171 protein-coding genes, 1 tRNA gene, 3 rRNA genes, 2 pseudogenes and 1 riboswitch are annotated in these 230,686 nt (G+C 68.3%); of the genes and pseudogenes, 80 read left to right on the top strand and 97 right to left on the bottom strand.

From position 1 onward, the window contains the following. Positions 1 to 491: 491 nt before the first annotated feature. The 4 genes from GR168_RS12910 (at position 492) to GR168_RS12925 (ending at position 3,105) form a co-directional block, all read left to right on the top strand. Entirely contained in the window at positions 492 to 815 is a 324-nt protein-coding gene (locus GR168_RS12910) for a hypothetical protein (RefSeq protein ID WP_203235851.1), read from the top strand. Positions 816 to 1,094: 279 nt separating this feature from the next. Beyond that, positions 1,095 to 1,793 carry a PE-PPE domain-containing protein gene (locus tag GR168_RS12915; RefSeq protein ID WP_223258861.1) on the top strand — a complete coding sequence of 233 codons (699 nt, stop codon included), beginning with the start codon at positions 1,095 to 1,097 and terminating at the stop codon, positions 1,791 to 1,793. A 101-nt stretch (positions 1,794 to 1,894) separates the two neighbouring features. After that, positions 1,895 to 2,425 (top strand): hypothetical protein, encoded by a 531-nt coding sequence (locus GR168_RS12920; protein ID WP_065631656.1) that lies wholly within the window; start codon positions 1,895 to 1,897, stop codon positions 2,423 to 2,425. A gap of 68 nt (positions 2,426 to 2,493) precedes the next feature. Then, positions 2,494 to 3,105 carry an AAA family ATPase gene (locus GR168_RS12925; protein WP_068970446.1) on the top strand — a complete coding sequence of 204 codons (612 nt, stop codon included), beginning with the start codon at positions 2,494 to 2,496 and terminating at the stop codon, positions 3,103 to 3,105. Between the two features lie 98 nt (positions 3,106 to 3,203). Here the strand turns inward: GR168_RS12925 and GR168_RS12930 are convergent, their stop codons facing one another. Further along, entirely contained in the window at positions 3,204 to 3,653 is a 450-nt protein-coding gene (locus GR168_RS12930) for a GNAT family N-acetyltransferase (protein WP_238994896.1), read from the bottom strand. A gap of 168 nt (positions 3,654 to 3,821) precedes the next feature. Here GR168_RS12930 and GR168_RS12935 point away from each other — a divergent pair, with 168 nt between their 5' ends. After that, a complete protein-coding gene (locus tag GR168_RS12935; RefSeq protein WP_065631654.1) occupies positions 3,822 to 4,115 on the top strand; it encodes a hypothetical protein in 294 nt (97 codons plus the stop codon). A 15-nt stretch (positions 4,116 to 4,130) separates the two neighbouring features. Here GR168_RS12935 and GR168_RS12940 read toward each other — a convergent pair whose 3' ends face one another. Continuing rightward, positions 4,131 to 4,646 carry a MarR family transcriptional regulator gene (locus tag GR168_RS12940; RefSeq protein WP_083207431.1) on the bottom strand — a complete coding sequence of 172 codons (516 nt, stop codon included), beginning with the start codon at positions 4,644 to 4,646 and terminating at the stop codon, positions 4,131 to 4,133. A gap of 101 nt (positions 4,647 to 4,747) precedes the next feature. On the opposite strand from GR168_RS12940, the gene GR168_RS12945 reads away from it, so the two are divergent. Together GR168_RS12945 and GR168_RS12950 are read left to right on the top strand one after the other, a co-directional pair. Next, positions 4,748 to 6,829, top strand: a complete 2,082-nt coding sequence (locus GR168_RS12945; protein WP_238994897.1) for an MMPL family transporter — start codon at positions 4,748 to 4,750, stop codon at positions 6,827 to 6,829. Positions 6,830 to 7,072: 243 nt separating this feature from the next. Beyond that, entirely contained in the window at positions 7,073 to 8,659 is a 1,587-nt protein-coding gene (locus tag GR168_RS12950; RefSeq protein WP_159370896.1) for a plasmid pRiA4b ORF-3 family protein, read from the top strand. A 12-nt stretch (positions 8,660 to 8,671) separates the two neighbouring features. Here GR168_RS12950 and GR168_RS12955 read toward each other — a convergent pair whose 3' ends face one another. Both GR168_RS12955 and GR168_RS12960 read right to left on the bottom strand, forming a co-directional pair. Next, positions 8,672 to 9,220, bottom strand: a complete 549-nt coding sequence (locus GR168_RS12955) for an ester cyclase (protein WP_159370897.1) — start codon at positions 9,218 to 9,220, stop codon at positions 8,672 to 8,674. A gap of 130 nt (positions 9,221 to 9,350) precedes the next feature. Beyond that, on the bottom strand, positions 9,351 to 10,523 hold the full coding sequence (locus GR168_RS12960) for an acetyl-CoA C-acyltransferase (RefSeq protein ID WP_159370898.1): 1,173 nt from the start codon (positions 10,521 to 10,523) through the stop codon (positions 9,351 to 9,353). Between the two features lie 124 nt (positions 10,524 to 10,647). Here GR168_RS12960 and GR168_RS12965 point away from each other — a divergent pair, with 124 nt between their 5' ends. The 3 genes from GR168_RS12965 to GR168_RS12975 all read left to right on the top strand — a co-directional run bounded on the left by GR168_RS12965 (position 10,648) and on the right by GR168_RS12975 (position 12,586). Continuing rightward, on the top strand, positions 10,648 to 11,121 hold the full coding sequence (locus GR168_RS12965; RefSeq protein ID WP_159370899.1) for a helix-turn-helix domain-containing protein: 474 nt from the start codon (positions 10,648 to 10,650) through the stop codon (positions 11,119 to 11,121). A gap of 24 nt (positions 11,122 to 11,145) precedes the next feature. Beyond that, positions 11,146 to 11,673 carry a putative immunity protein gene (locus GR168_RS12970; RefSeq protein WP_058253520.1) on the top strand — a complete coding sequence of 176 codons (528 nt, stop codon included), beginning with the start codon at positions 11,146 to 11,148 and terminating at the stop codon, positions 11,671 to 11,673. A gap of 166 nt (positions 11,674 to 11,839) precedes the next feature. Next, positions 11,840 to 12,586 (top strand): MBL fold metallo-hydrolase, encoded by a 747-nt coding sequence (locus tag GR168_RS12975; RefSeq protein ID WP_159370900.1) that lies wholly within the window; start codon positions 11,840 to 11,842, stop codon positions 12,584 to 12,586. Between the two features lie 94 nt (positions 12,587 to 12,680). Here the strand turns inward: GR168_RS12975 and GR168_RS12980 are convergent, their stop codons facing one another. Next, positions 12,681 to 14,057, bottom strand: a complete 1,377-nt coding sequence (locus GR168_RS12980; protein ID WP_159370901.1) for an NAD-dependent succinate-semialdehyde dehydrogenase — start codon at positions 14,055 to 14,057, stop codon at positions 12,681 to 12,683. Between the two features lie 249 nt (positions 14,058 to 14,306). Here GR168_RS12980 and GR168_RS12985 point away from each other — a divergent pair, with 249 nt between their 5' ends. From GR168_RS12985 to GR168_RS13000, 4 genes are all read left to right on the top strand, one after another. Continuing rightward, positions 14,307 to 15,302, top strand: coding sequence for an alpha/beta hydrolase family protein (locus GR168_RS12985; protein ID WP_159370902.1), 996 nt, complete (start codon positions 14,307 to 14,309; stop codon positions 15,300 to 15,302). A 557-nt stretch (positions 15,303 to 15,859) separates the two neighbouring features. After that, positions 15,860 to 16,117: a hypothetical protein gene (locus GR168_RS12990; protein ID WP_231742623.1), complete on the top strand. Its 258-nt coding sequence runs from the start codon at positions 15,860 to 15,862 to the stop codon at positions 16,115 to 16,117. Positions 16,118 to 16,301: 184 nt separating this feature from the next. After that, positions 16,302 to 17,657, top strand: coding sequence for an NADP-specific glutamate dehydrogenase (gene gdhA, locus GR168_RS12995; protein ID WP_159371923.1), 1,356 nt, complete (start codon positions 16,302 to 16,304; stop codon positions 17,655 to 17,657). A gap of 66 nt (positions 17,658 to 17,723) precedes the next feature. Beyond that, the gene (locus GR168_RS13000; protein ID WP_159370903.1) at positions 17,724 to 18,596 is read left to right on the top strand and encodes a MerR family transcriptional regulator; all 873 of its coding nucleotides are present in this window, start codon (positions 17,724 to 17,726) and stop codon (positions 18,594 to 18,596) included. Positions 18,597 to 18,745: 149 nt separating this feature from the next. Here GR168_RS13000 and GR168_RS13005 read toward each other — a convergent pair whose 3' ends face one another. Both GR168_RS13005 and GR168_RS13010 read right to left on the bottom strand, forming a co-directional pair. Further along, the gene (locus GR168_RS13005) at positions 18,746 to 19,429 is read right to left on the bottom strand and encodes a DNA alkylation repair protein (protein ID WP_159370904.1); all 684 of its coding nucleotides are present in this window, start codon (positions 19,427 to 19,429) and stop codon (positions 18,746 to 18,748) included. A 63-nt stretch (positions 19,430 to 19,492) separates the two neighbouring features. After that, positions 19,493 to 19,792: an antibiotic biosynthesis monooxygenase family protein gene (locus tag GR168_RS13010; RefSeq protein ID WP_058253492.1), complete on the bottom strand. Its 300-nt coding sequence runs from the start codon at positions 19,790 to 19,792 to the stop codon at positions 19,493 to 19,495. 160 nt (positions 19,793 to 19,952) lie between these two features. On the opposite strand from GR168_RS13010, the gene GR168_RS13015 reads away from it, so the two are divergent. Continuing rightward, entirely contained in the window at positions 19,953 to 21,596 is a 1,644-nt protein-coding gene (locus tag GR168_RS13015; protein WP_159370905.1) for an alkaline phosphatase D family protein, read from the top strand. Between the two features lie 23 nt (positions 21,597 to 21,619). Here the strand turns inward: GR168_RS13015 and GR168_RS13020 are convergent, their stop codons facing one another. Together GR168_RS13020 and GR168_RS13025 are read right to left on the bottom strand one after the other, a co-directional pair. Further along, the gene (locus GR168_RS13020) at positions 21,620 to 22,057 is read right to left on the bottom strand and encodes a VOC family protein (protein ID WP_058253494.1); all 438 of its coding nucleotides are present in this window, start codon (positions 22,055 to 22,057) and stop codon (positions 21,620 to 21,622) included. A 51-nt stretch (positions 22,058 to 22,108) separates the two neighbouring features. Continuing rightward, positions 22,109 to 22,540 (bottom strand): PPOX class F420-dependent oxidoreductase, encoded by a 432-nt coding sequence (locus tag GR168_RS13025; protein WP_068970454.1) that lies wholly within the window; start codon positions 22,538 to 22,540, stop codon positions 22,109 to 22,111. Positions 22,541 to 22,661: 121 nt separating this feature from the next. On the opposite strand from GR168_RS13025, the gene GR168_RS13030 reads away from it, so the two are divergent. After that, the gene (locus GR168_RS13030) at positions 22,662 to 23,222 is read left to right on the top strand and encodes a GXWXG domain-containing protein (RefSeq protein WP_159370906.1); all 561 of its coding nucleotides are present in this window, start codon (positions 22,662 to 22,664) and stop codon (positions 23,220 to 23,222) included. Between the two features lie 87 nt (positions 23,223 to 23,309). After that, positions 23,310 to 23,723 (top strand): hypothetical protein, encoded by a 414-nt coding sequence (locus GR168_RS13035; RefSeq protein ID WP_058253497.1) that lies wholly within the window; start codon positions 23,310 to 23,312, stop codon positions 23,721 to 23,723. A gap of 54 nt (positions 23,724 to 23,777) precedes the next feature. On the opposite strand, the gene GR168_RS13040 is transcribed toward GR168_RS13035, so the two are convergent. Beyond that, on the bottom strand, positions 23,778 to 24,695 hold the full coding sequence (locus tag GR168_RS13040; protein ID WP_159371924.1) for a hypothetical protein: 918 nt from the start codon (positions 24,693 to 24,695) through the stop codon (positions 23,778 to 23,780). Positions 24,696 to 24,822: 127 nt separating this feature from the next. Between GR168_RS13040 and GR168_RS13045 the strand changes: the two genes are divergently transcribed. The 5 genes and pseudogenes from GR168_RS13045 to upp all read left to right on the top strand — a co-directional run bounded on the left by GR168_RS13045 (position 24,823) and on the right by upp (position 30,922). Then, positions 24,823 to 25,281, top strand: coding sequence for a Fur family transcriptional regulator (locus GR168_RS13045; protein ID WP_203235852.1), 459 nt, complete (start codon positions 24,823 to 24,825; stop codon positions 25,279 to 25,281). An 82-nt stretch (positions 25,282 to 25,363) separates the two neighbouring features. Continuing rightward, positions 25,364 to 27,607: pseudogene (gene katG, locus GR168_RS13050) on the top strand (catalase/peroxidase HPI). 168 nt (positions 27,608 to 27,775) lie between these two features. Continuing rightward, on the top strand, positions 27,776 to 29,023 hold the full coding sequence (locus tag GR168_RS13055) for a GTP cyclohydrolase II (RefSeq protein WP_159370908.1): 1,248 nt from the start codon (positions 27,776 to 27,778) through the stop codon (positions 29,021 to 29,023). Continuing rightward, positions 29,023 to 30,267 (top strand): URC4/urg3 family protein, encoded by a 1,245-nt coding sequence (locus tag GR168_RS13060; RefSeq protein ID WP_159370909.1) that lies wholly within the window; start codon positions 29,023 to 29,025, stop codon positions 30,265 to 30,267. The genes GR168_RS13055 and GR168_RS13060 overlap by 1 nt, the downstream gene beginning before the upstream one ends. Positions 30,268 to 30,292: 25 nt before the next feature. Further along, complete coding sequence (upp, locus tag GR168_RS13065; protein ID WP_068971400.1) at positions 30,293 to 30,922, top strand: uracil phosphoribosyltransferase; 630 nt, start codon at positions 30,293 to 30,295, stop codon at positions 30,920 to 30,922. A gap of 56 nt (positions 30,923 to 30,978) precedes the next feature. Here the strand turns inward: upp and GR168_RS13070 are convergent, their stop codons facing one another. Beyond that, the gene (locus GR168_RS13070; protein ID WP_159370910.1) at positions 30,979 to 32,055 is read right to left on the bottom strand and encodes an IS110 family transposase; all 1,077 of its coding nucleotides are present in this window, start codon (positions 32,053 to 32,055) and stop codon (positions 30,979 to 30,981) included. A 397-nt stretch (positions 32,056 to 32,452) separates the two neighbouring features. Then, a complete protein-coding gene (locus GR168_RS13075; protein WP_159370911.1) occupies positions 32,453 to 33,163 on the bottom strand; it encodes a CPBP family intramembrane glutamic endopeptidase in 711 nt (236 codons plus the stop codon). Positions 33,164 to 33,233: 70 nt separating this feature from the next. Between GR168_RS13075 and GR168_RS13080 the strand changes: the two genes are divergently transcribed. Next, the gene (locus GR168_RS13080) at positions 33,234 to 34,202 is read left to right on the top strand and encodes a bile acid:sodium symporter (protein WP_238994898.1); all 969 of its coding nucleotides are present in this window, start codon (positions 33,234 to 33,236) and stop codon (positions 34,200 to 34,202) included. Here GR168_RS13080 and GR168_RS13085 read toward each other — a convergent pair. After that, entirely contained in the window at positions 34,177 to 34,911 is a 735-nt protein-coding gene (locus GR168_RS13085) for a glucose 1-dehydrogenase (protein WP_055475422.1), read from the bottom strand. The genes GR168_RS13080 and GR168_RS13085 overlap by 26 nt on opposite strands. A gap of 135 nt (positions 34,912 to 35,046) precedes the next feature. Between GR168_RS13085 and GR168_RS13090 the strand changes: the two genes are divergently transcribed. Continuing rightward, on the top strand, positions 35,047 to 36,132 hold the full coding sequence (locus GR168_RS13090; RefSeq protein ID WP_159370912.1) for a diacylglycerol kinase: 1,086 nt from the start codon (positions 35,047 to 35,049) through the stop codon (positions 36,130 to 36,132). A 100-nt stretch (positions 36,133 to 36,232) separates the two neighbouring features. Here the strand turns inward: GR168_RS13090 and GR168_RS13095 are convergent, their stop codons facing one another. After that, positions 36,233 to 36,883, bottom strand: a complete 651-nt coding sequence (locus tag GR168_RS13095) for a response regulator transcription factor (protein ID WP_159370913.1) — start codon at positions 36,881 to 36,883, stop codon at positions 36,233 to 36,235. Further along, positions 36,880 to 38,013, bottom strand: a complete 1,134-nt coding sequence (locus GR168_RS13100; RefSeq protein ID WP_231742633.1) for a histidine kinase — start codon at positions 38,011 to 38,013, stop codon at positions 36,880 to 36,882. The genes GR168_RS13095 and GR168_RS13100 overlap by 4 nt, the downstream gene beginning before the upstream one ends. A gap of 151 nt (positions 38,014 to 38,164) precedes the next feature. On the opposite strand from GR168_RS13100, the gene GR168_RS13105 reads away from it, so the two are divergent. From GR168_RS13105 to GR168_RS13125, 5 genes are all read left to right on the top strand, one after another. Beyond that, entirely contained in the window at positions 38,165 to 39,088 is a 924-nt protein-coding gene (locus GR168_RS13105) for an ATP-binding cassette domain-containing protein (RefSeq protein WP_055475418.1), read from the top strand. Further along, on the top strand, positions 39,085 to 39,897 hold the full coding sequence (locus tag GR168_RS13110; protein ID WP_055475417.1) for an ABC transporter permease: 813 nt from the start codon (positions 39,085 to 39,087) through the stop codon (positions 39,895 to 39,897). The genes GR168_RS13105 and GR168_RS13110 overlap by 4 nt, the downstream gene beginning before the upstream one ends. Before the next feature lie 103 nt (positions 39,898 to 40,000). Next, positions 40,001 to 41,755, top strand: a complete 1,755-nt coding sequence (locus GR168_RS13115) for an alpha/beta-hydrolase family protein (protein ID WP_159370914.1) — start codon at positions 40,001 to 40,003, stop codon at positions 41,753 to 41,755. Between the two features lie 69 nt (positions 41,756 to 41,824). After that, positions 41,825 to 42,763 carry an AraC family transcriptional regulator gene (locus GR168_RS13120; protein WP_058253508.1) on the top strand — a complete coding sequence of 313 codons (939 nt, stop codon included), beginning with the start codon at positions 41,825 to 41,827 and terminating at the stop codon, positions 42,761 to 42,763. After that, the gene (locus GR168_RS13125) at positions 42,763 to 43,317 is read left to right on the top strand and encodes a dihydrofolate reductase family protein (protein WP_159370915.1); all 555 of its coding nucleotides are present in this window, start codon (positions 42,763 to 42,765) and stop codon (positions 43,315 to 43,317) included. Before GR168_RS13120 ends, GR168_RS13125 begins: the two co-directional genes overlap by 1 nt. Before the next feature lie 56 nt (positions 43,318 to 43,373). Here the strand turns inward: GR168_RS13125 and GR168_RS13130 are convergent, their stop codons facing one another. After that, entirely contained in the window at positions 43,374 to 44,033 is a 660-nt protein-coding gene (locus GR168_RS13130; RefSeq protein ID WP_159370916.1) for a PaaI family thioesterase, read from the bottom strand. 110 nt (positions 44,034 to 44,143) lie between these two features. Between GR168_RS13130 and GR168_RS13135 the strand changes: the two genes are divergently transcribed. Then, entirely contained in the window at positions 44,144 to 44,986 is an 843-nt protein-coding gene (locus GR168_RS13135) for a crotonase/enoyl-CoA hydratase family protein (RefSeq protein ID WP_058253511.1), read from the top strand. Between the two features lie 302 nt (positions 44,987 to 45,288). Here the strand turns inward: GR168_RS13135 and GR168_RS13140 are convergent, their stop codons facing one another. Further along, positions 45,289 to 46,284 carry a BadF/BadG/BcrA/BcrD ATPase family protein gene (locus GR168_RS13140; RefSeq protein ID WP_159370917.1) on the bottom strand — a complete coding sequence of 332 codons (996 nt, stop codon included), beginning with the start codon at positions 46,282 to 46,284 and terminating at the stop codon, positions 45,289 to 45,291. A gap of 100 nt (positions 46,285 to 46,384) precedes the next feature. Here GR168_RS13140 and GR168_RS13145 point away from each other — a divergent pair, with 100 nt between their 5' ends. Continuing rightward, positions 46,385 to 46,852, top strand: coding sequence for a nitroreductase family deazaflavin-dependent oxidoreductase (locus tag GR168_RS13145; protein WP_159370918.1), 468 nt, complete (start codon positions 46,385 to 46,387; stop codon positions 46,850 to 46,852). 25 nt (positions 46,853 to 46,877) lie between these two features. Here GR168_RS13145 and GR168_RS13150 read toward each other — a convergent pair whose 3' ends face one another. Both GR168_RS13150 and htpG read right to left on the bottom strand, forming a co-directional pair. Further along, a complete protein-coding gene (locus GR168_RS13150) occupies positions 46,878 to 47,870 on the bottom strand; it encodes a hypothetical protein (protein WP_159370919.1) in 993 nt (330 codons plus the stop codon). Positions 47,871 to 47,901: 31 nt separating this feature from the next. Continuing rightward, complete coding sequence (htpG, locus tag GR168_RS13155) at positions 47,902 to 49,914, bottom strand: molecular chaperone HtpG (protein ID WP_159370920.1); 2,013 nt, start codon at positions 49,912 to 49,914, stop codon at positions 47,902 to 47,904. A 173-nt stretch (positions 49,915 to 50,087) separates the two neighbouring features. Here htpG and GR168_RS13160 point away from each other — a divergent pair, with 173 nt between their 5' ends. Further along, complete coding sequence (locus GR168_RS13160) at positions 50,088 to 50,843, top strand: PIG-L family deacetylase (protein WP_058253209.1); 756 nt, start codon at positions 50,088 to 50,090, stop codon at positions 50,841 to 50,843. Here GR168_RS13160 and recD read toward each other — a convergent pair. The 4 genes from recD to GR168_RS13180 are packed head-to-tail and all read right to left on the bottom strand — an operon-like array spanning position 50,840 to position 60,066. Next, positions 50,840 to 52,702 carry an exodeoxyribonuclease V subunit alpha gene (gene recD, locus GR168_RS13165; protein WP_159370921.1) on the bottom strand — a complete coding sequence of 621 codons (1,863 nt, stop codon included), beginning with the start codon at positions 52,700 to 52,702 and terminating at the stop codon, positions 50,840 to 50,842. The genes GR168_RS13160 and recD overlap by 4 nt on opposite strands. Next, a complete protein-coding gene (locus tag GR168_RS13170) occupies positions 52,699 to 56,082 on the bottom strand; it encodes a UvrD-helicase domain-containing protein (protein WP_159370922.1) in 3,384 nt (1,127 codons plus the stop codon). The genes recD and GR168_RS13170 overlap by 4 nt, the downstream gene beginning before the upstream one ends. Continuing rightward, positions 56,079 to 59,519 carry an exodeoxyribonuclease V subunit gamma gene (gene recC / locus GR168_RS13175; protein WP_159370923.1) on the bottom strand — a complete coding sequence of 1,147 codons (3,441 nt, stop codon included), beginning with the start codon at positions 59,517 to 59,519 and terminating at the stop codon, positions 56,079 to 56,081. Before recC ends, GR168_RS13170 begins: the two co-directional genes overlap by 4 nt. Before the next feature lie 31 nt (positions 59,520 to 59,550). Beyond that, on the bottom strand, positions 59,551 to 60,066 hold the full coding sequence (locus tag GR168_RS13180) for a thioesterase family protein (protein ID WP_159370924.1): 516 nt from the start codon (positions 60,064 to 60,066) through the stop codon (positions 59,551 to 59,553). 133 nt (positions 60,067 to 60,199) lie between these two features. Here GR168_RS13180 and GR168_RS13185 point away from each other — a divergent pair, with 133 nt between their 5' ends. Both GR168_RS13185 and GR168_RS13190 read left to right on the top strand, forming a co-directional pair. Beyond that, positions 60,200 to 60,805: a GNAT family N-acetyltransferase gene (locus GR168_RS13185; RefSeq protein WP_159370925.1), complete on the top strand. Its 606-nt coding sequence runs from the start codon at positions 60,200 to 60,202 to the stop codon at positions 60,803 to 60,805. A gap of 169 nt (positions 60,806 to 60,974) precedes the next feature. Continuing rightward, the gene (locus GR168_RS13190) at positions 60,975 to 62,492 is read left to right on the top strand and encodes an NAD(P)/FAD-dependent oxidoreductase (RefSeq protein ID WP_159370926.1); all 1,518 of its coding nucleotides are present in this window, start codon (positions 60,975 to 60,977) and stop codon (positions 62,490 to 62,492) included. A gap of 33 nt (positions 62,493 to 62,525) precedes the next feature. Here the strand turns inward: GR168_RS13190 and GR168_RS13195 are convergent, their stop codons facing one another. The 7 genes from GR168_RS13195 to GR168_RS13225 all read right to left on the bottom strand — a co-directional run bounded on the left by GR168_RS13195 (position 62,526) and on the right by GR168_RS13225 (position 67,710). After that, positions 62,526 to 63,254 (bottom strand): urease accessory protein UreD, encoded by a 729-nt coding sequence (locus tag GR168_RS13195; protein ID WP_159370927.1) that lies wholly within the window; start codon positions 63,252 to 63,254, stop codon positions 62,526 to 62,528. 2 nt (positions 63,255 to 63,256) lie between these two features. Continuing rightward, the gene (ureG, locus tag GR168_RS13200; protein ID WP_068972432.1) at positions 63,257 to 63,943 is read right to left on the bottom strand and encodes an urease accessory protein UreG; all 687 of its coding nucleotides are present in this window, start codon (positions 63,941 to 63,943) and stop codon (positions 63,257 to 63,259) included. Positions 63,944 to 64,004: 61 nt separating this feature from the next. Continuing rightward, positions 64,005 to 64,670, bottom strand: a complete 666-nt coding sequence (locus GR168_RS13205; protein ID WP_068972433.1) for an urease accessory UreF family protein — start codon at positions 64,668 to 64,670, stop codon at positions 64,005 to 64,007. Then, positions 64,670 to 66,388, bottom strand: a complete 1,719-nt coding sequence (locus GR168_RS13210) for an urease subunit alpha (protein WP_065629850.1) — start codon at positions 66,386 to 66,388, stop codon at positions 64,670 to 64,672. The genes GR168_RS13205 and GR168_RS13210 overlap by 1 nt, the downstream gene beginning before the upstream one ends. Positions 66,389 to 66,391: 3 nt before the next feature. Further along, complete coding sequence (locus tag GR168_RS13215; protein ID WP_058253198.1) at positions 66,392 to 66,766, bottom strand: urease subunit beta; 375 nt, start codon at positions 66,764 to 66,766, stop codon at positions 66,392 to 66,394. Positions 66,767 to 66,851: 85 nt separating this feature from the next. Beyond that, positions 66,852 to 67,154, bottom strand: coding sequence for an urease subunit gamma (locus tag GR168_RS13220; RefSeq protein ID WP_058253197.1), 303 nt, complete (start codon positions 67,152 to 67,154; stop codon positions 66,852 to 66,854). A 133-nt stretch (positions 67,155 to 67,287) separates the two neighbouring features. Next, positions 67,288 to 67,710: a PaaI family thioesterase gene (locus tag GR168_RS13225; RefSeq protein WP_159370928.1), complete on the bottom strand. Its 423-nt coding sequence runs from the start codon at positions 67,708 to 67,710 to the stop codon at positions 67,288 to 67,290. 342 nt (positions 67,711 to 68,052) lie between these two features. On the opposite strand from GR168_RS13225, the gene GR168_RS13230 reads away from it, so the two are divergent. From GR168_RS13230 to GR168_RS13270, 9 genes are all read left to right on the top strand, one after another. Further along, entirely contained in the window at positions 68,053 to 68,451 is a 399-nt protein-coding gene (locus GR168_RS13230; protein WP_159370929.1) for a BlaI/MecI/CopY family transcriptional regulator, read from the top strand. Positions 68,452 to 68,495: 44 nt separating this feature from the next. After that, on the top strand, positions 68,496 to 69,449 hold the full coding sequence (locus tag GR168_RS13235) for a M56 family metallopeptidase (RefSeq protein ID WP_159370930.1): 954 nt from the start codon (positions 68,496 to 68,498) through the stop codon (positions 69,447 to 69,449). Between the two features lie 85 nt (positions 69,450 to 69,534). Continuing rightward, entirely contained in the window at positions 69,535 to 70,992 is a 1,458-nt protein-coding gene (gndA, locus tag GR168_RS13240; protein ID WP_159370931.1) for an NADP-dependent phosphogluconate dehydrogenase, read from the top strand. 15 nt (positions 70,993 to 71,007) lie between these two features. Continuing rightward, complete coding sequence (locus GR168_RS13245; RefSeq protein ID WP_159370932.1) at positions 71,008 to 72,441, top strand: GuaB1 family IMP dehydrogenase-related protein; 1,434 nt, start codon at positions 71,008 to 71,010, stop codon at positions 72,439 to 72,441. Between the two features lies 1 nt (position 72,442). Beyond that, on the top strand, positions 72,443 to 73,912 hold the full coding sequence (locus GR168_RS13250; protein ID WP_159370933.1) for a hemolysin family protein: 1,470 nt from the start codon (positions 72,443 to 72,445) through the stop codon (positions 73,910 to 73,912). After that, positions 73,902 to 74,978: a hemolysin family protein gene (locus GR168_RS13255; protein ID WP_159370934.1), complete on the top strand. Its 1,077-nt coding sequence runs from the start codon at positions 73,902 to 73,904 to the stop codon at positions 74,976 to 74,978. Before GR168_RS13250 ends, GR168_RS13255 begins: the two co-directional genes overlap by 11 nt. A gap of 5 nt (positions 74,979 to 74,983) precedes the next feature. Continuing rightward, on the top strand, positions 74,984 to 75,919 hold the full coding sequence (locus GR168_RS13260) for a 3-methyladenine DNA glycosylase (RefSeq protein ID WP_159370935.1): 936 nt from the start codon (positions 74,984 to 74,986) through the stop codon (positions 75,917 to 75,919). Positions 75,920 to 75,955: 36 nt separating this feature from the next. Beyond that, complete coding sequence (locus GR168_RS13265; RefSeq protein WP_159370936.1) at positions 75,956 to 78,148, top strand: malate synthase G; 2,193 nt, start codon at positions 75,956 to 75,958, stop codon at positions 78,146 to 78,148. A gap of 138 nt (positions 78,149 to 78,286) precedes the next feature. Next, a complete protein-coding gene (locus tag GR168_RS13270; protein WP_159370937.1) occupies positions 78,287 to 79,522 on the top strand; it encodes a substrate-binding domain-containing protein in 1,236 nt (411 codons plus the stop codon). 91 nt (positions 79,523 to 79,613) lie between these two features. On the opposite strand, the gene gcvP is transcribed toward GR168_RS13270, so the two are convergent. The 8 genes from gcvP to secA2 form a co-directional block, all read right to left on the bottom strand. Beyond that, positions 79,614 to 82,535: an aminomethyl-transferring glycine dehydrogenase gene (gcvP, locus tag GR168_RS13275; RefSeq protein WP_159370938.1), complete on the bottom strand. Its 2,922-nt coding sequence runs from the start codon at positions 82,533 to 82,535 to the stop codon at positions 79,614 to 79,616. Positions 82,536 to 82,708: 173 nt separating this feature from the next. Next, positions 82,709 to 82,812, bottom strand: a riboswitch (glycine riboswitch). A 29-nt stretch (positions 82,813 to 82,841) separates the two neighbouring features. Further along, positions 82,842 to 83,486: a MerR family transcriptional regulator gene (locus tag GR168_RS13280; RefSeq protein ID WP_159370939.1), complete on the bottom strand. Its 645-nt coding sequence runs from the start codon at positions 83,484 to 83,486 to the stop codon at positions 82,842 to 82,844. Between the two features lie 295 nt (positions 83,487 to 83,781). Then, positions 83,782 to 84,294: a bifunctional nuclease family protein gene (locus GR168_RS13285; RefSeq protein ID WP_055475394.1), complete on the bottom strand. Its 513-nt coding sequence runs from the start codon at positions 84,292 to 84,294 to the stop codon at positions 83,782 to 83,784. A 174-nt stretch (positions 84,295 to 84,468) separates the two neighbouring features. Continuing rightward, on the bottom strand, positions 84,469 to 85,155 hold the full coding sequence (locus GR168_RS13290) for a MerR family transcriptional regulator (protein ID WP_055475436.1): 687 nt from the start codon (positions 85,153 to 85,155) through the stop codon (positions 84,469 to 84,471). A 41-nt stretch (positions 85,156 to 85,196) separates the two neighbouring features. Then, on the bottom strand, positions 85,197 to 85,649 hold the full coding sequence (garA, locus tag GR168_RS13295; RefSeq protein ID WP_055475393.1) for a glycogen accumulation regulator GarA: 453 nt from the start codon (positions 85,647 to 85,649) through the stop codon (positions 85,197 to 85,199). Between the two features lie 315 nt (positions 85,650 to 85,964). Continuing rightward, the gene (gcvH, locus tag GR168_RS13300; protein WP_055475392.1) at positions 85,965 to 86,369 is read right to left on the bottom strand and encodes a glycine cleavage system protein GcvH; all 405 of its coding nucleotides are present in this window, start codon (positions 86,367 to 86,369) and stop codon (positions 85,965 to 85,967) included. 20 nt (positions 86,370 to 86,389) lie between these two features. Then, the gene (locus GR168_RS13305) at positions 86,390 to 87,019 is read right to left on the bottom strand and encodes a CDP-alcohol phosphatidyltransferase family protein (protein ID WP_055475391.1); all 630 of its coding nucleotides are present in this window, start codon (positions 87,017 to 87,019) and stop codon (positions 86,390 to 86,392) included. Beyond that, a complete protein-coding gene (gene secA2, locus GR168_RS13310) occupies positions 87,016 to 89,412 on the bottom strand; it encodes an accessory Sec system translocase SecA2 (protein WP_159370940.1) in 2,397 nt (798 codons plus the stop codon). Before secA2 ends, GR168_RS13305 begins: the two co-directional genes overlap by 4 nt. Positions 89,413 to 89,564: 152 nt before the next feature. Here secA2 and GR168_RS13315 point away from each other — a divergent pair, with 152 nt between their 5' ends. Then, a complete protein-coding gene (locus GR168_RS13315) occupies positions 89,565 to 91,109 on the top strand; it encodes a hypothetical protein (RefSeq protein ID WP_159370941.1) in 1,545 nt (514 codons plus the stop codon). Between the two features lie 20 nt (positions 91,110 to 91,129). Here GR168_RS13315 and GR168_RS13320 read toward each other — a convergent pair whose 3' ends face one another. Next, complete coding sequence (locus GR168_RS13320; RefSeq protein ID WP_159370942.1) at positions 91,130 to 92,344, bottom strand: hypothetical protein; 1,215 nt, start codon at positions 92,342 to 92,344, stop codon at positions 91,130 to 91,132. 88 nt (positions 92,345 to 92,432) lie between these two features. Here GR168_RS13320 and GR168_RS13325 point away from each other — a divergent pair, with 88 nt between their 5' ends. Genes GR168_RS13325 through GR168_RS13340 form a run of 4 tightly spaced genes read left to right on the top strand, consistent with a single transcriptional unit; the run spans position 92,433 to position 94,964 of the window. Further along, a complete protein-coding gene (locus GR168_RS13325) occupies positions 92,433 to 92,849 on the top strand; it encodes an META domain-containing protein (protein WP_159371926.1) in 417 nt (138 codons plus the stop codon). Further along, positions 92,846 to 93,826 carry a malate dehydrogenase gene (locus tag GR168_RS13330; RefSeq protein ID WP_159370943.1) on the top strand — a complete coding sequence of 327 codons (981 nt, stop codon included), beginning with the start codon at positions 92,846 to 92,848 and terminating at the stop codon, positions 93,824 to 93,826. Before GR168_RS13325 ends, GR168_RS13330 begins: the two co-directional genes overlap by 4 nt. An 11-nt stretch (positions 93,827 to 93,837) precedes the next feature. Then, on the top strand, positions 93,838 to 94,668 hold the full coding sequence (gene ppk2, locus GR168_RS13335; RefSeq protein ID WP_058253227.1) for a polyphosphate kinase 2: 831 nt from the start codon (positions 93,838 to 93,840) through the stop codon (positions 94,666 to 94,668). Beyond that, positions 94,668 to 94,964 carry a DUF503 domain-containing protein gene (locus GR168_RS13340; RefSeq protein WP_058253180.1) on the top strand — a complete coding sequence of 99 codons (297 nt, stop codon included), beginning with the start codon at positions 94,668 to 94,670 and terminating at the stop codon, positions 94,962 to 94,964. Before ppk2 ends, GR168_RS13340 begins: the two co-directional genes overlap by 1 nt. On the opposite strand, the gene GR168_RS13345 is transcribed toward GR168_RS13340, so the two are convergent. Then, on the bottom strand, positions 94,945 to 95,532 hold the full coding sequence (locus GR168_RS13345; protein WP_159370944.1) for a mismatch-specific DNA-glycosylase: 588 nt from the start codon (positions 95,530 to 95,532) through the stop codon (positions 94,945 to 94,947). The two genes, GR168_RS13340 and GR168_RS13345, sit on opposite strands and share 20 nt — an antisense overlap. 40 nt (positions 95,533 to 95,572) lie before the next feature. Further along, complete coding sequence (locus tag GR168_RS13350; protein WP_159370945.1) at positions 95,573 to 95,941, bottom strand: VOC family protein; 369 nt, start codon at positions 95,939 to 95,941, stop codon at positions 95,573 to 95,575. A 112-nt stretch (positions 95,942 to 96,053) separates the two neighbouring features. Between GR168_RS13350 and GR168_RS13355 the strand changes: the two genes are divergently transcribed. The 10 genes from GR168_RS13355 to GR168_RS13400 all read left to right on the top strand — a co-directional run bounded on the left by GR168_RS13355 (position 96,054) and on the right by GR168_RS13400 (position 108,674). Further along, positions 96,054 to 99,254 (top strand): BTAD domain-containing putative transcriptional regulator, encoded by a 3,201-nt coding sequence (locus GR168_RS13355; protein WP_159370946.1) that lies wholly within the window; start codon positions 96,054 to 96,056, stop codon positions 99,252 to 99,254. 121 nt (positions 99,255 to 99,375) lie between these two features. Further along, positions 99,376 to 100,803: an FAD-binding oxidoreductase gene (locus GR168_RS13360; protein ID WP_159370947.1), complete on the top strand. Its 1,428-nt coding sequence runs from the start codon at positions 99,376 to 99,378 to the stop codon at positions 100,801 to 100,803. 57 nt (positions 100,804 to 100,860) lie between these two features. Then, positions 100,861 to 101,274 carry a hypothetical protein gene (locus GR168_RS13365; RefSeq protein WP_159370948.1) on the top strand — a complete coding sequence of 138 codons (414 nt, stop codon included), beginning with the start codon at positions 100,861 to 100,863 and terminating at the stop codon, positions 101,272 to 101,274. 117 nt (positions 101,275 to 101,391) lie between these two features. Next, complete coding sequence (locus tag GR168_RS13370; RefSeq protein ID WP_159370949.1) at positions 101,392 to 103,020, top strand: FAD-dependent monooxygenase; 1,629 nt, start codon at positions 101,392 to 101,394, stop codon at positions 103,018 to 103,020. An 89-nt stretch (positions 103,021 to 103,109) separates the two neighbouring features. After that, entirely contained in the window at positions 103,110 to 104,417 is a 1,308-nt protein-coding gene (locus GR168_RS13375; protein ID WP_159370950.1) for a polysaccharide pyruvyl transferase family protein, read from the top strand. Between the two features lie 73 nt (positions 104,418 to 104,490). Then, the gene (locus GR168_RS13380) at positions 104,491 to 105,690 is read left to right on the top strand and encodes a serine hydrolase domain-containing protein (RefSeq protein ID WP_203235854.1); all 1,200 of its coding nucleotides are present in this window, start codon (positions 104,491 to 104,493) and stop codon (positions 105,688 to 105,690) included. A gap of 28 nt (positions 105,691 to 105,718) precedes the next feature. Continuing rightward, complete coding sequence (locus tag GR168_RS13385) at positions 105,719 to 106,204, top strand: PPOX class F420-dependent oxidoreductase (RefSeq protein WP_159370951.1); 486 nt, start codon at positions 105,719 to 105,721, stop codon at positions 106,202 to 106,204. Between the two features lie 31 nt (positions 106,205 to 106,235). Next, positions 106,236 to 107,234 (top strand): ATP-binding cassette domain-containing protein, encoded by a 999-nt coding sequence (locus GR168_RS13390; protein WP_159370952.1) that lies wholly within the window; start codon positions 106,236 to 106,238, stop codon positions 107,232 to 107,234. Continuing rightward, positions 107,231 to 108,034 carry an ABC transporter permease gene (locus GR168_RS13395; RefSeq protein WP_159370953.1) on the top strand — a complete coding sequence of 268 codons (804 nt, stop codon included), beginning with the start codon at positions 107,231 to 107,233 and terminating at the stop codon, positions 108,032 to 108,034. The genes GR168_RS13390 and GR168_RS13395 overlap by 4 nt, the downstream gene beginning before the upstream one ends. A gap of 10 nt (positions 108,035 to 108,044) precedes the next feature. Continuing rightward, on the top strand, positions 108,045 to 108,674 hold the full coding sequence (locus GR168_RS13400) for a GyrI-like domain-containing protein (RefSeq protein ID WP_058253223.1): 630 nt from the start codon (positions 108,045 to 108,047) through the stop codon (positions 108,672 to 108,674). 29 nt (positions 108,675 to 108,703) lie between these two features. Here GR168_RS13400 and GR168_RS13405 read toward each other — a convergent pair whose 3' ends face one another. Then, the gene (locus GR168_RS13405) at positions 108,704 to 109,735 is read right to left on the bottom strand and encodes an LLM class flavin-dependent oxidoreductase (RefSeq protein WP_159370954.1); all 1,032 of its coding nucleotides are present in this window, start codon (positions 109,733 to 109,735) and stop codon (positions 108,704 to 108,706) included. 132 nt (positions 109,736 to 109,867) lie between these two features. Between GR168_RS13405 and poxB the strand changes: the two genes are divergently transcribed. Next, positions 109,868 to 111,604, top strand: a complete 1,737-nt coding sequence (gene poxB, locus GR168_RS13410) for a ubiquinone-dependent pyruvate dehydrogenase (protein WP_159371928.1) — start codon at positions 109,868 to 109,870, stop codon at positions 111,602 to 111,604. Here the strand turns inward: poxB and GR168_RS13415 are convergent. Continuing rightward, a complete protein-coding gene (locus GR168_RS13415; protein ID WP_159370955.1) occupies positions 111,601 to 112,251 on the bottom strand; it encodes an MBL fold metallo-hydrolase in 651 nt (216 codons plus the stop codon). The two genes, poxB and GR168_RS13415, sit on opposite strands and share 4 nt — an antisense overlap. 139 nt (positions 112,252 to 112,390) lie before the next feature. Between GR168_RS13415 and GR168_RS13420 the strand changes: the two genes are divergently transcribed. Together GR168_RS13420 and GR168_RS13425 are read left to right on the top strand one after the other, a co-directional pair. Next, positions 112,391 to 113,650, top strand: coding sequence for an oxygenase MpaB family protein (locus GR168_RS13420; protein WP_159370956.1), 1,260 nt, complete (start codon positions 112,391 to 112,393; stop codon positions 113,648 to 113,650). A 63-nt stretch (positions 113,651 to 113,713) separates the two neighbouring features. Then, entirely contained in the window at positions 113,714 to 114,766 is a 1,053-nt protein-coding gene (locus GR168_RS13425) for a fused (3R)-hydroxyacyl-ACP dehydratase subunits HadA/HadB (RefSeq protein WP_137810029.1), read from the top strand. Between the two features lie 9 nt (positions 114,767 to 114,775). On the opposite strand, the pseudogene GR168_RS24265 reads toward GR168_RS13425, so the two are convergent. Both GR168_RS24265 and GR168_RS13435 read right to left on the bottom strand, forming a co-directional pair. Beyond that, positions 114,776 to 115,253, bottom strand: a pseudogene (locus GR168_RS24265) (phage tail protein). Between the two features lie 80 nt (positions 115,254 to 115,333). Then, positions 115,334 to 115,759, bottom strand: coding sequence for a nitroreductase family deazaflavin-dependent oxidoreductase (locus GR168_RS13435; RefSeq protein WP_058253168.1), 426 nt, complete (start codon positions 115,757 to 115,759; stop codon positions 115,334 to 115,336). 108 nt (positions 115,760 to 115,867) lie between these two features. Between GR168_RS13435 and GR168_RS13440 the strand changes: the two genes are divergently transcribed. Next, positions 115,868 to 116,371, top strand: coding sequence for a methylated-DNA--[protein]-cysteine S-methyltransferase (locus tag GR168_RS13440; RefSeq protein ID WP_068972186.1), 504 nt, complete (start codon positions 115,868 to 115,870; stop codon positions 116,369 to 116,371). A 146-nt stretch (positions 116,372 to 116,517) separates the two neighbouring features. Here GR168_RS13440 and GR168_RS13445 read toward each other — a convergent pair whose 3' ends face one another. Then, entirely contained in the window at positions 116,518 to 117,432 is a 915-nt protein-coding gene (locus GR168_RS13445) for an alpha/beta hydrolase (RefSeq protein WP_159370957.1), read from the bottom strand. A 270-nt stretch (positions 117,433 to 117,702) separates the two neighbouring features. Between GR168_RS13445 and GR168_RS13450 the strand changes: the two genes are divergently transcribed. From GR168_RS13450 to GR168_RS13485, 8 genes are all read left to right on the top strand, one after another. After that, positions 117,703 to 118,275 (top strand): recombinase family protein, encoded by a 573-nt coding sequence (locus GR168_RS13450; protein WP_065629821.1) that lies wholly within the window; start codon positions 117,703 to 117,705, stop codon positions 118,273 to 118,275. Next, complete coding sequence (locus tag GR168_RS13455) at positions 118,272 to 118,574, top strand: hypothetical protein (protein WP_159370958.1); 303 nt, start codon at positions 118,272 to 118,274, stop codon at positions 118,572 to 118,574. Before GR168_RS13450 ends, GR168_RS13455 begins: the two co-directional genes overlap by 4 nt. Before the next feature lie 289 nt (positions 118,575 to 118,863). Continuing rightward, complete coding sequence (locus GR168_RS13460; protein ID WP_065629819.1) at positions 118,864 to 119,262, top strand: chorismate mutase family protein; 399 nt, start codon at positions 118,864 to 118,866, stop codon at positions 119,260 to 119,262. Position 119,263: 1 nt separating this feature from the next. Further along, positions 119,264 to 121,405 (top strand): aminodeoxychorismate synthase component I, encoded by a 2,142-nt coding sequence (gene pabB / locus GR168_RS13465; RefSeq protein ID WP_159370959.1) that lies wholly within the window; start codon positions 119,264 to 119,266, stop codon positions 121,403 to 121,405. After that, the gene (locus tag GR168_RS13470; RefSeq protein ID WP_137810035.1) at positions 121,402 to 122,283 is read left to right on the top strand and encodes a prephenate dehydrogenase dimerization domain-containing protein; all 882 of its coding nucleotides are present in this window, start codon (positions 121,402 to 121,404) and stop codon (positions 122,281 to 122,283) included. The genes pabB and GR168_RS13470 overlap by 4 nt, the downstream gene beginning before the upstream one ends. Next, on the top strand, positions 122,280 to 123,221 hold the full coding sequence (locus GR168_RS13475) for a diiron oxygenase (protein WP_068972169.1): 942 nt from the start codon (positions 122,280 to 122,282) through the stop codon (positions 123,219 to 123,221). The genes GR168_RS13470 and GR168_RS13475 overlap by 4 nt, the downstream gene beginning before the upstream one ends. 42 nt (positions 123,222 to 123,263) lie before the next feature. After that, on the top strand, positions 123,264 to 123,737 hold the full coding sequence (locus tag GR168_RS13480) for a GNAT family N-acetyltransferase (RefSeq protein WP_083229477.1): 474 nt from the start codon (positions 123,264 to 123,266) through the stop codon (positions 123,735 to 123,737). A 37-nt stretch (positions 123,738 to 123,774) separates the two neighbouring features. Continuing rightward, the gene (locus GR168_RS13485) at positions 123,775 to 124,863 is read left to right on the top strand and encodes an ATP-binding protein (RefSeq protein WP_068972167.1); all 1,089 of its coding nucleotides are present in this window, start codon (positions 123,775 to 123,777) and stop codon (positions 124,861 to 124,863) included. Between the two features lie 57 nt (positions 124,864 to 124,920). Here GR168_RS13485 and GR168_RS13490 read toward each other — a convergent pair. From GR168_RS13490 to infC, 40 genes are all read right to left on the bottom strand, one after another. Further along, positions 124,921 to 124,994, bottom strand: a tRNA-Pro gene (locus GR168_RS13490). 150 nt (positions 124,995 to 125,144) lie between these two features. Continuing rightward, entirely contained in the window at positions 125,145 to 125,408 is a 264-nt protein-coding gene (locus GR168_RS13495; protein WP_065629874.1) for a GlsB/YeaQ/YmgE family stress response membrane protein, read from the bottom strand. 126 nt (positions 125,409 to 125,534) lie between these two features. After that, positions 125,535 to 126,974 (bottom strand): ribosome biogenesis GTPase Der, encoded by a 1,440-nt coding sequence (gene der / locus GR168_RS13500; RefSeq protein WP_058253160.1) that lies wholly within the window; start codon positions 126,972 to 126,974, stop codon positions 125,535 to 125,537. After that, positions 126,971 to 127,684 carry a (d)CMP kinase gene (gene cmk / locus GR168_RS13505; protein WP_058253159.1) on the bottom strand — a complete coding sequence of 238 codons (714 nt, stop codon included), beginning with the start codon at positions 127,682 to 127,684 and terminating at the stop codon, positions 126,971 to 126,973. Before cmk ends, der begins: the two co-directional genes overlap by 4 nt. Beyond that, complete coding sequence (locus tag GR168_RS13510) at positions 127,681 to 128,613, bottom strand: pseudouridine synthase (protein ID WP_058253158.1); 933 nt, start codon at positions 128,611 to 128,613, stop codon at positions 127,681 to 127,683. Before GR168_RS13510 ends, cmk begins: the two co-directional genes overlap by 4 nt. 6 nt (positions 128,614 to 128,619) lie before the next feature. Continuing rightward, positions 128,620 to 129,378 (bottom strand): SMC-Scp complex subunit ScpB, encoded by a 759-nt coding sequence (gene scpB, locus GR168_RS13515; RefSeq protein ID WP_065629800.1) that lies wholly within the window; start codon positions 129,376 to 129,378, stop codon positions 128,620 to 128,622. Next, on the bottom strand, positions 129,375 to 130,301 hold the full coding sequence (locus tag GR168_RS13520) for a segregation/condensation protein A (RefSeq protein ID WP_083207271.1): 927 nt from the start codon (positions 130,299 to 130,301) through the stop codon (positions 129,375 to 129,377). Before GR168_RS13520 ends, scpB begins: the two co-directional genes overlap by 4 nt. Next, the gene (locus GR168_RS13525; protein ID WP_065629872.1) at positions 130,298 to 131,245 is read right to left on the bottom strand and encodes a ParA family protein; all 948 of its coding nucleotides are present in this window, start codon (positions 131,243 to 131,245) and stop codon (positions 130,298 to 130,300) included. Before GR168_RS13525 ends, GR168_RS13520 begins: the two co-directional genes overlap by 4 nt. 154 nt (positions 131,246 to 131,399) lie before the next feature. Continuing rightward, positions 131,400 to 132,320, bottom strand: coding sequence for a site-specific tyrosine recombinase XerD (gene xerD / locus GR168_RS13530; RefSeq protein WP_068972164.1), 921 nt, complete (start codon positions 132,318 to 132,320; stop codon positions 131,400 to 131,402). Beyond that, complete coding sequence (locus tag GR168_RS13535; RefSeq protein WP_068972163.1) at positions 132,317 to 132,952, bottom strand: NUDIX hydrolase; 636 nt, start codon at positions 132,950 to 132,952, stop codon at positions 132,317 to 132,319. The genes xerD and GR168_RS13535 overlap by 4 nt, the downstream gene beginning before the upstream one ends. 5 nt (positions 132,953 to 132,957) lie before the next feature. Next, the gene (locus GR168_RS13540; RefSeq protein ID WP_083229474.1) at positions 132,958 to 134,757 is read right to left on the bottom strand and encodes a CTP synthase; all 1,800 of its coding nucleotides are present in this window, start codon (positions 134,755 to 134,757) and stop codon (positions 132,958 to 132,960) included. Between the two features lie 142 nt (positions 134,758 to 134,899). Further along, entirely contained in the window at positions 134,900 to 135,835 is a 936-nt protein-coding gene (locus GR168_RS13545) for a copper transporter (protein WP_065629797.1), read from the bottom strand. A 3-nt stretch (positions 135,836 to 135,838) separates the two neighbouring features. Beyond that, on the bottom strand, positions 135,839 to 137,026 hold the full coding sequence (steA, locus tag GR168_RS13550) for a putative cytokinetic ring protein SteA (RefSeq protein ID WP_159370960.1): 1,188 nt from the start codon (positions 137,024 to 137,026) through the stop codon (positions 135,839 to 135,841). 102 nt (positions 137,027 to 137,128) lie between these two features. Beyond that, entirely contained in the window at positions 137,129 to 138,883 is a 1,755-nt protein-coding gene (gene recN / locus GR168_RS13555; RefSeq protein ID WP_159370961.1) for a DNA repair protein RecN, read from the bottom strand. A gap of 2 nt (positions 138,884 to 138,885) precedes the next feature. Next, on the bottom strand, positions 138,886 to 139,905 hold the full coding sequence (locus tag GR168_RS13560) for an NAD kinase (protein WP_058253151.1): 1,020 nt from the start codon (positions 139,903 to 139,905) through the stop codon (positions 138,886 to 138,888). Positions 139,906 to 139,975: 70 nt separating this feature from the next. Further along, a complete protein-coding gene (locus tag GR168_RS13565; protein WP_159371929.1) occupies positions 139,976 to 140,863 on the bottom strand; it encodes a TlyA family RNA methyltransferase in 888 nt (295 codons plus the stop codon). Between the two features lie 52 nt (positions 140,864 to 140,915). Continuing rightward, entirely contained in the window at positions 140,916 to 141,206 is a 291-nt protein-coding gene (locus tag GR168_RS13570; RefSeq protein ID WP_159370962.1) for a hypothetical protein, read from the bottom strand. 11 nt (positions 141,207 to 141,217) lie between these two features. After that, a complete protein-coding gene (locus tag GR168_RS13575) occupies positions 141,218 to 143,419 on the bottom strand; it encodes an HAD-IIA family hydrolase (RefSeq protein ID WP_159370963.1) in 2,202 nt (733 codons plus the stop codon). A gap of 132 nt (positions 143,420 to 143,551) precedes the next feature. After that, a 5S ribosomal RNA gene (gene rrf, locus GR168_RS13580) occupies positions 143,552 to 143,668 on the bottom strand. 189 nt (positions 143,669 to 143,857) lie between these two features. Next, positions 143,858 to 146,993: ribosomal RNA gene (locus GR168_RS13585) — 23S ribosomal RNA — on the bottom strand. Positions 146,994 to 147,418: 425 nt separating this feature from the next. Next, positions 147,419 to 148,941, bottom strand: a 16S ribosomal RNA gene (locus GR168_RS13590). Together the 16S, 23S and 5S rRNA genes form the textbook arrangement of a ribosomal RNA operon. Positions 148,942 to 149,383: 442 nt before the next feature. Further along, entirely contained in the window at positions 149,384 to 150,718 is a 1,335-nt protein-coding gene (tyrS, locus tag GR168_RS13595; RefSeq protein ID WP_137810669.1) for a tyrosine--tRNA ligase, read from the bottom strand. A gap of 59 nt (positions 150,719 to 150,777) precedes the next feature. Beyond that, complete coding sequence (locus GR168_RS13600) at positions 150,778 to 150,999, bottom strand: Trm112 family protein (protein WP_058253839.1); 222 nt, start codon at positions 150,997 to 150,999, stop codon at positions 150,778 to 150,780. A gap of 5 nt (positions 151,000 to 151,004) precedes the next feature. After that, positions 151,005 to 154,001 carry an AMP-binding protein gene (locus GR168_RS13605; protein ID WP_159370964.1) on the bottom strand — a complete coding sequence of 999 codons (2,997 nt, stop codon included), beginning with the start codon at positions 153,999 to 154,001 and terminating at the stop codon, positions 151,005 to 151,007. A gap of 95 nt (positions 154,002 to 154,096) precedes the next feature. Next, positions 154,097 to 155,569 carry an argininosuccinate lyase gene (gene argH, locus GR168_RS13610; protein ID WP_058253841.1) on the bottom strand — a complete coding sequence of 491 codons (1,473 nt, stop codon included), beginning with the start codon at positions 155,567 to 155,569 and terminating at the stop codon, positions 154,097 to 154,099. After that, entirely contained in the window at positions 155,566 to 156,765 is a 1,200-nt protein-coding gene (locus tag GR168_RS13615; RefSeq protein WP_058253842.1) for an argininosuccinate synthase, read from the bottom strand. Before GR168_RS13615 ends, argH begins: the two co-directional genes overlap by 4 nt. A gap of 159 nt (positions 156,766 to 156,924) precedes the next feature. Then, positions 156,925 to 157,431 (bottom strand): arginine repressor, encoded by a 507-nt coding sequence (locus tag GR168_RS13620; protein ID WP_010844368.1) that lies wholly within the window; start codon positions 157,429 to 157,431, stop codon positions 156,925 to 156,927. Positions 157,432 to 157,444: 13 nt separating this feature from the next. Further along, entirely contained in the window at positions 157,445 to 158,368 is a 924-nt protein-coding gene (argF, locus tag GR168_RS13625) for an ornithine carbamoyltransferase (protein WP_159370965.1), read from the bottom strand. Further along, on the bottom strand, positions 158,365 to 159,558 hold the full coding sequence (locus GR168_RS13630) for an acetylornithine transaminase (RefSeq protein WP_137810674.1): 1,194 nt from the start codon (positions 159,556 to 159,558) through the stop codon (positions 158,365 to 158,367). The genes argF and GR168_RS13630 overlap by 4 nt, the downstream gene beginning before the upstream one ends. Continuing rightward, entirely contained in the window at positions 159,555 to 160,472 is a 918-nt protein-coding gene (gene argB / locus GR168_RS13635; protein WP_159370966.1) for an acetylglutamate kinase, read from the bottom strand. The genes GR168_RS13630 and argB overlap by 4 nt, the downstream gene beginning before the upstream one ends. Beyond that, entirely contained in the window at positions 160,469 to 161,731 is a 1,263-nt protein-coding gene (argJ, locus tag GR168_RS13640; RefSeq protein WP_159370967.1) for a bifunctional glutamate N-acetyltransferase/amino-acid acetyltransferase ArgJ, read from the bottom strand. Before argJ ends, argB begins: the two co-directional genes overlap by 4 nt. Next, complete coding sequence (gene argC, locus GR168_RS13645; RefSeq protein ID WP_159370968.1) at positions 161,728 to 162,777, bottom strand: N-acetyl-gamma-glutamyl-phosphate reductase; 1,050 nt, start codon at positions 162,775 to 162,777, stop codon at positions 161,728 to 161,730. The genes argJ and argC overlap by 4 nt, the downstream gene beginning before the upstream one ends. A 58-nt stretch (positions 162,778 to 162,835) precedes the next feature. After that, positions 162,836 to 165,313 carry a phenylalanine--tRNA ligase subunit beta gene (pheT, locus tag GR168_RS13650; RefSeq protein WP_159370969.1) on the bottom strand — a complete coding sequence of 826 codons (2,478 nt, stop codon included), beginning with the start codon at positions 165,311 to 165,313 and terminating at the stop codon, positions 162,836 to 162,838. A 63-nt stretch (positions 165,314 to 165,376) separates the two neighbouring features. After that, positions 165,377 to 166,429 (bottom strand): phenylalanine--tRNA ligase subunit alpha, encoded by a 1,053-nt coding sequence (pheS, locus tag GR168_RS13655; protein ID WP_065632027.1) that lies wholly within the window; start codon positions 166,427 to 166,429, stop codon positions 165,377 to 165,379. Positions 166,430 to 166,553: 124 nt separating this feature from the next. After that, a complete protein-coding gene (locus tag GR168_RS13660) occupies positions 166,554 to 167,948 on the bottom strand; it encodes an acyltransferase family protein (protein ID WP_065632026.1) in 1,395 nt (464 codons plus the stop codon). 110 nt (positions 167,949 to 168,058) lie between these two features. Then, a complete protein-coding gene (locus GR168_RS13665; RefSeq protein ID WP_159371930.1) occupies positions 168,059 to 170,539 on the bottom strand; it encodes a Tex family protein in 2,481 nt (826 codons plus the stop codon). Between the two features lie 46 nt (positions 170,540 to 170,585). Beyond that, on the bottom strand, positions 170,586 to 171,395 hold the full coding sequence (locus tag GR168_RS13670; protein WP_159370970.1) for an RNA methyltransferase: 810 nt from the start codon (positions 171,393 to 171,395) through the stop codon (positions 170,586 to 170,588). A 47-nt stretch (positions 171,396 to 171,442) separates the two neighbouring features. Then, positions 171,443 to 171,823 (bottom strand): 50S ribosomal protein L20, encoded by a 381-nt coding sequence (gene rplT / locus GR168_RS13675; RefSeq protein WP_010844357.1) that lies wholly within the window; start codon positions 171,821 to 171,823, stop codon positions 171,443 to 171,445. Positions 171,824 to 171,866: 43 nt separating this feature from the next. After that, positions 171,867 to 172,061, bottom strand: a complete 195-nt coding sequence (rpmI, locus tag GR168_RS13680; RefSeq protein ID WP_012834577.1) for a 50S ribosomal protein L35 — start codon at positions 172,059 to 172,061, stop codon at positions 171,867 to 171,869. A gap of 146 nt (positions 172,062 to 172,207) precedes the next feature. Next, positions 172,208 to 172,849 carry a translation initiation factor IF-3 gene (gene infC, locus GR168_RS13685; RefSeq protein ID WP_162540013.1) on the bottom strand — a complete coding sequence of 214 codons (642 nt, stop codon included), beginning with the start codon at positions 172,847 to 172,849 and terminating at the stop codon, positions 172,208 to 172,210. A 264-nt stretch (positions 172,850 to 173,113) separates the two neighbouring features. Between infC and GR168_RS13690 the strand changes: the two genes are divergently transcribed. Further along, positions 173,114 to 173,539: a DUF1844 domain-containing protein gene (locus tag GR168_RS13690; RefSeq protein ID WP_058253854.1), complete on the top strand. Its 426-nt coding sequence runs from the start codon at positions 173,114 to 173,116 to the stop codon at positions 173,537 to 173,539. Between the two features lie 73 nt (positions 173,540 to 173,612). After that, positions 173,613 to 173,900, top strand: a complete 288-nt coding sequence (locus GR168_RS13695) for a PspA domain-containing protein (protein ID WP_068971020.1) — start codon at positions 173,613 to 173,615, stop codon at positions 173,898 to 173,900. A 114-nt stretch (positions 173,901 to 174,014) separates the two neighbouring features. On the opposite strand, the gene uvrA is transcribed toward GR168_RS13695, so the two are convergent. Then, on the bottom strand, positions 174,015 to 176,897 hold the full coding sequence (uvrA, locus tag GR168_RS13700) for an excinuclease ABC subunit UvrA (protein WP_159370971.1): 2,883 nt from the start codon (positions 176,895 to 176,897) through the stop codon (positions 174,015 to 174,017). A 241-nt stretch (positions 176,898 to 177,138) separates the two neighbouring features. Between uvrA and GR168_RS13705 the strand changes: the two genes are divergently transcribed. From GR168_RS13705 to GR168_RS13720, 4 genes are all read left to right on the top strand, one after another. Continuing rightward, on the top strand, positions 177,139 to 177,837 hold the full coding sequence (locus tag GR168_RS13705) for an MBL fold metallo-hydrolase (protein ID WP_159370972.1): 699 nt from the start codon (positions 177,139 to 177,141) through the stop codon (positions 177,835 to 177,837). A gap of 238 nt (positions 177,838 to 178,075) precedes the next feature. Then, a complete protein-coding gene (locus GR168_RS13710; RefSeq protein WP_068971017.1) occupies positions 178,076 to 179,170 on the top strand; it encodes a DoxX family protein in 1,095 nt (364 codons plus the stop codon). A gap of 106 nt (positions 179,171 to 179,276) precedes the next feature. After that, complete coding sequence (locus tag GR168_RS13715; protein WP_159370973.1) at positions 179,277 to 179,966, top strand: hypothetical protein; 690 nt, start codon at positions 179,277 to 179,279, stop codon at positions 179,964 to 179,966. Next, complete coding sequence (locus GR168_RS13720; RefSeq protein WP_159370974.1) at positions 179,963 to 182,311, top strand: AAA family ATPase; 2,349 nt, start codon at positions 179,963 to 179,965, stop codon at positions 182,309 to 182,311. The genes GR168_RS13715 and GR168_RS13720 overlap by 4 nt, the downstream gene beginning before the upstream one ends. Before the next feature lie 339 nt (positions 182,312 to 182,650). On the opposite strand, the gene GR168_RS13725 is transcribed toward GR168_RS13720, so the two are convergent. Then, positions 182,651 to 209,074: a non-ribosomal peptide synthase/polyketide synthase gene (locus GR168_RS13725; RefSeq protein WP_159370975.1), complete on the bottom strand. Its 26,424-nt coding sequence runs from the start codon at positions 209,072 to 209,074 to the stop codon at positions 182,651 to 182,653. Beyond that, on the bottom strand, positions 209,071 to 217,413 hold the full coding sequence (locus tag GR168_RS13730; protein WP_137810695.1) for a non-ribosomal peptide synthetase: 8,343 nt from the start codon (positions 217,411 to 217,413) through the stop codon (positions 209,071 to 209,073). The genes GR168_RS13725 and GR168_RS13730 overlap by 4 nt, the downstream gene beginning before the upstream one ends. 456 nt (positions 217,414 to 217,869) lie before the next feature. On the opposite strand from GR168_RS13730, the gene GR168_RS13735 reads away from it, so the two are divergent. After that, positions 217,870 to 218,787, top strand: a complete 918-nt coding sequence (locus GR168_RS13735) for a hydroxymethylglutaryl-CoA lyase (protein ID WP_065632418.1) — start codon at positions 217,870 to 217,872, stop codon at positions 218,785 to 218,787. A 47-nt stretch (positions 218,788 to 218,834) separates the two neighbouring features. Here the strand turns inward: GR168_RS13735 and GR168_RS13740 are convergent, their stop codons facing one another. The 3 genes from GR168_RS13740 to GR168_RS13750 all read right to left on the bottom strand — a co-directional run bounded on the left by GR168_RS13740 (position 218,835) and on the right by GR168_RS13750 (position 222,290). Next, on the bottom strand, positions 218,835 to 219,278 hold the full coding sequence (locus GR168_RS13740; protein ID WP_058251858.1) for a universal stress protein: 444 nt from the start codon (positions 219,276 to 219,278) through the stop codon (positions 218,835 to 218,837). A gap of 169 nt (positions 219,279 to 219,447) precedes the next feature. After that, positions 219,448 to 221,604: an excinuclease ABC subunit UvrB gene (gene uvrB, locus GR168_RS13745; protein ID WP_058251857.1), complete on the bottom strand. Its 2,157-nt coding sequence runs from the start codon at positions 221,602 to 221,604 to the stop codon at positions 219,448 to 219,450. A 20-nt stretch (positions 221,605 to 221,624) separates the two neighbouring features. Beyond that, positions 221,625 to 222,290, bottom strand: a complete 666-nt coding sequence (locus GR168_RS13750) for a hypothetical protein (protein ID WP_137810694.1) — start codon at positions 222,288 to 222,290, stop codon at positions 221,625 to 221,627. A gap of 94 nt (positions 222,291 to 222,384) precedes the next feature. Between GR168_RS13750 and GR168_RS13755 the strand changes: the two genes are divergently transcribed. Continuing rightward, entirely contained in the window at positions 222,385 to 222,978 is a 594-nt protein-coding gene (locus GR168_RS13755; protein WP_137810693.1) for a DUF402 domain-containing protein, read from the top strand. 1 nt (position 222,979) lies between these two features. On the opposite strand, the gene GR168_RS13760 is transcribed toward GR168_RS13755, so the two are convergent. The 4 genes from GR168_RS13760 to GR168_RS13775 form a co-directional block, all read right to left on the bottom strand. Then, on the bottom strand, positions 222,980 to 223,450 hold the full coding sequence (locus GR168_RS13760; RefSeq protein ID WP_137810692.1) for a hypothetical protein: 471 nt from the start codon (positions 223,448 to 223,450) through the stop codon (positions 222,980 to 222,982). A 137-nt stretch (positions 223,451 to 223,587) separates the two neighbouring features. After that, positions 223,588 to 224,484: a dephospho-CoA kinase gene (gene coaE, locus GR168_RS13765; protein WP_137810691.1), complete on the bottom strand. Its 897-nt coding sequence runs from the start codon at positions 224,482 to 224,484 to the stop codon at positions 223,588 to 223,590. A 128-nt stretch (positions 224,485 to 224,612) separates the two neighbouring features. Then, complete coding sequence (aztD, locus tag GR168_RS13770) at positions 224,613 to 225,845, bottom strand: zinc metallochaperone AztD (protein WP_068972475.1); 1,233 nt, start codon at positions 225,843 to 225,845, stop codon at positions 224,613 to 224,615. Positions 225,846 to 225,936: 91 nt separating this feature from the next. Then, entirely contained in the window at positions 225,937 to 226,683 is a 747-nt protein-coding gene (locus GR168_RS13775) for a TetR/AcrR family transcriptional regulator (RefSeq protein WP_171011684.1), read from the bottom strand. A gap of 369 nt (positions 226,684 to 227,052) precedes the next feature. Between GR168_RS13775 and GR168_RS13780 the strand changes: the two genes are divergently transcribed. Then, positions 227,053 to 228,513, top strand: a complete 1,461-nt coding sequence (locus tag GR168_RS13780) for a DEAD/DEAH box helicase (protein ID WP_343212998.1) — start codon at positions 227,053 to 227,055, stop codon at positions 228,511 to 228,513. Then, the gene (locus GR168_RS13785; RefSeq protein WP_137810689.1) at positions 228,510 to 229,109 is read left to right on the top strand and encodes an SWIM zinc finger family protein; all 600 of its coding nucleotides are present in this window, start codon (positions 228,510 to 228,512) and stop codon (positions 229,107 to 229,109) included. Before GR168_RS13780 ends, GR168_RS13785 begins: the two co-directional genes overlap by 4 nt. A gap of 79 nt (positions 229,110 to 229,188) precedes the next feature. Here GR168_RS13785 and rpsA read toward each other — a convergent pair whose 3' ends face one another. Continuing rightward, positions 229,189 to 230,667, bottom strand: coding sequence for a 30S ribosomal protein S1 (gene rpsA / locus GR168_RS13790; RefSeq protein WP_058251851.1), 1,479 nt, complete (start codon positions 230,665 to 230,667; stop codon positions 229,189 to 229,191). Positions 230,668 to 230,686: the final 19 nt, after the last annotated feature.

Consider the following 230,686-nt stretch of genomic DNA (forward strand, 5'->3'; position numbering starts at 1 on the left):
CTCGACGTCGCTATCAAGGAGGAGCATTGCCGCGCATCACGCTCGGAACGGTCTTGATGTTCGTCGCGATCGGAACCACCATCGTCACCGCGTTACTCGGGGCGCCGGATTGGCTGATCGTCGTCGTAGCCGCCTTGCTCTTCGTGCTCGCCCTGGTGCTCCCGATCGCAATACGGGACTTCGGGGCGAACAGGCACGTGCAAGGCCGAGGGGCCGAGAGGCCAGCGGGGGCTCCGTCCCGGCCGCCGCACAGTCGTCATACGGGAAGCTCCGACTCGTCCTCGAGTTGGTTCGGTTTCGATGGCGGATGGTCAGGCGACGGCGGCTCCGATTCCTCTGGCGGAAGCTCGGGTGGCGGCGACTAGTGGGTCGACCACCCGGTCCATTGCGAGACGTCGACGAATGGCTGGTCCACTCCCCCCGCACCTCCTCACGGTGACCTGGCTCTACGTCCCGACGCCAACGAGTGGCCTAGCACCAGTGAAGTGCGGGTGCGCCTCTCCCCCGGCCAGGCAGGCGGCACCGAGTTGGAGCTCATCCATGCAGCATTCGTCGGAGAACCCTTGTTCGCGACGTACGGACCAGGTGCCGGCGGGGTCGGTTGGGATCTATTGCTCCTCGGTCTGACCCGGCTGCTCGTCGATGGCGAAACCGCTGACCACGAAGCAATCGAGAAGTCTCCCGAGGGACGCGAGTTCATCCGCCGTAGCGCGGCGGCCTGGGGAGAGGCACACCTCGCGGCCGGAGGTGAACCCGCGCAGGTCGCGGCCGCGGCTGCGGCCACCGCGAAGTTCTACGCACCCGATTCGGTGTGATTCCGGGTCTATTCGCGATACAAATCGGCAAACAACAGCGTTAAACGCCTATCGTCGGACCGCCGTCCCTTTTCTCGCATCCCCCCGGCGAGATTTGCGATGTGATAGACATTCGTCAGACCTCTGAGGCGGCTTAGAATGAAGCAATATTCGCGAATAGTCCTGGTGCTCATTGTGGCAATCGGAATCGGGCAATGGACACCGAATGTCGCAGGTGCAGCGCCGGGCCCGGGTGGGGCGACAGTGCTGACACTGGACCCGGCCTTCCGCTCGCTTCCGATGAACTGGCTGCGCGGTGAGCTGTTCGCACCACCCAATCGAGTGGTGAACGTGCCGTACAACAACTTTCCCGGCGCGACGAACACCCACCGCGGACGCGACAAGTTGAACGAGATGCTGCACGAGATCCCCGGGCGGAAGATCGTCGTCGGACACAGTCAAGGCGCGCAAGTTCAGGATGATTGGCTGCGCACCTACGGTCCCACCAGCGACATCGACCCTGCCACAGTGACGTTCGTCCTGACCGGTGATCTCGAATCGAAATACAACGGTTGCGCCAACCAGGGAGGATGCCGCGCGGACTACGGCGGCAACAACTTTCCCGATGACACCCGATACACCGTCAAGATAGTTGCGCGACAATACGATTTCTGGGCCGATGCACCCAACCGCGACCTCATGAACGACGCCGCCCGACGAAACCACAGTGCGTCGGATTCGGTCGGCGGACGTGGTGAAGGCCGCCCGGTACACAACGACTACAGCATGATCGGGCTCGACGATCCGGCCAACAAGACGTTCGTCGAAGGCAACGCCACCTACATTCTCGGCGCCCCGGCAACCTATTACCTGCCCATGGTCACCCAGATGTGGACGACTGCCGCCCGCAAGGCCGAAGAGGACGCACGACTTCGTCCGGAGGTCGAGAAAGCCTACGACCGGCCGATGGGTTCGCCGCCGGCCCCCTCTGACACCTGAGCCGGTTCATCTGACCCGAATCGGACAGAACCGAAGTTCGAGCGCGCGCCGGCACCTAACATCAGGACTGCAACGTGACGGCATGACGAGCGAGGACCGGCATGAAAAAGACCCTGAATTCCCTGTCCGAAAGCGAATATGTACTCGTCCGCGAGACCAAGAAATCACAGATGGCCGGCCTCGACGAGGACGGACTGATCGATCTGCACTCGCGAATCCGGCGCGCACGGAACAAGCACGTCACCCTCTACCGCCGTGCGGGTGCTGAGAAAGTCAAGACCAAAGGCGGCCGTGGGAGCGCGAAAGCAGCAAATGCCCGGAACGCCGCTAAAGCCGAGGTCTTCGAGGACGCCTTGAGCCGCGTGAGCCGTCGACTGGCCAGGGTTTCTCGAGACGCCGCTCTCGAATTGAAGGCCGAGCGACTGGTCCGGGCGCGTACCGACAGCCCGACATCTCAAAAGGACACCGGCAAGGGCAGAGGCAAGGACAAGGGCAAGGGCAAAGTGGCGTCGTCGGGACGAATCCGGACCGACGACACCCGCGAATCACCCGGTCGAAAGAAGTACGAGGCCTCGACCATCGCCGCCGGTGCGCGACGTCAGACCAAGAAAGACCGGAGGCACGAATCCTGACCGGCGGACCGACATCGCCCCTGACCGCTTCACCGGAAGCGCTGCCCACCTGTCGGTAACCTCACGTCATGTTGATCTGGATCAACGGCGCCTTCGGCGTCGGTAAGACACAGACCGCACACGAGCTTCACCGCCGGCTGACTGCGTCGCACGTGGCCGATCCCGAACTCCTCGGATTCGCGATGCACAAGATGCTGCCGCCCGCCCGGCGCGACGATTTTCAGGACCTACCGCAGTGGCGCACGGGCGTCACCCAAACCCTCTTGGATGCCGAACAATCCAGCGACTCCCCGGTGATCGTTCCCATGACGCTCGTCGACGCTGAGTACTTCGACGAGATCGTCGGTGGACTCAAAGAGCATGGCGTCGATGTCAGGCACTACACCCTGACCGCTTCCGTCGAAGTGATCCATCGACGTCTCAGAGCCCGCCTTGCTCACCGTCTCGGCCCCATCCTCGGCGCCGATGAGACCTGGGCGATGAAACAGACTGGGAGGTGCGTCGCCCGGCTTGGCGAGGACCGATTCGCAAGCCATGTGCCAGCAGACGAACGCAGTGTCGACCAAGTTGTCGAGCACATCGCCGACGATGCCGGACTCGAACTCTCCCGTCCCCGTTTGTCTTCGGCGCGTTATCAGCTGCGTAGGGCAGCAGTCGCAGTTCGACACATCCGAACGTGAGCCGACACTCGTCCGCGAGACTTCTAGAGGCCTCGAATGGCCGTGGTGACGGTGAACAAGTTCTGCACCCGCGATTCGCCGCGGCGTGAAACTAGGTCTCACGGGACCCCGGCGCGCCGAAAGTGCAGCAACGGAAACGGCCGGCCGTCGGAATCCACCGGCGAGCGGCCCACCTGCTCGAACCCCCTGCGCCGATAGAACTCCACGGCGCCCGGGTTCTGTTCGTTGACGTCGAGTTCGTCGACGCCGCCGTGCGCGACCGCGTGATCGAGCAGCACCGTGCCGATGCCCCGCCCGTGGGCGGCCGGATCGACGAACAGCATCTCGAGCCGATTCTCTGCGGTTCCGCTGAAGCCGACGACCACTCCGTCGGCCTCCGCGACGACCAACTCGACCGCCGGAAAGTAGTCACGTGCGAGCCGATCCGCGTAGCCGTAGATGTCGGCAGGAGTCAGGAAGTGATGCGTAGCCTCGACCGCCGAACGCCACACGGCCACGAGGCGGTCCGTGTCGGCGTCGTCGGCCTGCCGAAGTCTCACCTCAGCCACGGGTCGCCGAACGAGCGCGGGCCCAGCAGGTCGGTGTATGCACGATCGGCACAGTAGTGCGCGCCGGCGTCGAAGGGCAACGGTGTTGTGATCTGCCGCAAACCCCGGCATCGCCGTTCTCGGCGGATATCGTGATCACGACACAATCCGCAGGGCGAGGGGTAGCACGTGCTCGAGATCCATGGTCTGTCGAACGAAACGGTCGTACTCGATGGCGAGTGGTTCGAGAAACTCCGCGGCGGCACGTCCAAGACCCGGTTGCCGGCAGCATCGTTCGTCTCCGCGGAGGTCACCGAGACCAACCGACGGAAGAAGCTGTTCGGCGGTGAACGCGAACAGCTCCTCCAGGTGACCCTCACCTTCTCGCGCCCGCCGTTCGTCGGGCTGATGACGTCGGCGGAGAACCGGGCGAAGGTCGACGCACTCGTCGCCGGACTCGAAGCAGCCCGCGACGCGGGTTGAGCAACCGACGCGACGCTATGACGGCCCCGAGCTCCGATCCTGTTGCACGCGAATCAGTTCGAGCAACAATCGACGGAGTTCCGGTTCTGACGCGCCGATGGACGCGATCAGCGCCGGGTCGGTTCGCTCCCGTTCCAGCAATGCGCGGTAGACCTCGGCACCGGCCGGAGTCGCGCTCACGTGCTTTCTCCGCTCATCGTCGGGATCGACCTGACGCCGCACGTAACCCATCCGTTCCAGTCGCTCGATGGTGCGGCTCGCAGTTTGATCGGTCACCCTGGCCTTCTTGGCGACCTCGCGCTGGGTGGCCGGTCCCGTGCTCACCACATGGAGGACGACGAGTCCAGCGCTCGAGATGTCGTACTCCCGCAGTACCGCCTCCCAGGCGTGCTCGACGAGCCGTGCCGCCACCGACAGCAGCCGACCGGTCGGCCACCCGTCCATCCCGTCGTTTCCGTCGTCCACCTTGTCCTGCCGATTCTCTACGTCACACCCCGCAGACTTGCAATTGTTCAGCCTGCTGAACATCATGGTGCTCACGCACTCCACCCGCAACCGACGAACGGAAGCCCGTGAACCCACCCACCTCTGCTCGACGAGTCAGTCGCTTGCGATGGATTCTGCCAGCCCTCTTGGTCATCGGATGGCTGGCCCTGGGTTCTGTCGGCGGACCGTTCGCCGGAAAACTCGGTGACGTACAGGCGAACGACAACACGTCGTTCCTGCCCGCATCCGCCGAAGCCACCGAGGTCTCCCGCCTGGAAGCGGACTTCGTGGACTCCTCCGAGATCCCGGCCGTCGTGGTGGCCGAACGTACGAGCGGCATCACCGACGCCGACCTCGCGTTCGTGTCCGAGGCGGTGGGCAAGGTCGCCGGCACGGACGGGATCTCCGAGCGAACGTCTCCGCCGATCCGCTCGCAGGATGGTCAGGCGATCCAGATGATCGTGCCCGTCGACTCCTCCGGGGAGATCTCGGAAAGCATCGAGGCTCTGCGTGCGGAACTCGCGAACGGCCCGCCCGAGGGACTGTCGGTGTATGTGACCGGACCCGCAGGCATCGCGGGCGACCTCACCGAGGCGTTCGGCGGGATCGACGGCTTGTTGCTACTGGTTGCCGGCGCGGTCGTCATCCTGATCCTCATCGTGGTGTACCGCAGTCCGATCCTGCCGTTCGTCGTGATCGTGTCCGCCGTGTTCGCGCTGGGGCTCGCCAGTCTGCTGGTCTACGTGCTCGCGTCGAACGACGTGCTCACCCTCAACGGCCAGAGCCAGGGCATCCTCTTCATCCTCGTGTTCGGTGCGGCGACGGACTACGCCCTGCTCCTGGTGTCCCGCTATCGAGAAGAACTGCGACTCACCGCCGACAAGTACGACGCCATGCGGGCCGCGTGGCGCGCGACCCTCGAACCCGTCGCCGCCTCCGCCGGCACGGTCATCGCCGGTGTGTTGTGCCTCCTGCTGTCGGATCTGAACTCCAACCGCGGTCTCGGTCCCGTTGCCGCGATCGGTATCGCGGCGTCGTTCCTGGCGTCGATGACGTTCCTCCCCGCGGCACTGACCCTGCTCGGACGCAGTGCCTTCTGGCCGAAGCGACCGGTCGTCGACCCGGCGTCGGCGCAGCGTGAGGACAGCAGCAACCATCGCTTCTGGGGCGCCTTGGCGAACCGGATCGGACGGCACCCCCGGCGCTTCTGGGTGGCAACGACGTTGCTCCTCGTGCTCTTCGCGTTGTTCCTCCCCCAGTTCAAGGCCGACGGTGTCGCGCAGTCCGACACCTTCCTCGTAGCGGTGGAGTCGCAGGAGGGCCAAGAAGTCCTCACCGCCCACTTCGACGCCGGGGACGGTTCACCCGCGGTCATCATCGCCGACGCCGCATCGCTGCAGCAGGTGCAGAACACGGCGGCGAATGTCGACGGCGTCGCCGAGGTCGTCCCGGTCACCGATCCGGGCGGCGCCCCCAAGACGGTCGACGGACGGGTCGCTCTGCAGGCGACCCTGACCGATCCGGCCGATTCCCTGGCCGCCGAGGAGACCATCGAGCGTCTTCGCGACGCGGTGGGGAACGTCAACGGCGCCGACGCGCTCGTCGGCGGTCCTACCGCGGTCGACCTTGACACCAAGACGACGGCCATCCACGACCGGAACCTGATCATCCCGATCGTCAGCATCGTCGTGCTGCTCATCCTGTGCGCGCTGCTCCGGGCGATCGTCGCCCCGATTCTCCTGATGGCCACCGTCATCCTGAGTTTCGCGGCGACTCTGGGAATTTCGTCGATCGTGTTCAACCACATACTCGGATTCCCCGGCGCCGACCCGGTCGTGCCGCTGTTCGCGTTCGTGTTCCTGGTCGCGCTGGGCATCGACTACAACATCTTCCTGATGACCCGCGTCCGCGAGGAAGCACTGCAGATCGGTACGCGCCGAGGTGTTCTCCGTGGGCTCACGGTCACCGGCGGAGTCATCACCTCGGCCGGCGTGGTCCTCGCGGCGACGTTCTCCGCCCTGGCGGTCATCCCGCTGATCTTCTTGGCGCAGATTGCGTTCATCGTCGCCTTCGGCGTCCTCCTCGACGCGTTGATCGTCCGGACCCTGCTCGTCCCGGCGCTCGTCTACGACATCGGCCGTCCCGTGTGGTGGCCCAGCGCGCTGGCCAAGAAGGAGGATGTCCCGGAGGACGACGAGTTGGTGGAGGCAGGACCAAGGCAGAGCTAGGAAAGTCCGGACTCTTCATACCGAACAGCCGACGGTCCCGGCCCTCAGGAGCCGGGACCGTTCGACCGCTGGCAGGATCAGCACTCGACCTGGCCGATGACGGCGGTGCTCGCGATAGGATCGGTCCCGATGAGCCGGAAGAACAAGCAGTCCCGTGGCGCCAAGCGGACCGAGAAGGCGAAGAAGCGGGCTGCCCGCCGAAACAGCAACGTGATCCCGATCCGGGGTCGCGACACCTCGGAGATGGGCGTCCTGTTGCGCGAGTTCGAACGATGGCTGCCCAGCGAGGAATTCGAAGACGATCCGGACAAGCAGGCAGCCATCGTCGACGCCGTCAGAGCGCTGGACTTTGCCGTCGGCTACGCATTGCCAGACCATCGGCCCACCGAGTGGTCGCTCGATGAGGTCGATGCGGCAATCGACTTCGCCGAGTACATGGAAGAGGAAGAGGACGACGCCTTACCGGCAAGCATCGCGGTCTTCGCACTGCGCCTGTTCATCGATTTCCTCGTCACCACTTCCAGGTGGACAGGAGCCATCAGCGCCGATGTCGTGATGGGGGCTTGCCAGGGATACCTCCTCGACTCCATGGGCGGGCTGAAGGTCGAGGTCGACGACATCGACAGCTCCGCCGAGCGCGATGCACTGGAAACGGTTCGGGTTTTGCAGCGGCTCGATGTGTTGATGGACTGGATCGGCCACAAACGGCCGGTGACGCCGAGTGGATGGCTCAAGCCGGCACTGCTTCCGGACCTTCTGCAGGCCCTTCAGATCGAGCAACCGTCAGCAGCACTCAAGGCAATGAAACATCATCGCGTTCTTGCCGAGATCTGGGAGCTCGCCCGGGATGCCCAGTTGATCGCAATCACTTCATCCCATGTCTACCCGGGCCCGGCGGCCGCGTACTGGCGTGGACCACAGTCGCTGACGACGCGACGCAGCACGCTGGCTGCGGCCGTCGGCAGGGCGTTGACCTCTGATTCGAGTGCAAAGGCACAGTTTGTGGACGGTATCGTCGCGCGCGTCGTATACCACGGGCTGACGATCATGCCGTTTGCCGCCGATCGCTTCGCCGCCCTGCGCGATGACGGGCTGATCTCACCGGAGATTCCCAAGGCTCATTCTCGCGTCGAGCACATCATCGAGGACGGGTGGCTCGTCCTCAACGATGACGGTGACTACGTCGTCCCCAAGGGGTTGCGACCCGCTGTGTGGGACGGATTTCCGGAACGTCACATTCCGGAAAGCGGGGAGGCGACGACCATGATCACTGTGCGCGCCGAACTCGCCGGCGTCCGACCCAGAGTCTGGCGACGGATTCGAATACTCGCGCTGGTTCCATTGAACGAACTCCACGAAGTGCTGCAAGCTGCATTCGCCTGGAACGATGCGCATCTCTACGCGTTCACGACTCCATGCTTCGGCCACGAGCACCGGTATCTATCAGACGAGGCGATGGGCACCGCACGGGCCGGCAGGTACACGGAGTCCGTCTTCGACTCGACTCTGGGTGAGCTGGTCGACGAGCCCGGCGACGTGGTGTCCTATGAGTACGACTTCGGGGACGGCTGGGAAGTGAGCATTGTCGTCGAGGCATTCACCCCGATGAATGACGGCGAACCGCCGGTGTCGATCGTCGCCGGCGGCGGAACCGCCCCGTTCGAGGATGTCGGCGGAGTTCCCGGATGGGCGGATTTCATCGAGGCCGTCAACGATGAGACGCACCCGCGCCATCTGGAATTACGCGAGTGGGCGGGCCTGACACCTGGTTCGGCCTTCGACCCGACGTCGTTCGACATCGATGTGGTCAGGCGCCGATTAGGCGTGTGATCCACAGCGGGCTTAAGCCGACGCGGCGGACCGGTTGGTTCGGCGTCGGACAGCAGCGCCGATGACCGTGATCGGGCGATTGAGCAGCGTGGCGATCCGGCCGGCGAGGGTGTTCGGATCCCGCGCGACCCCGAGCTGCATGAACATTTTCAAACGGTCGAAGTAGGCGCGCTCCGCAACCAGATCTGAGCCCGCGAAGGTGAACACCGCGACGATGGGCAGGTCGAGAGACCGACCCGTCGGGGCAAGGCCGCGATATGGGCCCAGATGTGTTCCGCGAACTCGCGTCTCACAGATGACTCGATCGTTGTGATGGCACAGCGTCTCGGGGTCGACATCGAAATGCATGTCCGGCAATGCGGTGAACAGTTCGTGATACGAGGCCGACACCGCGTCGTGGCCATCGGCGATCTCACCGGGCAACTCGGTACGTGCCGCGCCGTCTTTGAACGTCGCCAGCGTGGCACCGACGTCGTGCCGATTCTCGGCCTCGAGATGCGCCAGAACGGTGGCCTCCCGCGTCGCGACGAGCGCTGCTGCATTCGGGTCGGTTGGGTTCATGAGGTCCCCGCAGTCATCGGCCCCGCTCCGAACAGCGGGTATGCGCAATCACGGTACCGGGCGGACGCACCGTGTGCGACCGAGATTCGCCGAATGGACGACGAGCACGTCCGCCCGGACCGCCGACGGCTCAGCCGAGTCGCTCGTAGATCGTCGCGTTGGCCAATCCGCCTGCCTCACACATCGTTTGCAGGAGGTAACGACCGCCGCGCTGTTCCAGCGCGTTCAGTCCCGTGGTCGCGAGGCGGGCACCGCTGGCACCCAGCGGGTGGCCGAGCGCGATCGCACCGCCGTTGACGTTGACTCGATCCACGTCCACCCCGAACTCCCGCGACCACGCCAGTACCACCGGCGCGAACGCCTCGTTCACCTCGAACAGGTCGATGTCCTCGACTCGCAAACCACTGCGTGACAGTGCCTTCCGCGTCGCCGGGATGATGCCGGTGAGCATCAGGAGTGGGTCGTCACCGGCGACCGCGATGGTGTGCACACGAGCGCGCGGACGCAGACCGAGTTCGGCGGCTTTCTCCTCGCTCATCAGCAGCACCGCCGACGACCCGTCGCTGATCTGACTCGCACTCGCCGCGGTGATCCGCCAGTCGATCTCGGGGAACCGGTTCGCGATCGCCTCGTCGTAGTAGGCCGGTCGCAACCGGGCGAGGTCGTCGAGGTTGCCCCCGAGCCGGATGCCCTCGTCCGACGTCAGCCCCGCGATGGGGGCGAGTTCGTCGTCGAAGAGTCCGTTCTTGGTGGCGGTGGCGGCGAGATCGTGTGACTGCAGCGAGAATTCGTCGATCTCGCGTCGCGAGATGTCCCAGCGGGCGGCGATCAGTTCCGCCGAGATCCCCTGACCCACGAGGCCCTGCGGGTATCGTTCGCCGAACGCCCGTCCGTTGAGATCGGCGGTACCGGCAACGGCCGAGCCCATCGGGATACGGGACATCGATTCGACACCCGCGGCGACCGCGATGTCGTACGTGCCCGCGATGATGCCCTGCGCGGCGAACGCGATGGCCTGTTGCCCGCTTCCGCATTGGCGGTCGACGGAGACCCCCGGCACGGATTCGGGGTAGCCGGCGGCCAGGAGCGCGCGCCGCGCGATGTTGAAACTCTGCTCCCCCACCTGACTGACGACACCGGTGATCACGTCGTCGACGAGTTCGGGATCGACACCCGAACGGTCCACGACTGCTCGGAGGCTGTGCGCGAGGAGGTCGACGGGATGAACGTCGTGGAGGGCGCCGGTGGGCTTGCCCTTGCCGATGGGTGTGCGAACAGCGTCGACGATGACCGCAGATCTCATGACTGATCCTCCGTCAGTGTGCGGATCGGAACGCAACCCGATCCGGATGATGGCTGACTTTTGTCTGCCAAAGTCAGGTCTACGCTCTGGCTATGGTCTTGTCAAGTCAGGGTAGGCTGGGGGCATGATGCACCTGAAGGGCCCGCTGGCCGAACGCGACAGCTGGGAGGCGAGCGGCTGCTCGATCGCGAAGGCGATCGACCTGGTGGGCACCCGGTCGGCGATCCTTATCCTGCGGGAGGCCTTCTACGGCGCCACCAGGTTCGATCAGTTCAGCCGGCGGGTCGGGATCAGCGACGCGGTCGCGTCGGCCCGCCTGCGCGAACTCACCGAGGCCGGGATCTTCACCAAGGTCCCCTACCGCGACGCCGGGCAGCGCGAACGGTTCGAGTATCAGCTCACCGACATGGGCCGCGATCTGTTTCCCGTGGTGATGTCGTTGATGCAGTGGGGCAACGACCATCTGCAGCCCGACGGCCCGCCGCTCACCGTCACCGACCGAGCCCAGGCGCCCGTACGCGTGGGCGTCGTCGCCGAACCCACCGCGGTTCTCACACCCGAGGACGTCGAGGTGCGAATCGCCCGGCGCCGCCGCTGAGTCCGTGCCGGCAGAGAGGTCGCGATGATCCTCCCCACAGTGTTCGACCCCCGCTTGGTCACCATCCGTCGTGGCGGGACACTCACCGACGCCGATCACCACTTGCTGGCGCTCTGGGCGGCACGGTGTGCGGAGCACGTTCTGCCCTTGTTCGAGTCGGCACGGCCGGATGACGCTCGCCCCAGGGAGGCCATCGCGGCGGTCCGCGCGTGGACCCGGGGCGAGCTGGCGATGATGGAGTCGCGCGCCGCCGGCGGACACGCCATGGGTGCCGCCCGCGATCTACGTGGCGCACCGCGGTTCGCCGCCTACGCCGCCGGGCAAGCGGCGGTGACCGCGCACGTCGCATCGCACGACCTCGGTGCCGCGGCGTACGCGATCAAGGCAGTCCGGTCCGCACACGGGGTCGACGCGGGTAGACACGAATGCGCTTGGCAGCGAGAACATCTCCCTGTTCGGGTACGCGAGTTGGTGCTCGACGACCAACATGCCCGCAATGACCTGTGCTGGCAGGTCTTCATCGACGATCGACAGCAGGTCGGCGATCGGTGATTCGCGTTCACCGGGGTGTTCCTGTTACTGTCGCAGTCACGCTCCTGCGGTGCTGTAACCCGCATGTCGAGCCAGAGGCCGGGGTGATTACAGAAACCCCCGGTCTTGTCCAAACTTCGACGGTCGTCCCGGTTTGCTGCCGCGACCACCGGGTACGCGTCTCGACATGACCTTCCATCGTGGCGTCGTCCCCGGCATCCACTGGCTCGAGTACGCCTACACGAATCAGTACCTGATCGAGGACCAGGACCGGCTGATCCTCGTCGACTGTGGACTCCCCCGTTCGTACGAACCCCTCGTCAAGGCCATCCGGGAACTCGGCCGTGACACCGATGCCGTCTCCGACCTGATCATCACCCATGGTCATTTCGATCACGTCGGCACCGCGCGCCGCCTGGCGCGCGAGTGGCGGATCCCGGTCCACGTCCATCGCGACGATGCGTGGCTGGCGTCCCACCCCTACCGCTACGCGCACCAGAACGCGACCAGATTCGGAGTGCCCCTTCGTCATCCGCGTTCGCTACGCCTGCTCGGACGCATGGCGGCGGCCGGTGCGTTCACGGTGCGCGGCGTCGATCACCTGGATGTGACGCCTTTCGGCGACGATGCCCTGCTCCCCGGTGACGCGCAGGTGGTGCCGACTCCCGGTCACACTTACGGCCATGTGTCGCTGCACTTTCCGTTACGTGACGCGGTCATCGCCGGCGACGCGCTCGTCACCCTCGATCCGTACACCGCGGCGACCGGCCCGCGTATGATCGCCGGTTCCGCAACCGCCGACCTCGATCGCAACCGGGCGTCGCTCGACGCATTGGCAGCGACGGATGCGAAGTCTTTGCTTCCCGGCCACGGGGTGCCGTGGCATCACGGGGTGGCCGTCGCGGTCGACCGGGCGCGTCAGACCAACGGCTGACACGTCGGACGGCCGACCGCCGGATCACGAGCCGGACGGCGAGACGGGCCGACGCTTTCCGCATCGGCCCGTCCGGCCGTCGCCGATCGCCCGGCTACTGGGAGGCGGTGCGACGCAGCTTGGTGTTGACGAACTCGCCCATGCCCCAACGCCCGAGTTCGCGACCGTAGCCGGACCGCTTCACCCCGCCGAACGGAAGGCCGGGCAGCGTGGTGCCGTGTTCGTTGACATACGCCATGCCGACTTCGAGTTGGTCGGCGACCTCCTCGGCCTTGCCGATGTTGCCGCTCCACACCGAGCCGCTCAATCCGAACTCGACATCGTTGGCGAGCGCCACGGCGTCCTCCGGGGAGGACACCTTGTAGACCATCGCGACGGGCCCGAATATCTCCTCGGAGTAGGCGTCCATGTCCGGGGTGATGTCCGTCAGCACAGTGGGTTCGAAGAAGGCTCCGTCGCGCTCCAGCGGCTTCCCACCCGTCCGCAGGGTGGCGCCCTGTTTCACCGCGGTCTCGACCTGTTCGGCCACGGTGTCGCGCGCCGACAGGGACGACAGCGGACCCATCTGAGTGGAATCGTCGGACGGATCACCGACCACCGTCGACTCGAACTGCTTGACCACACCGTCGACGAAGTCGTCGTACAACTCGTCGAGAACGATGAACCGTTTCGGCGAGTTGCACGCCTGGCCCGCGTTCGACAGCCGTGCGCCCGCCGCGATCTTCGTCGTGCGTTCCATGTCGGCGGAGTCGAGCAGGATGAACGGGTCCGAACCGCCGAGCTCGAGCACGGACTTCTTCAGGTTCTCCGCGGCAACCTTCGCCACGGCTGCACCCGCCTTCTCACTGCCGGTGAGCGATACACCGCGTATCGCGTTGTGCGCGAGCAGGTCTGCGATCTGATCACTGCTCGCGTACACGTTGATGTACGCGTCGGCAGGGACACCCGCGTCGTGCAGGATCTCAGCCATCAGCGCCGACGACGCCGCGCAGATCGACGCATGCTTGAGAATGACGGTGTTGCCGGCCAACAGGTTCGGCGCGACGAAACGTGCGACCTGGTAGTAGGGGTAGTTCCACGGCATCACGCCCACCAGTGGTCCGATCGGCGCGGCCTGCACTATCGACGCATCCGCGCCCTGCGGGTCGAGGGCCTCGGTCTCGAGCAGATCCGGTCCGTGCTCGGCATACCAGCGATAGATGTCCGCGGCCAGCTGGACCTCTCCCGCCGCCTCCTTGGCGGGTTTGCCCATCTCGGTCGTGATGACGGCCGCGAGCTCATCGGCTCGCCTCTCGTACTCGTCAGCGGTCCGGGAGAGAATTGCGGCCCGTTCGGATGCCTCGGTCGCTCGCCACTCCTGGTATGCCGCGAGTGACCGTTCGGCCACGCCGGCCACCTCGTCGTCCTTCAGTCCGGGAAATTCCCGATCGGTCGTACCGGTGGTCGGATTCGCGGTGACATATGTGCCCACCAGAGCACCTACCTTCCTCTGTCGTGTGAATCCCGACTGTCCACAGCCCGGGATCATTCGGGTACCCGGGTCCCTGTACGCAAAACCTCGGTCGTCGGCGCGCTTCGGTCACACGGCGGCCCCAGACCTGCTCTAATGGGTCCGCGGTCCGTGTCCGGACCCGTGATCGACCGACACGCGGCGAATGCCGGACGTCGACCTGGGGGTGGGTCGCCGGTCGTGACGGCAGTGTCCGAGGGGGAACGAAGAGTGTCACGCTGGCAGCGAGCCGCAGGGCTCGGTTGTGCATTTCTGATCGCGGTCGTCGCGAGCGTCTCGACGGGTCAGCCGGCGGGGGCGACTCCACCGAGGCTCGGCGACTCGGCGCGGATCCTTGCGGTGTCCTCGGAGACGGCGACACGCACGACGATGACCGTGTATTCCGCCGCCATGAAGCGGCCCGTTCGGGTGAGCGTGCTCGCCCCCCGCGATCGGACCGGCCCACGGCCGACCGTGTACCTCCTCGACGGCATCGACGGTGGGGTCTACACCAGCTACACGCAGAGCGGGTGGACCTTCCAGACCGACATCGCGCGCTTCGTCGCCGACAAGAAGGTCAACGTGGTTCTGCCCATCGGGGGTACGGGCTCGTACTACACCGACTGGCGCCGAATCGATCCCGTCCTGGGTCGGAACATGTGGGAGACCTTCCTGACCGAGGAACTCCCTCCGCTGGTCGACGGACGCTTCCGGGGCAACGGACGGAACGTGATCGGCGGGCTGTCGATGGGGGCGCTGGGCGCGATGTCGATCGCGGTCCGCAACCCGGATCTCTACCGGGGTGTGGTCGCCTTCAGCGGGTGCCTCGATCAAGGGTCGCCGGAGTTCCGGCAGGCGACCGCCACATCGGTCACGACGAGGGGTGGGAACCCGGAGAACATGTGGGGCCCGCTCGATCACGACAACTGGGATGCCCACAATCCCGCCGGTCACGTGTCCGCGCTACGCGGTAAGCCCGTGTATGTAGCGGTCGGCAACGGTCTGCCCGACCCGGCCCTCGGGCTGGCCGGGCTGGCCTCACCCGTCGGAGGCGTGCTCGAGGGCATCGTCGCCCGATGCACCGAGAGCTTCAAGCGTCGCGCAGACCGAGCCGGGGTCGACATCACCTACGACTTCCGTGCCGGTCTCCACTCGTGGGGTTACTGGAACCAGGATCTGCACCGAGCCTGGCCCACGATCGCCCGGGCACTGAAAAGCGCGGGCTGACGCGAGCGTCGGCGTCAACGCGCGCTTTTCCTCTTCCGAATCAACGAGACATCCTCGAGTGCCCGTTTTCGCTCACGACGTTCCTTGAGTTCTTGCCGTCGCTTTTTCGAGCTCGAATTCTTTTCCGCCATTTTTCCTCGAATCGGTCGTGGTCTACAGCGGGTCGATCCCGCTCTCGTCGTGACCATAGCCCAGAAACGACAGAAGTCCATCCCGTCCGATCTGGTGCCGACTTCATACGTTGTAACACAGTACTTTTCATTTACTGTGCGCCCGCGAAATGCGCCGGACTGGCTTTTATTTTTTTCTGGGCTAGAGTCCATGGCACCGGTCGCAGATGGCCGGTAGCAGCGAAAGGAAGAGTGGCCGTGAAAGCCGTTGTGATGGAGTGCCGAATACGCGTGTGTGGCTCCCCCGGTCGGGTCAGAGAATTCGTCAAGCAAGCGTCGACTCGCGCGCACGACGCCTTTCCCCACCCCGCCAGGTGTTCGGTTGTCGTCGAGGAGTCGGAGTCGTTGCTCCTCCGACGGCAATGGCACCGCGAGAACGACGTGGACGTGTTCGGAGTACCCGAGGGGCGGGATGTGTGCTGCGGTTTCGCGGACTCGTCCGGACGACTGACCGTCGCGAGACTCGAGAGCCTGTCACGCGACATCCTGGCCCACCTCGAACTGGATCCGTGGGTGTCCGACGACACCGAGTCGGTGCCTTGGATCCTGACGCTCACCACTGGTGCCGATCCGACGTCCAGGCATGAGATCGTGACCCGACATCCGTCGCTCCAGGTGCGACGACCTGTTCTGGCCCGCGCGTGATCCGCGCATAGCGGTGCCCGACCGGACTGCTCCGCAGGTGAGCGGGTCCGACCACCTCACTGCGGACACACCGCGGTCGTCGTCCGACGGACCGGTCTGCGGTCGAATTCCTGTCACTCGATAGGGTGCGGGTGGCGGCGTGCTCACCTGGGCACGTCGCCGTCCCACACCTACGGAGAAGGAAGTGGTCGCCATCGTGCTCGACGAGAAGATCAGCGATCTGTACGCGCAGGTTGTTGCGCGGAACCCTGGGGAGGCCGAGTTCCACCAGGCCGTCAGGGAGGTCTTCGACAGTCTGGGTCCGGTCTTGGCGAAACATCCCCACTACGCGGACGCCGGGATCATCAAGAGACTGACGGAGCCCGAGCGCCAGATCATCTTCCGAGTGCCGTGGGTCGACGACCAGGGACAGGTGCAGATCAACCGCGGGTTCCGGGTCGAGTTCAATTCCGCACTCGGTCCCTACAAGGGCGGCCTTCGATTCCACCCGAGCGTCTACCTGGGCGTGGTCAAGTTCCTCGGGTTCGAGCAGATCTTCAAGAACGCACTGACCGGGCTCCCGATCGGCGGCGGCAAAGGCGGCGCCGACTTCGATCCCAAGGGACGCTCCGACGCGGAGATCATGCGGTTCTGCCAGTCGTTCATGACCGAGCTCTACCGTCACATCGGCGAGTACACCGATGTGCCCGCGGGTGACACCGGCGTCGGCGGTCGGGAGATCGGTTATCTCTTCGGCCAGTACAAGCGCATCACCAACCGTTACGAGTCCGGCGTGCTCACCGGCAAGGGACTCGCCTGGGGTGGGTCGCAGGTCCGCACCGAGGCGACCGGGTACGGCGTGGTGTTCTTCGTCCGCGAGATGCTCGCCGCGGCCGGCGACGACCTCGACGGCAAGACCGTGGTGGTCTCGGGCTCGGGCAATGTGGCGATCTACTCCATCGAGAAGGTGCAACAACTCGGCGGTCGCGTGATCGCGTGCTCGGACTCCGGGGGCTACGTCGTCGATGATGCCGGTATCGACCTCGAACTGCTCAAGGAAATCAAAAACGTTCGGCGCGGCCGTATCTCGGATTACGCCGACGCCCGCCGCGGGTCCGCCCGTCACGTCGACACCGGATCGATGTGGAGTGTGCCCACCGACATCGCCATCCCCTGCGCGACGCAGAACGAACTGAACGGGGTCGACGCCACTCAACTGGCGAAGAACGGATGTCGCATCGTCGCCGAGGGCGCGAACATGCCCAGCACCCCCGAGGCGGTGCGCATCTTCGCCGACGCCGGCGTCGGCTTCGCCCCGGGCAAGGCCGCGAACGCGGGCGGCGTCGCCACGAGCGCACTCGAGATGCAGCAGAACGCTTCTCGGGATTCGTGGACGTTCGCGCACACCGAGGACCGATTGTCGGAGATCATGACGGCCATCCATGACCACTGCCTGCACACGGCAGACGAATACGGGGCGCCGGGCAACTACGCGACCGGTGCCAATATCGCGGCGTTCACTCGCGTGGCCGACGCGATGCTCGCACTCGGTCTCATCTGACCCGATTCGGACGCCGACTCGCTTCCTCTTGACCTTCAGGTTGGTCGAAGCCGGATGATCTGCGATATGCCCTCCGTTCCCGAAGTCAGCGAACTCGTCCCGATCGGCGCGTTCGCGCAACGCACCGGTTTGACCGCGTCCGCGCTGCGGTTCTACGACGACTCGGGGTTGCTCACCCCGGCCGCCGTCGACGCGTCGACCGGATATCGCCAGTACAGCGCGTCGCAGGAGCGGCACGCGATCGCACTCCGGCGACTCCGCGAGATCGGGATGTCGCTCGCCGACATCCGCACGGTCCTCGCCGCCGAGCCGGGTACCGCCGGCGGACTGATCGACGAGCACGTGCGGACCGTCGCAGCCGATGCCGATCGGATTCGGCGCGAGGCCAGGACGATCAAGATGTCGATCGCCGCGGAGTCGAGAACGCTGTGTGCGGCCGACCTCCGTGATGGTCTGTCCGACCTGGCACGGGGCGGCGTCGTCGTCATCGACGCCGTGGCCGGCGCAGTTCGATTCCGGCTCGACGGTCGGGACGATCTATGGTGCCGCCTACTCGACGGGCCGTTTCCCGCGCACCAGGTGATGATCGAAGCCCTGCCCACGGTGACCATGCGCGCGAGTGTCGCGAAAACCGCTGTGTTGCAATCGTTGGAGCGCTGTGCAACCGACCGGGTGCACCTGGACTTCACGTCGGCGGCGCTCACACTGAGCGACGCCTCGTCGGCACAACTCGCCGTCGTGCCAGCCGAGACCTGCGGCCCCCCGATCGCACTGTGGTTCGAGGTCTCGACGCTCTACCCCGCGGTCCATGTGTCGATTGGGGCCGAGATGATGATCGACGTCCGCAATCGGGACCTCCCGATGACGATTCGGTCCGCAGACGGCGGCGACCTCACCTTGGTCGTCATGCCGGTTTCCCACAGCCGCCACAATGACTGAGCAGAGGATCTGATTGATTTGACCGACGTCGGCACGGACCCAACGATGGACGCACTCACCGAGGCGGTGACCCTCGGACGCAGCGGCGAGACAGTCCTGGCCCGTGAGATCCGAGGCCTGAGCGACGGGGCAACGAGCAGCCGCTCAGGTCACGGCGATCTGCGCCGTACCATCTCGGCGATCCAGACCGGCGCATACGGCGAAGTACAGCCCGGGGAGGTCGGGTAATCCTCCAGCACTCGCAACCGCTGACCGATGTCGATTGCACGGGAACGGAAGTCGGGATTCTCGATGCCGATGGTCGCCAGGCATGTGTTCATCGCCCACTGCAGGCGTGGCGGTGCGTTCCCCATGTCGGACTCGATGGTGTCGAGCAACCCGGCCGTGTCGAGGTCACCGGGCTTCTTGACCACTCGATCAGCGGTCAGGGCCCATCCCGCCGCGGCGACACCGGGCTCGGCGTCGGCCATCCACGACCTCCGCAACTCCTCGGCATGCGGACTCTTCTTGACGACGTAGTTGACGAGCCAATCGTGGACCTTCGGCCGGTCGACCTCGCGGATCATCGTGTCGAGCTGCGCGGGGTCGAACGCCCGCGGGCGACAGATCAACAGTGCGAGCAGACGCGGCGCGGTGTCGCCCGTCGCCCACAGCTCTGCGGAAAGTTCGGGCTGCGTTCGCAGTCGTTTCGCGATCGCCCTGAGCTTCGTGAGATTGACCCCGTGGTCGTCGCCGTGTTTCTCGTTGACCGCTCGGATCCGCGGGTCGTCGAGACTGCGGAGCTCGCCGAGGACGTCGGCGAGAGTCTGTTGGATGTCGGACATTCCGGTCATGATCCCCTCTGGAAGTGCGCACACAGCCTACGACGCTCGATGTCGCCGCGGGTTGTGTGCTCATCAATCCGGAGGGCCCGCCAGTATCCGCACGTCGGCGACGTCGTACTCGGCAACGAACGCCGACCGGATCGCCCGTGACTGGTCCTCGCCGACCCCGTCGCCACGGAAAGCCTCGACCGCCGACTGCGAGTCCCAGCGCTCGAAGATGTTGATCCGGCCGGGGTCCATCGAGTCCGCGGAGATCGCGAAATCGAGACACCCCGGTGCCCGACGGGCGGCACCGACCACCTCGTCGCAGCCGGCGATGTACGCCGCGCGCTGGTCCGGGTCCACTCGCAGACTGCCGGCAACGATCACCATTGGTTGCTCCTCCATCGATACTCCGGTGCACCGGTGTCCCGGCGCGAGACGTCACCGCTATGGTGAGGGCGACAGGAGTGCAGACCGGCACGACCCGGCGAACTCATCGCTCACGATCGACGTGGCCGCGCGACGCTGCGCCACGGCCTACTCTGATCGAATGGCTTTGGTTCTGGGTCCGATCCTCCGGCACGTCGACGAAACCTCCGCGCTGATCTGGGTGCAGACCGACGAACCCGGCGAGGTCGAAGTCCTCGGCTGTGCGACCCGGACGTTCGAGGTGTCCGGTCACCACTACGCGCTGGTCGAGGTCAGCGGCCTGGTGCCCGACACGGTCTCCGAGTATCAGGTCCGCGTCAACGGCGCCCTCGAGTGGCCCCTCCCGGACACCGAGTTCCCGCCCAGCGTGATCCGGACCCGGGGACCGGACACCGCGGACCGGCACCGGTTCGTCTTCGGGTCCTGCCGGTATCCGCGGGCCGAGGACCCCAAGCTCGACGAGAAGCTCGGACTCGACGCATTGGACTGCTACGCGGTCCGAATGCGCCACCTCCCGGTGGAGGAGTGGCCGGACACCCTCATTCTGCTCGGCGACCAGGTGTACGCGGACGAGCTGACCCCGCAGGTGAAGGAGTCGCTGGAGTCGAGCCGGGCCTCGACCGCCGGACCGTCCGACGAGGTCGTCGACTTCGAGGAGTACGAGGGACTGTATCGGCACACCTGGGGAGACCCCGAGATCCGATGGATCCTCTCTACGGTGCCGACGGCCATGATCTTCGACGATCACGACATCCGTGATGACTGGAACACCTCGGACACCTGGCGTCGGCAGATGAGTGAGAAGCCGTGGTGGCAGGACCGGATCCGCGCCGGCCTCGCGTCGTACTGGGTGTATCAGCACGTCGGCAACCTCTCCCCCGCCGAACTCGCCGAGTCCGAGGACTACCGCCGCGTCCGCGAGATCGACGGTGACTGCTGGCCCCACCTGATCGAGGTCGCGGATCGTGCCGACCGGGAAACCGACGGAACCAAGGGTGCCCGGTTCAGTTTCCGGTGGAACCTGGGCAACACCAGGCTGGTCATGATCGACTCCCGCAACGGTCGCATCCTGTCCGACGGAACGCGAAAGATGCTGAGCGACAACGAATTCTATTGGGTTGAGAGCCAGGTCGACGACGACATCGAGCGACTCGACCACCTGGTCCTGGGTTCATCACTGCCGTGGTTGCTCCCGCCGGTCATCGGTGATGCGGAGACTGTGAACGAGATCGGCGCCCGGCGGCCGGGCCGTCGTGGACAGCTGGCCGAGAAGATCCGGCAGGGGGCCGACCTCGAGCACTGGCCGGCCTTCTTCGATTCCTTCGTCCGGCTCAGCGAGATGATCCGACAGGTTGCGGCGCGCGACCCCGGGCCCGCGACGGTCAGCGTGCTGTCCGGCGACGTCCACCACAGCTATGCCGCGCGTGCGACTTTCCCGGACACAACGAGCGCCGACGTCCACCAGCTCGTGTGTTCGCCGGTGCACAACGCGATCCCGCCGTACATCAAGGCGGTTTTCCGGCTGGGGTGGTCGAATCGGCTCGCCGCGGTCGTCCGGCGCTGGGCGCGTCGTGGTGGCTCGCCCGAACTGCCCGTCGCCTGGCGAAACACCCTGGGCCCGCTGTTCGGCAACACCATCGCGACGCTCTCGGTTCAGGGACGCTTCGCCGAGGTCACTTTCGAGCAGCCCGACCTGGACGGGACCCTGAGTAGAGCCGGAAATATCTGTCTGACATCGGAATTCGTGGCAACAGAGCGCACATAGCGCGCATTGTTGCTACGAAATCCCTAGTCCAGACAGAACTCGTTGCCCTCGGGGTCGCGCATCACGATGTGCCCCTCGCCGAGCGGAGGTGCGGGGTCGTGTCGTTCGCCCCGGGTCGCACCGAGTCCGACGAGCCGGTCGGCTTCGGCCTCGAGGGCGCGCATCCGGTCGTCGCCACTCAGACCAGGGGCAGCACGGACGTCGAGGTGCACCCGGTTCTTCGCCGTCTTGCCCTCGGGTACGCGTTGGAAGAACAACCGTGGCCTGCGCTCCTCCGGGTCGATCACGGCCGAGGCGTCGTTCCGACGCTCCGGAGGCACCCCGAATGCGTCGAGCGCCGCCTCCCAGCTGTCGAATCCGGTAGGCGGGTCCTGGAGCCGGTAACCGAGCACCTCGGCCCAGAATGCGGACAGCGCAGCCGGGTCACCACAGTCGAAGGTCAGTTGAAAGTCGGTTGTCATGCGTCCACTGTGCGACACGACGAGGACAACCCGGGTCCTCGATCGTGAAAATCAGCGCAGACGTTCGCCGTACACCCGGTCCACGGACATGACCATCAGGACGCGGCGATCGGCGACCATGACCCTGCGGTATTCGTCCCAGTCCGGGTGCTCGCCTGCCGCCTTGCGGTAGTAGTCGACGAGCGCCTCGACCTCGGGCCCGTCCGGTTCGGTGCCCGGGCCGATCAACGTCACAGTGCCCTCGGCGGTCGCCCACGTGTAGCGATCGGGCCCGGTGATCTCCAACGCGGCGCGCGGATCGCGTCGGAGGTTGGCGGTCTTGGCCCGGCCCTCGGCCATCGAGACGTAGATGGTCCCGGCGTCGCGGTCGTAGAAAGGGGTCACCGGGGACAGCTGTGGTAGTCCCGAGGACTTGATCGTGGCGAGGACGCCGACTCCGCCTTCGGCGAGAAGATCACGAGGGTCATACGCGGGTTGGTTCATGCCTGCGGCAACCCGGCGTACGTACAGGCTATTCCGGACGGGCCGCACACCCCGGGGCGTGGCTCCGCGATCCATTGCGACATTCTTCAGATCTTGTGTCTTTACACGTACGATCGTCGACATGCATGTGCGCGAGATCCTGACCACCACGCCGACGACGACCGCCGAGGCCCTCGACCTGTTCGACTCCGCCCCCGCGGTCGAACCGGACTTCATGATCGGCACCTGGCGTGGCGCCGAGCTGCCCACCGACCACCCGTTGGACGGCTTCCTCGCGGCCAGCGGCTGGTGGGGCAAGCAATTCGTCGACGCCGAGACCGTCCACCCCCTGCTCTTCCCGACCCGCGACGGTTCGGCGCTGTGGGCCATGAATCCGGCGATCGCTTTCGGCGGACTGGGGATCGCCGAGAAGGCGCCCGGAGTCAAGTCGTTGTCGTTGGGGACGCCGATCGCCGCGACCCGCCTTCTCAGTCAGACCCGACGAGCACGTGCCCGGCTGCGCACCACCCGGTACCGCGGCACGGACACCGCGACCATGTCGTACGACCAGCTGCCGATCAACGACGTCTTCCACCGGATCTCCGATGAAGCTGTCCTGGGTGCCATGGACCTGAAGGGGTCGCCGAAGCCGTACTTCTTCGTGCTCCGCCGCGACGACTCACTCCGACTCGTCGGCCACTGATCCTCGTCGGCCACCGATCCTCGGTGCCGCGAGGACGGCGCCGACGAACCACGAGCCGGCGAGCCGGCGGAGGCGTTCAATGGGTAGATGGACACCTCACCCACCGCCCACCTCCGCCGGGGTGCCGTCGCGGTCGCCGCGGTCGCCCTCGCGGGCGCCGTGACACTGGCCGCACCCGGGACCGCCCAGGCTGCACCGCCGATGCCGTCCGGGTATTACCGCGGCGACGTCACCAGCGCCCCGATCGCCGACACGGTGTGGTTCGGCAAGAACTTCACGGGTTCGCGGGTCGTCAACAACACCGCGATCGGGTGGGCCTTCCCCGGTGCGGTGTACCCCGGGCGTTCCGTGCAGGACGGTGCACCGGTCATCGTCGTCGACTACTCGGGAACCGCCGTGGGATTCGTGCGTGACGAGCTCCGAGCCGACGGCCGGGGCGGCTATTGGGGCCGCGCGCTGAACGGCACCACCGAGCTGCTGCGTTTTCACTTGACACGCTGACCGTGGGCGACGGGCAACCATGGTGGAGACTTCGGGTTCGACCCCTTCGTCGGCTCACAGCTCGGCGAGCGCCGAGCGGATCTCATTGGTGGCCGCGACGGCTTCACGGAGCGCGATCCGCGCCTCGGCCCGGCCCTGTTCCGCAGTCGAGAGTCGTTGCCGCGCGAACCGCAGCGATTCTTCGCAACGAGCCAGCTCGGCCCGCAACTCCTGAGCCCGCCGGACGATCTCGTCGACCTCCGACGAAGCCCCGTCCACAGTTCGGGAGGCGGCGTCGAGGTCGGATCGGGCCGTTCGCTCCCCTGTCTCGGCCTCGGCCAGTCGGGCTTCGAGGTCTCGTCGACGACGCTCCGCTTCGTCAGACGCTGTGTGGTCCGAGTCGTCGGCGTCATCCCTGTCGGCACCCTCTTCGTCGGCACCGTCTGCGTCCGCGCCGCTTGCCTCGGACTCGTCCGCGACTGGTTCCTGCAACGGCTCCGGGACGACGAACACGCCGGCGGGCCCGAAGCCGCTGTATTCGGCGGATGCGGTGAGGTTTCCCCGCAACACCTGCTCGAGCACTTCCGGGTCGGCCACCGCGGCTCGCAATGTCTGCGTGACCTCGCGAATGGTACTGTCTCCCAGCGTCACTCGCAGATCTGCGGCCGTGGCGGCGACCGCGGTCACCGAATCGTTGATCAGATCCTGACGGCGTCGCGACAACGTCTTCATCTTGTCGACAGCCGAGCGGCGCTGGGCCGCAGTCAAATCCGACGCCAACCCAGCGATGAGGGCGCTGTCGTCCGGGTGCGCGCGAACCCACTGATTGATGGCCCACGCAGCTTGCGTGGGCCGCCGCAACTTCGCGATCCGCCCCGCCAGGTCACGGTCGCCGTTCGCTTTGAGCTCCCGAGCGAGTTCGTTCCGGCGTGTCACGAACGCCGCCGGCGCCAGACCGTACAGCTCGTCGACGATCTCGTCGTACGGGGTCATAGGGCTGCCCGAGCGGTGGTCGGCGTCGCTGTCCGCATGAGCAGATACTACGACGGCGCCCGTGACGGCCACCTCACTTCGCCTTCTTAACTTGAATCATTCCAGATAAGACTGCACGATGGTCACCATGCTCACCGACGAGGACTGCGCCCGGCACCTGCGCGCCGCCGGACTGCGGGTGACCCGCCCGCGCGTCGCGGTCATGCAAGCCGTCCGAGCACATCCTCATGCGGACACCGACGAGGTCCTCCGAACCGCTCGCGAACGGTTGCCGGAGGTCTCGCAGCAAACGGTGTACGACGTTCTGGGCGTACTGACTTCGGCCGGTCTGGTGCGACGCATCCAGCCGTCCGGCCACGTGTCTCGATATGAGTCACGCGTCGGGGACAACCATCACCACGTGATATGCCGTACATGCGGATCCATCGGGGACGTCGACTGCGCAGTCGGCGAGGCCCCGTGCCTGACCCCGTCCGACGACCGGGGTTTCGTCATCGACGAAGCCGAGGTCATCTATTGGGGTCATTGCCCCGACTGCATCCCCGAACCCAACCGACCCGCTCCGGGCGCTTGCCCCGACCGATAGACCCCCGACCACGACGCCTCCCTCCCCTGCGATCACCGACCCGGCGATCGCAGTTCTCACCGTGCCCGAAAGGAAACCCCGCATGGCGCAGCAAGACCACGAGCCCGTCCGCGACGCGAAGGAACATCCCCCCATTGCCGAGGCGAACACCGAGCCCGCCGCGGGCGGTTGCCCGGTCGCGCACGGTCGGCTCACGCCGCCCACCCAGGGCGGCGGCAACCGCGACTGGTGGCCGAACCAGCTGAATCTCAAGGTGCTTCAGCACAATCCGGACGTCGCGAATCCGATGGACGCCGACTTCGACTACGACTCGGCCCTCGCGGATCTCGACGTCGAGGCGTTACGCGCCGACCTGACCGCCCTGATGACCGATTCGTAGGACTGGTGGCCCGCCGACTTCGGCCATTACGGAGGCCTGTTCGTCCGCATGTCCTGGCATGCCGCGGGTACCTACCGGGTGCAGGACGGACGCGGTGGTGCCGGAGCCGGGATGCAGCGATTCGCCCCGCTCAACAGCTGGCCGGACAACGCCAACCTGGACAAGGCGCGCCGCCTACTGTGGCCGATCAAGAAGAAGTACGGCACGGCATTGTCCTGGGCCGACCTCCTGGTCTTCGCCGGGAACGTCGCCCTGGAGTCGATGGGGTTCACCACCGCCGGCTTCGCCTTCGGGCGCGTGGACGAGTGGGAGCCCGACGAGGTGTACTGGGGCCCCGAACTCGAGTGGCTGGCCGATCAGCGGTACTCGGGCGACCGCGAACTCGAGACACCGCTTGCGGCAGTGCAAATGGGGCTCATCTATGTGAATCCGGAAGGACCGAACGGCAATCCGGACATCCTCGCGTCCGCGGTCGACATCCGCGAGACGTTCGCGCGGATGGCGATGAACGACGTCGAGACCGCGGCTCTGATCGTCGGGGGCCACACCTTCGGCAAGACCCACGGCGCCGGTGACGCCGGCCTGGTGGGTCCCGAACCCGAGGCCGCCGCCGTCGAGGACGCCGGTCTCGGCTGGACCAGCTCGCACGGCTCCGGCAAAGGCGCGGACACGATCACCAGCGGCCTCGAGGTGATCTGGAATCCGACCCCGACCCGCTGGGACAACGCTTTCCTCGAGACTCTCTACGGCTACGAGTGGGAGCTCTACAAGAGTCCGGCCGGAGCCAACCAGTGGCGTCCGAAGGACGGCGCCGGGACCGGTACCGTCCCCACGGCATTCGGCGACGAGAAGACCCACCCGTCGATGCTGACCACCGACCTCGCGATGCGCTACGACCCCGGTTTCGAGAAGATCACCCGGCGGTGGCTCGATCACCCCGAGGAACTGGCGCACGAGTTCGCCAAGGCCTGGTTCAAGCTCCTGCACCGCGACATGGGACCCGCCGTCCGGTATCGGGGTCCGCTTGTTCCGACCGAGACGTACCTGTGGCAGGACAATGTCCCGGCGCACGAGGGCCCACTTGTCACCGATGCCGACGTGGCAGCCTTGAAGGCGACGCTCCTCGACTCGGGACTGACTGTGGCGCAACTCGTGAAGACCGGGTGGGCGGCGGCGTCGAGCTTCCGTGGCAGCGACAAGCGCGGCGGCGCCAACGGCGGCCGGATCCGCCTGCAGCCGCAGGCATCCTGGGAGGTCAACGAGCCCGACGAGTTGGCCACCGTGATCCGCACCCTCGAAGGCATCCGGGGTGCGTTCACCGGCGAGGCCGGCGCGAAGGTCTCCTTCGCCGACCTCGTGGTCCTCGGCGGCACGGCAGCAGTCGAGAAGGCGGCGCGGGATGCCGGAGTCGAGATCACGGTACCGTTCACCCCTGGACGTACCGACGCCACCCAGGACGAGACGGACGCCGATTCGATGGCACATCTCGAGCCCACCGCCGACGGGTTCCGCAACTACGTCGGCAAGACCAGTGGCCTTCCGGCCGAGTTCACCCTCGTCGACAAGGCATCGCTGCTGACCCTCAGCGCCCCCGAGATGACGGTGCTGGTGGGTGGCCTCCGGGTGCTGGGCAACAACTTCGGCGGCTCGGCGGCCGGCGTCCTGACCGACCGTCCCGGCGTCCTCACGAACGACTTCTTCGTGAATCTGCTGGACATGTCGACAGCCTGGTCGGCGTCGGAAGACGAGAACCTGTACGTCGGGCGCGATCGCGCCACCGGCGAGCAGACCTGGACCGGCACTCGCGCCGATCTGGCGTTCACGTCGAACTCACAGTTGCGCGCCCTGGCCGAGGTCTATGCAGCCGACGACGCAGCGGAGAAGTTCGTGAACGACTTCGTCGCGGCCTGGGACAAGGTGATGAACCTGGACCGGTTCGAACTCTGAGCAAATCGGTTCATCGTCGAACCGATCAGATGCGGCGGCGGCACCCTTCGTGGGGTGCCGCCGCCGTGGCGTTTCGCATCACCCGGCGCACAGGGACTTCCGGAACTATGCTGGCGCTTTCCCTCCGTGGCGGGTGACCGCCTCGAGACGAAGGTGAGGACGACGACGATGTCCGGCGAACACAGGTCCCTGGGCCATATCCGACTGACCTCACATAGCGGCGGGGTCGACGCTCCGCCCATCCACTGGGGGGCGGCCACCGCGGCGGAACGCGGTCCCGTCATCGGGACGACGGGCACACGTGCGCATCGCAATGTCATCGGCACCCACAGCGGCTCCTACAGCGTCTATCGCGCACTGGCCGTCGCCGCCGGCGCCCTTGCACGAGAGCACCGAGCCGATCTCACCAACACCTCGCCCACCGACCACATCGGACCGTATCCACAGTGGGGCAATCCGCGCGCGATCGTCTCGCTGGATCCTTGGGGTGCGACAGTCGCCGAGAGTTTCCCCGACGAGATCGCTCGCGGTTACGACATCCGGCCGACCATCGCGGTGACCAAGGCGCACGTCATCCTTCCCGAGATCGCCGAGGCGATTGAGAAGGGCCGTCTGGTCCCCGACGGTGAGGTTCTGCTGCCGAGTGGCGCGGCTCTGGTCACCAAGGCGGCCGTGGAACCGGTGTGGCATCTTCCCGGCGTCGCCGAGCGGTTCGGCTGCTCCGAGGCCGAGCTGCGCCGGGTGTTGTTCGAGGAGACCGGCGGCATGTATCCCGAACTCGTCACGCGGTCGGATCTCGAGGTGTTCCTCCCGCCGATCGGCGGGCAGACGGTCTACATCTTCGGCAACGCCCGCGACCTCGCCGACCCCTCGGTGGAACTCACCGCACGGGTGCACGACGAGTGCAACGGCTCCGACGTGTTCGGCTCCGACATCTGTACGTGCCGCCCATATCTGACGCATGCAATCGAGGAGTGCATCCGCGGCACCCAGCGCGGCGGCGTCGGCTTGGTCGCCTACTCCCGCAAAGAGGGACGCGCCCTCGGCGAGGTCACCAAGTTCCTGGTGTACAACGCCCGTAAACGCCAACTCGGCGGTGACACCGCGGACCAGTACTTCGCCCGCACCGAATGCGTTGCGGGCGTACAGGACATGCGGTTCCAGGAGCTCATGCCCGACGTCCTGCACTGGTTCGGCATCACCAAGATCCATCACCTGGTGTCGATGTCGAACATGAAGTACGACGCCATCACCGGCTCGGGTATCGAGGTCGGCGAACGGGTCAACATCCCCGACGAACTGATCCCCGCCGACGCCCGCGTCGAGATCGACGCGAAAATGGCTGCCGGTTACTTCACGCCCGGACCCGTGCCCGATGCCGAACAGCTGCGTCAGGTCAAGGGCCGGGGGTTGTGATGACCGGAGCACCAGAGGTGGAACTCTCCGCCTCACAGGCCGCCCGGCTGCTGCGCTCCACCGCCACCGTCCGGAGCCGGTCGCGACAACTCCTCGAACGGGCGCGGGCCGGCGAATCGTCGTGGTTCATCGTCCACGACGATGCGCGGGACGCGGCAGCTGACATCGTCGTGGAAACGACTCGGTTGCGATATCCCGACGGAGACATCCCTTTTCACAGCAGGTGGCGACATTTCGAGGCAGGCGGTATCGACCGCCTCGGCGCTCTCGACGCCGCCTTGCCCCCGGCCGGCTCGGCGGAGCGAACCCGCGCGCTCATAGACGTCGTGCTGGTCAGCGTCCTCCTCGATGCCGGCGCGGGACCCGAGTGGTCGTTTCGGGAACGGTCGAGCGACCTGGTTCTCACCCGTTCCGAGGGGCTCGGCGTCGCGAGCTGGGTGGCGTTCTGCGAGGGGGTGTTCTCGAGCGACCCGGCCGATCCCCTGCGGGTCGACGCCACCGGTCTGGGCCGCGTCACGGCGGACACTCTCGGCGCGGCCTTCCAGGTGGGTCCCGACAACCCGCTCACGGGCCTGCCCGGGCGGGTCGATCTCCTGCGCCGCCTGGGCGAGGTGTTGTCGAGCCGCCCCGAGATCTTCGGTCCGGACGCCCGGCCGGGCGGCCTGTTCGATCACCTCACCCGCGGTGGTCGTGCGGAGGTGCCCGCGGTCGACATCCTGAGCGGGGTACTCGAGTATCTGGGCCCGATCTGGCCGTCGGACAACACGATCGACACCCACCCACTGGGCGACTGCTGGCATCACGACGCCGTCGTCGGCCCGGGCCTCACCGCCGGCTGGGTGCCGTTCCACAAACTGTCGCAGTGGCTGACCTATTCGCTTCTCGAACCGTTTCGCTGGGCCGGTGTCCAGGTGACCGGACTCGACGAGCTGACCGGCCTCCCCGAATACCGCAACGGTGGCCTTCTCCTCGACTCGGGTGTGCTCGCGCTGCGTGAGGAGGCCTGGGCGGGGCGGGAGTGGGAGGTCGGCGACGAGCTCGTCGTCGAATGGCGGGCGCTCACCGTCGCCCTTCTCGACGAGATCGCCGACCTCGTGCGCGATCGCCTCGACGCCGATCCGGCCTCGATGCCCCTGGCCTGCGTGCTCGAGGGTGGCACGTGGGCGGCCGGCCGCGTGCTCGCGAGCCGACTTCGCGATGGGTTGCCGCCGTTGACGATACGCAGTACCGGCACCGTCTTCTGAGCCGACCACCGACCGAGAGGAACCCATGGGCAGCGTCGCCGTCATCGACCATCCGCTGGTCCAACACAAACTGACCCTGATGCGTCGCAAGGAGACGTCGACCAACGACTTCCGCCGCCTGCTCGACGAGATCTCGATCCTGATGGCGTACGACGTCCTGCGCGACATCCCGATGCACGAGATCACCATCGACACACCGCTCGAGACCACCACCGCCCGGGTCATCGACGGCAAGAAGCTGGTGTTCGCCGCTGTCCTGCGGGCCGGCGCCGGTATCGCCGACGGCATGCTGACCGTGGTTCCCGGCGCGCGCGTCGGACACATCGGCCTCTACCGCGACCCGAAGACCATGGTCGTCGTCGAGTACTACTTCAAGATGCCGTCGGAGCTGTCCGAGCGTGATGTCGTGATCGTAGATCCGCTTCTGGCGACCGGGCATTCGGCGGTCGCCGCGATCGACCGGATCAGGGAGTACGGTCCGAAGTCCATCAAGTTCGTCTGCCTGCTCGCCTGCCCGGAGGGCATCGAGGTCCTGCATCGCTCACACCCCGACGTGCCGATCTTCACCGCGGCGGTCGACCGCGAACTCGACGACAACGGCTTCATCCGCCCCGGACTCGGTGACGCCGGCGATCGCATCTTCGGAACCGCGTGATCTCGAGGAGCAGGAAGGAACCCTGCTCCCTGAGGTGCGAGCGAAGCGAGAGGGTCCTATAGCTTGTCAAGTGCTCCGAGGTCGGTGGTGAGGTCGCGGAACACTTCGCGGGCGATGTATCGCTTGAGGCAGCGGAGGATGTCTTTCTTCGTTTTGTGTTCGGCGGAGCGGCGTTCGACGTAGGCGCGGGTGGGGGCGTGGGATTTCATGCGTCCGACCGCGATCATGTGCAGAGCGCTGTTGGCTTGCCGGTCCCCGCCCCGGTTGAGTCGGTGGCGGCTGGTTTTGCCTGAGGATGCCGGTAACGGTGCGGCGCCGACGAGTTTGGCGAACCGTGCCTCGGTGCCCATCCGCTCGACGTTGTCACCGGCGGTGATCACCAGGCGTGCGGCGGTGATCGGCCCGATCTGCGGGCGCGACAACAAGGTCGGCACCACCTTCACCAACAGTCGCTGCAGTTCGCGGGCCAAGGACCGGACTTCTTGTTGGGCGAGTCGGTGTCGGTCGAGCAGCGACCGCGCCGCGCGCACGAACGCCGCGGCCGGCGCGGACAGATCAGCTTTCTCGGCCGGTACCGGCAAGTCTGTGATGAACGCTGCCCGCTTGGCGATGGTGCGTGCCTGGCGCGCGTCATCGGCGAACTCGGCCGGCGCGGTGGTACACAGGTCACGGATCTGGTTACCGATCCGGGTGGCCTCTGCGACGGCCGAAGCCCTTGCCACGGTGAGCATCCGAACAGATTCGACCGCGCCTCGGGTGTCTTTGGCCACCGCGGTGGCGCGGCCGGTGATGACTGCCATCGCCGCGGCGTAGGCATCGAGTTGATCGGTCTTACCGTGGGCGTAGCGGCGCGGCAGATCGGGGGTGTTGACCTCGATCACTCGCACCCCTTCAGCGGTGAGCATGCGGGTCAACCCGGCCCCATAGGAGGCGCTCGATTCCACCGCGGCATCCTCGACGCGGCCGAAGCCACACGCCCACTGCCACAACTGGGTGTAGCCGGCGGTGGTGGTCGGGAACTCGCGATCGGCCAGCGGGCGGCCGTCGGTGGCGACGATCGCGGCGTGATGGGTCTGTTGATGGGTGTCGACTCCGAGTACGACCACTTGCGTGGTCACTGCTGTCTCAGCCATTCTGGCGATGTCTCCTTCACTGCGGTGTGGGATGACCTCACCGGGGCGGGTGGACAGGACAGTGAAGAGTCACGGCCTACCAGCCAGACAGGGTCCTAATCAGGTCACACCCGCCCCGGCCCTCAAGGTCACTTGGTGCAGGTGATCGACCGAAGTTCTGGGCCGACACATCTCGCCCATGACAGCACCGTCAGCCACGAAGTAAGTCAGACCCAAACCCGGTCAACCACCCACACCCATTCTCACTGCCACGAAGGGTGTAGCAACACGTCTCACCAGGCCCTTCGAGGCTCGTCGCTTGCGCTCCTCACACCTCAGGGAGCAGGGGTTATGGGCTTCTTTCGGATTAGGGAGCATGGTTCGTGGTGCTGCTGCGCGCATACCAGCGGTGTTCGGTCTACGACACCTGCCAGGCCACCGCGGCACCGATCGCCCCGGTGGCGTTCAGTGCCCAGTGCAAGGCGATCGGTGCGAGGAGGCTCGTGGTGCGTTGCCGCAACCACCCGAGCACGAAACCCGCGGCCCCGGTTGCCACGACCGCGCCTGTGATGCCGGCGATCTGTGCAACCGTCCCGGCACCCAGCACGCCGCTCAGGCCTTCGTTGCCCGCGGTGAGACCGGTCGAGGACAGGATGTGCCACAGACCGAAGGCGATCGCACCGACGACCAGCGTCGTCAACGGGGTGAACAACCGGCCCAGAACCCCTTGCAGCACACCGCGGAACAAGACCTCCTCCGGGAGAACGGTCTGCAGCGGAATGATCACGAACGCCGCCAGGAGGGCCTCGGAGGTATCGTCGTAGCGGTCGGACAGGAAGAACTCACGCGTCGCCGGGATCGCGACCGCTGTCGAGACCACGGCCGCGACCACGAGGACCGCGGCCACGGCGACCGGGATGCCGGCGCGCAGTTCCGCACGGCTCAGGCCGAGGTCCCGCCAGGCGAGGCCGGCGAGGCGGGCGATGCCCACGGCCACGACGGCGGCAACCGGGACGATCGCCACCGACAGCGGGCCGTCCGCGAGATGCGCACCGATGTTCACCGCGACGAGGAACACGATCACCACGACCAGTAGCGCGACGTCGGTGCGCCGGGACGGGGTGATCACCCGGTCGAGTCTGCCGTACCGCGCCGTGGCGGTGTCGGTGAACGCGGCCGCGGTGTCGCAGAATGATTCGGTGCCAAGACCCGCGACTGTCGTCGACCGCCTCGAACGTCACCAGGTCGCCCTCTACCTCGGCGCGATAGTCGCCGGACTGTGTGCGGGACTGGCCGCACCCGGTCCCGCCGAGGGCCTCGAGTCGGCGATCACGCCGCTGCTCGCCGCGCTGCTCTATGTCACCTTTCTGCAGATCCGCCGGTCCGATCTCCTGGAATCGCTGCGGGACCGGCGGTTCCTGGTCGCGGTGCTGTTCCTGAACTTCGTCGTGGCGCCTCTTCTGGTGGCCGTGTTGTCCTCAGCGCTGCCCGCCGACGACGCGATCCGTCTCGGCGCGCTACTGGTGCTGCTGTGTCCGTGCGTCGACTACGTCGTCGTATTCGCCGGACTCGGCGGCGGGGACGCCCGACGACTCCTTGCCGCGACGCCGCTGCTGCTCCTTGCCCAGATGCTGCTGACACCGCTGTACTTGGTGCTGCTGCTCGGTGACGGACGGTCGGTGATCGAGCCGGAGCCGTTCCTCTGGGCGTTCGCTGTCCTCATCCTCTGCCCGCTGGCACTGGCGTGGCTCACCCAGGCGTGGACGGAACGATCCGAGGCGGGTCGTCGAGCCTCGGTCGGCGCCACGATGACGATGGTCCCGCTCATGGTGGCCGTACTCTTCGTCGCCGTGAGTTCCCAGGTAAGCCTGGTCGGTTCGCGTTTTGCCGACATCGCCGGGGTGATCCCGGTCTACGCCGCGTTCCTCGCGATCATGGTGGCGGCCGGTGTCGCGGTGGCACACATGTTCCGCCTGGCCCCGGAGCCGTCGACGGCGGTCGTCTTCTCCGGAGCCACCCGCAACTCGCTCGTCGTCCTGCCACTCGCGCTGGCGCTGCCGGTCGGGGCGGAACTGGCCGCGGCGACGGTGATCACGCAGACACTCGTCGAACTGATCGGGATGGTCGTCCTGGTGTGGGCGTTCACTTGTGTGGCACGTCGGCGCTGAGGCCGCCGTCCATCACGAACTCGGCACCGGTCGCGTACGAGGACTCGTCGCTGGCCAGGAACACCACGAAGGTCGACACCTCGCGTGACTCCGCGGCCCGGCCCATCGGCACGGTCACCATGTCGTCGGGGATCCCCTCGGTCATCGGCGTCCGGATGAGACCCGGGTGGATGGAGTTCACCCGCACGTTGTGCGGAGCCAGTTCGAGCGCAACCGATTTCGCCAGACCACGCACGCCCCACTTGCTCGCGACATAGCCGTGCGCCCAGGGACTTCCGCGCAGGCCCTCCACCGACGAGACGTTGATGATCGAGCCACCGCCGGCGTCGATCATCAGGTCCGCGACCGCCTGGATTCCGAGGAACGTGCCCGTCAGGTTCACGTCCAGGATCTGCTTCCACTTGTCCAGCCGGAACTTCTGGATCGTCGAACCGTTCACGATGCCGGCATTGTTCACCAGGACGTTGACCTTGCCGAACTCGTCTACCGCGGTGGACACCGTCGTCTGCCAGTCCTCGGGCGAGGTGACATCGAGGTGGACGTAGCGCGCCGCGTCCCCCAGTTCGGCGGCCAGCGCCTTGCCCTCGTCGTCGAGGATGTCGCCGATCACCACCTTCGCCCCCTCGGCCACGAGGGCCCGGGCGTGCTCGGCGCCCATGCCCCGCGAACCACCGGTGATCACTGCAACCTTGTCGTCTACGCGTCCCATGGGCGGCAACGCTACCGCGACGAGCGCGAAAATAGAACAGGTTCCACCGAAAAATGGTCTACTGAACAGACAAACGTCCGGACAGGTGTACACCACGCCCCACCGGCGCCGATCGAACACAAGGAGTTCCACGCCATGTCCTTCCGGGTAGCTCTCGTCGGAACCGGCAACGTCGGCCGGTTGTGCCTCACCCAGCTGATCGAGGACCCGCGGCTCGAACTCGTGGCCGTCTGCGTGTCCACCCCTGAAAAAGTCGGTGTCGACGCCGCGACGCTCGCCGGGCTGGAGACACCCACCGGAGTCCTGGCGGTGGGCGACCTCGACGAGGTGATCGCGACGAAGCCGGACTGTGTCGTGTACTGCGCCATGGGTGACACGCGTCCCGTCGAGGCCTTCGACGATGTGCTGCGCATCCTCGCCGCCGGGATCGACGTCGTCGGGTCCTCCCCGAACACGCTCCAGTACCCCTGGGACGTCATGCCCGCGAAGGCGATCGCCAAGATCGACGAAACCACCGCGGGCAGCGGCGCCAGCCTGTTCGTGACCGGCGTCGATCCCGGATTCGCCAACGACCTCATCCCGTTCGTCTTCGCGGGCACCTGCCAGCACATCGAGCAGGTGCGCTGCATGGAGATCGCCGACTACGCGACCTATGACGGGGCGACCGTCATGTTCGACGTCATGGGCTTCGGCAAACCGCTCGACGAGACCCCCATGCTGTTCCTGCCGGGGGTACTGGGGTTGGCATGGGGCACGACTATCCGGCAACTCGCCGCCGGTCTCGGCGTCACCGTCGACGACATCGAGGAGATCTCCGAAAGCGAGCCTGCGCCGGAGGATTTCGACATCGCGGCCGGTCACATCGCTGCGGGCACCCGCGCGGCCGTGCGTTTCGAGATCATCGGCAAGGTGGCCGGGGAACCCGTGATCGTCATCGAGCACGTGACGCGGCTTCGAGGTGACCTGCGGCCGGACTGGGCGCAGCCGGCTCAGCCCGGCGGGTGCTACCGCGTCGAGATCACCGGCGAACCGTCGTACACCGTCGACATCATGCCGACGAGCCGCAAGGGTGACCACAACCACGCCGCCATCGTCGCCGCGGCCGGCCGGATCGTGAACGCCATTCCCGCGGTGGTCGACGGGCCCGCGGGACTTCGCACCACACTCGACCTTCCGCTGGTGACGGGCCCGGGGGTTTCGACAGGCTCAACCGGCGGGTAGGCGGCTCCGCGCCCACGGAATTCGCAAACCCACCCCTTTTCCGTAAACGCACCACGCTCGGACCGGGTGGGTTCACGAAAAAGGGGTGGGTGTGTCGACGTCACACCATCCCGGCGTCGTGCATCAGGATCGCGACCTGGACCCGGTTGCCCGCGTCGAGTTTGGTGAAGATGTGCGAGATGTGCGCCTTGACCGTCGCAAGACTCATGTAGAGCCGTTCAGCGATCTCGGCGTTCGACGCCCCGCGGGCGAGCTCGACGGCCACATCACGCTCGCGTGCGGTGAGTCGGTCGACACGTTCGACCGCGGACGAGGTTCGGTGACCGCCGCTGGTGACGACCTGCTTGATCAACGCGGCGGTCACCGAGGGACTCAGGGCAGGTCGACCGTCGAGCACTTGGTGGATGGCCGCGACGATGTCGTCGGGTGGCGTGTCCTTGAGCAGGAATCCGTCGGCACCCATCGCGAGTGCGCGGACCACGTAGTCGTCGGCGTCGAAGGTCGTGAGCACGATGATCGCGGGTGGCGAGGCCAGTGCCTTGAAGCGGCCGGTGGCCGCGATCCCGTCGAGGACCGGCATCCGCAGATCCATGAGGACGAGATCCACGGGTGCCGTGGCATGGGAGTCGAGGGCCTCCTGCCCGTTGCCCGCTTCGGCGACGATGTCGAGGTCGGCATCACCGCCGAGGAGGAGCCGGAGTCCGGAACGGACGAGGGGGTCGTCGTCGACGATCATGATGCGGGCGGTCATGACTGCCACGGTAACCAGACATGCAACAGGAACCGTTTGTCCTCGCTCACGGTCACCGACTGCCTGCCGCCGTGCAACCCGACCCGCTCGGCCAGGCCGACGAGTCCGAATCCTGGTGTGGGACCGATCGAACCCGCTGTCAGCGGTAGCGGATTCTCGACGAGCAGATCCACACCGTGCTCGGGTCCGCCCCGGATGTGCATGGTCACCGGGGCGCTCGGCGCATGACGCCGCGCATTGGTCAAGGCCTCCTGCACACACCGATACAGCGTGCGTGAGATCGCCGGGCCCAGCGAATTCACATCGATGTCGCATCGGCTGTCCACACGCATCCCCAGCCGGCGCGCCTCCTCGATCAGCGCGGCCAGGTCCGGAACCCCTTGCGGTTCCTCGGGCGCGGCGTCGCCGGGCCCCTCCCGCAGAACCCCGAGCACCTCCCGCAGCTCGGTCAACGCCAGGTGCGAGGTCTCCTGGATGGTCTGCGCCGTCTCGCGGATCTGCTCTCCGGACAGGTCCGAACGGTAGGCCAATGCGCCCGCGTACATGCTCATCGCCGAGATCCGATGCGCGAGGATGTCGTGCATCTCGCGTGCGATCCGCGCCCGTTCGAGCGAACGCGCCTGCATCACCTTCGCCTGCTGTTCGGCCTCGGAGGCCAGCGCGCGCGCCTGCCAGCTGGCGAGAAGCTCACGCCGCGAACCGATGTAGAGACCCCACGCAACCATCGCCGCCGTCGCGACCACCGTGACCGAGTAACTGATGATGACGGGATCGTTCGCCTCGGTCGGAGTGGCGAAGAAGGCGAGGGCGATGATCCCCGCGACAACGGACAACACCGCCTGCGGGATGATCTCGCGCCACCGACGCCGGGTCGACAGGGACACCATGGCGAGAATGCCCGGTCCGAGAGACGACGACGACACGATGGTCACGATGTTCGTGAACGTCGTGACCGGTACGGGATGGCTTCGGCGCCACCAGATGACGATGTAGGAGAGCACCCCGAGTGCGAGGTCGGCGACGAACCACCACCGGGCCTCGTCCCACAGGTACGACGCACGGGTGGCGAAGGTGCCGGCCGAGACGCAGAGCATCACCGCGAGCCGCCACAATCGGCCGGCCCACGTCATCGGTGGTTGGTACTGCTCAGGACGCACAACCGTCACCGTAGTCGGGCGCCGGTGGTGCCCGCGTCCTCCCGATGGGTGTCGACCCCTACGACTTTCGGTCGATACGACGCTGTCCGGAGGTCCGATGTGCACGCCGTGCGGAAAGGACACGATGGACGACATGATCACAGTGAAGAATCTGACGAAGCGCTACGGCGACTACGTCGCAGTCGACGACGTGTCGTTCACCTGCCGCCCCGGGCAGGTGACCGGATTCCTGGGCCCCAACGGCGCCGGGAAGTCGACGACGATGCGGATCATCGCCGGGCTGACGCCGCCGACGTCGGGGGTGGCGCAACTCTACGGCGTCGACTACCGGTCCATCCCGAATCCCGGCACGCAGGTCGGCATCCTCCTGGACGCCTCGGCTCAGCACGCCGGCCGGACGGGCGCGGAGGTCCTGCGACTGTCGGCGATGACCATGGGCATCGGCCACGACCGCGTCGACGAGATGCTCGAGCTGGTCAGCCTCACCCCGGAGGAGGCCGGGCGACGAGTGCGCAACTACTCCCTCGGCATGCGCCAGCGTCTCGGTATCGCCGCAGCCCTGCTCGGGGACCCGAAGATCCTGATCCTCGACGAACCGGCCAACGGACTGGACCCGGCGGGCATCCACTGGATGCGAACCCTGCTGCGCGGGTACGCCGATCGCGGCGGCACGGTGCTGCTGTCGTCGCACCTGTTGCACGAGATCGAGATCGTCGCCGACGACATCGTCGTGATCGGCAACGGCCGGATCGTGGCCCAGGGCACCAAAGACGAACTGCTCGCCGGCGCCGGGACACGCGTCCGATCACTCGACGACGCGACCCTCGGCGAGGCGCTGAACGCAGCCGGGATCACCGTGCAGCGCAACGCCTCCGGCGGACTCGATGTCGACGCCGACCCCATCGACGTGGGCCGCGCCGCGGCCGCCGTCGGCGTCGTCCTCACCGAGCTGCGGCCCGCGGACGGCGCCCAGCTCGAGGCGATGTTCCTGCAGCTGACCGCGGACACCCAGCGTGAACACACCACACTCGAAGGAGCAGCTCGATGACCCTCGCCGACTTCGGCACCCCCGTGCCGCACACCGACGTGATCGACGTCGAGCGCCCCGGAATCCCGTTCTCCCGACTCGTCCGCGTCGAACTGCGCAAGCTCGTCGACACGCGTGCGGGTTTCTGGCTGACCGCCTCGATCGGAGTCATCGCGGCGATCGTCGTGATCGCGATGCTCATCGCGAACCGCAACAGCCCCGAGAACCTCAACCTCGGACAGTTCTTCGGGATGATGAACATCCCGACCGCCATCATCCTGCCCATCCTCGCGATCCTGCTCGTGACCGGGGAATGGAGCCAACGCACCGCGCTGACGACATTCACCCTCGAACCCCGACGGCAGCGCGTCGTCGGAGCGAAGCTGGTGGCGGCGCTCCTCACCGCCGTCGCGGCGGTCGCGGTCGCGCTCATCCTCGGCGTCATCGGCAACGGAATCGCCGGTCTGGCGTTCCCCGATCCCGCCGGCTCCTGGGACCTCACGCTCGCCGGGTTCGTGAATTCGTTTGTCTCGCAGACCTTCGGCTTGCTGCTCGGTTTCGGCTTCGCCGCCCTGATCCTGAACACCCCGGGCGCGATCGTCGCCTACTTCGCGCTGCCCACCGCTCTGACCGTGGTCAGCCAGCTGGTCCCGTGGTTCAAGGACAATCTCGGCCAGTGGGTGGACACCGGCCTGACGAACGTGCCCTTTCAAGAGGGCGACTGGGCGACCGGGGGCGAATGGGCGAGGATGCTCGTCTCGGCAGTGATCTGGATCGGGCTGCCCCTGGCGTTCGGGGTGCTACGGATTCTGCGGTCCGAGGTCAAGTAACGGACGCCGCTGGATGGCACCACGGTCACGGTCGCCGTAAGCGCCGCTGCCACACCGCGATCGGTGTTACGGTTTCCGGGTTCTCGAGAAAAGAGGAACCCACGTGTCGTCGACCACGCCCACCTCGCAACCACCTGCCGCTCCGGAACCGGACGAAGCATCGGTTCCGGAGCAGTCCGGCGCCACCGGCCCGGCAGAAGGACAGAAGCCGTCGTGGTGGTGGCGGCGGCGGCTCCACCGGTATTCCTGCGTCGGGTTGACGGTCGCGCTCGTCTTTCTGTGGCTGTCGGTGACGCCGTCGCTCCTGCCGCGCGGGCCGCTGTTCCAGGGCATCGTGAGCGGGGCCTCGGCCGCGGTCGGGTACGGCCTCGGTGTGCTGGTGTCCTGGCTGATCCGTTACATGATCTCCCGGGAGGAACCCTGGCCCGCGCCGATGCGCCGACTCTGGGCGGCGCTGGGCCTGGCCGCGATCGCGGGCACCGTCGTCATGCTGGTCGCGTTCCAGCGGTGGCAGGACCAGGTCCGGACGATGATGGGGGTCGACCTCCTGTCCTGGACGGCCTACCCGCAGATCCTGCTCATCGCCGTGGTGGTCTTCGCCCTGCTGATGACCATCGGGCAGGCGTGGGGCGACGGGGTGAAGTGGCTCGTCCGGAAACTCAATCGCGTGGCGCCGCCGCGTATCTCGGCCTTCGCCGCGGCGACCATCGCGATCATCATCACGGTGCTGGTCCTCAACGGCGTCGTCGCCAACTACGGTATGCAGGCGCTGAACTCGTCGTTCGCCGCGGTCAACGACGAGACGACGGCGGACTCCAGTCCGCCTACCACCCCGCAGCGTTCGGGCGGTCCGGGCTCGCTGGTGACCTGGGATTCGCTCGGGCGTCAAGGCCGGATCTTCATCTCGGTGTCGCCCACCGTGGAAGAGCTGAGCGCGTTCAACGGGTCCCCCGCGATGGAACCGATCCGCGCCTACGTCGGGCTCGGCTCGGGTACAGATCTGCGTGCCAATGCCGAACTCGCCGCAGAGGAACTCGTCCGCGCCGGCGGGTTGCAGCGCAAACTCATCGCGGTCGCCTCCACCACCGGCACCGGGTGGATCAACCAGGCGACGGTGGACTCGCTCGAGTACATGTACAACGGCGACACGGCGACGGTGAGCATGCAGTACTCGTACCTGCCGAGCTGGTTGTCGTTCCTCGTCGACAAGGAACGCGCGCGGCAGGCCGGGCAGGCGCTCTTCGAGGCGGTCTCGGAACGGGTGCGCGAGGTACCTGAGGCCCAACGCCCCAAGCTCGTCGTATTCGGCGAGAGCCTCGGCTCGTTCGCGGCCGAGTCGGCGTTCGGGACCATCCCGGCGCTGAGCGCGCGAACCGACGGTGCGTTGTTCAGCGGACCGACCTTCAACAACAAACTGTGGGTGGACACGACCGGGTCACGCGACGACGGGACGCCGGAAGTGTTGCCCACCTACGACGACGGACGACAGGTCCGATTCATCGCCGACGCACCCGACCTCGACAAGCCGACCACCGAGTGGACGTCGCCGTCGGGTCGCGCGGTGTATCTGCAGCACGCCTCCGATCCGATCTCGTGGTGGAACCCGCGACTGATCCTCCGCGAGCCGGACTGGCTCGAGGAGGAACCCGGACGCGACGTGCTGTCGGCGATGCGGTGGATCCCGTTCGTGACCTTCTTGCAGGTCAGCGCCGACATGGCGGTGTCAGTCGGAGTCCCCGACGGCCACGGACACAACTACATGTCCGCGATCCCGGCAGCCTGGGCCAAGATCCTGCAGCCGCCGGGCTGGACCGAGGCCAAGACCGAACGTCTGATCCCCCTGCTGACGAGGGACTGATCGGCACCGCCGCCCGGTGGAGCAATTTCGGTCGGGCGGGAACGGCTTTCGCGGTTCCATACTCAGAGGGTGACCTCTACCGACCGTGACCGTCTCCGGCAGCTTCTCGACGCGGTGCTGTCCGAGGACAACACCTCGCTCGACGACATGGCCTCGGGCGCCTACGCGTCGCCGTTCCACTTCACCCGGCAGGTCCGGCGCGGTGCCGGCGAGGCACCGGTGGCCCTGCGGCGCCGCGTCCTCCTCGAACGTGCGGCGTGGCTCCTCCAGCGGGGACAGTCGGTGACCGACGTGGCCTTCGAGTCCGGGTACTCGTCCGTCGACGGCTTCTCGCGTGCCTTCAGCCGCGCCTTCGGACACAGTCCCGGCCGCATGGGTGCGGTGGGAGAGCACAGCCACTGGCTGCCGGCGCCGAACGGCATCCACTTCCACTCGCCCACTGCGCTGTACGTCGACAGCGGCTCACCCACGACCGAGGATGCGGGCAACGTGGTGATGCTCATGATTCGCCACGACCTCGACGACATCGAGGCGCTCCTCGACGCCGCGAAGGGGCTCGACGCCGCGTCGTGGACCGCGCCGCGTCTCGCGGGTAACCAGCTGCTGTCCTGGAGTGGACCGGAAGAGTCTCTCGCAGAGGTCATTTCCCATCTCGTCGGCGACAAACTCCCCTGGTTGTCGACGATCGAGGGAGCCGACCTGCCGCCGGCCGCACCGACCCAACTGACCGACCTCATCGAGTTGCATCGCGACATTGCACCGCGCTGGCTCGCCCTGATCCGTGACATCGACCGACGCGGCGCGTGGCAGGACCGTGTGATCGACGCCTTGTGCGACCCACCCGAATCGTTCCTGCTCTCCCAGATCGTCGCGCACGTGTTGACGTTCTCCGCACATCGTCGGCTCGTCGCCCGCTGGATGCTGCGGGACTCCGGCGTCGACGTCACCGCCCCGACTCTCGATCCCGACCCGATCATGTGGCACCGCAAACACTCCGGAGGATTCTGATGGCATTCCGCTACTACACGGCAACGACCCTCGACGGCTTCCTCGCCGACGACCGGGACAACCTCGACTGGCTGCTCAGCCAGCCGCTCGAGGAGGGCGGGCCGATGAACTACGACGACTTCTTCCGGCAGGTCGGTGTCGCCGTGATGGGCGCGACGACCTACCGGTGGATCCTCGACCACGAGGTCTCCGACGGGAAGCCGTGGCCATACGACATACCGACGTTCGTCTTCACCCATCAGTCACTGACGCCGGTGTCGGACACCATCTCGGTGGTCGCCGGGAGCCCCGCAGACCTCCGTGACCGTCTGGTCGACGCAGCGGGCGACCGCCACGTCTGGGTCGTGGGCGGCGGCGACCTCGCCGCGCAGTTCGCCGAAGCCGGAATGCTCGACGACGTCATCGTGTCGATCGCGCCCGTCACCTTGGGGTCGGGCCGACCACTCTTCCCGCGCGCCTACGACTTCGAGTTGCAGGACTTCGCACGCAACGGCGCGTTCCTGTGTGCGCGCTACTCGCCTGTCGGGCCGCGGTCGACTCACGCGGAGGTCTGACCAGTCATCGGGCGACGGGCCGGCCGCGTCGGGGGTCTGTCGGCGGTGGCGGGGCGTCAGCCCTCGCCGACCGAGTTCCGCATGGCGTCGGGCACCTCACCGCGAGCCCACCGCGGCAGGATGAAGATCCCCTCGGACTCGGCCGTGAGCTGGCCGTCGACCGAGATCGTCCCCGTGACGAACGTCTTCACACCCTCGACCCGATCGACGCGCGCCTCGCCGCGGATCACCCCGAGCGGCGTACCGCGCCGATACCGGACGGTGAGGGTGCCGGTCATCCCGGGCACACCCTGGAACTCCGCGGTCGAGCCCAGCAGCTGGTCGAAGACGAGCGCGAGCACGCCGCCGTGGACGAGTCCGGCCGGACCCTCGTACTGGGGACCGAGTGCGACCTCGAGCCAGCTGTACTCGGATTCGTGATGGAGCTCGACCGGCGGTGCGATCGGGTTCCGCCGCCCCAGAACGGCATTGCCCCAGGACCGTTTGGTGCCGTCGGAGTTGAATCGGATGCCGAACGGGCCCGGCAGCTGGTCCTTCCGGAGGACCTCGGTGGCGGCGGCGATGAGCCGCCTCGCCTCTGCGATGTCTGTCTCACCGACCTCGGTGCGCACCGTCGCATCGATCAAGTCCCGGACGCTGCCCGCGATCGCGGACGCGAGTTCGGTCCGGTGCGCGAGTTCCTCCGGGTCGATGTCCTCCTGGATGTATCCGCTCATGTGCCCATCTAACAGGGTCGACGCACCGCTCTCGCCCCGGCCGGTCGCCGTCGGTTGCCGTCGGCGGATCCGGACACGGCCGATTCTGACCGCCGAGTAGGCTCCCTCGCATGACAGACCACGCCTGGAACGACCGCGCCTGGACCGCGTTCGACGTCACCGTGTCCGACCACATCGCCGAAGTCACCCTCATCGGCCCGGGCAAGGGTAATGCCATGGGACCGGACTTCTGGCAGGAACTCCCGGAGCTGTTCGGGCACCTCGACACCGATCCGGAAGTGCGCGCGGTGGTGCTGACAGGGTCGGGCAAGAACTTCTCCTACGGCCTCGACCTCGTCGCGATGGGCGGGACGCTGTCGGCCGTCCTCGCCGGGGACGCGAAAGCGGCGCCGCGCACCGAATTCCTCGACTCGCTCCGCACACTCCAGGCCGGCATCACCGCGGTCGCCGACTGTCGCAAGCCGGTGGTCGCAGCCGTGTCCGGCTGGTGCATCGGTGGCGGTGTGGACCTGATCTGCGCGGCCGATGTGCGCTACGCCAGCGCCGACGCCAAGTTCAGCGTGCGTGAGGTGAAGGTCGGGATGGTCGCCGACGTGGGCACACTCGCGCGCCTGCCGTTCATCATCGGCGACGGTCACATGCGGGAGCTGGCGCTGACCGGCAAGGACATCGACGCCGCCCGCGCCGAGAAGATCGGTCTGGTCAACGACGTCGCCGACGATCAGACCGCCGTGCTCGAGCTCGCCCGCTCGACCGCCCGCGAGATCGCCGACAACCCGCCGCTGGTCGTCCACGGGATCAAGTCCGTTCTCGACCATTCGCGCAGCGCCGCCGTCCACGACAGCCTCCGCTACGTCGCCGCGTGGAACTCGGCGTTCCTGCCCAGCGAGGACCTCACCGAGGCCATCACCGCCGTCTTCGAGAAGCGCAAACCCGAGTTCAAGGGCCGCTGAGTCGCCCTGAGCTTCGAGGCTCGTCGACCTCGACGCGCTCCGTGGTCGCTTGCTCGGCCCGGCGGCTTGCGCTCCTCGCACCTCAGTACCTGCGGCCTGGCGGCCGTCGTGGACTACGAAAGAACACGCGTGGGCTTCCACATCTCTGCTCCCTGAGGTGCGAGCGAAGCGAGCCACGAAGGGCTCCGCAACCTGCCTCACCAGGCCCTTCGTGGCTCGTCGCTGGCGCTCCTCGCACCTCAGGGAGCAATGGTCACGTCGTTCCTTTGGATTAGGGAGCAATGGGGGCCGCTTCTTTCGGCTCAGGGAGCAGAGGTCGCACGGTAGACGTGCTCGGACAGCGGGTGTGCGGCGTCGAGATCGGTGAGGAGTCGGACGCCGTCGAAGGGCGGGCCGTGCGGCGGTTCCACGGACACTCCTGCGGCTCGGCGAGAGACGTTGTCGACGAACCGGTTTCGGAGTCGATCACTGGCCGACATCACACCGCCGACCCAGCTCACGCGTGCTGGCTCGCCGGCCTCGCGGCCGCTGCGTTCGAGCGCGGTCATCGCCGACGTCGCCAGTTCGTCGGCGGCGTCGTCGATGACCTGTCGTGCCACCGCATCCCCGGCCTCCGACGCGGCGTCGACCGCACGGGCGAACGCGGCGATGCGTGCGACGCGGTCGGGGTCGGCCTGCACCGACATGTACAGCTCGGCCAGCGGACCGAACTCCTCCTCGGTGGTCATGCGGAGTGCCGTCTCGGGCCCCCGGCCGTCGAAGGCGCGCAGTGCCGCGGTGATGCCCGACCGCCCGATCCAGTAGGCACTGCCGGCGTCGCCGAAGAGGTATCCCCAGCCGTCCACCCGGCAGACACCGCCCCGGCCGACCCCGAGGGTGACCACGCCTGTCCCGACCGCGGTGACCGCGCCGAACTCGTGACGATTCGCGGCCAGATACGCGGTCACCGAATCATGGGCGAGGGCAACGGAGTCGACGCCTGCGTCGCCAAGCGCGGCGAGGAGATCGATTGGGCGGGAGGCGCCGGGGGTCAGTCCCGACACGCCGGCCGCGACCACCGCCGGGCCGGGCGACCCGTCGGGACCCGACCTCACCTCCGCCATTCGTAGGATGTCCCGCACAGTTGCGGCGATCTGCTCCACGACCGGTCGGTCGGTCCGGATCGGGGGCGCGTCGTGGTCAGAACCACCGTCGGGCGTCTCGATCCGCACGCGGGTGCCGGTCTGGCCGCCGTCGATCAAGATGTGCGTCACGCTGTCACCGGTCGTCACGGACCGCAACGCTACCTCGGTGCCCATCCGCCCGGAGGGCATCGAACCGTCACGGCGTCGGCGGAGACTCGACACGGGTCCGGGGAGTCGACGTCGATTCGCCGAATCCCCGTGACACACTGGGCGCATGAAGGTGCGGCGCGGACTCGCGGTGAAGATCGGGTCGATCTCCTGGATGCCTCGCTTCCTCCCGCAGATCGTCAAGTGCGACAGCGTTCTTCAATCTGTGTCAGGACAGCGGCTGAGCCTGCTCGACATCGGTGATCTGCCGAACATCACGATCCGGGTCCCGGGCCGCAAGAGCGGTGCGATCCGTACGACGCAACTCCTGGCCGTCCCGGACGGGTCGGACTGGTTGATCGCCGGCTCCTACTTCGGCGGTCCCAAGATGCCGGCATGGGTCTTCAACCTCCGCGCTGCCGACGAGATCGAGATCATCGTCCACGGTGAGGTGTCGGAGGCGGTGCCCACCGAACTGGTCGACGCCGAGCGGGACGCGGCCTGGCAGACGCTGCGGGCGGTGTGGCCGAACTTCGATCTGTACGAGAAGCGCACCGACCGCCGCATCCCGGTGTTCCGGCTGCGACCGCGCTGACCCGACCTGGTCGGAACTCGGTGGGTCAGCCGTCGGTGACGAACTCGGGACTGCTCTCGGTGAGGTCGACATGGCCCACGAGGTACTGCTCGTCGACGGTCTCCACCCGGGGGCCGTCCGCGTCGTACTCGGGGGTGTAGGACACCCGCCAGCGCACCGGGCCGACGACGTCGACGACACCCAGACCCGACCCGTCCCGGCTGCTGTCCCCACTCGCATCCGAAACCGGAACACGTATCAGATAGCGCAGCCCGGACAGGTCTTTCGGAGCCGTCCACCGCACACTGCCGTCCACAGCGGAGCGGTACAACCGTTGGGTACAGCCCGCGACCTGCCGCCCCGCATCGGCCTGGGTCGACGCCGCACACGCGGTCAGGTGCGCCGACACCGAAGCGCTGACGGCTCCGGCGCCGGTGGCGCTCAGTTCGCCGACGACGCGGACGGACATGGGTCCTCTCGGCGTGGTCGGAGGATCGTCGTCTGCGACGCGCGCGACGAAGTCGGTGTCGCGGGAGCCCCAGCGCTGCGGTCCGGGGAACACGTGCACCGTGTCCCCTTCCTCGACCTCGCCGCCGAAGAACGTCGGTTGCACAACCCGTAGCGACTCGATCCGGACCGCGATCGCGCCGTCGACGACGGCCCAGCCGTCGGCGACCCGTACGGTCCGGATCTCGGTGTCGATGACCCGGGCACCCATCCGGTATCTCGCCCGGACGTTCTCCTCCGGCGCACCGTCGGCAGCAGACCGGACCTCGATGTCGCCCAGCGGCGCCGCGGCGCGTTGAGCCCGCAGGACGTTGTCGGACAGGAACCGGGTGTCGGGGCGCGGATCGATGACACCCAGAGCCGCGTCGGCGTCGGCATCGGCGAGCGCGTCGAGATAGGTCTGCACCGCCTCGGACGGGGTGGCTGCCCGCTCGTCCTCGCGGGCCAGCCCGACGACGAGCGCGGCGACCAGCACCACTGCCAAGACGGCCGCGACGCCGCCGAAGACGACGATCCGTCTTCGGCGGCTCACGTGCGGCGTACCCGTGGTCTGGACAGACCGATCAGGACTCCGAACCGGCCGACGGTCCGCTCGCCGCGAACGATTCGGTCAGCCGACCGGCCAACAGCTTCGCGAACTCGGCCGGGTCGTCGAGCTCACCGCCCTCGGCGATCACGGCCATGCCGTACAGCAGCTTCGCCGTCGGCACCAGTTGTTCGTGATCCCCGGCTCCGTAGGCCTTGTTCAGCGCGGCGACGAGCGGGTGATCAGGGTTGAGCTCCAGTGCCCGCTTGGACTTGGGGAATTCCTGACCGGACGCCCGGTAGAGCTTCTCCAGCTGCGGAGACATCGAGAACGTGTCACCGACCAGGCACGCCGGCGACTCGGTGAGGCGCGACGAGAGTCGCGTCTCACTGACGTCGTCGGAGAGGGTGCTCGTGAGCCACCCCAGCAGGTCGGCGTAGGTCTTGTTCTGCTCCTCCTTGGCGGAATCGTCGGCGTCCTCGTCGTCACCGTCGAGGTCGACGGCGCCCTTGGCGATCGACTGGAACGACTTGCCGTCGAACTCCGCACCCGCCGAGACCCACATCTCGTCGACGGGATCGGACAGGACGAGAACCTCGATTCCCTTGGCGCGGAACGCTTCCATGTGCGGCGAGTTCACGATCTGCTGACGCGATTCGCCGGTCATGTAGTAGATCGTGTCCTGACCGCTCTTCATCCGGCCGATGTAGTCGGCGAGTGTGGTCAGTTCGTCCTCGGAGTGGGTGGTCGCGAACGACGAGGCCTTGAGGAGCGCCTCGCGGTTGTCCGGATCGTTGACCAGACCTTCCTTGAACACCCGGCCGAAGGCATCCCAGAACGTGCGGTAGTCGTCGGGCCGGCCGGCGCGCATCTCGGTGACCGTCGAGATCACCTTCTTGGTGAGCCGGCGACGGATCGCGCGGATCTGGCGGTCCTGTTGCAGGATCTCGCGGGACACGTTCAGCGACAGGTCGGCCGCGTCGACGACACCCTTGACGAAGCGCAGGTACTCCGGCATCAGTTCGGCGCAGTCGTCCATGATGAAGACGCGCTTGACGTAGAGGTGGATGCCGACCTTGCTGTCGCGCATGAACAGGTCGAACGGTGGCTGCGTCGGGATGAACAGCAGCGCCTGGTACTCGAAGGTGCCCTCGGCCTGCAGCGTGATGGTCTCCAGCGGCGCATCCCAGGCGTGGGAGACGTGCCGGTAGAACTCCTGGTACTCCTCGTCGGTCACCTCCGAGCGCGACTTGGCCCAGAGCGCCTTCATCGAGTTGATCGTCTCGGCCTCGACGACCGTCTTCGTCTCCGGCGCTTTCTTCTCGTCCGCGTTGTCGGCGTCGGAGGCCTCGGTGTCGGGGGTCTCCACCGGAACGGTCTTCTCGACGTCCATCCGGATCGGCCACGCGATGAAGTCCGAGTACCGCTTCACGAGCTGGCGGAGCTTGGTCGGATCCGAATAGTCGTAGAGGTGATCCTCGGTGTCGACGGGCTTGAGCGCCAACGTGACCGAGGTGCCCTGCGGGGCGTCGGGGACGTCGTCGATCGTGTAGGTTCCGTCGCCGGTCGACTCCCAGCGGGTGCCGGTGCTCTCCCCCGCCTTACGGGTCACCAGCGTGACCTTGTCGGCGACCATGAACGTCGAGTAGAAGCCGATGCCGAACTGACCGATCAGTTCCTCGGCCGCCGCGTCGGACACCCCGTTCGCGCGAGCCTCCGCGAGCGACCGGCGCAACTCGGCCGTGCCCGAACGGGCCAGCGTGCCGATCAGGCCGACGACCTCGTCGCGGGTCATGCCGATGCCGTTGTCGGCCACGACGAGGGTCCGGGCCTCGGCATCGGGGTCGAGCGTGATGTGGAGGTCGGAGGTGTCGACGTCGAGGTCTTTGTCGAGCAGGGACTCCAGCCGCAGCTTGTCCAGTGCGTCGGACGCGTTGGAGATCAGCTCGCGCAGGAAGCTGTCCTTGTTGGAGTAGATCGAGTGGACCATGAGATCCAGCAGCTGCCGGGTCTCGGCCTGGAACTCGTGGACTTCGGGCTGAGCGCTCATCGCAGACCTCCATGTTCTGTTCTCGTGCACCGGACGGACGAACATCTCCGCGCCGGTGCGACACGTGTGACGGACACCGACTTTACCGAGCGGTGGTGTGGCTACCCTGGGTCGGGGACCGACTACCCCGCACGACATCCGTGCCGTGCGGGAACGATCAGGAAGCCAGGTGGATGGGCACACCCCGACTGCTGTTGGTGCACGCGCACCCCGACGACGAATCACTGTGGACCGGTGGACTCATCGCGCGTCACACCGACGCCGGCGGCGAGGTCGACCTCGTGATGTGTACCTGGACCGACGGCACCGTCCGGCACCGCGAACTCGCCGACGCGGTCGACATCCTCGGCATGCCGCGACCACCGATCATGCTCGGCTATGCCGACGACCGGCGACCAGAATCCGCACCCGATGCGCAGCGGCTGTGCGAGGCGTCGTTCGACGAACAGGTCCGTGCGCTCACCCACCACATCCGGGCACTGCAACCCGACATCGTCATCACCTACGACCCGCTGGGTATCTACGGTCACCCCGACCACGTCCACGCGCACCGGCTCGCGTGCGCCGCGGCCGACGCGGCGGCGTCGACGAAGCTCTACCACCGCGCCGGGCCGGCCTGGCGCGTGCGTTCGCTGTACTTCGCCACCATCCCGGAGTGGATGATGGACATCCTCGCGGAGAGCCTGTTCGCGGACATCCCCCGGGAGCAGCTACCCGGCACCCCGGAGTCCGAGATCGACGTGGTCGTCGACGTGTCGGATCTCGCGGCCCGCAAGAGGGCCGCCGTCACCGCCCACCGTTCCGAGATCGATCGCAGCCGGGCCATCTCCGGCTTCATGTCGCTGCCCGACGACATCCAGGAGAAGCTGCTCGGCGTCGAGTGCTATCAGCGCCGCGACCTCGTCCCCGGTGGTTGCGACCTGATCTAGGAGCGGTCGAACGGCGTCACCGCCGATCGCAGACCGCTGGCCCGCTGCACGCGGCGGTCGACCGCCGCGGCCAGCACCTCGGGTGTCCCGACGATCCGCACGTGGTCGCGGGCGCGGGTGATGGCGGTGTACAGCAACTCCCGGGTGAGCAGTTCTGAGCCCGTGGGCGGGAGGATCACCGTGACCTGTCGGAACTGGCTGCCCTGGCTGCGGTGGATGGTCATCGCGTGGACCGACACGACGTCGGCGAGCTGCGTCGGGTGCAGGAGTCGCACCGATCCGCCGCGACGGAAGGCGACCCGGACGCCGTCGGCCCCCTGCGTCCGGCCCTCGGGATCGGCGATCACCACGCCCGTGTCGCCGTTGAACGTCGCCGTCTGGCGGTCGTTGGCGGTGACCAGGATGGGCTGTCCCGCATACCATCCGGCCAGCTCGGCGCCGGCGGTGCCCAGCCACTCGGTGATCCTGGCCGACCAGCCACGGACACCCCAAGACCCCTCCCGGTGCGCGCACAGCACCCGGTGGGCGTCGAGCGCGTCGAGCGCCCCGTCGGCATCGGCACGACGGGCCGCTGCCCGCAGCGCCCGGCCCCATTCGACGAGATCGGCACGGACGGCATCGAGGTCGTCGGGCGCCACGAGTTCGACGTTCGGGACGTCGTCCGCGGCGACCAGTCGCAGGACTTCGTCTGCGTCACCGGCGTTCACGGCCGCCGCGACCCGCGAGATGCCGCCGCCGAAACGGAACTGGCGCCGCAGGGTGATCACGCCACCGGCGAGATGATCCGTGTCCTCGGGTTCGAGTTCAGGATCGGCATCCAGGCCCACCGCCTCGAGCGCGGCCTCCGAGACGGCCGTCGTGGTTCCTGAATCTCCTTGCACCCCAACGACATCCGTCCGTTCGACGAGATCCGCGAGCACCGCTCCGGCCTCGACCGACGCGAGCTGATGCGGGTCACCGACGAAGATCACCCGTGCATCCGGACGGACTGCGTCGAGCAGGCGGCTCATCGCGGTCATCGACAGCATCGAGGTCTCGTCGACGACGATGACGTCGTGCGGCAGTGTCCGCCCGCGGCCGTACCTCGGGTTGGCACCCGGGCGCCAGCCGAGCAACGAGTGGAGCGTGACGGCGTGCGCCGTGACGGGAACCGTCGACTCCGCTTCCACCGAGGCCTGCAGCTGAGCCGCCGCCCGGCCCGTCGGCGCGCACAGCCCGATACGGAGGCCGGGTCCCTGCAGGGCGTCCAGTACCGCGAGAATGCGTGCGACCGTGTAGGTCTTGCCGGTGCCGGGACCGCCCGCCAGGACGGTGGTCCAGCGGGTCGCGGCGACCGCTGCCGCCAGCTTCTGCAGGTGCCCGTCCTCGGGCGAGGTGTAGACGGCGGCTATCGCAGCGCGCAGCGCATCGGCTTCGACCACGGGTGCCGTCTGTGCGCGGCGGGCCAGCGTCTCGCGGATCGTCTGTTCCTGCCGAAAGTACTTCTGGAGGTACACCAGCGGCCCATCGATGGACCGTCGCACCACCAACGGACGCAACGGACCCGCCTTGCTGCCGGCGACGAGCGGGCTCTCGAGCAGTGCGTCGAGCACCGCATCGGACGACGGGATGGTGAGGTCGGCGGTGTCGTCGCCGGCCAGCTCGCCCAAACGGTCCAGCGCGAGGCACGTCGAACCGAGCCGCACCGCACGGACCGCCAGCGCGGCGCCGAGACGCGCGGTCTCGGACACCGGCTCGGCGCACATCGTCACGAGACGGTCGGTGATGTGCACGTCCGCGGCGGCGAGCACTCCGGCCTCGTTCCACTCGGCGAGCACACCGGTGGCCCACTCCACCACCTGGACGTCGGACACGGTCATCGGGACGCTCCCGCCAGTGCATCGGACAATGCGAGGATCAGGTCTGCGGGCAGATCCCACTCGAACACGCCGCAACCGGGCGGCGTGCCCGGCCCGGCCATCCCGCGCACGAAGTGGTACTGCACCGGGCCGAGATGCCGGACCGGATCGTAGCCGAGGACGCGCCAGCGCAGATACCTATGCAGCGCAACCGAATACAACATCGCCTGCAGCGGATAGTGGGCGGCGATCATCTCGCCTGCCATAGACGCGGTGTCGAAGTCCTCGACGACCAGGTCCCCCGCCCGGATGCGGTTGGTCTTGTAGTCGACGACCACGTAGCGGCCGTCCGGGGTGCGCAGCACCGAGTCGATGCTGCCCGTCAGGAAGCCGCGCATTTCACGATCGGGGAGCTCGCGGAGGTGATCGACGTAGTCACGCAACGGATCGTCGTCGGGCAGATGCCGGTCCAGGAGTTCGGCGAACACCCCCGGCGTCGCCCCACGGGCGCCGGGCGTGCGATCCGGCGGCCCCAGCGGGAGCTCGAAGTCGAGCTCGGCGAGGCGATCTCCCGGCTCGACGCCCCAGAGATCGCCGAAACCGAGTGGCGTGGTGAGGACGCCGACGAGCGCGGCGACCAGTACGTCGGCGTCGATGTCGGCCGGCAGGACCCCGAGTGCGCGCGAACACAATTCGCGCACATGGGTCTCGATGTCGGGCGCCGAGGTGTCGACGTATTCGAGGACCTCGTGCACCAGGGTGCCGAACGCCGCACCGTAGGGCAGCCCGTTCATCAGCGACGGCGTTCCCGCTCGGTGCCCCTCGGCGGGCGGCTCGTCGAGCTCGACCGGGTCGGCGGCCGGCTCGTCACCGAGGATGTCGTCGGCCGGATCGCTGCCGGTGGCGACGACAGAACCGGCGGGGCCCCCGGGTGCGCCGTGCGCGACGTCGGCGACGATGGCCGAGTACGACGTACGACGCCATTCCTGATCGATGGCGCGCCGGAACCGCGCGACCCCGAGGGTCGCCGTCTCGACATCGGCGTGCGGCGGGGCCGCCACCGCACCGGCCTCGATCCGGCCGGCGGGCTCGACCGAGATCGCGGCATCGCGCCCGGTCAGGGTGCGCAGGACGCCGACGCACGTGGCGTCGTCGTCGGGTATGGGGACGTCGGGGGCGACCGACCACACCGATTCGCCGGTCTCGGAGGGGATTCGGGTCGCGGTGTCGCGCCCGAAGATCAGCCGGTGCAGCGGCCCGCTCGTGGTGTTCATCGACGGCGCCCACCACGCCACGACCTGCGATTGCGCCCGCGTCAGCGCGACGTAGAGCAGCCGGAGGTCTTCGCCGGCCGTCTCCTCGGCGTACCGCTTGCGCCGCGCCGCGCGGCCGGGCGCATGCCCGCCACCGACATCGAGACGCCGGGTACCCGACTCGTCGTGGTACGTGATGTTGCCGCGGTCGCCGATCCACGTCCCGTCCCAGCCGTAGGGCACGTAGACGATCGGGAACTGCAGGCCCTTGCTGGCATGCACGGTCATGATCTGGACGGCCTGGGTGTCGCGGTCGAGTCGTCGACTCTGGTCTTCGTATCGCTGGCGCGCGGACGTGTCGGCGATCCGCTCGGCCAGCCACTCGACGAGGCCACTGACCCCCGCCGAGGTCTCGACCACGTGCTTGTTGCAGAGCGCGGACACCTGCAGGAGATCGGTGAGGATGCGTTCACCGTTCTCGGTGGCCAGGACGCGCGCGGCGACACCGTGCGAGTCGAGCAGGCGCTGCGCCATCGCGGCGAACCCGCCCTGCACGAACACCCGTCCCAGCGAGGCCAGTTCGGCCCCGAGCTCGGCGACCTCGGGTTCGCCTGCGGTGGCCACCTTCTCGATCGACCAGCCGAGCAGGGTCGTGAGCGCCGCCAATCGCACGCGGTCCGCACGGGAGGGTTGTTCGACGGCACGCATCACCCACAGCCAGTGCTGGGCCGCGGTCGTGGAGAACACGTTGACCCCCGACCCGATGACCGAGTTGATGCCGCGCTCGGCGAGTTCCCGCTGGAGCGGCTCGATGGTGCTGTTGAGCCGCACCAGGATCGCGATGTCACCCGGATCCACCGGGCGGGAGGTTCCGTCGACCTCGAGTCGAGCGCCCTGAGCGAGGGTCTGCGCGATGTCGTCGGCGACATCGACCGCGATCCGGTCGCGGACGTCCTTCACCGCGGGTAGGTTGTAGGCGTTACGGGACGTGAAGTCGGTGCGCAGGAACGCGCGGATGCGTAGCGGCGGACGACCGTCGAGCCGGCTGCCCGGGTGTGCCGCCGAGACCGGATGTACCACGATGCCCGGATGTCCCAGCGCCGCTTCGCCGTACAGATGTCCGAGGGCGTCGACGAGCGCGCCGTCAGACCGCCGGTTCACGTCGAGCGCCTGCAAGGTGTCGGCCGAGGACACCGCGGCGAGGTAGCTGAGGACCTCGGCACCGCGGAACCCGTAGATCGATTGTTTGGGGTCGCCGACGAGGATGAGTCGGCGATGGCCGTGGAAACACCGACGCAGGATGTCCCACTGCAACGGGTCCGTGTCCTGGAACTCGTCGACCAGGACCACGGTGAAGGTGTTGCGGATACGTTCGCACGCGCGCTCGCCGACCACCGGGTCGGTCACGATGCGTTGCAGGATGGCCTGCAGGTCGTCGTAGGTCCGTACGCGCGCATCACGTTTGCGCGCCTCGACGATGCGGCGGACCGCGGACGCGAAACTCACCCGACGGGCGGCCACCGCATCGGCACCCGGCCCGTCGGTCGACTCGGACTCGTCCGGCGCCAGCGCGACCGACGCCTGGCGCACCGCGTCGCGGGCGATCGACTGCGCCTCGGTGAAGTCGAATTCCGGTGTGTCGCTTGCCCAGAAACCGCGCAGGTAGAGGTCCAGCGCCACCTCTTCGGTCAGTTCGTCGACCTCTTCGACGATCGAGTAGACCAGTTCACGCTCACCCAGGAACCCCAGCGCCTCCAGCATGCGGTTGCAGAACGTGTGGGTGGTCGCGATCGTCGACGCGTCGAAGTCGCTCAGAGCGCGGGCGAGATTGCGACGACGGGTGGCGACCTCGTCCGGTGATCCCTGCGCCAGCATCTGCAGCAGCGCGTCGTGGCCGGGGGCGGCACTGGGACGGTCGAGCCCGTCGAGCAACTCGCGCACACGGTCTCGCATGCGTTCGCGCAGCTCGGCGGTCGCGGCCCGGCTGAAGGTCACCAGCAGCATCTCCGAGATCGGGACACCCTCGGCGATGTGCCGGGCCGCGAGTCCGACGATGGCGTAGGTCTTCCCGGTTCCGGCGCTCGCCTCCAGGACCGTGGTGTGATCCGGCAGGTCGGCGGTGACGTCGAAGGTGGCCGGCCGTCTCACGCGCCCTCCCGGTGCTGATCGAGTGGCACCCACACGGTTCGGGCCAGCCCGGCGAACAACGGTTCGTCGTCGGCCATGGGCAGTTCGACACCGCCGACGGTGCGATGGTCGGGCGTCGCGCTGTCGAGGAGGTCGTCGAAATCGACCTCGGCCAGCACGTCCCCGCCGAATGCGAGCTTCACATGCGGGTCGTGCGCGGCACCGAATCTGTCGTCGAAGTTCCGGCGGGCGTTGGCGAGCGAGAACGTGCTGCGCCGGCCGGGCCCGTCGTTCTCGACGAACGTGTACGCGGGTTCCAGCGGCAGCGGCAGCGGACGACGAAGACCCTCGTCGCGTAGCCGGACGAGGTCGTGGAGCAACGGAACCGGATCCTCGGGGCGCCGGAGTGTGATGGTGCTGGTCCCGCCGCCTCGCGGGGCCCGCCCGATCAGGACCGCCGAGTCCACCGACCGCGCCGCGGCATTGCCCTGGGTCGCGGCGGCGGCCACCGCGAGAAGCGTGATCCAGCCGCTGAGTTGCTGTTTGGCCTTGAGCTTGGAGTACGTCGGCCGCACCAACGCGGCCGGCCCGGTGTCGCCGAACACGTCACCGACCGTTCCGTGCACCCGGCGGCCGTCGGGTAGTCGGACCAGGACGTCGAGGGTCGTGGGAGTCCCTGTGCGCAACGGCTCGACGACGCCGTATAGCCGCGTGACCGTCCGCGAGATTGCGCGGAGCTCACGGGTGCCGAAGGCGAACGGCGGCAGCGTCCCGCGCCGGAGCTCGGCCGCCTCGCACTCCCCGATGGACACCCCGGTCAGCATCCGGGAGAGGAATCGGTCGCCGATCCCCCACTTGTCCAGCGGTTCCAGTTCGACATCGAGTTGGTCGTCGTGTGGCCGGTCGTCGTCGGGGATGCGGGCACCGAGGCGCTGGCGGACGAACGCCACGATCGGGTCCACGTGGAAGTCGATGAGGGTCGCGAGGTCGATGTCCTCGGTGTCGGGGGTCCGTTCCGGCGCGGGCAGCACCTCGGCAGCGGCGACCACCACGCGCCGCGTCGGCTCGCGTAAGGCCTCGGCTCCGCGAAGTATCGACGCGTCGTGGCTGAACGGCCCCGCGATTCCCGGCACGCCACCGGGGGTGAAGTTCCGCGCGTCGAACCCGTGCAGCGAATGCCGGCGAACGGGACTCACGCCGGTCAGACCGGTGAGCGTGTCGACCAGTTCGCTCACGACCACAGCGGGCGGGATCCGCCGGCCGGAGACGGGGTCGGCGCCACTGTAGAAGACGAGGAGGGCATCTTGCGCGGCGCAGATCGCGTCGAGGAAACACTGCCGGTCCTCGTCCCGCGGATTGCGTTCGCCCACCAGCGGATCGACGCCGAGTACGTCATCCCCGTCGATACGCTGGACACGCGGGAACACCTCGGCGTCGATCCCGAGCAGCACGATCACCCGGTGCGGCACCGAGCGCATCGGCACCATCGTGCACACCGTCAGTTCTCCGGTGCGGAAGTTCGAGCGCGTCGGCCGGCCGGCGACCAGCGCCGACAGGAGGTCCCGCACGTCCGCCAGACGCAGCACCTCCTCCGGCTCGACCGGTCGGGTGTCCCCGAAGGCCTCGCTGAGCATCCGGATTGCCTGTGCGCGTTGCCAATCCTCGGCGTGCTCGGTCGCCGTCAGCGACGAGACGGCGTCGATGAGCGTCTCCGCCCATCGGTGCGCGGGAGCGGCTTCCCGCAGTTCGGCCAGCACCCGACCGAGTCGGTCGAGGAACTCGTCGAACCTGCCGACGAGATCGATGCCGGTACTCTCCACTCCGGCGAGCGGCAGTGCGGTACCGAGCCATTCGTCGTCGGCCTCCTCGGCGACGACGCCGAGGGCGATGCGGTCCAGGCCGGCGTCGAAGGTGCCCTGGCGGAACCGTTCGAGACCGTAGCGGGCGCGTTCGGCGACGCCTATCCCCCACCGGACGTTGCTGTGCGCCAGCCATTCCCGGATCAGATCCAGGTCGTCGTCGGTCATCGCGAACCGGGTTCGTACCGGCGGGGCGCCGAGGAGGTCGACGACGTCGCCTGCGGTCACCCGGCCCGCGGCCAGCTCCACGACTCCGACGATCACGTCGAGGATCGGGTTCACATGGCGAATTCCACGGTCGGCGAGCCGAACTCGCAGGTCGAACGCCGGATGTGGCAGCCCCGCTTGTCCGAATGCGCCACGGATCAGGGGTGCGAAGGTCTCGACGTCCGGGCACATGATGAGGACATCGCGCGGCTGCAGCTCGGGATCGGCGGCGAACAGATGCAGCAACCGATCCCGCAGGACCTCGATCTGCCGCTCGGGCCCGTGACACGCGTGAACCTCGACGGACGGGTCCGCGGAGACGGTCGGGTCCGACGTGTCGGCGAGGCCGGGCGCGGGCGCGAGGTCGTCGCGGATCCCCGACTGGACGACGTGCAGCGCGGTGTCGCCGAGCACCGACTCCCGCGGCACATGGTGGAGGTCCCGATCGACGATCGGAGCGAGCCGCAACTGGAGCTCCTGCAGATCGCGGGAGAGACCGGCGAGCAGGGGGTTTCGCAGTTCGGGGAGCTCGCACTCCCCGCGTCGCGGTGGGACCCCGTTGCCGGAGTCGGGGTCGACGAGGGCACCGAGTTCCGCCCACAGCCGTGGACTCGGGTGGGGCACGAACAGGTGGACGTCGTGGTGGACGGCCGCGGCCGCGGCGATCTGACGGAACGACTCGGTGATCCGCGTCGGCCCGAAGACCGACAGTCGTTCCGGCAATCCCCCCGCCGCGGGGTCGGTGCGCAGCCGATCGCAGACCGCGGCGAGATCCTCCGCGGGATGCGGCCGGCCGATCTCGGCGCGGACCGCGCGCCAGAACCCGGGCTGCCACGCCAGGTCGTCCCGCAGGGGGCGGCCGGCACCGTCGAGATCGTGGCCGGCGGCCCAGTCGGCGATCAGCGACGGACGCGACCGCCCGTACCGGTCGAACAACTCGGCCAGATGGCGTGCGGTGGCGTAGCGGCGCCCGACCCGGGGCGAGGAGGTGTCGCCCGCGCCGATGTGCCGCGCGATCACGTCGAGCGCGGGGTCGTCGACGCGGTCGTCGAGGACACGCAGCACCGGCCACGTCAGCTCGGCCGCGCGCCACGGATCGTCCGGCGCCGTCAGCGAACCCGAGGTGTTCAGACGCGTATCACCGAGCACCGCCGCGACGATGGCGTCAGCCAGACGGGACGGCCCGGTGAAGTCGATGTTGGCCGCGATTCCGTCGTCGCCCGCCCCCGCCCCCAGGCGCCGGGCCAGATGCTGGGCGAGCCACCGCTCGACTCCCGCGGCGGGAACCGACACGATCTCCGGGCGCATCGGGTCGCCCAGCGGGTGCGCGAGGACCTCGGCCAGCGCATCGGCCAGCGTGTCGGTGCGTTCGGCGCGGTGCAGGATGAGCATCGGACGGCTGTGACTCCGGGGCCCGGCCCGGTCAGCCCGCGGCGTTCGACCGGGGCGTGTGGAAACGCACCGGCTCGCCGAGGCGCGCGGTCAGCAGCGGCCGGGCGTCGTCGGGAATCGGGGTGGGCCGGCCGGTGTCCGGGTCGACGACGACCATCGTGGTCTCGGCCGTGGCGCACAGCGTCCCGGACTGGTCGATCAGGCGCAGCGCCATGACGAACGACGACCGGCCCACGCGTCCGATGCAGGTGCGCACGTGCACCGGGTCGAGCGAGTAGTGCACGGGAGCGGAGAACTCGATGTCCTGACGCGCGACGAGGAACGAGAACTTCCTCGGCCGGTCGGGCATCCATTCATAGAACGAACGCACCCGGCTCTCCTCGAAGATCCGGGAGATCTGCACGTTGTTGATGTGGTTGTTGATGTCCATGTCGCCCCAGCGCAGCGCGACCGGGATGTCGAGGACGTAGTCCGGTCCGGCGGAACCGGCTGCGGTTGCCTCGGGATCGAGGGCATCTGGATCGGGGGCATCTCGGTGGGGGGCCACGGCGCGATCTTAGTGCGGGACACGCGTACGACGAACTGCAGGAGTCACAGCCGACCAGACCGTAGACTCACTCGCCGGGGCAGGACGTCAGGCGAATCGGTGCGCGCACCCCCGCGCGCGGTGAGGGGCTCGGGTGAACATCGACACGGCACGGGCTCGGCTGCGCCCGGTGTCCGCCGTCGATGTCGACGAGCTCGTCCACCTCGACAGCGATCCCGAGGTCATGCGGTACGTGAGCGGCGGTGCCGCGACACCGCGCGCCGTGATCGAGGACTGGGTGGTCCCCCGCGCCGAGACCGCACACCGCAGACACGGCACCGGCACCTGGATCCTGTGCGACCCCGCCACCGCCGCCTTCCTCGGCTGGATCTCGCTGCGCACACCACGGCACAGCAACCGTGCCGAACTCGAACTGAGCTATCGCCTCCGGCGCACGGTGTGGGGCCGCGGCCTGGCGACCGAGGCGGCGTTCGCCCTCGTCGCGTTCGCGTTCGACCACCTCGGCACCGAGCGCGTGTTCGCGAGCACGGTCGCCCGCAACGCGTCGTCGCGCCGCGTGATGGAGAAGCTCGGGATGACGCTCTGCGCCATCCACCTCTGCGACGACGCCGCGGACTCGGCCGAGCTGCTGACCATCCACCCGGACCGCGACCGGTCCGAGGTCGAATACGAGCTCCTACGGGCCGACTGGCAGGAGCGCTCGCAACGATGGTCATCGGCCGGGGGTCTCAGCGCGTGAGCGCAACACCCCTCTGGCCGCGCCCAACGGATCATCATTGACTACCGTTGAGAACATGCACGGTCGTACTCCGGCCCCGGCGCTACACGGCCCCCTCGGGTAGCACCCCATTCGGTCCGCCGAAGTCCGCACGACCGTCGCCCAACGACCTGGAAGGAGATGTCTGGAGATGAGCAGCCCCGCCGTCCAGGCCCCCGCTGGAGCAGCCACGACCCGTCGGAAAGTGGTCATCATCGGTTCGGGCTTCGGCGGATTGTTCGCCGCCCAGCGACTGGCCAAGGCCGATGTCGATGTCACGCTGATCGCCAAGACCACCCACCACCTGTTCCAACCGATGCTCTACCAGGTGGCGACCGGCATCGTCGCCGAGGGCGAGATCGCACCGGCCACCCGCGTGGTCCTGCGCAAGCAGAAGAACACCGCGGTGCTCATGGGTGATGTGTACGACATCGACCTCGAGGCCAAGACCGTCACCTCCCGCCTGCTCGAGCGCATCACGGTCACCCCGTACGACGACCTCATCGTCGCCGCCGGCGCCGATCAGTCCTACTTCGGCAACGACCACTTCGCCGAGTACGCACCCGGTATGAAGACCATCGACCACGCACTCGAACTGCGCGGCCGCATCCTCGGCGCCTTCGAACAGGCCGAGCTGTCCCACGACCCCGCCGAACGCGCCAAGCTGCTGACCTTCGTGGTCGTCGGCGCCGGCCCGACCGGTGTCGAGCTCGCCGGTCAGATCGCCGAGATGAGCGACAAGACCCTCAAGGGCGCGTTCCGCAACATCGACCCGACCGAGGCCCGGGTGATCCTGCTCGACGCCGCGCCGGCCGTCCTGCCGCCGTTCGGGCCCAAGCTCGGCGGCAAGGCCGCGGCCCGGCTCGAGCGCATGGGCGTCGAGATCCAGCTGAACGCCATGGTCGTCGACGTCGACTACGACGGCCTGGTCGTCAAGGAGAAGGACGGCACCACGCGCCGCATCGAGTCGCAGTGCAAGGTGTGGTCGGCGGGCGTGCAGGCCAGCCCGCTCGGGCAGCAGCTCGCCGAGCAGTCCGGTGTCGAACTCGACCGCGCCGGCCGGGTGAAGGTCCTGCCCGACCTCACCATCCCCGGCCATCCCGAGGTCTTCGTCGTCGGCGACATGATGGCCGTCGACGGTGTCCCGGGCGTCGCGCAGGGCGCGATCCAGGGCGGCCGCTACGCCGCCGACGCGATCAAGGCGGAGATGAAGGGCCAGACGTCCGACCAGCGCAAGCCGTTCAGCTACTACGACAAGGGTTCGATGGCGACCATCTCGCGGTACTCCGCGGTGATGCAGGTCCCGATCCCGGGCATCAAGAAGACCTTCGAGACCGAGGGCTACTTCGCCTGGCTGGGCTGGCTCGCCCTTCACCTGGTGTACCTGGTCGGGTTCCGCAACCGGTTGAACACCCTGATCAACTGGTTCTTCGCCTTCACCACGCGCGGCCGTTCGCAGCTCGCGGTGACCGAGCAGCAGGTCTACGCGCGCACCGCGATCGGCCAGTTGTCGGCGCTCGAGAAGGCCGGCGAGACCTCCGATGCCGAACCGGCGAAGACCGATGCCGGAACAGTCGACTCCGCGTCGACCGCTCCCGGGGCGACGGGCTCGGTCCCCACCGAGGGCAAGGACGCCGACGGCAAGGAATCCGAGGCCGAGGCCAGCTGACCCGCGGACGGCGGCCGGCCCGCCGGCGGTCGTCTACGGCACGACGGCCAGTGAGTCCATCTCCAGGCCGTCGGCCAGCCGCCGCGCGGTGCTGACCGAGGTCCCGAGCGCGGTGGTCAGACTGGCGCCGCCGGCCAGCTGCAGACGCGCGGCGAACTCGGTCCCGTGCACGTCGCCGGGCCGGTTGTCGGGGTACCGGAACACGCTGCTCGCCGCCCGGTGGCCCGCGGCCCCCGCGGGTGTGCCCCGGCCGAGCGAGAGCCGATGGGCCAGCACCACTTGATCGTCGACCTCGACGCGCAGACCCCCGGTCCAGGCACCCATCCGGTCGCGGTCTACCAGCGTGGCGTCCGTCATGCTCGCCGCCCGGCCGATCTGGACGTGCTCGTGTAGATCGAGGGTCGCGCCGGCGGCGAGTCGTGCCGTGATGTCCGAGCGGTGGACCGCGCCACCGGCGACGACCGTCGGCTGCGGGTCGATGCGCAGGCGACCACCGTCGCCGACGGCGATCTCCCACCGAGCCGACGAGTCCGGACGGTCGCGGGCCGGCAGCGCGATCGTCGCCGCGACGCTGCCGAGGCGCAACTGCGCACCCCGTTCGACCTCGATGCGCACCACGATCTCGTCACCACCGAGCGGCGTGGCGGCGGTGCCGATCAGCTGAACGTGGCCCGGCGCGGTCACCCGCACGCCCAGTCCCCCGACCGCCCGATGACGCACGCCACGCTCGACGGTGGCGACGATGTCGACCTCGGTGCGCATCGTCACCCGGCGGCGACCGGGGCCGCCAGTTGGGCCCGGACCCAGGCCAGCACGTCCGTCGCGGCCGGGTCCTCGGTCAGCGAGATCATGGCGGTCTGCCGGCCCTCGCGGACCTTCGCCGCGTCGCGCCGCATGACGTCGAGGTCGGCATTGACGCGCTCGGCCAGATCGATCTTGTTGATCACCAACAGGTCCGAGAACGTGACGCCGGGTCCGCCCTTGCGGGGCACCTTGTCCCCGCCCGCGACGTCGATGACGAAGATCTGCACGTCGATCAGACCTGTCGAGAATGTCGCGGTGAGATTGTCGCCGCCCGATTCCACGAGGATCAGATCCAGCGGTGGGTTCGCCTCGACGAGATCGTCGATGGCGTCGAGGTTGGCGGTGATGTCGTCCCGGATGGCGGTGTGCGGACATCCGCCGGTCTGGACGGCGGTGATCCGTTCGTCGGGCAGAACAGCGTTGCGGCGCAGGAAGTCGGCGTCCTCGGTCGTGTAGATGTCGTTTGTCAACACGGCGACCGACAACTCGTCCCGGAGCTGTCGGCACAGTGCGGCCACCAGCGCGGTCTTGCCCGATCCGACCGGGCCACCGACACCGATGCGCAGCGCCTCGCCGGGCTCGCGCTTGCGGCGCGGCCGGTTGTGGTCGTGGGTGTGCGGCTGCCCGTCGATGAGATGCGGGGGCATGGGAACTCCTCTCGGTTCGCGACGGCGACTTCGCCGGGTCACGGGATGGGTGGCGCGATGGTCAGGACATGAACAGCGGCATCGGTTGCCGCTCATGGCGTTCGGCGAAGATGTCGAGCACCGGATCGGACAGGTCCGCCAGGCCGACCGCGGCCTCGGCGGCGACGCGTTCGCACTCGGGACCGAGTTCGGCGATCATGATCGACACGTCGGCCGGGTCGAGTGCGAGCAGGCGCTGGCCGGCAGTCGCCGACCCGCTCATCGTGGTGTACACGAGGATCAGGGCCGTGTGGAAACCCGACAGCGAGGACACCGCGCCGATCGACCCGCTGATGACGGGGAGATGCGTCGACGGCCGGTGGGCCGACCAATCGACGTCCGGCCACATCCGCCGCGCCAGCCGCACCATCCCGCGGCCCTGCGCCAGCGATGCCTTCCGTGCGGCCGCCGACGGCGTGCGCGCATCCGTTTCGCGTTGCGCGCGGGGCACGTCGAGTGCGCCGTCGGCCACGGCCGCCGCCACCGATGCCGCGACGAGACCGCTCGTGGTCACCCGGCGGTACAGGAAGGAAGCGAGATCGCCTGCGGTGCGAATGAATCCGTCGGTGATCGCCTGCTCGACGCCACCGGAGTGGACGTGCCCGCCCACCGGTAGACGCGAATCCGCCAGGGCCAGCATCATCGCCAGCGGCGCGGAGGCGCCCGGGTTCGTGTCGTCGGGTCGCATCAGAACAGGAAATACCGTTGCGCCATCGGGAGTTCGGCGACGGGCTCGGACTCCCACACCTCACCGTCGACCCGCACCGTGAACGTGTCGGGGTCGACCTCGATCGTCGGGCAGGCGTCGTTGTTGACCATGTCGGCCTTCCCGACGCCGCGGGTGTTCTTGACCGGGACGAACCTGCGGTCGACCCCGATGCGCCCGGCGAGATCGGCGTCGGCACCCGGGGCGACGAAGCTGACCGACGTCGCGGCCGCGAGTTTCGGTGCGGCACCGAACATCGGGCGCGGGAAGACCGGTTGCGGCGTGGGGATCGAGGCGTTGGCGTCGCCCATCGCCGCCCACGCGATGGCGCCGCCCTTGATGACCAGATCGGGGCGGATCCCGAAGAACGCCGGGTCCCACAGCACGAGGTCGGCGAGCTTACCGACCTCGACGGATCCGATCTCGTCGTCGAAGCCATGCGCACGCGCCGGACAGATCGTGTACTTCGCGATGTAGCGACGTGCGCGATTGTTGTCCGCCCGACCGTCGCCGGGGAGCGAACCGCGTTTGCGCTTCATCACGTGCGCCGTCTGCCACGTCCGGAGCACGACTTCGCCGATCCGGCCCATCGCCTGCGAGTCCGAGCCGATCATCGAGATGGCGCCCAGGTCGTGCAGGAGGTCTTCGGCCGCGATCGTGGACGGCCGGATCCGGCTCTCGGCGAAGGCGAGGTCCTCCGGCACGGTGGGGTTGAGATGGTGGCAGACCATCAACATGTCGAGATGCTCGTCGAGTGTGTTGACCGTGTGCGGGCGCGTCGGATTCGTCGACGACGGAAGCACATTCGGGTAGGCCGCGACCGTGATGATGTCCGGCGCGTGACCACCGCCCGCGCCCTCGGTGTGGTAGGCGTGGATGCCGCGGCCGGCGATCGCGCCGAGGGTCGTCTCCACGAACCCGGCCTCGTTCAGGGTGTCGGAGTGCAGGGCGACCTGCACGCCGGTCTCATCGGCCACCCGCAGGCAGGCGTCGATGGCCGCGGGCGTACTGCCCCAGTCCTCGTGCAGCTTGAAACCCGAAGCGCCCGCGCGGATCTGCTCGTGCATCGACTCGGCGCTGACGGTGTTGCCCTTGCCGAGGAGCGCGATGTTCATCGGCCAGTGATCGGTTGCGGCGAGGATCGAGGCCAGATGCCACGCGCCGGGTGTCACGGTGGTGGCCTTGCTGCCCTCGGCCGGACCCGTACCGCCGCCGATCACGGTGGTGATCCCGTTGCCCAACGCCTCGTCCATGATCTGCGGACAGATGAAGTGCACATGGCAGTCGATCGCGCCGGCGGTGACGATCTTGCCGTTGCCGGCGATGATCTCGGTCGACGGCCCGATGACCAGGTCCGGATGCACCCCGTCCATGGTGTCGGGATTACCCGCCTTGCCCATCGCGACGATGCGACCGTCCCGAATTCCCAGGTCGGCCTTGATGATTCCCCAGTGATCGAGGACCACGACACCGGTGATGACGGTGTCGGGGGCGCCGTCGGCGCGGGTCGCCCGACTCTGTCCCATCGACTCGCGGATCACCTTGCCACCGCCGAAGACGGCCTCGTCTCCGGCGCGACCCGGTCCGCCCGACAGGTCCTCGGTGACCTCGATGAGCAGATCGGTGTCGGCGAGGCGGATCAGATCGCCCGTGGTCGGGCCGAACAGCTGTGCGTACCGGTCACGTCCCAGGATGGCCATGCGTCACTCACTCTCGTCGGTACGGACGGCGTCGACCGGTCCGCAGGCACCGGGGGGCTCCAAGGAGATCCCGTACACCTCGCGGGTTCCGCCGAGCGGGACCAGACCGACGGTCATCTCGATGCCGGGCTCGAAACGCACCGCGGTCCCGGCCGGGATATCGAGGCGGCGGCCGTGTGCGCGAGCGCGGTCGAAGACGAGTGCGGCGTTCGACTGCGGGAAGTGGACGTGACTGCCGACCTGCACCGGACGATCGCCGGAGTTGACGACCCGGAGTTCGACGGCGTCGGCACCCGCGTTGAGCTCGATGGTCCCGTCAGCGGCGATGACCTCACCCGGCACGAGTGTCGATCGCGGGCCGGGATGCGTACCCGACATTTCGGTCTCCTCTGGACTGCTGCTGTTCGATGGACGGGCGCGGGGCGCCACGATCCACCTCGGACGGTGCCCCGATCGCGGGGCGTCAGGCGATGGGGTCGTGCACGGTCACCAGCTTGGTGCCGTCGGGGAACGTCGCCTCCACCTGGACGTCGTGCAGCATCTCCGGCACCCCGTCCATGACGTCGTCGCGCCGGAGCACCTCGCGGCCGGATGTCATCAGCTCGGCCACCGACCGGCCGTCGCGGGCGCCCTCCAGGACGTGATCGGTGATCAGCGCGACCGACTCCGGGTGGTTGAGCTTCAGGCCGCGCCCCTGCCGCCGCCGGGCCAGCTCGGCCGCGTAGGAGATCAACAGCCGTTCTTGTTCATGCGGCGACAGTCGCACCGGGAGCGCTCCTCGAGAGTGTTCGGCCGGACGGTCTGTTCGGTGGGTCCGGCCGGGCAGTAGGAGTCATCCTGCCATGCCGACACGGGGTCGGCGCGCCGAGTGGCGATGGGGTGACGCGGGCCTCGACGGCCTATGTGACCTCGATGTTCTGCAGCCGCACCTGCGATTTGGCCAGCAGCTTTCCGTCCTGGTCGACCATGTCGACAGCCCACAGCTGCTGGCGACGGCCCCGGTGGATCGGGGTGGACGTCGCGGTGACCGTGCCGGCGCGGACGGACCGGAGGAAGTCAGTGTTGTTGTTCACCCCGACGGCGGTGCCGCCGATCCCGCAGTCCTGCAGCCAGAGGAAACCGCTCATGCTGGCGACACTCTCACCGACCGCGCAATAGACACCGCCGTGCACGATGCCGAACGGCTGATGATGACGCTCGGTGATCTCCATCGTGGCCACGATCCGGTCCGGCCCGGCCTCGACGACCTCGAGTCCCAGGACGCCGTCGAGTCCTTTGCCGAATGAATCCCGGAGAACATCGTCCGCACTGTCAGCAGTCATGACGTCAACAGTCGCATGCCGGTCGGGTCGTGGCGACAGCAGTCCGGGACTCGGCGGGGAACCGGGCTCGACCGCCGATCGTTGGCCCCCCGAGGATCCCAGAAGGCCCCGCATCTCTGGGAGATGCGGGGCCTTCCGTGCCGTGGACCGGGGGTCTCTGCAGCCCTCAGGACTCTCGCGCGGTCCGACGTGACACTTAATGTAGGCTAGCCTTACCAACGTGTCAAGCGCCGCAGAAACGGCCACGTCAACGGCGTGCCGCCCCGCGCGAGCGTCGCTCGGCACACCGGCACGCAACAACTGAGTATCCAGCGGACCCACAAACGGAGGCACAGCAGTAAAATGCGAAAGATGAATGGCCTGGGCGACCTCGAACGCGCTGTGATGGACACGTTGTGGGAGAGTTCGACCCCGCAGACCGTGCGGCAGGTACACGCCGCACTGTCCCGGGACCGCTCGCTCGCGTACACGACCGTCATGACGGTCCTGCAGCGACTGGCGAAGAAGAACCTGGTGACGCAGATCCGCGACGACCGGGCCCACAAGTACGTCGCCACCCATCCCCGCGAGGACCTGGTCGCCAGCCTCATGGTCGACGCGCTCAGCGAGGCCGCCGCCCCCGGCTCCCGACATGCGGCCCTGGTGTCCTTCGTCGGTCGCGTGGGCGCCGACGAGGCGGCCGCCCTCCGTTCCGCACTCGATGAACTCGAAGCCGCCCGCGGAACGAGCGACACCGGCTAGATTCGCGGCACCACCACTCGCAGCCCACCCTGAGGAATCACCAGATGACCGCCTTGCTCTTCGGCATCGTCAGCCTGGTGCTCGCCGGACCCGTACCCGAGGCACTGTCCCGGGCCCGCTGGCCGATCCGAGCACCACGCGCGGCGATGACGCTGTGGCAGGCCATTGCCCTGGCCGCCGTGCTGTCGGCGTTCAGCTGTGGCCTGGCGATCGCGGCGAACATCCTCGTGATCGGTCCCGACGGCACCCCTACGACCCACCCGGTCCGCGAGATCGAACGCCTCGGCTGGCCGCTGTGGCTCCTCTGCGTCGGGGTCTTCGTGCTCACCCTGCTCGTCGGCGCGCGGCTGTTCTACACCGTGATCCGCGTCGGCCTGCGCACCCGAGCCCGGCGCAAGGCCCACCGCCAGCTCATCGACATCCTCGACCGCTGTGACCGGACCGACGACGCCGACGACCCGCTCTACGCCCGCGACGTCCGCATGATCGACGTCGAGCAGCCGCTCGCCTACTGCCTGCCCGGCCTCCGCCAGCGTGTCGTGGTCAGCGAAGGCGTCGTACATCGCCTCACCCGGGACGAACTGGTCGCCGTCATCGCGCACGAGCGCGCCCACCTACGTGCCCGGCACGACCTCGTGCTCGAGGCCTTCATCGCACTGCACGAGGCGTTCCCCCGGTTCGTGCGCAGCAGTTCCGCGCTCGGCGCGGCCGAACTCCTCGTCGAGGCACTGGCCGACGATCAGGCCGTCCGGGCGACCACCCCGACCACGCTGGGTCGTGCGCTGGTCGCCTGCGCCGACGCGGTTGCCCCGCGCGGTGCGATGGCGGTCGGCGGGCCGACGACCCTGACGCGCGTCCACCGTCTCCGCGACGACCGCCCCGCGCGGATCGTCGCCGCCGGCGCCTACATCGCCGCCGCCGCGATCCTGGTCCTGCCGACCCTCGCGGTCGCGATCCCGTGGCTGACCGAGCTCAACCGACTCATGTCGGCGTTCTGACGACTCCTGTCCCCGGCGTCATCTGCCCGCCGTCACACGTGGAGGCAGATCGCCGCTTCGGACACAGAGGCAATAGGCTGTCCGCATGAACAATGTCGACGCATCGTCCTCCTCCGCGAAGGCCCAGATCGGTGTCACCGGCCTGGCCGTCATGGGTTCGAACATCGCACGCAACTTCGCCCGTCACGGGTATACGGTCGCGCTGCACAACCGCAGCATCGCCAAGACCGACGCGCTGCTCGAAAACCACGGCGGCGACGGCAACTTCATCCGCACCGAGACGGTGGCCGAGTTCGTGGCCGCACTCGAGCGTCCGCGCCGGGTCCTCATCATGGTGAAGGCGGGCGACGCGACCGACGCGGTCATCGAGGAACTCGCCGACGCGATGGAGCCGGGCGACATCATCATCGACGGCGGCAACGCCCTCTACACCGACACCATCCGGCGCGAGGCCGCGATGTCGGCCCGCGGACTCAACTTCGTCGGCGCGGGCATCTCCGGCGGCGAAGAGGGCGCGCTCAACGGCCCGTCGATCATGCCGGGCGGACCCGCCGAGTCCTACGAGTCGCTCGGGCCACTCCTCGAGTCGATCGCCGCCCAGGTCGACGGCGAGCCGTGCTGCACCCACATCGGGCCCGACGGCAGCGGCCACTTCGTCAAGATGGTGCACAACGGCATCGAGTACGCCGACATGCAGCTCATCGGCGAGGCCTACGACCTCATGCGCAAGGCCCTGGACATGCCGGTCTCGGAGATCGCCGACGTCTTCCGTGACTGGAACACCACCGAACTCGAGAGCTACCTGATCGAGATCACCGCGGAGGTCCTCAGCCAGGTCGACGACGAGACCGGCAAGCCGCTGGTCGACGTCATCGTCGACGCCGCGGGTCAGAAGGGCACCGGCCGCTGGACCGTGAAGTCCGCACTCGACCTGGGCATCCCGACGACCGGGATCGCCGAGGCCGTGTTCGCCCGCGCCCTGTCGAGCGCCACCGATCAGCGCGTCGCCGCGCGCGGCCTGTCGTCGGGCAACCTCGGCTCGGCCCCCGCCGACCGCGAGAGCTTCGTCAACGACATCAAGACCGCCCTGTACGCCTCCAAGGTCGTCGCCTACGCCCAGGGCTTCGATCAGATCGCCGCCGGCAGCGCCGAGTACGGCTGGGATGTCGACCGCGGAGCACTGGCCACCATCTGGCGCGGCGGCTGCATCATCCGGGCACAGTTCCTCAACCGCATTCGTGAGGCCTACCACGACGACCCCGCCCTTCCGAGCCTGCTTCTCGCGCCGTACTTCCGCGAAGCCGTCGAGGTCGGCATCGACAGTTGGCGCCGGGTGGTTTCGACCGCGACGCTCCTCGGTATCCCCGTGCCGGCGTTCGCGTCGTCGCTGTCGTACTACGACGGTCTGCGAGCCGAACGCCTGCCGGCCGCGCTCACCCAGGGCCTGCGCGACTACTTCGGCGCGCACACCTACCAGCGCATCGACAAGGAGGGCACGTTCCACACGCTGTGGAGCGGTGACCGCTCGGAAGTGACCGAATAGGAGCCTGCGAGCCCCGTGCGATTCATCGAAGGCCACCGGCCGACACACGATCTGACGTACGACGATCTGTTCATCGTCCCGGGCAGATCGGACGTCAGCTCGCGCTTCGACGTCGACCTGTCGACGTCGGACGGCAGCGGTACCACGATCCCGCTGGTCGTGGCGAACATGACGGCGGTGGCGGGCAAGCGCATGGCCGAGACGGTGGCCCGCCGCGGTGGGCTCGTGGTCCTCCCCCAGGACCTGCCTATCGAGGCGGCCGCCGCGTCCATCGCGTTCGTGAAGTCACGGCACCTGGTGGCCGACACACCCGTCACCCTCGACCCGGACGCGTCGGTCACCGATGCGGTCGCGTTGATCCCGAAGCGGTCACACGGGGTGGCCGTGGTAGTCGAGGACGGCCGCCCGGTGGGGGTCGTCACCGAGAAGCGCTGTCGCGACGTCGACCGGTTCGCGCGAGTGCGTGACGTCGCCGACCCCGACATCGTGACGCTGCCCGTCGACACCCCGCCCCGTGAGGTCTTCGACGCACTCGGCGATCTGCACCTCGGCCTCGCGGTGCTCGTCGAACCCGACGGTCGGCTCGCCGGGGTCCTCAATCGGGTCGGCGCCCTGCGCCACGCGATCTACACCCCGAATGTCGACGCGGCCGGCTCCCTGCGCATCGCGGCGGCCGTCGGCATCAACGGCGATGTCGTGGGCAAGGCTCGAGCGCTGGTCGCCGCGGGCGCCGACCTGCTTGTCATGGACACTGCGCACGGTCACCAGGAGAAGATGCTCACGGCGCTGTCGGCGGTCGCCGGCGCGGACCTGGGCGTTCCGATCGCCGCGGGCAACGTGGTCTCGGCCGAGGGGACCCTCGATCTCATCGATGCGGGGGCATCGATCGTCAAGGTAGGTGTCGGACCGGGCGCGATGTGCACGACCCGGATGATGACCGGCGTCGGACGCCCCCAGTTCTCGGCCGTCGCCGAGTGTGCCGCCGTCGCGGCCGGACACGGTGCGTCGGTGTGGGCCGACGGCGGCGTCCGGCACCCGCGCGACGTGGCCCTGGCCCTGGCCGCGGGGGCGTCGAACGTGATGGTCGGCTCGTGGTTCGCCGGGACCCACGAGTCACCGGGCGACCTGCTCGTGGACGAGCGGGGCCCGTACAAGGTGAGTTTCGGCATGGCTTCGAAGCGGGCGGTCGCGGCCCGCTCGAGCGGCGACAGCACCTACGACCTGGCCCGCAAGAGCCTGTTCGAAGAGGGCATCTCGAGTTCACGGATCCGTCTGGATCCGGAGCGGCCCGGCGTCGAGGACGTCATCGACCACATCTGCGCGGGCGTCCGCAGTACGGCGACCTATACCGGCGCCCGCAACCTGCGCGAGCTCCACGACAAGGTGGTGCTCGGCATCCAGTCGCCCGCCGGCTTCGCCGAAGGACGGCCCCTGCCGGGCGGGTGGTGACGTGGAGATCCTGCTCCTGGTCGCGAGTCTCGTCGGATTCATCGCGCTGACGCTCGGGACGGCGCTGTTCGTGGCGGCCGAGTTCTCCCTCACCGCGTTGGAGCGGTCGACGATCACCGCCGACGTGGCCGATCGCGCGGACCGTCGTTCTCGGATGGTCCAGCGCGCGCACTCCACCCTGTCGTTCCAGCTGTCGGGCGCGCAGCTGGGCATCACGATCACGACCCTCATCACCGGCTACATCGCCGAACCGGTCCTCGCCCGGATCCTCCGGCCGCCGCTGACCGCACTCGGCGTCGGCGAGTCGGTGGCCTCGGCGACCTCGCTCATTCTCGCGCTGGTGATCGCGACCTCCCTGTCGATGGTGCTCGGCGAGCTCATCCCGAAGAACCTCGCGATCGCCAAGCCGCTCGCGGTGGCGCGGGCCACCGCCGGCCCGATGACCGTGTTCTCCTCGGTCTTCCGCTGGGCGATCAACGGATTGAACGGCACGGCGAACTGGATCGTCCGGCGTCTCGGCATCGAACCGACCGACGAGCTGGCGTCCGCGCGGTCGCCCCAGGAACTCGTCTCGCTCGTCCGTAACTCGGCACGTCGCGGTGCCCTCGACCAGCAGACGGCGACCCTAGTCGACCGCTCGCTGCGCTTCGGCGAACTCACCGCCGAGGACCTGATGACCCCCCGCGTGACGATCGATTGTCTCGACCGCGCCGACTCGGTCCGCGACCTCGTCATGGCGTCGTCGCGCACCGGGCATTCCCGTTTCCCGGTCGTCATCGACGGCGACCTCGACGACCTCGTCGGGGTCGTGCACATCAAACAGGCCTTCACCGTTCCGCCCGAGCGACAGGCCACCACCTCGGTCACCTCGATCGCCCGGCCGGTGCCACGTGTGCCGGCCAGCCTCGACGGTGACGCGCTGATGGAACGCATCCGCGCCGACGGGATGGAGCTGTGCGTCGTGATCGACGAATACGGCGGGACCGCCGGCATCGTCACCACCGAAGACCTCATCGAGGAGATCCTCGGCGACGTCACCGACGAACACGACGACGAACGCGCCGACGTCGCGGTCGACGGCAACGGTTACCTCTGTGCCGGACTGCTGCGCATCGACGAGCTGTACGACGCCGTCGGCTACCACGCCCCCGAAGGGCCCTACGACACGCTGGGTGGACTCGTCATGTACTGCCTGGGCCGCATTCCCACCGTCGACGACGAGGTGGACCTCCCACGACGCTCGGCCGTCGGCGAGACCGACGACGACACCGCCCAGTCGCCCGACCGCGGCCCGGACGTCACCTGGCGTGCGACCGTCACCCAGATGGACGGACGCCGGGTCGACGTGGTCGCCATCCGGCCGGCTCCCGCGGATCAGGTCCGGGCGGCTCACGCGGACCGAGACCTCTCCACCGCTTCCGAACGAAACGGCGAACCGTCGAACAACCAGGAGGACCCGCATGGGCGGTGATCTGTGGGCGGTCGGGCTGACCGTCGTCCTCCTGGCCGGCAACGCGTTCTTCGTGGGTGCCGAGTTCTCCCTGATCTCGGCTCGACGCGACCGCCTCGAAGCCCTCGCCGAGAGCGGCAAGAGCCGCGCGCGGACCGTCATCTACGCCGGCGAACGGCTGTCGCTGATGCTGGCCGGTGCACAGCTCGGCATCACGATCTGCTCGATCCTGCTCGGCCGGGTCGGCGAGCCCGCGGTCGCGCATCTCATCGAGGCGCCGCTGCACCTGGCGCACGTTCCCGATGCCCTCCTCCACCCGATCTCGTTCGCCATCGCTCTGTCGCTGGTCGTGGTGCTGCACATCCTGCTGGGCGAGATGGTCCCGAAGAACATCGCGCTGGCCGGCCCGGAGTCGTCCGCGATGCTCCTCGTGCCTGCACATCTGATGTTCATCCGTCTGGTCCGGCCGTTGATCGCGTTCTACAACTGGCTGGCGAACATCTCGCTGCGGCTCCTCCGGGTGGAACCGAAGGACGAACTCGAGTCCACGGTGTCGCTGGGCGAGCTGGCCGAGATGGTCGGCGAGTCCAAGCAGGAAGGCCTCATCGACGCCGAGGAGCACGAACGACTGACCCGCGCCCTGCAGTCCATCGGCCGCACGGTGTCGGAGGTGATGATCCCGCTGGACCAGATGCGCAGTGTCGGTGTGCAGGTGTCCGGTTCCGGCGGCATCGGACCGACCCTGGGTGCCGTGGAGAGAGCGGTCGGCGAGACGGGGTTCTCCCGGTTCCCCGTCCGCGGACCCGACGGCACCTTCACCGGCTATCTGCACCTCAAGGACGTACTCGACGAGATCCTCGACGAGCACGTCGGACCGGACACCATCATCGGCGTCGACAAGATCCGGCCGCTGCCGGTCATCGATTCGACGACGCCCCTCGACGAGGCCACCGGGGTGCTGCGGCGGACCAGTTCGCATCTGGGCGCGGTGGTCGACGACAGCGGCCGCACCATCGGCATCGTCCCGCTCGCCGATCTGGTGGAGGAGTTCGTCGGCAACGTTCGCGACGAGACGCACCGGGTGTGACCACGATGACCGCGCAGCTGGAACATCCGGATCACGGCCTGGCGGCGGAGGTCCTGGACGCCGACGAGTGGCGAGCACGCCGCGACGCCCATCGGCAGGCGGTGGACGAGCTGATCGGCCCCTACCTCGACGCCCGGCGTCGCGGCGCCCGTCACCCGGTGATCGACTTCTTGTTCACCTACTACTCGTCACGTCCGGCGCACGTGCTGCGCTGGCATCCCGGCTTCGGCGTGACGCTCGAGGACGGCGACGAGTTCCTCGGCCTGCGCGGCTACGAGCGGACCGCCGCCGGTGTGAGCGTCGGCGACGCCTATCTCCGGCACCGCGGCGAAGCGCTCTCCGCGGCCGTGGACATGCTCGGTGCCACCGCCCGACGACCCGCGCGGCTGGGTTGCTTCGGCCTGCACGAGTGGGCGATGGTCTACCGCACCGACGACACCCGGCACGACCTGCCGCTGCGATTGGGGTCCGCGGGCACCGACGCGGTCGTCGAGTCGATGCCGCTGCGGTGCACCCACTTCGACGCCTACCGGTTCTTCACCGACCCGGCGCGTCCGCGCAACGACACCACGTTGAGCCGGGTGACGCAGATCGCGCACGAACAACCGGGTTGCCTGCACGCGACGATGGACCTCTACCGGTACTGCTTCACTCTCGCGCCGCTCGTGCCGTCGGACCTGACGCTCGCCTGTTTCGCGCTGGCGCTCCGAGCCCGCGACCTCGACATGCGCGCCAGTCCCTACGATCTCAGCGACCTCGGTTACGAGCCGGTCCGCATCGAGTTAGCCGCCGGTAGGGCCGACTACGTGCGCGAGCAGTCGGCGATCGCCGAACGGGGAATGACCCTGCGGACGCGGTTGCTCACCATCTGTACGGAGCTCGCGGACCTCGCGACCGTGCCCGACGGGAGGCGCCTGCCGTCCGCCGTTACCGACGAGTAGCATGTATGCGTCGTCATTCGCTCGAGAAAGGCTGCCATGTCTGACCGGATCACCGTCAACGGGTTGCAGGTCGCTACCGTCCTGCACGACTTCATCAACAACGAGGCGTTGCCCGGTACCGGTGTAGATGCGGACGCCTTCTGGGCCGGTGCGGCCTCGGTCATCGCCGATCTCGCCCCGCGCAACCGCGAACTGCTCGCCGTCCGCGACGACCTGCAGACCAAGCTCGACGCCTGGCACCGCGATCACAAGGACGCCGACCTCACCCCCGGCAGCGCCGACTTCGACTCCTACAAGTCGTTCCTGACCGAGATCGGCTACCTCGCCGAGGTCCCCGCCGACTTCCAGATCACCACGTCGAACGTCGACCGCGAGATCGCCGACACCGCGGGCCCGCAGCTCGTGGTCCCGATCCTCAACGCGCGGTTCGCGCTGAATGCCTCGAACGCCCGCTGGGGTTCGCTGTACGACGCGCTCTACGGCACCGACGCGATCTCCGAGGCCGACGGCGCGGAGAAGGGTTCGTCGTACAACAAGGTGCGCGGTGACAAGGTCATCGCCTACGCCAAGGACTTCCTCGACCAGGCGGTGCCGCTCGAACAGTGCAGCTACACCGATGTGCGGGCGTTCGCCGTCACCGACGGCGCGCTGCAGGTGACGCTGGACGGCGACAAGACCTCCACCCTGGCCGACCCGACCGCGTTCGTCGGCTACCGCGGCGACGCGGCTTCGCCGACCTCGATCCTGCTGCGCAACAACGGCCTTCACCTCGACATCGAGATCGATCCGTCCTCGCCCATCGGGTCCACCGACCCGGCCGGAATCAAGGACGTCGTCGTCGAATCCGCGATCACCACGATCATGGACTTCGAGGACTCGGTCGCCGCGGTCGACGCCGAGGACAAGGTCGTCGGGTACCGGAACTGGCTGGGCCTCAACAAGGGCGACCTGTCCGAAGAGGTCACCAAGGGCGGCAAGACCTTCACGCGCGTGCTCAACGGCAACCGCGAGTACACCGCGCCGGACGGCACCACCTTCGACCTGCACGGGCGTTCGCTGCTGTTCGTCCGAAACGTGGGCCACCTGATGACCAACGACGCGATTCTCGACGCCGACGGCAACGAGGTCCCCGAGGGCATCCTCGACGGGCTCATCACCTCGCTGATCGGCATCCACGGACTCAGCACTGAGGGCCTGCAGAACTCGCGGAGCGGTTCGGTCTACATCGTGAAGCCCAAGATGCACGGCCCCGACGAGGTCGCCTTCACCGTCGAACTGTTCGGCCGCGTGGAGAAGGTCCTCGGCCTGCCCGAGAACACGCTCAAGGTCGGGATCATGGACGAGGAGCGCCGCACGACGGTGAACCTGAAGGCCTGCATCAAGGCGGCACAGGAACGCGTCGTCTTCATCAACACTGGCTTCCTCGACCGCACCGGCGACGAGATCCACACGTCCATGGAGGCCGGGCCGATGGTCCGCAAGGCCGAGATGAAGCAGCAGACCTGGATCGGCGCGTACGAGAACTTCAACGTCGACACCGGTCTGCACGCGGGCCTGCAGCACAAGGCGCAGATCGGAAAGGGCATGTGGGCCATGCCCGACCTGATGGCCGACATGCTCGAGCAGAAGATCGGACATCCGAAGGCCGGCGCCACGACCGCGTGGGTCCCCTCGCCGACGGCAGCGACATTGCACGCGCTGCACTACCACCTCGTCGACGTGTTCGAGCGCCAGGACGAGATCGCCAAGCGTGATCCCGCCCGGGTCGAGGACGTCCTCACCATCCCGCTCGCGCCGAAGACGGACTGGTCCGACGAGGAGAAGCAGCAGGAGCTCGACAACAACTGCCAGTCCATCCTGGGCTACGTGGTGCGATGGATCGACCAGGGTGTCGGCTGCTCCAAGGTCCCCGACATCCACGACGTCGCTCTCATGGAAGACCGTGCGACGCTTCGGATCTCGAGCCAGCTGCTGGCGAACTGGCTGCGCCACGGCATCGTCGGCGAGCCCGACGTGGTGGCCTCGCTCGAGCGGATGGCCCCGGTCGTCGACCGGCAGAACGCCGGTGACCCGACCTACCGCCCGCTGGCGCCGGACTTCGACTCCAACATCGCCTTCCAGGCGGCCAAGGAGTTGATCCTCGAGGGCACGACGCAGCCGAGCGGCTACACCGAGCCGATCCTGCACCGCCGCCGCCGCGAGTACAAGGCAGCCAACCCGGCCGGCTGAGCACCGGGTTCCACGTAGGCGATACGACCGTGCCGAACCGCCGAGGATCGGCACGGCGTATCGTCGTACCCTGCACTGCGCACCGGCTCGCCACGGCCGACCGGGCGAGGGACGCACTGAGCAGGGAGGGCATCGGCGTTGGCACATCACCGGAGTAGCGGCGGGGAGAGCATCCGAAGCCGCGGCGTGAGCCGAGGTGTCGTCGCCGCACTCTTGTCGATCCTGCTCGTCGCGGCCGTCGTCGTCATCTGGCAGGACCTCGGCGATCAGATCGATCGCCAGGCCGAGGAGGCAGCCGCGCAGTGCGTCGAGGGTCGTGAGTCGGTGCCGATCGTCGCCGATCCCGACATCGCGCCGGGGCTGGCCGCCGTCGCCCGCAACTTCGGCGAGACGAACCCCGTCGTACGCGACAAGTGCGTCACCGTCGACGTTCGGCCGGGCGACGCGAAGATCACCCTCGACGGTCTGTCGGGGTCGTGGGACACCGAGTCCATGGGCGCGTACCCGGCCGCCTGGGTGCCGCAGTCGTCGGTGTGGTCGGCAGATCTGGCGGCGGCGAAACCCGATGCGATCGAGGGCAACACCCGATCACTGGTCTCGACGCCGGTCGTGCTGGCGGTGTCCCCCGAGCTCAACAGCTCCCTGGCCGGCCGTCTCGACTGGTCCCAGATCCCCACCCTGCAACGCCGCGACAACTCCCTCGCCGACTTCGGACTCGAAGGTTGGGGATCGTTGCGCATGGCGATGCCGATCGGCGCACAGTCCGACGCCAGCGCGCTGGCCGCCCAGGCGGTCGCGACGCGCGTCACCCGGACCACCGGACCGCTGGCCACCGCCGACGCCGAGTCGCCGCGGGTCAGTTCCAGTGTCCGCGCCATGCTGGAGGGCGCGCCGCTTTCCCCGGACGGGACACCCCAGGGCGCGGCAACAGCCATCGCCGACGCACCGGACGCGGCCCGAGCGGAGATCCACGTCGTGCCCATCACCGAACAACGCCTGTTCCAGATGACCCGCGACGACGACCGCGCACGCCTGGCCGAGCTGATCCCGTCGGGTCCGACGCCGATCGCCGACTACCCCGTCATCCGGATGTCGGGTCCCGAGGTCACCGAATCGGCAGCCGATGCCGTCGCCGAGTTCATCCAGTTCGCCTCGGAGCCCGAGCAGTTGCAGTTGCTCACCGAGCTCGGTTTCCGCGGCGACGCCCCGATGCCCTCCCCGACCCCGACCGTGACGTTCCCGCGCACGCCGAATCCGATGCCGACGCCCGAGAACGGCGCGATCGTCGCCATCAATCGGCTCGTCTACGGGCCGGCCAGCGTTCCGGCGAGCTCCACGCCGCCCTCGGTGCCGTCGGGAAGCGCGGGGGGTTAGAGCTCGCGAGGACGGGTCGTTTCGACACGGTTCGTCGCTGCGCTCCTCACCTGCTCAACGAACAGGTGAGGAGCTTAAGACGATGAAGAAGTCAGCTGCTGTAGGCCTCGATCGGCGGGCAGCTGCACACAAGGTTGCGGTCGCCGTACACCCCGTCGATCCGCCGGACGGCCGGCCACACCTTCGCCCGGCCGCCCGCGGACGGCAGTCCCTGCGGGTAGACGGCGAGTTCCCGCGAGTACGGGTGGTCCCACTCGCCGACGAGCGACTCGGCCGTGTGCGGGGCGCCGCGGAGCGGATTGTCCTCGGCGGGCCACTCCCCTCGTCCGACGAGTTCGATCTCGCCGCGGATGGCGATCATCGCATCGCAGAACGCGTCGATCTCGTCGAGGTTCTCGCTCTCGGTGGGCTCGACCATCAGCGTGCCGGCCACCGGGAAACTCATGGTCGGTGCGTGAAAACCGTAGTCGGCGAGTCGTTTTGCCACGTCGTCGACGGTGACGCCGGTGGCCTTGGTGATGGCCCGGAGGTCGAGGATGCACTCGTGGGCGACGAAGCCGTCCTCGCCGGTGTAGAGCACCGGATAGTGCTCACCGAGCCGCTTGGCGACATAGTTGGCGGCGGTGATCGCCGTGAGCGTCGCCCGCCGGAGACCGTCCGCGCCCATCATCGCGATGTAGGCATAGGTGATCGGCAGGATCGCCGCCGAGCCATACGGGGCCGCGGCGATCGTGGCCGACCCGGGCAGCTCGTCGGCGAGCGGGTGTCCGGGGAGGAACGGGGCCAGATGCTCCCGGACCGCGACGGGTCCGACGCCGGGCCCGCCGCCGCCGTGCGGGATGCAGAACGTCTTGTGCAGGTTGAGATGGCTGACGTCACCGCCGAAATGACCCGGCCGTGCGACACCGACGAGCGCGTTGAGGTTGGCGCCGTCCACGTAGACCTGGCCGCCGGCGTCGTGCACGGCGCCGCAGACGTCGCGGACGTCGTGCTCGAAGACGCCGTGCGTCGACGGGTACGTGATCATGATCGCCGCGACCCGGCCTTCGTTCGCCGCGATCTTGGCGCGCAGATCGTCGAGGTCGACGTCGCCGTTCTCGCGGCACCCGACCACCACGACGCGCATCCCGGCCATCACCGCCGACGCGGCATTCGTGCCGTGGGCGCTCGACGGGATGAGGCAGACATCCCGGTCGACGTCACCGCGGCTGAGGTGGTATCCGCGGATCGCGAGCAGTCCCGCGAACTCCCCCTGTGAACCCGCGTTGGGCTGGAGGCTGACGCGGTCGTAACCGGTGACCGCCACGAGCCAGCCCTCGAGCGTGGTGATCAGCTCGCGGATGCCCGCGGTGTCGTCGACCGGGGCGAAGGGGTGCAGCTGGGCGAAGCCGGGCCACGTGATGGGTTCCATCTCGGTGGTGGCGTTGAGTTTCATCGTGCACGACCCGAGCGGGATCATGCTGCGGTCGAGCGCGATGTCCTTGTCCGACAGGGCCCGCAGGTAGCGCAGCATCGCGGTCTCGGTGCGGTACCGGTTGAACGCCGGATGGGTCAGGTACTCGCTGGTGCGATTCTCGATCGGCTGCGCGAGTGCCCGCGGGGTGACGCCGGCGACGTCGAAGGCCCGCAGGACGGCATCGATGTCGGCGTCGGTCGTCGTCTCGTCACAGGCGATGCCGATGGTGTCGGCGTCGACGCGTCGCAGGTTGATCCCGTCGTGGCGGGCGCGGGCGAGGATCGTGTCGGCCTGACCGGGTGCGTGCACCTCGACGGTGTCGAAGAAGTTCGCGTGCGCCACCGAGAACCCGCCCGCGGCGATCGAGTCGGCGATCCGGGCCGCTGCGTCGTGGGTGCGTCGTGCGATGGCTCGCAGGCCGTCCGCCCCGTGGTACGAGGCGTACATGGCGGCCATCACCGCCAGCAGCACTTGCGCGGTGCAGATGTTGCTCGTGGCCTTCTCCCGGCGGATGTGCTGTTCGCGGGTCTGCAGCGCGAGCCGGTAGGCCAGGTTGCCGTCGGCATCCTTGGAGATACCGACGAGCCGCCCGGGAAGCTGTCGGGCGTGCATCGACCCGACGGCGAGGTAACCCGCGTGCGGTCCGCCGAAGCCCATCGGCACACCGAAGCGTTGCGTCGTGCCGAAGCAGACGTCGGCTCCCTGCTCGCCGGGCGGCGTGACCAGTGTCATCGCCAGGAGATCGGCACCGGCCGCGACGAGAGCGCCGCGCTCGTGCGCGGCGTCGACGATCGCGGTGGCGTCGACGATGCGACCCGATGCGCCGGGCACCTGAAGGATCACGCCGAAGAAGTCGCCGTCCGGCAGTCCGCATCCGGGCAGATCGGGGTGCAACGAGGCCTCGACGACCTCGATGCCCAGGGGCTCGGCGCGCGTGTCGAGGACGGCACGCGTCTGCGGGAACAGGTCCGCGTCGACGATCACGCGGTTCGACTTCGACTTGCCCGCGCGACGCATCAGCGTCATCGCCTCGGCGGCCGCGGTGGCCTCGTCGAGCATGGAGGCATTGGCCACCTCCATGCCGGTGAGGTCGGCGACCATGGTCTGGAAGTTCAGCAGCGCCTCGAGACGTCCCTGGCTGATCTCGGGCTGATATGGCGTGTACGCGGTGTACCAGGCGGGGTTCTCCAGCACGTTGCGCAGGATGACGCCGGGCGTGTGGGTTCCGTAGTAGCCGAGCCCGATCATCGACCGGGCCACGGTGTTACGGGCTGCGAGGTCACCGAGTTGTGCGAGGACCGCACTCTCGCTCAGCGGTTCGGGCAGCGCACCCAGGACGTCGGAGTCGAGCTCGTCGGCGATGACGGCGGGTATGACACGGTGCGCCAGATCATCGAGTGAAGCCGCGCCGATCGCCTCGAGCATCCGGCGCGTCTCGTCGGCGTCCGGACCGACATGACGGTCGACGAAGGCGGCCGAGAACTGGGGGGCCGCCGAAGTGGGATCCGGGCCGGATCCTTCCGGGGCGTCGGACGGGGTCGCTTCAGTGGTGGACACGGTGGCGGGCAACCTCTCGCAGGCGCCGGTACGCGGACCGGCTGCTGGCCCTCCCCCTCTGTCATGTCGTCGGCCGCAGCCGATGTGACGCCTGAGAGATTCGGTGCCCCGCAGCGCTGCGCGACGACCTTTCACCGTGGGCGGACGACGGATCGTCACTTTCCAGAGACGTCGTCACCACCGCGGTCCTGGGTGCCTGAGAGTTTGACGGAGAGGTGTTGCTCCTTCGGCGGCCGTCGGCGATCGGTATCCGACGGCGCTCTCCCGCAGCGTAGCGACGCGGGGCCAGTCTACGCGGACTCGGGACTAGCCGGTGCGACGGGCGCGGTTCTTGCGTCGCGCGGCGAGTTCGTCCTCGGGTGCGGTCTCGCTGACCCCGCCGTCGGCCCGCTCGCCGGGGAAGTCGGCGATGGTGCCGGTGAGTTCGCGCATCGCACCGCTGACGGCGATCCCGAACACGCCCTGTCCGCCTTGCAGGAGGTCGACGACCTCTTCGGCCGAGGTGCACTCGTACACGGTCGTACCGTCCGAGAACAGAGTGATCTTCGCGAGGTCCTCGACCCCGCGCTGACGGAGGTGGTCGACGGCCACGCGGATGTTCTGCAGGGAGATCCCGGTGTCGAGCAGACGCTTGACGATCTTGAGGACGAGGATGTCCTTGAACGAGTACAGACGCTGGCTCCCGGAACCGGCCGCTCCACGGATCGACGGGACGACCAGCGAGGTGCGAGCCCAGTAGTCGAGCTGGCGGTAGGTGATCCCAGCGATCTGGCAGGCGCTCGGCACGCGGTAGCCGACCAGTTCGTCGGGCACGGTGTCGTCCGGGAAGAGGCCCGGCGCGATGTCGCCGAGACTGCCCTGGGTCGGGACGGCGTCGGGACGCTCGCTCACCGGACGATCGGGTGACTGGTCGCTCGACGTCGTTTCGCTGTCGACCGGACGATCGCCCACTTCTGACTCCCTCGCAAAGCTCGGATCGGACGCCGCACCACGGTGCCTGACGTCCACGTCCACAGTACGCGGTCCAGGCTGTTTCCGGTCGGCCGATCATCTTCATCGGCCCGTGTCCGGTGCTCGATGTCGCTGATGACGCTATGCGGCGGAGGACGGTGGATCAACGCGACTCGCCACGAAGCTCAACCTCAACTTGAGATCAAGACAAATGGTGATCGGGCGGTGTCGATTCCGTGATCTGAGTTTCGGTTCCGGTCGGCGAACACGTTCCTCGACGGATTCCACGAACCGGTCAGGCGCCGCTTGCCTTGAAGTCGTCCGGGGACACGTTGTCGAGGAACTCCTTGAACTTCTCGACCTCGTCCTCTTTGACCTCTTCGGGCTGCACCTCGGCGGACTCGTCGGAATCCTCGTCCGGGATCAGCAACCCCGCCTCGGCGAGAACCTCTTCGTCGGCGATGATCGGCACCTCGGCACGCATCGCGACCGCGATCGAATCCGACGGCCGCGCCGACACCCGCAGATCGCCGGTGAAGATCATCTCGGCGTAGAAGGTGCCCTCCTGCATGTCGACGATCCGGACCTCGACGAGGGTCTGCCCGAACTCCTTGATGAGGTTCACGATCAAATCGTGGGTCAGCGGACGAGGAGGCTCGATCCCCTTCTGCCGCAGCGCAATCGACGCAGCTTCACTCTGCCCGATCCAGATCGGCAGGTAGCGTTCGCCCTCGACCTCGCGCAGCAACAACACCGGCTGACTCTGCGGGGGTTCGACCCTGATGCCCACCACACGCATCTCGCTCATCTCGCACCTCCCAGACGCCTTGTACGGCGCTCGATTCAGTGACCTCGACGCTACACCGACCGAGCGGACAGCGGCGGCCGACTCGCGGCACCCCAGCGGATCCCCCCAGCGGGCGCCCTCGGCGGATCGTCGCTGTTCAGTCCGGTGCGGCGGCCGCACGCGCGCACCGCGATCTCAGTCCAGCGCACCCTTGACGGCCGCCTTGACCAACTGCGTGTGCAGCGTCACCGACAGGGCCGCGATCTCGCGCACGAGTTCCTCGGCACGGTCGCGCGCACCGGTGCCCTTGCCCTTGGCGATCGGGTTGGCGATCTGGGCGACGAGGCCCGCCTCGCGATCCGCGGACACCTTGAATGCCCGGAGATGACGCGTCTCCAGGCCGTAACTGGCCAGGGCCGCGGCCGCCTCGACGAGCCGTACGGCGTCCTCGTCGAAGAACCCGGCGGGCCCGGCGGTCAACAGGCCGTTGCGCTGGAGTTCGGTGACGAACGCCGAATCCACCCCGGTGCGTTCGATCAGCGACTCCCGGGAGACGCGTCCGGCGCGCGCACCGAAGTCGGTGGCCGGCGCCACGGTCCCGCGGGCCGCGGACAGCACGCGCGTTCCGCCGGGACCGAAACCGCCGTTGCCGTTGTCGATCGCGTCGAGCTGTTCCTTGATCACCTTCAGCGGGAGATACCGGTCCCGCTGCGCGGTCAGCACGAACCGCAGCCGTTCGCAGTCGGCCTGACTGAACCGCCGATACCCCGACGGAGCCCGCTCCGGGGTCACCAGACCCTCCGACTCCAAGAATCGGATCTTCGAGATCGTGATGTCCGGGAAGTCATCACGCAATTGGGCGAGGACCGTGCCGATCGACATCGATCCTTCGCCGCGGGGGGCCGTGGACGCCGTCACGGGTGTCAGGCGTCTGCTTCGTCGCGGGGACCGCTGAGGAACACCAGACGGAACTTGCCGATCTGAACCTCGTCGCCATTGCTCAGCGACGCGGTGTCGACCGGCTCGCGGTTGACGTACGTGCCGTTGAGGCTGCCCACGTCGACGACCTGAAAGTCGTTGTCGCCGAGACGGAACTCGGCGTGACGACGGCTGACGGTCACGTCGTCGAGGAAGATGTCGCTGTCGGGGTGCCGGCCGGCCGAGGTCGTCGGCTGATCGAGGAGGAACCGCGACCCCGCATTGGGTCCTCGCTTCACGACAAGCAGCGCGGTCCCGGGAGCGAGTCGTTCGACCCCCGTGTCGGCCGGCTCACTCGAGGTGCTGGTCCCGGCATCGAGTTCATTGATGAACTCCTCCCGGAACACCGATGTGGTCTCCACCGGCGCCTCGAAGTCCCTGTCGTTTTCGCTCACCACTTCTCCTTCGTCGTCGTCAGTGCCGACCGCACAGTCGCCAACCTCGTTCTCGGAACCGCCGGCATCGCCTGGGACGGTGCCCGTCGGCTCTCGCCACGATGGCCGGTCGAATCTACATGACTTGTGCGGCCGGGTAGTTCTCGGCGCGAGATCGTGAGCATCGGTGTCACGTCGCGCCTCGTTCCCACTGCCGTAACCGTACCGGTCCTGCCGATCCCACCGGCGCGCGAGTCGACTCCGGCATCGACGATCATATCGTTCCGGAGGCGATCAGCCGGGTCGATCGGGGCACCGGCCGTTCACGGCCGGGAGAACTCACCCCTCGATGACGGCGCGGTACCCCGCGGCGTCGAGTACCTCACCCAGGTGTTCGTCGAGGGTCGCCTCGTCTGCCGCCTCGATCTCGACCAGCCACCCCTCGCCGTACGGGTCCGAATTGACCAGTTCCGGCGAGGCGTCGAGGGCGTCGTTCACCGCCGACACCGTGCCTGCGAGCGGCCCGAAGATGTCCGAGACGCTCTTCGTCGACTCGACCTCGGCGAACGACTCGCCGACGGTCACCTCCGCACCGCTCTCGGGTAGCTGGACGAACACCACGTCGCCGAGAGCGTCCTGGGCGTAGTCGGTGATCCCGACGCGCACCGTCGTCGGCCCGAGTCGCTCGATCCACTCGTGCTCCGCGGTGTAGCGCAAGGTCTCTGGCACTTTGCTGTCGGTCACGCGAACCCCTTTCGTCCTCGTCAGACTCTACTGTCTGCCGAGTCGCCTGCCGGGTGACGCGGCGGCATGAGCCGCATCACCAGGATCGTCTGATACCAGTACAGGACGAAGGACCACAGATACAGTCCGACGCCCCAGATCATGAAAGCCCAACCGATCGGGTACGCGATGGTCCCCACGATCGAATCGAGCTGTCCGGCAAGAAGCCACGGGAATGCGCTCATCAGCGCGAAGGTCCCCGCCTTGCCGATGTAGAGCACCGGGAGCGCCAGCACGCCCCGCGATCGCAACAGTGGAGCGGACGCGAACAGCAGGACGTCGCGCGCGATGATCACACCGATCAGCCACCACGGCAGGAACTCCCGGATGCCGAACGCGATCGGGATGATCACGATGTAGAGCCGGTCGGCGGCCGGGTCGAGCAGCGCACCGATCTTCGACGACTGGTCGAGGAGTCGCGCGATCTTGCCGTCGGCCCAATCGGAGAAGCCCGAGAACATGAGGACGGCGAAGGCCCAGCCGTCCGCCTTCTCGACGAGAAGCAGCCACACGAACACCGGGATGAGTGCGAGCCGAAGCACGCTCAGCGCGTTCGGGACCGTGACGATCCGGTCCGGAGCCGGCGTGGTCGCCGCCTCCGGCTCGGTCACCGGAAGATCCCGATGATGCCCTGCAAGGTTTTCGCTCCGCCCGAGGAGAACAGGTTGTCGTGGACCATGTAGGTCCAGGTGGTCGTCGACCGGTGCAGATCCGCCGACCCGAGGTCGACGCCGTCGGGGGTGATGTCGGCCTCCCGGAACGTCTCGCGCGCCTTCGCGAGTGCCGTACCGGGCAGATCGGCGAACTCGGCGAGGATCAGCCGGTGGAACTCGTCCAGCGGGCTCTCCTTGCCCAGCGACCGGAGGTGGATGCTGGCGCGGACGTCGGAGACGAAGGCGAGATGGTCGGCCCAGGCGCGGTCGAGATGGTAGAGCACGATCTCGCGCGCGGCCTGTGACAACACCTCGCGAGGCACGGGCACGACGGCGGGGGTGGCCTCGTGATCGGTCGCGGCATTCTCGGTGTCGGCCTTCTCGGCGTCGGCCTCGTCGGTGGTGGTCTCCACCGTCGTCGTGCTCCCGGTCAACTGCGCGTAGCGGTCCGGTTCCAGATCCGCCAGCTCTTCGAGCGCGGCGTCGGTGGTCAGGATCTGCATACGACGTTCGACGATGATGTCCCGCTGCTGATTGACCAGCTTGTTGTAACGCCAGGTATTCGCGTGCAGTTCGAGCATCACGCCCTCAGCGATCCGCTGGGCCTGCTCGATGAGGTCGACGCCCTTGCTGCCCATCGAACCGTCTTCGTTGGGCGACACGGGATCTCGCTTGAACGCGAGGTTCTTGGTGACGACCGGGTCCTCGAGGCTGGAGAAGAACACCGACGTACCGGGATCGCCCTGACGGCCCGCGCGTCCACGCAGCTGACTGTCGAGGCGTTCGGTGTCGTGGCGGCCCGTTCCGACGACGCACAACCCGCCGAGTTCGATGACCTCGTCGTGGGCGTCCGTGTCGTCCTTCGAACCGCCCAGGCGGATGTCGGTCCCCCGTCCGGCCATCTGGGTGGACACGGTGACGGCGCCCCGGGCGCCGGCCTCGGCGATGATCTTCGCCTCTTCGGCGTCGTTCTTCGCGTTGAGCACGACCGACGACACCCCGGCCTTGTCGAGGAAGTACGCGAGCTCCTCGGACTCGGCCACGTCGTGGGTACCGATGAGGACGGGTTGTCCGGTCTCGTGGATCTCCTTGACGTAGGCGACGATCGCCTCGACCTTGTTTGCCTTGGTGTCGTAGACCCGGTCGGGCAGGTCGGTCCGGACGTTGGGGGTGTTCGGCGGGATCTGCGAGACGCGCAGTTCGTAGAACTGGCGGAACTGCTCGCCGGCGGCGAGCGCGGTGCCGGTCATGCCGCAGACCTTCGGGTAGCGGCCGATCAGGGCCTGCACCGTGATGGTGTCGATGACCTCACCCGAATCGGTCTGGGTCAGCCCTTCCTTGAGCTCGACCGCGGCCTGGACCCCGTCGGGCCAGCGCTGGAGCTGCGCGACGCGGCCGCGCGAGGCGTTGATGAGGTGCACGCCGCCGTCGCGGACGATGTAGTGGATGTCGCGTTCGAGGAGATAGTGGGCGTGCATGGCGATGCTGACGTGTACGAGCGTCGTGCCGACGTGTTCCTCGCTGTAGAGGTCGATGCCGCCGAGTTCTTCCTCGACGAACACCGCACCCTCGTCGGTCAGGGTGACGTTGCGGCCCTCCGCGTCGACCTCGTAGTGCTTGTTCTTCATCCGCGACACGACGTCGTGGATCGCCGCGTCCGGCACCTCGGTCTCGGTCGAACCGGCGAGCACCAGCGGCACGAGCGCCTCGTCGACGAGCACCGAATCCGCCTCGTCGATGATGGCCACGTCGGGTGTCGGTGAGACGAGGTCCGCTTCGGACAGGGCGAGCTGATCGCGCAGGACGTCGAAGCCGATCTCGTTGACCGAACCGTAGGTGACGTCACCGGTGTAGGCGCGTCGCCGTTCCTCGCGGCTCGAGTTCTCCGAGACCGCGTGGACGGTGATGCCGAAGGCGTCGAACAGCGGCTTCATCCACTCCGCGTCGCGGGTCGCCAGATAGTCGTTGACCGAGATCACGTGCACCTGATGTCCCTGCAGCACATGGCCGATCGCGGCGATGGCGCCGGCGAGCGTCTTGCCCTCACCGGTGGCCATCTCGACGATGTCGCCCTCCAGGAGTCGGAGGGCGCCCTGCAACTGGACGTCGAACGGCCGCAGGTCGATGGTGCGGTCGGCGGCTTCCCGGACCAGGGCGAGGAACTTCGCGCGGTCCGCGGGCTTCTCGGCGATGTCGAGTTTCTCGGCCTCCGCGCCGAACGCGTCGTCGGCGAGTTCGGCGGCCCAGTCGGTGTGGGCTTCGGCATCCTTGATCACACCCAACGACTTCGACTGGTTGCGAGTCGACTGGGCGCCCAGAAGGCGCCACATGCTGTTGCTCAGCTTTCCCACCGAAACATTTCTCCTGATCGTTCCCGGTTCCGTCGCGACCCACCCCCTCCGGGCGGTCAGGTCAGCAACAACGGTACGCGGCCGCTGGTCGACCGAGGACGCCGACATTATGATCAGTCCACCCGATTCGGCTCGAGGACTAAGGACGGCCCATGACCAGGACTCGCCGGACCAGGGTTCGACTCCGCCTCCTGCGCGCGACGATCGCCGGGTCGCTCATCGCGGTCGGGGTCGGCCTCGGCGCATTCAACGACTGGTGGGTCGCGCTGTTCTTCGGGATCCCCCTGGTCTTCGCCGGCATCGCGGTCAGTCCCCGCGCTTCCCGGGTGTCGGAACTGCCGGAGTTCCGGCGCGCCACGTCGCCGGACGCACCGCAGGTCGAGGTGGAGGCACTCACCCGCAGCAGCCTCACCGCCGACGACTCGCAACCGACCATGGTCACCGCGACGATCAACCCACCGAACGACACCGCGTACCGGGCGCGCTGGATCACCTCGATGACCAAGGGGAATTTCCAGTCGCTGACCGACACCCCGTTCACGACACTGCCGCCGGACGCTCTCCCGCCCCGCGACCAGCCCAAGACCCCCGAATTCGACGACCAGCCCGGCCGCTGGGCGCTCGTCTATCCCGCGGTGACCCTGCTCGTGGTCGGCGCCTTGCTGTTCGGTGTCGCCGGCGGGTGGCACGTCGAGGGGCCGTCGCTCTCCGGGTTCGATTCCGCGATCGATTCCGACGACGGCCCGGACGGCGACGACGACGGTCCGACTCTCGCCGACCGACATCGCCGGATGATGGACGCGATCGTCGAATACCAGGGTGCGCAGGGCTTGCGGAACATCCTGCGTCTCACCTACAGCCTGGACTCCGATTCCGATCAGGCGATCGTCGTCGACCCCTCGACCGGCCGTTCCACGAGCATCAACGTGAGCGACGACTACTCAAGCGAGTCGACGGTGCCCGATTTCAAGCGCAACCTCGAATTCGACGCCGCGACCATCGACGCGGAGGTGCTGGGCTCCACGGTCGGGCCGATGGAGTCCTCGGTGCGTACGTATGCACCCGAGGCCGAGGTCGAGACCGTGACGATCGAGCGCCCGGATCCCGGTGAGCCGGTGCTGATCACCGGGAAGATCGATGGCGGCGACGACATCACGCGCGACTTCGAGGTCCAGGCACGTCCGGACGGCACCGTCGCCGAGTTCTTCGACCCGGCCGATTTCCAGAAATCCTTTCAACTGGCGCGCGACCTGCTGATCGCGGCGCGCGTTCCGCTGAACGCGCCCGTCATCGAGGAAGTGATCATCCAGGGAATCGCGGACGGGGTTCATCCGATCAGCGCGAGCGAGATCCAGAATTCGGGCGGGGTCCTGGTCAGATACCGCATCGGCGACCGCGGCGGCGAGGTCTCCGTGGCGCCAGGGCATTTCCCCCTCGCGAGCATCTCGTCCGGCCGGTATCAATCCGACGGGTTCCGCTTCGACAGCATCTCCGCCGAGGTGTTCGATCGGGTTCGCACCGACCTGATGGAGCGCGCGTCTGTCCCGGAGTACGACCGGGACGCCGTGGCCGCCGAAGTCGAACGCAACTACATCGACGAGGCTCGGCAGTTCGTCATCCGGATGGACATCGCGCACACGGATGACGCCGAGGGTCTGTACACACTGGACGGACGCTTCATCCGACTGGGCGCCTGACGATCGCGGCGCCCAGTCGGTCACACCTTCGGCGTCCCCGCCTCCAGCGCCCTCCGCGTGACGGCCTGCAGTTCGGCCACCGCCGCTTCGGGCGGGTGCAGCACCCCGCGATCGGTCATCGTGGTGACGATGTCGCGGACGCGGCCGTAGTACGTCGCCTGTTCGGCCGGCGTGCTGCTGGCGGCGGCGTGGTTGTAGAGCTTGAGCGCGCGATCGAGGTCGTCCTGATCGGTCTGCTCCAGGTAGCTCGCACCCACCCGCCGGCCGTTCTTCTCGCAGGCGATCCAGGCCCGCCGCAGTCTGGCGACGGACTGCTGGTAGGCGTCGGCGCGCGAGCGGTTGCCCGGGTAGTCGTCGGTCCGCAGAGCCATCGCCTCGTCGAGCGCGAGATGGAAGGTCTGCGTCTGTTCGACCGTCACGTCGGTCACGGCCGGATACCTCAGCAGCATGGCGGGATCGAGTTCGTAGGTTCCGTAGGCGCCGAGGACCTCGTCGTGGCGACGCGCCGCTTCCTCCCACAACCGTTGCGCCGCTTCGTCAGAGCCCGCGTCGGCGATCCGGGGCCCGCCGGATGCGGGTCGGGTCAGGTCGACCGGTTCGTCCGGCGGGGCGCTCGCCGCTGCCGCCCGTGACCCGGCCGGCGTCGGGGCGCCCTTCTTCTTCGTGGCGATGCGTTCGGGCGCGTGCCGGCGGAGTCGGGCCAGGATCTCCGCGACCGCCGGGTCTCCTTCGACGACGGCGACCCGCCAGAACTCCGTCTCGGGCGTGTCGTCGGACTCGTCCGGGGAGCTGGGTGGTGTCCGGTCGGCGGGAACGGGCTCACCGTCCCGGCTCGCGAAGGTGAGTTTCAGATATTTCTGTCCGACGACCGTCAGGTGACGCGCACGCTCGCCGGCCATCTCCGAAGTCGCGTCCGCCGGCCCGCCCACGGCCACCGTGACGAGCGAGTCGAGCGGGTAGCTGACGAGTGTGCGGTCCTCGTTCCCGAAGTAGACCGTGTCGTCGTCGACGGTCAGCAGGACCGCGCCTCGTTCACCGAGCCGGCCGAAGGCCGCCCCGAGCAACGACGCCGCGATCGCGCCACCGACCACCGCCGCCGTGATGAGACCGTCGACCCCGGCGATGTTGAGCGCGACGAGTGCGACCATCCCGGCGACCATGAGGACCCAGGCGGCGGTGGCCGAACGATGGTGGCGGCCGGTCAGGTACTCGGTCCGACACGTCACCGGGACCATGGATCCCCCACATTCGTCATATCCATCCCCGGTCCGGTCGGCTACCGTTGTGCACGTGAGTTCCGGCGAACACCGCATCAGCTTACGCATGACCCTGCTGCTCAGCGCACTGATCGTGGCGCTCGGCACGACGATCGTCGGTGTCGGGTCCGCTGCGGCCGCGCCACCGGCTCCCGCCTTCGTGGGCAAGACCTACACCTCGACCGCGGTGACCGGTGAACAGATCCCCGGCGGTGGACCGCTGGAGGTCAGTTTCCCGGCCGCCAATCGGATCGCGCTGTCGGCCGGTTGCAACCGGCACATCGGGGATCTCCGCGTCGACGACTCACTGTTGCGTCTCGGCTCCCTCGCCTCGACGATGATGGCCTGCCCCGGTCCGCACGCCGGCGCCGACGCCTGGGTGACCGCGTTCACCAAGGAACCGTTGACCTGGTATTCGGTGGGCCACGCGCTCGTCCTCGTCGGCCCCGCGGCGCAGGTCCTGCTCACCGAGAAGCCCTCGTGAACCGCCGACCGGTCACCGTGACCGTGACGGGTGCCGCCGGCAGCATCGGATACGCCAGCGTCTTCCGCATCGCCGCCGGCGCGATGCTCGGTCACGACCAACCGGTTGCTCTCCGACTCCTCGAACTCCCGCAGGCGATCTCCGGCGCAGTCGGCACCGCGATGGAACTCGACGACGGCGCGTTCCCGCTGCTCACGTCGGTCGATGTGCTCGACGACCCCCGTAAGGCGTTCGACGGCGCGAGCTTCGGCCTGCTCGTCGGGGCGCGACCCCGCACCAAGGGAATGGAGCGCGCCGATCTTCTCGCCGCCAACTCCGACATCTTCGCCGCCCAGGGGTCGGTCATCAACGACGTTGCCGCGGATGACATCCGGGTGATCGTCGTAGGGAATCCCGCCAACACCAATGCGGCGGTCGCCGCCGCGAACGCACCCGAGGTCCCGCCTGAACGGTTCACCGCGCTGACCCGGTTGGACCACAACCGCGCGATTGCCCAGCTCGCTCGCCGGACCGGCGCGAGCGTCGCCGAGATCAGCCGGGTCACGGTGTGGGGCAACCACTCCGCCACCCAGTACCCCGACATCTTCCACGCCCGGGTCGGCAACCGAAGCGGCGCGGACATCGCCGCCGACCGTGACTGGCTCGTCGACGACTTCATCCCGACCGTCGCCCGCCGTGGCACCGCGATCATCGAGGCTCGCGGATCGTCGTCGGCGGCCTCGGCGGCGAACGCCACCATCGACCATGTCCACGACTGGGTGCTCGGGACACCGCCCGACGACTGGACGTCGGTGGCGCTGCCGTCCCCGGGAGCCTATGGAGTCCCCGAGGGACTCGTGTGCTCGTTTCCGGTGCGCTCGATCGACGGCCGGTGGCAGATCGTCGAGGGTCTCGACATCAACGAGTTCTCGCGGGCGCGGATCGACGCGTCGGTCGCCGAACTCCAATCCGAGCGCGAGGCCGTGTCCACCCCGTAGTGTTTCTGCTCATGTCGAAGAAGGACAAGGCGAAAAAGGCCAAGATCGGGAACAAGGTCTACGAGGCGGAGTTGTTCCGGTTGCAGACCGAACTCGTGAAGCTCCAGGAATGGGTCCGTGACAGCGGCACCCGCGTCGTGGTCATCTTCGAGGGGCGTGACGCTGCCGGCAAGGGCGGAACGATCAAGCGCATCACCGAGTATCTGAGCCCACGGATCGCACGGGTCGCCGCGCTCCCGGCGCCGACGGATCGTGAACGCGGACAGTGGTATTACCAGCGTTACGTCGCGCATCTGCCCGCGCCCGGCGAGATCGTCTTGTTCGACCGGTCCTGGTACAACCGCGCCGGCGTGGAGAAGGTCATGGGTTTCTGCACCCCCGAGGAGCACTCGCGGTTCCTGCGGCAGACCCCGATCTTCGAGCAGATGCTCATCGACGACGGCATCCTGCTGCGCAAGTACTGGTTCTCGGTGTCCGACGACGAACAGCTCAAGCGGTTCCGGTCACGCATGAACGACCCAGTGCGGCAATGGAAGCTGAGCCCGATGGATCTCGAGTCGGTGTACCGGTGGGAGGACTACTCGCGCGCCAAGGACGAGATGATGGTCCACACCGACACCGCGCTGAGTCCCTGGTACGTCGTCGAATCCGACGTGAAGAAGCATGCTCGCCTGAACATGATCTCGCATCTGCTGTCGACCATCGAGTACGCCGAGGTCCCCCGCCCCCGCGTGTCCCTGCCCAAGCATCCGATCGAGTCGGGCAACTATCACCGCCCGCCGCGCTCGCTGTCCAAGTACGTACCCGACCACGTGGCGACGCTGATCCGCACCGACCACTGATGTGGATCGGGTTCTGCGAGTTCGACTATCTGCTCGGTGACGTGCACTCGCTGAAACAGAAGCGGTCCGTGGTGCGACCGATCGTCGCCGACCTGCGCAAGCGGTACACGGTCTCGGCTGCCGAGGTCGGACACCTCGACGTCCATCGGCGAACCGTCATCGGGGTCAGTGCGGTGGCCGCCGACCGCGGACATGTCGTCGACGTGCTCGACGCCGTCGAACGTTCTGCGGCAGCCCATCCCGAAGTCGAGTTGCTGTCGGTGCGACGCCGGGTCGTCAGCTCGGAGGACTTCTGAGGTCGTCGACGACCCCGGCGGCAGCCGCGGCCCGGCGGTAGGCGGCCGCGAGGGACTCGACCGTCTCGTGCGCGTTCAGTCCGCTCGGGTTGGGGACCACCCAGAGTTCGGCCCCGTCCCACGTCTCGTCCTGCCGCCCCGGCACGGCATCGCGGCGCCCGAACGCGCTGCGATACGCGGTGATCCCGGCGACCGCGACAACCCGTGGGCGGATCTCACGAACCCGTTCGCGCAGGCGGCGTCCCCCCTTGCGGAACTCCTCGACGGTCAGTTCGGCGGCGGTCGCGGTGGCGCGTGGCACGACGTTGGTGATCCCCACGCCGCGGTCGAGCAGCATCGTCCGGTCGGCGTCGGACATGCCCGTCGATGCGTCGATCACGTGGTCGACGATGCCGGCCCGGGCGAGCGCCGGGTAGAACCGATTGCCGGGCCGGGCGAAATGCGCACCGGTGGCCGCGGTCCACAGGCCGGGGTTGATGCCGACGAACAGCAGCTTGCAGCCCTCGCCCACGAGGTCGTCGACGGTGCGGTCTCGGTAGGCGAGCAGGTCGGCCCGGGTGAATCCCATCAGGCACACCGGGTATCCGGCCGGGCGATGCGGGAACGCGTCAGGATGCCGTCTCCGCACCGTGTCGGGCCGACACGCAGAACTGGTTGCCGTCGGGGTCGGCGAGCGTCACCCACACGAAGCCGGGCATCTCACGATCGGCGATCCGGCTCGCGCCCGCCGCCACGAGTCGATCCACCTCCGTCTCGAGATCGTCGGTGGTCAGGTCGAGGTGGACGCGGTTCTTGCCGGGCGTGGGGTCCTCGACCTGCTGGAACGCGAACAGCGGCTCGCCCTCCCCGACCGCGACGACGATGAAGTAACCGTCGTTGTCCTCGACGATGCGGCCGCCGAGCTGCTCGGCCCACCACGTCGCCAGGGGCGCGGGCGCGAGTGCGTCGACGGTGATCATGCCCAGTGCGAGACTCATGCCTGCCAAGCTACTCCCGGCCACCGACATCCCCGGGCGGTCGCGGGCAGATCGTCGGCACGTTCGCCGCTAGCCGCCCGGAAGGACCCGATCACCACTTACACTCACGCTGATGCTCGAAATCTCCTATACGGTCTTGGGCGGCCTCGGGGCTCAGATCGGTTCCGACCCCGTCGAACTCGGCACGCGCAAGCAGCGGGCGACACTCGCCCAGCTGATCCTTGCCGAGGGTGTTCCGGTGCGCGCCGACAGTCTGATCGAGGGCATCTGGGGCGATTCGCCTCCGGAGCGCGCCGAGGTGTCGCTCCAGTCCTACATCTCGGGCCTGCGCAAAGTCCTCGAGCCGCATCGAAAGCCTCGGACTCCCTCCACGGTCCTGCTCACCCACGGGACGGGGTACAGCCTCCCGACGGCCGCCGACAACGTCGACGTGCGCCGGCTGACCGCCCGGGTCGGCGATGCTCGTGCATTGATGCAACAGGGCGACGCGGCGGGTGCCGCACCGCTGCTGCACCAGGTGCTCGCCGACTATCGTCCCCTGCTCCCCGAGTTCGAGGGCCTCGCCTTCCGGGACGAGGCCGCCGATCACCTCGACCGCATGCTGCAGGCGGCGCGGGAGATGTCCTTCGAGGCCCGCATGGCCGACGGCGACCACCGCCTGCTCGTCACCGAACTGGAGACCGAGGTCGAACGCGCGCCGCTCGACGAGGGCTTGTGGGTGCTGTTCGCCACCGCCCTCTACCGACTCGGCCGTCAGTCCGACGCACTCGGGGCGATCGCCACCGCCCGCCGGACCCTCGCCGAGGAGATCGGCGTCGACCCGGGACCCCGTCTCCGCACCCTCGAACGCGACATCCTCGACCACGCTCCGCATCTCGACGCCCCGGCCGCCACCGCCGCGGGCAAGGTGACGCTTGCGCCGGACGTCCCGGCACCGGGCCCGCGGACGTCGGCGCAGTCGATGACGGACGAATCGGTCGACGACGCCGACCTCGACGACGCCCCGTCGGTGGTCGGCCGGACCGACGAACTCGCCGCATTGCATCGGGCGGTGCTCGCCTCGATGACAGGACACGGCGGCGTGGTCGTGGTCGAGGGCGAGCCGGGCGCGGGTAAGACCGCGCTCATCGACGAAGCCGGCCGTCGGGCCGCGGGCGCCGCCGATCTCCGGGTGCTGTGGGGGCGCTGCGTCGACGACCCGGCCGCACCCTCGATGTGGCCGTGGGTGCAGATCCTCGGTGCGGTCCTCCCCCGGCTCGATCCCGCCGATCGGGAACGACTCCTCGACAGTTCACTCGGCCGGATGGTGACCGAGGGCGTCAACGTGATCCCGCCGCCCCGGCAGATGCCGGACGCGGCCGCTCGATTCCAGTTCTACGACCAGGCCGCCGATCTCCTCGAGGGGGTGGCCGCGACGTCGAAGCTGATCATCGTGCTCGACGATCTGCAGTGGGCCGACGGTGCGTCTCTGGAGTTGTTCGCGCACATGGCCGCCCGACGCACCGCGGGGGTCACGTTCTTCGCCTCGTTGCGTTCGCCGTCGAACCGGCCCGTCGTCGCCACCACCCTGGCGACGCTGGCCCGGTTGCCGGAGCATCGCCGCCTCCACGTCGGCCCGCTCGGCGGCGACGACATCTCCGAGCTCATCCGGCGCGAGACCCGGCAGTGGCCGGAGGTCGCCACCGTGTCGTCGATCCAGCGACGCACCGGAGGCAACGCCTTCTTCGTGCGCGAACTCGCCCGCATCCTGGCCGACCGGGGGTCCATCGCGGGCAGCGCCGTCCCGTCCGGCATCCGTGATGTGGTGCGCCAGCGACTGGTCGGCATGTCCGCGGCGACGACCGAACTACTCGAACTCGCGTCCCTCATCGGGACCCGCGTGGACCTGGTCCTGCTGGCGACCGCCGCGGAGCGCCCGGTGGACGAGGCGCTCGACCTCCTCGAACCCGCGGGCGAGGCGGGTGTCATCGATCTCGGACCGGAGGATCCGTTCGGATTCGGCTTCAGTCACGACATCATCCGGGAGGCGATCGCGGACGGCATCGCCGCCATGCGCGCACGGCGACTGCATCTCGCGATCGCCGACGCCCTCGCCGGCAACTCCTCGCCGCATGCCGTGGCGAGAGTCGCGCGGCATCTGTGGTCCGCCGGGCCGCTGGCCGACCGTGAGCGCACCACGACCGCCCTCCTCGCGGCGGGAAACATCGCGCTGCGCACCTACGATTTCGACGGGGCGCGCCGGCATCTCGGGGATGCGGCGACGCTCGCCCGCGCGACCGGCGACCAGCAGGCGGAGCTCGTCGCGATCACCACCCAACTGGCCGGAGACGTCGCGGCGCACGGGTACTTCGCCGCCGATCCCGAGCTGCAGGACCGCGCCCGTGTACTCGCCTCCGCCCTCGGCGACGCCCGGCTCCTCGCCACCCTCGACTACGCCCGCTGCGCGGCCCACATCCAGATCGCGGATGCACACACCGGTCACCGTCTCGCGGAGGATCTGCGTCGGCGCGCCGAGAGATCTGACGACCCGGTCGTCACCCATCTGGGCATGCACGCCGCCGGGATCGACGAGTTCACACGCGGCAATTTCGGTGCGGCGCACCGCATCTTGGAGGACTATGCGCCGATCGACGTCGTCGTCGACGGTCTCCGCGACGATCAGCTCGCGATGGCCCGCGGCTTCCGGGCCTGGGCGGCGACCGTGCATCGCGGTGTCGACGCCGGCCGGGACCTCTTCGCCGCGATGGCCGATGCCCATCCCGATCCACGGTCCCGGCTCGCCATGGCCATCTTCGCCGTCGGCGCGGCGTCGATGCTCGGCGACACGAGGTGGGTTCTGGACGCGGGCCCGGCCATCACGTCCGACGGCGTCGGACCCCTCGCCTACCTCCGTCGCGGCGGAGAACGCATGTACTGGTGGGCGCGCGCCCTCACCGGCGACCTCGACGACGCCCTGGAGCACATCGACCGACTGGGTGCCGACGAGGTCGGTATGGAGGATCACCCGCGGACGGGTGAGGGCTACTGGCTGGGTCTGCACGCCGAGGTCCTCGTCGTCGCCGGCAAGCTCACCGACGCCGCCACACTGCTCGACCGGGCCGACGACTTCGCCGACCGCACCGGTGAACGTTATGCCGACGCCCACCGCCTCCTCGTCCGCGCACGTTACGAGTACGCCAACGGGCGTCCGGCGTCCGTGGTCGGCGCCACGCTGGCGACCGCGCGCGACACCGCCCGCGCGCAGGAGGCGGACGGGTTGATCCGACGGATCGACTCACTGGCCACGACCTGGGGTCTGACGTCCCCGACCTGAGTCGCCAAGTCCGCCTCAAGTCGCCTTCAAGCGCCGTCGGCGACCCTGGTCAGGACTCCGGCGTCGTCCGGAGCCCGACGAATTCCGCCGGATCGTTCCGGCCGCGACCGAGGACCTGCCGATGCCCGCAACACCCGCCTCCTCCCTGCCCGAGCACGCCGAGCGCCTCACCGTCCGGACCCGTACCTCGGTCCTCGCGCAACTACGCGACCGGATCGCCGGCGACGTCTTCGGCCCCGGCGATGCCGGCTACCTCGACGCGCGATCCGGCTTCAACCGGCTCGACGTGCACCGCCCGGCCGTGATCGCCGTGCCCGACAATCATTTCGACGTGGTCGAGGCGGTCCGCTTCGCCGTCGAGGAAGATCTACGCGTCGCCGTCCAGGCGACCGGTCACGGCACGGGGAGACCGGCCGACGGCGGACTGCTGATCGCCACCTCCCGGCTCTCGTCGGTGAGCGTCGACCCCGTCACCCGGACCGCCCGGGTCGGCGCCGGCGCCCCATGGCAGACGGTCGTCGACGCGGCGGCGCCGTACGGTCTCGCGCCACTGATGGGCTCGGCCGGCGGGGTCGGGGCGGTCGGTTACACGCTCGGGGGCGGTTTCGGCTGGCTCGGTCGACGCCACGGCCTCTCGTCGGACCGCGTGCTCTCGTTCGACCTGGTGACTCCGGACGGGACGCCGATCCGGGTCACCGACACCAGTTTCCCGCACCTCTTCTGGGCGTTGCGCGGCGCCGGCGCCGGCGGTCTCGGTGTCGTGACGTCCATGGAGATCGCGCTCGTCGAGGTGTCGACCGTATACGCCGGCAACCTCTTCTATCCGGCCGCCGACGCCGAGGAGATCATCCGCCGGTTCCGCGACTGGGCCCCCGCCCAGTCCGAGGAGCTGACGTCCGCGGTCGCGATTCTCAACCTCCCGCCCACGGACGACGTCCCGGCGCCGCTACGCGGCCGGAGCTTCGCCGTCGTGCGGGGCTGCTGGTCCGGGGACCTCGACGCCGGTCGCGCGGTCGTCGACGAATGGCGCGAGTGGCGGACGCCGGTCGTCGACATGTGGGGTGCGCTGCCGTTCGCGGCGATCGACGCCGTCAGCATGGATCCGACCGAGCCGATGCCGGTGATGGTCACCACCGAATGGTTCGACGATCTCCCCGACGAGGCCGTCGACATCGTCGCCGCGCGGGTCCGGCCGGCACCGGCGTCGGCGCCGCTCATCGTGTGCGGCGAGATCCGCCACGCCGGTGGAGCGATCGCTCGCAGCGCGGACAACGCGCCCAACGATCGGGGGCGACAGGGCCGGTTCCTTCTCGAACTCGTTGCGGCGGTAGCCGATCCGCACGTCGCATTGGCCGTCGAGTCGACGTTGCGGGTGACCCGCGCCGAGCTCGAGCCCTACGTGACCGGCGCCGCCTACCTCAACTTCACCTCGGGCTCCGAACGCGTCGCCCGGGCCGCGGACGCGTTCAGCGCGGACAACCGTCGCCGGCTCGCCGAGATCAAGGCCGCCCTCGACCCGGCGAATCGCTTCTGTCACGGCGACCTGTGATCGGCCGATCGAACAGCGCACTTGCCCCGGGTGGCCGAATGTGGACTGATGGTCGGCATGTCTGAACCGTCCGGACCCCGGCACGATCGCACCCCAGACGACCGGCCCCTGCTCGTCGTGGACGCCGCCAACGTCGTGGGTTCGGTGCCCGACGGGTGGTGGCGCGATCGCCGCGGAGCCACCGAGCGGTTGCGGACGCGTCTCGACTCCGTCGCCGTCGGCGGACTCGAAGGACTGCCGGGGCCACTCGAGGTGGTGCTGGTCGTCGAGGGTCGGGCCCGCGGTGTCGTGGCGAGCGAACAGGTCCGAATCGTCGACGCGCCGGGTTCGGGGGACGACACGATAATCGGCGTCGTCGCGGATTCGGATCCGCGTCGCGAGCGCATCGTGGTCACCGCCGACCGTGAATTGCGGGCCAGAGTCGCGCAACTCGGCGCCCAGACGATCGGCCCCGCCGCCATCCCGAGATGACCGGGTCCGGAATCGACCGTCGTCTTGACGTCCGATTTCTCCGTTCTGGTGGCGGTGGGATGCCGCCCGCCCGATAATCCTCAGAGTGTCGGGGACTGCCGACAACGGGAGGATTCCATGACCGAAGTCGATGTCCTGATCGCCGGCGCCGGCCCCATCGGCTTGACCGCCGCCATCGAGCTGCGCAGGCGCGGAGTTCGCGTGCGGATCGTCGATCCGCTCCTCGAACCCCCGCAGTACGCCAAGGCGGTCGGAATCCAACCGCGGACGCTCGAGGTCTTCGAGAGCATGGGCGTCGTGGGACAGGTGCTCGACGCCGGGCTCGAGATGCGCGGACAACTCGTCTACGTCAACGGAAGTCAGGTCTCGCGGGTCGATCTGTCGACGCCACCCGACGTGCCCTACCGATTCCACCTGCTCCCCCAGTACGCGACCGAGCGCATCCTCCGTGAGCGCCTGACCGATCTGGGTACCGAGATCGACCGGGGCACCGCCGTGTCCGCGTTCGACCAGGACGCGGACGGGGTGACCGTGACCCTGACGGGTCCGCGCGGGGACACCACCATCCGTGCGGGCTATCTGCTCGGCGCGGACGGCGCCCACAGCGTGGTGCGCAAGGGACTCGGACTGTCCTTCGAAGGGGCCGCCTTCACCGAGCAGTACATGCTCGGCGACGTCGTGGCGGACTGGTCGATGCCCCAGGGGTACGCGATCCGCTCGATGCACCAGACCGCGGACGGCACGACCGACGACCAGCTGGTGTGCATCCCCCTTCCCGGCCGCGGCCGCTACCGGATGTCGATGCTCGTCCCCGACGAACTCGCGGTCGCACCGACCACCGGCGGAGACGGTGTGGCGCACGGTTTCGAGGGAACCCGGGCGCCGGAACTGTCCCACATCCAGGCCGTGGTCGACCGCCTCGCACCGGAACCCGCGACGGTGTCGAACCTGCGCTGGTCCTCGGTGTTCCGGATCAGTCACCGCATCGTCGATTCCTACGGTCGTGGACGCGTGTTCGTCGCCGGCGACGCCGCCCACATCCACCCGCCCACGGGTGCGCAGGGGATGAACACCGGCGTGCAGGATGCACACAACCTCGCCTGGAAGCTCGCCCTCGCCGTCGCGGGTGTCGGCTCCGACGGGCTGCTCGACAGCTACGACCTCGAACGTCGGCCCGTCGGCGAGGAGGTCGTGGGACGCACGGTCCGGGACGCCCGCGAAGGCATCGGCACCGATTCCAACGACTTGGACTTCATCATGCGGCGCGAGGGCCAATTGCTGATCTCCTACGCCGACAGTCCGCTCGTCGCCGGGTCGGCGGTACCCACGGCGCCGGCCGCGCCGCGTGCCGGTGAACGCGCACCGGATGCCGCCGGCCTCAGCCGCGATTCCGTCAATTTCCCGCTGCGACTGTTCGACGTGATCGGCGGCGTCGACCATTCGCTCGTCCTGTACGCCGACCCCACCGCCGGCGCCGACGAGGTCGCGGTGCTCGAATCACTCGCCGACGAGATGTCGGCGAAAGCGCACGGCCACATCGACATTCATGTGATCGCCGCGCCGACCGCGCAGGTCGGCAGCACCGAACTACCGCTGCTCCGGGACACCGACGGCCGCTTCGCCGATGGCTACCGCCCCGACGGTTCGACGGTGTTCGTCATCCGGCCCGACGGGTATGTCGGGTACCGCGGGCCGACCACCGACGGCAAGGCCGCGCTGCGTCATCTCGAGGGCACCTTCGGGTAGCGGCGGCACCTCGTACCGGCGCGCGGCCGTGTCGTTCGATCTCTGTCCGGCCGGGGCCACCGGCCGCGCACGCCGTAACCTTGGGGATCGTGACCAGCAGACCGGCACCCAACCGCCCCCTGTTCCGGGCCGCGGGCGTGCTCGCCGACCGCATCGGCACCTCGGTCCGGCAGCGCTCCGCCGAATCACGTCTCGGCCGCGCGATGGGTGCCGGCGAGGTGATCTACCTGGTGGCGCCGGCCGGCCACCCGAACTACGGCGACGAACTGATCGCGAGAACCTGGTTGCGGCACCTGACCCGGGTGCGTCCGAATGCCACGATCGTGCTGGACTGCCACAGCCCGGGCACGGCCACGACGCTGCTGCGCGATGCCCACCCGAACATGCTCGTCGTCGACACCCTGTGGCAATTGACCACTTACGCCGCGGACGCCGAACAACCCGCGCCCTGGGAGTGGGTCGGCGCCGCCGCCCTCGACTCCGGTCTGGCGCCGCGACTGACCGCCGGGATCGACCTCCTGGAGTCGGCGACCACCATCCACCTCCTGGGCGGCGGCTACCTCAATACCGTGTGGCCACACCATGTCTCGTTGTTCGTCGCAGCTGCTGCGGTGGCCCGGCGCTCCGGGGCGCGCCTCGCCGCGACGGGTCAGGGACTCGTTCCCGCGCTGCAGGGCGCCGCGTGGGCGGCGTTGACCGAGGCGTTCGCCGCATTCGACGTCGTGGACGTGCGCGACACCGCGTCGTACGACGTACTCGACGGCATCATCGGCGCACGTCATTCCGGGGACGACGCGTGGCTGACCCTCCACCGGCCCCGGCCTCCGCTGTATCGAGAGATGGACACACCGGCCGAGAACGGCGTCGTGCTGTGCCTGCAGTCCGACCTCACCGAGAAGTTCGCCGGACCGCGGGCGACCGGCGTCGAGGCCCTGGCCGACTTCGTGCGGGCAACGCTCGACTCCTGGGACGTGCCCGGTTCGGCGGTCACCGTCGTCGAGGGAATCCCGGGACACGATTACGAGGTTCCCTACCGGCTCGGCACACGTCTGGCCGGTGCCACCGTGCGCACCTTCCGCGACGTCTGGAACGACGGGTTGCCCGCCGGTCACCACAACACCTGGATCAGCACGCGGTTCCACCCGCACCTGATGGCCGCGGCCGCGGGCGATCCCGGGATCGCGGTCGCGGCGATGCCGGGTTACTACACCACCAAACATTGGTCACTGGTCGAGGCCGGCTCGGACTGGACGGTGGTGGATTCCGGTACGTCCGTCCCGGACCGGCCGTACGGGCGGGGTTTCGACCCGGTGGCGCGGGAGCGGGCCGTCGCCGCGAAGCTCGCCACGGCCGTCGACATCTACCCGGTCTCGCCGGCGCTGGCGCACCGCATCTGACATACCCGCCCCGGACGTTGTCCCATTTGCGCCAAGTCGCCTCGGTGCGCCGACCTGCCGTTAGAGTGACCACATGAGCCGAAACCCCGTGCGCGCCACGGCCCTCCTCCGCATGGTGACGATCGGCGCAGCGGCCGTACTCGGCCTCGTCGCATGCTCACCCTCGGAGACGGCATCCGGTGCGGGATCGTCGAGTGCAGCGCCCGGCTCGGGTCAGACGACCTCGGTGCCGGCCGACACCGCGGCGGCGTTCCAGAAGGCGATCGACGACACCCGGGCCGCCGGGAATCTCCCCGGCGTCATCGCCCGGGTCATCTCACCGGCCGGAACCTGGACGGGGACGTCCGGGGTCCGGGCGGCCGGCGGGGACGATCCCATCCAGGCGGCGGATCACACCCGCATCGGCTCGCTCACCAAGACGATGACGGCCACCCTGCTGCTGCAGCTCGTCCAGGAGGGCCGCGTCTCGCTCGACGACCGCATCGACAGGTTCGTCCCGGACGCCCCGAACGGCAGCGCGACGTTGCGCCAGGTCGCCGACATGACCAGCGGCATCCCGTCGTACACCGCGTCCGAGTCCTTCGACCGGAAGTTCTTCGCCGACCCCGAATCCGTCTGGACGCCCACCGAACTGGTGGACACCGCGAAGGCGCTGCCACCCAGCTTTCCGCCGGGGCAGGGCTGGGAGTACTCCAACACTAATTACGTCCTGCTGGGCCTGGTCATCGAGAAGGTGCTCGCGAAACCCATCGGCGAGGTCTTCGCCGACCGGATCTTCACGCCCCTGGGCATGGACGAGTCCTCGTGGCCCGGCGGGTCGGTCGAGATCCCCGACCCACATCTCGACGGCCTCACCGACCAGGGCCAGCCCGACGGGCAGACGGTCGACTCGACGCGCTGGAATCCGTCCTTCGCGTCCACCGCCGGTGCCGTCATCTCGACCGTCGACGACCTGCAGACCTGGGGTGAGGCCTTGTTCACCGGGCAGGGCGTCCTGAATCCGGCGACCCAGCAACTGCGCCGGGACTCGATTCTCACCTCGCCGCCACCGAACACCGCCACCTCCGGATACGGCATCGGTATCGGCAACCGCGACGGATGGTGGGGTCACGACGGGGATTTCCCCGGATACAACACCTCGTTGTTCCACAACTACGATTCGGACACGACGATCATCATCGTGATCAACACCGACGACGCGATGACAGTCGACGGCAAGTCGACGACCCCGGTCAGCGCCGTCCAGGCCGGCCTCATCGCCGCGCTGCCCTGAGACCCCGGTCCCGGCGTAAGGTCGGCGCATGGCCAGAACAGTCGCGAAAGCCGATGGTGTCGACCGTGCCGAACTGCTGGAGTTCATCCGGCGGCGCCACCACATGATCCTCAGCACCGTCCGCTCCAACGGCAGCCCGCAGATGTCGCCGGTCACCGGTGGGGTCGACGAGCAGGGCCGCATCGTCATCTCGACCTATCCCGGCCGGGCGAAGGCGGCGAACCTCCGGCACACGCCGGTGGCCAGTGTCGTGGTGCTCTCCGACGACTTCAACGGCGCCTGGGTCCAGGTCGACGGTGATGCCGAGGTCCTCGACATGCCCGAGGCCGAGGACGCGCTCGTCGACTACTTCCGCAGCATCTCCGGTGAGCACCCCGATTGGGACGAGTACCGAGCGGCGATGCGAACACAGGGCAAGTCGCTGATCCGCATCACGCCGACGAGGTGGGGTCCGGTGGCCACCGGCGGATTCCCCGCCGAGGTCGCGGCCCGGCTCGACGCGCAGGACCGATGAGCGCACCGGCCCGCCGGACGGACCCGATCGGTTGACCACCGGCGCCGACATCGAGATCCGCGGGTTGACGAAAAGCTATGACGGACACCGCGTTCTCGACGGCATCGATCTCGAGATACCCGCCGGCAGCGTGACCGCCCTGCTGGGGCCGAACGGTTCCGGCAAGACCACGACCGTCGGCATCGCGTCGACCCTGTTCCCCGCCGACTCGGGGACGGTGACGATCGCCGGGTACGACACGGTCGCGCAGGCGCATGCGGTGCGCGCGATGATCGGTGTCACCGGCCAGTCGGTCGCGGTCGACGAATTGTTCAGCGGGCGCGACAATCTGGTGCTCATGGCCGACCTACGACGGCTGGGCCGACGCAACGGACAGGCCCGCGCCCAGGAGTTGATCGAGCAGTTCGATCTGATCGCGGCCGCCGACTGCGCGGTGTCGACCTACTCCGGCGGCATGCGTCGGCGCCTCGATCTCGCCATGACTCTGGTGTCCATTCCGCGAGTGATCTTCCTCGACGAACCGACCACGGGTCTCGACCCCAGAAGTCGACGGATGCTGTGGGAGACCATCTCCCGGCTCGCCGCCGAAGGCGTCACGATCTTCCTCACCACGCAGTACCTCGAGGAGGCCGACCAGCTCGCCGACCGCATCGCCGTCCTGGACCACGGCCACATCGTGGCCGAGGGCACCGCCGCCGAACTGAAGAGCCGGGTGCACGACTCCGACGTGCGCCTGACCTTCGCCGACCGCGACTCCTTCGACAAGGCGGCATCGCTTCTGCCGGATGCGCGTCCGGTTCCCGAAGCACGACGCCTCGACATCGCGACCGACGACACCGTCACCACTGTCCGGACCACCTTGAACCAGCTGGAGGCCGCCGGCATCACGGTCACCGACGTCGGTGTCCACGCCCCGACCCTCGACGATGTGTTCTTCGCGCTCACCGGCAATCCCGCTTCCGCGGCCGCCGATGCCGACACCGGCGAACCCGGTGCCACCGACCCGGATCCGTCCGGAGCCGCCTCATGACGACCCTGGCACACACGGTGTCGGATTCGCGGGTCATGGTCCGCCGCAACGTTCGGCGGCTCATCAAGTTCCCGGTGCTCACCGTGATGCTGGTCGGCATCCCGGTGGTCTTCCTGCTGCTGTTCGTCTTCGTGTTCGGGGGCCAGCTCGGCGCCGGGATGACCACGCAGTCCGGCGACAGCGGGCGGGCCGCCTACCTCGACTATGTGGTGCCCGGGATCGTGCTGGTCACTGTCGCGTCGGCGGTTCAGGGCACCGCCATCGTCGTTGCCATGGACATGACCTCGGGGATCATCAACCGCTTCCGCACCATGGACATCGCTCGCTCCGCTGTCCTCACCGGTCACGTACTCGCCAGCCTCCTGCAGGCGCTGTTCAGCATCGTCGTGGTCCTCGCCGTCGCGGTCGGTATCGGATTCCGGCCGTCGGCCGGTCCGCTCGACTGGCTGGGCGCGTTCGGCGTGACTTCCGTGTTCTCCGTCGCGCTGATCTGGCTCTCGGTCTACCTCGGGCTGGCGGCCAAGAGCGTCGAGACCGCCAGCAACACACCGATGTTCCTCACGATCCTGCCGTTCCTCAGTACGGGGTTTGTCCCGGCCGAATCCCTACCCACCGGGTTGCGGCAGTTCGCCGAGTACCAGCCCTTCACCCCCGTCATCGAGGTCCTGCGCGGAACCCTCACCGACGCTCCGGTCCACACCGCGAGTGTTGTCGCCTCGCTCGCCTGGAGTCTCGCCATCGGCGGGGCCGCATTCTTTCTCGCGCTGCGAACCTATGAGCGGCGACGCATTCCCGGATAGTGTCGAGGGCGTGCCCGAGAAGGTGGACTTCAAGAAGACGCTGGACTCGTACAAGGCGCGGCGCGGCCAGTTCCGCATTCTCGACGTTCCGGCCATGCGCTACTTGATGATCGACGGATCGGGCGACCCCAACTCGACACCACAGTTCGCGGCGTCGATCGAGACGCTGTATCCGGTTGCGTACAAGCTGAAGTTCGCAAGCAGTCGTGAACTCGGCCGTGACTACGTCGTCCCGCCACTCGAGGGGCTCTGGTGGGCCGACGACATGAGCACCTTCACCGGCGCCCGGGACAAGGGCCGCTGGAGGTGGACGCTCATGCTGATGGTTCCCGACTGGATCGGCGAGGATCTGCTCGACGCCGCTGTTCTCGAGGCCGGCGCGACGAAGCCGCCGCCGCGTCTCGCCGATCTACGCACGGAGTCGTTGGACGAGGGATCGTGCGTTCAGACGCTGCACCACGGGCCCTTCGACGACGAGGGGCCGGTGCTGGCCGAGATGCACGATCGGTTCATACCCGACAACGGCTTACGCATGTCGGGCCGTCACCATGAGATCTACTTCAGCGACTTCCGCCGAGTAGCTCCGGAGAAACTTCGGACCCTGCTGCGTCAACCGGTCGAGTCCTCCATCATCCCGTAGCGAAAGATGGTTCATCGCAGGGTATCTCGTTACGAAGTCCCGCCGGCCGGCGTCCATCCGAGTGCCGGTCCGAGCTGCCCGGCGAGATCACCCACGATCTGCAGGTAGTCCGGCTCGTCGAAGGAGAACGGCAACGCGAAGGCCACCTCGGTGGCGCGTTGGAATCCCGCGTGCTCATACAGTCTCTCGGCGAGTTCATCGGACGGTCCGACGAGGTCCGGCGAGAACAGGAGGCCCCGCGGGCCCTGCGGGGTGAGCGTGCGCTCGAACCGACTGTCGGCATACGCCCGGTACTTGCGGATCTGGTCCGCGGTCGCGGAATCCGTGGGGATCACCACGAGCCCTTGGGACACGCGCGCACGGTCGGGGTTAACGTGATGGGCACGGTAGGCGTCGATGTGTTCGGCCTGGATGGTCGCGAAGTCGCGCGACTCCGTGCCCTCGGTGGTCACCACCGAGGACGTCAGATAGTTGATGCCTTGCCGGCCCGCCCAGATCGCCGAGCTCAATCCACCTCCGTACCAGACCCGATCGGCGAGACCCGGCGAATGCGGTTGCACCCGTCGGGAGAACGTCTCTATCCCGACGGTGCCCTCGAAGTCGCTGACGGGTTCGCCCCGCAGGTTGTCCAGGAGCCTCACCACCCGGTCCTTCGAGAAGTTCTCGAGCGCATGGGTTTCGGGATACAGCGCGGTCTTGAAGTCGTCGTAGCGCATCGGCACACCGACGGAGACCCCCGGGTTGAGCCGTCCCCCGCTGAGGATGTCGACCGTCGCCAGGTCTTCGGCCAGCCGCAGCGGATTCTCCAGACCGAGCGGGATCACCGCGGTACCGAGCTCGATGCGACTGGTGCGCACCGCCGCGGCCGCCAGCAGGGCCACCGGCGAGGAGATGCCGTACTGCAGATGCCGGTTGCGCACCCACACGCTGTCGAAGCCGAGTTGTTCGGCCAGCTCGATCATCCGCAGCGTCTCGAGGTGGCCGGGGCGCGGGTCGTCACCGTCGAAGCGTCCGATCGTCAGAAATCCGAGCTTCTGGAGGGGTTCACCGCGTCGTGGCATGCAATCGATTTTCACACCGTCTGGCAGCGGAGACATGTCGGCGAATCAGGGTGGGTCGAATTCTTCGGTGGCCACGCCGGCGCGCGCCGCGTCTATAGTCGGGGCACACCGCCGCCGACCGAACGGATCGCCATGCCGCCCACTGTCGCGGAGAGGATCGTCGAGGCACTCGAGCGCGCCGGAGTCCGGCACGTCCACGGGTTGCCCGGTGATTCACTCAACGGTTTCACCGATGCCCTGCGGAGAAACGACACCATCTCGTGGCGACATGTGCGACACGAGGAGTCGGCGGCGTTCGCCGCGTCCGCCGAAGCCGCGCTCACCGGTGAACTCGCGGTGTGCGTGGGAAGTTGCGGGCCCGGCAACCTGCACCTGATCAACGGACTGTTCGACGCACACCGCAGTCGTGTCCCGGTTCTCGCGATCGCCGCGCACATCCCGGCGACGGAGATCGGCACCGGCTACTTCCAGGAGACCCACCCCGAGCAGCTGTTCCGGGAATGCAGCGCCTTCTGCGAGATGGTCGGCACGCCCGACCAGATGCCGCGCCTGCTCGACATCGCCCTGCGCACAGCGGTCGAGAAACAGGACGTCGCGGTCCTCGTCATCCCGGGTGAGACCTTCCTGGCGCCGTGCCCGAAACGACGCGCCGGCGCCCCCATCCGCCGTATCCCCCGCGTCACCCGGCCCACCGATGCCGAGATCGACCGCGCCGCAGACACTCTCAACGCCTCCGAGCGCGTGACGATTCTCGCCGGGGCGGGGGTGCAGGGGTCTCACGACGAGGTCGTCGAGCTCGCCCGTGCCCTGCAGGCCCCCGTCGTGCACGCGTTGCGGGGCAAGGAATTCATCGAGTACGACAACCCCTACGACGTGGGAATGACCGGGCTGCTCGGCTTCTCGTCCGGATACCGGGCGATCGAGAAGTGCGACACACTGCTCATGCTGGGCACCGACTTCCCCTATGAACAGTTCTATCCGTCGAAGGCGACCATCATCCAGGTCGACATCCGTGGCGAGCAGATCGGTCGACGCTGCCCCGTCGACCTGCCACTCGTCGGCGATGTCGGCGACACCGCCCGCGCGCTCCTGCCGAAGATCTCCACCGGCCGCGACTCCGAACACCTGTCGACCTCGTTGGCCCACTACGCCACGGCACGGCGCCGCCTCGACGACCTCGCCGACAACGACCGCAACCGGGCACCGATCCACCCGCAGTACCTGACTCGCCTGATCAGCGAGAAAGCCGACCGCGACGCGGTGTTCATCCCCGACGTCGGCTCACCGGTGGTGTGGGCGGCGCGCTACCTCGAGATGAACGGGGCCCGTCGCCTGATCGGCTCGTTCACCCACGGCTCGATGGCCAATGCCGTGTCCCAGGCGATCGGCGCACAGACCGCCTTCCCGGACCGCCAGATCGTTGCGCTCGCCGGCGACGGCGGGCTCGCGATGCTGCTCGGCGAGCTGCTGACCATCACGCAGAACAACCTGCCGGTGAAGATCGTCGTCTTCGACAACTCGTCGCTGAACTTCGTCGAGGTCGAGATGAAGGCGGCCGGATTCGTCAACTACGGAACCGATCTGGAGAATCCGGACTTCGCCGCGCTGGCGGAGTCGCTCGGTATCCACGGTCGGCGCGTCGAGCGGCCGGACGACCTGGCCGGTGCGGTCGACGAGTTCCTCGCCCACGATGGTCCGGCGCTGCTCGATGTCGTCACCGCTCGCCAGGAGCTGTCCATCCCGCCGACGATCACCGCCGCCCAGGCCAAGGGCTTCACGCTGTACGCGCTCCGCACCGTACTGTCCGGACGCGGCGACGAACTGGTCGACCTCGCCGAGACCAATCTCTTCCGGCGGCTGTTCGACTAGGCGTTTCGGTCCGCAGCCACCTGCAGGCCGAGAATCGCTTCGGTGACACCGGCTGTCCAGGTGGACGGGTCGACGTGGTGCACGGCCGACTCGCCCGCATAAGCGCTCGATATGACGACGTCCGGGGCGAGTGTGGCCAGCAGTTCGAGGCTCCCCGCGAGCTGGTCGGGGTCACTGATGCCCGGGAGATACCCGGCGGTCCACCGCCCCGACTCGCTGCGATAGAGGGTGTCCCCGGTGAACAGGTAGCGGTCGCCGTCGGCGCCGTGCACCAGGTAGCTCGTGCTACCCGGGGAATGGCCGGGTGTCGGGATCACCTCGACCCCGTTGCCGTCCGTGTGCCGGTCCGCGAGCCCCACCCCGATCCGCGCGTAGCGGCCGATCCGGTCCGCTTCGGCGAAAGGAGCGTGCAGTGTCGTCCCGAATCGTCCGTGGATCGCTGCCAGCAGCGGCCCGGCCTCATCCTGATGCGACAGATATTGCTCGTCGATCCCGCCCAGGCGGTAGAGCTCATCGAACTCGGAATCCGACGCAACCGAGTAGAAGAGGACGTTTCGAGCCGACCTCCACAGGTAGGCATGCGTGGTCAGTCCCGGGAACGGGTTGTCGGAGCTGGTCTCCCATAAGTCGGCGAATACGCGGCGCATCGATACCTCCACGAGTTGGTTGGATGTCCCACCACGGTGCAACTTCGAGTTCACTTGAAGTCAAGACTCCGTCGCCGACTGGTCAGCGGAGCACCGCGGGTGATACACATCTAGGAATCCGTCTCACGTCAGGAGTCCTGTGTCCACCTCGCTGTCACCCGATACTCCTGCCTTCCCGGCGGCGGTCGCCTACGAGTCCGCGATGACCAACCGGCGTCTGCGAGGCGTCGGGGGGCTGGTACGGCAGTTCACCCGCAAAGACCTCTTCCCGGAGCCGGAGAACCTCCGCACCTTCGCCGAGGACATGTTCCGCACCGATCCCGTGGCCGAACGTTTCGTCGACGAGGTCTACGGCACGCTGGGCGGCGAGGCGGCCCGGGCCCTGCTCGATCAGGCACTCACCGACGGCCTGGACAGCATCGACGATCCCCCGCCGGCACTGGTCGACCTGTTCGAGGAATTCGAGACGGTGCCCGACTGGGTCGACCCCGAGCTGATCGCGGAGGGCGAGGCCATCTGGCGCCGGTGGGGTACCGGGCTGTTCAGCGTCGCCGGCGGGATCACCCTGGAGATGTACACCGAGGCCGCGGTCGCGAAACCGCTCTCGCTGGCCGGGGGCTATGCGGGCGACAACGCTCTGCGCCGTTTCCTGGAGACGTCGCGTTTCTGGATCGATGTCTCGCACCCGGGCGCGTTGCTGACGCCGGGGTCGCAGGGTCGTGCGACGGCGATGCGGGTACGCATCATGCACGTGTGGGTCCGGCGCACCGTCGCCGAACACCCGGAATGGGACCGCCAACGCTGGGGCGACCCGATCAGTCAGTCCTACCAACTACTGACCCTGCTGGGCGGCAGCGTGGTGCCCGCGATGGCGCTGTGGCTGACCGGAATACAGACGACACCCCGCGAGATCCGCGTCCTGCTGCACTATCAGCGCTACCTCGGCCACCTACTCGGGGTGCGCACGCAGTGGTATCCGGAAACGATCGCCGACTCGTTGCGATTGCTGGCCTTCGTCACGTCCACCCGCACCTACGACGCCGGGGCCGACGGCGCAGAGCTCATCGAGTCGTTCCCGGCCGCGTTCGCGAAGCGCGGGTCGACCGGCTTGCAGCGGTTGCGCGGCACATACAACGCGGCGATGTACGCGGCGTACTCGAGCATCTACATGCTGCCCACGACGCGGCTGCGCTACCGGATGCCCAGTCCGGTTCCGGGGATGCTCGTCATCGTGCTCCGACTACCGGTGGTGATCGTCGTCGAAACCACCCGTCGACTCTCACCTCGATTCCGTCGACTTCACGAGAAGTGGATGTGCCGCCATCGGGAGAACTGGCACGACTGGCAGACCTCGGGTCGCCCGGCCGAGTACGCCCACGGGAAAGGTCTCCGGCGCTGACCGCGGTGTCGGAGAGTTACTCCGGAGTTGGACTCGAATGCGCACACCGTTAGCGTGTTCGGGGTGACGCACACCCCGACGACCACCGCCACGACCACCGACGATCCCTCCGGGATCGGATCCCGCGTCGGCCACTACTACGTGCTCGACGGCTCGTATCAGGTCGGCCGCGAGAAGGTGCGTGAGTACGCACGCGCGGTCCAGGACTACCACGGCGCCCACTGGGAGCCCGAAGCCGCAGCCGCCCTTGGCTATTCCGGTCTCGTCGCGCCGCTCACCTTCACCTCCATCCCGGCGATGGCGGCGAACCGGGAGCTGTTCGAGAAGGTCATCGTCGGATACGACACCTACGTCCAGACCGAGCAGGTCTTCGAGCAGCACCGCCCGATCGTCGCCGGCGACGAGCTGACGACGGACGTGGAGCTGACGAGTGTCCGTCGGATCGCGGGCAAAGACCTGATCACCGTGACCAACACCATGACCGATGCCTCAGGCGAGCGTGTGCACACCATGCACACGACGGTCGTCGGGGTCACCGCCGACGAGGTCGACCCCGAGTTAAGCAGTGCGGTCCGCAAGGTGATGATGCACGACGTCAACATCTTCAGCCACGACGAAGCGGCGGAACGATACGTGCGGACGGTCCGTCCCGACGCTGACGTCCGCACCGCTGACGACAGCGGGCGGACATCGGGCGCACGGAACTTCGACGAGCTGAACGTCGGCGACGAACTGCCTCTGCACACGATCAGGTTGTCGCGCGGCGATCTGGTCAACTACGGCGGTGTCGCGGGCGACGCGAACCCCATCCATTGGGACGAGACGAGCGCAAAACTGGCCGGCCTGCCTGATGTCATCGCGCACGGCATGCTGACCATGGGGCTCGGGGCCGCTTTCGTGTCGTCGTGGTCGGGCGACCCGGGTGCCGTCACCCGCTACGCGGTGCGCCTGTCCCAGCCCGCTGTCGTGTCCGGCGCCGAGGGCGGCGAGATCGAGTACAGCGGGCGGATCAAGTCGCTCGATCCGGCGACCCGGACGGGCGTCGTGATCGTGGTGGCCAAGTCGGGCGGCCGCAAGATCTTCGGTCTCGCCACACTGAATATCCGCTTCTCGTGACCCCGGGGGTCAGTACTCCCCTTTGATGACGAAGTACGACCCGCGGATCACGCCGGCGAGTTTCGATCTCTGACGCGCGAACTTGAACTTCGACTCCAACTCGGCCGGGACGTCCATGCCGTCCGAGAGCTTGAACCCGACGGCACGCTTCCCACCGGGATCGATGCTGTACATGACGTTCACCGCGAGGGCCGGACTCGTAGAACACGTACGACATGTGCAGCCTTCCGTCGTCCGGGCCCACCTCGAAGTCGCTGACCTCGAGCGCGGGTGAGGCGATGGTGATGTCGCGCTCGTCGGCCAGGATCGCGGTCACCCGGTCGAGGATTTCGGGCGCGTCCGACGCCGGGACGACGGTGAAGTCGTGCCCGTACTTCGTCTTGTAGTACCGGGCCTCGTTTGCCCGGAGTCCCGCCAGCGCCTCCGCAACCGGTGAACTCTCGAGTCCCGCGGTGGAGACCTGCTTGAAGTCGATCACGTCACCCATGACCCTCCCTCCGGCAGGTTGCCTCAGACAGCGTAAAGCCCCCGACCGCGGTCGGGGGCTTTATCGATGCAGCGCGACGCTCACTCCAGGACGAACACCGGGATCTGCCGATCGGTCTTCGTCTGGTACTCGGCGTAGGGCGGGAAGGCGGCGACGGCCAGCTCCCACCAGTGATCGCGCTCCTCGCCGTCACTCAGCTCGCGCGCGGTCAATTCCTTCACCTCGGTACCGTCCTGCGCGGTGACCTGGGGGTTCGCCTTCACGTTGTGGTACCACGCCGGATGCTCGGGCGCGCCGCCCTTCGAGGCGACCATGAGGTACTTGCCGTTCTCCTCCACGCGCATCAGCGGGACGTAGCGCTTCTTGCCCGACTTCGCGCCGGTCGTGGTGAACAGGACGATCGGACGGTCCATCACGGTCACACCGTCGGTCGTGCCCTGCTCCAGGATCTTCTCGGTCTGCTCGCGGACCCAGCCTTCAGGACTCAACTCTGCTTTAGCACTCATGGTGGGCTGAACACCACAGCTCGGCCGGGTATTCCCCGCAGCGCCGTCTGTGTCGTGACTCTCCGATACTGTGTGGCCGGACCTGACCTCGACCGTGAGATCTCACCGATGACCACACCATGCCGTGCTCTCGTACCGACGCCGGTCGGCACCGTGGCCGTCGACAGCAATGGATCGGCCGTCGTGCGCGTGGCCTGGCGAGTGACCACCGACGTACCGACCGATGACGAGACCATCGATCCCGTTCTCGCAGAGGCGATTCGACAGATCCGCGCCTATTTCGCCGGTGACCTGACCGAGTTCGACCTGCCTGTCGATCTCGATCGGATGTCGGACGCCGCCCGGGCGGTCCTGTCGACGCTGCACCGGACGGTCGCCCACGGCGACACGGTCACCTACGGCGAACTCGCGGCGATGAGCGGCACGCGGGTCTCTGCGCGCGGCGTCGGCACGATCATGGGGATCAACCCCCTGCCGTTGATCATCCCGTGTCATCGCGTCGTCGCCGGCGACGGACTCGGCGGCTACTCGGGCGGCGCGGACGGTCAGGGTCTGGCGACCAAACGCTGGCTGCTCGAGTTCGAGGGCGCTCTCCCGCCGACACTGTTCTGATCAGGAGCCCAGCCGACTATGCCGACCCTGAGATCGATGTCGCATGCGACATCAATCCGTCTACGCGACCTCGATCGAAGTCGCATCAGCGGACCGATGTCGCACGCGACGTGAGTTCGTGATCCGGCACCCTCGAGCGTCGAGCGTCATGTGCGCGACGCCCCGGACAGATGTTCGACGACCAGCGACTGCAGCCTCGGAGCATCCGAGCCGAGCCACAACGACAGGTGCGTTCCCTCGTCGACGGCTTCGAGGCGAGCATCGGGCAGCGTCTGCGCGGCATGGACACTCTGATCGAACGGGACGTCGGCGTCGGTTCGGGAGTGTATCGCCAGCACGGGTGCGGTCACCTCCGCGAGCGGTAGGTCGAGTTCGCGAAATTGGTCGAAGTCATTGTCGAAACCAGCTTTTCGCGACCCCGACACGGTGTCGAACAGATCGATCGCCAGCGTGCGCTGGTCGTCATCGGCGATGATCTCCGCGGTGAGCGCCCTGATCTGTACACGCGACAGGTCTCCCTCACCGGACAGGAGTGTCGAGATGGCCGTGGACGGCGCCTTCGACGCGACCGTGGTCGCCAGCCACTGACCGAAACGACTGAAGAGAAGCTTCTCCTCGGACAGTTCGAGTCGTCCACGCAGGCTGCTCCGCGGATCGAAGCGGGTGCTGACCGCGGCGACCGCGACGATCGCGGACACCCGCTCGGGTACGGAAGCCGCCAACGAGTAGGCGACGGGCCCGCCACCGGACCAGCACATCAGCCCGAAACGATCGATCCCCACCGAGTCCAGCACCGCCCTGACCAGTTCCGCCTGCGCGGCCGGACGTCGTGTGTCGCCGCCCAGGGGCGTACCCAGGTAGCCCGGTCGAGAGACCGCGATGACGCGATGCGCCCCGGCCAGGAAGCGCGTCATCAGGACCCCCTGGTCGCAGCCACCCGGGGACCCGTGCACGAACACCAGCGGCGGCCCGGACCCGACGTCGACATATTCGACCGGCCCGGTCGGCGTCTCGACGAGGCGCGGTTCCGTCGAGTGACTGTCCGAGTGAGCGAGCCCCATGGATGTACCTCCTCCGACGACCGTGGTGCGACGGTAACGCCGGCGCAGCGCCCGCGCGGCACAACGCGGTGAAACGGTGCGAACGGGTGAACCCCGAACGCGGCCGCACCTGAGTCATCCCGCCTATTTCGAGACACTTTTTGCGATTATCAAGACTCTTATACGTCGATTGCGAGATCGTCTCGAAACACCGGCGCGTCTTTTGAGTCTGTCTCGATACTTCTGAGATACGCTGTCGCGGTGACAGCAGACGCAACACAGCCGTCGGGGATGGCCCTCGGTTACGCACGCGACTCCCCCGGTGCCCACGCGCTCGCGCCCCAGATCGACGCGCTCACCGATGCCGGGGTGGACCCCGCGCGGATCTACACCGATGCGACCGATCGCTCCGCGCCCGCGGGTCAGCGGCCCGGGATGGCCGCCCTCCTCGACTACGCGCGAGCCGGCGACACCACGGTGGTCGTCGGCATCGACCGCCTCGGCCGGAACGTTCGCGAGGTCATGGAGGTCGCGAACCAGATGGCCGGGCGCCGCATCGGACTGCGCTCGCTCCGCGAGGGAATCGACACCGCCGACCCGGCCGGAGCGATGATCGTCGCGGTGCTGGCGTCGCTGGCCGAACTCGACGACGACGCGCCGAGACGGTCGGACCGTTCCACGCCGAGAACCCTGCGTGGGTCCACGTCGGCGATCGGCCGGCCGCGGGCGCTCGATGCCGATCAGGTGGTGCGCGCCGAACAGATGCGCGCGCAGGGGGTTTCCGTACCCAGGATCGCGCAAGAGCTCGGGGTGAGCCGCGCGACCCTGTATCGCACCCTGGCCGAGAGGCGTTCGGTCCGTTGAAGAATCCCGACTCCGACCTCCCCGAACTCGACATCGTCAGCGAGTACGGCGTCGTCACGCGCCTGCCCACCTCGTTCCCGATCTTCGACGCCGAACTCGACGAGCACCTCGATCCGGACCTGTTCCAGCAAGGTTTCGTCGATGCCGCGGCCGATCTCGGTGCGCTTCCCGCGCCGTGGGCGCGACAACTGGCGTCGTCGACGCTCGCGTGTCCGCCGGACCCCGACGACGAGGAACCGAGCTACACACGCGGCTATCGCGCCGCCCTCTACGGACACCTCCGGCACGCCGGAAAGTAAGCGCCGCAAAGGGTCTCGGCAACGAAGCCCGGAAGGTCGGACTTGCCGCATTCGAACCGCCGCCCCGGCAACGGATCTCGTGCGCTGACGTACTGGTCGTTGGCGAATCGTGATCACCTGGTGACGTCAACGCCCCTCGCGACATGCACGCTCGGTGCGACCATGGACCGAGTCGGGGATGCGGTTCGCGAACGCGGGCCGGGCGCAATGCCGCACGGGGGCAGGCGCCGCATGTCGGGCGGGTCAAGTCGGCGGGCCGCACTTTCGGACACTGCTAGGTGGTCGCGCCATGACCCGATCGACGAACATCAACAGCCGTGCGCCGGGTGGAGACGACCCCACCGCACGCGAACTGGAAGCCCTGCGAACGGAATTGGACGGGATCGACGACCGTCTGCTCGAAGACGTGCGGGCCCGGATCGAGGTCTGCACACGCATCGCGGAACTCAAACGACGGCACGCCATCCCGGTGATGCAGCCGCGCCGGGTCGGCGCTGTACACGAACACGCCCACCGGTTCGCCATCGATCACGATCTGTCCACCGATTTCCTGCATGCCCTCTACGACCTCATGATCTCGGAGACCTGTCGGGTCGAGGATCTGATCGTCGGGACCGAGACGTCGCAGCGAGCGGGGCCGGATCGTGACCCCGCCCGACACCCGTCCGCCGTCGCGAGCGCGGACTGAGGTGGACCCGGTGCGCACACTGCTGATCGACAACTACGACTCGTTCACGTACAACCTGTACGCGTTGTTGACCCAGGTCAACCGCCGGGAGCCGGTCGTCGTCGCCAACGATGTGCCCTGGACGTCGGTGGACCTGACAGCTTTCGACAACGTCGTGGTCTCCCCCGGCCCGGGCCGTCCGGACTACCCCCGCGACTTCGGGATCAGCGCACGGGCGCTGACCGACAGCGGACTACCCGTGCTCGGGGTGTGCCTGGGCCACCAGGGCCTGTGCCATGTGTTCGGCAGCCCGGTGGTACGGGCCCCCGAACCGCGGCACGGACGACTCAGCGCCGTCCACCACGACGGCCGCGGCTTGTTCGCGGGACTGCCCTCCCCGTTCCGGGCGGTCAGGTATCACTCGCTGGCGGTGGTGGATGTCCCCGACGAGTTGGAGGAGCAGGCGTGGTCCGACGACGGCGTCCTGATGGCGGTGCGCCACCGGGTGTTGCCGATGTGGGGGGTGCAGTTCCATCCGGAGTCGATCTGCAGCGAGTACGGCCGGGAGCTGTTGGCCAACTTCGCGGCGGCCACACGGGTGCGAGCGCACCGCGGGGTCTCGGTCGGGGCGAGTCGGGCGTCGGCGACGACGGAGCGCCCGGCCAGTGAGGCGTCGACGAGTGAATCGGCGGGGAGTGAACCGACGGGGAATCGGCACGAGGAATACCGGGTCCGATCGGTTCGGGTGGACCACGTGGTGGACCCGAACAGCGTCTATGAACGACTGTTCGCCGGTGGCCCGAACAGCTATTGGCTCGACCGGTCGGCGGCCGAGGAGACCGACGGTCGCTACTCCGTCATGGGAGACTGCTCGGGCCCCCACGCCGAGTATGTGACCTACCGGGTCCCGGAAATGACTGTGCGAGTCGAACATTCGGACGGTACAGCGGAGGAGGTCCGCAGCACCTTCTTCGACTACCTCGACGCCCAGCTGCGGGCGCGTGCGGTGGCTGCGCAACCTGAGCTGCCGTTCGCGTTCTGTCTGGGGTACGTCGGCTATCTCGGCTACGAGCTCAAAGCGGACACCGGCGGCCAGCTGGCGCATGCCTCCGAGCAGGCCGACGCGGCGCTCGTGTTCGCCGACCGCGCGGTGGTGATCGACCACGGACACGGGTGTGCGTATGTGCTCGCACTAGAAGCAGTCGAGAGCCCGGATCCCGATGTCGCGACGTGGTTGGACGAGACGGCGTCGACCATTCGGGAGATGCGAACCGCCACACCCGCTCCGGCGACGACTCCCCCGCTGGTCCCGGCGCCCCACGAGGTGCCGATCGTGTTCCGCCACAACCGCCAGACGTACCTGAGGCTCATCGAGGACTGTCTGGCGGAGATCCGGTCCGGGGAGTCGTACGAGGTGTGTCTGACGAACTCGGCGACCGTGCACCGCAGCCTCGACCCCGTGTCCGGGTATTCGTGTCTGCGGGAGATCAGCCCGATGCCCTACAACGCCCTGCTGCAGTTCGCCGGGATGTCGGTGCTCAGCGCGTCGCCGGAACGGTTCTTGAAGATCGGTGCCGACGGGACGGTCGAGTCGAAGCCGATCAAGGGGACACGGCCGCGGTCGGCCGATCCCACCGAGGACCACCACTTGCGATCCGCGCTACGGGCGAGCGAGAAGGACCGGTCGGAGAACCTGATGATCGTGGACCTCGTCCGCAACGACCTGTCGCGTGTCTGCGTCCCGGGGTCGGTGCATGTGCCGTCACTGTTCGACATCGAGACCTACGCACCCGTGCATCAAATGGTGTCGACCGTGCGGGGGACGCTGCGGAACGGGGTGTCGGCGGTCGACTGTGTGCGGGCGGCCTTTCCCGGCGGTTCGATGACCGGCGCACCGAAGATCCGCACGATGGAGATCATCGACAAACTCGAGGCGGGTCCGCGGGGCGTGTACTCGGGGGCGATCGGCTTCTTCTCGCTCACCGGAACCGCTGACCTGTCGATCGTGATCCGCACGATGGTGGCGACCGGTTCCGAGGTGACCTTCGGCGTCGGCGGTGCGATCGTCGCGCTGTCGCATCCGGACGAGGAGTTCGAGGAGACGATGGTCAAGGCCCTGACCATGCGACGCTGCCTGTCCGTCGCCGAGGAGAGCGACTCGTGACCGAATCGGCCGGCCCCGGTGCGCGGTCGGTGGTCGTGGCCGGCGGAGCAGGGGCGGTGGGATCCATGTTCGCGGACCGGTGGCGCAGCGGCGGCGACCTCGTACACATCCTGGACGCCACCTCCGGCGACGACATCCGTGCCCCCGGCCCAGAGGCGACCGCGCGGGTGCGCGCGGCGGACATCGTGGTCCTCGCGGTGCCGGAGAATGTCGCCGTCGCCTCGCTGGGGACGGTGCGATCACTGATGCGCCCGACCGCGATGCTGGTGGAGACGCTGTCGGTGAAGACCCGGTTCGCGGCGGCCGTCGGCGGACTGGACGAGAGCCGTTGCGCCACAACGGGCCCGGCCGTCGGCGTGAACCCGATGTTCGCCCCGTCCCTCGGTCTGCCCGGCCGCGCGATTGCGGTGGTCGTCCATCGCGACGGACCCGGCGTGGACCGCCTGATCGACGACCTGGCGAGGTGGGGCGCTCGCGTGCAGGTCACCACCGCCGATCGGCACGACCGCCTGTGCGCCGCGGTGCAGGCCCTCACCCATGCGACCATCCTGTCGTTCGGGGTCGCGCTCGCCGATCTCGGCGTCGAGGCCGACGAGGCGGCGACACTGGCCACCCCGCCGTTCATGACGATGTCGGCGATGCTGGCGCGCGTCGCCGGTGGGACACCGGAGGTGTACCGGGACGTGCAGTCGTCGAACCCGTGCGCGTCGACGGCCCGGGATGCGTTGGCGCGTGCGGTGTCCCGGGTCTCCGCCACCTGCGACAGCGACACCGACGAGTTCACGGCGCTGCTCGCCCGGGCCGGAGCGCCGCTGGGCGATCGCGGCAGCGAGTATGCCGGGCTGTGCGCGCAACTGTTCGCCGGGTTGGCGTCGTGACCGGCACGCTGCCCGACCACGACGCCGCCGACCCGGTGGAGACGGCGGTGATCCGTGGGCTGGTGCGCAGCTGGTCGCGGCGGGCCACGGTGCGCCGCACCGAGCCCGAACTCGACGGCCCGACCATGGACGATCTCTACGACGACGATTGCGTCGACTATCCCGAGACACTGCTCCCCTTCGCCGGACATCCGGGATGGAACGGGCTCGACGAGGACCGCCGGTCCCGGGTCCGGGCGTGGGGGTGGATCGCATACAACAAGAACGTCGTCGACATCGAACAAGACGTGGTCACACCCGGTTTCGGCTTGCTGTTCCGGGATGCCTTCGGCACTGGGTTCTCCGACGCCGGGAGGGCGGCGGTCGTCCAGTCGATGGTCGACGAGGAGTACCACACGCTGATGCATCTGAACGCTTCCGCGCTGACCCGCCGCCGGCGTGCCTGGACGCTCCCGGATGCCACACTGCCCGAGTCGTTGATGGTGCGCCGCCATCGGGCTGCGCTCGCACGTGCGGAGTCGGCACGAGCCGCGGCGCTCACGACCCTGGCATACGCGACGGTCGCCGAGACCTCCATCGGGGACTACCTCACGTTGATCGCCGAGGATCGGACGATCCAACCGGTTCACCAAGCCACCGTCGCCCTGCATCGCCGCGACGAGCGCGCGCACGGCTCGGTCGCCGGCGAGATGATCGCGATGGTCCACGACCGGCTCGGCCCGGACGACCGGCTCGTCCTGGCGCATGCGCTGCGCGACGGCGTCGACGCGTTCACGGCGACCGACAGCGCCGCCTGGTCGGCCATCCTCGCCGCCGAGCGGATCCCGGACGGCGCCACGATGCTGCGCGAGTCCGCAGAGGATCCCGATAGACGACGAGTCCTGCAGGATTGCAGTGCGGTCGACCGGCTACTCGCCCGGTTCGGCGCCCTGGGTTGACCTGCGCCGGTGATCGTCGGGTGGACGGCTACGGTGGTGACCGTGAACGAGCCCGACAGCCCGCGAGTGGCGACACCGGCCGACGCGGCGACCATGGCCGAACTGCTCGACGCCTTCAACCGCGAGTACGGCGAACCGTCTCCCGGACCGGCCGCCCTGGCCGATCGACTGACCGATTTACTCTCGCGCAGTTCGACTTTCGCGATCGTGGCCGGCGACCCGATCACCTCGCTGGGCCTGGTGACCATCCGGACAAACGTCTGGGTCGACGGCGGCATCGCCCTGCTCGACGAGATGTACACCACGCCCGCCCAACGCAGCCGCGGACTCGGTGGTGCCGTCCTCACCGCCGCGGTTGCCGAGGCGGCGCGACGGGGCGCCGGGGAATTCGAGATCGAGGTCGACGAACCCGACGTCGACGCGCACCGCTTCTATGCCCGGCACGAATTCCCGCTGCGCGACCCCGAGACCGGCGATCGGGCGTTCGTTCTCCGCAAGGAGCTGACCGCTCCGTAATCCGATGGAATCCCGCCCGTGCCAGTAAGGTACGGGCGTGGTTCAGCTGACAGTGGGAAGCCATCGCGACAACGCGACGACCGACGTCCTCCTCACCGCGGAGAAGTTCAATCGGCACACCTTCTGGTGCGGCCAGAGCGGCTCCGGGAAGACCTACGCGCTCGGGGTGGTTCTCGAACAGCTGCTGCTCCGGACCCGACTCCCGTTGCTGATCCTCGATCCGAACGCGGATTTCACCCGGTTGCCCGAGACACGGGGTACCGCGGACCCCGCCGCCGCGGATGCGATCGCGGCATCCGACATCCGGGTCCTGCATTCGACGCGACGTGACGGACCGCAATTGCGGACGCGATTCCTGACCCTGCCCCTGGCCGCGAAGGCCGCGGTCCTGCAGCTGGATCCGATCGCCGACGCCGACGAGTACAACGTCCTGCTGCACGCCGACGCCACACTCACCGAAACATCGGACCAGACCACCTACCTCGACGCGCTACGCAGTTCCGCCGACCCCGGACATCAGCGGCTGGCCAAGCGTATCGAGAATCTGCAGGTCCTCGACTGGGCACTCTGGGCGCGGGGTGACCTCGCGGCGACCGACGTCATCGACGAGCGACCCCAGGCGACCGTGCTCGACCTGGGTGGGTTCGCCCACCCAGCGGAACCGAAGGTCGCCGCCCTCAGTGTGCTCGAACACCTCTGGGCCCACCGCGACGAGCGGCGCCCGATACTCATCGTGATCGACGAGGCCCACAACATCTGCCCACCGCAGGCCACCAGCGCGGTCGAGCAGGCGCTGATCGACCGGGTCGTGCAGATCGCCGCCGAGGGCCGCAAATTCGGCCTCTGGCTGCTGCTGTCAACCCAGCGGCCGACCAAGATCCACCCCAATGTCCTGTCCCAGTGCGACAACCTGTGCCTGATGCGGATGAACGCCCCACGCGATCTCGCCGAGCTGGCCGACACCTTCGGCTTCGTACCCGAACACCTCCTGGCGGAGTCGCCCGGGTTCCGCCAGGGTGAGGCACTCCTCGCCGGTGGGTTCATCACCGCGCCCACGTACACGCAGATGGGTGCCCGGATCACCGAGGAAGGCGGCGCCGACGTCGCGGTGCCGCTGGTCGTGTGAGCGGTCGATGGTTCCGAGAACAAAACCCCGGTGAGCGACGCTCACCGGGGTTTTCTGTCGGGCTGACAGGATTTGAACCTGCGACCACTTGACCCCCAGTCAAGTGCGCTACCAAACTGCGCCACAGCCCGTTGCTCCCTGGAGAAGCGGAGCGATGTAAAGCCTAGCCGACGAGCACGGTTCCGAACCAATCGCCTGGTCAGGCCTCATTTCGGGCCGGTGGCCAGATGTAGTGCGTCGTTGCTTCTGCCGCCACGAAGCGCTACATCTGACACCGGCTGCTAGACGGTCGAACGCTTCTTGAAGAAGATCCACCCGGCGGTCACCAGAACGGCACCCACGAGGGAGCCGATGATGCCACTCGGGCGGAGCTCGAGGCCGTCGCCCGAGAGCAGGCTGATGAGCAGTCCGCCGACGAAGGAGCCGACGATGCCGGCCACCAGGGCGAGACCCCAGTCGACGGTGCGCAGGTTCTTGCCGCCGAGGAGGATCTGCGCCAGGGCGCCGATGACCATGCCGAAAACGATGATTGCCAGGATGAGCACGAGACGCAGTATCTCACAGCAGGTGTCGTGCGCCACCGGCACGCGACACATCCACCGGAGATGGGCAGGTCCGCCACCTGCGCGGTGGCGGACCTGCCCAACGGTGGTGGAGTCGCCGGACGGTGATCAGCGTTTGCGGCGCTGCTCCCGCTTGTCGCGGACGCGGACGTTGATCCGGACGGGCGAACCGTCGAAGTTGAATTCCTCGCGCAAGCGCCGCTCCAGGAACCGGCGATAGCCCGCCTCGAGGAAGCCGGTGGTGAACAGCACGAAGGTCGGCGGCCGCACCGAGGCCTGGGTCGCGAACATCACGCGCGGCTGCCGGCCACCGCGCAGCGGCGGCGGATTGGCGGCGATGACGTCCTTGAGCCAGTTGTTCAGCGGGCCGGTCGAGATGCGCTTGTCCCATGAGTCGAGCGCGGATTCCAGTGCGGGGACCAACTTCTGGACGGCCCGGCCGGTCGACGCCGAGATGTTCACCCGACGCGCCCATGGCACGCGGGCCAGCTCGCGGTCGATCTCCTTGTCCAGCTGGTACCGGCGGTCCTCGTCGACGAGATCCCATTTGTTGAACGCGATCACGAGGGCGCGGCCGCTCTCGATGATGAGCGACAGCACCCGCAGATCCTGTTCGGTGATCGGTTCCGACGCGTCGATCAGCAGGATGGCCACCTCGGCCGCGTCGAGCGCCGACCGCGTCCGCAACGACGCGTAGTACTCGTGGCCGCTCGCGGTCCGCACCTTGCGGCGCAGACCGGCGGTGTCGACGAAGTTCCAGGTCTTGCCGCCCAGTTCGACGAGTTCGTCGACCGGATCCACGGTTGTCCCGGCGACATTGTCGACCACCGACCGCTCGGTGCCGGTGAGCTTGTTCAGCAGCGAACTCTTGCCGACGTTCGGCTTGCCCACCAGGGCGACGCGACGCGGGCCACCGAGAGTCGGTGCCTCCCGCGGGGTCTCGGGCAGCTTGTCCAGGATGATGTCGAGCAGATCACCGGCGCCGCGGCCGTGTGCGGCCGACACCGGATACGGCTCACCGAGTCCCAGCGACCACAGCGATGCGGTGTCGGACTCGAGTCGCTCGCTGTCGACCTTGTTGGCACACAGGATGACCGGGGTCTTCGAGCGTCGCAGGACCCGTGCGACAGCCTCGTCGGTCGCGGTCGCGCCGACCGTGGCGTCGACGACGACGACGATCGCGTCGGCGGTGCGCATCGCCAGCTCGGCCTGCGCGGCGACGGCCTGCTGCAGGCCCTTCGCGTCGGGTTCCCAACCACCGGTGTCGACGACGGTGAACCGCCGGCCCGACCACGACGCCGCGTACGACACCCGGTCCCGGGTGACGCCGGGGATGTCCTCGACCACGGCTTCACGACGCCCCAGGATGCGGTTGACGAGCGTCGACTTGCCGACGTTCGGCCGCCCGACGATCGCGACCACCGGCATGTGTTCGACACCGGACGCGTCGTCGGCTCCCCCGACATCGGTCAGTTGCCAGTCGGATTCGTCCGACCAGGTGCCGTCGCCGGGTAGCGCCGCGAGGTCGTTCGAGTAGTCGTCACTCACCGTTCCACTGCTCCGATCCGGGTCGCGACGAGGCCGCTCAGTTCCGCGAGCACCTCGTCGAGGGTCTTGTCGCTGGTGTCGACGACGGTCGCGTCGTCGGCCGCGCGCAACGGCGAGACCTTGCGTGTCGAGTCGAGATGGTCGCGGCGGTTCACGCTCGCCAGCACCGCGTCGTAGTCGCTGTCGCGACCGCCGGCGAGATTCTGCTTGTGCCGGCGCTCGGCCCGCGCCTCGGGTGTCGCGGTGAGGAAGATCTTGACGTCGGCGTCGGGGAACACCACGGTCCCGATGTCGCGCCCCTCCACGACCACGAACCGGCCCTGCGCATTCTGCTGTTGCAGCGCAACCAGTTTGGTGCGCACCTCGGGTACCGCCGAGACCGCGGAGACGGCGCTGGTGACGTGGTCGGTGCGGATCGGCCCGGAGACGTCGCGCCCGTCGAGGAAGACCTTGGCGCCGTCCCCATCGGGGACCAACTCGATGGCGACGTCGGCGACCACGCGGGCGATTCCGGCCGGATCATCCAGCGCGACACCGGCATCGAGAACGGCGAGGGTCACCGCGCGGTACATCGCGCCGGTGTCGAGATAACTGGCGCCGACCTCGGCCGCCAGGAGCTTGGACACCGAGGACTTGCCCGTACCGGCCGGACCGTCGATCGCCACGACATGCGTGGTCCCGCCGGCGGACTCCGAAGCTCCGTCGCTCACAGGCCGACCGCCTTGTACAACCCACCGACCTCGTCGTTGCCCAGAACACGCAGACTGCCCGGGCGCTGTTCGCCGAGTGCCACCGAACCGACGTGTGTGCGAACCAGTTTGACGACCGGGAAGCCGACCTCGTCCATCATGCGCCGCACCACGCGGTTGCGACCCTCGTGGAGGGTGATCCGTACCAGCGACTGGCCTTCGTGGACCTCGATCACGGTGAACTTGTCGACCGTCACCGGGCCGTCGTCGAGTTCGACGCCCTCGCGCATGCGACGTCCGATCCCGCGGGGCACCTCGCCCTTGAGCGTGGCGAGGTAGGTCTTGGGCACCTCGAACGACGGGTGCATCAACCGGTGCGCGAGTTCACCGTCGTTGGTCAGCAGCAGCAGACCCTCGGTGTCGGCGTCGAGGCGGCCGACGTGGAACAGGCGCTGACCGGCCATGACCCGCTCGGCGACCACATCACCGACGCAGGGACGGCCCTGGTCGTCGGACATCGTCGACTGCCAGCCCTTGGGTTTGTTGAAGGCGAGGTACTGGCGGGTCTCGTCCATGATCACGCGGGCACCGTCGACGCGGATGATCGCGGTGTCCGGGTCGATGCGCAGCCCCTGCTCGGTGACGATCTCCCCGTCGACCTCGACACGACCCGCCGCGATCAGTTCCTCGGCGCCGCGGCGCGAGGCCACCCCCGCCTGGGCGAGCACCTTCTGCAGGCGGACGCCGTCTTCGACGTAGTTGGCGCCGGCACCCTCGCCGTGCTCAGGCGTCTGGTGCCGCGCCGGTCGGGCGTTGTTCAGCCGGATCCGGCCCACTTCGGCGTTCGGCTTCGACGACCCCTTGCGGTGGGTCTTCTTGGTTCGCGGCTGTTGTGCGGGCGCGCCCTTGCGGCGTTTTCCCGGTGAGCCATCTCGGCCAGCGGATGCCATGTTCTCTCAGTCCTGTGAGTCGGTGGTGGTGCCACCGTCGATGATCAGTTCATTCGAGTCTGACGGTTGGGTGGACAGTTTGGCGAATCGGGGATCCGAGAGCAGCTCCTCGTCGAGGTCGTCGATCAGGTCGACGTCCGGCAGCAGGGGCGCCAGATCGGGCAGTTCCGACAGTGACGCCAGCCCGAGCCGTTCCAGGAAGAGTTCGGTGGTGGCATAGGTCGTCGCGTTCGTGGTCGGTTCGCTGCCGACCTCGTTGATCAGTCCGCGAGCGACGAGGGTGCGGATCACGCCGTCGACGTTGACGCCGCGGATGGCGCTCACCCGTGCCCGGGTGACCGGTTGCCGGTAGGCGATGACCGCCAGCGTCTCGAGCGCCGCCCGCGTGAGCTTCGACCGCGCGCCGTCGAGCAGCAGCCGCTCCACGTAGGGGGCGTACTCCGCCCGGGTGTAGTAACGCCAGCCGTCGCCGGCGAAGCGCAGATCGATGCCGCTGCCCGACGCCGTGAGCTCCGACGACATGGCGTTGAGTGTCTCCCGGACCCGCGTGCGGTCCTGGTCGACGGCGTTCGCGAGTTCTTCGGTGGTGACCGGGGTGTCCACGACGAGCAGCACCGCCTCCAGGGCGGAACGGAGTCGCGCGTCGTCGAGGTACTCCCCTTCGCCCTGCAGAGTGGTCTGCTCGGGTTCGGCCGGTCCCGGGTCCTCTCCCTCGGCTACGCCGGTCGGGTCGTGGTGGTCGACCTCAGGAGCGTGATCAGTCATCCGTAGTCCTCTGCCTTGTCGATGCGCAGGTCGTCGGCACCGCGCTCCCCCGTCCACATCACCGCGAGATCGCCGAGTGCCTCGGGTTGTTCGAAGGTGATGGCCTGCTCCCGGAACAACTCGAGCAGGCCGAGGAAGCTACCGACGATCTCCAGCACGTTCTCGCAGTCCGCGGTCAGCTCGCCGAAGGTCAGCCATGTGCCCGGTACCGCACTGAGGAGAGATGCCATCCGACGTGCCTGGCCCGGAACCGACACCTTCTGGACGTCGTGCAGATGGTCGAGGCCGACGGTGGGCACCGGACGCGGCGTCAGCCCCGCCGCGGCGACCTGCGCGAAGCCGTTGGCGTCGACACCGAGGGTGACCTCCGGCAGCAGATCCTCGAAGCGCTTCTCGAGCGACACCGCGCGTGGGTAGCGCTGCAGGGCGGCGGCCTCGAGTTCGCCGAACAGGGCGGCGACCTGCTTGTAGGCGCGGTACTGCAGCAACCGCGCGAACAACAGGTCCCGGGCTTCGAGGAGTGCGAGGTCCTCCGGATCATCGACCTCGCCGGAGGGCAGCAGGCGAGCCGCCTTGAGATCCAGCAGCGTCGCCGCGACGACGAGGAATTCGGTCGTCTGGTCGAGCCCCATCTCCGGGCCGAGTGCGCGGGTGTAGGCGATGAAGTCGTCGGTCACCTCGTGCAGCGCCACCTCGGTCACATCGAGGCGGTGCTGCGAGATCAGGTTCAGCAGCAGGTCGAACGGACCCTCGAAGTTGCGCAGCTTGACCCGGAAACCGGACTCCTCGGCACCGACCTCGGACGACGCTTCCGCCGCGCTCGAAGCATCTTCGGGCACAACCGAATCGGACGCGCCGGGTTCGGATACGGCGGTTTCGGACACGGCGGGTTCGGGGACTGCCTGGTCGGTGCCGGTCGTCATGCGGGCGTGACGTTGCGGGCGATCACCTCGCGTGCGAGCGCCCGGTACGCCTTCGCGCCGGCCGACCGCGGCGCCCACGATGTGATCGGTTCCCCGGCGACGCTGGTCTCCGGGAACCGGACGGTGCGGGCGATGACGGTGTCGTAGACCGCGTCGCCGAACACCTCGACGACGCGGGCCATCACCTCACGGGAGTGCAGTGTGCGGGCGTCGAACATGGTGACCAGGATGCCGCCGAGGTCCAGGCGCGGGTTGAGCCGGTCGCGCACCTTGTTGATCGTGTCGGTGAGCAGAGCCAGCCCGCGCAGGCTGAAGTACTCGCACTCCATCGGGATGAGCACGGTGTCGGCGCAGGCCAGCGCGTTGACAGTGAGCAGACCCAGCGACGGCTGGCAGTCGATGAGGACGACGTCGTAGCGGTCGAGCACGGGATGCAGTGCCCGGCCGAGCGACTGCTCGCGACCCACCTCGGTCACCAGCTGGATCTCCGCGGCCGACAGGTCGATGTTGCTGGGCAGCAGGTCGAGACCGTCGACGCGGGTCCGCATCAGGACCTCGTCGGTGGCCACCTGCGGCGGTACGAGGAGGTTGTAGACGGTCTGTTCCAGCTCGTGATGCGGCACACCGAGTCCCGCGGACAGCGCACCCTGCGGGTCGAGGTCGACGAGCAGGACCCGACGACCGTATTCGGCAAGCGCAGCACCGAGATTGATGGTCGACGTCGTCTTGCCGACGCCGCCCTTCTGATTGCAGACCGCGATCACCGTGGCGGGTCCGTGACGGTCCAGCGGAGCGGGCTCGGGTACGTCGCGATACGGCCGCCCGGTGGGGCCGATCTCGTCGGCATCGTGCTCGGCCTCGTCGGTGTCGTTTCCGGGCGACACCTGGATGCTGTACTGATCTCCCGGACGGGCGCCAGACCCTCCCGGACGGGCGCCAGACAGGGGTGCGCTCGGAGTGGTCACGTGTCCGCCGCTCCCTTCGCTGTTCGATGCCGCTTCTCGGTAGTTCAGTTGTCCGTCCACGGCCGAGCCTCGTATCAGCCTAGGACATCTCCCCGGTCATCCCGGCGTCGGCGCGCCCGGGGGATCCGCGGGGTCAACGCGCCCTCGGATGGGCGACGGCATAGACCTCCCGCATCGTGTTGACCGTCACGAGCGTGTACACCTGCGTGGTGGTGACCGAGGCGTGGCCCAGGAGTTCCTGCACGACGCGGACGTCGGCGCCGCCGTCGAGCAGATGGGTCGCGAAGCTGTGCCGGAGGGTGTGCGGCGAGACCGCCTTGTCGAGGCCGGCGCGCTCGGCCGCGGTGACGAGCACCTGCCAGGCGCTCTGCCGCGAGAGCCGCCCGCCGCGCGCGTTCAGGAACACCGCGGGCGTCGCCCGTGACACCAGCGCGGGTCGCCCGCGGACGAGGTACGCCTCGAGTGCCTGGACGGCGGGCCCGCCGAGCGGCACGAGACGCTCTTTGCCGCCCTTGCCCCGGAGGCGAACCGCGCGCATGTCGTCGAGATCGAGATCGTCGAGATCGAGGGAGGTGGCCTCGGAGATCCGCGCCCCGCAGCTGTAGAGGAACTCCAGCAGCGCGCGGTCCCGCAACCCGCGCGGATGGTCCTCGACGCCGGCCGAATCGAGAATGGCGAGCACCTCGTCGACCGGCAGGGATTTCGGCAGGCGCCGCGCCGCGCGCGGGGGCCGCACATCGTGCGCGACGTCGGTCGGCACGATCCCCTCATCCACCGCGAACTTGTGAAAACGCCTGGTGGCGACCAGGGTTCGCGCGATCGAACTGTCGGCGAGCGGAGCGAACCCCGCCTCGGCGTCACCGCGACGGAGTTCGACGAGGAACTCGCGGATGTCCTCTTTGGTCACGGCGTCGAGTGACGGGATCCCCCGCCGGTCGAGATACCCGCGATACCTCTCGAGATCGCGCCGGTAGGACGACACCGTGTTGGCCGCCGCACCCCGCTCCACCGTCAGGTGATCGAGGTAGCGCGCGATGTCGGCGGCCAGGGTCACGACCGGCGGCCCCGATCGTCGGCACGTCGGTTCCGTAACGCGGTCGGCTCGTCCGGCCACGGGGCGTCGACGCCGCGGAGGCCGGCCGTCGACCCGCCGGCTGCGGCCGCGGCCAGGATGCCGGCCACGCTCGTCGCGTTGACGATCTCCCCCGACAACACCTTCGCGACGGCGTCGTCGAGCGGCACCCACTCGATCGACATGTCGGCTTCCTCGTCGACGCGTTCGGCCGCGTCGAGATTGTGCAGCCCCTCGGCGAGATACAACCGCAGCGCCTCGTCGGTGAAGCCGGGTGACAGCGCGAGGTCGACCAGGACATGCCATGAGTCGGCGGCGAGGTCGGCCTCTTCGGCCAGCTCGCGCTGTGCGGCGGCCAGGGGTTCTTCGTCGGCCTGATCGAGCAACCCGGCGGGCAACTCGAGCAGACGTCGGCCGATGGGGTGACGGTACTGCCGCACCATCGCCACCCGGCCGGCATCGTCGCGCGCCAGGATCGCGACGGCCCCGAAATGTTCGACGACCTCACGCTCGGCGACGCGCCCGCCCGGCATCTCGACGTCGTCGACCCGGAGGGTGATGATCGCGCCGTCGTAGACGGTGCGGCTGTCCTTGACCTCGAAGTCGTGGCCCAACGCGGTCAGTCCCTGCCGGCAGGGTCGTCGAGGACTGCCTCGCCCAGCCCGGCGACCGGTTCCACCGTGACCGCGTTGACGGCGGCCACCGCGTCCGCGGGAGCGTCGTTCGACTCGTAGTCGTCGCCGAGGTCGACCGGAAGACGTTCGGCCGCCTTGTACTTCAGGGCCGCCTCGATGAACGAACGGAACAGCGGATGCGGGCGGGTCGGCCGGCTCTTGAGCTCCGGGTGTGCTTGCGTGGCAACCAGATACGGGTGCACCGACTTGGGGTACTCGACGAATTCGACGAGGTGCCCATCGGGCGAGGTACCCGAGAACACGAGCCCGGAGTCGGCGATCTTGTCGCGGTAGGCGTTGTTGACCTCGAAGCGATGACGGTGACGTTCGGACACCTCCCGCGTCCCGTAGGCCTCGGCGACGACGGACCCGGCCTTCAGCACGGCGTCGTAGGCACCGAGTCGCATGGTGCCGCCCAGGTCGGCGTCGCCGGCCACGGCGTCGGCCTGATCGGCCATCGTCGAGATCACCGGGTGCGGGGTTTCTGGGTCGAACTCGGTCGAGCTGGCCTCGTCGAGGCCGACCGAGCGCGCCGCCTCGATGACCACACATTGCAGCCCGAGGCACAAGCCCAGCAGCGGGATCCCGCGCCGCCGTGCGTACGAGATGGCACCGACCTTGCCCTCGATGCCGCGGATGCCGAAGCCGCCGGGGATCAGGATCGCGTCGACGTCGCCGAGGGCGGCCTGCGCGCCGGCCGGGGTGGCGCACTCATCCGAGGGCACCCACTTGATCTCGGTACGCGCCTTCCAGGCGAAGCCACCGGCGCGGATGGCCTCGGTCACCGACAGGTAGGCGTCGGGGAGATCGACGTACTTGCCGACCAGCGCGACGCGGACGGTTTCGCGCGGCTCGTGCACGCGGCGCAGGAGCTCGCCCCACACCGTCCAGTCGACGTCGCGGAACGGCAGACCCAGCTTGCGGACCACGTAGGCGTCGAGGTGCTCGCTGTGGAGCACCTTCGGGATGTCGTAGATCGACGGGGCGTCGGGGGTGGAGATCACGCCGTCGAGTTCGACGTCGCACATGAGCGCGATCTTCTTCTTGAGCCCTTCGGGCACGTCGCGGTCGCAGCGCAGGATCAGCGCGTCGGGCTGGATGCCGACGTTGCGCAGCGCGGCGACCGAGTGCTGGGTCGGCTTGGTCTTGAGTTCCCCCGACGGCGCGAGGTAGGGCACGAGCGAGACGTGCAGGAAGAAGACATTGTCGCGGCCGACGTCGTGGCGCACCTGTCGCGCGGCCTCGATGAACGGCAGCGACTCGATGTCGCCGACCGTGCCACCGATCTCGGTGATGACCACATCGGGCACTTCACCGCCGGCGTCGGGTTCGGCCATGGCCAGCACGCGCGACTTGAGCTCGTCGGTGATGTGCGGGATGACCTGAACGGTTTCACCGAGGTACTCGCCGCGGCGTTCCTTGGCGATGACCGACGAATACACCTGTCCGGTGGTCACATTCGCCGACTGCGAGAGATTGCGGTCGAGGAAACGCTCGTAATGTCCGACGTCGAGATCGGTCTCGGCGCCGTCCTCGGTCACGAACACCTCACCGTGCTGGAACGGATTCATGGTGCCCGGATCGACGTTCAGATACGGATCGAGCTTCTGCATGGTGACCCGCAGGCCCCGCGAGGTGAGAAGCTGACCCAGGCTGGAGGCCGTCAGGCCCTTGCCCAGCGAAGAGGCGACGCCACCGGTCACAAAGATGTGCTTGGTGTCGTGTACATGGCGAAGTGGTCGCAAAAGAAGTGTCTCCCGTCGGCCGAATCGGGGCCGATGCCCTGATTACCTACGGGACTCCAGGGTAACACCACCGACGCCCGACGCCGCACCGCCACACCGTCGACGGGTGTGGCGGTGCTCGCGTGCGGTGGCGGACTCGATCTCAGGCGGCCGGTCGTCCGTCGGCACCGACGGTGATCGCGGTCGCGCCCGGGCCGGTGCCGTAGGAGCCGGTCGTCCCGTCGGCCTCGGCGGCCAGGGCGAGGATCGTCGTGATGAGACCCGTCGGCTGGTCGATGTTGTCGACGGTCGAGACCGCGTTGGCCAGCGACGGATCCGAGCGGACGATGGCGATCGGCGACCCGCCCGCCGCGGAGCCGGTGCGTCCGACCAGTACCCCGCCGACCCCGCGTGCCGACAGCGTGGCGGCCAGGCGGCCGACCAGCGTGCCCTGCGCACCGGAGTCCGGACCGAACTCGTCACCGGTCACCACCACCACCAGATCGGTCGGGGTGATCGCGTTGTCGGCGTAGTCGATGAACCCACCGTCGCGCAGTGTCGCCAGCCCGGTCCGACGGTCCCCGGACGACGCCGGTCGCGCTGTCTCGTTCGACAGCACGAGGGCCCCGAGCAGGTCCCCGACCCGGCCCCCGGAATCGGTCAGTTCCGCGCGCAGCATCGTGCCCGGCGGAATGGTCTGGTCGACGATCGTCCGCAGTTCCTCGGACTTGCCGTCGGTGAGCAGTGCGTCGGTCAAACCGATCTGTCCGCCGAATCGGGCACCGGCACCCGAGATCGATTCTTTGACCGCATCGACATCGGCATCCGCCGCGTTCGGTGCGGTGACCACCAGCACGGACTGCCCCTTGAGCTTGTTCGCGATCAGCCGGGGTGTGATGGCGAGGTCGAAGCTGTTGGAGGCGTTGAGCTTTGCGTTGAGATCGTCGCGCTCGCTCTCCAGGTCGCCGATGCGGTCACGACTCGTGCCGGTCATCGAGTTGACGCGGTCCCCGACGAATCCCGACCCCAGGAACAGTCCCAGGGCGAGCGCGAGGAAGACCGCGACCAGCGAGATCGCATGCTGTCGTAGCGAGATCATCGGCTACCGGTTCCAGACCTCTCGAGCCCAGTCGAGCATCGCATTCCACTGCACGACGATCCAGTCGGTGATGTCGGTGCCCGCGTTCGACAGCAGCACGGCGGCGATGACGGCGACGAGTGCCGCGAGCACGACACACGCGATCGCGGCACCGGACACCCGGCTGCGGTAGAGCGTGGCGACCGCCTTCGCGTCGACGAGCTTCTGGCCCACCTTCAGTCGGGTCAGGAACATCGACGGATTGCTCTCCCGGCGCGACCGGTCGAAGAAGTCGTCGAGCGATCCCGGGTAGCCGACGGTGACGATCAGGTCGGCGCCGTGGTAGTCGGTGAGCAGCAACGCGAGGTCGCCGGCCGACCCGGCGGCCGGGAACGTGGTGGCCCCGATGCCGAGGTCCTGTATGCGTTCGAGCCCGGTCGCATGTCCGTCGGTGTCGGCCGGAAGCACCAGCTGTGCACCGGATTTCAGCGTCGGAGTCTTCATGGTCTCGGGATCGCCGACGATGATCGACGGCTTGTACCCAGCCTTCATCAGCGTGTCCGCACCGGCCCCGACGCCCACCATGACGGGCTGGTACTCCTTGATGAACGGCTTCAGCGAGCGGAGGTCGGCAGCACGGTCGGCACCTTCGCCGACGATGACGACGTGACGGCCTGCGACGTCGACGTCGATCTCCGGCACACCGACCCCGTCGATCAGCAGCGGCGACTCGCTGCGGATGAACTCGATCGTGTTGCCCGAGAACGCCTCGAGATGGTCGACGAGGCCCGCCTTGGCACCGATCATGATGTCGGCGATGTCGCGCTCCTCGAGCTCGGTACCGAGGGCGAGTCGCCGTTCGCCGACGAGGAGCCGGTCGTTGTGGACCCGCACCTTGGCACCGTCCTTGACCCGCTTGAAGATCTCCGGACCCACATCGTCGAGCAGCACGATGCCGGAGGCCACCAGGACCTCGGGTCCGAGGTTGGGGTAGCGGCCGGTGATCGACCGCGAGGCGTTGACCACGGCCACGACGTTGGCCTCGACGAGCGCGTCGGCGGTCACCCGGTCGAGGTCGACCTCGTCGAGAATGGCGATGTCACCCGGCCCGACGCGGTTGAGCAGCCGTTTCGTGTTCTTGTCGATTCTGGCGATACCGGTCACGCCAGGCAGTTCTTCGGTGTTACGCGCGAGCAGTGCAGGCATCTTCATGACGGCCATGATCGGCCGAAGGCACGCCTCAGCCGGGGAGGCGCGCCGTAACAACAGCAACTTTTGTCACACACGCACCACGTGTTTCACCGTCGGCGGTGCTCAGTCGGCGGCGCGCTCCGCCTCCGCGGTGGCCAGCAGTTCCTCGGCGTGGGCGCGCCCGGTGTCGGACTCCCCCAGGCCCGCGAGCATGCGGGCCAACTCCGCCACTCGCTCGCTCCGATCGAGGGTGCGCACACTGCTGGTGACGAGCGCCCCCTTCTTGCTCTTGCCGATGACCAGGTGGTTGTCGGCGAACGCCGCGACTTGAGGGAGGTGGGTCACCACGATCACCTGGTGTGCTCGGGCCAGCCTCGACAACCGCTTCCCGATCTCCACGGCCGCGCGACCACCGACCCCGGCGTCGACCTCGTCGAAGACCATCACCGATCCCGAGGTGGGTGCGGCGAGGACGACTTCGAGGGCGAGCATGACCCGTGAGAGTTCGCCGCCCGACGCCGATTTCGCGATGGGCAGCGGCGTGGCGCCGGGATGAGCGAGAAGTGCGAATTCGACCTTGTCCGCGCCGTCGGCGCCGGCGTGCGCGGCGGTGCCCGCGACGCTGACGGTCAGCCGGTCGTCGGGCGTCGCCGCATCCGGGTTGACCGCGACCGCCAGCGCCGAGTCCCCCATCGCCAGCCCCTTGAGCTCTCGAGACACCTTGTCGGCCATCGACTTCGCGGCCTTCGACCGCAGCGTGTGCAACTTGTCCGCCGCGGCCTGCACCTTGTCCCGGGCCGCCGTCGCGGCAACCTCGAGCTCCTCGATGGAGGCCCGTGGGTCCTCGATCTCCGCGAGCCGGGCCTCGGCCTTGTGGCGCCAGTCGATCACCCCGTCGACATCCGGCGCGTACTTGCGGACGAGCGTCTTCAGCTCGGCCTGACGGGCGAGCAACTTGTCGAGCTCCTCGGCGTCGGCGGGTAGGCCCGACGTGAAGGCGGTCAGTTCGGCGCCGACATCGGTGATGACGGTGAGCGCCTCGGCGACGCGCGGTACGAGATCACGCAGCGTGTCGTCGGCCGCGGTCTCCAGCAGCGTGCGCACCGTTCCGAGTCCTTCGATGACCGACGATCCCGAATCCCCGGCGACGATGGCGTGCGCCTGGTCGGCGGCACCACGGATGGACTCCAGGTCGGAGAGCCGGCGGATCGTCGCGGTCAGCTCCTCGTCCTCGCCGGGCACCGGATCGACGGCGGCGATCTCGTCGATGCCGAACCGCAGCCGGTCGGCTTCCTGCGCGAGTTCCCGGTAGTTGGCGCGCCGGGCGTCGAGTTCGTCGAGGACCTCGACCCAGGCCGTTCGTGCCTTCCGGTATGAGTCCAGCGCCGCAGCCGCCTTCGGGCCGGCGAACGTGTCGAGTGCCGCGCGCTGGTGTTCGGGGCGGAGGAGCCGCAACTGGTCGTTCTGGCCGTGGATGGCCAGGACCGCCGTGGTGAGTTGGCCCATGACGCCCACCGGGACGGACCGGCCGCCCAGATGGGCGCGGGATCGTCCGTCGGCGCTGACCGACCGGACCGCGATGACGGTGTCGTCGTCGTCGAGTTCGGCTCCGGTGGAGTCCAGGATGTCGGCGACGACCGGATCCCGGTGCGCTCCGCCGTTGTTCGCGAGCCGGAACCGGCCCTCGACGACTGCCTTGGGGCTGCCGGTCCGGACGCGCGTCGCGTCGGCGCGGGCACCGGACAGCAGGTGCAGGCTGGTGACGATCATCGTCTTGCCCGCTCCGGTCTCGCCGGTGAGCACCGTGAATCCCGGATGGAAGCGCGCCTGCGCCTCCTCGATGACACCGAGACCGGTGATCGAGATCTCTTCGAGCACGACTATGCCTGCCTCCCTCGCCATCCCGTGACCGGGAGGGCGAACTTGGTGACCAGTCGGTCGGCGAAGGGGTCGGAATCGATCCGGATCCAACGCACCGACCGTTCGCTGCGCACCACCTCGACGCGGGCTCCCGCGGGCACGTCGAGTGCGCGTCGGCCGTCGCACAGCGCCAGCGCGGACCGCCCGTTCTTGTCCACCTCCACCGCGATCCGCGATCGCGGACTCGTCACCATCGGCCGGGCGAACAGGGCGTGGGCGTTGTTCGGCACGACCAGGATGGCCTCGAGGTCGGGCCACATCACCGGCCCGCCGGCGGAGAACGCGTAGGCCGTCGATCCGGTCGGTGTCGACACCAGCACTCCGTCGGCGCCGAAGGCTGAGACCGGCCGGCCGTCGACCTCGGTCACGAGCTCGAGGACACCGTTGTTGCTCGTGTTCAGGACCGCGACCTCGTTGAGCGCCCAGCTGCACGCGGTCGGCGGGTCCGGGTCGGCCGGGTCCACGATGGCGATGTCGAGGGTCATCCGCGGTTCGATGCGGTAGTCCCGGGCGATCAGCTGGGTCATGACCTCGTCGACGCGATGCGCCTCGGCCTCGGCGAGGAAGCCGATGTGTCCGAGATTGATACCCAGGACCGGGACCTCGGCGGGATAGGCCAGCTCGGCGGCGCGGAGGAAGGTGCCGTCACCGCCCAGGACGATGACGAGTTCGCAGCCCTCTGCCGTCGCGGACTCGGCCGTAGTGACCTCGACGACCGCGCCGAGCGACCGCAGGTATTCGGGGTCGACCGGTACGTTGCGGGGACGGGGCGACTCGCCCTCGTTGTTCCGGTACAGCACATCGTGATCGGGGGCGTCGCGGTCGAGGGTGTCGTGGTCGACCACGCGCAGCGCGACGTCGGCGGCCGCGCAGTGGCGCGCGATCGCCTCGATGGTCTCGAGCACGTTCTCGCGTCCGGTGTGGGCGACCACCAGGAACTCGCGGGCACCGGTGTGGTCCGGTGCCGGATCGTCGGTCACTGGTGATCCCCTCCATCGAAGTGCGGTCTGGGACAAGGGCGGTGTCGGTACGGACACGCGGACCCGACGGTCAGCGCGGACCCGCGGCGACCGCCTGTTCGATCATGGCCCGGAGTTCGTCCGTGGACCCGGCGAGGCGATCCGCGTCGGTCGAGTCCGCCCGGTCGACCCTATCGCCCCACCCCGACTCCTCGCCCGTCCGGTCGACGTGCTCGTTGTGCAACCACAGGAAGTACTCGACGTTCCCGGACGGCCCCGGCAGCGGGCTCGCCACCACACCGCGCGTCCGCAGTCCGTGCGCGGCGGCCTCGGTCGCCACCCCGAGTACCGCCTCGGCGCGCAGCGCGGGATCGCGGACCACGCCGCCCGACCCCACCCGGTCCTTGCCGACCTCGAACTGCGGTTTGACCATCGGCAGCAGGTCGGCGCCCGGCGCGCAGCAACGGGCCAGCGCGGGCAGCACCAGGCCCAACGAGATGAACGACAGGTCGGCGACCACGACGTCGACCGGGCCGCCGATGGACCCGGGCTCGAGGTGCCGGACGTTGGTCCGGTCGTGGACCACGACGCGGTCGTCGTTCTGCAACCGCCAGATCAGTTGTCCGTATCCGACGTCCGCGGCGACCACCTCGCGGGCCCCGCGGCGCAGCAGCACATCGGTGAATCCCCCGGTCGATGCGCCGGCGTCGAGGCACCGACGCCCCTCCACCGTCAGGCCACCCGGCTCGAACGCCTCGAGCGCACCGAGGAGCTTGTGCGCGCCTCGTGACGCCCAGTCGTCTCGCGGACCCTCGTCGACGACGATCGGGGTGTCACGGGTGACCCCGGTGGCCGCCTTCGACGCGACGGTCCCGTTGACCCGGACCGACCCGGCATCGACGAGCTCACGCGCCTGTTCGCGCGATCGGGCGAGACCTCGGCGGACGAGTTCGGCATCGAGTCGTGCTCTGGCGACCATGGTCAGAACCGCTCCCTCGTGGACGACTCCGGTTTCCGCACCGAGGCCGGTCTCATCGTCGGTCCACGGCGTCGAGGGCCGCGGTGAGCGAGTCATGGGCCTGCTCGAGAAGCGCCGCCTGACGTTCGAGCGCCGCCAGCGAGAAGGCGTCACCCGCCGATTCACGGATCTCGTCGACCTGTGCGAGCATCTCGGTGACCTCGGCCTCCACGTCGGGCAGCTCCCCGACCCCATCGGCGGTGGCGAATGTGTCGGCGACGGGGTCGAACTGCCGACGCGGCATCGCTCCCGGCGTGGGCCGGGACGGTCCTGGGTCAGCCGGGGAGGCGGTCGGGTGAGTCATCGTGGACCACGCTAGCCGACGACTGTGACACCGAGGGACTCGAGCTTGGTCCTCGCGGCTCCCTCCGCGATCACCCGCAAGTCGTCCGGATCAGCGGACCCCGCATCGACCGCGGCCCAGGTGGCGGCGGCAAGCGCGGGCACCAGTCCCGCCTCCGCGCCGGAACCGGCGACCCGCACGGTCGGACCGTCGACGGTGATGTCCCAACCGGGCTGGTCGGACACCCGCACGGCGTCGATGTCGACGAACAGGCCGGCGAGGTCGTCGAGAACGTAGATGGGCCGCTGCTCCGGGGGCGCCGACAGCAGATCGTCGACCGTGCTCACACCGGTCAGGACCAGGGCACTCTCGATACCGACGGCATGGCCGCCCTCGATGTCGGTGTCCAGCCGGTCCCCGACCACGAGCGGCGCACTCGCCCGAGCACGCGCGATCGCGTCGGCCATCAACGGTGCGGCGGGCTTGCCGGCCACCATGGGCTCCTTGCCCGTCGCGTTGCGCAGCGCGGCGACCATCGAACCGTTCCCCACGAGCAGGCCCCGTTCGGACGGCAGGGTGGCGTCGATGTTCGTCGCGATCCACAGCGCGCCGGCCCGGATCGCGAGCGCCGCCTCCGACAGTTGCGCCCAACCGGTGTCCGGCGAGTGTCCCTGGATCACCGCGGCCGGTCGGTCGTCGGCACTACGCGTCACCCCGACACCGACCTCGCGGACTTCCTGCGCGAGTCCGTCGGTACCGATCACCAGTGCACGCGAACCCGGCTCGAGATGTTCGGACAGCAGCCGCGCGCCCGACTGTGCACTCGTGACGACGAGGTCGTCGGTCGCCTCGAACCCCAGCTCACGCAGGTGCGCGGCCACCTCGGACGGCCGCCGGCTCGCGTTGTTGGTCACGAAGAACCGCGGGATGTTCAGCCGGGCGAGGGCATCGAGCGCATTCGGCAGCGCGTGGTGCCCGGCGAACACCGTGCCGTCGAGGTCGAGGAGCAGTGCGTCGTGACGATCGACAAGGGTCACGGAATCGGACGGCGATGTGATGGCGGGTTCGGCCGCAGACTCGGTTCCCGACGACTCGTCCAGGGTGGCGAGGGGATTGGGCACCCCTTCCACGATGGTCGACTCGGCGATCACGTCATCGCCGGCATCTCCCTCTTCCTCGGCAACGGCTGACACCGCCACCGAATTCGAGGTCTGTGACAGGTCGGCCGTACCCGTAACCGCCTCGATGGTGTCGTTCTCCATGGCACCGGACGCAGCAGGTGAGTCGATTGCGGGAGTGACATCGGGCGCAGGCGCCGAGGCGGGCGGGATCGGGTCCGCATCGGAGTCGATGTCCCGCTCGACAGCCGGCACCGACAGCGGGCTGTCGAGCTCGCCTGGCGCAGCGCCGTTCACTCCCACACTCTCGGTCGGCTGGTCGTCGTTGGCCAGCTCGGTCAGCCGGAACTCGGCATCGGTGACGTCGTCGACGTCGGCGGCCGCCGCGTTCATGAACCAGGTGATCGCGTCGTCGCGACGACCGGCAGCTTCCAGGGCAGACGCATATGCATAGAAGAGACGGGCCGGTCCGGTACCGAGCTGCCCGGGCTTGAGGTTCTCAGCCTGCAGCGTGACGACCGCTTTCTCCGGTTCACCGAGGTCCATGCGGGCACCGGCTTCGACGATCCGCATCTCGGTGGCATCGTCGCCGGTCAGTGACCGTCCCTCGTCACCGCGCGCGATCTCGACGGCACGCTCGGGGCGCCCGAGTCCGCGTTCGCAGTCGGCGATGAGCGGCAACAGGGCCGGGTTGCCGGTGATGCGCTTGGCTGCGCGGAGTTCGGTCGCCGACTCCTGCCACTCGCCCGCGTTGTAGGCAGCGATGCCGACCGTCTCGCGAACGACGCCGACCCGGGAAGCGCGGGCGCGAGCCGCACGTGCATGTTCCAGCGCCTGGACAGGATCCTCGAGCAGGATGCGCGACACCATCACCAGGTGCCGCGCGACGATCTCGGCGTTTGCCTTGTCGAGCGTCAGCAGATCACGGCGCACCTCGGGATCGAGATCCGACGCCGCGATGTCCTCGGGTAGCGGTGGCCCGGGCTGCCGGCTGCCGCGATCAGATCCGCGGTCACGCCCCGGACGATCATTCCGGCCACCTCGACCGCCATCCCGCTGTCCACGTGTGTCCCGCTGGCCGCGCCCGTCGCGGCGCGGACGATCACGATCACTCATAGCTGCCAATCTATGCCCTCGAACCTTGCTGAGTTGTGCCGCCCGGCGATGACGCATCAGGCGACCGACACACGAGAAAGACCCCGTATCCGACGAAAGAAATCATCGAATACGGGGCCTTTCTGAAATTGTGTTCGGCGGTGTCCTACTCTCCCACACTGATTAGGGTGCAGTACCATTGGCGCTGGAGGGCTTAGCTTCCGGGTTCGGAATGGGGCCGGGCGTTTCCCCTCCGCTATAGCCGCCGTAACTTTGTGAAACAACACGCTCACGTAGTGTGCGTGTGTTTGTTTGTCACCTCTCACCACCCCGTCACACCGTGGTGTTGTTGGGGGGTGTCCGGGGGGGCGAAGCCACCCGGAGGAGTGTGTTGTTTCAGAAGTACATAGTGGATGCGAACACCAACCGAACCTGAGGTTTGGTGATGTTGTGGGTGTTGTTGGTAAGTCCTCGGCCGATTAGTACCAGTCACCTGAACACATTGCTGTGCGTACAGTTCTGGCCTATCAACCCCATGGTCTGTGGGGGGCCTTAACCCCGCGAAGGGGGTGAGAAACCTCATCTTGGAACAGGCTTCCCGCTTAGATGCTTTCAGCGGTTATCCCTTCCGAACGTAGCTAACCAGCAGTGCCCCTGGCGGGACAACTGGCACACCAGAGGTTCGTCCGTCCCGGTCCTCTCGTACTAGGGACAGGTTTCCTCAAGTTTCTTACGCGCGCGGCGGATAGAGACCGAACTGTCTCACGACGTTCTAAACCCAGCTCGCGTGCCGCTTTAATGGGCGAACAGCCCAACCCTTGGGACCTACTCCAGCCCCAGGATGCGACGAGCCGACATCGAGGTGCCAAACCATCCCGTCGATATGGACTCTTGGGGAAGATCAGCCTGTTATCCCCGGGGTACCTTTTATCCGTTGAGCGACACCGCTTCCACTTGCCGGTGCCGGATCACTAGTCCCGACTTTCGTCCCTGCTCGACATGTACGTCTCACAGTCAAGCTCCCTTGTGCACTTACACTCAACACCTGATTGCCAACCAGGCTGAGGGAACCTTTGGGCGCCTCCGTTACCTTTTAGGAGGCAACCGCCCCAGTTAAACTACCCACCAGGCACTGTCCCTGAACCCGATCAGGGTCCGAGGTTAGAAGTCCAATACGATCAGAGTGGTATTTCAACAACGACTCCATGAACACTGGCGTGCCCACTTCACAGTCTCCCACCTATCCTACACAAACCGAACCGAACACCAATACCAAGCTATAGTGAAGGTCCCGGGGTCTTTTCGTCCTGCCGCGCGTAACGAGCATCTTTACTCGTACTGCAATTTCGCCGAGTCTGTGGTTGAGACAGCAGAGAAGTCGTTACGCCATTCGTGCAGGTCGGAACTTACCCGACAAGGAATTTCGCTACCTTAGGATGGTTATAGTTACCACCGCCGTTTACTGGGGCTTAAATTCTCAGCTTCACCACCCGAAGGTGATTAACCGGTCCTCTTAACCTTCCAGCACCGGGCAGGCGTCAGTCCGTATACATCGTCTTACGACTTCGCACGGACCTGTGTTTTTAGTAAACAGTCGCTTCTCTCTGGTCTCTGCGACCCACACCAGCTCAGACCGAAAAGATCGTCACCAGGATGGGTCCCCCTTCTCCCGAAGTTACGGGGGCATTTTGCCGAGTTCCTTAACCACAGTTCTCTCGATCGCCTTAGTATTCTCTACCTGACCACCTGTGTTGGTTTGGGGTACGGGCCGTGTACCAACTCACTAGAGGCTTTTCTCGGCAGCATAGGATCATGGAATTCGCCACAACGGCTACGCATCACCTCTCAGGCTATGTGAGTGACGGATTTGCCTATCACTCGCCCTACAGGCTTACACCAGTACAACCACTGACTGGCCCCACTACCTTCCTGCGTCACCCCATCGCTTGCCTACTACCAGCCAAGGTCCCATGCATCACCCCACTCGGCACCCGAAGGTGCTCCCGGGGGATCAGGATGGTTAGTACAACTGATTCAGCATGGGCGCGGATACACGGGTACGGGAATATCAACCCGTTGTCCATCGACTACGCCTGTCGGCCTCGCCTTAGGTCCCGACTCACCCTGGGCGGATTAGCCTGGCCCAGGAACCCTTGGTCATTCGGCGGCAGAGTTTCTCACTCTGCTTTCGCTACTCATGCCTGCATTCTCACTCCCACACCCTCCACACCTGGATCACTCCGGCGCTTCCACGGATGCAGGACGCTCCCCTACCCACCCCACCCACTACACAGAAGTCCGTAAACCTCTGCGGATGTCATGGTGGAGTGCCGCGGCTTCGGCGGTGTACTTGAGCCCCGCTACATTGTCGGCGCAGGATCACTTGACCAGTGAGCTATTACGCACTCTTTCAAGGGTGGCTGCTTCTAAGCCAACCTCCTGGTTGTCTTCGCGACCCCACATCCTTTTCCACTTAGTACACGCTTAGGGGCCTTAGCCGGCGATCTGGGCTGTTTCCCTCTCGACTACGAACCTTATCGCCCGCAGTCTCACTGCCACACTCTCACTTACCGGCATTCGGAGTTTGGCTGACGTCAGTAACCCTGTGGGGCCCATCGGCCATCCAGTAGCTCTACCTCCAGTAAGAAACATGTGACGCTGCACCTAAATGCATTTCGGGGAGAACCAGCTATCACGGAGTTTGATTGGCCTTTCACCCCTACCCACAACTCATCCCCTCCATTTTCAACTGAAGTGGGTTCGGGCCTCCACGACGTCTTACCGACGCTTCACCCTGGCCATGGGTAGATCACTCCGCTTCGGGTCTAGACCCGGCGACTCAAACGCCCTATTCAGACTCGCTTTCGCTACGGCTACCCCACACGGGTTAACCTCGCCACCGAGCACTAACTCGCAGGCTCATTCTTCAAAAGGCACGCCATCACCCGCAGCCACAAGGACTCACAGGCTTTGACGGATTGTAAGCGTCCGGTTTCAGGTACTATTTCACTCCCCTCCCGGGGTACTTTTCACCTTTCCCTCACGGTACTAGTCCGCTATCGGTCACCAGGAAGTATTCAGGCTTACCGGGTGGTCCCGGCAGATTCACAGCAGATTCCACGAGCCCGCTGCTACTTGGGGACACCGTCACGCAAGACCATGTGTTTTCAGCTACCGGACTCTCACCGACTACGGCAGACCATTCCAGGCCACTTCACCTAACACACAGCTTTTTGACTCACGCTTCCACAGGCAGATGGAAGAAGACGAACCCCACAACCCCACACACACAACCCCTACCCGGTATCACATGCGCATGGTTTAGCCTCCTCCGCTTTCGCTCGCCACTACTCACGGAATCACAATTGTTTTCTCTTCCTATGGGTACTGAGATGTTTCACTTCCCCACGTTCCCCCCACACAGCCTATACATTCAGCTGGTGGTAACACGACATCACTCGTGCTGGGTTTCCCCATTCGGACACCCTCGGATCACAGCTCGTTTGACAACTCCCCGAGGACTATCGCGGCCTACCACGTCCTTCATCGGCTCCTGGTACCAAGGCATCCACCGAACGCCCTTACACACTTACAACAACACCTACAAACAACCCCCACAAGGAGGATCGAATGTAGACATCACACAAACACTCAAAACATTATCTGCTAAATCACAGACCAGCACCCCAACAACGTTGGAGCATTGGTTTGAAATAAAGATGCTCGCATCCACTATGCACTTCTCAAACAACACACGCCGATCACCACTTGGCCGCTCCACACCCCATCACACGATGCATCAGCACGACCTCACGATGACCAGCTCAGAGAAAACGTGTGTTCTCTCAGAACCCCGATAGTGTGTTGGGAGCAGCGAGCCAGTCACCCGGCAAGCTCACCACCAGCGCCCGCCCATATGAGGCCGGCACCTTGCGTGGCGTGTTTGATGTTTCACCCTCGAACACACACGCGCCGCAGAACAAACGCCTGCTGAAACACGTGTTGTTGTGTGCTCCTTAGAAAGGAGGTGATCCAGCCGCACCTTCCGGTACGGCTACCTTGTTACGACTTCGTCCCAATCGCCGATCCCACCTTCGACAGCCCCCTCCCACAAGGGGTTAGGCCACCGGCTTCGGGTGTTACCGACTTTCATGACGTGACGGGCGGTGTGTACAAGGCCCGGGAACGTATTCACCGCAGCGTTGCTGATCTGCGATTACTAGCGACTCCGACTTCATGGGGTCGAGTTGCAGACCCCAATCCGAACTGAGACTGGCTTTAAGGGATTCGCTCCACCTCACGGTATCGCAGCCCTCTGTACCAGCCATTGTAGCATGTGTGAAGCCCTGGACATAAGGGGCATGATGACTTGACGTCATCCCCACCTTCCTCCGAGTTGACCCCGGCAGTCTCCTGCAAGTCCCCGGCATAACCCGCTGGCAATACAGGACAAGGGTTGCGCTCGTTGCGGGACTTAACCCAACATCTCACGACACGAGCTGACGACAGCCATGCACCACCTGTACACCAACCACAAGGGAACGACTATCTCTAGCCGCGTCTGGTGTATGTCAAACCCAGGTAAGGTTCTTCGCGTTGCATCGAATTAATCCACATGCTCCGCCGCTTGTGCGGGCCCCCGTCAATTCCTTTGAGTTTTAGCCTTGCGGCCGTACTCCCCAGGCGGGGTACTTAATGCGTTAGCTACGGCACGGATCCCGTGAAAAGGAACCCACACCTAGTACCCACCGTTTACGGCGTGGACTACCAGGGTATCTAATCCTGTTCGCTACCCACGCTTTCGCTCCTCAGCGTCAGTTACTACCCAGAGACCCGCCTTCGCCACCGGTGTTCCTCCTGATATCTGCGCATTTCACCGCTACACCAGGAATTCCAGTCTCCCCTGTAGTACTCAAGTCTGCCCGTATCGCCTGCACGCCTGCAATTGAGTTGCAGAATTTCACAGACGACGCGACAAACCGCCTACGAGCTCTTTACGCCCAGTAATTCCGGACAACGCTCGCACCCTACGTATTACCGCGGCTGCTGGCACGTAGTTGGCCGGTGCTTCTTCTCCAGGTACCGTCACTCACGCTTCGTCCCTGGTGAAAGAGGTTTACAACCCGAAGGCCGTCATCCCTCACGCGGCGTCGCTGCATCAGGCTTGCGCCCATTGTGCAATATTCCCCACTGCTGCCTCCCGTAGGAGTCTGGGCCGTGTCTCAGTCCCAGTGTGGCCGATCACCCTCTCAGGTCGGCTACCCGTCGTCGCCTTGGTAGGCCATTACCCCACCAACAAGCTGATAGGCCGCGGGCCCATCCCACACCGCAAAAGCTTTCCACCAACCACCATGCGACAGTTGGTCATATCCGGTATTAGACCCAGTTTCCCAGGCTTATCCCAGAGTGCAGGGCAGATCACCCACGTGTTACTCACCCGTTCGCCACTCGAGTACCCAGCAAGCTGGGCCTTTCCGTTCGACTTGCATGTGTTAAGCACGCCGCCAGCGTTCGTCCTGAGCCAGGATCAAACTCTCCATGAAAAAACAGTGAAACAAAACCAACCCCAAAAAAGGCCGGCGTTTCAACACAATCAGGAAAGCAAAACCTGACCAAAATAATCCTCAAAAAAACTGGCATCAAAAAATAAACTCATCAGCGTCACGCGACATCAAGGCCGCGGACACATCATCCAAGCAAACCATCTGACACCAAAATATGGCATCAAACAATCCACCAACACACTATCGAGTTCTCAAAGAACACACACCCACCAGACGCCTTCGATGTGAAGCCGGCTCCGATGAGCCCTCCCAGAGCGCGAAAAATTCTCGCGATCTTGTTCTCGGGAGTGGCCCGCACAGGCGGCCTGAGCGAGTGGCTCGGGCACTGTTACTTCCCCGGGGCTTGCGGCTCCGGGGGAGTTGCTCTCTGCGGTGCGTCGATTAAGTTACACAGGCGCGAACAACGCGTCAAATCGCCAGGTCAGAGGCCTAGTCTGGCGCCGGCGAAACTCTTCTTGCCGCGACGCACCACCAACCACCGCCCGTGGAGCAGATCGGCGTCGGCCGGCTGCCACTCCGGGTCGGTGATCTTGGTGTTGTTCACGTACGCGCCGCCCTCGGACACTGCACGGCGAGCAGCCTTGTTGGACTCCGACAGCTTCGTGTCGACCAGCAACTCGATGATCGTCGGACGGGCCTCGCCGTATTCGGCGATCGAGGTCTCCCCGACTGCGGCCGCGAGGGTCGCCTCGTCGAGTTCATCGAGCTCGGCCCGACCGAACAGTGCCTGGCTGGCCAGTTGGACCGCATCGGTGTTGGCCTGACCGTGGATGAGGGTCGTCATCTCGGCGGCGAGTGTGCGCTGTGCGCGCCGCAGGTGCGGGGTCTCGGCGGTGGCACGTTCGAGTTCGTCGATCTCCTCGCGCCCCAGGAAGGTGAACCAGCGCAGGTAACGGATGACATCGGCGTCCGCCGTGTTCACGAAGTACTGGTACCAAGAGTAGGGGCTCGTCAGTTCCGGGTCGAGCCACAGACTGCCCCCACCCGTGGACTTGCCGAACTTCTTGCCATCCGACGAGGTCACGAGCGGAACCGTCATCCCGTGCAGTGCCGAGCCGTCGAGTCGACGGGCCAGATCCACGCCGCCCACGATGTTGCCCCACTGGTCGGAACCACCGATCTGCAGCACACATCCGTACCGGCGGTTCAGTTCCACGAAATCGTTCGACTGCAGGAGCAGGTAGCTGAACTCCGCGTAGCTCATGCCGTCGGCCTCGAGGCGTCGCTTCACCGTGTCGCGCGCGAGCATCACGTTCACCGAGAAGTGCTTACCCAGGTCGCGGAGGAACTCGACCGCCGACAGCTTGCCGGTCCAGTCCAGGTTGTTCACCACCACGGCGCCCGTAGGGGTGTCGTCGATGTCGACGAACCGCCGAAGCTGCGCATCGATACGCGCGGCCCACTCGGCGACGGTGTCCGCCGAGTTCATCGTCCGCTCCCCCACCTCGCGGGGATCACCGATCAGACCGGTGGCACCACCTGCGAGGACGATCGGACGATGACCCGCCAACTGGAAACGCTTGAGGGTCAGCAACGGGACGAGGTGGCCGGCGTGCAGACTCGCCGCCGTCGGGTCGAAGCCCGCGTACAACGTGACCGGTCCGTTCGCGAGCGCCTCCCCCAGTGCACCGAGGTCTGTGGACTGGGCGATCAGCCCGCGCCATTGCAGTTCGTCGAGGATGTCGACGGTGGCGGGGACGGCAGTCGGCCGGGAGGACTCGGCCGGTCGGGGGGGTTCGACGTTGTCAGCACTCACCCCTCGATCTTGTCATCCGACGAGATCGAGGTGCGGTCGAGGTGACTCCCGTTGGCGGGCTACTCCGGCTGAGAACCGACGATGCGCTCGTGCTCGGCGTCGTCGACCGTGCGCGCCTCGTCGACGAGCATCACCGGGATGCCGTCGGAGTCGATGCGGTAGGCGACATGCAGCCGCGGGTTGTAGAGCTCGTCGCCGGCGTCGACCAGCGGACCGTGGTCCTGCGGGCAGGCCAGGCGTTCGCGCACGATCGGGTCGATGGCCTCAGCGCGTGTCGTCACCCGGATCAGCCTAGGGCATTGCGCGTCGAGGACCCGCTCCAGTCCAGCTTCTCCGCCACGGTCCTCGTGTACCTGCGATAGCGCCCTTCGTCGTCGCGATACCAGACGCGCGCACCCGGTTTCGGAAGTCCGTCCTCGACCAGACCGGTGCTGAGCGGGCGGAACGACGCCGACTGCGGGATGTCGTCGACGACGTGGACGAGATGAGGGCGCTCTTCGGCCCGGTACTCCCCCAGCGCGATCCGCAGTTGTGTGACCGTGAGCGAGTCCGGCGTGACCCCGGGCCGGAGGGTCATCGCCGCGACGACGACCTGGCGCCCGGGTTCGCCGACCCCGTAGACGACGACCTGGTCGACGCTCTTCAGTCGGGACAGGGCGTGGGCGATCGGGGGGATGAACACCGGGCCGTCCGCGGTCCGGAGCACGCGGTCGGTCGCTCCGAGGAAGTACAGGTCGCCGTCGGCGTCGCGCACGAACAAGTGACCCGACACCTCCCACCGATCACGCGTCGTGAAGACGTCGCGGAGCACCGTCCCGTTGGTGTCGAACTTGTGCTTGGCCTTGGCGAGGAGCAGACCGGGCTCCCCCGTCTCCGCCCGGCGGACGAAGCCCGAGTCGTCGATGAGCAACCGGTCGCCGACGATGTCGTAGGCCGCGACCTCGACCGGGTTCGTCTCCGGCAGCGGCCGGCCGACGGAGGACAACTTGTCCCCGGAGACGTTCGCGAGGATCGCCGAGCCGTCGGCGGTCGCGAAGAACTCGAGGATGCGCGCGCGGGGGAAACTCGAGCACACGTCCTCCCAGAGTCCCGCCGACATACCCGAGCCCATGAACAACCGGATCGGGTTGTGCTGGTTGATGTGGAAGTCGGGGTCGCGAACGATGCCGCTGAGCATCGACCAGGTGTAGGACACGACGGTGATGCCGTAGCGCTGCACCTCGACGGCGAAGTTCTTGGGATCGATGCCGTTCGACAGCGCGATCCTCGACCGCCCGACCACCGTCGCCCCCAGGGTCGTGAGCAGCCCCGACGCGTGGTGCAGCGGCGGCAGGCAGTACACGGTGTCGCGGTCGGTGAGCGCCGCCGCGGCCGCGGCGCCGAAGGCCGACATCGCGAACCGGTGGTTGGTCACCGGCCACGGGACGAGCTTGCCGTAAGCCCGGCTGAACAGGATGAACGCGAGGTCGCCCGCGAGACCGGGGTCGGGCCGGTACCAGGTCGGCATCACGACTTCGTCGGGATCGATGCGTTCCATGTCGACGATCGACGTGCCGTCCGCACCGTCGATCGCCCGGGAGTCGCCACTGCCGCCGCCGAGTACCAGGACGCGGTCGGAGGCGGTACTGGCGAGATCGAGATTGGTGGGGTCGGTGACGATGACCGAGCTGTCGGCGAGCCGCATCATCTCGCGGACGTCGGCGTCCGCGGCGAGCAGCACCGCCACCGCGCCCAGACGCGAGAGCGCCGCGATGACGACCAGGGCGCTCGGCCGGGTGTCCATCAGGACGCCGATGTGCTGGCCGGGGCGGATGCAGCAGTCGACCAGCCCGGCGACCACGTTGTCGATACGCGTGTTCACCTGGGCGTGGGTGAGCACACGGTTCTCGAAGAGGAACAGTTCCTTGTCGCCGCCGCGCTTGGTGTTCTCGGCCATCAGCTTCGACAGGGAAATGCGCGTCCCGCTCTGGATCTGTCCCAGCCGGAACAATCGCGGGACGGTCCGCACCGACTCCGAGGCGACGGCTCGCGAGGTGCGCTGCAGGGAGTTGGCCAGGCCGAGCAATTCGCGCGAGGCGGCGGTGCCGGCGTCGGCCACCGACCCCACCCCGTGCGTGAGTCGCGACGACAGGCTGACCCCGCCGCCGTGACCCGGCTCGACGAGCGACATCTCGGAGACGAGTTCGGGCCGCGGACCGTTGTCGGAGAGCCAGTTCACCCAGTCGGAGGTCGTCGGCCAGGTGTGTTCACCGGCCGCGCTACCGACCACGAGTCCGAAATGTCCGGCCGGCAAGGTGGATTCGTACACCTCCGCGTCGGGCGCGGCGCGGACAATGCCCCGTACCGCCGCCGGTTGCCCGATGTCGTCGGCATCGCCCACGAACGCGAGCACCGGGCAGGTGATCTCGGCGAGGGACACCAGATCGCCGTTGATCACGAAGCCGCCGGAGACCATGCGGTTGTGCGCCACGAACTGCCGGAGCAGCTCCGCGATCGCCGGGCCGGACCATGCGACCCAGCCGTCGGCCTCCAGGAAGCGGCGCTGGTCCTCCCGTGGCAGCAGCGCCTCACGATCGTGCAGACGGCGCAGGAAGTCGATGCGGCTGCGCACCGTCTTCACCGGATCCAGGAGCTGGAAGCCGGTGCGCGCCATCCAATCCCGCACCCAGAGGTTGCGTGAGAACGCCTTGTCGGCCAGGAACTCGGCCGCCGGGGCCACCAGTCCCGCGGGCAGCCCCAGGGGCAGTGCGGCGAGGACGTCGACGGGGCTGCCGAACGTGATCAGACTCGCGATCCCCTTGGACCGGCGGTAGGCCGCGGTCTGGTAGGCGAACATCCCGCCCTGCGAATACCCGGCGAGGTGGATATCACGGCCGGTCGCCTCGACGATCAGGTCGATCGCGTGGCTGATCGCGACCACGTGGTCGGCGAGATTGCGTTCCATCCCGCCTTCTTCGGAGTCGGGTGAACCGAAGTCGACGACCCACGGCGTGATGCCGTTGCGGTGCAGAATCGACACCGCACCGTTGTGCTCGGTGACGTCATAGACGTTGGCCGACACCATCATCGGCGGCACCAGGACGATGTTCGGACCGGTCGACGGATCGTTCGGGAAATACCGACGCAGCCGGAACATCTTGTGTGTCTCGACGACCGCGAAGGGCGCCGGTTCGGTGCCGGTCTCCAGTCCACCGAACCGCAGCACCTCGAGGCCGTTCTGCGCAGTGGCCAACACCCTGCCGACCACCCCCACGAGATCGGGGCCCCCGTCCCACACCGCCATCGTGTCGATCCTCCCGTCGTCGGTGTACCGGCCTCACCAGCGCGTTGATTGACGCGGCGTCGGTGACACAGGTCACTGTACCCAGTCGTCCGGGATCAGTGGCGCCCGCCGTGCCCAGCGGTCCAGCGTGTCCGGAGATCGGCGGTCTGGGCCGTGACGACGTCGATCTGCCGCCGGACCTGTCCGGGTGCGGTGCCGCCGTGCGCGTTGCGCGACTCGACCGAACCGCGGACGGTCAGGACGTCACGCACCGCCGGCGTCAGCGCCGGATGGACACCGGCCAGCGTCGCGTCGTCGAGTTCGTCCAGGCCGACGCCCCGGGACTCGGCCTCGCGGACACACGCACCCGCGGCCTCGTGCGCCACCCGGAACGGCACGCCCTGTCGGACCATCCATTCGGCGATGTCGGTGGCCAGGGTGAAACCCGCCGGCGCGAGTTCCGCCATGCGATCGGTGTGAAACTCCAGCGTGGCGACCAGGCCGGTCACCGCGGGCAGCAGCAGCTCCAGTTGGGCCACCGCGTCGAAGACCGGTTCCTTGTCCTCCTGCAGGTCCCGGTTGTACGCCAGCGGCTGCGCCTTCAGTGTGGCGAGCAATCCGGTGAGGTCGCCGATGAGACGACCGGCCTTGCCGCGCATCAGTTCGGCGACGTCCGGGTTCTTCTTCTGCGGCATGATCGAGCTGCCGGTGGACCACGCGTCGGCCAGCGTCACGTAGCCGAATTCCGGTGTGCTCCAGATGATCACCTCTTCGGACAACCGGGAGAGGTCGACTGCGATCATCGCGAAGACGAACGCGGCCTCCGCAGCGAAGTCGCGCGATGAGGTGGCGTCGATCGAGTTCTCCGCGGGTGCGTCGAAGCCCAGGTCGGCGGCGATCGCCGCCGGATCGAGGCCCAGGGAGGAGCCGGCCAGGGCGCCGGAACCGTAGGGCGACACCGCGGTTCGACGATCCGCGTCGGCGAGCCGGTCGATGTCGCGCAGGAGTGGTTGCGCGTGCGCCAGCAGATGGTGCCCCAGCAGGACCGGCTGTGCGGCCTGCAGGTGCGTCTTGCCCGGCATGATCGCGTCGGGATGGGCCGCCGCCTGTGCGGTGAGCGCGTCGACGACGTCGAGCAGGCCCAACGCGACCCGCCGCATGGCGGCGCGCAGCCACATCCGGAACAGGGTCGCGACCTGGTCGTTGCGTGAGCGCCCCGCGCGTAACCGGCCCCCGAGTTCGGGACCGACGCGCTCGATCAGGCCACGCTCGAGGGCGCCGTGGACGTCCTCGTCGGACTCGGCCGGCCCGAAGCTGCCGTCGGCGACATCGGCGGCCAGGCGATCGAGCCCGTCGAGCATGCCGGTGAGGTCCTCGGCGGTGAGCAGCCCGGCCTTGTTCAGCACCCGTGCATGCGCTTTGGACGCCTCGATGTCGAACGGGGCCAGGGCCCAGTCGAAATGGGTCGACTTGCTCAGCGCGGCCATCGCCTCCGCCGGTCCACCGGCGAAGCGACCGCCCCAGAGCGAACCCTGGTTGGTCGTCCCGCCGGTCTCCGGGCCGCTGCCGCCGCCGGTGCCCGCACTCACAGATTCAGGTCCCGCTTCGCGGCGATCTTCGACGACAGGCCGTGCAGCTCGACGAAGCCGCGGGCCGCGGACTGATCGAAGGTGTCGCCCTCGTCGTAGGTCGCGAGGTTGAAGTCGTAGAGCGACTCCGAGCTGCGGCGGCCGGTCGCGGCGATCGTGCCGCCGTGCAGGGTCAGCCGGATCTCGCCGGTCACGTGCTCCTGCGTGGAGGCGACGAACGCGTCCAGCGACCGCTTCAGCGGCGAGAACCAGAGACCGTCGTACACCAGCTCGGCCCACTTCTGGTCGGTGCCGCGCTTGTAGCGGCCGAGCTCGCGCTCGATGGTCACGTGCTCGAGTTCTTCGTGTGCGCGGATGAGAACCATGGCGCCGGGCGCCTCGTAGACCTCGCGGCTCTTGATGCCCACCAGGCGGTCCTCGACCACGTCGAGGCGTCCGACGCCCTGGGCGCCGGCCCGACGGTTGAGTTCCTGGATCGCCTCGAGAACGCTCACCGGGCGGCCGTCGATGCTGACCGGGCGGCCCTTGTCGAAGCCGATGATGACCTCGTCAGGCGAGTTCCAGTTGACGGTGGGGTCTTCGGTGTAGTCGTAGACGTCCTTGGTCGGCGCGTTCCACAGGTCCTCGAGGAAGCCGGTCTCGACGGCGCGTCCCCACACGTTCTGGTCAATCGAGAACGGCGACTTCTTGGTCACGTTGATCGGGATGTCGTTCTCCCCGGCGAAGGCGATCGCCTTCTCGCGGGTCCAGGCGTAGTCGCGGACCGGCGCGAGCACCTGCAGATCGGGCGCCAGGGTGGCGAAACCGACTTCGAAGCGGACCTGGTCGTTGCCCTTGCCGGTGCATCCGTGGGCGACGACGGTGCCTCCGTGATCACGGGCGGCGGTGACCAGGTGCTTGGCGATCAGCGGGCGCGACAGCGCCGAGACGAGCGGATAACGATCCATGTAGAGCGCATTCGAGGTGATCGCGCCGAGGCAGTACTCGTCGGCGAACTCGTCGCGGGCATCGACCACGACGGCCTCGACCGCGCCGCAGTCGAGTGCGCGCTGGCGGATGACCTCCATGTCCTCGCCGCCCTGACCGAGGTCGAGTGCCACGGCGACGACCTCTTTGCCGGTCTCCTTCTGGATCCAGCTGATCGCGACCGAGGTGTCCAGGCCGCCCGAGTATGCGAGTACGACACGTTCTGCCATGAGGTGAAGCTCCTGTTCTGCGCGATGACCGAGTCCATCATCGGCCCCGGTGTTCCGACGACACCGCCCGGGTATCCGGTTGGCGGCATCTCGGCTGTTCTTTTGGTGTGGTCTGACGGTTCCGCGGAGGCGGAACCGAGAATGTCGATGCGGCGAGGGTTACACGAGGCCCTCGATCCGGCGGGCGAGTTCCGCTCCGTCGAGCGGCTCGCGCGCGACGACGAAGATCGTGTCGTCCCCGGCGATCGTCCCCACGACGTCGGGCAGGCGCGCCCGGTCGAGCGCAGCCGCCAAGTAGTGCGCGGCGCCCGGGGGCGTTCGCAACACCGCGAGGTTGCCACTGCTGTCGGTCGAGACCAGGAGGTCCGACACGAGCCGGCCGAGCCGGTCGGTGCCGCCGGACACCCCGCGGACGGGCGAACCGTCTTCGGGCACCACGTAGACCCCGGCGCCGCCGTCGGCGGCCCGGAGCTTCACGGCCCCGAGTTCGTCGAGGTCGCGCGACAGGGTGGCCTGGGTGGCGTCGACGCCCTCTTCGGCGAGCAACCGCTGCAGCTCCGACTGGCTGCGGACCTGATGCGTGGACAGGATCTCGATGATGCGCGCATGACGACCCGCCCGGGTGGCGGCGAGGCGGCTTTCCGAGGGTTCGGCTCCGGCGGTCATCGTGGGTGTCCGCTCACTGGTGGTCCAACAGCCAGATCAGCAGCGCCTTCTGCGCATGCAGGCGGTTCTCCGCCTCGTCGAACACGACGCTGCGGGGTCCGTCGATCACCGAGGCCGTGATCTCGTCGCCACGATGGGCCGGCAGGCAGTGCAGCACGATCGCATCATCGGCGGCATGCATGAGCAGGTCATCGTTGATCTGGTACGGCCGGAACGGCGCCGTGCGGTCCTTTCCGTCGTCCTCTTGCCCCATCGACACCCAGGTGTCGGTCACCAGGACGTCGGCCCCCGTCGCGGCGGCGACGGGGTCGGTCTCGAGCGTCACCGAGCCGCCGGTCTGCGCGGCACGCTTCTCGGCGTCGGCGATCACCGCCGGGTCGGGCTGGAAACCGTCCGGCGAGCTGAGGACGACGTGCATGCCGGCCGTGACGCCGCCGAGCGCCAGCGAGTGCGCCATGTTGTTCGCACCGTCACCGAGGTACGTCATCGTCCGACCCGCCGGCGGACCCTTGTGCTCGGCGATCGTATGCAGGTCGGCGAGCACCTGGCAGGGGTGGAACTCGTCGGACAGCGCGTTGACGACCGGCACCGTGGCGGTCGAGGACAGCGCTTCGAGCCGGTCCTGCCCGAACGTCCGCCACACGATGGCGTCGACGAAGCGGGACAGGACGAGGCCGGTGTCCTCCAGGGTCTCCTCGCGGCCGAGCTGTGTCGTCCGGCCGTCGACGACGACCGCATGACCGCCGAGCTGGGCGATGCCGACCTCGAACGAGAACCGGGTGCGGGTGGAGTTCTTGTCGAAGATCACCCCGACCCCGCGGGGGCCCTCCAGCGGCCGGAAGTCGAACGGCTTCGCCTTGACCTCGGCCGCGAGTGCGAGCACCTCGGCCTGCTCGGCCGGGGTCAGGTCGTCGTCGCGCAGGAAATGTCTGGTCATGGCTTGTCCCCCTCGTTCGATGTGGCGGCGGTGTCGAGCAGTGTCGGTAGCGCGCGCACGAAATCCTGTCCCTGCTCCTCGGTGAGGATCAGCGGCGGGGCCAGGCGCAGGACGTCGGGCGCGGGTGCGTTGATCAGGAACCCCGCGTCCCGGGCGGCGGCCTCGACGCGCTGCGAGAGCGGCTGCGTCAGCACGACACCGAGCAACAGGCCGGATCCACGCACATGCGAGACCAGCGGATGCTGCAGGTCCTCGATGCCGGTCGCGATCGACTTCCCCACCGCGGCAACGGAATCGAGGAGACCGTCGGCTTCGATGACCCTCAGGACGGCCAGCGCGGCGGCCGCACTGACCGGATTGCCACCGAAAGTGGTGCCGTGCTGGCCCGGCCCGAACAGGTCGGCCGCCGGGCCGGTGGCGATACACGCACCGATGGGGAGGCCACCGCCCAGCCCCTTCGCAAGCGTCATCACATCGGGGACCACGCCCACCTGCTGATGGGCGAAGAACGTACCGGTGCGGGCGACGCCGGTCTGCACCTCGTCGAGAATCAGCAGCGCGCCGCGCTCCTCGGTGATCCGGCGAGCGGCCGCCAGGTAGTCGGCCGGGGGCACGACGACGCCGGCCTCGCCGAGGATCGGTTCGAGGATCACCGCGGCGGTCTGGTCGGTGACCATGGCGTCGAGCGCGTCGACGTCACCGTAGGGAACGAACCGGACGCCCGGCGGCATCGGTTCGAACGGAGTGCGTTTGGCGGGCTGACCGGTCATCGCGAGCGCACCCATGGTGCGTCCGTGGAAGGCCTGCTCCGCCGCGACGATCTCGGGCCGTCCGGTCCGTCGGGCCAGTTTGAACGCGGCCTCGTTCGCCTCGGTGCCGGAGTTGCAGAAGAACACGCGACCCGGATGGCCGAACCGGCCGAGCAACGCCTCGGCGAGTTCGACGACGGGCGGGGCGATGTACAGATTCGACACGTGTCCGAGTGTCTGGAGCTGGCGGGTGACCGCGTCGACGATCGCCGGATGGGCGTGGCCGAGGGCGTTCACCGCGATCCCGCCGAGCAGGTCGAGGTAGCGCTTGCCATCGGCGTCGGTGACATACGCTCCCGAGCCCTCCACCAGGGCGATCGGGGGTGTGCCGTAGTTGTTCATCAGCGACTGTGCCCAGCGCTGCTGCAGTGGCGCGGTCATGCGTCCTCCTCAGGCACGACGACGGTGGTGCCGGTCGAGCTCTCGGTCAACAGTTCGGCCAGCACGGAATGGGCGACACGCCCGTCGATCACGTGTGCGCGGTCGACGCCGCCGGTGACGGCGCGGAGGCAGGCCTCCATCTTGGGGACCATGCCGGAGTCCAGCGACGGCAACAGCTCGGTGAGTGTGTCGGTGTCGATCTGGGACACCAGGGATCCGCGGTCGGGCCAGTCCGTGTACAGGCCTTCGACATCGGTCAGCATCACCAGCCGGGACGCCCCCAACGCCTCGGCGAGAGCACCGGCCGCGGTGTCGGCGTTGATGTTGTGCACCACCCCATCGCGGTCCGGCGCGATCGTCGAGACGACCGGGATGCGGCCGGCGGCAACCAGATCCAGCACCGCCGAGGTGTTGACCGACGCGATGTCGCCGACGAGGCCGATGTCGGTGGGAACCCCCTCGACGAGCACCGTGCGCCGCGTCGCGGTGAACAGGTGGGCATCCTCACCGGTGATGCCGACGGCATACGGTCCGTGCGAGTTGATCAGGCCCACGAGCTCCCGCCCGACCTGACCGAAGAGAACCATGCGGGCGACGTCCATGACCTCGGGGGTCGTCACCCGGAATCCGCCCTTGAACTCACCCGAGAGTCCCAGTCGCTTCAGCATCGCCGAGATCTGCGGGCCACCACCGTGCACCACCACGGGATGCATGCCGCAGGCGCGCAGAAAGACCATGTCCGCCGCGAACGCCTTCTTCAACTCGTCGTCGATCATGGCGTTGCCGCCGTACTTGACGACGACGGTCGCACCGGCGAGTCGCTGCAGCGCGGGCAGGGCCTCGGCGAGGACCTTCGCCTTGGCCAGGCCGGCCGCGGGGTCGATCGGGTGGACGCCCGATTTTGTCTCACTCATGACGAATACGCCGAGTTCTCTTCGACGTACGCATGGGAGAGGTCGGTGGTCCGGACACTGGCCGCCGACTCTCCCAGCTTCAGGTCGACGACGACGGCGATGTCGGGGCCGGACAAGTCCACATCTCGCGCGCCCTCGACCCCGAAACCGTTCTCGCACACCGGGTTGCCATTGAACGACACCGCGATCCGGTCGGGGTCGACGGTGACCGGCGCGGCGCCGACCGCGGCGAGTACGCGTCCCCAGTTGGGGTCCGATCCGAACAGGGCGGTCTTCACCAGCGAATCTCGCGCGACGGCACGGGCGACGGTCAGCGCGTCGTCCTCGATGTGCGCCCCGGTGACCGTGATGACGACCCGCTTCGTGACACCCTCGGCGTCGGCCATCATCTGGGCGGCGAGATCGTCGCAGACGGCGAACACCGCGTCGTCGAGATCGCTCTGCTCGACCGGGATCTGGCTGGCGCCCGAGCTCAGCAGCAGAACCGTGTCGTTCGTCGAGCACGAGCCGTCGATGTCGAGCCGGTCGAAGGTGCGTGCCGTCGCCCTGCGCAAGGCGGTGTCGAGCTGCTCGGCGGTGGCCACCGCGTCGGTCGTGAGCACGACCAGCATCGTCGCCAGCGACGGTGCCAGCATTCCGGCGCCCTTGCCCATACCGCCCACGTTCCACCCCTGCGGGTGGTGCAGCGCAGCCTGTTTGGGGACGGTGTCGGTGGTCATGATCGCGTGGGCCGCGTCGGTGCCGCCGGACAGGCCGCCGCCCATGTCCTGGACGATCTCGGTGACCCCGGCGAGGACCTTGTCCATCGGCAGCCGGTCGCCGATCAGTCCGGTGGAGCACACCGCGACCTCCACGGCGCCCGTGCTGGTCCCCCAGTTGCTGAGCGCGTCGGCCACCGCCTCCGCGGTCTTGTGGGTGTCCTGGAAGCCGCCCGGTCCGGTACAGGCGTTCGCGCCGCCGGAGTTGAGGATCACGGTGCGCAGCCGGCCGGTGGTGAGGACCTGCTGTGACCACAGCACCGGTGCCGCCTTCACCTGGTTGCGGGTGAAGACGCCGGCGGCGGAATGGTCGGGGCCCTCGTTGAAGACGAGTGCGAGGTCGAGCGCACCCGACGCCTTGATGCCCGCCGCGATTCCGGCGGCCCGGAACCCCAGGGGCGCGGTGACGCCCTGGTTCCGCACGAGCCGCGGGTGATCTCCGGGAGCGCCGCCCTCGATCCGGTCCTGCTCTGTTTCCGCGCTGCCCTGCGATCCGGTCACGGTGCCACTCCCACGGTGCTCAGTCCCTCGTTCTCGGTCCAGCCCAGCGCCAGGTTCATCGATTGGACCGCGGCGCCGCCGGTCCCCTTGGTCAGGTTGTCGACCGCGCCGACGACCACGAGGGTCTGTGCGCGTTCGTCGACGGTCACGCCGAGCTGGACGGCGTTGGAGCCGATCACCGAACCGGTGGCAGGCAGCCGCCCCTCCGGCAGCACGTGCACGAATTCCTCGTCCGCATAGGCCTTCTCGTAGACCGCCCGGGCCTCCTCCGCGGTGGCCCCGGTGCGCGCGGTGCACGTCGCGAGGATGCCGCGGGCCATCGGGGCGAGGATGGGCGTGAACGAGACGGTCACCGGCTGTTCCGCGGCGGCCGAGAGCGCCTGGGAGATCTCCGGCGTGTGCCGGTGGACCCCGCCCACGCCGTAGGCCCGCGCGGACCCGATGACCTCGGACGCCAGCAGGTCGACCTTGGGCGACCGTCCGGCACCCGATGCCCCGCTCACCGCGACGACGGTCACGTGCGGATCGGCGATGCCCGCGGCGATGGCCGGGAGCAACGACAGGATCGACACCGTCGGATAGCAACCGGGCACCGCGATCCGGCTCGCGTCCCGGAGCGCCTCCCGGTTGCCGGGCAACTCGGGCAGACCATACGGCCAGGTCCCGGCATGGTCTCCGCCGTAGTACGACGTCCATTCACCGGCGTCGCGCAACCGGAAGTCGGCCCCGCAGTCGATGATCAGCGTCGTCGGCGGCAGGGCACCGGCGATCACCGCGGATGCGCCATGCGGCAGGCCCAGGAAGACGACGTCGTGTCCGGCGAGGATCTCCGGTGTCGTGTCCTCCAGGACCCGGTCGGCCAGCGGGAGCAGATGGGGATGGTGCGCACCCAGGAGCGTCCCGGCATTGCCACCCGCGGTGAGCGCGCCGATCTCGAGTTCGCCGGATCGCAGACGGGGGTGCCCGCACAGCAACCGGAGTATCTCGCCACCCGCGTAGCCGCTCGCGCCGGCCACCGCCACCCTCACCTTGCTTGTCGAAGCCATGTGATCATTATGCAGCAGGCTGCAAATCAATTCACGGCGGGGTGACACGCCGATGGGGTCAGCGGAGACGGGCCCCCACCCGCGCGGCGGCTGCATCGACGGCGGCCAGCTTGGCCTCGTTGGCCTCGTCCTCGGTGAGGGTACGGTCCGGGGCGCGGAACCGCAGCGAGAACGTCAACGATTTGTTGCCCGCGCCGACCTGTTCACCGGTGAAGACGTCGAACAATGCGATGTCCTCGAGCAGGTCGCCGGCCCCCTCACGAAGCGCCTTCTGGACGTCCGCAGCCGGGACCTCCCCTCCGACGACGACGTTGACGTCCTGCAGGACCGCGGGGAACACCGACACCGACGGCGCCGGGAGTCGCGCGTCCAAGGGCAGTGCGTCGATGTCGATCTCCACCGCGCACGTCCGCTTCGGCAGATGGGCCCGCTCGAGCACCGCGGGGTGGAGTTCGCCGGCGTAACCGACCGTGCGGCCGTCGACCGTCAGCCGCGCGCAGCGGCCGGGATGCCACGGGCGCTGATCGTCGGCGGTGAGCTCGACGGTCACCCCCGCCGCGCGACCGATCGTGCGCGCCGCCTCGAAGGCATCGAGGTGGTCGGCGGCGCGTCCCGGACCCCAGGGGCCCGCGGGATCGCGCAGTCCGGTGAGGACGACGCCGACGTGCAGCGGCTGATGGGGCAGCGAGGCGTCGAGCGCCGCGATCTCCTCGTCGGTCGGGCGGCGCGTGACGTCGAGCGCGTCCACCGCGGCGACGTGATCGCCGGCGATGACGACCTGACCGATGGTGAACAGCGACAGATCCCGCTGACCGCGTGCGATGTTGCGGGCTGCCATCTCGAGTAGCCCCGGGAGCAACGTCGTGTTGAGCTCGGGACGATCGGATTCGAGTGGGTTGAGGACCTTCACGGTGCGCCGGCGCTCATCGTCGGCGGGCAGGTCCCAGAGGTCGAACACGCCGGCCGGCATGAACGGATACGGCAGGACCTCGACGTAGCCGTCGAGCGCGAGGGTGCGTCCCACGCTGCGCCGGCGTCGCTGAACCGGGGTGAGTCCGGTGCCGCCGGGCGCGCGCGGAACCACGGCGGGGATGTCCTCCAAGCCCTCCAGGCGCAGGACCTCCTCGACCAGGTCGGCGCGTTGCCGCAGGTCGGGTCGCCACGAGGGCGGGAACACGTCCAGCTCGTCGGTCCCGGTCACCACGCAACCGACCTCGGTCAGCCGCGTCAGGGTGGTTCCCGGCGGATAGCTGACGCCCGCGACCCGGTCCGGTTCGTCGGCAGCGATGGCGATGGTCGACCTGATCGGGGTATGGACATGGGTCTCGGACAGCGGTGAGGCGATGCGTCCGCCGGCGATCTCGACGATCAGCCGGGCGGCGCGGTCGGAGGCCACCGCGGTGATCTCGGGGTCGACGATCCGCTCGAACCGCTTGCTGGCCTCGGAGGTCAGCTTGTGGCGCTTCGCGGTGCGGAAGACCCGAACCGGATCGAAGGTCGCCGACTCCAGCAGCACCGTCGTCGTCTCGAGACCCACCTCGGTGCTCGCGCCGCCCATGACACCGGCGAGGGCGATCGGTCCGGTCTCGTCGGCGATCAGCACATCCTCGGGGTCGAGGATGCGAACGGTGTCGTCGAGGGTGGTGAGCTTCTCCCCCGGCTGGGCCGACCGGACCGTGACGGCTCCGGTGACACGGTCGGCGTCGAAGGCGTGCAGCGGCTGACCGAGTTCGATCATGACGTAGTTGGTGGTGTCGACGATCGCGGAGATGGGGCGGATACCGGCGACCATGAGCCGCTTCTGCATCCACCACGGGGAGATCGCAGTCGGGTCCACACCGGTGATGACCCGAGCGGTGTAGCGGATCGCCCCAGAGTTCTCGTCGATGGCGACCGGCCACGCCGGGGCCGACCCGTCGTCCGCCAGGTCCGCGGCCCGGAGTCCGGGATCGACGAACGGGACCCCGAAGCTGCCCGCGAGCTCGCGGCCCAGGCCGCGCACCGAGAACGCGTAGCCGCGGTCGGGGGTGACGTTGACGTCGATCGCCGCGTCGGCGAGTCCCAGCACCTCGCGGGCGTCCGCGCCCGGTTCGGCGGTCCCGGGCGCGAGCACGAGGATGCCGCTGTGATCGGTGCCGATACCCAGCTCGGAGACCGAGCAGATCATGCCGTCGGACACCCGGCCGTAGGTCTTGCGCGAGGCGATCTCGAAGGGACCGGGGAGCACGACCCCCGGCAGCGCGGCGACGATCAGATCACCCTCGGTGAAGTTGCGTGCACCACAGACGATTCCGCGGGGCTCATCCTCACCGACGGCGACCGTGCAGAACCGGATCGGCTTCTTGAACTCGGTGAGCTCCTCGATCGTCTCTACTCGACCGATCACCAGCGGTCCGGTGATCTCCGGGAACGCCTCGATGTCCTCGATCTCGAACCCGACACGGACGAAACCGGCGTCGATCTCATCGGTGGTCGCCGACCACTGCGGGTCGCCGGCGCGGAGTACCTCGGTGTACCAGGACTGTGGTGCACGCACTGTGTATCAACTACTTTCGTCGCGTCGTGAGGAGTCGTCGGGGCGGGATCTGCGCGGTGCCGGTCAGGCGGCCGGACCGAACGGGAGGGTGAACCGGATGTCCCCCTCGACCATGTCCCGCATGTCGGAGATGTCGTTGCGGAACTGCAGGGTGCGCTCCAGGCCCATGCCGAAAGCGAATCCGGAGTACACATCCGGGTCGATACCGCTGGCGCGCAACACATTCGGGTTGACCATGCCGCAGCCGCCCCACTCGACCCAGCCGGGTCCGCCCTTCTTGGCGGGGAACCACACGTCGACCTCGGCGGAGGGTTCGGTGAACGGGAAGTAGCTCGCCCGCATGCGGGTCGTCGTCTCCGGGCCGAAGAGTGCCCGCGCGAAGGTCTCCAGGGTGCCCCGCAGGTTCGCCAGTGTGAGTCCCTTGTCGACGGCGAGTCCCTCGATCTGATGGAAGACCGGGGTGTGGGTGGCGTCGAGCTCGTCGGTCCGGAACGTCCGGCCCGGGCACGCCACGTAGATGGGCAGGTCCCGGCTCAGCATCGAGCGCACCTGCACCGGCGAGGTGTGCGTCCGCAAGACCTGCCGCGATCCCTCGGGCGCGATGTAGAAGGTGTCCTGCATCGACCGGGCGGGGTGGTCGGGCAGGAAGTTGAGCGCGTCGAAATTGTAGTGCTCGGTTTCGACCTCCGGGCCCTCCGCGATCTCCCAGCCCATACCGACGAACACGTCGGCCACCTGCTCGGCGATGACGGTGATGGGATGACGCGCACCCACCGGACGCCGGCCGCTCGGCAACGTCACGTCGATCGATTCGGCGACGAGGACCGCCGCGTCCCGTTCGGCGTCGAGGACGGCGGTGCGCGCCTCCAGGGCCGCCGACACCCGGCCGCGCACCTGGTTGACCAGCTTGCCGGCTTCGGAACGCCCCTCTTTGGGGAGGGAACCCAGCGCGCGCCGGGCGAGTGCGATCGGCGAGCGATCACCGAGGTGCGCCGACTTGGCCGCGGCGAGCTGATCGAGGTCGGCCGCCGCCTCGAAGTCCTCGATGGCCGACGTCGCGGCCGCCTCGAGGTCGTCGGGTCCCGGGAATGCCGTTGCGTCGGCGGAAGTGGCCACGGTGGGCGTGCTCCTCGTGCGTCGATCGATGGATGGTCGGCATCGTCGTCGCGCTGTGCACGCCGACCCAACGGGCCGACGGACACCTCCGGCGCCGACGATGACTCCCGTCGAGGGTAGTCGACTACCGCGGGGCGCTGACCTGCAGGGAGGCGTCGTCACCGGGAAGCCCTGGCGCTGCCGTCGGACGACCGGCGGGAACCGCGAGGCAACGCGAGCAGGTGGCACAGGCGAGGCCCATGATCAGCCACCACACACCGTCGCCGGTCAGACCGCCGCGCGCGAGCATCAGCACTGCCACGCCGAGCCCGGCCAGCGCCGTCAGCAGGGCCGCGTTCCGCACCGGTCCGCTGCGCCGGGCGACCGGTTCGTCCCACCACGGCAGGGACCGGTTCTCGAGTGGGGACAGGATCGCGACCACCGGGACCATGCCCGCGAGCAGCAACACGGTCTGCGCCCCGACGATCATCGGGAAGGACGCCGCGCCGACGTCGCCGCGGTCGATGCCGGCCGCGGCGCACAGACCGATGATCGCCGCGAGCACCGGCAGATGCCAGAGATACAGCGTCATCGCGCCCCGGTTGCCCAGCACCACCCACCACCAGACGCGCGGACGGTCGGCCACGACCGCGAGGAATCGGCGCACCGCGATCGCGCCCGCGCACAACACGATCGCGTGGCCGGCGAGCAGCAGGCTCGGCGGACTCATGTTGGACAGGTGCTGGCCCGGAACCGTCACGAGGGAGACCTCGTAGGGTCCCCACGTGACGAGGACGAGGTCGGCTGCCAGCGCACCGGCGGCCGCGAGGACGGCGAGCCCGGGCCGCAGGATCTTCTTGGCGTACGCGACCCCGAGGACCGCGGGGATCGTCCACACGGCGAGGAAGTTCAGGTAGCCGAGCGCTGCGGGGCCGTCCGTCAGTCGGACGGCGTCGACGATCGCCGTGCTCCCCCAACACACCGCCAGGGCGGCCAGCACACCACCGACGGACCGGAGGCGCTGCAGGAACGGGACCACCGCCAGTACGAGCAGGTAGGCGCCGAGGAACCACAGCAACTGCACCCCGAGACGCGCGACCACGTCGGCCGCCGCCGTGGCACCGGTGCCGGACAGGACGGTGTACACGGCCGCGACGGCTCCGAGGTACCAGAACACCGGCCGCATCAAGCGTTGTGTCCGGGCGACGAGCCATTGCCCGGCGGTCGGTGTGTCACCGTCGCCGCGCGAGGTCCAGCCGCGGGTCGCCGCGGCGGCACCGGCGAAGAAGAACAGCGGCAGCACCTGCAGCAGCCAGGTCGCCGGCTGCAGTGCGGGCACGTCGCCGAGTGTGTTGCCGAGATGAATCGAGTCGTCGGTCACGTCGACGGTGAGCATGATCGAGTGACCGGCGACCACGACCGCCAGCGACATGATGCGGATCAGGTCGATGACGCGGTCGCGGTCCCCGGTGAGGGCGGCGAGTTCACGAGGCGTGGGCAGACCGGTCGACGCCGGCCGTCCCGAGACGATGCTGGGCATGGCGTCGAGTCTCGACCGCGGCGACCGGGACGGCCTGAGGGAAACTACTCGCTCGGGGTCGGCAATCCCCGCATCCGCGAACACACAACCGGCCCGCCCGGGCCGCGACCCTACTTGCCGAAGCCGGCTCGCTTGAGCGCGTCGGCCATCGCCCCGCTGGGTGCCGGGCGTCGATCGTTCCGGTTCCCGCCTCGGTTGCCCTGCCCCTGAGCGCCCCGGCCCTGGCCGCCCGGGTTGCCCCGTCCGCCGCCACGCTGCTCGTTCCTCCGCGGCTGATTGCCGCCGCCACGAGCACTGTCCTCCCGCCCTTGCCCGCGAGGCGCGCGGGAGGGTTTGCCGTCACTGCCCGGTTCGTCGTCGAGCCGCAGCGACAACCCGATGCGTTTGCGGTCGATGTCGACGTCCATGACCTTGACCTTTACGATGTCGCCGGACTTGACGACCTCGTGGGGGTCGGAGACGAAGCGGTGTGCCATCGCCGAGACGTGGACGAGGCCGTCCTGGTGCACGCCGACGTCGACGAATGCGCCGAAGGCGGCCACGTTGGTGACCTGACCTTCGAGGACCATCCCCGGGGTCAGGTCGGAGACCTTCTCGATGCCCATGGCAAACGTCGCGGTCTTGAACTCCGGCCGCGGGTCGCGCCCGGGCTTGTCGAGTTCGGCGATGATGTCGACGACGGTCGGACGACCGAACGTCTCGTCGACGAACTCCTCGGGTCGCAACTTGGTGAGGGTCGCGGTGTCGCCGATCAGCGACCGGACATCGGTGCCCACCTTCTCGAGGATGCGTGTGACGACCGGGTACGCCTCCGGGTGCACGCTCGACGCGTCGAGCGGATTGTCGCCGTCGGCGATACGCAGGAAGCCGGCGCACTGCTCGAATGCCTTGGGGCCGAGCCTGGGCACCGCGGTGATCTGCTTGCGATCCCGGAACGCACCATTGGTGTCACGATGCGCGACAATCGATTCCGCGAGGCCCGCGGTGATGCCGGACACGCGGGACAGCAGCGGCACAGACGCGGTGTTCACGTCGACGCCGACCGCGTTCACCGCGTCTTCGACGACCGCCCCGAGTGAGCGCGCGAGCAGGGTCTCGGAGATGTCGTGCTGGTACTGCCCCACCCCGATCGACTTCGGATCGATCTTCACGAGCTCGGCGAGCGGATCCTGCAACCGGCGGGCGATCGAGACCGCGCCGCGGATGGAGACGTCGAGGTCCGGCAATTCCTTCGACGCGTAGGCCGACGCCGAGTACACCGAGGCACCCGCCTCGGACACGACGACGCTCGTCGGCGGCTTCTTGCCGGCCTCCTTGATCGCGGACAGGAGTTCGCCGGCGAGCGCGTCGGTCTCGCGTGAGGCGGTGCCGTTGCCGATGGCGATGAGCTCGACGCCGTGCTTCTCGACGAGTGCGCCGAGCACGGCGAGCGAACCGGACTTGTCGCGCCGGGGCTCGTGCGGATAGATCGTTGCGTGGTCGACGACCCTGCCGGTCGCGTTCACCACTGCGACCTTCACGCCGGTGCGCAGACCGGGGTCGAGCCCCATCGTCGTACGGGACCCGGCGGGCGCGGCCAGCAGGAGGTCCTTGAGGTTCGTCGCGAACACCGCCACCGCGTCGGCCTCGGCGGCCTGACGCAGCCGCATCCGGACGTCGAGGGACAGCCCGACGAACAGCTTGGTACGCCATGCCCAGCGCACCGTGTCGGTAAGCCAGCGGTCGGCCGGACGCCCTTGATCGGCGATGCCGAACCGGGCGGCGATCCGCTGCTCGTACGGTCCGGGGCCGGCGGGCCGGTCGGCCGCTGCCGGATCGGCGTCGAGGGTGACCGACAGGATCTCCTCGCGCTCGCCGCGCAGCACGGCCAGCACCCGGTGCGACGGAAGCGAGGTGAACGGCTCGGAGAACTCGAAGTAGTCGGCGAACTTGGCGCCGGCCGACTCCTTGCCGTCCCGAACCGTTGTGCGCAACACTCCGGTCTGCCACATCAGCTCACGGAGTTCGCCGACGAGGTCGGCGTCTTCGGCGAACCGCTCCACGGCGATCGCGCGGGCGCCGTCGAGCTGCTCGGCGGTGAAGGTCGCCGGGTCCGTCGTCGGGTCCGAGAGCAGTGCATCGGCCACCGGCTCGTGTCCGGCCTCGCGTGCGATCTGGGCCTTGGTGCGGCGCTTCGGCTTGTAGGGCAGGTAGATGTCCTCCAGGCGCGCCTTGGTGTCGGCCTCGAGGATGCGCGCATCGAGTGCGGCGTCGAGTTTGCCCTGCGCGGCGATGGATTCGCGGACGGCCTGGCGTCGGGCCTCGAGGTCGCGCAGGTAACCGAGACGCTCGTCGAGGGTACGCAGTTGCGCGTCGTCGAGGCCGCCGGTGGCCTCTTTGCGGTATCGGGCGACGAACGGAACCGTCGATCCGCCGTCCAGCAACTCGATCGCCGATCGCACCTGACCGGCGCCCACCCCGAGTTCGGTCGCGATCGCCGAGGCGATGCGGGAGTTCACGACCGCGGGATCGGGCGCGGGCACCGTCTGGGGTGCAGCGGCCGGCGAGCCGGGGGTCGCGGGTGCGGGTTCGGGCGCGGAGTCGGGTGACACAGTTTCTGACACGATCGCCGACCCTACCGGCCGACTCGGACAGCGGTCAGACGCGACCCGCCGCGCCGTGGACACGGGCGCTCTCGTACAGACAGATGGCCGCCGCGGCAGCGACATTCAGGCTCTCGGCGCGGCCACGGATGGGGATGGACACGCGGTGGTCGGCGGAGCGTTGCACCTCGACCGACAGGCCGTGCGCCTCGTTGCCGAAGAGCCATGCGACGCGGCCGGAGAGGATGTCGCCCGCCGCGTCCAGGGCGACCTCGCCATCGGCCGCGGTCGCCAACAGGCTGATGCCGGACCCCCGGATGGCGTCGAGGGCGTCGTCGACGGCGCGCTCACGCACCACGGGCACCGTGAACACGCTTCCCGCGCTCGCACGGACGCACTTGCCGTTGTGGGGGTCGACGGCATCGCCGAGCAGGATCACCGCGTCGGCGCCCATCGCGTCGGCGCAGCGGATGAGCGTGCCCGCGTTCCCGGGCTCCCGCGGCTCGACCGCGATCGCGAGGAGTCGCGGCCCGGCGGTGAGGACGGCGTCGAGCGGCACGACGAGCAACGGGCAGATCGCGAAGATGCCCGCGGGCGTGGACGTCTCGGCCAGCTTCGACGCGGCGCGGCCGGTGATCACCGACACCGGGACGCCGGCCGCCGCGGCGGTCTCGACGAGATCGCGATGACGGAACTGCTCCTCGTCGGCGACCAGGACCGCCTCGGCCCGTCCGACGGCCAGCGCCGAAGCGACGGCATTGGCACCTTCGGCGACGAAACGACCCTGGTCGCGCCGCTCGGCCGCGCGATGCAGCTTCGCATACGACACGACCCGCGAGGACCGCTCAGACAGGACCTCCGTCATCGGAGGTTCGTCCGCGCGACTCGCGGGTCGTGGGTGCTGGTGCGCAATCAGGCAGCCGGCGCGTTGACGTCGGCCGGCAGTGCCTTGCGGGCGACCTCGACCAGACCGGTGAAGGCCTCGGGATCGGTCACGGCGATGTCGGCGAGCACCTTGCGGTCGACCTCGACACCCGCGGCCTTGAGGCCCTGGATGAGGCGGTTGTAGGTGATGTCGTTGGCGCGGGCCGCGGCGTTGATACGCGAGATCCACAGCTTGCGGAACTCACCCTTGCGCGCGCGACGGTCGCGGTAGGCGTAGTTCAGCGAGTGGAGCTGCTGCTCCTTCGCCTTGCGGTAGAGGCGCGACCGCTGTCCGCGGTAGCCCTTGGAGGCCTCGAGGGTGGACCGACGCTTCTTCTGGGCGTTGACGGCCCTTTTCACGCGTGCCATGTGTTAGATCCTTTTGCTTGTCAGATGTCTGGGGTCGCTGGCGTCAGCGGTTGAGCAGTCGCTTGATGCGCGGGGCGTCGTTCTCGCTGACGACGGTGGTGCCGTCGAGACGACGGGTGCGCCGGGACGACTTGTGCTCGAGCAGGTGGCGGCGGTTGGCCTTCTGGCGGACGATCTTTCCGCTGCCGGTCACCTTGAAGCGCTTCGCGGTGCCCTTGTGGGTCTTGCTCTTCGGCATGTTCTTCCTTTTCTCGGGCGAACTCGGGCACCGGACCCGGCGAGGTCCGGTGTGTACCCGTGTTCGCGTGTCGTGATCTCGGCCGGAGCGGTTCGGACTCTCGTCCGGCCGATCGACTCAGTTCTCGTCCGCTCAGTGCTCGCGGATCAGCTCGCGTCAGGGGCGGCCTTCGGGCCACCGGAACGCTCGCGGCTCTCTTGCGCCTTCTGGCGGGTCTTCGCACCCTTGTGCGGCGCGAGGACCATCGTCATGTTGCGGCCGTCCTGCTTGGCCGAGGTCTCGACGAAGCCGTAGTCGGCGACATCGTTGCCCAGGCGCTGCAGCAGTCGGTAGCCGAGCTCGGGGCGCGACTGCTCGCGGCCGCGGAACATGATGGTGACCTTCACCTTGGATCCCGCTTCGAGGAACCGGATGACGTGACCCTTCTTGGTCTCGTAATCGTGGTCGTCGATCTTGGGACGGAGCTTCTGCTCCTTGATCACGGTCATCTGCTGGTTGCGACGCGATTCGCGCTGCTTCTGGGCCGCTTCGTACTTGAACTTGCCGTAGTCCATGATCTTGCAGACCGGCGGACGGGCGTCCGGAGCCACCTCGACCAGGTCGAGATCGGCCTCGTAGGCCAAGCGAAGCGCATCTTCAACACGCACGATGCCCACCTGCTCCGAGTTGGGTCCGACGAGTCGGACCTCGGGGACGCGGATGCGCTCGTTGATGCGGGTCTCAGTGCTGATGGGGCCTCCTTGTTCAATCCTGCAGTGGTAACCGTCGCGTCGTGGCGAGGGACGTATGCAAGAGACCTGCGGGACACCTCAGCAAGGAAGCCCCGGGACTGATGTCCGCGGGGCTCCGATACCGACCGGTTCGTCCACGCGTGCCAGTGCTGACACACGCTGCCGACGACGTACAGCTCAGCATCCAGAGATGCGATCTGCGACGATCGGCGTGAACCGGACCGTGCAACTGCGAGAACCTCGCGTCGAACGGTGGGAGCGGAACTCCACTTACGACCCCGGCGCATACCAGGGCGGTCGTGCTATGGGAGTCTAACAGCCATGGCCGAGAACTCCTATTCGTCACCTGCACCGTTACCCCCGGAGGGTGCGACGGGCGATGGCGCCGACCTGGGAGATGCGGCGCACACCGATCCCGACAACGTCCGTGACCTGGGCGATATTCCGGCCATCGAGGTCATCACCCGATCCATCGTCATGCTGATGAGCGCGGCGGCCGAGAAGCTCGGCCTGGCCGAGGGGACCCCGGCCGACCGGATCGACCTGCCCGAGGCCCGCACCCTGATCACCGCCCTGGCCGGCATCGTCGACGCGTCGAAAGCCGATCTCGGCATCCACGCCGCGCCCATCCGCGACGGCCTCAAAGGGCTGCAGCTGGCGTTCCGGGAGGCCAGTGCATACCCGGACGAGCCCGGCGAGGGCCCGGGCGAGAAATACACCGGCCCGGTTCGCGCGCCTCGGCGGTAGTGGCCTCGACACGCGACGGCCTCGCTCCGCTCGGCCGGCGCTGCTCGACCAGCGGAGGGCCTACCCTGGACCCATGACGAATGCCGATGAGTCCGGACGGTCCGACGAGATCATCGATGCGGAGATCGTGCCGACCGGCCCGGTGCCCGGAGCGGTTCCCGCTCCGGATTACTCCGACAGCGGCGTCCCGACCTTCGACTTCGTGCGCGACAAGATCGAGAACCGCATCACCACCGCGATCGGGTCGCAGGAGCTGGCGGAGGCGAGCGCCGAAGGCCAGTCCGTCGACGAGATGATGCGCAAACGCGACGAGGCCGCGAAGAAGCGACTCGAGGAGATCCGCAAATCGATGGGTTCGTAGCGCACTCCCCCGCCGCGCATTCCCCTCCGAACACGCACATCGCCACTCCCGTTGACGCGCGCCGGTCACAAACCAGCGCTGCTACAACGGAAGTGGCGATTCGCGTTCGGCGACTCAGCCGACCGACGCCACCGCGTGACCAATGTCGACGATCTCGGCCAGGAATTTGCCGGTGTGGCTGCCCGGGGTCGCGGCGATGTCCTCCGGAGTACCTTCGCCGACCACGGTTCCACCGCCCGCGCCACCCTCGGGCCCCATGTCGATGACCCAGTCGGCGGTCTTGATGACATCGAGGTTGTGCTCGATCACGATGACCGTGTTGCCCTTGTCGACCAGACCGTTGATCACGGCGAGCAGCTTCTTGATGTCTTCGAAATGCAGACCGGTGGTCGGCTCGTCGAGGATGTAGACCGTCCGGCCCATCGACCGCTTCTGCAATTCGGCCGCCAGCTTCACGCGCTGTGCCTCACCGCCGGACAGCGTCGGCGCCGGCTGCCCGAGCCGGACATAGCCCAGACCGACGTCGACGAGTGTCTTCAGGTAGCGATGGATCGAGGTGACGGGCTCGAAGAAGTCGGCGGCCTCCTCGATCGGCATGTCGAGCACCTCGGAGATGGTCTTGCCCTTGTAGTGCACCTCGAGGGTCTCGCGGTTGTACCGCGCGCCGTGGCAGACCTCGCACGGGACGTACACGTCCGGCAGGAAGTTCATCTCGATCTTGATCGTGCCCTCACCGGTGCACGCCTCGCAGCGGCCGCCCTTGACGTTGAACGAGAACCGGCCCGGTTGATAACCGCGCACCTTCGCCTCGGTCGTCGCCGCGAACAACGTGCGGATCTTGTCGAAGACACCGGTGTAGGTGGCCGGGTTCGACCGCGGGGTGCGCCCGATCGGCGACTGGTCGACCTGCACGAGCTTGTCCAGGTTGTCCAGACCCTTGATGCGGGTGTGACGCCCGGGCACCTGACGCGCACCGTTGAGCTTGTTGGCGAGCACGGTGGCCAGGATGTCGTTGACGAGCGTCGACTTGCCCGACCCCGAGACACCGGTGACAGCGGTCATCACGCCGAGCGGGAACGACACGTCGATGCCACGGAGATTGTGTTCCCGCGCACCGACGACCGTCAGCTGGCGCTTGCGATCGATCGGCCGCCGGATGTCCGGAACCGGCAGGGTGTCGCGACCGGCGAGGTACGCACCGGTCAGCGACTTCCGGTTCTTCAGCAGGTCCTTGTAACTGCCGCTGTGCACGACGTGCCCGCCGTGCTCCCCGGCCCGGGGGCCGATGTCGACGATCCAGTCGGCGGCGCGGATGGTGTCCTCGTCGTGTTCGACGACGATCAGTGTGTTGCCCAGATCCCGAAGCCGCGTCAACGTGTCGATGAGCCGACGGTTGTCGCGCTGGTGCAGACCGATCGACGGCTCGTCGAGAACATAGAGCACGCCCGCGAGACCCGAACCGATCTGGGTGGCCAGGCGGATGCGCTGCGCCTCACCACCCGACAACGAACCCGCGGCGCGCTCGAGCGACAAATACTCGAGTCCGACGTCGAGCAGGAAGCGGATGCGGGCCTGAACCTCCTTGAGGACCCGTCCCGCGATCGCGGCCTGCCGGGAGTCGAGCCGCAGTTGGTCGAGGAAATCGGCGCAGTCGGCGACCGACAGGGCGCACACCTCGGCGATCGACTTCGGCCCGAACTCCGGGTGGTCGAGCGTGACGGCAAGGATCTCCGGGCGCAGGCGCGCACCCTGACAGGCAGGACACGGCACGTCCCGCATATAGCCCTCGTATCGCTCCTTCATCTGCTCGGACTCGGTCTGGTCCATGCGACGCGCGAGGAACGAGAGCACGCCCTCGAACTCGGTGTAGTACGAGCGGGTGCGGCCGTACCGGTTGCGGAACTTGACGTGGACCTGGTGGTCGCTGCCGTTGAGCAGGGCCCTGCGCGCCTTGATCGGCAGCTTCTTCCAGGGCGTGTTGATGTCGAACTTCATCTGATCGGCCAGACCGGACATCAACCGAAGGAAGTAATCGGCGTTGTGCCCGGTCGACCACGGCGCGATCGCACCCTCGGCGAGCGACATCTCCGGGTCGGGCACGACGAGTTCCTCGTCGACCTCCTTGCGGATGCCGAGCCCGTCGCATTCCGGGCAGGCGCCGTACGGCGAGTTGAACGAGAACGACCGCGGTTCGAGGTCGTCGATCGCGATCGGATGCGCATTCGGGCAGGCCATCCGCTCCGAGAAGCGGCGCTCGCGTTCCGGATCGTCCTCCTCGAGGTCGACGAAGTCGAGCACGATGATGCCGTCGGCCAGGCGCAGACCGGTCTCGACCGAATCCGTCAGGCGCTGCTTGGCGCTGGCCTTGACGACCAGGCGGTCGACGACCACCTCGATGTCGTGCTTCTCCTGTTTCTTCAGCTTCGGCGGATCGGTCAGCTGATGGACGACGCCGTCGATGCGGGCGCGGGAGAAGCCCTGGGTCTGGAGCTCGGCGAAGAGGTCGACGAACTCGCCCTTGCGGGTACGCACGACCGGCGCGAGCACCTGGAAGCGCGTGCCCTCGTCCATCGCGAGCACCTGGTCCACGATCTGCTGGGGTGTCTGCTTGGCGATGGGCTCGCCGCAGATCGGGCAGTGCGCCTTGCCGGCGCGGGCGTAGAGGAGACGGAGGTAGTCGTAGACCTCGGTGATGGTGCCGACGGTCGACCGGGGATTGCGGTTGGTCGACTTCTGATCGATGGACACCGCGGGCGAGAGGCCCTCGATGAAGTCCACATCCGGCTTGTCCATCTGCCCGAGGAACTGCCTCGCATAGGCGGACAGTGACTCCACGTAGCGCCGCTGCCCCTCCGCGAAGATCGTGTCGAAGGCGAGGGATGACTTGCCCGATCCCGACAACCCTGTGAAGACGATGAGGCTGTCCCGGGGCAGGTCGACATCGATGCCGCGCAGATTGTGTTCGCGGGCACCTCGGACGATCAGACGATCAACCACTGCAGTCCTTACATTCTCGAGTCACAGGGCGCACAGACGGCGCACGGGCACAGTACCGACGGCCACCGACAGAAACGTCGCCATGCACTCGCCCCGGGGAGATTCGGAGTCCGACGACCGGGCGATCGGTCTCGCCGCCCGCGTGTCATCGCCGAACCGATGGTCCAGGATACGCGCGCCACGCCGGGTTTCATGGTCGCGACCGTCACATTCCGGCTGCCCGCTGTCATAGCCTGTCGGCATGACCTCCCCAGCGACACCGATCAGCGACGACTACACCGGCGACCTCTCCGAGTCGAAGACCCCACAGCGCCGCACGCTGTCGTCGGCCACCATCGTCAAGCTGTCCGTCGGCCCGATGGACAACAACGTCTACCTGGTGACCTCGCGTGCGACGGGCGATCAGCTGATCATCGACGCGGCCAACGACGCGGAGGCGATCACCGAGGTCTTGTCGGCCGTCGAGGGAACGCCGAAGCTCATCTTCACGACCCACCAGCATTTCGATCACTGGCAGGCCCTCGCCGCCGTCACCGAGTCCACCGGGGTGCCGACCGCGGCGGGGCGCCTCGACGCCGGTGAACTGCCCGTCACCCCCGACCGCCTCGTCGACGACGGTGACGTCCTCGAGGTCGGCGACCTCACGTTCGAGGCCATCCACCTCGTCGGGCACACCCCGGGATCGATCGCTCTCGCACTCACCGACGTCGACGACAGCGGCGAGCGAACCGTGCACCTCTTCACCGGTGACTGCCTCTTCCCCGGCGGCATCGGCAAGACCTGGAAGCCGGAGGACTTCGACACCCTCCTCGAGGACGTCTCGACGAAGCTGTTCGACCGCTTCGACGACTCGACCATCGTCTACCCCGGCCACGGCAAGGACACGACCCTGGGCGCCGAGCGCGGGTCACTCCCCGAATGGCGTGAGCGCCGCTGGTGATCCGGAAGCGGGCGACGCCGGTCGACTCCGGAGTGTTTGGTCGCCGTCGCGGGCGGTTACCTGTTCCTCGGATCGTTCGGCGAGTCGTGACCCCAGATGCCCCGTAGGTACGCAAACCGGTCACGGCACGCCGAGTGACCTGCAGATTCGTTGCGACAGGGTAGCGTTGAACGGGCCAGAAACGCGCTTCACCCGACGGATCTCGATAGCCAAACCCGACTGAAGAAGGTTGTGACCGATGATTCTCCGCCGTATAGCCCGTCCGCTCCTCGCCTCGGCGTTCGTCGCCAGCGGCGTGGACGCCATCCGGAGCCCCAAACCGATCGCGCAGTCCGCGGAGCCGGTCGTGGACAAGGCCCGGTCGTCGCTCCCGCCCGAGGTGGCCGGCCGGATCCCGGAGAACACCGAGACCCTGGTGCAGATCAACGCCGCCGCCCAGATCGGCGGCGGAATCCTGCTCGCCACCGGCAAGTTCCCGCGCGTGGCGTCCGTCGTCCTGGCCGGCACCCTAATCCCGACGACGGCAGCGGGCACCGACTTCTGGAACGAGGCCGACCCGGTCAAGAAGGAAGCCCAGCGCAACGCGTTCATCAAGAACGTCGGCCTGCTCGGCGGAGTCCTGTTGGCGGCGGTCGACACCGAGGGCAAGCCGTCGCTCGCGTGGCGCGGCCGTCAGAAGGCATCCGCTGTGGCCGCGGCGCTGCCGATCGGTGCCGCCGCCGGGTCGTCGACCTGGGAGCACCTCGTCGAGCGCACCCACGACGGCGCCGAGATCGTCTCCGAGCGGTCCGCCGACGCCGCGGCGAAGTTCCGCGAGCACGCACCCGAGATCGCCGAGGCCGCGCAGAAGCGCTCCCTCGAGCTGGCCGGCAAGGCCGCCGAGACCGCCTCCGATGTCGCGGATCGCATCAAGGACCGCGCCCCGGTCGTCGCCGACGCGGCTCTCCACCGGTCGTCGGAGCTCGCCGACACGGCGCTCGCGCGTTCGTCTGATCTCGCCGAGACCGCGCGCAAGCGGGGCCCGAAGCTCGTGAAGGAAGCGCAGAAGCGAGCCGAGAAGGCTCAGAAGCAGGCCGCGAAGGCGCAGAAGCAGGCGAAGAAGAAGGCTCCGAAGATCGCCGATTCGGCCCGCGACCGCGCGTCCGATCTCGCCGACACCGCCCGCAAGCGCGCACCGGAGTTCGCCGACGTGGCACGCGATCGGTCCGCCGAACTCGCCGACGTCGCCCGCGCACGGTCGGCCGAGCTCGCCGAGACCGCACGCCAGCTCGCCGCAGCTGCCGAGGACTCCGCCGAGCAGAGTCGCAAGCGTCTGCGCAAGGCACGTCGCTGATCCCTCGGGGTCTCCACGCGCACGAGCAACAGATACGAGCACGACCCTGAGCACAACCGATCTCACGACCACGGACGCGGAGCACCCGCCAGCGGATTATCCCTGGGTGCCCGCGTCCGCGGCGCTGAGAGAGGCCTCGCTGCACGAGATGACGCTCGCGGGTCCGCCGTTCGGGACGGTCCCGTCGGCCGGCTCGCGGCTCGTGATCGCAGTCGGGTCGAATGCCGCCCCCGACGTTCTCCGTCGCAAGCTCGCCCACGTTCCGTCGACGGACCGGATCTGCCTCCGCACGGTCCGCGTCACGAACATCACAGTCGGCCATTCCGCCCATGTAGCGGCCCGGGGATACATCCCGGCCGCACCGATCCTCGCAGGTGAGGGCGCGATCACTACGACCGCGGCCTGGCTGGGTCCCACCCACATCGATGCTCTCGACGCCACCGAACCCAACTATGATCGACAGACAGTGACTACGCGCGACCACCCCGTTCTCGGCCGTCCCTCTCCCCTCCTTCCGGACGAGTGGACCCCGCCTGCGACCTTCGACCTGTACGTGTCCCGGCACGGCGTCCTCGCCGACCCGGTCACCGGTGACCCCGTCCCCTTCGGCGCACAGACCGACGTTCTCGAGTGGCTGTCCCGCCGACTCGACGACGCGACGCTTGCCCGTCCGGCGTCGCAGGTCTGCAGCCGCTTGTCCGCCGACCCCCGCGCGATGACCACCCGCATCCGGGCCGCCGGACTGGCCCGGTCCCACGGGTCCCGCGCACCGCTGTCGATCGGGGACGGCCGATGACCGCCCTCTCGCCGGACACCGACCCCCGCGTGGACGAGGAACAACGGCACCTCGACCGCGTGTACGGCAGGCTGGACCGGATGCGTCGGACCACCCAGCGTCGGTTGTCGTCGACGCTCTCCGAACGCGGCGGCACACCGCAGGCGCTGTCCGAACGCGAGTCCTACGAGCGGATGTACAACGAGGATCTCGCCAAATTCGATGCCGCCGAACACAATCTGTATTTCGGTCGTCTCGACCTCGAGGACGGCGAGATCCGGCGCATCGGACGCATCGGTGTCCTCGACGACGGTTTCGCCGACGACGGCGAACTCGACGCCACCGCCACCGACGCCACCCTGCTGCTGGACTGGCGCGCGCCGCTGGCCCGGCCGTTCTATCTGGCGACGCCCGCCGCGCCCGAGGACGTCGCGCGCCGTCGCCACATCCGGACCCGCAGCCGCAAGGTCCGCGGGGTGAGCGATGAGTCCCTGACCGCAGGCGATGCGCTGCTCGACGACTTCGGACACGGCGACGTCGTCAACGAGTCGGCTCTTGTCGCGGCCCTCAACGCCGCCCGCACCGGCGAGATGACCGACATCGTCGAGACGATCCAGCGCGAGCAGGACCTGATCATCCGGTCGACGCATCGCGGGGTCACCGTCATCCAGGGCGGCCCCGGAACCGGCAAGACCGCCGTGGCGCTGCACCGAGCCGCCTACCTGCTCTACACACATCGCGAGAACCTCTCGCGCAGCGGCATTCTCATCATCGGACCCAACGACGACTTCCTGAACTACATCGGCCAGGTGCTGCCCTCCCTGGGCGAGTCCGGCGTGCTCCTCTCGACCATCGGGGACCTGTTCCCCGGCGTCCGCGCGGGCACTGCCGACCCGCGGACGACCGCCGCGGTCAAGGGCGGGCTGCGCATGGTCGACGTCCTCAAGCGGGCGGTGCGCGCCCAGCAGTCGCTGCCGTCTCGGCCCGAGTCAGTCGATTTCGACAGCTACACCGTCGAGATCGACTCGGCTCTGGTCAAGGCCGCACGCGCCAAGGCCCGCGCGACTCGACGCGCCCACAACCTCTCGCAGAACGCTTTCCTGAAGGCGGGACTCGCCGAACTCGCGGCGCGGCACGCGGCGACCATCGGATCGAGCCTGCTCGACGGTTCGCAGTTGCTCAGCCCCGCCGACATCGCCGACATCCGCGACGACATGAGCCGCGATCTCGACATCCGTGCCGCGTTGCTGCGGTACTGGCCGACGCTGACCCCGCAGGCCCTGCTTCGCGACCTGCTCGGCGACGAACGCGCGATTCGCAAGGCCACCCCGGGTTGGACGGACGCCGATCGTGCTGCGCTGCACCGTCCGTCGCGCCCGGCCACGACGTCGGGTGCGGACTTCTCGCCTGCCGACGTCCCATTGCTGGACGAACTCGCCGAGCTGATCGGTTACGGCACCGAGGACGCGGAGCGGGCCGAACGCGCACGCTGGCGTCGCCAGTTGGCCGAGGCGCAGGACGCACTGGACATCCTGACCGGCTCGGCGCCGCAGGACCTCGAGGACGAACTCGATCCCGAGATCCTGATGGCCTACGACCTGATCGACGCAGAACAGCTCGCGTCCCGCCAGACCGAGACACGACGCGCCACGACGGCCGAACGTGCCTACGGCGACCGCACCTGGACGTTCGGCCACGTCATCGTCGACGAGGCCCAAGAGCTCTCCGCCATGTCCTGGCGGATGGTGATGCGACGCATCCCGAATCGGTGGATGACGATCATCGGCGACACCGCTCAGACATCCGACGAGGCGGGCACGCGCTCGTGGGGCGAGGTCCTGGAGCCGTATGTCGCGAAGCGCTGGCAGTTCAAGGAGCTGTCGGTCAACTACCGGACCCCGAGCGAGATCATGGAGTACGCCGCGCGCGTCCTCGACGAGATCGGCAACGGCGAGAAGGCACCGACCTCGTTGCGCAGCAACGGCATCGAGCCGGTGGCGCTGCGGGCGGACGACGACTCCCCGGAGAGCATCGCCGACGCCGTCCTCCGCGCCGTCGGGCTCGCCGAACCCGACGGCCTCACCGCCGTCGTGGTGCCCGATCACCTGCACGACGCGATCGACGCGGCGCTGGCGCCGGATCGCTCCACGCTCTCGGACCGGGAACCACCCCGGGTGTACACGGTGCGGAGCTGTAAGGGCCTGGAGTTCGACACGACCATCGTCGTCGAGCCCGCTGCGATCATCGACCAGTCACCACGCGGGCTCAGCGACCTGTACGTCGCCCTCACCCGGGCGACCCAGCGACTCGTCGTCGTCCATCGGGACGACCTCCCCGACGCCCTCGCGGATCTCCCGGCCGGATGAGGAGCGCGATCCCCGCTCCGCTCCCAGTTGATGCGACCTGGCGGCCGTAGTGGACTGCGAAAGAACACTCGTGAACGTCCGAACTCTGTGCTCCCTGAGGTGGCGAAGCGAGCCACGAAGGGTGTAGCAACGCGTCTCACCAGGCCCTTCGTGGCTCATCGACCTCGACGCGCTCCTTCGTCGCTTGCTCGGCCCGGCGGCTAACGCTCCTCGCACCTCAGGGAGCAATGGTCGTGTCCGTTCTTTCGGATCAGGGAGTAATGGCTCACAAGGCCCCTTGGGCTCTAGACCAGGGGCTATGCGCTTCTTTCGGATTGGGGAGCGGGGTTGACGCGTACCTCAGGCGTTGTCGCCGCGCGACTCGGCCTCGCGGATCGCCGCGTCGATCCGCGGTCCGATCACCTCGAGCGCGTCGGTACCGACGATGCCGAGGTGATCGGCATCGACGTCGACACGGGTGACCCGCCCGCCGAGGAACGGTGTCCAGCGTCCGGCGGTGGTGTCCGGGTCGGCCTCCCCCGCCGCCGCGACGACGAGCATCGCGTCGCCGTCGTAGGTTCGGGGCCGATGGTCGACGGCACGTCGGGCCGACGTCGCCATCCGCTGGAGCATGCGGTCGAAGGCGGCGCCGTCGAGGAGCCCGAGGCCGACGACCCGCTCGCGGACCGCCGCCGCCATCGCGGCCGGATCGTCGGAGGCGGTCACCGCGTCGACGTCGATGACCGCTCGCCACCCGCCGAGCAGGTCCGCGACCGTGGCTCGCGCATCTTCCGCGGACACCTCGGCGCGCGCCGGCGCCCCGTCGGTCTCGAGTCCACCGCCGGTCTCGAGTTCGTCACCGGTCGCGGGATAGCTGTCGAGGAGGCCGAGGAACCCGACTTCGGCACCCTGCGAACGCAATTCGGCCGCCATCTCCTGGGCGATGAGCCCGCCGAGGGACCAACCGACGAGGTGGTAGGGCCCCTGCGGGACGATCGCCCGGATCTCGGCCACATACCGCGCGGCGAGTTCGCGGATCGACGTGGCGGCCGTGTCGCCGGCCACCACGAAGGGGTCCTGCAGACCGAAAACCGGCCGGTCGTCGAAATACGGTGTGAGACCGGCGAACAGCCACGCCAACCCGTCGGCGGGGTGGACGCAGAAGACCGGTTCGCGGCTGCCGTCCGCCCGTAGCGGCACGACCACCTGACCCCGCGGGTCGGCGGTGTCGGTGGATTCCTCGTGCGTCGCCTGAGCAGCGAGCCGGGCGCCGAGATCGCGCGGTGTGGGTCCGGCGAAGATCCATGCGACCTCGACGGGCAGTCCGGTCCGTCGCCGCAGCAGCGACACCAGCCGCACCGCCGACAGCGAGGTCCCGCCGAGGTCGAAGAAACCCTGGTCCGCGTCGGTCACCGCAGTCCCGGTGATCTCCGACATCGCTTCGGCCACCGTCACTTCCCAGCGGCCGGTCGGGGCCGCGGGCTCGGCGTCCTCGCGTCCCCCACCGGCTGCGGTCATGAGCGACGCGACCTCGCGGCGTCCGGGTCGCCCGTCCGCGCCGACCGGGATGGCGTCGACGACGCTGATCACCGTCGGGATACAGTGTGCGGGCAGCACTCTCGACAGCTCGCGTCGGAGGTCGGAGGCGCCGGGGCCGTCGCGGTCGACCACGACCCAGGCCCCCACCTCGACTCCGTCATCCGTCGGCTGACCGTCGGACGCCGACGCCACGACCGCCGCAGTGACGACGCCCGCCACGCCGTTGAGTGCCGCCTCCACCGCATCGAGATCCACTCGCCGCCCGCCGATCCGGGGGTGACGCTCGACCGGCCCGAGGATCTCCGGTCGTGTCGTCGAGGCGTCGACCCACCGCGCCCGCATACCCGTCGCGAGCAGCGAACCGTCTGCCGTGCGCTCGTGCAACTCACCCGGCACCCGCGCCGGTACCGCCCGGCCCGCGCTGTCGAGGATCAGCGACGCACCGTCAACGGCACCGGTCACATCGACCTCATCCAGCACCATGTCGATGTCACCGGTCACGGCGTCGAGCATGCCTAGGAAGACGTCGCGTATCGACGCAACCGTCTCGATGTCGAACAGCGCTGCGGCGTAGTCGATCTCGCCGACCAACTCGACAGCCGCACCGACGGACCGCTCCGCGAGACCGAGGGTGAGGTCGACCTTCGCCGGCGGCGGCCCCGGTTCGACGGCCACGACCTCGAGACCGTCCACGATGAGCGGCTCGGCGTCCGCGCCGATACCAGGCACCGCCGGTGTCCCGGACGACTCGCCGAGATAGTTGATCATGACCTGCACGAGCGGCGCGTGGGCGGTGGACCGGACCGGGGTGAGGTGCTCGACGAGGGTCTCGAACGGGATGTCGGCGTGCGCGAAGGCCGCGAGATCGGCGTCGCGGACCCGGCGGAGCAGGTCCTCGACCGTGTCCTCGGAGTGCACCGATGTGCGGAGCACCACGGTGTTGACGAACATCCCGATGAGCCCCGCCGTGGCCGCGTGCCCGCGACCGGAGATGGCGGCGCCGACGCTGATGTCCCGCACATCGGCCACACGGGCGAGTGCGGCGACGAAGGCGGCGTGACAGACCATGAACGGGGTCATGCCGTGCACGCGTGCGGTCGCCGCCACCGCCGCGCTGCGCTCCTCGCCGATCTGGAGGGGCAGCCGACCACCGGTGGGGTCGGCGATCGGTGGACGCGGACGGTCACCGGGGATCTCCAACGCGGCCGGAACGTCGGCCAGCGTCTCGGTCCAGAACGAGTACTGCGCCGCCATCGGTGAGGTCGGGTCGTCGAGGTCCCCGAGCACATCGCGTTGCCACAGCGCGTGATCGGCGTATGCGATCTCCGGTACGTCGATCGACCCGTCTTCGGGGCGTCGACCGTTGCGGTACCCACCGAGGAGCTCCGCGGCCAGGATCGCCAGGGACGCCGCATCGCCGGCTATGTGGTGCAGGACCAGCACGACTCGACACACCGGCGGCGACGCACCCTCCGCTGATACCAGCGACGTCACCACACGCAACGGCAGCTGCGTCGTCACGTCGAATCCCTCCGCGCACAACGCCATCGCGTCCTCGGGCGTCCCGGCCGATTCCCAGCGCAGTCGGGCCGCCGCCACCGAAGGATCGAGGATGTGCTGTAGCGGCACCCCGCCGTCGCCGAGCGGGTACACGGTCCGCAGCGGTTCGTGTCGCGTCATCACAGCCGCGACCGCGGCGCGTAGTGCGTCGACATCGAGGAATCCCCGGATGTCGAATGCCATCGGCATGTTGTACGTCGGGGACGTCACGTCGAACTGGTTGACGAACCACAGTCGCTGTTGCGCATACGACAACGGGATGCGCTCGGGCCGGGGCCGGGCGACGAGCGGATGGTCGGAGACCCGACGACGCGTGACGAGTTGCGCGAGCTCGCGGACCGTCGGGGTGCGGAAGAGGTCGCGCACATCGAGGTCGGTCCCGAGCTGCTCGCCGATCCGGGCGACGACCCGCATCGCGGCGAGCGAGTTGCCGCCCAGATCGAAGAACGGCGTCGTCACCGAGATCTCGTCGAGTCCCAGCACGTCGGCGACGACGACGGCCACCGCCCTTTCGACGGCGTCGGCGGGCGGCACCATCTCGACCGGCTCGCTCCGCGGCGCGGGCAGGGCCCGGCGGTCGAGTTTGCCGGTCGCGGTCACCGGGACCGAATCGAGGACCACCCACTGCGTCGGGTGCATGTACTGCGGCAACGCCTGCCGCAGATGCTCACGGATCGCGTCGAGATCGACACGGCCGGCGAGGTATCCGACCAGTGCATCACCCGCCGGACCGCTCCGGACGGTGACCGCCGCGTGTGAGATGCCGTCGACACGGGCGAGGACGGTCTCGATCTCCCCGAGCTCGATGCGCTGTCCGCGCAACTTCACCTGGAAGTCTGCCCGGCCGAGGTATTCGAGCGCACCGGAGGTGTTCCAGCGCACCAGGTCACCGGTCCGGTAGAGGCGCCCTCCGTGCGGGCCGGTGGGGTCGGCCACGAACCGTTCCGCGGTGAGGTCGGGCCGGGCGGCATAACCGCGCGCCAGCTGATCGCCGCCGACGTACAGCTCGCCGACCACCCCGACCGGCGCCGGGCGCAACCCGTCGTCCAGCACCCACGTGGTGGTGTTCGCGTTCGGGCGTCCGATCGGCACGATCACGTCGCCGGGGGCGAAGCGGTACGCCGTCACCTCGACGGCCGCCTCGGTCGGCCCGTAGAGGTTGTCGAGGTCCGCCTGCGGCACGAGCGCCGCCATGGCCTCGGCGGTGGCCGCCGGCAGTGCCTCGCCCGACGCGTTGACCCGCCGCAACGACGACAGTGCCGCGCGCCGCCGCGGGTGGTCGCCGATGTACTCGACGAACGCCGCCATCATCGACGGCACGAAGTGCACCGAGGTGACCCGATGCCGCTCGATCTCGGCGAGGACATGGGCCGGGTCGATGTGACGGCCGTCCTCGACGATGACGAGGCGGGCCCCGGCCATCAGCGGTTCGAACAACTCGGGGACGGACACGTCGAAGGTGACCGGCGTCTTGAGCAGAACGGCATCGTCGGGACGCAGCGGGGAACGCACCGCCATCCATGCGAGTCGGTTGAGTACGGCGCCGTGACTGACCGTGACCCCCTTCGGCGTTCCGGTCGAGCCGGACGTGAACAACGTGTAGAGGGCGTTGCCCGGACACGGTCGACGGAGTTCCGGCCGGGGACCCGAGCGGTCCTCCGGCGGGGCGTTTCCGTCGACGACGAGGGTCGGTACCGACAGATCGGACAGCGCGGACGGGGTCACCTCAGCGGTCAGGATGACCGCGATCGACGCGGCGTCGACCATCGCGGCGACTCGTTCGGGCGGAATCGACGGGTCGATGCTGACATAGCTGCCGCCGGCCATCACCACCGCGTGGATCGCGAGCACCAGCTCCACCGACCGCGGGATACACACGCCCACGGCCACTTCCGGACCCACGCCGTGTGCGGACATCGTCTCGGCCAGCTGGGTGATCCGGTCCATGAACTCGCGGTAGGTCACGGATCGCGCACCGGCCACCAGGGCCGTCGACTCCGGTGAACGTCGCGCGGCCGCCTCGATCGCATCGGTGACCGTCGACCACGGCACCGACAGATCGGGCCCCGCGACCAGTTCGGCGATCCGCGCGCGCTCGGCCGCGTCGGTCAGGTCGATGGCACCGACAGCCATGTCGTCGGCACCGACGACCGCCTCGAGGACCCTGGTCAAGCGGGTGATCACGGTGCGAGCGGTCGGATCGTCGAACAGGTCGGTGGCATAAACGATCTCGACGTCCCACGCGCCTCCGGGACGGATCGTCACCGCCACGGTCAGGTCGAGCTGGGTGGTGCCGGTGGACGCCTCGATCGGCTCGAAGGTCAGTTTCGCCGATCCCGAGGGGTCGGTCCCGACCGTTCCGGTGTCCTGATCGTGCAGCACCGACAGCATCACCTGGCTGATCGGGGCAAACGCCTCCGACCGGACCGGGGACAGTCGGTCCACCAGGTACTCGAACGGGACATCGGCGCGTGCGAGGGCGTTGATGTCGTCGACGCGCACCCGTTCGAGGAACTCCCCGACCGGCGTCCGGGGGTCGACGTCGGTGCGCAGGACCACGGTGTTGACGAACATGCCCACGAGGTCGTCGAGATGCGCATGGCCCCGTCCGGCAACCGGGGTGCTGATCACGATGTCGCGGGTCGCGGACAGCCTGGCCAGCACGATCGACAGCGCGGCGTGGACGACCATGAACTCGGTGGCCCCGTGGACGCGGGCCGTGTCCGCGATCCGCTGTGTCAGTTCGGTCGGGATGCCCGCGGTGACGCGACCGCCCCGTTGCGACGCGACCGCCGGTCGCGGCCGGTCCGTGGGCAGCGGGAGGAGGTCGGGGATCCCCGACAGTCGATTCACCCAGTAGCCGACCTGGCGACCGAGAACGGACTCCGGCGAGTCGATGTCCCCCAGCGTCTTCCGTTGCCACAGCGCGTGATCGGCGAACTGGATCGCCGGCGCGGCCGCCTCTGGCGCATGGCCCTCGGCACGCGTCAGATAGGCCCCCCACAGATCGGCGACGAGCGGCCTCATCGACTCACCGTCGGCGGCGATGTGATGCAGTACGACGATGAGGACGTGGTCGTCGGTGTCGATCCCACCGTCACCGACCGCGAACAGGCGAATACGCAGCGGCAGCTCGGAGGTGATGTCGAAGGCAGCATCACCGACGAGTGCGGCCGGGTCGGCGAGCTCCCGCGGAGCCGCGATGTCCTCCCACCGCAGGCGGGCCCGGGCCTCGTCGATCGGCAAGATGTGCTGCCGCGGTTCACCGCCCGGCGCCGGGAACACGGTCCGCAGCATCTCGTGGCGGGCCAGCAGGTCGACGACGGCGGCGCGTAGCGCACCCCGGTCGAGCCGGCCGCGGAGTCGGACGGCCATCGGAATGGTGTAGGCCCCCGAATTCGGATCCAACCGGTTCAGGAACCAGATCCGTTGCTGCGCATACGACAGTGGAATGTGCGCGGGCCGCGGATCGACACGGCGCAGCGGCGGCGGTCGCGACGCATCGTCGTAAGCGGCGTCGACGCGACGCGCGAGCAGGCGAACCGTCGGCGCCTCGAAGACGTCGCGGACACCGACGCGGACCCCGAAAGCGTCCCCCACGCGGGCACTCACACGCGTGGCCGACAACGAGTTGCCGCCGACGACGAAGAAGTCAGCGGTCACCGACACGTCATCGAGTCCGAGAACCTCGCCGACGATGGCCGCGAGTAACCGCTCGGTGTGCGTCGACGGCGGAACGCGTTCGGCGTCGACATTCGACGGCTCGATGGCGGGGAGGCCGGCCCGGTCGATCTTCCCGATCGGGCTGCGCGGCATGGAGTCGAGCACCGAGAGTGCCGCCGGGACCATGTGCGATGGCAGATGGGTCGCGAGATGTTCACGGAGGGCGGAGATCTCGACCGGCCGTTCGGGGTCGACGGGTTCGACGTAGCCGGCCAGCGAGGTCACCGGGTTCCCGACCCCGATGACCGCCGCCGTCCGCACCTGCGGGTGTGCGGTCAGGACGGCCTCGATCTCACCGAGTTCGAGCCGTTGTCCGCGCAATTTGACCTGGAAGTCGGCGCGGCCGACGTAGACCAATCCGCCGCTGCGGTCCCGGCGCACGAGATCCCCGGTCCGGTACATCCGCGTGCCCGGTGCCCCGTCGACGGCGGCGACGAAGCGCTCGGCGGTCAGCGCCGGCCGTCCGTGGTAACCGCGTGCGAGTTCGGGACCGGCGAGGTACAGCTCCCCGACGACCCCCGGCGGCACCGGATGCAGCCGCTCGTCCAGGACATGGGCGCTCGCGCCGGGGACCGGGCTGCCGAGGTGGACCGGCTCGTCGACGCCGATCGGGGCCGAGGTGACGCTGATGATCGTGGTCTCGGTTGGTCCGTAACCGTTGTGGAACCCCACGTGCGGGGCCCACCGGTCTTTCTCGGTGTCGGGGACGGCCTCGCCGCCGACGAGGACGTCGGTCATGGGTAGGCGACCGGGATCCGGCAACGACGCCGCCACCGACGTCACCAGGAAGGCGTGGGTGGTGCGGTGCGTCGTGACGAAGTCGGCCAGCTCGCGGCCTCCGTACACCTCGGGAGGCGCGACGACGAGCGTCGCAGCACTGCCGTAGGCACCGAGGACCTCGAGCATGGCGGCATCGAATGCGGGCGAGCTGATCGCCAGCCAGCGCGCATCGGGCCCGGATCGGTGCCGGTCGCGCAGCACCGCGCTGACACCCGCGAGGCCGCGGTGCGTCACGAGCACCCCCTTCGGCGTCCCGGTCGATCCGGAGGTGAAGATCATGTAGGCGCCGGAGTCGGGTGTCACCGGCCGGTTGCGACGCGGCGGGTCGAGCGCCCGGCGTCTGCGCAGGTCGGCGACGAGCGCCGAGTCGAGCAGCAGTCGCGGCGGCCACGTGGAGGCCGTGTCGGCGGCCGGCCCTTCCACACTCCCGTCGGTGAGCACCAGCACGGCGTTCGCGGCGTCCAGGACCCGAGCGATGCGTTCCGCGGGGTAGCGGGGGTCGATCGGGCAGTACACCGCACCGGTCTTGGCCACTGCCCACAATGCGAGCTGCGCCGTCGCCGAGCGCGGGAACGCACTGACGACCACGTCCTCCGGACCGATACCGCGGTCGATGAGGACCCTCGCGAGATGCGAACTCGCCGAATCGAGTTCGGCATAGGTCCAGACGTGTTCGGGGTCCGGGGCGACGGGGTCGACGACGGCCGGGTGGGTCGGACGCATCCGCGCCGCGTCGACGAGCAGGTCCGAGAGGAGTCCCGGAGCGGGATCGGGGTCGCCCGAGACGAGCGGGATCATCTCCTCGTCCGGGGTCAGCAGCTCGAGGTCCCCGACCGGCAGTGTGCTGTCGCCGACCGCGGACGTCAGTACGCCGACGAATCGGTCCGCGAGCCGGCGCGCGGCGGAGTCGTCGAAGAGGTCCGTTGCGTAGGTGAGCGAACCGCGCCACGGAGCCCCCTCGGCCGGGTCCGTCAGAACACCGAGGGTCAGGTCGAGTTTTGCCGAGTTGTCCTCGACGGCAACGGGTTCGACGTCGAGGCCGGCGATCTGCCCACCGGGGGCGCCGGGGGCGGCGAGATCGGACGTGGTGAGCAGCACCTGGACCAGTGGCGCATGGGACGCGGTGCGGGCCACCCCGAGTTCGTCGACGACGTCGTCGAAGGGCACGCCGGCGTGATCGAGGGCGTCGAGATCCACCTCGCGCACCACCCGCAGGAGGTCGGCGAACGGCTGTGCGGGGACGATCGGGGTCCGCAGCGCGACCGTGTTGACGAACATGCCGATCAAGTCGTCGGTGTCGCCGTCGCGGCCCGCGGCGGCGGTCCCGATGACGATGTCGCGACTCCCCGACAGCCGACCCAGCACCGCGGCGAGTGCGGCGTGGAGCACCATGAATGCGGTGGCGTCGCCGGCGCGGGCGAGGATGCCGACCCCCTGCGCGACGCGTCCGGGGATGACGAACTCGACGGTCGCACCCCACATGGTCGGCGTGGCCGGACGTGGATAGGTGGTCGGCAGATCCATGAGGACCGGGGCGCCGTCGAGCCGGCGGGCCCACCACTGCCGGTGCTCATCCTGCTCCTCCGATCGTCCGGCGGCCCGCAGGACATGATCGGCGTACTGGAGCGGGAGCGGCGGCCAGTCCGGACTTCGACCGTCGCGTCGTGCCGAGTACGCGGTGAGCAGATCGCGCGACAGCGCCCGACCCGACTCGCCGTCGGCGGCGATGTGATGGATGCTGACGGCCAGCAGCGCACTCGTACCGGGATCGACGAACACACGGGCGCGCACGGGCAGGTCACGGGTCAGGTCATATGGCTCGGCGGCGACGGCCAGCGCTTCGGACTCGGAATCCGCCACCGCCCAGTCGAATCCGGGATTCTCCGGATCGACGTCGTGGATTCGTTGCTCGGGGCGTCCGTCGCGGGACACCGGGTAGGTGGTCCGGAGAACCTCGTGACGCGCGACCACGTCCGCGAGCGCTCGACGGAGATGTTCGACCTCGACCGTGCCGCGGAGTCGGAATGCGAACGGGATGATGTACGACGCCACCGCCGGCTCGTACTGGTTGATGAACCACATGCGGCGCTGGGCGCTCGAGAGAGGCAAGACCGACGGACGGGCCGGTGCAGTCGACCGATCCGGGACTGCGGTTCCGGCCCCGGCGATGTCTGCCGCCTGAGTTCGACGCGCGAGATCCCGGACCGTCGGGGCGTCGAAGACGTCTCGCACCCGTACCGGGACGCCGAGCATCCGGGAGACGCGGGCCGCGAGTCGGGTCGCGGCCAGCGAGTTGCCGCCGAGATCGAAGAAGCTGTCGGTCACCGACACCGAGTCCGCGGCAGACAGCCCGAGCACGTCGGCGAAGACACCGGCGATCGCGACTTCGGCGTCGGTCTCGGGGAGCACGCGTTCGGCGGCGACGAAATCCGGCGCGGGCAGCGCCTTGCGGTCCACCTTGCCCGCGGTGTTCGACGGCAACGCGTCCAGGACGACCCAGGACGTGGGCCGCATGTACGCGGGTAGCTGCTCAGCCGTCGCGCTCAGCTTCTCGACGTCGACATCCGCTCCGGTGACGTGAGCCACGAGTTGTTCTCCCGCAGCGAGTTCCATGACCGAGACCACCACCTGGGCGACACCCGGCGTGGTGCCGAGGACGGTTTCGATCTCCCCCAACTCGATCCGCTGCCCCCGCAACTTCACCTGAAAATCAACACGACCCACATACTCCAACTCCCCCACACCACTCCACCGCACCCGATCACCCGTCCGATACAACCGCACACCCACCCCACCAAACGGATCCGCCACAAACCGCTCCGCAGTCAACCCCGCCCGCGACGCATACCCCCGCGCCACCTGCACACCACCCAGATACAACTCACCCACCACACCCACCGGCACCGGACGCAACCGCGAATCCAACACCCACACCGACACATTCGGCACCGCCCGACCAATCGGCACCACCACCTCACCACCCGACACCACATACGACGTCACATCCACCGCCGCCTCAGTCGGCCCATACAAATTCACCACCCGCACCCCCGGCACCAACCCCCGCAACCCCTCCACCGCACCCACACCCAACGCCTCACCCGAACAAAACACCTGACGCAACGACCCCAACCCCGAACCCAGCCCGCCCGAACCCAGCCGGCCCGAATCCTGCGGCACCGACTCCCCGAGAGCATCCACAAACACCGACAACATCGACGGCACAAAATGACACACCGACACCCCGAACCGCTCCACCACCGACGCCACATACCACGGATCCCGATGACCACCCGGCTCCGCCACCACCACCGAAGCACCAACCATCAACGGCCAGAACAACTCCCACACCGACACATCAAACGACACCGGCGTCTTCCACAACACCACATCCCGCCCCTGCAACCCGAACAACGACTGCATCCACCCCAACCGATTCACCACCGCAGCCTGCGACACCGTCACACCCTTCGGCCGACCCGTCGACCCAGACGTGAACAACGTGTACACACCCGCACCACCCGGCACCTCCCCCACACCCGACACCACCTCACCCAACAAACCCACACCCAACCCCTCACCAACCACCACACCATCAACCGAAACACCCACCCCCTCACCACAATCCACCACCACACGCCGCACACCCCCAACACCCACAACCCCCTCAACCCCCGCAACAACACTCCCCCCACCCACATCCCCCGCAACAACACTCCCCCCACCCACATCCCCCGCCCGCACCAACACCACACCCACACCCGCCGTCGACAACATGAACCCCACCCGCTCCGCAGGCGCATCCACCTCCACCGGCACATACCGACCACCCACAGCCACCACCGCATGCACCGCCACCAACAACTCCAACGACCGCGACATCACCACACCCACAGCCGAATCCACACCCACACCCAACCCCGACAACTCCCGCGCAACACCCCCCACCAACCCACCGAACTCCCCATACGACACCACCCGACCACCCACCCGCACCGCCACCGAACCCACCGACAACCCCACCCGCTCAGCAACCACCGACCCCACCGAACGACCCGACCACCCCAACCCCACCTCCACACCACGCGACCAACCCTCGATGGCGGCGCGCTCGGTGGCGTCGACGAGGTCGATGTCGCCGACGATCACGTCGGGATCGGCGAGGCCCGCGTCGAGGACGTCGACGATCCGCGCACCGATGCGTCGCACCGTAGGTTCGTCGAAGAGGTCGGTGGCGTACACGATCCGGCCGGCCAGGCCGGCGAGGGCACCGGCGTCGTCCCGATCGGCGGACATCCCGATCACGAGGTCGAACCGGGCAGCGGGCGCACCGGCCTCCACGGGCGTGATCGTCAGCCCCGGCGCGGACAACTCCCCCACCGGGGTCTGCTCGAGGGTCAACAGCACCTGGGTCAACGGCGCGAACGCCTCGCTGCGCGCCGGGGCGAGGGCATCGACGAGGTACTCGAAGGGCACGTCGGCCGCGGCGAACGCATCGAGGTCGGTGTCCCGCACCAACCGAATCAGTTCCTCGAACGTAGCCGAGGCGTCAACCTCCGTGCGTAGGACCAGAGTGTTGACGAACATGCCGATCAGGGCGTCGAGCTCGGTACGGCCACGGCCGGCCACCGGTGAACCGACCGCGATGTCCGACGTCCCCGACAACCGGGACAGGACAACCGCAACCGACGCGTGCAAGACCATGAACACGGTCACGCCGTGGGCGCGGGCGAACGCCTCGATGCGGGGTGCGAGACCCGCGGGCAGGTCGAGGTCCACCACCGCCCCGCGGAGGGACGCCACCGGCGGACGGGGTCGGTCGGTGGGCAACTCGAGAACCTCGGGCAGGCCGGCGAGGCGATCGCGCCACCAGCGCGACTGCCTGCCGAGTTCGGAGTCCGGGTCGTCGATCGAGCCCAGGGCGCGCTCCTGCCAGAGCGCGGCGTCCGCGTAGTGCACCGGGAGCGGAGGACGGACAGGCGCGCGACCCTCGACGCGGGACCGGTACGCGTGCAGGAGATCATCGACCAGGGGCGCCAGCGACTCGCCGTCGGCGGCGATGTGGTGCAGCACGACGACCAGCACGTGGTCGTGTGCACCGCGGTCGTCGGGATCGGATCCGAGGATGCCCGCACGGATCGGGAGGTCGCGGGTGACGTCGAACGGTTCCGCGGACAGCGTCTCCACCCCGGCGGTCCGCCACCACTGATCGACGGTGACGTCGTCAGCCGCTGCGATGTCCTGCCACGGTCGGCCATCCGCGCCCTGTGGGTAACGCGTCCTCAGCACCTCGTGCCGGTCGATCACATCAGCGAGTGCCGCGCGCAAGGCGACGACGTCGAGACGACCACGCACCCGTAGGGCGAACGGGATGTTGTAGGCCGGTGACCCCGGATCGAACTGGTTGATGAACCACATGCGTTGCTGCGCCGGCGACAACGGGAGGCGGGCAGGACGCGGGATCGAACCGAGGTCTGCTGTCTCGGTGGGTGAACCGCTGTTGTCGGTGCGACGGGTCGCGTCGACGAGAGCGGCCATCGCGCGCACGCTCGGCGCATCGAAGAGTTCACGAACGCCGAACGGCACACCGAACGCGTGGGCGACCCGCGCCGCCACCCGCGTGGCCGACAGTGAATGCCCACCGATGTCGAAGAAGCTGTCGGTCACCGAAATGGCCGTGGCGTCCCCACCGCGGCCGAGCACCTCGGCGACCATCGCGACGATCGTGTGTTCGGTGTCCGTGTCCGGTTCCACCCGTCGAGTGGAGAAGAGATCCGGTGCGGGCAGGGCTTTTCGGTCGACCTTACCCGCGGTGTTCAGCGGCAACGCGTCGAGCACCATGACGGTGTCGGGAACCATGTACGACGCGAGCCTGCGGGCGGCATGGTCTCGTAACCGCGACACCGCCGACTCGTCCGGTCCGGTGACGTACGCGACCAACCGGTCGTCGTGCACGACCGCGACTGCCGAGACCACGTCGTCGGCACTCGCGAGGACGGTTTCGATCTCCCCCAACTCGATCCGCTGCCCCCGCAACTTCACCTGAAAATCAACACGACCCACATACTCCAACTCACCCACACCACTCCACCGCACCCGATCACCCGTCCGATACAACCGCACACCCACCCCACCAAACGGATCCGCCACAAACCGCTCCGCAGTCAACCCCGCCCGCGACGCATACCCCCGCGCCACCTGCACACCACCCAGATACAACTCACCCACCACACCCACCGGCACCGGACGCAACCGCGAATCCAACACCCACACCGACACATTCGGCACCGCCCGACCAATCGGCACCACCACCTCACCACCCGACACCACATACGACGTCACATCCACCGCCGCCTCAGTCGGCCCATACAAATTCACCACCCGCACCCCCGGCACCAACCCCCGCAACCCCTCCACCGCACCCACACCCAACGCCTCACCCGAACAAAACACCTGACGCAACGACCCCAACCCCGAACCCAGCCCGCCCGAACCCAGCCGGCCCGAATCCTGCTGCACCGACTCCCCGAGAGCATCCACAAACACCGACAACATCGACGGCACAAAATGACACACCGACACCCCGAACCGCTCCACCACCGACGCCACATACCACGGATCCCGATGACCACCCGGCTCCGCCACCACCACCGAAGCACCAACCATCAACGGCCAGAACAACTCCCACACCGACACATCAAACGACACCGGCGTCTTCCACAACACCACATCCCGCCCCTGCAACCCGAACAACGACTGCATCCACCCCAACCGATTCACCACCGCAGCCTGCGACACCGTCACACCCTTCGGCCGACCCGTCGACCCAGACGTGAACAACGTGTACACACCCGCACCACCCGGCACCTCCCCCACACCCGACACCACCTCACCCAACAAACCCACACCCAACCCCTCACCAACCACCACACCATCAACCGAAACACCCACCCCCTCACCACAATCCACCACCACACGCCGCACACCCCCAACACCCACAACCCCCTCAACCCCCGCAACAACACTCCCCCCACCCACATCCCCCGCCCGCACCAACACCACACCCACACCCGCCGTCGACAACATGAACCCCACCCGCTCCGCAGGCGCATCCACCTCCACCGGCACATACCGACCACCCACAGCCACCACCGCATGCACCGCCACCAACAACTCCAACGACCGCGACATCACCACACCCACAGCCGAATCCACACCCACACCCAACCCCGACAACTCCCGCGCAACACCCCCCACCAACCCACCGAACTCCCCATACGACACCACCCGACCACCCACCCGCACCGCCACCGAACCCACCGACAACCCCACCCGCTCAGCAACCACCGACCCCACCGAACGACCCGACCACCCCAACCCCACCTCCACACCACGCGACCAACCCTCGACCGTCGGGCGCAGGGCAGTCGGCATCGGGTCGAGCGCGGCCACCGGCAGGGACGGGTCGTCGATCACCGCGTCGAGGAGGTCGGTCAGCATGGCGGCGACCGTCTCGGCGACACCCTCGCCGACGACGGACAGATCCGTCTTGACCGTGAGGCAGAGGTCGTCGCCCTCCGGTGCGGCGATGAGCGCGAGCGGATAGTGCGTGGCGTCGGACGTGCTCACGTCGCGGATCTCGAGGCCCGAGGTCCGCGACCCCGCCACGACCGTGTCCACGTCGACCGGATACGACTCGAAGACCACGAGGGTGTCGAACAGGCGCGCATGCCCGGTCGCCGCGGTGATGTCGCCGAGTCCGACGAACTGGTGGTCGAGCATGCGGGCGCGGGCGTGGTGCAGTTCACCGATGAGAGCGGCCAGCGATCGACCCGGTGCGACGTCGGCAACGACCGGCACGGTGTTGATGAACAGGCCGATCATGCCGTCGGCACCGTCGAGGTCGGCGGGCCGCCCCGACACCGTCTCACCGAAGACGACTCGTTGCTCGCCGGTGAAGCGGGACAACACGATCGACCACGCCGCATTCAGCACGGTGCTCGTCGTCGTGCCCAGCGTCCGCACCGTCCGTTCGAGGGCGCCCCGGGTGGTCGCGGACACCCGCGCCGTCACCTCGTGCCGCCGGGGCTCGCGGTCGGCACCGGGGTGCACCTGTGGACGGACCAGCGTCGGAACGATGTCGGCGAGATGCTCGCGCCAGGCGGTGATCGCGGTCGCGGCGTCGCGTCGGTCGAGCCAATCGAGGTAGGACTCGAAGTCACGTGCCGGCGTGATCGCCGGGCGGCCGAGGTGGGCCGCGAGGAGGTCGGCGACGAGAATCGGCCCCGACCATCCGTCCAGGATGATGTGGTGTGCGGTGATGACCAGTGTGTACGCCGGGCCCGTCACCGTGTCGTGGGACACCGCGGAGAACCGGATGAGCGGCGGGTCGTCCAGGACAAACGGGCGTCGTAGGTCCTCGTCGGCGATCTGCACGATCCGCGAGGCCGCGTCGGCCATGCTCAGACCGGTGAGGTCCACGCCGCGGAAGTCGGGTTCGGTCACCGCGGGATGATCGGCCGGGGGTACCACCACGACCAGCCGACCCGACGGTGTGCGGGTGAACCCCGAGCGCAGTACCCGTTGCCTGGTCAGTAGTTCGCGGACTGCCGGCAGGATCATGTCGGCGGGGTGAGCTCCGTCGAACTCGATGACCGACTGGGTCACATAGGGATCGACGCCGACCAGCCGCTGGGCCTCGTAGAAGAGCCCCTGTTGGAGCGGCGTCGGCGGCCAGATCGCGTAGCGGCCGCGCGTCCGTGCTGCGCGTGTCCGGGTGGCGAGCACGTGGTCGATGTCCGTCTGGTCGAGCCCGCCGATCACGTCGGTCTCGCTCGGACCCGGGTCGCCCACGGCATCCACATACGCGGCGAGCGAGGACAGTGCAGATTCCCAGCGATCGGCGATCCCGCCCAGCGCGGACTCGTCGAACAACCCCTCGGGTGCGGTGAGGTCCACTCGCAACTCCCGACCCCCCGCGGTCGCCACCGAGGCGGCCGTCACGGTCAGCGCCGCCAATGCGATCATGTCTCCCCGAACCGACGGCGGAAGCGGCGGCGCGTCCCCGATCGGCACGAAATCCGTTGCCGTCGAATCGGTGTCGTCGATGTCTCCGCCCCCGAGCAGACCCAGGTAATTGACCGTGATCGGCGGGAGGGGCCGGTGTCGCAGCGGCGAGCCGGGACGCAACCATCGCAGGGGCCCGAACGCGATGCCGTTGTCCGGCATTCGGGACTGAGTGTCTTTGAGCGCCTTGACCATCGTCGCCAGACGATGACCGGGGGTGACGTCCGCGACGGTCTCACCCCGAGCGGCTGTGCTGGTCGCCTCCACCGGCCCGGGGACGTCGACGCTCACGGGTACGAACGAGGTGAACCATCCGACCGTCTCGGTCAGGTCGGCGCCGGGTGCGATGCCCTCTTCGCGGCCGTGGTTCTCGATCACCATCGACACCGGACCGGACGCCGTGACCGGATCCCGCAGCGCGAATGCCACGGCCGCGGCCACCACGGTGTCCGGGCGCGCACCGAACGTCTCGGTGACCGTGCTCAAGACACGCTCGGCCAGACCGGCGCCGATGGTGCGGGACACCGAGATCGTGGTCGCGAGACGGTCCCGGGTCCGGTCGATCTCCCACTCCGCCGGGGTCGGCGGCAGCTGGCGCGACCACCACTCGATCTCCTCCGCGCGGTCGGCGAGTCCGGCCAGCACACCCGACCAGCGCCGGAACGAGGTGCCCGAGGCCGAAAGTCCCGGTGTCTCCCCGTTGCGGTACTGCCACCACGCGCGCCCCAGACCGGCCACGATGGTCGGCCACGACACGGCGTCGACGCCGACATGATGGGCGGCGACGACGAGTCGCCCGGTGCCGTCGGCGAAGCGGACGCCGATCGCCGCGACCAGTCGTCCCTCCGCCGGCGACAAGGTCGCGAGGGCGCGCGCGTGGGCGGCCCGGATGGCGCCGTCGAAGGAGCGCGCCGGCGTCGATGGCCGGCTCGATGTCGAGATGTCCGATCGGTCGAGGATCTCGACCGTGATGTCACCCGGGTCGCCGTCGCCCGCCACGACAGTCGGCTCCCCGACGGAGTCGGACCACAGCGAACCGACGGAGTCGGACCACAGCGAACCGACGGAGTCGGTGCGCAGCGATGCGGTCAGCATCGGATGGGCCGCGACGACCGCGGTCACCACCGCACGTACCGCGGCCTCGTCCGCCTCGACCGGGAGCGCAAGCACCGTGCTCTGCGAGAAGTCCGCGAGGTCGTCCGGGTCGTCGGCGAGGTCGAGCATCCACGCCAGGCCCGGGGTCATCCCGACCGGACCGATTGCCCCGCCCGGCATTTCGTCGAGTCCTTGGATCGCCTCCGTCTGTGCACGACGGGCCAGCTCACGGATGGTCGACGCCGCGAACACATCGCGCGGGGTCAGATGGAGCCCCGCGGCGCGCAGCATCGACGTGAGGCGGATGGATGCGATGGAGTCCCCGCCGAGTTCGAAGAACGACCGGGTCACCGCGACGTCCTCGACCCCGAGCAGTGATGCAACGACTGCTGCGACGGTCCGTTCCGCGTCGTCGGCGGGTGCGGCGTCGGCGTGGACGGCTTCCGACAACGGGTCGAAGCGAGGCGCCGGGAGCGATTTCCGGTCCAGTTTGCCGGTGCTGCCGAGCGGCGCTTCGGTCAGCGGCACCCACAGTGTCGGCCGCATGTACGCCGGCAACGACGCGGCCACCGCCTCCCGCGCGCGTGCGATGAACCCGTCCCCGTCCGGTCCGCCGCCGCCGGGTCCGATGAGATATCCCACCAAGTGGTCCGAACCGCCCGGGGCGCGCGCGACGGTGACCACGGCCTGGCGTACACCGTCGATGCCGGACAGGATCGCCTCGATCTCACCGAGTTCGATCCGCTGTCCGCGGAGTTTGACCTGGAAGTCGCTGCGTCCCAGGTACTCCAGGTCGCCCGCACGGTTACGCCGGACGAGGTCGCCGGTGCGGTACAGGCGTCGGCCGCCGCCTGCGGGATCGGCGACGAACCGTTCGGCGGTGAGGTCCGGCCGCGCCGCATACCCGCGGGCGAGCTGGACGCCTCCCAGATACAACTCGCCGGTGACGCCCGCCGGCACGGGACGCAACCGTGCGTCGAAGACGAACGTCTGGGTGTTCCACACCGGCCGCCCGATGGGCACCACGTCCGCGCCGGGGTCCGGAGTCGCGACGGCGACCTCGACGGCGGCTTCGGTGGGACCGAACAGGTTGGAGACGCGTACGTGTGGGAGCGCCACGCGCGTCGCCAGCAGCGTCGCCGGTGGCAGGGCTTCACCGGAACAGTAGAGGTGTCGCAGGCTCGGCAGGGGCGAAGCAGCATCGTCGCGGATCTCACCGGCGCCGGGAGCGGAGCGAGCGGGCCGAATGTCACCGGCGCCGGGAATCTCGTCGATGAACACGGCGAGCAGTGACGGTACGAAGTGCACCGTGGTGATCTGCTCGGCGTCGATCAGCCGAGCCATCGAATGCGGATCGAGATGGGCGTCGTCGGGCGCGATGACCAACCGGGCGCCGGTCAGCGCCGGGGTCAGCAGTTCGGGCACCGACACGTCGAAGGTGAAGGGCGTCTTCAGGAGGATCGAGTCGTGCGGTCCGATCCCGAATTCGTCGACTCCCCATCGCAATCGGTTGAGTACGGCGCGATGGGACACCGTGACGCCCTTGGGTCGGCCGGTGGACCCCGACGTGAAGATGGTGTACGCCGCGTGGTCGGGGCGCAGTATCGACAAAAGTTCGTCGGCGGCGACCGGGACGGTGTCGAGGTCGACCGGGTTCGCGGCGTCCACCACGATCGCGCGGGGGACAACGTGCGCCGCGGGCGCCCGGTCGTCGCAGATCAGCGCGATCCTCGCGTGCGCGGTGTCGACCATGTGGCGAACGCGGTCGGAGGGAGCGTCGGGTGCCACCGGCATGTACTGACCGCCGGCGGCGAGTACCGCGTGGACCGCGATGACCAGTTCGATCGACCGCGGCATGCACACCGCGACGCAGTCCTCCGGGCCGATCCCGAGCGCGATGAGTTCCCGCGCGAGGGTGGCCACCCGCGCGGCGAACTCGCGGTGGGTGAGAGTGCGGCCCCCGAAACGCACCGCGACCGCCTCCGACGCTCGCAGATGGTCGGCGGCCGCGATCGCCGCCGGGATCGTGAGGTCGGGCAGGACGACCGCGGGTCCGACCGAGAGCTGCTGTTGCGCATCAGCTTCGGCTGCGGTGAGGATTGGGAGGTCGGCGACCGGTAGGTCGGCGTCGTCGGCGAGCGAGCTGAGCGCCGCGGACAACGCCGCGGAGATCATCTCCGCGGTCGCCGGGTCGAACAGCGCAGTGGCATAGGCGATCGAGCCGGTCAGCCCACCGTCGGCGGTCTCGCGGAAACCGATGGTGAGGTCGAATTTCGCGGCGGTGTCCTCGATCTCGACGAACTCGGTGTCGAGATCGGCCAGTGTGCCGAGCACCGGTCCGCCGCTTGTGGAGTGGACGAGCAGCACCTGGGCGAGCGGCTCCACGTTCTCGATGCGCTGCGGGTTCACCGCGTCGATCACCCGCTCGAACGGCACGTCGGCGTTGTCGAACGCCGCGAGGTCGGCGTTCTTGACCTGCTCGAGCAACGCGCCGACGGTGAGGTGCGGCTCGACGTCGACCGACAGGATGACGGTGTTGACGAACATGCCGATCAGCTGGTCGATCTCGCGTCGGCCTCGTCCTGCGACGGGCGTGGCCACGGCGATCCGGTTCGTCGACGTCAGGCGCGCGAGGACCGCGGCGGTGGCCGTGTGCGCGACCATGAACAGGGTGGCACGGCGGGCGGCGGCACGGCGGCGCAGTCGCGACACGACGGCCGCGGGCAACGACCACCGCACGGTGGCCGCGCGTCCGTCGGTTTCGGCGGGGCGCGGGCGATCGATCGGCAGCGGGAGGATGTCGGGCAGACCGGTCAACCGCTCGACCCAGAACCGCAACTGGCGCGCGATCAGGGAGTCGGCGTCCGCGGGGTCACCGAGCCGATGTCGTTGCCACACCGCGTAATCCGCGTACTGGAAGCGCAGGGCCGGCCAGTCCGGCGCGCGGCCCGACCGCCTGGCCGCGTACGCCCGCGCGATCTCGGCCGCCAGCACCGGCGCCGACTCACCGTCGGCGGCGATGTGGTGCAGCGCGATGACGAGTACGTGTTGATCCGCCGACGCGGTGATGACGCGCACCCGCACCGGTAGGTCCGTCGTCACGTCGAACGTGGTCGTGATGAGTTCGTGGATCTCCTGGTCGACGACCTCGTCGGAGGATGCGGCGGCCCGCGGCGGGACCACGGTGTGCCCGATCGTGATGCGCCCGGCCCAGTCGTCAGGTGCATGCGCCACGGGTTCGACACCGACGGCGCGAGCGCCCGTTTCGGCCGACGCGGACCCGGTCGCGATGGATTCCGCGCCGGTGTCGCCGTCGGGCGTCGTCGTCGGGTAGATCGTGCGCAGCACCTCGTGGCGGTCGACGACGTCGAGGATCGCCGCCCGCATCGCGGACACGTCGAGGTCGCCGCGCAGACGGACCACGATGGGGATCACGTAGGCGGCGGAGTGCGGATCGAACTGGTTGAGGAACCACATCCGGCGCTGGGCGTACGAGAGGGGTACCGGATCCGGCCGGCGGATCCCCTCGAGCGCGGGCAGATCGGCACCGCGACCGTGTTCCCCCGCATCGACGGCGGCGGCCAGCGCCCGTACCGTCGGCGTCTCGAACAGCGCACGGACTCCGATCTCCACACCGAGCGAGCCACCCAGGCGGGCCACCACCCGGGTCGCCGACAGCGAGGTGCCGCCGAGATCGAAGAATGACGCCTCGGCCGACACCTCCTCCACGGCATCGAGTCCGAGGACCTCGGCGTAGACCGCGGCGATCGCCTGCTCGGTTGCCGTCGACGGACGGACGTGGACATGTCCACCGAAACGCGGTGTGGGCAACGCCCTGCTGTCGAGCTTTCCGGTGGCCGTCAGCGGGATGTCGTCGATCGGCACGATCACGGTGGGCACCATGTGGGCGGGGAGCCGTCGAGCCGCGTGGGTCGCGACGTCTGCGGTGTCGGGCGCAGCGCCGGCGACACCATGGACCCAGGACACGAGGACCGTCTCACCCGAGGTCGGGTGCTCGATTCCGGCGGTCGTCGAGAAGTCCACCCCGGGGTGCTCGCCGAGAACCGCGTCGATCTCACCGAGCTCGATCCGGAAACCCCGGATCTTGACCTGGAAGTCGCTGCGGCCCAGGAAGTCCAGCGTCCAGCGGCCGCTCCGTCGGCGCCATCGTACGAGATCACCGGTCCGGTACATCCGCTCGCCCGGCGCGCCGAACGGTGCCGCGACGAAGCGCTCGGCGGTCAGCGCGGGCTGGCCGACGTAGCCGGCGGCGAGGGCGGAACCCGCCAGATACAGTTCACCGGCCACGCCGGCGGGAACGGGATGTAGGCGGGGATCGAGAACTGCGGCGGTGACACCGGCGATCGGACCGCCGATGGTGACCGCGGAGTCGGGCCGCATCGGTGCCGACGATGTCGCCCAGATGGTGGTCTCGGTGGGACCGTAGAGATTGTGCATCGAGCGACCGGCGGACCAGGCCCGGACCAGTTCCGGCGAACAGACGTCACCGGCGACGGAGATGACCTCGAGATCGGGGAACCCGGTGCCGGTCGCCGCGCCCGATTCGGTGACCGCCTCGGACACCGTGGCGAGGGCGGTCGGGGTGATCGTCGCGTGGGTGATGCGCTCCCGCCGCAGGATCGCCGCGAGTTCGGTGCCGCCCGTGACCCCGCCGGGCGCGACGACCATGGTCGACGCCGCCGCCATCGCGACCAGCGTCTCGAACACCGCGGCGTCGAAACCCGGTGCCGCGAAGCGGAGTACGCGGGCCGCCGGCGTGAGTCCGAATCTCGCACGGGCATCGGCGACCAGGTCGGCCAGTCCGCGGTGGGTGACCGCGACGCCTTTCGGCCGGCCGGTCGAGCCCGACGTGAAGATGACATAGGCCGTCTCGTCGGGTCGCGGACGTCGGGCGAACGCGACGACTCCGGTCTCGTCCGGACCGCCGGGCTGTTCGGCAACGACCCAGTCCACCGCGGCAGCCGCCGGTCGCAGCCCGGCGACGACCTCGGACGAGGTGACCCCGAGACGTGCGTCGACGGTGTCCAGCATGTAGCGCAGGCGCTCCCCGGGCAGGCCGGGGTCGACGGGCGCCACCGCCGCGCCCGTGCGCGCGATGGCCCAGAACCCGACCGTGCCTTCGAGAGATCTCGGTGTGGCGAGGGCGATGACGGCGTCCGGCCCGGCGCCACGCGCACGGAGCACGCCGGCCAGCCGGCGCGTACGGAGGTCGAGCTCGGTGTACGTCAGGTGCTGCCCGTTCTCGGTGACCGCGATGCCGTCGGGGTTCACGGCGATCGCGGCGTCCAGCAGGTCGGCGAGCGTCGACCTCGCCGACGCGAGACCCGGTGCCGCGATCACCGCATCCGCGTGCTCGTCTCCGGCGGGCAGGTCGCCGACCGGCGCGTGCGGCTCGCTCACCACCGCTCGCGCGATGGCGGTCATCCGACGGACGAACGCGTCCACCGTGCCGGCGTCGAAGAGGGCGGTGGCGTAGGTGACGATCACGCGCGTGTCGTCGGCCGGGTTGCGGCCCGGCTCGTCGAGGACGGTGATCTGCAGGTCGACCTTGGCGGTGGTGACCGGGGCCTCGATCTCGGAGACGATGAGCCCCGGCAGTTCGACGGTCGGCCTTGCGGCGTTCTGGAATGCCAGGGCGACCTGGACCAGCGGCGGATGCGCGGTGTCGCGTACCGCGACGACCTCGTCGACCACGGTCTCGAACGGTAGATCGGCGTGATCGAGTGCGGTCACGTCGATCTCGCGGATGTCGGCCAGCAGGTCGGTGAACGAGGCCGCTCGCCGCACCCGGCTGCGCAGCGCCAGCGTGTTGACGAACATCCCGATCAGTGGGTCCAGATCGCGCTCGCCCCGACCGGCGACCGGGGTCCCGATGACGACGTCCTCGTCGGCGCCGGACCGCACGAGAGTGACCGCGAGCAGGGCGTGGACGGCCATGAACATCGTCGCGCCGTGCCGACCGGCGAGGTCTCCCAGAGCGTTCCAGGTGGCTGCGTCGAACGCCGCCGACAGCTCGGCACCCGTGTCGTCCCGGACCGGGGTGCGCGGCCGGTCCACCGGCAACTCGATGAGTGCCGGCACCCCGGCGAGACGGGTTCGCCAGTGGTCGAGCTGACGTGCTGCGAGAGACGTGGGGTCGGCAGCGTCCCCGAGCCGATGGTGCTGCCACACCGAGTAGTCGACGTACTGGATCGGCAGGGGCGCCCAGCTGGGTTCGCGGCCGGCCGCGCGCGCCTCGTATGCGGTGACGAAGTCGGTGACCATCGGCGCGACGGAGCCGCCGTCGCTGATGATGTGGTGCACCACCAGGACCAGGATCACGGCGTCGTCGGCGACGCGGATCAGGCGGGCCCGAACGGGCGCACCGGCTTCGAGGTCGAATCCACGACTGGTGATCTCGGCGATGGTGGCCGTGACGTCGCCCTCGTCGGCGCCGCGCATGTCGATCGGGGGTGTCACCCGGACGTCGTGTCGAGGGTCTCCCGCGGGCGCGATGACCTGCTCGGGAGCGCCGTCCACCGATACGAATCGCGTGCGCAGCACCTCATGTCGCGCAAGCAGATCCGCGAGAGCCGCGGCGACGACCGCAGGGTCCGGGGACCGGTCATCCGCCGCCTCCGGACCCGAACCCGATGCGGCATCGAGGCGGAGCACGGCCGGGATGAGATACCCGGCCCCGCCCGGATCCAGCGTCTCCAGAAACCAGATTCGACGCTGTGCGGGCGACAACGGGAGCACCCCGTCGCGGCCCACTCGGCGCAGGGGCACCCGGCGATCAGCTCCCCCGCGTCCGTCGTGGTCTCCGGGGTCGCGTCCATCGATGACCGCTGCCAGACCCCGGACCGTCGGATCGGCGAACACATCTCGCGCGGAGACCGTCGTGCCGAAATGCTCGGCTGCCCGGGCGGCCACCCGGGTAGCGGTGAGCGAGTTGCCACCGAGATCGAACAACGACGTGGTGACCCCGACGTCGCTCACGCCCAAGATCTCGGCGACCAGTGCGGCCAGGGCCGCCTCGGTCGCGCCGGCGGGCGGCTCGGCGACCTCCGGGCCATCGCCGGACCCCGGATCGGGCAGCGCGCCGCGATCGAGCTTGCCGTTCACGGTGAGCGGCAGTCGGGGTAGCCGGACGAACCGGGTGGGCACCATGTACTCGGGCACCGCGGTCGCCAGGCGCGTACGGATCTCGCTGTCCGACAGCCCGACTGCGTCAACGGCCGACGAAGCGGCGCCGCCCGCGGCGACGAGGTAGCCGACGAGATGCTCGGTGTCGCCGAGCGTACGGATGTCCGCCCCCGCCGCGTCGACGCCGTCGAGCGCCGACATCGCCGACTCGACCTCTCCCAGCTCGATCCGGAAGCCGCGGAGTTTCACCTGGCCATCGCGTCGTCCCACGAATTCGATGGACCCGTTGCGGGACATCCCGACGTCGCCGGTCCGGTACATCCGACCGCCCGGCGGTCCGAACGGGTCGGCGACGTACCGTGTGGACGTCTGACCGTGCCGGTTCAGGAACCCGCGGGTGACCTGGGCGCCCGCGACGTACAGTTCACCGGGCACGCCGTCGGGCACGGGGGCGAGCCGACCGTCGAGGACGTACACCCGCGAACCGAGCAGCGGGGTCCCGATGTCGGAGGCGGTTGCCCGGTCGACGAATGCGCGCGTCAGATCCCGACGGGTCATGTAGACGGTCGTCTCGGTGGGACCGTACATGTTGTTCAGTTGCGGGCCCGCGACATCGGCGCCGGGACGGGTCGCCGACCCGTCGGCCGCCCGGTCCGTCTGCCATGTCCGGACATGCTCGTAGTCGAGGAGTTCGCCCGAGAAGTGCAGGCGCCGAACGGAGTCGGGCAATCGACGGCCGAGGGGTGGGCGGACGACCGCCGCGAACTGATAGAACGACGACGGGGTGAAGTTGACGATCGTGACCCCGTGTCGGTCGAACGCCTCGACCACGTCGTCCGGGGCGCGGGTCGTCGCGTGGTCGAGCACGAGGAGACGACCGCCGGCGCGCAGTGCGGCCCAGATCTCGCCGACCGAGACGTCGAACGCGTAGGAGTGGAACATCGACCACACGTCGTCGGGCGAACTCTCCACGACGGCGTCGAGCGCATCGAGCAGCGACACCACGTTGTCGTGGGTGACGACAACGCCTTTGGGGCGCCCGGTGGATCCGGAGGTGTACATCACGTAGGCGCTCGACTGGGCGGTCACGTGCTCCGGCAGCGGTGGGGTCGAGACCGACCGGGCATCGATGTCGTACTGCGCCAACAGGTCCTGCGGCGTGCACAGCGGCGCGGGCATCGCAGCCCAGGCCCCGACCGTCTCGGCGTCGGCCACGACGGCGACCGGCGACGCGTCCTCGACGATCCCGCGCAGGCGCGCAACCGGGTGTGTCCGGTCGAGGGGTAGATAGGCGGCACCGGTCTTGAGAACCGCGAGCAACGCCACGATGAGGTCCACCGAGCGCGGAAGCGCGACCCCCACGAGTGTTTCGGGACCCGCACCACGATCGACAAGGGCGTGCGCCATCCGTTCGGAGCGCTCGTCGAGTTCCCGGTAGGTGAGCGACGCCCCGTCGAGGTCGGCGAGAGCGACGGCGTCGGCACGTCGTCGTGCGGCGATCCGGAAAAGCCCCGGCAGCGACTCGCGGTCACCGAGGCCCAGGATCTCGGTGATCCGCCGGTCGAGTTCATCGACGATTCCGGCCGCGGCGGTAGCGAGTTGCGATCCGCTCAGCCCCGCGCGCGGCATCAGCGCCGTCACCGTTGCGCGGAGGGCGGCGTCGGACGCGACGCCCCGCTCCGCCAGGGTGATCGCCGAGGCCGAGACCCGGCGGTGCAGAGCACGGAAGGTCACCGGGCCGGCCGTCCCGGACATGGCCTCGTCGTCGCCCGCATGGGCGGCGGCGAGCGCCAGCAGCCGAAGCGCGGACGGGCGGCGCAGCGACGGCTGGGCATGCCCCGTCGAGGTGCGGGGAATCGAGGTGTCCGACGTCACGCGGGTTCCACTCGATTTCGCTGGACCGCGCCCGATCCGGCGCCCGTGTGGCCGTGCACGACGGCATCGGCGGCGGTGCGCACGCTGTCGAAGACCTCGTCGATGGACCGGTCGGCGTCGGCGAGGAGCGTCGCCACGGCGATCGTCAACGCCTCCGCCGGGTCTTCGTCGGGAATCGACATCGACATGGCGACCGCGGTTGCCTCGAGATCGGCGAAGGTCACCTGTGGCGCCCCCGCGACGCCGATGACCGTGTCGGGCGCGACGGCCGCGACCTCCGACACCAGCTCGTGCAGCGGCCGAACGGCATCGGTTCCGCGCACATCCGGCGCGTTCTGCTCCGCCCAGACGGCGAGATCCCCGATCGCAGTGTCCGGCCGTGACACGATGTCGGCCAACAGATTTCGGAACCTCTCGGCGAACAGGGCCACCGTGCCGGGGTCGAAGAGATCGGTGTCGAAGGCGATCTGCCCGCCCAACGCGCCGTTCCGGTCGACGCCGTCGGGGTCTCCCGGGTAGAGCATGACCTCGAGGTCCACCTTGGCGGGAAAGGACTCGGGCAGACGCGGCCGGACATGCAGCCCGTCGAGTTCGATGTCCGGGAACTCGAGATTCTGGTACGAGAGCATCACCGAGAACAACGGGTTGCGGCGTCCGCGGCGGACCGACGCACGGTCGGTCCGGGCGAGATGATCGACGATCTCGTCGAAGGACACGTCGGTGTGACCCAGGTCGGCGAAATCATCGCTGTGCACCCGTCGCAAGAGCTCCGCGAACGGCTCGTCGAGGCGAAGCCGCGTACGCAGGGGCACCGTGGTCGCGAGCATCCCCACCATGTCGGTCAGGGCGGGATCATCACGACCGGCGAACGGTGTGCCGATGACGATGTCGTCGCTTCCCGACAACCGCCTGATCAGGACCGCGAGCGCCGCGTGCAGGACGGCGAACTGCGTCGTGTTGCCCACCCGCGCCATCTGACGGAGCATCGTCGCGGTCGACGACGGGATGTCGAGATCGACCACTCCGCCCACATGGCGGGGCTCCACGGGCCGGGGCCGGTCGGTCGGGATCGTCGCCGGCTCCCCCGCCCGATCCAGACGCTGCCCCCAGTACCGCAGTTGACGCTGCCGTTCCGTCTCCCCGTCGGGCCGCGTGGTCTGCAGGCGCTCGGCGTGCCAGATCGCATAGTCGGCGAACTGCACGCGCTGCCCCACCGCACTTCTCGATCCGGCTCGCCCCGAGATGCGGGCGGAGTAGAACTCGGCGAGGTCGCGGGCCAGCGGGCCGAGCGACCCACCGTCGGCGTTGATGTGGTGGACGACGAACACCAGCAAGTGCCGGTCCGGGCTCACGCGCAGGATCGTCGCGCGTACCGCCGGGGGGCCGGTCAGGTCGAAACCAGCTCCGACGACAGCCGCGACCTCGGCGCCCAACCGGTCCTCGGCGGGCATGTCGGGCCGGTCACCGGCGAGATCGACGAGCGGAATCCGCAACGCGTGCACCGCATCCGCAGCGGGGATGATGAGTTGCACCGGTGTGCCGTCGTGCAGCGGGTAACGGGTGCGCAGCGACTCGTGCCGCGCGACGAGGTCACCCACCGCGCCCGTGAGGGCCGGGACGTCGAGCCGGCCGTCGAGTTCCAGGGTCAGGCCGACGTTGTAGGCGGGCGAGGCCGGATCGGTCTGGTTGATCGACCACAGGCCGCGCTGCACCCCCGTGAGGTCGACGAGATGAGTGCGTTCGCGCGGCGTCAGCATGCGTCCCGAGACCGCCCGGTCGGCCGTCGCCACCGCCGCCACGAAGTCCGCGACGGTCGGGTTCTCGAAGAGCAGCGACATCGGCACGCGGCGTCCGACGTGCTGTTCGACGCGATAGGCGACCTTGGTCGCCGACAGCGAGCTCCCGCCGAGTTCGAAGAACCCGTCGTACACGCTGACCTCCCGCAGACCGAGCACGTCGGCGAAGATCTGGGCCACGACGCCCTCGAGCCGGCTGCGGGGGCCGACATATTCACGTGCGGGCGAGATCTCCACCGCGGGCAGGGCGCGGCGGTCGACCTTGCCGGTCCGGGTCATCGGCAACTCGTCGAGCACCACCACGGTGTGCGGCACGAGGTGCGACGGGAGACGGGCGGCGGCGTGGTCGAGGATGTGCTCGGGTGCGGGGACCCGGTCGGCAGGGGCGGTCACATACGACACCAGCACCGTGTCCCCAGCCGGTGTCGACGTCCCGACGGTGACCGCGATGTCCACATCGGGATGGCTTGCGAGCACGCCGTCGACCTCGCCGGGTTCGACCCGCATGCCGCGGATCTTGATCTGGAAGTCGTTGCGCCCGTGGTAGACGATGTCGCCGGACGGTGTGCGCGTGACGAGGTCACCGGTGCGGTACATCCGCCCCCCGGTCTCGAACGGATCGGCGACGAACCGGCCCGCCGTCAGTCCGGGACGACCGTGGTAGCCGCGCCCGAGTGCCCGTCCCGACAGGTACAGCTCACCCAGGACACCGTCCGGCACCGGACGCAGGCAGGCGTCGAGGACCCGGACGCCGACTCCGGCGATCGGCCCACCGATAGTGACCGGTTCCGCGGGCCGGAGGGGCGCGGAGGCGGTGGCCCAGATCGTGGTCTCGCTGGGACCGTAGAGATTGAGCAGCGGGCGGCCCGCCGCGTGCCACCTCGCGACCAACTCCGGAGGGCAGGCCTCGCCCGCCACCATCACGACCGAGAGTTCGGGCACCGCCGCAGGATCGAGAGTGGCGAGCGCGGTGGGCGTCATGATCGTGTGGGTGACCCGGTGACGGGCGATGATGGTCGCCAGCTCGGGACCGGCGAACACCTCGGGTGGGCTGATCGCCAGCTGGGCGCCCGAACACACCGCGAACACGATCTCCCAGACCGCAACATCGAATCCCGGTGCGGCGACGTGGAGTATGCGCGAGTCCGGGCCCGCGCCCAAGCGATGCTGCTGCTCGCCGACCAGTTCGGCGAACCCGGCGTTGGTCACCGTGACGGCCTTGGGCCGGCCGGTGGACCCGGAGGTGAATTGGAGATAGGCCGCGTCGTCGAGGGCGATCGGCCGTACCCGCTCGGCGTCGGCCACCCGGTGCGTCGGCCGTCCGGCGATGCCCAGATCCACCTCGAGGTCATCGAGAACCAGCTCCGCGACCGTGGATCGGGTCACCGAGGACCCGGCGCCGTCCGTGGTGACGGGATCCGCCGTGATGACCAGAACCGCACCGCTGTCGGCGAGCATCGCCGAACGGCGGGCGGCGGGCAGACGGGAGTCGATCATCACGAAGGCGGCGCCGCTCATGGCCACGCCCAGTACGGCCAGGACCGACCGGGGCGAGCGCGGGATGCTCACCGCGACGACGTCGCCTGGGCCGATGCCGCGTTCGATCAGGACGCGGGCGATCTGATTGGTCGTGGTCGTCACCTCGGACCAGCGGACCGCGCTCTCCCCGAGCAGGGCAGGGGCGCCGGGGTCGGCGCTCGCGAGACCGCGCGTCAGCAGGGTTGCGAGGGTCTGCTCGGGACGCGATCCCCAGGCCGGCGCCGCCAGGGTACGCATCTCGTCCGGGCGGAGCAGGTCGATCGCACCGATGCTCCGCGACGGCTCGTGCACCATCTGCTCCAGGACGAACTCCAGCCGCCGCGCCATGTCGTGCACCGTAGCGTCGTCGAAAAGGTCGGTTGCATAGGCGAATTCGACGTCGTAACGGTCGGTGCGGTCGGTGACCGACACGGTCACGTCGTACTTCGCGGACGGTACCCGGGCATCGAGGACCTCCGCGGACCCGGCCCATCGGGCGAGCTCGGCCAACTGATCGGGTTGAACCGTCAGCGCGACCTGGAACAGCGGCGAGTGCGACGGCGACCGGTGTGGCGCGACAGCGTCCACGACCCGTTCGAACGGGACGTCGGCGCGGCTCATCGCACGCGCGCAGCGGCGATGCGCGGCGGTGACGAAGTCGACGACGGTGTCCCCGGGTTGCAGGGTCGTTCGCAGCACGACGGTGTTGACGAACATGCCGACGAGGTCGGCGAGCGCCGGATCGTCGCGGCCGGCGACCGCGGTCCCGATACTCACGTCGTCGGTGGCGGCCAGCCGACCCAAGGTGATCGCCAGGGCGGACTGGAACACCGCGAACGGGGTGACCGCCAACGATATCGCGAGCTGCCGGATCCCCGCGGTCAGGCCCGTCCCGAGCACGGTGTCCACATGCGCTCCGCTGCTCGACATCACCCGCGGACGCGGCCGATCGGTGGGCAACTGCAGCAGATCCGGCGCGCCACGCAACTCCCCCCGCCAGAACTCCAGGCCCTCGACCAGAACCGACGACGGCGCATCCGGCGTTCCGAGCGTCTCGGCGCGCTCGACGGCGACATCGGCGTACTGCATCGGCAACGGCGCGAGATCCGGCTCCGCACCCGCGCGCCGACTGTCGTACGCGGTCATCAGATCTCGCAGCAGCGGCCGGAGCGAGTGCCCGTCGGCCGCGATGTGATGAAGGACCAGCACGACGATGTCGCCATCCGGATGACCGGTCAGCAGGCGGTACCGGAACGGGATCTCCTCGGCCAGGTCGAAGCCGACGTCGGTGATGGCGGAGATCGCCTTGTCCACATCGTCTCCGGCGTCGGTCACATGTGTCCCGCTCGCTGCGCTCCCGGCGACAGTGACATGTGTCCCGCTCGCTGCGCTCCCGGCGACGAGTTCAACATGTGTCCCGCCGGCCAGAAGATCGGCAGCCGTGCGCGAGTCCAGGATTCGCTGCTCGGGTTCGCCGTCGACGACCGGGAACACCGTGCGCAGGATCTCGTGCCGGTCCACGACGTCCCGGACCGCCCGGTGCATGGCATCGGCGTCCAGCGCGTGCGCCAGGCGCAGCGCGCCCGACATGTTATAGGTCGACTCGGCCGGCGACATCCGGTTGATGAACCACAACCGGGTCTGCGCCTGCGACAGCGGGATTCGCGCCGGACGGGGTGGTTGCGACCGGGTCGCGGCGGACCGGTCGGACTGCGGGACGACCACGGCGCGTGACGCGAGATCGGCGAGGTCGACCGCGTCGAAGACGTCGGTCAGGGCGATCCCCAGCCCGTGGTCGACACGTGCGCGGGCCACCATCCGGGCGGCGAGCAACGAATCCGCACCCAAAGCGAAGAGATTGTCCGAGACGCTGACCCCCTCACGGTCCAACGCCTCCTCCACCAGCGACACGATCGCCCGCTCGACCGGGGTCTGCGGCGTCCGGAAACTCGTTGCGGCGGAGCCGAGTACGGGAACCGGCAGCGCGCGCGTGTCCAGCTTGCCCGATCGGGTGGTGGGAAACGCGTCGAGGAAGACGATCCCCGGCGGAACCATGTGTCCGGGGAGTCGCCGTCGGCAGTGCGCGCGCACAGCGTCGGCATCGAGCAGTTGCCGGGTGTCACCGGCATCATGATCGGCGGGGGATTCGGGCACGGACCCATCCCGGCGAGCACGGAGATAGGCGACGAGAACCGGTGCGGGCCCGAGATCGCGGCGGGCGACGACCGCTACCGCGTCGACGCCCGGGATCGCGGCGATCACCGCCTCCACCTCGCCGGGTTCCACGCGCTGACCCCGGATCTTGATCTGCTGATCGGTTCGTCCCAGATACTCCAGTTCACCGTCGGCAGTCCATCGGACCAGATCCCCGGTGCGGTACATCCGGGCACCCACGTCCCCCCGCGGATCGGCCGTGAACCTGCCCGATGTCAGTCCCGGAGCACCGACGTAGCACGATGCCAGCTGCGGCCCCACCAGATACAACTCGCCGGCGACCCCGACCGGAACCGGACGTAGTCGGCCGTCGAGGACCCGCACCTCGGTCCCCGGTACCGGGTGTCCGATCGGAACGACCGGACCATCCGTCGTGACCCGCTGGGCGGTCACGTCGATCGCCGCCTCGGTCGGCCCGTACAGATTCACCAGTCCGGCACGGGTGGTCGACCGTACGCGCCGGGCGAGCCGGGCCGGCAGCGCCTCGCCCGACGTGAACACCCAGCGCACGTGGTCGGGTAGGGAGAGCCGTTCGTGCGCCATTGTGTCGGTTCCGCCGAAGTCGTCGACGGACTGAGTCGTCGAACCACCGGGGTCCGGTCCGAGCACCACGTCGAGATAGGCATCGAGCATCGACGGCACGAAATGCAGGACGGTGACGCCGGAGCGCGCGATGAGGTCGCGGAGGTACGCGGGATCGCGGTGTCCGCCGGGCATCGCGATCACCATCCGCGCCCCGACGCGCAACGGCCACAGCAACTCCCAGACCGACACGTCGAAGGTCGCCGGCGTCTTGTACAGCACGACGTCGCCCGCGGCGATCGGGTGATCGTGCTGCATCCACCCGAGGCGTTGCTCGATCGCCCGATGACCGATCTCGACACCTTTGGGCGTCCCGGTCGATCCCGAAGTGAAGATGACGTAGGCGGCCAGATCAGTCGGAACCCGGGTCTCCCGATGCGGCCATGCCGTCGGACCTCGACGCGGGGAGTCGAGACCGGCGACGAAGTGTGCGTCGACGACCAGTGCGGGTTCGACCGCGGCGATGATCGCCTGTCGCCGCTCGTCCGGTTCGGCCGGATCGACCGGCACGTAGGCCGCACCCAGCCCGATCGCGGCATACACGGCGCACACCTGCTCGATCGAGCGGTCCAGTGCCACGACGATGCGATCGCCGCGCCGGGCGCCCAGACTCGTGAACCGGTCCGCGAATGTGTCGCAGGCACGCGCGAAGTCGCGGTAGGTGAGGGTGGTGTCGCCGAACGTCACCGCGGGCGCGTCCGGCGTCGACTCGACCTGGCGATCGAAGGCGGCCAGCACGTGCTCACCGACCACGCCGACGGCCGGCCCGCCGGAACCGAGGTCTTCCAGGGTTGCCGACTCCCCGGCCATCAGCAGGTCGAGGTCGGTGACCGGCCGGTTCGGGTGCGCGACGAACTGTGTGAGCACGTTGAGCAGGCGATCGCGGTGCGCCTCGAGTTCCGCCGACCCGTACAGCGTGGGGTTCGCGTGCAGACCCACTTCCAGCGGGGCCTCCGGGCCGGCCGCGAAGACGTTCATCACCAGGTCTTCGACCAGACCGGCGGACAGCATGTGATAGCGCACGCGGGCGCCGTCGATGACGATCGGCTTGTCGAACAGCAACAGGTTGACCAGCGGTCCGAACGACGTACCGCGGGCATCACCGAAACCGGCTGCCGCCCTGATGTCCTCGGATCGATACCGTTGATGGCGCAGACCCGCGGTGATCTCCGCGCTGACCGCCGCGACGACGTCGGCGCACGTCGCGGAGGAGATTCCGTCCACACGCAGGGGCAACATGTTGGAGACCATCCCGGCCGAGTGCCGGACGCGCGCTGTCGTCCGTGCGGTGACCGGCAGACTGAGGACGATGTCGTCGCTGCCGGACATGCGCGCGAGGAACGCGGCGAACGCGGCGGTGAGGATGGCGGCAACCGAGGCGTCGAGGTCCCGGGCGCACCGACGCAGTGCCTCATCCAGTTCGGGACCGAGCAGCCCGGCGGAGACGACGGTCTCGTTGCGGACGCCGGCGGTGGCCGGGTGTGCAGCGAGGCTGACCCGCTCGGGGAGCCCGGCGGCGCGTTCCTGCCAGAATTCGCGGTCTTTCTCGAACCGCGTGCTCTGCCGGTAGGCGGCGTCGTTGGCGACCACCTCGGCGATGCTGGCGCGGCGGACCGGTCGGCGCCCGGTTCGCGGCGGCACCGTGGCAGCGACCTCCGCCGCAGTATTCGGTGCGCGGTGCTCGTTGTAGCGCGCCACCGCTTCGTGCAGGCACATCAGCGCGCCGTATCCGTCGAACGCGATGTGGTGCCCGCGCATGTACCAGTACGTCCGGTCGTCGGCGATCCGGATGAAGGCCGCGACGGCGACCGGATCGGCGAGCAGGTCCACGGACCGCTGATGGTCGGCGCGCATCCAGTCGGCGGCTGCCGCTTCGGGATCCGGGTGCGTCCGCAGATCGACGTCGATCACGTCGAACGGAACGGAGAAGTCGATGTATTGCCGAGGCGTGCCGTCGACCTCGACCACGCGCGTGTACGCCGTCTGCAGGTCGCGTGCCGCCTCCAGTACTCCCCGACGGAACAACTCCCGATCGAACGGGCGTCCGTCGTCGACGATGTCGAGGTAGTGCGCGACGGTGACCGAGTGGTCGTCGACCAGGTTCTCGGCAAACCACATGGCGCGTTGGGCCGCGGTCAGATCCAGTAGATCCGCCCCTCGAGGCGCGCGGGGTGCCCCCGGGCGCCAGTCTCCCCCAGTCCCATCTCGGTGGGACACAGTGTCATCCATGCGTCGTCCGACGTCGGTTTCGGCGATTGGGTCGCTCGACGATGACGCCCCCGCGTCCCCCCGCAGCGATCGTCGAACAGCAACGAATCATACGCGGTACATCGCATCCGCTTCGGAAAGTGATACATCCCGCACGACCGGCCGTTCCCGACGATCAGACGAGTTCGAAAACTGGTGTGACAGATGGGATCACCCGAGTGCGTTGGAGCCACACTGGTCACTCTCGTACCGTATGGCGGGGTTCCGGGTCCGTAGGATTCGGTCGTTCGACCGACACCGGGGCAGAACGACATCTCGGACATGGCATTGCCCGGCGCCGGGAGCGAAGCGAGCGGGTCGAATGGACACCGGCGCCGGGAGCGAAGCGAGCGGGCCGAATAGACACCGGCGCCGGGAGCGAAGCGAGCGGGCCTCGATCGATGGAGTCGCAGCGCCGGACAAGGCAAGATCGGACTGGTGTCAGACGTGCAGTTGATCGAGGTGGGCCCGCGGGACGGGTTGCAGAACGAGCAGACCCTGCTCTCCGTCGAGGAGAAGATCGAGTTCATAGCCCGGGCCGTCGACGCCGGCGTGCGCCGGATCGAGGCGGTGAGTTTCGTGAACCCCAAACGCGTACCGCAGATGGCCGGCGCCGAGGAGGTCATGGCCGGGGTGCCCCGCGTGGACGGTGTCTCCTATATCGGTCTCGTCCTGAATCGTCGTGGTCTCGACCGCGCTCTCGCCTCCGCGGTCGACGAGGTGAACGCGGTCGTCGTGGCCACCGAGGCGTTCAGCCACCGTAATCAGGGCTGCAGCGTCGAGGACACCATTTCGGCGGCCGTCGATGTGGTGCGCGACGCGCGCGCGGCCGGCCTCGCGACGACGGTGACCATCGCGGTCGCGTTCGGCTGCCCGTTCACGGGCGAGGTCGACCCTCGCCGGATCTCCGACATCGTGGCGCGGTTGACCGATCAGGCCGCCCCGGACGAGATCGCTCTCGCCGACACGATCGGCGTCGGGGTTCCGGCGCAGGTCCGCGATCTCGCCGCCCGCACGGCGGAGCGTGCGCCCGGTATTCCACAGCGCTGGCATTTCCACAACACGCGGAACACCGGTTACGCGAATGCTCTCACCGCGCTCGATTCGGGGGCCGGCGCCATCGACGCCAGTGTCGGCGGATTCGGTGGGTGTCCGTTCGCTCCCGCGGCGACCGGCAACATCGCGTCCGAGGATCTCGTCTACGCACTCGATCGGTCCGAGGTCAGCACGGGTGTCGACATGCAGGGGCTGATCGACGCCGCCGCGTGGCTGGGCCGGGCCCTCGACAAGAATGTCCCCGCACTCCTCGGACGTGCCGGAGCATTTCCGGCCGTCCGCGGAGACGGGGACATCTGAGCGGGACCCCATCGGTGCGAACGCACCGGTGGGAAACCCTTCGCCGACTATCCGGTGGTGTGGACGATCAGCACGTCGCACGCCGACTTGCGGGCCACATCGGCGGGGACCGATCCGAGGAGCCGCCCGGCGATCGAATTCAGGCCGCGATTGCCCACGACGAGAAGATCGGCCTTGACGTCGCTCACCAACTGCAGGAGCGCGTCGACCGGAGCACCCTTGACCGGGCGCTGCACCACGTTCGACGCACCGGCCTTGGTGGCCCGTTCCTTCGCGGTTCGCAGGATCTCCTCGGTCGGCGTCGATCCGGTGACCTGGTACGCCTCGTCTTTCAGGACATCCGCGGCGTCGCCGGCTCCGCGCTCGTTCGGGAAGTACGCGCACGCGATCACCAACTGAGCGTCGCCCGCGAGTGCACCCGCACGCTCCACAGCCTTCATCGACGACTCGGAGCCGTCCGTTCCGACGACGACGGTTTCGTAAGAGCTCATCCCAACCTCTCGACATGAATTCGCCTCGCTGCCCATCAGCGAGGCGTCATCGCGTGTACCCACAATGCAGGGGTCCTGCACGGGGACATTAGTGTGCCACGGGCACGTCTGTCCCCCGTTCGTGGTGATCGGCACATCGTGAACCCGACGCTGCCACCCCGAACAGACGTCACTTGATCCCGGCCGCGTCCATCCCTCGCATCTCCTTCTTCAGGTCGGCGATCTCGTCGCGGAGTCGTCCGGCGAGTTCGAACTGCAGATCCCGAGCGGCACTCATCATCTGGTCGGTGAGTTGGGACACGAGGTCGGCGAGCTCGGCGCGGGGCATCATCGACACGTCACGCTTCTCGATGACCCCCGAACTACCGGCCTTCGACACCTCACCCTGTGCGCGGCGTCCGCGGCTGGAGTTGCGTCCGGAACCGCCGACCGCCACGGCCTCGTCCTCGGCTTCCTTGTAGACCTGGTCCAGGATGTCGGCGATCTTCTTGCGCAGCGGCTTCGGATCGATGCCGTTCGCCTTGTTGTACGCGATCTGCTTCTCGCGACGCCGCTCGGTCTCGTCGATGGCGTTGCGCATCGAATCGGTGATCTTGTCCGCATACATGTGGACCTCGCCGGACACGTTGCGGGCCGCGCGACCGATCGTCTGGATGAGCGACGTGGTGCTCCGCAGGAAGCCCTCCTTGTCGGCGTCGAGAATCGCGACGAGCGAGACCTCGGGCAGGTCGAGACCCTCGCGGAGCAGGTTGATGCCGACCAGAACGTCGTAATCACCGGACCGCAGCTGGCGGAGCAGTTCGACACGACGCAGGGTGTCGACCTCCGAGTGCAGGTACCGGACGCGGATACCGAGTTCGAGCAGGTAATCGGTGAGATCCTCGGCCATCTTCTTGGTCAGGGTGGTCACCAGGACGCGCTCGTCGCGATCGGTTCGCTCACGGATTTCATGGACCAGATCGTCGATCTGGCCCTTGGTGGGTTTCACCACGACCTGCGGGTCCACGAGTCCCGTCGGACGGATCACCTGTTCGACGAACTCGCCGTTGGACTGGCCCAGTTCGTACGGCCCGGGAGTCGCGGACAGATAGACGGTCTGTCCGATGCGGTCGACGAACTCGTCCCATGTGAGCGGTCGGTTGTCGACCGCCGAAGGCAACCGGAATCCGTACTCGACGAGGTTGCGCTTGCGCGACATGTCGCCCTCGTACATGCCGCCGATCTGGGGCACCGTCACGTGCGACTCGTCGATGACGAGGAGGAAGTCGTCCGGGAAGTAGTCGATGAGCGTGGCCGGCGCGCTCCCCGCGGCTCGCCCGTCGATGTGGCGCGAGTAGTTCTCGATGCCCGAGCAGAACCCGACCTGACGCATCATCTCCAGGTCATAGGTGGTGCGCATGCGCAGACGCTGGGCCTCCAGCAGCTTGCCCTTGCCCTCCAGCTCGGCGAGTCGCTCCTCGAGCTCGCGCTCGATGCTCGCCATCGCCTTCTCCATGCGCTCGGGCCCGGCGACGTAATGGGTGGCCGGGAAGATGCGCAGCGAGTCGACCTGGCGCACGACGTCACCGGTCAGCGGATGCAGGAAGTACAGCGACTCGACCTCGTCGCCGAAGAACTCGATGCGCACAGCCAGTTCCTCGTAGGACGGGATGATCTCGACCGTGTCCCCGCGTACCCGGAAGCTGCCGCGGGTGAACGACATGTCGTTGCGCGTGTACTGGACGTCGACGAGCAGACGCAGCAGGGCGTCGCGATCGATCTCCTGACCGACCTCGATCTCGACGGACCGGTCGAGATAGGACTGCGGCGTACCGAGGCCGTAGATGCAGGACACCGAGGCGACGACGACCACGTCGCGTCGCGACAGCAGGCTCGACGTCGCCGAGTGACGTAGGCGCTCGACGTCGTCGTTGATCGACGAGTCCTTCTCGATGTAGGTGTCGGTCTGCGCGATGTACGCCTCTGGTTGGTAGTAGTCGTAGTACGAGACGAAGTACTCGACGGCGTTGTTGGGCAGCATCTCGCGCAGTTCGTTCGCGAGCTGCGCCGCGAGCGTCTTGTTCGGCGCCATCACGAGCGTCGGGCGCTGGACCTGCTCGATGAGCCAGGCCGTGGTCGCCGACTTTCCGGTGCCGGTCGCGCCGAGGAGGACGATGTCCTTCTCCCCGGCCTTGATCCGGCGGGTGAGGTCTTCGATGGCGGCGGGCTGGTCGCCGGCCGGTTCGTACTCGCTGACGACCTGCAGGCGGGCATCGGTCCGCTCGATCTCGCCGACCGGCCGGAACTCCGAGTGCGCGATGACGGGGCGTTCTGCTGCAAAAGCCATAGTGCCAGGGTAAACGCGACCTATGACAGCGATGTTCCCGCGGACCGGCGTCCGACGAGCGCGGCGACGAGCACGACCGCCGAGCACAGCGGGATCGGCTGGCCGACGACGACGAACACTCCGACGTCGGCGAGGAGCGCGACGGGCGCCGCGACCCGGACCACCGGGCCCGGAACCGGCGCCTTGCCGCGGGTCCGGCGCGGCACGCGCGACCACGGTTTCGCGATCGACAGCCAGCCCTGGAACGCGATCAACGTGGCCATCAGGACCGTCGACGCGAGCAGGCCGGCCGACGCGACTTCGCGGGCGCGCGCCGCCGAGTCGAGAGCTGGTGAGAGCACCGCGATCCCGACGACGAGCTGGCTCACCGTGATCGCGAACTTCACGAGGACCCACCAGTGGAGGAAGAAGCCCCACGGCGTCGTGGCGGACAACAGGAATCCCGACATCGCGGACACATTGGCCGAGACCACCAGGACCGTGGTGTCGAGGACGTGCGCGGCGACCGCGCCCCCGTCCCCGGGATTCAGCATCAGAACCGCCATCGCGAGCGCCTGGCTCATCCAACAGACGGACGAGAGCACGTGTATCCACAGCAGCACGTGCCGTGCGCGCTTGACGGTCGGCCGCGCTGTGATTCGTTCGCGGGCCACAGCACGGCCCCGTTCGGCGACGAAAGTCCTCATGTTCCGACCATCCCGCGGACCGGCGGTCGGACGCATCGGTGAGAACTCGGGCTTTCACCCTGAGATCGTCGGTGAGGCTGGCTAGATTCAAAGCATGACGAGCGATGGCGGGCGCACCGCCGACCCCGGGTCAGCACCGCACCCGCTACACCCGCCCAAACGCGAGGTCTTCGACGTCCCGGCGATGACGAACACCGACAACAAGGGATTCGTCCGGGAGGTCGAGGAGTATCGCGTCACCGACTTCGGGCTGTACATGTCGCGCCACGCTCCCGGGCACCCCAGATTCGACCACCTGGAGTCATGGCTGCTACCCGCTTTGGGGTTGCGCGCCAACATCTTCCACTACCAAGGCGGCTACCGCGAAGGGCAGCGCCTGTACCTGGATGTCGGCCGGTTCGCCGGCCCCGACGACGACGGCCGGTGGCATGCCGAGGACTGGTACCTCGATCTCGTCGACGTGCCGGGCACCCCTCCCCTGCTGCTCGACACCGACGAGCTGCTCGAGGCCCACCGTGAGGGACTTCTCGACACCGCGCAGTGCGTCGAAGCCGTCGAGATCGCCACGCGTGCACTAGTCGGCGCGGCGGAACACGGCAACGACATACAGGCCTGGCTCGACGCCGCGGCGGGTGGTGCGGTGGCCTTTCGCGACCACGACCACCGCCGCCACGGCGAGGCCCGGTAGATCAGTACGTCGGCAGCACGAAGCAGGATCCGTTTCGGATGAAGTCCGGGAGCTGGACGCCGGTGCCCACCGTGACCGCCCTCGACTTCTCGACTCCGTCGAGGGTCGCCTTCAGCAGGTAGCGGCCCGGGGTCGACGGTCGCCAGTTGGGCCGGATCTCGACACTCGTGGGCTTCTGGTCGTAGATCGTGACCGTGCGCCCGGCGCCCACCAGCGTGACCTTCAGGTTCGACTTCGCCGAACGCGGATCGCTGACGAGTACCGACAGTGTGTAGGAACATCCCGCGCCGTACACTCCGTAGTTGAACGAGCCGTTGGCCGACGAGCCGTAACCCGGAAGAGTGTCCACCGCGATGCCCTGCAACGCCGCCTCCGCCGGCGCGGCCAGCGCCACGCTTGCGCACGCAACTGCACCGAAAGTTATTGCGCCACTGGCAATCCGCGCGCGACTCCGACTTCCCCGACCGACCATGCTGTGCTCCACTCCTGGGCTTCGTCCTCAGCGACCACCCCCACCGCGGGGGCGTGCGACTCACAAGTTAGCAGCGGACGGGGCAGCATGTGCCGATTTTGGTAACGTTTGTAGTCAGTTTTTGGGCCAACCGCCGGTCAGCGTGTGACGACCCGCACCGTGGCCGGCCGCCCCGGGTCACAGGACCCGTACTGATCCGGTCCGGCCGGTGCGAATCCACCGTCGGCGAGACGATCCGCCAAGCCCTCCGCGGCGCCGGCGTCACGTGCGGTCACCCGCAACTCGACCGTCGCCGGGTTGACGATGTCGACCGCGGTGGCCAGTTCGCCGGCGAGCGCCCACAATCGGTTCACCAGACGCGCGGACGGACCATTGGGATTCGGTTCTGCTGCCACGAGTCCGGGCACCGACTCGGCGACGCGACGCTCGCGGACGTTCAACTCGAGCGGCACGAGGCGCTCGTCCCAGACCCGGGCGGCCGATGCCGCCAGTTCCTCGGGGGCGCCCGAGTTGTCCAGCCATACGTCGGCCACGGCACGACGCTGCTCGTCGGTCGCCTGTGCGGCGATGCGGGCACGGGCATCGGCCTCGGCGACACCCCGCATGGTCGTCAGCCGGTGCAACCGCACGTCGGCCTCGGCGAACACGATCACGACCAGATGGAAGAACGGCGCCGTGTGGTTCTCGACCAGCAGCGGGATGTCCTGCACCACAATTGCGTCGGCCGGTGCGGCGTCGAGCATGGCCTGTGTCCGCGCCCCGATGAGCGGGTGGGTGATGCCGTTGAGCGTCAGCCGCGACTCGTCGTCGACGAAGGCCTTCGCCGCGAGAGCCGGACGATCGAGATTCCCGTCGGCGGCCAGGATGTCCGGACCGAACGCCTCGACGAGCGCAGCCAGACCCTCGGATCCCGGCTCGACCACCTCCCGGGCGACCTTGTCCGCGTCGATGATGTACGCGCCCCGCTCGACGAACGTCTTTGCCACAGTCGATTTGCCGGCCCCGATGCCACCGGTCAGCCCAAGCCTGATCACGCCCACCAGTGTGACAAATTCCGTCTGCGACACGTAGGAAGGGCCCCGCCGAACACGAGAGACCCCGTCTCGCGCGATGACCCTCAGCGGGTCACGACGTCGAGACGAGGTCTCCTCGGGTTGATGGATCAGCCGGTGACGGCCGCCAGTTCGATGGTCTCGTGCGGCAGGTCCGCCTCGCCGACCTTCTCGTTCTTGTTCAGATCGACGGCGACGATCTTCTTGGCCGCCGGGTCGCTGACGTAGGCGATGCCCTCCTGCACCACGACGTTCGGCATCGGGGACTGCCACTCGTCGGGTTCGGTCCACGCGCCGATGGCGGGGATCGTGGCGGTCTTGGCCGCCGTGTCGGCGTCGAAGACGTGTAGGGCACCGTCGGTTCCCAGGATCACGGCGGACCCGCCGGGACCGCGCTCGATGGACCGGAAGCTGTAGGAGGTGCCGAGGTCGACGAGCCGGAGCTGACCGGTGCGGGTGTCGGTGAGCGAGAACCGGGTCGGCCGTTCGAGTTCGGCGTCCGGATCGGACTTGTAGTCGCCGAGGATGATCGGAGACTCCTCGCTGCCGGCCTGGTTGCCGATGCGGCCGTACTCGTCGGGGCTCTCGACCTTGCGGATGTCGTTCCCGTTCACGATGAGCAGTCCGTCCTCGCAACCGAAAGCGAGGACTCCGTCGGCGCCGGCGGCCTCACCGTGCACGCCCGGGCACTGGTCGTTGCGCACGATCTCCTTGCGCTCGGGGTCGAGAATTGCAATCCCGCTGCGCGAGTCCTCGTTTCCGACGGTGACGACGACCGTGCCGTCCTCACGGAACACCGCGACCCCGTGGTGCGGCTCGGGAAGTGTGAACGAGGTCGACGCCGGGTTCCCGCGCAGGAGCTCGGCGGGCTCGACGATGTCGACCTGGCCCGTGCCGTCGGTGAACAGGGCGATCCGGGAGTCGTGTGGCACAACGTGTCCCGGCTCTTCACCGCCGAACGTCATGTCGGTGAGGGCCGGTGTCGTCGTGTAGTAGTGACCATGGTCGCCGTGTTGACGCGTCCAGGTACCCATGTCGAGAACCCGGAACCCGTCCGACTCCGAGACGAACACGTTGCGGCCGTTGTCGGCGCTGTTGAGCCGGATGAAGCCGTCGATCGGGAGGTCGGCGACCTGTTCCAACGACTCTGCGTCGAGGACCAGGATGCCGCCGTCGTAGCTGAGCGCGAGGCGCGGCGTGGCGCTCTGCTGCTCGACGGCCGCGGCCGAGCTGGAGGCGGGCGCGGATTCGCTCGAATCCTCGCTCCCGCAGGCGACGAGCGCGAACGACGCGGCGGTGAGAAACGCGAGAGAGCGGGTCAGTTTTGTCCGTTGTGCAAACACCCGAACAGTGAACATGGATATGAAAATCATTGTCAACAACGCATGGGATGGTGGTGGCCCGCAACAGCCGCTCCTCACGAACACCCCGGCATCAGGACAGCAACGGCCGCAACCCGTCGAGCACGCGGGCGAGTCCGAATTCGAAGGCGTCGTCGGGGGCGCCGGGCGCCTGATGGATCTCTCCGACCGCACTGCCGACCCGATCCGACAGGGGGTACGCACCATCGGGGATGACCGCCGCGAGTTCAGGACCGACGATCTCCCACCATCGCGCGTCGCTCATCCCGGACTCCTCGGCGGCCGTCCGCTCCCCGACCGCCTCGCGGGCGTTGCCGGCCACGAAGGCACCGAGCAGTGCGATGATGTGGTCTCGCTGCACATCCGAGATGTCGGTCGACTCGAGCAATTCGAGCTGCCGCTCGTACCGGGCCAGACGGTGCGGGCCCAGCACCTGGCGCCACGGCGAGGCCGCCAGCAGCCATGGGTGGTCGAGACACTCGGCACGCAGTGCGCGCGCGACTTCCGCCAGGGACTCGACGACGGTCGGCGCCGGCCCGGGCATCGGAGTCCGTGCCGTCACGTGATCGATCATGAGCGCCACCAGCACATCACGCGTCGGCACATAGGTGTACAGACTCATCGGCCCGACGCCCAGTTCGGCGGCCAGGGCGCGCATCGAGACCGCAGCGAGCCCGCGCTCGTCCGCGAGGTCGATCGCCGCCGTCACGATGTCGTCGACCGATACCCGCTGCCGCGGCCCCCGCCGCGGGCCGACGTCTCCGGCCTCGGCTCGCCAGAGCAGTCGGACCAGCGTGCGTGCATCATCTGAGGTCGACACTATGACGCCTTTCCCGTACGGTGTACCGAGTAACAACTCCGTACACCGTACCAAGAGGAGTGTCCGCTGCCCACTCAGGCCACGTATCTGCCGGACCTGCATCAGTTCGCGCTCTGGTCTTCCCACCAGTCCGACGCCGGGAACCTATCGGACAGCTGCCGCCTCGCGGTCCCTGACGGCCGCGACCTCGTCGTTCGCGACGTCCGATGCGAACTCGTCGACCCCCCGGCGCTCCTGGCCGCGTGCGACCAGGGTGATCCGAGCCGAGTCGCGGAGTCGGTCGAAGCGTGGCGACGCACACTCGCCGGCGACTCCGCGACACCGCTGCCGCTCGCCGCACACGCCGAGATCGATCCCACCGGGACGGCGATGACGACTGCGGACTTCGCCCGTACAGCGCTGCTGGAGTGTCTCGCCGCCGAGGACATACTGCGAGACACTGTGCGAGCCCATCTGCGGCCGTATCAGATTCGCGGTGTCGCCTGGCTGGCCCGGACCGCGGAGGTCACCGGCGGTGCCGTGCTGGCCGACGAGATGGGACTGGGCAAGACCGTCCAGGCGATCGGACTGCTGACGCTTCGGGCGAACGAGGGACCACAGCTGGTCGTCTGCCCGACCAGCCTCGTGACCAATTGGAGTCACGAGGTGGCCCGCTTCGCGCCCGATCTGAACGTGTACACCGGCCCCCTCGAGCATGCGCCGGACGGGCCCGCTTCGATCACCGTGATCTCCTACGCGAGATTGCGACTGAGCATCGCCGATGTCCGTCGATTCGACTGGGCCACAGCCGTGTTCGACGAGGCGCAGGCCCTGAAGAACCCGCGCACCCAGGTGTCGCGCGCGGCGCGCACCGTCGGCGCCCGGGCTCACGTCGCGTTGACCGGCACTCCCATCGAGAACAGTCTCGACGACCTCTGGGCGATTCTCCGGGTCGTCGCGCCCGCACTGTTTCCTCACCGGGCGGTGTTCCGGCGGCGCTTCACCAAAGCCGTCGACGACGGCGACGCCGGCGCGCTGCGACGACTTCGGGTGGCGGTCGCGCCGGTGATGTTGGCGCGCACCAAGTCCCGCGTGGCGTCGGCGCTGCCGCCGAAGATCGCCAATCCGGTGCTCGTCGATCTGACCGACGAACAGGCGCAGCTCTACGACGCTCACCTCGCGCGCGTGGAAGACACCGGCTTCGGCGACGGATTCGAACGACACGGACGGATTCTCGCCACACTCACCCGGCTCAAGCAGATCTGCAACCATCCCGGCCTCGTCACCGGCGACACCCGGGTGCTCGCGGGACGCTCGGGCAAGCTCGACGTGTGCACAGAGATCCTCGGTGACAACCTGCGTACCGGCTCCCCCACGCTCGTCTTCACCCAGTACCGGGAAACCGGTGAACTGCTCGTCCGGCACTTCGCCGAACAACTGGCGGTCGACGCACCGTTCTTCCACGGCGGTCTCTCGGCGAGCCGTCGCGACGAACTCGTCGCCGCCTTCCAGTCGGGCGATGGCCCCGGGCTGATGGTCATGAGCCTCAAAGCCGGCGGCGTCGGACTCACCCTCACGCGCGCCTGCGACGTCATCCACTTCGACCGCTGGTGGAACCCGGCGGTCGAGGCCCAGGCGTCCGACCGCGTGCACCGAATCGGCCAGGAACGTCCCGTCACGATCACCACCCTCACCTCGGCCACATCCCTCGAAGAGCACATCGATCGCCTGCACCGGCGCAAGTCCGCGCTCGGCGCGCACGCGGACGACACGTCCGCTCTCACCGAGCTGACCGGCCTCGACGACGAGCGGTTGATGGACATCCTGCGGCGTCACCGGGAGGCGCGATGACCAGCACTCCTGCCGAATTCGGGTTCACCCGCTGGGGCGCCGAGATCGTCCGGCTCGCCGAGCCGATCTCGGCGCGTGGCCCCAACGCCTCGGCGCCACGAGCCCGCAGTGTCGCCCGCAACGGCGGCGTCACGCTCACCGTCGACGGACGTTCGGTCAGCGGTCTGGTGCAGCGTGGCGGCGAGGCGTCGATGGCACACCTCGAGTTCGATGCCATGTCCCCGGCCACCGCGACGACGCTGCGGGAGGTGCTCGGCGAGTCCACCGAACCGACCGACGACATGCATCGTCGCCTCATCGAAGCGGCGTCGTGGTCGTCACCGGTTCTCGAGGTCGCCGACTGCTCCTGCCGCGCCCGCGGCGACCGGTGCCTGCACATCCTCGCCACGCTTTACGCCCTCGCCGCGGCCGTCGATCGAGAGCCCTCGCTGGCCCTCCGCCTACGCGACTTCGAGGCACGGCTCAGCGGAGTTGCCGGTGGCGCGGAACACCCGGATGGACCACCGAGCCGGATGCCGCTGCGGTGGGCGGCTCTGACGACCTTCGACGCCCGCGATTATTGGAGTGCGGGGCGTCGGACCGGGCCGCCCGACTGACCGCCGAGTGTGAGAACGAGAGAAGCCCTCCCGGTTTTCCCGGGAGGGCTTCTTCATGGTGCTCGGTGAGCGAGGCGTGTCAGGCGTTGCCCGACAGCTTCTCACGCAGTGCGGCGAGCTGCTCGTCGCTGGCCAGCGAACCGCCGGCCGACGATCCGCCGGTCGAGCTGCTGCTCGACGACGATCCGCCGCGGCTCTCCGACGCCGACGAGTAGTCGGTCGGGGCGTTGGCGGCCTCTGCGGCAGCAGCGGCGAACTTCTCCATCTGGGCGGTGTGCATCTTGTGGCGACGCTCGGCCTCGGCGTACCGGGCCTCCCATGCCTCACGCTGCTTCTCGAAGCCTTCGAGCCACTCGTTGGTCTCGGCGTCGAAGCCCTCGGGGAAGATGTAGTTGCCCTGCTCGTCGTAGCTGTCGGCCATGCCGTACTTCGAGGGGTCGAACTCCTCGGTGTAGTCCTCGTTGGCCTGCTTCAGGCTCAGCGAGATCCGACGACGCTCCAGGTCGATGTCGATGACCTTGACCATCGCGTCGTCACCGACGGCGACGACCTGATCCGGCACCTCGACGTGGCGCTCGGCCAGCTCGGAGATGTGGACCAGACCCTCGATGCCCTCGTCGACCCGGACGAACGCACCGAACGGCACCAGCTTGGTGACCTTGCCCGGCACGATCTGGCCGATGGCGTGGGTGCGGGCGAACTGGCGCCAGGGATCTTCCTGAGTTGCCTTGAGCGACAGCGACACACGCTCGCGGTCCAGATCGACGTCGAGGACCTCGACGGTGACCTCGTCGCCGACGGCGACGACCTCGGACGGGTGATCGATGTGCTTCCAGGACAGCTCCGAGACGTGAACCAGACCGTCGACGCCGCCGAGATCGACGAACGCACCGAAGTTGACGATCGAGGACACGACGCCCTTGCGGACCTGGCCCTTCTGCAGCTGGTGCAGGAACTCGCTGCGGACCTCGGACTGGGTCTGCTCGAGCCATGCGCGACGCGACAGGACCACGTTGTTGCGGTTCTTGTCGAGTTCGATGATCTTGGCCTCGATCTCCTTGCCGATGTACGGCTGCAGATCGCGGACGCGGCGCATCTCCACGAGCGATGCCGGGAGGAAGCCGCGCAGGCCGATGTCCAGGATCAGGCCGCCCTTGACGACCTCGATGACGGTGCCCTTGACGGCCTCGTCCTTCTCCTTGAGCTCCTCGATGGTGCCCCAAGCCCGCTCGTACTGCGCACGCTTCTTGGAGAGGATCAGACGGCCTTCTTTGTCCTCCTTGGTGAGGACCAGGGCTTCGACCTCGTCACCGACGTTGACGACCTCATTGGGGTCGACGTCGTGCTTGATCGACAGTTCGCGAGAAGGGATGACGCCTTCGGTCTTGTAACCGATGTCGAGCAGAACCTCGTCCCGATCGACCTTGACGATGGTGCCTTCCACGATGTCGCCATCGTTGAAGTACTTGATCGTGGAGTCGATGGCGGCGAGAAAGTCCTCGGCAGTGCCGATGTCATTGACGGCTACTTGCGGCGAGGTGATCGTGGGGGACGACATATGTTGAGTTGCTCCGGAC

It is taken from the genome of Gordonia sp. JH63, assembly GCF_009856645.1.
Lineage (GTDB): Bacteria > Actinomycetota > Actinomycetes > Mycobacteriales > Mycobacteriaceae > Gordonia > Gordonia hongkongensis.

Bases quoted from the DNA above. Each gene is read 5' to 3' on its own strand.
- recC (WP_159370923.1), bottom strand. From the start codon at position 59,519: ATGCTCATCCTGCACCGCGCCGAACGCACCGACACGCTGGCCGATGCG.
- GR168_RS13780 (WP_343212998.1), top strand. From the start codon at position 227,053: ATGACGACTGCGGACTTCGCCCGTACAGCGCTGCTGGAGTGTCTCGCC.
- GR168_RS13215 (WP_058253198.1), bottom strand. From the start codon at position 66,766: ATGTCGGGTACGCATCCCGGCCCGCGATCGACACTCGTGCCGGGTGAG.
- GR168_RS13085 (WP_055475422.1), bottom strand. From the start codon at position 34,911: ATGGGACGCGTAGACGACAAGGTTGCAGTGATCACCGGTGGTTCGCGG.
- GR168_RS13460 (WP_065629819.1), top strand. From the start codon at position 118,864: ATGACCCGATCGACGAACATCAACAGCCGTGCGCCGGGTGGAGACGAC.
- argF (WP_159370965.1), bottom strand. From the start codon at position 158,368: ATGACCAGACATTTCCTGCGCGACGACGACCTGACCCCGGCCGAGCAG.
- GR168_RS13345 (WP_159370944.1), bottom strand. From the start codon at position 95,532: ATGGGATTCACCCGGGCCGACCTGCTCGCCTACCGAGACCGCACCGTC.
- GR168_RS12940 (WP_083207431.1), bottom strand. From the start codon at position 4,646: ATGATGTTCAGCAGGCTGAACAATTGCAAGTCTGCGGGGTGTGACGTA.
- GR168_RS13750 (WP_137810694.1), bottom strand. From the start codon at position 222,290: ATGAGGACTTTCGTCGCCGAACGGGGCCGTGCTGTGGCCCGCGAACGA.
- GR168_RS13225 (WP_159370928.1), bottom strand. From the start codon at position 67,710: ATGACTGCTGACAGTGCGGACGATGTTCTCCGGGATTCATTCGGCAAA.
- argB (WP_159370966.1), bottom strand. From the start codon at position 160,472: ATGAGTGAGACAAAATCGGGCGTCCACCCGATCGACCCCGCGGCCGGC.
- GR168_RS13130 (WP_159370916.1), bottom strand. From the start codon at position 44,033: ATGAGCGGATACATCCAGGAGGACATCGACCCGGAGGAACTCGCGCAC.
- GR168_RS13110 (WP_055475417.1), top strand. From the start codon at position 39,085: ATGACCCTCGCCGACTTCGGCACCCCCGTGCCGCACACCGACGTGATC.
- GR168_RS13285 (WP_055475394.1), bottom strand. From the start codon at position 84,294: ATGAGCGAGATGCGTGTGGTGGGCATCAGGGTCGAACCCCCGCAGAGT.
- GR168_RS13520 (WP_083207271.1), bottom strand. From the start codon at position 130,301: ATGACGACCGGCACCGACCAGGCAGTCCCCGAACCCGCCGTGTCCGAA.
- GR168_RS13370 (WP_159370949.1), top strand. From the start codon at position 101,392: ATGACCGAAGTCGATGTCCTGATCGCCGGCGCCGGCCCCATCGGCTTG.
- GR168_RS13605 (WP_159370964.1), bottom strand. From the start codon at position 154,001: ATGGCGGTGTGGGACGGGGGCCCCGATCTCGTGGGGGTGGTCGGCAGG.
- GR168_RS13040 (WP_159371924.1), bottom strand. From the start codon at position 24,695: ATGACCCCGTACGACGAGATCGTCGACGAGCTGTACGGTCTGGCGCCG.
- GR168_RS13095 (WP_159370913.1), bottom strand. From the start codon at position 36,883: ATGACCGCCCGCATCATGATCGTCGACGACGACCCCCTCGTCCGTTCC.
- GR168_RS12965 (WP_159370899.1), top strand. From the start codon at position 10,648: ATGATGCACCTGAAGGGCCCGCTGGCCGAACGCGACAGCTGGGAGGCG.
- uvrB (WP_058251857.1), bottom strand. From the start codon at position 221,604: ATGGCTTTTGCAGCAGAACGCCCCGTCATCGCGCACTCGGAGTTCCGG.
- GR168_RS13010 (WP_058253492.1), bottom strand. From the start codon at position 19,792: ATGGTGATCGTTGCCGGCAGTCTGCGAGTGGACCCGGACCAGCGCGCG.
- GR168_RS13260 (WP_159370935.1), top strand. From the start codon at position 74,984: ATGACCGCGCAGCTGGAACATCCGGATCACGGCCTGGCGGCGGAGGTC.
- GR168_RS13210 (WP_065629850.1), bottom strand. From the start codon at position 66,388: ATGGCCATCCTGGGACGTGACCGGTACGCACAGCTGTTCGGCCCGACC.
- GR168_RS13045 (WP_203235852.1), top strand. From the start codon at position 24,823: ATGCTCACCGACGAGGACTGCGCCCGGCACCTGCGCGCCGCCGGACTG.
- GR168_RS13360 (WP_159370947.1), top strand. From the start codon at position 99,376: ATGCCCGCAACACCCGCCTCCTCCCTGCCCGAGCACGCCGAGCGCCTC.
- GR168_RS13030 (WP_159370906.1), top strand. From the start codon at position 22,662: ATGCATGTGCGCGAGATCCTGACCACCACGCCGACGACGACCGCCGAG.
- GR168_RS12920 (WP_065631656.1), top strand. From the start codon at position 1,895: ATGAAAAAGACCCTGAATTCCCTGTCCGAAAGCGAATATGTACTCGTC.
- GR168_RS13090 (WP_159370912.1), top strand. From the start codon at position 35,047: ATGTCCTTCCGGGTAGCTCTCGTCGGAACCGGCAACGTCGGCCGGTTG.
- GR168_RS13350 (WP_159370945.1), bottom strand. From the start codon at position 95,941: ATGAGTCTCGCACTGGGCATGATCACCGTCGACGCACTCGCGCCCGCG.
- htpG (WP_159370920.1), bottom strand. From the start codon at position 49,914: ATGAGCGCTCAGCCCGAAGTCCACGAGTTCCAGGCCGAGACCCGGCAG.
- GR168_RS13070 (WP_159370910.1), bottom strand. From the start codon at position 32,055: ATGGCTGAGACAGCAGTGACCACGCAAGTGGTCGTACTCGGAGTCGAC.
- GR168_RS13025 (WP_068970454.1), bottom strand. From the start codon at position 22,540: ATGAACCAACCCGCGTATGACCCTCGTGATCTTCTCGCCGAAGGCGGA.
- GR168_RS13265 (WP_159370936.1), top strand. From the start codon at position 75,956: ATGTCTGACCGGATCACCGTCAACGGGTTGCAGGTCGCTACCGTCCTG.
- GR168_RS13255 (WP_159370934.1), top strand. From the start codon at position 73,902: ATGGGCGGTGATCTGTGGGCGGTCGGGCTGACCGTCGTCCTCCTGGCC.
- GR168_RS12960 (WP_159370898.1), bottom strand. From the start codon at position 10,523: ATGAGATCTGCGGTCATCGTCGACGCTGTTCGCACACCCATCGGCAAG.
- GR168_RS12970 (WP_058253520.1), top strand. From the start codon at position 11,146: ATGATCCTCCCCACAGTGTTCGACCCCCGCTTGGTCACCATCCGTCGT.
- GR168_RS13340 (WP_058253180.1), top strand. From the start codon at position 94,668: ATGTGGATCGGGTTCTGCGAGTTCGACTATCTGCTCGGTGACGTGCAC.
- GR168_RS13660 (WP_065632026.1), bottom strand. From the start codon at position 167,948: ATGCCCAGCATCGTCTCGGGACGGCCGGCGTCGACCGGTCTGCCCACG.
- GR168_RS13785 (WP_137810689.1), top strand. From the start codon at position 228,510: ATGACCAGCACTCCTGCCGAATTCGGGTTCACCCGCTGGGGCGCCGAG.
- GR168_RS13730 (WP_137810695.1), bottom strand. From the start codon at position 217,413: ATGGATGACACTGTGTCCCACCGAGATGGGACTGGGGGAGACTGGCGC.
- scpB (WP_065629800.1), bottom strand. From the start codon at position 129,378: ATGACTGATCACGCTCCTGAGGTCGACCACCACGACCCGACCGGCGTA.
- GR168_RS13365 (WP_159370948.1), top strand. From the start codon at position 100,861: ATGTCTGAACCGTCCGGACCCCGGCACGATCGCACCCCAGACGACCGG.
- GR168_RS13325 (WP_159371926.1), top strand. From the start codon at position 92,433: ATGACCCTGCTGCTCAGCGCACTGATCGTGGCGCTCGGCACGACGATC.
- rpmI (WP_012834577.1), bottom strand. From the start codon at position 172,061: ATGCCGAAGAGCAAGACCCACAAGGGCACCGCGAAGCGCTTCAAGGTG.
- GR168_RS13435 (WP_058253168.1), bottom strand. From the start codon at position 115,759: ATGAGTGCTAAAGCAGAGTTGAGTCCTGAAGGCTGGGTCCGCGAGCAG.
- ppk2 (WP_058253227.1), top strand. From the start codon at position 93,838: ATGTCGAAGAAGGACAAGGCGAAAAAGGCCAAGATCGGGAACAAGGTC.
- GR168_RS12950 (WP_159370896.1), top strand. From the start codon at position 7,073: ATGGGCGTCCTGTTGCGCGAGTTCGAACGATGGCTGCCCAGCGAGGAA.
- recD (WP_159370921.1), bottom strand. From the start codon at position 52,702: ATGACCGTGTCCGACGTCCAGGTGGTGGAGTGGGCCACCGGTGTGCTC.
- GR168_RS13190 (WP_159370926.1), top strand. From the start codon at position 60,975: ATGAGCAGCCCCGCCGTCCAGGCCCCCGCTGGAGCAGCCACGACCCGT.
- GR168_RS13450 (WP_065629821.1), top strand. From the start codon at position 117,703: ATGGCCCTCGGTTACGCACGCGACTCCCCCGGTGCCCACGCGCTCGCG.
- argC (WP_159370968.1), bottom strand. From the start codon at position 162,777: ATGGCTTCGACAAGCAAGGTGAGGGTGGCGGTGGCCGGCGCGAGCGGC.
- GR168_RS13445 (WP_159370957.1), bottom strand. From the start codon at position 117,432: ATGGGGCTCGCTCACTCGGACAGTCACTCGACGGAACCGCGCCTCGTC.
- GR168_RS13565 (WP_159371929.1), bottom strand. From the start codon at position 140,863: ATGGTCGCCAGAGCACGACTCGATGCCGAACTCGTCCGCCGAGGTCTC.
- rplT (WP_010844357.1), bottom strand. From the start codon at position 171,823: ATGGCACGCGTGAAAAGGGCCGTCAACGCCCAGAAGAAGCGTCGGTCC.
- GR168_RS13035 (WP_058253497.1), top strand. From the start codon at position 23,310: ATGGACACCTCACCCACCGCCCACCTCCGCCGGGGTGCCGTCGCGGTC.
- GR168_RS13380 (WP_203235854.1), top strand. From the start codon at position 104,491: ATGAGCCGAAACCCCGTGCGCGCCACGGCCCTCCTCCGCATGGTGACG.
- GR168_RS13020 (WP_058253494.1), bottom strand. From the start codon at position 22,057: ATGACAACCGACTTTCAACTGACCTTCGACTGTGGTGACCCGGCTGCG.
- GR168_RS13710 (WP_068971017.1), top strand. From the start codon at position 178,076: ATGATTCTCCGCCGTATAGCCCGTCCGCTCCTCGCCTCGGCGTTCGTC.
- GR168_RS13000 (WP_159370903.1), top strand. From the start codon at position 17,724: ATGCCCTCCGTTCCCGAAGTCAGCGAACTCGTCCCGATCGGCGCGTTC.
- GR168_RS13140 (WP_159370917.1), bottom strand. From the start codon at position 46,284: ATGGGCACCGAGGTAGCGTTGCGGTCCGTGACGACCGGTGACAGCGTG.
- GR168_RS13235 (WP_159370930.1), top strand. From the start codon at position 68,496: ATGACCGCCTTGCTCTTCGGCATCGTCAGCCTGGTGCTCGCCGGACCC.
- GR168_RS13385 (WP_159370951.1), top strand. From the start codon at position 105,719: ATGGCCAGAACAGTCGCGAAAGCCGATGGTGTCGACCGTGCCGAACTG.
- GR168_RS13015 (WP_159370905.1), top strand. From the start codon at position 19,953: ATGGCTTTGGTTCTGGGTCCGATCCTCCGGCACGTCGACGAAACCTCC.
- GR168_RS13105 (WP_055475418.1), top strand. From the start codon at position 38,165: ATGGACGACATGATCACAGTGAAGAATCTGACGAAGCGCTACGGCGAC.
- GR168_RS13695 (WP_068971020.1), top strand. From the start codon at position 173,613: ATGACGAATGCCGATGAGTCCGGACGGTCCGACGAGATCATCGATGCG.
- GR168_RS13415 (WP_159370955.1), bottom strand. From the start codon at position 112,251: ATGCGCCGCGTATTCGCCGACTTATGGGAGACCAGCTCCGACAACCCG.
- GR168_RS13230 (WP_159370929.1), top strand. From the start codon at position 68,053: ATGCGAAAGATGAATGGCCTGGGCGACCTCGAACGCGCTGTGATGGAC.
- GR168_RS13575 (WP_159370963.1), bottom strand. From the start codon at position 143,419: ATGAGTGATCGTGATCGTCCGCGCCGCGACGGGCGCGGCCAGCGGGAC.
- GR168_RS13720 (WP_159370974.1), top strand. From the start codon at position 179,963: ATGACCGCCCTCTCGCCGGACACCGACCCCCGCGTGGACGAGGAACAA.
- GR168_RS13290 (WP_055475436.1), bottom strand. From the start codon at position 85,155: ATGTCGATCGGCACGGTCCTCGCCCAATTGCGTGATGACTTCCCGGAC.
- gndA (WP_159370931.1), top strand. From the start codon at position 69,535: ATGAACAATGTCGACGCATCGTCCTCCTCCGCGAAGGCCCAGATCGGT.
- GR168_RS12975 (WP_159370900.1), top strand. From the start codon at position 11,840: ATGACCTTCCATCGTGGCGTCGTCCCCGGCATCCACTGGCTCGAGTAC.
- GR168_RS13620 (WP_010844368.1), bottom strand. From the start codon at position 157,431: ATGACCGCCGGAGCCGAACCCTCGGAAAGCCGCCTCGCCGCCACCCGG.
- GR168_RS13060 (WP_159370909.1), top strand. From the start codon at position 29,023: ATGACCGGAGCACCAGAGGTGGAACTCTCCGCCTCACAGGCCGCCCGG.
- GR168_RS13135 (WP_058253511.1), top strand. From the start codon at position 44,144: ATGACAGACCACGCCTGGAACGACCGCGCCTGGACCGCGTTCGACGTC.
- GR168_RS13195 (WP_159370927.1), bottom strand. From the start codon at position 63,254: ATGCGCACCGAGGTCGACATCGTCGCCACCGTCGAGCGTGGCGTGCGT.
- GR168_RS13615 (WP_058253842.1), bottom strand. From the start codon at position 156,765: ATGGCAGAACGTGTCGTACTCGCATACTCGGGCGGCCTGGACACCTCG.
- GR168_RS13405 (WP_159370954.1), bottom strand. From the start codon at position 109,735: ATGCCACGACGCGGTGAACCCCTCCAGAAGCTCGGATTTCTGACGATC.
- GR168_RS13740 (WP_058251858.1), bottom strand. From the start codon at position 219,278: ATGAGCTCTTACGAAACCGTCGTCGTCGGAACGGACGGCTCCGAGTCG.
- poxB (WP_159371928.1), top strand. From the start codon at position 109,868: ATGCCGCCCACTGTCGCGGAGAGGATCGTCGAGGCACTCGAGCGCGCC.
- GR168_RS13005 (WP_159370904.1), bottom strand. From the start codon at position 19,429: ATGACCGGAATGTCCGACATCCAACAGACTCTCGCCGACGTCCTCGGC.
- GR168_RS13160 (WP_058253209.1), top strand. From the start codon at position 50,088: ATGGGCACACCCCGACTGCTGTTGGTGCACGCGCACCCCGACGACGAA.
- GR168_RS12955 (WP_159370897.1), bottom strand. From the start codon at position 9,220: ATGAACCCAACCGACCCGAATGCAGCAGCGCTCGTCGCGACGCGGGAG.
- GR168_RS13320 (WP_159370942.1), bottom strand. From the start codon at position 92,344: ATGGTCCCGGTGACGTGTCGGACCGAGTACCTGACCGGCCGCCACCAT.
- GR168_RS13630 (WP_137810674.1), bottom strand. From the start codon at position 159,558: ATGACCGCGCCACTGCAGCAGCGCTGGGCACAGTCGCTGATGAACAAC.
- GR168_RS12925 (WP_068970446.1), top strand. From the start codon at position 2,494: ATGTTGATCTGGATCAACGGCGCCTTCGGCGTCGGTAAGACACAGACC.
- GR168_RS13395 (WP_159370953.1), top strand. From the start codon at position 107,231: ATGACGACCCTGGCACACACGGTGTCGGATTCGCGGGTCATGGTCCGC.
- upp (WP_068971400.1), top strand. From the start codon at position 30,293: ATGGGCAGCGTCGCCGTCATCGACCATCCGCTGGTCCAACACAAACTG.
- GR168_RS13510 (WP_058253158.1), bottom strand. From the start codon at position 128,613: ATGGCATCCGCTGGCCGAGATGGCTCACCGGGAAAACGCCGCAAGGGC.
- GR168_RS13355 (WP_159370946.1), top strand. From the start codon at position 96,054: ATGCTCGAAATCTCCTATACGGTCTTGGGCGGCCTCGGGGCTCAGATC.
- GR168_RS13705 (WP_159370972.1), top strand. From the start codon at position 177,139: ATGACCTCCCCAGCGACACCGATCAGCGACGACTACACCGGCGACCTC.
- GR168_RS13315 (WP_159370941.1), top strand. From the start codon at position 89,565: ATGACCAGGACTCGCCGGACCAGGGTTCGACTCCGCCTCCTGCGCGCG.
- GR168_RS13570 (WP_159370962.1), bottom strand. From the start codon at position 141,206: ATGACTCACCCGACCGCCTCCCCGGCTGACCCAGGACCGTCCCGGCCC.
- GR168_RS12915 (WP_223258861.1), top strand. From the start codon at position 1,095: ATGAACTGGCTGCGCGGTGAGCTGTTCGCACCACCCAATCGAGTGGTG.
- GR168_RS13055 (WP_159370908.1), top strand. From the start codon at position 27,776: ATGTCCGGCGAACACAGGTCCCTGGGCCATATCCGACTGACCTCACAT.
- steA (WP_159370960.1), bottom strand. From the start codon at position 137,026: ATGAAGATGCCTGCACTGCTCGCGCGTAACACCGAAGAACTGCCTGGC.
- GR168_RS13125 (WP_159370915.1), top strand. From the start codon at position 42,763: ATGGCATTCCGCTACTACACGGCAACGACCCTCGACGGCTTCCTCGCC.
- GR168_RS13145 (WP_159370918.1), top strand. From the start codon at position 46,385: ATGAAGGTGCGGCGCGGACTCGCGGTGAAGATCGGGTCGATCTCCTGG.
- GR168_RS13440 (WP_068972186.1), top strand. From the start codon at position 115,868: ATGACCACACCATGCCGTGCTCTCGTACCGACGCCGGTCGGCACCGTG.
- rpsA (WP_058251851.1), bottom strand. From the start codon at position 230,667: ATGTCGTCCCCCACGATCACCTCGCCGCAAGTAGCCGTCAATGACATC.
- GR168_RS13755 (WP_137810693.1), top strand. From the start codon at position 222,385: ATGACGAGCGATGGCGGGCGCACCGCCGACCCCGGGTCAGCACCGCAC.
- GR168_RS13100 (WP_231742633.1), bottom strand. From the start codon at position 38,013: ATGACGTGGGCCGGCCGATTGTGGCGGCTCGCGGTGATGCTCTGCGTC.
- GR168_RS13760 (WP_137810692.1), bottom strand. From the start codon at position 223,450: ATGGTCGGTCGGGGAAGTCGGAGTCGCGCGCGGATTGCCAGTGGCGCA.
- GR168_RS13690 (WP_058253854.1), top strand. From the start codon at position 173,114: ATGGCCGAGAACTCCTATTCGTCACCTGCACCGTTACCCCCGGAGGGT.
- ureG (WP_068972432.1), bottom strand. From the start codon at position 63,943: ATGCCCCCGCATCTCATCGACGGGCAGCCGCACACCCACGACCACAAC.
- GR168_RS13205 (WP_068972433.1), bottom strand. From the start codon at position 64,670: ATGCGACCCGACGACACGAACCCGGGCGCCTCCGCGCCGCTGGCGATG.
- GR168_RS13545 (WP_065629797.1), bottom strand. From the start codon at position 135,835: ATGATCTCGCTACGACAGCATGCGATCTCGCTGGTCGCGGTCTTCCTC.
- GR168_RS13670 (WP_159370970.1), bottom strand. From the start codon at position 171,395: ATGACGGAGGTCCTGTCTGAGCGGTCCTCGCGGGTCGTGTCGTATGCG.